The 226,637-nt window shown below is 70.5% G+C and carries 199 protein-coding genes and 2 pseudogenes (2 of these 201 running past the window's edge); 109 read left to right on the forward strand and 92 right to left on the reverse strand.

Features of this window, described 5'->3' with window-relative positions; all coding sequences use genetic code 11:
- Window positions 1-864 carry the 3' portion of a non-homologous end-joining DNA ligase gene (gene ligD / locus ACN20J_RS04650; protein ID WP_419665307.1) on the forward strand. Its footprint begins 147 nt before the window's first position, so the window shows 864 of its 1,011 coding nt (coding positions 148-1,011); its start codon lies off the left edge, out of view; the stop codon is at window positions 862-864.
- 101 nt (window positions 865-965) lie between these two features.
- On the opposite strand, the gene ACN20J_RS04655 is transcribed toward ligD, so the two are convergent.
- Complete coding sequence (locus ACN20J_RS04655) at window positions 966-1,139, reverse strand: CsbD family protein (protein ID WP_189839150.1); 174 nt, start codon at window positions 1,137-1,139, stop codon at window positions 966-968.
- 343 nt (window positions 1,140-1,482) lie between these two features.
- Here ACN20J_RS04655 and ACN20J_RS04660 point away from each other — a divergent pair, with 343 nt between their 5' ends.
- The gene (locus ACN20J_RS04660) at window positions 1,483-1,779 is read left to right on the forward strand and encodes an ANTAR domain-containing protein (protein WP_246575112.1); all 297 of its coding nucleotides are present in this window, start codon (window positions 1,483-1,485) and stop codon (window positions 1,777-1,779) included.
- Window positions 1,780-1,940: 161 nt separating this feature from the next.
- On the opposite strand, the pseudogene ACN20J_RS04665 reads toward ACN20J_RS04660, so the two are convergent.
- Window positions 1,941-2,729 (reverse strand): annotated as a pseudogene (locus tag ACN20J_RS04665) (RNA polymerase sigma factor SigF); the annotation flags it as partial.
- Between the two features lie 440 nt (window positions 2,730-3,169).
- On the opposite strand from ACN20J_RS04665, the gene ACN20J_RS04670 reads away from it, so the two are divergent.
- Entirely contained in the window at window positions 3,170-3,538 is a 369-nt protein-coding gene (locus ACN20J_RS04670) for a DUF6479 family protein (RefSeq protein WP_189839147.1), read from the forward strand.
- Between the two features lie 144 nt (window positions 3,539-3,682).
- Window positions 3,683-4,054: a VOC family protein gene (locus ACN20J_RS04675; protein WP_419665308.1), complete on the forward strand. Its 372-nt coding sequence runs from the start codon at window positions 3,683-3,685 to the stop codon at window positions 4,052-4,054.
- An 86-nt stretch (window positions 4,055-4,140) separates the two neighbouring features.
- On the opposite strand, the gene ACN20J_RS04680 is transcribed toward ACN20J_RS04675, so the two are convergent.
- The 3 genes from ACN20J_RS04680 to ACN20J_RS04690 all read right to left on the reverse strand — a co-directional run bounded on the left by ACN20J_RS04680 (window position 4,141) and on the right by ACN20J_RS04690 (window position 7,136).
- Entirely contained in the window at window positions 4,141-5,310 is a 1,170-nt protein-coding gene (locus ACN20J_RS04680; protein ID WP_419665309.1) for a DNA gyrase subunit B, read from the reverse strand.
- A gap of 282 nt (window positions 5,311-5,592) precedes the next feature.
- A complete protein-coding gene (locus ACN20J_RS04685; protein ID WP_419665310.1) occupies window positions 5,593-6,345 on the reverse strand; it encodes a DUF1963 domain-containing protein in 753 nt (250 codons plus the stop codon).
- Window positions 6,346-6,524: 179 nt separating this feature from the next.
- A complete protein-coding gene (locus ACN20J_RS04690) occupies window positions 6,525-7,136 on the reverse strand; it encodes a dihydrofolate reductase family protein (RefSeq protein WP_419665311.1) in 612 nt (203 codons plus the stop codon).
- A gap of 141 nt (window positions 7,137-7,277) precedes the next feature.
- Between ACN20J_RS04690 and ACN20J_RS04695 the strand changes: the two genes are divergently transcribed.
- Window positions 7,278-7,904 carry an alpha-ketoglutarate-dependent dioxygenase AlkB gene (locus ACN20J_RS04695; RefSeq protein WP_419665312.1) on the forward strand — a complete coding sequence of 209 codons (627 nt, stop codon included), beginning with the start codon at window positions 7,278-7,280 and terminating at the stop codon, window positions 7,902-7,904.
- A gap of 40 nt (window positions 7,905-7,944) precedes the next feature.
- Here the strand turns inward: ACN20J_RS04695 and ACN20J_RS04700 are convergent, their stop codons facing one another.
- Window positions 7,945-8,340: a DUF6114 domain-containing protein gene (locus ACN20J_RS04700; protein ID WP_189839141.1), complete on the reverse strand. Its 396-nt coding sequence runs from the start codon at window positions 8,338-8,340 to the stop codon at window positions 7,945-7,947.
- The gene (locus ACN20J_RS04705; RefSeq protein WP_189839140.1) at window positions 8,340-9,032 is read right to left on the reverse strand and encodes a DUF6230 family protein; all 693 of its coding nucleotides are present in this window, start codon (window positions 9,030-9,032) and stop codon (window positions 8,340-8,342) included. The genes ACN20J_RS04700 and ACN20J_RS04705 overlap by 1 nt, the downstream gene beginning before the upstream one ends.
- Window positions 9,033-9,718: 686 nt before the next feature.
- On the opposite strand from ACN20J_RS04705, the gene ACN20J_RS04710 reads away from it, so the two are divergent.
- Window positions 9,719-10,384 carry a Tat pathway signal sequence domain protein gene (locus tag ACN20J_RS04710; RefSeq protein WP_190228330.1) on the forward strand — a complete coding sequence of 222 codons (666 nt, stop codon included), beginning with the start codon at window positions 9,719-9,721 and terminating at the stop codon, window positions 10,382-10,384.
- 94 nt (window positions 10,385-10,478) lie between these two features.
- On the opposite strand, the gene chvE is transcribed toward ACN20J_RS04710, so the two are convergent.
- Window positions 10,479-11,576: a multiple monosaccharide ABC transporter substrate-binding protein gene (chvE, locus tag ACN20J_RS04715; RefSeq protein WP_419665313.1), complete on the reverse strand. Its 1,098-nt coding sequence runs from the start codon at window positions 11,574-11,576 to the stop codon at window positions 10,479-10,481.
- Window positions 11,577-12,128: 552 nt separating this feature from the next.
- On the reverse strand, window positions 12,129-12,950 hold the full coding sequence (locus tag ACN20J_RS04720; protein ID WP_419665314.1) for an aminoglycoside adenylyltransferase family protein: 822 nt from the start codon (window positions 12,948-12,950) through the stop codon (window positions 12,129-12,131).
- 338 nt (window positions 12,951-13,288) lie between these two features.
- Here ACN20J_RS04720 and melC1 point away from each other — a divergent pair, with 338 nt between their 5' ends.
- Complete coding sequence (gene melC1, locus ACN20J_RS04725) at window positions 13,289-13,675, forward strand: apotyrosinase chaperone MelC1 (RefSeq protein ID WP_419665315.1); 387 nt, start codon at window positions 13,289-13,291, stop codon at window positions 13,673-13,675.
- A 26-nt stretch (window positions 13,676-13,701) separates the two neighbouring features.
- Window positions 13,702-14,526 (forward strand): tyrosinase MelC2, encoded by an 825-nt coding sequence (gene melC2, locus ACN20J_RS04730; RefSeq protein WP_419665316.1) that lies wholly within the window; start codon window positions 13,702-13,704, stop codon window positions 14,524-14,526.
- 73 nt (window positions 14,527-14,599) lie between these two features.
- Here the strand turns inward: melC2 and ACN20J_RS04735 are convergent, their stop codons facing one another.
- A complete protein-coding gene (locus tag ACN20J_RS04735) occupies window positions 14,600-17,818 on the reverse strand; it encodes an amidohydrolase family protein (protein ID WP_419665317.1) in 3,219 nt (1,072 codons plus the stop codon).
- A 79-nt stretch (window positions 17,819-17,897) separates the two neighbouring features.
- Window positions 17,898-19,100 carry an FAD-dependent monooxygenase gene (locus ACN20J_RS04740; RefSeq protein WP_361997254.1) on the reverse strand — a complete coding sequence of 401 codons (1,203 nt, stop codon included), beginning with the start codon at window positions 19,098-19,100 and terminating at the stop codon, window positions 17,898-17,900.
- Window positions 19,101-19,267: 167 nt separating this feature from the next.
- Here ACN20J_RS04740 and ACN20J_RS04745 point away from each other — a divergent pair, with 167 nt between their 5' ends.
- Entirely contained in the window at window positions 19,268-19,543 is a 276-nt protein-coding gene (locus ACN20J_RS04745; RefSeq protein WP_189839133.1) for a YkvA family protein, read from the forward strand.
- Between the two features lie 60 nt (window positions 19,544-19,603).
- Window positions 19,604-20,350, forward strand: a complete 747-nt coding sequence (locus tag ACN20J_RS04750; RefSeq protein WP_419665318.1) for an MBL fold metallo-hydrolase — start codon at window positions 19,604-19,606, stop codon at window positions 20,348-20,350.
- A gap of 7 nt (window positions 20,351-20,357) precedes the next feature.
- On the opposite strand, the gene ACN20J_RS04755 is transcribed toward ACN20J_RS04750, so the two are convergent.
- Window positions 20,358-20,753, reverse strand: a complete 396-nt coding sequence (locus ACN20J_RS04755; protein ID WP_361891821.1) for a MerR family transcriptional regulator — start codon at window positions 20,751-20,753, stop codon at window positions 20,358-20,360.
- Window positions 20,754-20,817: 64 nt separating this feature from the next.
- Here ACN20J_RS04755 and ACN20J_RS04760 point away from each other — a divergent pair, with 64 nt between their 5' ends.
- A complete protein-coding gene (locus ACN20J_RS04760; RefSeq protein ID WP_419665319.1) occupies window positions 20,818-22,038 on the forward strand; it encodes an MFS transporter in 1,221 nt (406 codons plus the stop codon).
- Window positions 22,039-22,182: 144 nt separating this feature from the next.
- Here ACN20J_RS04760 and ACN20J_RS04765 read toward each other — a convergent pair whose 3' ends face one another.
- Both ACN20J_RS04765 and ACN20J_RS04770 read right to left on the reverse strand, forming a co-directional pair.
- On the reverse strand, window positions 22,183-23,166 hold the full coding sequence (locus ACN20J_RS04765; RefSeq protein WP_190228337.1) for an aldo/keto reductase: 984 nt from the start codon (window positions 23,164-23,166) through the stop codon (window positions 22,183-22,185).
- A 61-nt stretch (window positions 23,167-23,227) separates the two neighbouring features.
- Window positions 23,228-24,163, reverse strand: coding sequence for an SDR family oxidoreductase (locus ACN20J_RS04770; RefSeq protein ID WP_419665320.1), 936 nt, complete (start codon window positions 24,161-24,163; stop codon window positions 23,228-23,230).
- A gap of 120 nt (window positions 24,164-24,283) precedes the next feature.
- Between ACN20J_RS04770 and ACN20J_RS04775 the strand changes: the two genes are divergently transcribed.
- The 4 genes from ACN20J_RS04775 (at window position 24,284) to ACN20J_RS04790 (ending at window position 28,359) form a co-directional block, all read left to right on the forward strand.
- A complete protein-coding gene (locus ACN20J_RS04775; RefSeq protein WP_190228339.1) occupies window positions 24,284-24,964 on the forward strand; it encodes a TetR/AcrR family transcriptional regulator in 681 nt (226 codons plus the stop codon).
- 106 nt (window positions 24,965-25,070) lie between these two features.
- Entirely contained in the window at window positions 25,071-26,642 is a 1,572-nt protein-coding gene (locus tag ACN20J_RS04780; RefSeq protein WP_419668833.1) for a CAP domain-containing protein, read from the forward strand.
- 139 nt (window positions 26,643-26,781) lie between these two features.
- Complete coding sequence (locus ACN20J_RS04785) at window positions 26,782-27,786, forward strand: cation diffusion facilitator family transporter (protein ID WP_189839126.1); 1,005 nt, start codon at window positions 26,782-26,784, stop codon at window positions 27,784-27,786.
- Between the two features lie 126 nt (window positions 27,787-27,912).
- Window positions 27,913-28,359, forward strand: a complete 447-nt coding sequence (locus tag ACN20J_RS04790) for a helix-turn-helix domain-containing protein (RefSeq protein ID WP_361997192.1) — start codon at window positions 27,913-27,915, stop codon at window positions 28,357-28,359.
- Window positions 28,360-28,404: 45 nt separating this feature from the next.
- Here the strand turns inward: ACN20J_RS04790 and ACN20J_RS04795 are convergent, their stop codons facing one another.
- From ACN20J_RS04795 to ACN20J_RS04810, 4 genes are all read right to left on the reverse strand, one after another.
- Entirely contained in the window at window positions 28,405-29,013 is a 609-nt protein-coding gene (locus ACN20J_RS04795; protein ID WP_189839124.1) for a ClpP family protease, read from the reverse strand.
- A gap of 1 nt (window position 29,014) precedes the next feature.
- Complete coding sequence (locus ACN20J_RS04800; RefSeq protein ID WP_190228341.1) at window positions 29,015-29,656, reverse strand: ATP-dependent Clp protease proteolytic subunit; 642 nt, start codon at window positions 29,654-29,656, stop codon at window positions 29,015-29,017.
- 195 nt (window positions 29,657-29,851) lie between these two features.
- Window positions 29,852-30,604 carry a GntR family transcriptional regulator gene (locus tag ACN20J_RS04805; protein ID WP_190228342.1) on the reverse strand — a complete coding sequence of 251 codons (753 nt, stop codon included), beginning with the start codon at window positions 30,602-30,604 and terminating at the stop codon, window positions 29,852-29,854.
- Between the two features lie 53 nt (window positions 30,605-30,657).
- Window positions 30,658-32,853 (reverse strand): alpha-N-acetylglucosaminidase, encoded by a 2,196-nt coding sequence (locus ACN20J_RS04810; protein ID WP_419665321.1) that lies wholly within the window; start codon window positions 32,851-32,853, stop codon window positions 30,658-30,660.
- 197 nt (window positions 32,854-33,050) lie between these two features.
- Here ACN20J_RS04810 and ACN20J_RS04815 point away from each other — a divergent pair, with 197 nt between their 5' ends.
- From ACN20J_RS04815 to ACN20J_RS04830, 4 genes are read left to right on the forward strand one after another with little or no spacing between them, the layout of a single operon-like run.
- Complete coding sequence (locus ACN20J_RS04815) at window positions 33,051-33,785, forward strand: sugar isomerase domain-containing protein (protein WP_419665322.1); 735 nt, start codon at window positions 33,051-33,053, stop codon at window positions 33,783-33,785.
- 54 nt (window positions 33,786-33,839) lie between these two features.
- The gene (locus tag ACN20J_RS04820) at window positions 33,840-35,186 is read left to right on the forward strand and encodes an ABC transporter substrate-binding protein (protein WP_361891846.1); all 1,347 of its coding nucleotides are present in this window, start codon (window positions 33,840-33,842) and stop codon (window positions 35,184-35,186) included.
- Window positions 35,176-36,120, forward strand: a complete 945-nt coding sequence (locus ACN20J_RS04825; RefSeq protein WP_419665323.1) for a carbohydrate ABC transporter permease — start codon at window positions 35,176-35,178, stop codon at window positions 36,118-36,120. Before ACN20J_RS04820 ends, ACN20J_RS04825 begins: the two co-directional genes overlap by 11 nt.
- A complete protein-coding gene (locus ACN20J_RS04830; RefSeq protein ID WP_189839118.1) occupies window positions 36,117-36,944 on the forward strand; it encodes a carbohydrate ABC transporter permease in 828 nt (275 codons plus the stop codon). Before ACN20J_RS04825 ends, ACN20J_RS04830 begins: the two co-directional genes overlap by 4 nt.
- 30 nt (window positions 36,945-36,974) lie before the next feature.
- Here ACN20J_RS04830 and ACN20J_RS04835 read toward each other — a convergent pair whose 3' ends face one another.
- Window positions 36,975-37,208 carry a hypothetical protein gene (locus ACN20J_RS04835; RefSeq protein WP_189839117.1) on the reverse strand — a complete coding sequence of 78 codons (234 nt, stop codon included), beginning with the start codon at window positions 37,206-37,208 and terminating at the stop codon, window positions 36,975-36,977.
- A 122-nt stretch (window positions 37,209-37,330) separates the two neighbouring features.
- Window positions 37,331-38,491, reverse strand: a complete 1,161-nt coding sequence (locus ACN20J_RS04840; protein ID WP_419665324.1) for an ROK family protein — start codon at window positions 38,489-38,491, stop codon at window positions 37,331-37,333.
- A gap of 162 nt (window positions 38,492-38,653) precedes the next feature.
- Here ACN20J_RS04840 and ACN20J_RS04845 point away from each other — a divergent pair, with 162 nt between their 5' ends.
- Genes ACN20J_RS04845 through ACN20J_RS04860 form a run of 4 tightly spaced genes read left to right on the forward strand, consistent with a single transcriptional unit; the run spans window position 38,654 to window position 43,170 of the window.
- Window positions 38,654-39,622 (forward strand): carbohydrate ABC transporter permease, encoded by a 969-nt coding sequence (locus ACN20J_RS04845; RefSeq protein ID WP_189839115.1) that lies wholly within the window; start codon window positions 38,654-38,656, stop codon window positions 39,620-39,622.
- Between the two features lie 17 nt (window positions 39,623-39,639).
- On the forward strand, window positions 39,640-40,563 hold the full coding sequence (locus tag ACN20J_RS04850) for a carbohydrate ABC transporter permease (RefSeq protein ID WP_190228348.1): 924 nt from the start codon (window positions 39,640-39,642) through the stop codon (window positions 40,561-40,563).
- A 10-nt stretch (window positions 40,564-40,573) separates the two neighbouring features.
- Window positions 40,574-41,923 carry an ABC transporter substrate-binding protein gene (locus tag ACN20J_RS04855; protein ID WP_419665325.1) on the forward strand — a complete coding sequence of 450 codons (1,350 nt, stop codon included), beginning with the start codon at window positions 40,574-40,576 and terminating at the stop codon, window positions 41,921-41,923.
- A gap of 44 nt (window positions 41,924-41,967) precedes the next feature.
- Window positions 41,968-43,170: a Gfo/Idh/MocA family protein gene (locus ACN20J_RS04860; RefSeq protein WP_361913644.1), complete on the forward strand. Its 1,203-nt coding sequence runs from the start codon at window positions 41,968-41,970 to the stop codon at window positions 43,168-43,170.
- Window positions 43,171-43,231: 61 nt separating this feature from the next.
- Here the strand turns inward: ACN20J_RS04860 and ACN20J_RS04865 are convergent, their stop codons facing one another.
- Window positions 43,232-43,927, reverse strand: a complete 696-nt coding sequence (locus ACN20J_RS04865; RefSeq protein WP_190228351.1) for a L,D-transpeptidase family protein — start codon at window positions 43,925-43,927, stop codon at window positions 43,232-43,234.
- Between the two features lie 221 nt (window positions 43,928-44,148).
- Here ACN20J_RS04865 and ACN20J_RS04870 point away from each other — a divergent pair, with 221 nt between their 5' ends.
- From ACN20J_RS04870 to ACN20J_RS04890, 5 genes are all read left to right on the forward strand, one after another.
- Window positions 44,149-46,494, forward strand: coding sequence for an MMPL family transporter (locus tag ACN20J_RS04870; RefSeq protein WP_190228352.1), 2,346 nt, complete (start codon window positions 44,149-44,151; stop codon window positions 46,492-46,494).
- 129 nt (window positions 46,495-46,623) lie between these two features.
- On the forward strand, window positions 46,624-47,787 hold the full coding sequence (locus ACN20J_RS04875) for a sensor histidine kinase (RefSeq protein ID WP_190228353.1): 1,164 nt from the start codon (window positions 46,624-46,626) through the stop codon (window positions 47,785-47,787).
- 35 nt (window positions 47,788-47,822) lie between these two features.
- On the forward strand, window positions 47,823-48,494 hold the full coding sequence (locus ACN20J_RS04880) for a response regulator transcription factor (protein WP_190228354.1): 672 nt from the start codon (window positions 47,823-47,825) through the stop codon (window positions 48,492-48,494).
- A gap of 260 nt (window positions 48,495-48,754) precedes the next feature.
- Complete coding sequence (locus ACN20J_RS04885; protein ID WP_190228355.1) at window positions 48,755-49,321, forward strand: hypothetical protein; 567 nt, start codon at window positions 48,755-48,757, stop codon at window positions 49,319-49,321.
- Window positions 49,322-49,393: 72 nt separating this feature from the next.
- Entirely contained in the window at window positions 49,394-50,788 is a 1,395-nt protein-coding gene (locus ACN20J_RS04890; protein ID WP_190228356.1) for a pyridoxal phosphate-dependent decarboxylase family protein, read from the forward strand.
- Here ACN20J_RS04890 and ACN20J_RS04895 read toward each other — a convergent pair.
- Window positions 50,775-52,037 (reverse strand): MFS transporter, encoded by a 1,263-nt coding sequence (locus tag ACN20J_RS04895; RefSeq protein WP_190228357.1) that lies wholly within the window; start codon window positions 52,035-52,037, stop codon window positions 50,775-50,777. The two genes, ACN20J_RS04890 and ACN20J_RS04895, sit on opposite strands and share 14 nt — an antisense overlap.
- A 189-nt stretch (window positions 52,038-52,226) precedes the next feature.
- On the opposite strand from ACN20J_RS04895, the gene ACN20J_RS04900 reads away from it, so the two are divergent.
- Window positions 52,227-53,216: an SGNH/GDSL hydrolase family protein gene (locus ACN20J_RS04900; RefSeq protein ID WP_190228358.1), complete on the forward strand. Its 990-nt coding sequence runs from the start codon at window positions 52,227-52,229 to the stop codon at window positions 53,214-53,216.
- On the opposite strand, the gene ACN20J_RS04905 is transcribed toward ACN20J_RS04900, so the two are convergent.
- The 6 genes from ACN20J_RS04905 to ACN20J_RS04930 all read right to left on the reverse strand — a co-directional run bounded on the left by ACN20J_RS04905 (window position 53,185) and on the right by ACN20J_RS04930 (window position 60,834).
- Window positions 53,185-54,702: an AMP-binding protein gene (locus ACN20J_RS04905; RefSeq protein ID WP_190228359.1), complete on the reverse strand. Its 1,518-nt coding sequence runs from the start codon at window positions 54,700-54,702 to the stop codon at window positions 53,185-53,187. The genes ACN20J_RS04900 and ACN20J_RS04905 overlap by 32 nt on opposite strands.
- Before the next feature lie 101 nt (window positions 54,703-54,803).
- Window positions 54,804-57,167 (reverse strand): CaiB/BaiF CoA-transferase family protein, encoded by a 2,364-nt coding sequence (locus tag ACN20J_RS04910; protein ID WP_190228360.1) that lies wholly within the window; start codon window positions 57,165-57,167, stop codon window positions 54,804-54,806.
- Between the two features lie 28 nt (window positions 57,168-57,195).
- Entirely contained in the window at window positions 57,196-58,068 is an 873-nt protein-coding gene (locus tag ACN20J_RS04915; RefSeq protein ID WP_190228783.1) for an alpha/beta fold hydrolase, read from the reverse strand.
- Window positions 58,069-58,142: 74 nt separating this feature from the next.
- Complete coding sequence (locus tag ACN20J_RS04920) at window positions 58,143-59,108, reverse strand: quinone oxidoreductase family protein (RefSeq protein ID WP_419665326.1); 966 nt, start codon at window positions 59,106-59,108, stop codon at window positions 58,143-58,145.
- Complete coding sequence (locus tag ACN20J_RS04925) at window positions 59,105-59,923, reverse strand: ABC transporter permease (protein ID WP_361891885.1); 819 nt, start codon at window positions 59,921-59,923, stop codon at window positions 59,105-59,107. Before ACN20J_RS04925 ends, ACN20J_RS04920 begins: the two co-directional genes overlap by 4 nt.
- Entirely contained in the window at window positions 59,920-60,834 is a 915-nt protein-coding gene (locus tag ACN20J_RS04930) for an ABC transporter ATP-binding protein (protein WP_419665327.1), read from the reverse strand. Before ACN20J_RS04930 ends, ACN20J_RS04925 begins: the two co-directional genes overlap by 4 nt.
- Before the next feature lie 423 nt (window positions 60,835-61,257).
- On the opposite strand from ACN20J_RS04930, the gene ACN20J_RS04935 reads away from it, so the two are divergent.
- The 7 genes from ACN20J_RS04935 to ACN20J_RS04965 all read left to right on the forward strand — a co-directional run bounded on the left by ACN20J_RS04935 (window position 61,258) and on the right by ACN20J_RS04965 (window position 67,543).
- Window positions 61,258-62,463: a Rieske 2Fe-2S domain-containing protein gene (locus ACN20J_RS04935; protein ID WP_189839099.1), complete on the forward strand. Its 1,206-nt coding sequence runs from the start codon at window positions 61,258-61,260 to the stop codon at window positions 62,461-62,463.
- 151 nt (window positions 62,464-62,614) lie between these two features.
- A complete protein-coding gene (locus ACN20J_RS04940; RefSeq protein WP_189839238.1) occupies window positions 62,615-63,970 on the forward strand; it encodes a M20 family metallopeptidase in 1,356 nt (451 codons plus the stop codon).
- Complete coding sequence (locus ACN20J_RS04945; RefSeq protein ID WP_362304191.1) at window positions 63,967-64,923, forward strand: catechol 1,2-dioxygenase; 957 nt, start codon at window positions 63,967-63,969, stop codon at window positions 64,921-64,923. Before ACN20J_RS04940 ends, ACN20J_RS04945 begins: the two co-directional genes overlap by 4 nt.
- Window positions 64,920-65,780: an alpha/beta fold hydrolase gene (locus ACN20J_RS04950; protein WP_189839097.1), complete on the forward strand. Its 861-nt coding sequence runs from the start codon at window positions 64,920-64,922 to the stop codon at window positions 65,778-65,780. The genes ACN20J_RS04945 and ACN20J_RS04950 overlap by 4 nt, the downstream gene beginning before the upstream one ends.
- A 10-nt stretch (window positions 65,781-65,790) precedes the next feature.
- Window positions 65,791-66,603 carry an IclR family transcriptional regulator gene (locus ACN20J_RS04955; protein ID WP_361997152.1) on the forward strand — a complete coding sequence of 271 codons (813 nt, stop codon included), beginning with the start codon at window positions 65,791-65,793 and terminating at the stop codon, window positions 66,601-66,603.
- Window positions 66,600-67,121: an FAS1-like dehydratase domain-containing protein gene (locus tag ACN20J_RS04960; RefSeq protein WP_189839095.1), complete on the forward strand. Its 522-nt coding sequence runs from the start codon at window positions 66,600-66,602 to the stop codon at window positions 67,119-67,121. The genes ACN20J_RS04955 and ACN20J_RS04960 overlap by 4 nt, the downstream gene beginning before the upstream one ends.
- Entirely contained in the window at window positions 67,118-67,543 is a 426-nt protein-coding gene (locus ACN20J_RS04965; RefSeq protein WP_190228367.1) for a MaoC/PaaZ C-terminal domain-containing protein, read from the forward strand. Before ACN20J_RS04960 ends, ACN20J_RS04965 begins: the two co-directional genes overlap by 4 nt.
- Here the strand turns inward: ACN20J_RS04965 and ACN20J_RS04970 are convergent.
- Window positions 67,512-68,489, reverse strand: a complete 978-nt coding sequence (locus tag ACN20J_RS04970; protein WP_419665328.1) for an ABC transporter substrate-binding protein — start codon at window positions 68,487-68,489, stop codon at window positions 67,512-67,514. The two genes, ACN20J_RS04965 and ACN20J_RS04970, sit on opposite strands and share 32 nt — an antisense overlap.
- A gap of 141 nt (window positions 68,490-68,630) precedes the next feature.
- On the opposite strand from ACN20J_RS04970, the gene ACN20J_RS04975 reads away from it, so the two are divergent.
- From ACN20J_RS04975 to ACN20J_RS05005, 7 genes are read left to right on the forward strand one after another with little or no spacing between them, the layout of a single operon-like run.
- Window positions 68,631-69,653 carry an NAD(P)/FAD-dependent oxidoreductase gene (locus ACN20J_RS04975; protein ID WP_214665950.1) on the forward strand — a complete coding sequence of 341 codons (1,023 nt, stop codon included), beginning with the start codon at window positions 68,631-68,633 and terminating at the stop codon, window positions 69,651-69,653.
- Between the two features lies 1 nt (window position 69,654).
- Complete coding sequence (locus tag ACN20J_RS04980) at window positions 69,655-69,990, forward strand: indolepyruvate ferredoxin oxidoreductase subunit alpha (protein WP_189839092.1); 336 nt, start codon at window positions 69,655-69,657, stop codon at window positions 69,988-69,990.
- Window positions 69,987-70,781: a 2-keto-4-pentenoate hydratase gene (gene mhpD / locus ACN20J_RS04985; RefSeq protein ID WP_419665329.1), complete on the forward strand. Its 795-nt coding sequence runs from the start codon at window positions 69,987-69,989 to the stop codon at window positions 70,779-70,781. The genes ACN20J_RS04980 and mhpD overlap by 4 nt, the downstream gene beginning before the upstream one ends.
- A complete protein-coding gene (locus tag ACN20J_RS04990; protein WP_419665330.1) occupies window positions 70,778-71,719 on the forward strand; it encodes an acetaldehyde dehydrogenase (acetylating) in 942 nt (313 codons plus the stop codon). Before mhpD ends, ACN20J_RS04990 begins: the two co-directional genes overlap by 4 nt.
- Window positions 71,716-72,729: a 4-hydroxy-2-oxovalerate aldolase gene (dmpG, locus tag ACN20J_RS04995; RefSeq protein WP_189839089.1), complete on the forward strand. Its 1,014-nt coding sequence runs from the start codon at window positions 71,716-71,718 to the stop codon at window positions 72,727-72,729. Before ACN20J_RS04990 ends, dmpG begins: the two co-directional genes overlap by 4 nt.
- Window positions 72,726-73,898, forward strand: a complete 1,173-nt coding sequence (locus ACN20J_RS05000) for an LLM class flavin-dependent oxidoreductase (protein ID WP_419665331.1) — start codon at window positions 72,726-72,728, stop codon at window positions 73,896-73,898. Before dmpG ends, ACN20J_RS05000 begins: the two co-directional genes overlap by 4 nt.
- On the forward strand, window positions 73,895-74,692 hold the full coding sequence (locus tag ACN20J_RS05005; protein WP_419665332.1) for an alpha/beta fold hydrolase: 798 nt from the start codon (window positions 73,895-73,897) through the stop codon (window positions 74,690-74,692). Before ACN20J_RS05000 ends, ACN20J_RS05005 begins: the two co-directional genes overlap by 4 nt.
- Before the next feature lie 113 nt (window positions 74,693-74,805).
- On the opposite strand, the gene ACN20J_RS05010 is transcribed toward ACN20J_RS05005, so the two are convergent.
- Window positions 74,806-76,377 carry an AbgT family transporter gene (locus tag ACN20J_RS05010; RefSeq protein ID WP_189839086.1) on the reverse strand — a complete coding sequence of 524 codons (1,572 nt, stop codon included), beginning with the start codon at window positions 76,375-76,377 and terminating at the stop codon, window positions 74,806-74,808.
- Window positions 76,377-77,687, reverse strand: coding sequence for a metal-dependent hydrolase family protein (locus ACN20J_RS05015; protein WP_361913575.1), 1,311 nt, complete (start codon window positions 77,685-77,687; stop codon window positions 76,377-76,379). The genes ACN20J_RS05010 and ACN20J_RS05015 overlap by 1 nt, the downstream gene beginning before the upstream one ends.
- Window positions 77,688-77,882: 195 nt before the next feature.
- On the opposite strand from ACN20J_RS05015, the gene ACN20J_RS05020 reads away from it, so the two are divergent.
- Window positions 77,883-78,944 carry an Lrp/AsnC family transcriptional regulator gene (locus ACN20J_RS05020; RefSeq protein WP_364183113.1) on the forward strand — a complete coding sequence of 354 codons (1,062 nt, stop codon included), beginning with the start codon at window positions 77,883-77,885 and terminating at the stop codon, window positions 78,942-78,944.
- Window positions 78,945-79,023: 79 nt separating this feature from the next.
- Window positions 79,024-79,833 carry an IclR family transcriptional regulator gene (locus ACN20J_RS05025; RefSeq protein WP_190228369.1) on the forward strand — a complete coding sequence of 270 codons (810 nt, stop codon included), beginning with the start codon at window positions 79,024-79,026 and terminating at the stop codon, window positions 79,831-79,833.
- Between the two features lie 54 nt (window positions 79,834-79,887).
- On the opposite strand, the gene ACN20J_RS05030 is transcribed toward ACN20J_RS05025, so the two are convergent.
- The 6 genes from ACN20J_RS05030 to ACN20J_RS05055 form a co-directional block, all read right to left on the reverse strand.
- The gene (locus ACN20J_RS05030) at window positions 79,888-80,568 is read right to left on the reverse strand and encodes a TetR/AcrR family transcriptional regulator (RefSeq protein ID WP_189839082.1); all 681 of its coding nucleotides are present in this window, start codon (window positions 80,566-80,568) and stop codon (window positions 79,888-79,890) included.
- Window positions 80,535-82,616, reverse strand: a complete 2,082-nt coding sequence (locus ACN20J_RS05035) for a CocE/NonD family hydrolase (RefSeq protein WP_190228370.1) — start codon at window positions 82,614-82,616, stop codon at window positions 80,535-80,537. Before ACN20J_RS05035 ends, ACN20J_RS05030 begins: the two co-directional genes overlap by 34 nt.
- Window positions 82,617-82,888: 272 nt before the next feature.
- Window positions 82,889-84,616 (reverse strand): dipeptide ABC transporter ATP-binding protein, encoded by a 1,728-nt coding sequence (locus ACN20J_RS05040; RefSeq protein ID WP_190228371.1) that lies wholly within the window; start codon window positions 84,614-84,616, stop codon window positions 82,889-82,891.
- On the reverse strand, window positions 84,616-85,515 hold the full coding sequence (locus tag ACN20J_RS05045; RefSeq protein ID WP_190228372.1) for an ABC transporter permease: 900 nt from the start codon (window positions 85,513-85,515) through the stop codon (window positions 84,616-84,618). The genes ACN20J_RS05040 and ACN20J_RS05045 overlap by 1 nt, the downstream gene beginning before the upstream one ends.
- Entirely contained in the window at window positions 85,512-86,468 is a 957-nt protein-coding gene (locus tag ACN20J_RS05050) for an ABC transporter permease (protein WP_190228373.1), read from the reverse strand. Before ACN20J_RS05050 ends, ACN20J_RS05045 begins: the two co-directional genes overlap by 4 nt.
- Window positions 86,469-86,473: 5 nt before the next feature.
- Complete coding sequence (locus tag ACN20J_RS05055) at window positions 86,474-88,057, reverse strand: ABC transporter substrate-binding protein (RefSeq protein WP_190228374.1); 1,584 nt, start codon at window positions 88,055-88,057, stop codon at window positions 86,474-86,476.
- A 225-nt stretch (window positions 88,058-88,282) separates the two neighbouring features.
- Here ACN20J_RS05055 and ACN20J_RS05060 point away from each other — a divergent pair, with 225 nt between their 5' ends.
- Window positions 88,283-90,055 carry an ABC transporter ATP-binding protein gene (locus ACN20J_RS05060; RefSeq protein ID WP_419665333.1) on the forward strand — a complete coding sequence of 591 codons (1,773 nt, stop codon included), beginning with the start codon at window positions 88,283-88,285 and terminating at the stop codon, window positions 90,053-90,055.
- 84 nt (window positions 90,056-90,139) lie between these two features.
- Here ACN20J_RS05060 and ACN20J_RS05065 read toward each other — a convergent pair whose 3' ends face one another.
- Entirely contained in the window at window positions 90,140-90,622 is a 483-nt protein-coding gene (locus tag ACN20J_RS05065; RefSeq protein WP_189839075.1) for a VOC family protein, read from the reverse strand.
- 266 nt (window positions 90,623-90,888) lie between these two features.
- Here ACN20J_RS05065 and ACN20J_RS05070 point away from each other — a divergent pair, with 266 nt between their 5' ends.
- The gene (locus ACN20J_RS05070; RefSeq protein WP_419665334.1) at window positions 90,889-92,130 is read left to right on the forward strand and encodes an epoxide hydrolase family protein; all 1,242 of its coding nucleotides are present in this window, start codon (window positions 90,889-90,891) and stop codon (window positions 92,128-92,130) included.
- The gene (locus tag ACN20J_RS05075) at window positions 92,127-92,909 is read left to right on the forward strand and encodes a class I SAM-dependent methyltransferase (protein ID WP_419665335.1); all 783 of its coding nucleotides are present in this window, start codon (window positions 92,127-92,129) and stop codon (window positions 92,907-92,909) included. The genes ACN20J_RS05070 and ACN20J_RS05075 overlap by 4 nt, the downstream gene beginning before the upstream one ends.
- Window positions 92,910-92,978: 69 nt before the next feature.
- On the opposite strand, the gene ACN20J_RS05080 is transcribed toward ACN20J_RS05075, so the two are convergent.
- Window positions 92,979-93,491 (reverse strand): DUF4760 domain-containing protein, encoded by a 513-nt coding sequence (locus tag ACN20J_RS05080; RefSeq protein ID WP_419665336.1) that lies wholly within the window; start codon window positions 93,489-93,491, stop codon window positions 92,979-92,981.
- Window positions 93,492-93,700: 209 nt separating this feature from the next.
- On the opposite strand from ACN20J_RS05080, the gene ACN20J_RS05085 reads away from it, so the two are divergent.
- On the forward strand, window positions 93,701-95,170 hold the full coding sequence (locus tag ACN20J_RS05085; protein ID WP_419665337.1) for an esterase: 1,470 nt from the start codon (window positions 93,701-93,703) through the stop codon (window positions 95,168-95,170).
- A gap of 21 nt (window positions 95,171-95,191) precedes the next feature.
- Here ACN20J_RS05085 and ACN20J_RS05090 read toward each other — a convergent pair whose 3' ends face one another.
- The gene (locus ACN20J_RS05090; protein WP_419665338.1) at window positions 95,192-96,511 is read right to left on the reverse strand and encodes a DUF6777 domain-containing protein; all 1,320 of its coding nucleotides are present in this window, start codon (window positions 96,509-96,511) and stop codon (window positions 95,192-95,194) included.
- Between the two features lie 164 nt (window positions 96,512-96,675).
- Here ACN20J_RS05090 and ACN20J_RS05095 point away from each other — a divergent pair, with 164 nt between their 5' ends.
- A complete protein-coding gene (locus ACN20J_RS05095; protein ID WP_189839070.1) occupies window positions 96,676-97,953 on the forward strand; it encodes a streptophobe family protein in 1,278 nt (425 codons plus the stop codon).
- A gap of 30 nt (window positions 97,954-97,983) precedes the next feature.
- Complete coding sequence (locus tag ACN20J_RS05100; RefSeq protein WP_419665339.1) at window positions 97,984-98,631, forward strand: class I SAM-dependent methyltransferase; 648 nt, start codon at window positions 97,984-97,986, stop codon at window positions 98,629-98,631.
- A 52-nt stretch (window positions 98,632-98,683) separates the two neighbouring features.
- Here the strand turns inward: ACN20J_RS05100 and ACN20J_RS05105 are convergent, their stop codons facing one another.
- The 4 genes from ACN20J_RS05105 to ACN20J_RS05120 all read right to left on the reverse strand — a co-directional run bounded on the left by ACN20J_RS05105 (window position 98,684) and on the right by ACN20J_RS05120 (window position 103,370).
- Entirely contained in the window at window positions 98,684-99,685 is a 1,002-nt protein-coding gene (locus tag ACN20J_RS05105) for a serine/threonine-protein kinase (RefSeq protein ID WP_189839068.1), read from the reverse strand.
- Window positions 99,685-100,515 (reverse strand): hypothetical protein, encoded by an 831-nt coding sequence (locus ACN20J_RS05110; RefSeq protein ID WP_419665340.1) that lies wholly within the window; start codon window positions 100,513-100,515, stop codon window positions 99,685-99,687. Before ACN20J_RS05110 ends, ACN20J_RS05105 begins: the two co-directional genes overlap by 1 nt.
- 19 nt (window positions 100,516-100,534) lie before the next feature.
- A complete protein-coding gene (locus ACN20J_RS05115) occupies window positions 100,535-102,871 on the reverse strand; it encodes an FHA domain-containing protein (RefSeq protein ID WP_361913526.1) in 2,337 nt (778 codons plus the stop codon).
- 88 nt (window positions 102,872-102,959) lie between these two features.
- Window positions 102,960-103,370 (reverse strand): hypothetical protein, encoded by a 411-nt coding sequence (locus ACN20J_RS05120; protein WP_189839066.1) that lies wholly within the window; start codon window positions 103,368-103,370, stop codon window positions 102,960-102,962.
- Window positions 103,371-103,797: 427 nt separating this feature from the next.
- Here ACN20J_RS05120 and ACN20J_RS05125 point away from each other — a divergent pair, with 427 nt between their 5' ends.
- A complete protein-coding gene (locus ACN20J_RS05125; RefSeq protein ID WP_419665341.1) occupies window positions 103,798-104,181 on the forward strand; it encodes a nuclear transport factor 2 family protein in 384 nt (127 codons plus the stop codon).
- 95 nt (window positions 104,182-104,276) lie between these two features.
- The gene (locus ACN20J_RS05130) at window positions 104,277-104,564 is read left to right on the forward strand and encodes a DUF1905 domain-containing protein (RefSeq protein WP_419665342.1); all 288 of its coding nucleotides are present in this window, start codon (window positions 104,277-104,279) and stop codon (window positions 104,562-104,564) included.
- Window positions 104,565-104,613: 49 nt separating this feature from the next.
- Here ACN20J_RS05130 and mgrA read toward each other — a convergent pair whose 3' ends face one another.
- Entirely contained in the window at window positions 104,614-105,615 is a 1,002-nt protein-coding gene (mgrA, locus tag ACN20J_RS05135) for an L-glyceraldehyde 3-phosphate reductase (RefSeq protein WP_419665343.1), read from the reverse strand.
- A gap of 113 nt (window positions 105,616-105,728) precedes the next feature.
- Between mgrA and ACN20J_RS05140 the strand changes: the two genes are divergently transcribed.
- Both ACN20J_RS05140 and ACN20J_RS05145 read left to right on the forward strand, forming a co-directional pair.
- Complete coding sequence (locus tag ACN20J_RS05140; RefSeq protein ID WP_266750788.1) at window positions 105,729-106,640, forward strand: LysR family transcriptional regulator; 912 nt, start codon at window positions 105,729-105,731, stop codon at window positions 106,638-106,640.
- A gap of 67 nt (window positions 106,641-106,707) precedes the next feature.
- The gene (locus ACN20J_RS05145) at window positions 106,708-108,204 is read left to right on the forward strand and encodes a carotenoid oxygenase family protein (RefSeq protein ID WP_419665344.1); all 1,497 of its coding nucleotides are present in this window, start codon (window positions 106,708-106,710) and stop codon (window positions 108,202-108,204) included.
- Between the two features lie 55 nt (window positions 108,205-108,259).
- On the opposite strand, the gene ACN20J_RS05150 is transcribed toward ACN20J_RS05145, so the two are convergent.
- Together ACN20J_RS05150 and ACN20J_RS05155 are read right to left on the reverse strand one after the other, a co-directional pair.
- Window positions 108,260-109,324 (reverse strand): adenosine deaminase, encoded by a 1,065-nt coding sequence (locus tag ACN20J_RS05150; RefSeq protein ID WP_419665345.1) that lies wholly within the window; start codon window positions 109,322-109,324, stop codon window positions 108,260-108,262.
- 85 nt (window positions 109,325-109,409) lie between these two features.
- Complete coding sequence (locus ACN20J_RS05155) at window positions 109,410-109,811, reverse strand: VOC family protein (RefSeq protein WP_361995798.1); 402 nt, start codon at window positions 109,809-109,811, stop codon at window positions 109,410-109,412.
- Between the two features lie 200 nt (window positions 109,812-110,011).
- On the opposite strand from ACN20J_RS05155, the gene ACN20J_RS05160 reads away from it, so the two are divergent.
- A complete protein-coding gene (locus tag ACN20J_RS05160) occupies window positions 110,012-110,722 on the forward strand; it encodes a dienelactone hydrolase family protein (protein ID WP_055618039.1) in 711 nt (236 codons plus the stop codon).
- A gap of 98 nt (window positions 110,723-110,820) precedes the next feature.
- Here the strand turns inward: ACN20J_RS05160 and ACN20J_RS05165 are convergent, their stop codons facing one another.
- Entirely contained in the window at window positions 110,821-111,918 is a 1,098-nt protein-coding gene (locus ACN20J_RS05165) for a winged helix DNA-binding domain-containing protein (RefSeq protein ID WP_419665346.1), read from the reverse strand.
- 171 nt (window positions 111,919-112,089) lie between these two features.
- The gene (locus tag ACN20J_RS05170; protein WP_361898870.1) at window positions 112,090-112,668 is read right to left on the reverse strand and encodes a DinB family protein; all 579 of its coding nucleotides are present in this window, start codon (window positions 112,666-112,668) and stop codon (window positions 112,090-112,092) included.
- Between the two features lie 102 nt (window positions 112,669-112,770).
- Here ACN20J_RS05170 and ACN20J_RS05175 point away from each other — a divergent pair, with 102 nt between their 5' ends.
- Window positions 112,771-113,796, forward strand: coding sequence for a helix-turn-helix transcriptional regulator (locus tag ACN20J_RS05175; RefSeq protein WP_419665347.1), 1,026 nt, complete (start codon window positions 112,771-112,773; stop codon window positions 113,794-113,796).
- Here the strand turns inward: ACN20J_RS05175 and ACN20J_RS05180 are convergent.
- The 4 genes from ACN20J_RS05180 to ACN20J_RS05195 all read right to left on the reverse strand — a co-directional run bounded on the left by ACN20J_RS05180 (window position 113,784) and on the right by ACN20J_RS05195 (window position 118,370).
- The gene (locus ACN20J_RS05180; RefSeq protein WP_361995805.1) at window positions 113,784-115,148 is read right to left on the reverse strand and encodes a phospholipase; all 1,365 of its coding nucleotides are present in this window, start codon (window positions 115,146-115,148) and stop codon (window positions 113,784-113,786) included. The genes ACN20J_RS05175 and ACN20J_RS05180 overlap by 13 nt on opposite strands.
- Window positions 115,149-115,325: 177 nt before the next feature.
- Window positions 115,326-116,210 (reverse strand): glycoside hydrolase family 19 protein, encoded by an 885-nt coding sequence (locus ACN20J_RS05185; RefSeq protein ID WP_189839054.1) that lies wholly within the window; start codon window positions 116,208-116,210, stop codon window positions 115,326-115,328.
- 196 nt (window positions 116,211-116,406) lie between these two features.
- On the reverse strand, window positions 116,407-117,786 hold the full coding sequence (locus ACN20J_RS05190; protein ID WP_419665348.1) for an aldehyde dehydrogenase family protein: 1,380 nt from the start codon (window positions 117,784-117,786) through the stop codon (window positions 116,407-116,409).
- 137 nt (window positions 117,787-117,923) lie between these two features.
- Window positions 117,924-118,370 carry a MarR family winged helix-turn-helix transcriptional regulator gene (locus tag ACN20J_RS05195; RefSeq protein WP_419665349.1) on the reverse strand — a complete coding sequence of 149 codons (447 nt, stop codon included), beginning with the start codon at window positions 118,368-118,370 and terminating at the stop codon, window positions 117,924-117,926.
- Window positions 118,371-118,574: 204 nt separating this feature from the next.
- On the opposite strand from ACN20J_RS05195, the gene ACN20J_RS05200 reads away from it, so the two are divergent.
- The 6 genes from ACN20J_RS05200 to urtE all read left to right on the forward strand — a co-directional run bounded on the left by ACN20J_RS05200 (window position 118,575) and on the right by urtE (window position 124,848).
- The gene (locus ACN20J_RS05200; protein ID WP_419665350.1) at window positions 118,575-119,687 is read left to right on the forward strand and encodes a substrate-binding domain-containing protein; all 1,113 of its coding nucleotides are present in this window, start codon (window positions 118,575-118,577) and stop codon (window positions 119,685-119,687) included.
- A gap of 297 nt (window positions 119,688-119,984) precedes the next feature.
- Complete coding sequence (gene urtA / locus ACN20J_RS05205) at window positions 119,985-121,208, forward strand: urea ABC transporter substrate-binding protein (protein WP_189839235.1); 1,224 nt, start codon at window positions 119,985-119,987, stop codon at window positions 121,206-121,208.
- A 72-nt stretch (window positions 121,209-121,280) separates the two neighbouring features.
- Window positions 121,281-122,177, forward strand: coding sequence for an urea ABC transporter permease subunit UrtB (urtB, locus tag ACN20J_RS05210; RefSeq protein WP_055610439.1), 897 nt, complete (start codon window positions 121,281-121,283; stop codon window positions 122,175-122,177).
- Window positions 122,174-123,301 carry an urea ABC transporter permease subunit UrtC gene (gene urtC, locus ACN20J_RS05215; RefSeq protein WP_190228384.1) on the forward strand — a complete coding sequence of 376 codons (1,128 nt, stop codon included), beginning with the start codon at window positions 122,174-122,176 and terminating at the stop codon, window positions 123,299-123,301. The genes urtB and urtC overlap by 4 nt, the downstream gene beginning before the upstream one ends.
- A gap of 19 nt (window positions 123,302-123,320) precedes the next feature.
- Window positions 123,321-124,145: an urea ABC transporter ATP-binding protein UrtD gene (gene urtD, locus ACN20J_RS05220; RefSeq protein ID WP_190228385.1), complete on the forward strand. Its 825-nt coding sequence runs from the start codon at window positions 123,321-123,323 to the stop codon at window positions 124,143-124,145.
- A 7-nt stretch (window positions 124,146-124,152) separates the two neighbouring features.
- On the forward strand, window positions 124,153-124,848 hold the full coding sequence (gene urtE, locus ACN20J_RS05225) for an urea ABC transporter ATP-binding subunit UrtE (RefSeq protein WP_190228386.1): 696 nt from the start codon (window positions 124,153-124,155) through the stop codon (window positions 124,846-124,848).
- A gap of 50 nt (window positions 124,849-124,898) precedes the next feature.
- Here urtE and ACN20J_RS05230 read toward each other — a convergent pair whose 3' ends face one another.
- From ACN20J_RS05230 to ACN20J_RS05265, 8 genes are all read right to left on the reverse strand, one after another.
- Window positions 124,899-126,095, reverse strand: coding sequence for an RNA polymerase sigma factor (locus ACN20J_RS05230; RefSeq protein ID WP_190228387.1), 1,197 nt, complete (start codon window positions 126,093-126,095; stop codon window positions 124,899-124,901).
- Between the two features lie 56 nt (window positions 126,096-126,151).
- Entirely contained in the window at window positions 126,152-126,505 is a 354-nt protein-coding gene (locus ACN20J_RS05235) for a YciI family protein (protein WP_055610444.1), read from the reverse strand.
- A gap of 92 nt (window positions 126,506-126,597) precedes the next feature.
- Window positions 126,598-127,314: a DNA polymerase beta superfamily protein gene (locus ACN20J_RS05240; RefSeq protein WP_246575056.1), complete on the reverse strand. Its 717-nt coding sequence runs from the start codon at window positions 127,312-127,314 to the stop codon at window positions 126,598-126,600.
- Between the two features lie 142 nt (window positions 127,315-127,456).
- Complete coding sequence (locus ACN20J_RS05245) at window positions 127,457-128,602, reverse strand: LLM class flavin-dependent oxidoreductase (RefSeq protein ID WP_190228389.1); 1,146 nt, start codon at window positions 128,600-128,602, stop codon at window positions 127,457-127,459.
- A gap of 43 nt (window positions 128,603-128,645) precedes the next feature.
- Entirely contained in the window at window positions 128,646-129,830 is a 1,185-nt protein-coding gene (locus ACN20J_RS05250) for an SfnB family sulfur acquisition oxidoreductase (protein ID WP_190228390.1), read from the reverse strand.
- 2 nt (window positions 129,831-129,832) lie between these two features.
- The gene (gene ssuE / locus ACN20J_RS05255) at window positions 129,833-130,387 is read right to left on the reverse strand and encodes an NADPH-dependent FMN reductase (protein WP_190228391.1); all 555 of its coding nucleotides are present in this window, start codon (window positions 130,385-130,387) and stop codon (window positions 129,833-129,835) included.
- 56 nt (window positions 130,388-130,443) lie between these two features.
- On the reverse strand, window positions 130,444-131,580 hold the full coding sequence (gene sfnG, locus ACN20J_RS05260) for a dimethylsulfone monooxygenase SfnG (protein WP_190228392.1): 1,137 nt from the start codon (window positions 131,578-131,580) through the stop codon (window positions 130,444-130,446).
- A gap of 152 nt (window positions 131,581-131,732) precedes the next feature.
- Complete coding sequence (locus ACN20J_RS05265) at window positions 131,733-131,816, reverse strand: putative leader peptide (RefSeq protein ID WP_359844138.1); 84 nt, start codon at window positions 131,814-131,816, stop codon at window positions 131,733-131,735.
- Between the two features lie 137 nt (window positions 131,817-131,953).
- On the opposite strand from ACN20J_RS05265, the gene ACN20J_RS05270 reads away from it, so the two are divergent.
- Window positions 131,954-132,874, forward strand: a complete 921-nt coding sequence (locus ACN20J_RS05270; RefSeq protein WP_190228393.1) for a LysR family transcriptional regulator — start codon at window positions 131,954-131,956, stop codon at window positions 132,872-132,874.
- A gap of 48 nt (window positions 132,875-132,922) precedes the next feature.
- Here ACN20J_RS05270 and ACN20J_RS05275 read toward each other — a convergent pair whose 3' ends face one another.
- Complete coding sequence (locus ACN20J_RS05275) at window positions 132,923-133,111, reverse strand: hypothetical protein (RefSeq protein WP_189839042.1); 189 nt, start codon at window positions 133,109-133,111, stop codon at window positions 132,923-132,925.
- Window positions 133,112-133,274: 163 nt separating this feature from the next.
- On the opposite strand from ACN20J_RS05275, the gene ACN20J_RS05280 reads away from it, so the two are divergent.
- Both ACN20J_RS05280 and ACN20J_RS05285 read left to right on the forward strand, forming a co-directional pair.
- The gene (locus ACN20J_RS05280) at window positions 133,275-134,807 is read left to right on the forward strand and encodes an SDR family oxidoreductase (RefSeq protein WP_190228394.1); all 1,533 of its coding nucleotides are present in this window, start codon (window positions 133,275-133,277) and stop codon (window positions 134,805-134,807) included.
- Window positions 134,808-134,918: 111 nt separating this feature from the next.
- A complete protein-coding gene (locus ACN20J_RS05285) occupies window positions 134,919-136,292 on the forward strand; it encodes a cryptochrome/photolyase family protein (RefSeq protein ID WP_190228395.1) in 1,374 nt (457 codons plus the stop codon).
- 66 nt (window positions 136,293-136,358) lie between these two features.
- On the opposite strand, the gene ACN20J_RS05290 is transcribed toward ACN20J_RS05285, so the two are convergent.
- On the reverse strand, window positions 136,359-137,414 hold the full coding sequence (locus ACN20J_RS05290; RefSeq protein ID WP_372505297.1) for a MerR family transcriptional regulator: 1,056 nt from the start codon (window positions 137,412-137,414) through the stop codon (window positions 136,359-136,361).
- Window positions 137,415-137,539: 125 nt separating this feature from the next.
- Between ACN20J_RS05290 and ACN20J_RS05295 the strand changes: the two are divergent.
- Together ACN20J_RS05295 and ACN20J_RS05300 are read left to right on the forward strand one after the other, a co-directional pair.
- Window positions 137,540-138,154 (forward strand): annotated as a pseudogene (locus ACN20J_RS05295) (sigma-70 family RNA polymerase sigma factor); the annotation flags it as partial.
- Window positions 138,155-138,287: 133 nt separating this feature from the next.
- Window positions 138,288-138,728 (forward strand): SPW repeat protein, encoded by a 441-nt coding sequence (locus tag ACN20J_RS05300; RefSeq protein WP_189839038.1) that lies wholly within the window; start codon window positions 138,288-138,290, stop codon window positions 138,726-138,728.
- A gap of 144 nt (window positions 138,729-138,872) precedes the next feature.
- Here ACN20J_RS05300 and ACN20J_RS05305 read toward each other — a convergent pair whose 3' ends face one another.
- Window positions 138,873-139,658, reverse strand: a complete 786-nt coding sequence (locus ACN20J_RS05305; RefSeq protein WP_246575057.1) for an ArsR/SmtB family transcription factor — start codon at window positions 139,656-139,658, stop codon at window positions 138,873-138,875.
- Between the two features lie 242 nt (window positions 139,659-139,900).
- Between ACN20J_RS05305 and ACN20J_RS05310 the strand changes: the two genes are divergently transcribed.
- The 5 genes from ACN20J_RS05310 to ACN20J_RS05330 all read left to right on the forward strand — a co-directional run bounded on the left by ACN20J_RS05310 (window position 139,901) and on the right by ACN20J_RS05330 (window position 143,788).
- On the forward strand, window positions 139,901-141,136 hold the full coding sequence (locus tag ACN20J_RS05310) for an aminoglycoside phosphotransferase family protein (protein WP_419665351.1): 1,236 nt from the start codon (window positions 139,901-139,903) through the stop codon (window positions 141,134-141,136).
- Window positions 141,137-141,188: 52 nt separating this feature from the next.
- Window positions 141,189-141,749, forward strand: a complete 561-nt coding sequence (locus ACN20J_RS05315; protein WP_419665352.1) for a GNAT family N-acetyltransferase — start codon at window positions 141,189-141,191, stop codon at window positions 141,747-141,749.
- A 55-nt stretch (window positions 141,750-141,804) separates the two neighbouring features.
- A complete protein-coding gene (locus ACN20J_RS05320; protein ID WP_361898933.1) occupies window positions 141,805-142,350 on the forward strand; it encodes a hypothetical protein in 546 nt (181 codons plus the stop codon).
- 84 nt (window positions 142,351-142,434) lie between these two features.
- Window positions 142,435-142,701 carry a GlsB/YeaQ/YmgE family stress response membrane protein gene (locus tag ACN20J_RS05325; RefSeq protein WP_190228400.1) on the forward strand — a complete coding sequence of 89 codons (267 nt, stop codon included), beginning with the start codon at window positions 142,435-142,437 and terminating at the stop codon, window positions 142,699-142,701.
- 205 nt (window positions 142,702-142,906) lie between these two features.
- The gene (locus ACN20J_RS05330; protein WP_419665353.1) at window positions 142,907-143,788 is read left to right on the forward strand and encodes a GNAT family N-acetyltransferase; all 882 of its coding nucleotides are present in this window, start codon (window positions 142,907-142,909) and stop codon (window positions 143,786-143,788) included.
- Window positions 143,789-143,798: 10 nt separating this feature from the next.
- On the opposite strand, the gene ACN20J_RS05335 is transcribed toward ACN20J_RS05330, so the two are convergent.
- The 4 genes from ACN20J_RS05335 to ACN20J_RS05350 form a co-directional block, all read right to left on the reverse strand.
- A complete protein-coding gene (locus ACN20J_RS05335; protein ID WP_419665354.1) occupies window positions 143,799-144,584 on the reverse strand; it encodes a GNAT family N-acetyltransferase in 786 nt (261 codons plus the stop codon).
- Between the two features lie 78 nt (window positions 144,585-144,662).
- Window positions 144,663-145,394 (reverse strand): 2OG-Fe(II) oxygenase, encoded by a 732-nt coding sequence (locus ACN20J_RS05340; RefSeq protein ID WP_190228403.1) that lies wholly within the window; start codon window positions 145,392-145,394, stop codon window positions 144,663-144,665.
- 29 nt (window positions 145,395-145,423) lie between these two features.
- On the reverse strand, window positions 145,424-145,927 hold the full coding sequence (locus ACN20J_RS05345; protein WP_190228404.1) for a methylated-DNA--[protein]-cysteine S-methyltransferase: 504 nt from the start codon (window positions 145,925-145,927) through the stop codon (window positions 145,424-145,426).
- Window positions 145,928-146,084: 157 nt separating this feature from the next.
- Window positions 146,085-147,398, reverse strand: a complete 1,314-nt coding sequence (locus ACN20J_RS05350; RefSeq protein ID WP_419665355.1) for an SGNH/GDSL hydrolase family protein — start codon at window positions 147,396-147,398, stop codon at window positions 146,085-146,087.
- Between the two features lie 404 nt (window positions 147,399-147,802).
- On the opposite strand from ACN20J_RS05350, the gene ACN20J_RS05355 reads away from it, so the two are divergent.
- Complete coding sequence (locus tag ACN20J_RS05355) at window positions 147,803-149,107, forward strand: MFS transporter (protein WP_419665356.1); 1,305 nt, start codon at window positions 147,803-147,805, stop codon at window positions 149,105-149,107.
- The gene (locus ACN20J_RS05360) at window positions 149,097-149,579 is read left to right on the forward strand and encodes a nucleoside deaminase (protein ID WP_419665357.1); all 483 of its coding nucleotides are present in this window, start codon (window positions 149,097-149,099) and stop codon (window positions 149,577-149,579) included. The genes ACN20J_RS05355 and ACN20J_RS05360 overlap by 11 nt, the downstream gene beginning before the upstream one ends.
- On the opposite strand, the gene ACN20J_RS05365 is transcribed toward ACN20J_RS05360, so the two are convergent.
- Window positions 149,564-150,517: an SDR family NAD(P)-dependent oxidoreductase gene (locus ACN20J_RS05365; RefSeq protein ID WP_419665358.1), complete on the reverse strand. Its 954-nt coding sequence runs from the start codon at window positions 150,515-150,517 to the stop codon at window positions 149,564-149,566. The two genes, ACN20J_RS05360 and ACN20J_RS05365, sit on opposite strands and share 16 nt — an antisense overlap.
- A 141-nt stretch (window positions 150,518-150,658) precedes the next feature.
- On the opposite strand from ACN20J_RS05365, the gene ACN20J_RS05370 reads away from it, so the two are divergent.
- Both ACN20J_RS05370 and ACN20J_RS05375 read left to right on the forward strand, forming a co-directional pair.
- Window positions 150,659-151,297: a TetR family transcriptional regulator gene (locus ACN20J_RS05370; protein ID WP_419665359.1), complete on the forward strand. Its 639-nt coding sequence runs from the start codon at window positions 150,659-150,661 to the stop codon at window positions 151,295-151,297.
- Between the two features lie 60 nt (window positions 151,298-151,357).
- Window positions 151,358-152,497: an acyltransferase family protein gene (locus ACN20J_RS05375; RefSeq protein WP_419665360.1), complete on the forward strand. Its 1,140-nt coding sequence runs from the start codon at window positions 151,358-151,360 to the stop codon at window positions 152,495-152,497.
- Here the strand turns inward: ACN20J_RS05375 and ACN20J_RS05380 are convergent.
- A complete protein-coding gene (locus tag ACN20J_RS05380; RefSeq protein ID WP_419665361.1) occupies window positions 152,475-153,332 on the reverse strand; it encodes a GNAT family N-acetyltransferase in 858 nt (285 codons plus the stop codon). The two genes, ACN20J_RS05375 and ACN20J_RS05380, sit on opposite strands and share 23 nt — an antisense overlap.
- A 177-nt stretch (window positions 153,333-153,509) precedes the next feature.
- On the opposite strand from ACN20J_RS05380, the gene ACN20J_RS05385 reads away from it, so the two are divergent.
- Window positions 153,510-154,034 carry a GNAT family N-acetyltransferase gene (locus ACN20J_RS05385; RefSeq protein ID WP_419665362.1) on the forward strand — a complete coding sequence of 175 codons (525 nt, stop codon included), beginning with the start codon at window positions 153,510-153,512 and terminating at the stop codon, window positions 154,032-154,034.
- Window positions 154,035-154,358: 324 nt separating this feature from the next.
- On the opposite strand, the gene ACN20J_RS05390 is transcribed toward ACN20J_RS05385, so the two are convergent.
- Window positions 154,359-155,129 (reverse strand): chaplin, encoded by a 771-nt coding sequence (locus ACN20J_RS05390; protein WP_419665363.1) that lies wholly within the window; start codon window positions 155,127-155,129, stop codon window positions 154,359-154,361.
- Between the two features lie 282 nt (window positions 155,130-155,411).
- Here ACN20J_RS05390 and ACN20J_RS05395 point away from each other — a divergent pair, with 282 nt between their 5' ends.
- From ACN20J_RS05395 to ACN20J_RS05410, 4 genes are all read left to right on the forward strand, one after another.
- Entirely contained in the window at window positions 155,412-156,998 is a 1,587-nt protein-coding gene (locus ACN20J_RS05395; protein WP_361995850.1) for an alpha/beta hydrolase, read from the forward strand.
- 97 nt (window positions 156,999-157,095) lie between these two features.
- Window positions 157,096-158,193 (forward strand): chemotaxis protein, encoded by a 1,098-nt coding sequence (locus ACN20J_RS05400; RefSeq protein ID WP_419665364.1) that lies wholly within the window; start codon window positions 157,096-157,098, stop codon window positions 158,191-158,193.
- Window positions 158,194-158,337: 144 nt separating this feature from the next.
- Window positions 158,338-158,967 carry an FxLYD domain-containing protein gene (locus ACN20J_RS05405; RefSeq protein ID WP_419665365.1) on the forward strand — a complete coding sequence of 210 codons (630 nt, stop codon included), beginning with the start codon at window positions 158,338-158,340 and terminating at the stop codon, window positions 158,965-158,967.
- Between the two features lie 313 nt (window positions 158,968-159,280).
- Complete coding sequence (locus tag ACN20J_RS05410; RefSeq protein ID WP_419665366.1) at window positions 159,281-160,792, forward strand: PP2C family protein-serine/threonine phosphatase; 1,512 nt, start codon at window positions 159,281-159,283, stop codon at window positions 160,790-160,792.
- A 75-nt stretch (window positions 160,793-160,867) separates the two neighbouring features.
- On the opposite strand, the gene ACN20J_RS05415 is transcribed toward ACN20J_RS05410, so the two are convergent.
- Window positions 160,868-162,367: a hypothetical protein gene (locus ACN20J_RS05415; protein WP_189839016.1), complete on the reverse strand. Its 1,500-nt coding sequence runs from the start codon at window positions 162,365-162,367 to the stop codon at window positions 160,868-160,870.
- Window positions 162,368-162,600: 233 nt separating this feature from the next.
- Here ACN20J_RS05415 and ACN20J_RS05420 point away from each other — a divergent pair, with 233 nt between their 5' ends.
- Together ACN20J_RS05420 and ACN20J_RS05425 are read left to right on the forward strand one after the other, a co-directional pair.
- Window positions 162,601-163,743, forward strand: coding sequence for an aminoglycoside phosphotransferase family protein (locus tag ACN20J_RS05420; protein WP_189839015.1), 1,143 nt, complete (start codon window positions 162,601-162,603; stop codon window positions 163,741-163,743).
- A 301-nt stretch (window positions 163,744-164,044) separates the two neighbouring features.
- A complete protein-coding gene (locus ACN20J_RS05425) occupies window positions 164,045-166,030 on the forward strand; it encodes an N-acetylmuramoyl-L-alanine amidase (protein WP_419665367.1) in 1,986 nt (661 codons plus the stop codon).
- Window positions 166,031-166,034: 4 nt separating this feature from the next.
- Here ACN20J_RS05425 and ACN20J_RS05430 read toward each other — a convergent pair whose 3' ends face one another.
- Window positions 166,035-166,397 (reverse strand): VOC family protein, encoded by a 363-nt coding sequence (locus ACN20J_RS05430; protein ID WP_361995859.1) that lies wholly within the window; start codon window positions 166,395-166,397, stop codon window positions 166,035-166,037.
- 151 nt (window positions 166,398-166,548) lie between these two features.
- On the reverse strand, window positions 166,549-167,406 hold the full coding sequence (locus tag ACN20J_RS05435; protein ID WP_419665368.1) for a (2Fe-2S)-binding protein: 858 nt from the start codon (window positions 167,404-167,406) through the stop codon (window positions 166,549-166,551).
- A gap of 177 nt (window positions 167,407-167,583) precedes the next feature.
- On the opposite strand from ACN20J_RS05435, the gene ACN20J_RS05440 reads away from it, so the two are divergent.
- The 6 genes from ACN20J_RS05440 (at window position 167,584) to ACN20J_RS05465 (ending at window position 175,242) form a co-directional block, all read left to right on the forward strand.
- Complete coding sequence (locus tag ACN20J_RS05440; protein ID WP_419665369.1) at window positions 167,584-167,850, forward strand: hypothetical protein; 267 nt, start codon at window positions 167,584-167,586, stop codon at window positions 167,848-167,850.
- Window positions 167,851-167,929: 79 nt separating this feature from the next.
- Entirely contained in the window at window positions 167,930-169,111 is a 1,182-nt protein-coding gene (locus ACN20J_RS05445) for an ATP-grasp domain-containing protein (protein WP_419665370.1), read from the forward strand.
- A 29-nt stretch (window positions 169,112-169,140) separates the two neighbouring features.
- Window positions 169,141-170,982, forward strand: a complete 1,842-nt coding sequence (locus tag ACN20J_RS05450) for an IucA/IucC family protein (RefSeq protein WP_419668834.1) — start codon at window positions 169,141-169,143, stop codon at window positions 170,980-170,982.
- Complete coding sequence (locus tag ACN20J_RS05455) at window positions 170,979-172,181, forward strand: MFS transporter (RefSeq protein WP_419665371.1); 1,203 nt, start codon at window positions 170,979-170,981, stop codon at window positions 172,179-172,181. Before ACN20J_RS05450 ends, ACN20J_RS05455 begins: the two co-directional genes overlap by 4 nt.
- Complete coding sequence (locus ACN20J_RS05460) at window positions 172,169-174,001, forward strand: IucA/IucC family protein (RefSeq protein WP_419665372.1); 1,833 nt, start codon at window positions 172,169-172,171, stop codon at window positions 173,999-174,001. Before ACN20J_RS05455 ends, ACN20J_RS05460 begins: the two co-directional genes overlap by 13 nt.
- Complete coding sequence (locus tag ACN20J_RS05465; RefSeq protein WP_361913386.1) at window positions 173,998-175,242, forward strand: type III PLP-dependent enzyme; 1,245 nt, start codon at window positions 173,998-174,000, stop codon at window positions 175,240-175,242. The genes ACN20J_RS05460 and ACN20J_RS05465 overlap by 4 nt, the downstream gene beginning before the upstream one ends.
- A gap of 62 nt (window positions 175,243-175,304) precedes the next feature.
- Here the strand turns inward: ACN20J_RS05465 and ACN20J_RS05470 are convergent, their stop codons facing one another.
- The 4 genes from ACN20J_RS05470 to ACN20J_RS05485 all read right to left on the reverse strand — a co-directional run bounded on the left by ACN20J_RS05470 (window position 175,305) and on the right by ACN20J_RS05485 (window position 180,343).
- Complete coding sequence (locus tag ACN20J_RS05470; protein WP_055610485.1) at window positions 175,305-175,802, reverse strand: hypothetical protein; 498 nt, start codon at window positions 175,800-175,802, stop codon at window positions 175,305-175,307.
- A gap of 360 nt (window positions 175,803-176,162) precedes the next feature.
- A complete protein-coding gene (locus ACN20J_RS05475; protein WP_419665373.1) occupies window positions 176,163-179,192 on the reverse strand; it encodes an ATP-binding protein in 3,030 nt (1,009 codons plus the stop codon).
- A 125-nt stretch (window positions 179,193-179,317) separates the two neighbouring features.
- The gene (locus ACN20J_RS05480; RefSeq protein ID WP_189839007.1) at window positions 179,318-179,740 is read right to left on the reverse strand and encodes an ACT domain-containing protein; all 423 of its coding nucleotides are present in this window, start codon (window positions 179,738-179,740) and stop codon (window positions 179,318-179,320) included.
- 9 nt (window positions 179,741-179,749) lie between these two features.
- Window positions 179,750-180,343: a CGNR zinc finger domain-containing protein gene (locus tag ACN20J_RS05485; RefSeq protein ID WP_190228421.1), complete on the reverse strand. Its 594-nt coding sequence runs from the start codon at window positions 180,341-180,343 to the stop codon at window positions 179,750-179,752.
- Window positions 180,344-180,411: 68 nt separating this feature from the next.
- On the opposite strand from ACN20J_RS05485, the gene ACN20J_RS05490 reads away from it, so the two are divergent.
- Window positions 180,412-181,092: a pyridoxine/pyridoxamine 5'-phosphate oxidase gene (locus tag ACN20J_RS05490; RefSeq protein ID WP_190228422.1), complete on the forward strand. Its 681-nt coding sequence runs from the start codon at window positions 180,412-180,414 to the stop codon at window positions 181,090-181,092.
- A gap of 205 nt (window positions 181,093-181,297) precedes the next feature.
- On the opposite strand, the gene ACN20J_RS05495 is transcribed toward ACN20J_RS05490, so the two are convergent.
- From ACN20J_RS05495 to ACN20J_RS05515, 5 genes are all read right to left on the reverse strand, one after another.
- Window positions 181,298-181,540, reverse strand: coding sequence for a DUF397 domain-containing protein (locus ACN20J_RS05495; RefSeq protein ID WP_055617755.1), 243 nt, complete (start codon window positions 181,538-181,540; stop codon window positions 181,298-181,300).
- A gap of 83 nt (window positions 181,541-181,623) precedes the next feature.
- The gene (locus ACN20J_RS05500; protein ID WP_189839004.1) at window positions 181,624-182,790 is read right to left on the reverse strand and encodes a thiolase domain-containing protein; all 1,167 of its coding nucleotides are present in this window, start codon (window positions 182,788-182,790) and stop codon (window positions 181,624-181,626) included.
- Window positions 182,787-183,851, reverse strand: a complete 1,065-nt coding sequence (locus ACN20J_RS05505) for a thiolase domain-containing protein (RefSeq protein WP_189839003.1) — start codon at window positions 183,849-183,851, stop codon at window positions 182,787-182,789. Before ACN20J_RS05505 ends, ACN20J_RS05500 begins: the two co-directional genes overlap by 4 nt.
- Window positions 183,852-184,793: a Zn-ribbon domain-containing OB-fold protein gene (locus ACN20J_RS05510; RefSeq protein ID WP_189839002.1), complete on the reverse strand. Its 942-nt coding sequence runs from the start codon at window positions 184,791-184,793 to the stop codon at window positions 183,852-183,854.
- A gap of 165 nt (window positions 184,794-184,958) precedes the next feature.
- Entirely contained in the window at window positions 184,959-185,759 is an 801-nt protein-coding gene (locus tag ACN20J_RS05515) for a crotonase/enoyl-CoA hydratase family protein (protein ID WP_190228423.1), read from the reverse strand.
- 187 nt (window positions 185,760-185,946) lie between these two features.
- On the opposite strand from ACN20J_RS05515, the gene ACN20J_RS05520 reads away from it, so the two are divergent.
- Both ACN20J_RS05520 and paaK read left to right on the forward strand, forming a co-directional pair.
- Window positions 185,947-187,569: an acyl-CoA synthetase gene (locus tag ACN20J_RS05520; RefSeq protein ID WP_190228424.1), complete on the forward strand. Its 1,623-nt coding sequence runs from the start codon at window positions 185,947-185,949 to the stop codon at window positions 187,567-187,569.
- Window positions 187,570-187,724: 155 nt separating this feature from the next.
- Window positions 187,725-189,020: a phenylacetate--CoA ligase PaaK gene (gene paaK, locus ACN20J_RS05525; RefSeq protein ID WP_189838999.1), complete on the forward strand. Its 1,296-nt coding sequence runs from the start codon at window positions 187,725-187,727 to the stop codon at window positions 189,018-189,020.
- A gap of 251 nt (window positions 189,021-189,271) precedes the next feature.
- Here paaK and ACN20J_RS05530 read toward each other — a convergent pair whose 3' ends face one another.
- Window positions 189,272-190,234, reverse strand: coding sequence for an SGNH/GDSL hydrolase family protein (locus tag ACN20J_RS05530; protein WP_419665374.1), 963 nt, complete (start codon window positions 190,232-190,234; stop codon window positions 189,272-189,274).
- A 429-nt stretch (window positions 190,235-190,663) separates the two neighbouring features.
- Between ACN20J_RS05530 and ACN20J_RS05535 the strand changes: the two genes are divergently transcribed.
- Window positions 190,664-191,008 (forward strand): hypothetical protein, encoded by a 345-nt coding sequence (locus ACN20J_RS05535; RefSeq protein ID WP_419665375.1) that lies wholly within the window; start codon window positions 190,664-190,666, stop codon window positions 191,006-191,008.
- 127 nt (window positions 191,009-191,135) lie between these two features.
- Here the strand turns inward: ACN20J_RS05535 and ACN20J_RS05540 are convergent, their stop codons facing one another.
- On the reverse strand, window positions 191,136-193,343 hold the full coding sequence (locus ACN20J_RS05540) for a sulfatase (protein ID WP_419665376.1): 2,208 nt from the start codon (window positions 193,341-193,343) through the stop codon (window positions 191,136-191,138).
- A gap of 166 nt (window positions 193,344-193,509) precedes the next feature.
- A complete protein-coding gene (locus tag ACN20J_RS05545; RefSeq protein WP_361899038.1) occupies window positions 193,510-195,012 on the reverse strand; it encodes an acyl-CoA synthetase in 1,503 nt (500 codons plus the stop codon).
- Window positions 195,013-195,144: 132 nt separating this feature from the next.
- On the opposite strand from ACN20J_RS05545, the gene ACN20J_RS05550 reads away from it, so the two are divergent.
- The 3 genes from ACN20J_RS05550 (at window position 195,145) to ACN20J_RS05560 (ending at window position 200,904) form a co-directional block, all read left to right on the forward strand.
- Window positions 195,145-197,559 (forward strand): penicillin acylase family protein, encoded by a 2,415-nt coding sequence (locus ACN20J_RS05550; protein ID WP_419665377.1) that lies wholly within the window; start codon window positions 195,145-195,147, stop codon window positions 197,557-197,559.
- Window positions 197,560-197,687: 128 nt separating this feature from the next.
- Entirely contained in the window at window positions 197,688-199,340 is a 1,653-nt protein-coding gene (locus tag ACN20J_RS05555; RefSeq protein WP_419665378.1) for an IS1182 family transposase, read from the forward strand.
- Between the two features lie 223 nt (window positions 199,341-199,563).
- Window positions 199,564-200,904 carry an acyltransferase family protein gene (locus ACN20J_RS05560; RefSeq protein ID WP_419665379.1) on the forward strand — a complete coding sequence of 447 codons (1,341 nt, stop codon included), beginning with the start codon at window positions 199,564-199,566 and terminating at the stop codon, window positions 200,902-200,904.
- 2 nt (window positions 200,905-200,906) lie between these two features.
- On the opposite strand, the gene ACN20J_RS05565 is transcribed toward ACN20J_RS05560, so the two are convergent.
- Both ACN20J_RS05565 and ACN20J_RS05570 read right to left on the reverse strand, forming a co-directional pair.
- Window positions 200,907-202,457 carry an acyl-CoA synthetase gene (locus ACN20J_RS05565; RefSeq protein WP_419665380.1) on the reverse strand — a complete coding sequence of 517 codons (1,551 nt, stop codon included), beginning with the start codon at window positions 202,455-202,457 and terminating at the stop codon, window positions 200,907-200,909.
- Window positions 202,454-203,563 (reverse strand): NAD(P)H-dependent flavin oxidoreductase, encoded by a 1,110-nt coding sequence (locus tag ACN20J_RS05570; protein ID WP_189838992.1) that lies wholly within the window; start codon window positions 203,561-203,563, stop codon window positions 202,454-202,456. The genes ACN20J_RS05565 and ACN20J_RS05570 overlap by 4 nt, the downstream gene beginning before the upstream one ends.
- Before the next feature lie 208 nt (window positions 203,564-203,771).
- Between ACN20J_RS05570 and ACN20J_RS05575 the strand changes: the two genes are divergently transcribed.
- Entirely contained in the window at window positions 203,772-205,559 is a 1,788-nt protein-coding gene (locus tag ACN20J_RS05575) for a serine hydrolase (protein ID WP_419665381.1), read from the forward strand.
- A gap of 108 nt (window positions 205,560-205,667) precedes the next feature.
- Here ACN20J_RS05575 and ACN20J_RS05580 read toward each other — a convergent pair whose 3' ends face one another.
- The 3 genes from ACN20J_RS05580 to ACN20J_RS05590 all read right to left on the reverse strand — a co-directional run bounded on the left by ACN20J_RS05580 (window position 205,668) and on the right by ACN20J_RS05590 (window position 212,153).
- Entirely contained in the window at window positions 205,668-207,233 is a 1,566-nt protein-coding gene (locus ACN20J_RS05580; RefSeq protein WP_190228430.1) for a phytoene desaturase family protein, read from the reverse strand.
- A gap of 175 nt (window positions 207,234-207,408) precedes the next feature.
- Complete coding sequence (locus ACN20J_RS05585) at window positions 207,409-209,631, reverse strand: tetratricopeptide repeat protein (protein ID WP_419665382.1); 2,223 nt, start codon at window positions 209,629-209,631, stop codon at window positions 207,409-207,411.
- A 314-nt stretch (window positions 209,632-209,945) separates the two neighbouring features.
- Window positions 209,946-212,153 carry an MMPL family transporter gene (locus tag ACN20J_RS05590; RefSeq protein WP_419665383.1) on the reverse strand — a complete coding sequence of 736 codons (2,208 nt, stop codon included), beginning with the start codon at window positions 212,151-212,153 and terminating at the stop codon, window positions 209,946-209,948.
- A gap of 210 nt (window positions 212,154-212,363) precedes the next feature.
- On the opposite strand from ACN20J_RS05590, the gene ACN20J_RS05595 reads away from it, so the two are divergent.
- Together ACN20J_RS05595 and ACN20J_RS05600 are read left to right on the forward strand one after the other, a co-directional pair.
- Complete coding sequence (locus ACN20J_RS05595; protein WP_419665384.1) at window positions 212,364-213,758, forward strand: flavin monoamine oxidase family protein; 1,395 nt, start codon at window positions 212,364-212,366, stop codon at window positions 213,756-213,758.
- Between the two features lie 48 nt (window positions 213,759-213,806).
- The gene (locus ACN20J_RS05600) at window positions 213,807-214,292 is read left to right on the forward strand and encodes an SRPBCC family protein (protein ID WP_419665385.1); all 486 of its coding nucleotides are present in this window, start codon (window positions 213,807-213,809) and stop codon (window positions 214,290-214,292) included.
- 54 nt (window positions 214,293-214,346) lie between these two features.
- Here the strand turns inward: ACN20J_RS05600 and ACN20J_RS05605 are convergent, their stop codons facing one another.
- A complete protein-coding gene (locus ACN20J_RS05605) occupies window positions 214,347-214,970 on the reverse strand; it encodes a TetR/AcrR family transcriptional regulator (RefSeq protein ID WP_364182641.1) in 624 nt (207 codons plus the stop codon).
- Between the two features lie 200 nt (window positions 214,971-215,170).
- Here ACN20J_RS05605 and ACN20J_RS05610 point away from each other — a divergent pair, with 200 nt between their 5' ends.
- The 9 genes from ACN20J_RS05610 to ACN20J_RS05650 form a co-directional block, all read left to right on the forward strand.
- Complete coding sequence (locus ACN20J_RS05610) at window positions 215,171-216,406, forward strand: MFS transporter (RefSeq protein ID WP_419665386.1); 1,236 nt, start codon at window positions 215,171-215,173, stop codon at window positions 216,404-216,406.
- A 165-nt stretch (window positions 216,407-216,571) separates the two neighbouring features.
- Window positions 216,572-217,735 carry an ABC transporter substrate-binding protein gene (locus tag ACN20J_RS05615; protein ID WP_419665387.1) on the forward strand — a complete coding sequence of 388 codons (1,164 nt, stop codon included), beginning with the start codon at window positions 216,572-216,574 and terminating at the stop codon, window positions 217,733-217,735.
- Window positions 217,736-217,816: 81 nt separating this feature from the next.
- Window positions 217,817-219,040, forward strand: coding sequence for a sensor histidine kinase (locus ACN20J_RS05620; RefSeq protein WP_419665388.1), 1,224 nt, complete (start codon window positions 217,817-217,819; stop codon window positions 219,038-219,040).
- The gene (locus ACN20J_RS05625; protein ID WP_419665389.1) at window positions 219,037-219,711 is read left to right on the forward strand and encodes a response regulator transcription factor; all 675 of its coding nucleotides are present in this window, start codon (window positions 219,037-219,039) and stop codon (window positions 219,709-219,711) included. Before ACN20J_RS05620 ends, ACN20J_RS05625 begins: the two co-directional genes overlap by 4 nt.
- Before the next feature lie 433 nt (window positions 219,712-220,144).
- Complete coding sequence (locus ACN20J_RS05630) at window positions 220,145-221,176, forward strand: hypothetical protein (RefSeq protein WP_189838981.1); 1,032 nt, start codon at window positions 220,145-220,147, stop codon at window positions 221,174-221,176.
- 77 nt (window positions 221,177-221,253) lie between these two features.
- Window positions 221,254-222,522, forward strand: coding sequence for an FAD-dependent monooxygenase (locus ACN20J_RS05635; RefSeq protein ID WP_419665390.1), 1,269 nt, complete (start codon window positions 221,254-221,256; stop codon window positions 222,520-222,522).
- A gap of 130 nt (window positions 222,523-222,652) precedes the next feature.
- Window positions 222,653-224,050 carry an MFS transporter gene (locus ACN20J_RS05640; RefSeq protein WP_419665391.1) on the forward strand — a complete coding sequence of 466 codons (1,398 nt, stop codon included), beginning with the start codon at window positions 222,653-222,655 and terminating at the stop codon, window positions 224,048-224,050.
- A gap of 69 nt (window positions 224,051-224,119) precedes the next feature.
- Entirely contained in the window at window positions 224,120-224,968 is an 849-nt protein-coding gene (locus ACN20J_RS05645) for an FAD binding domain-containing protein (RefSeq protein ID WP_419665392.1), read from the forward strand.
- Window positions 224,965-226,637, forward strand: partial view of a xanthine dehydrogenase family protein molybdopterin-binding subunit gene (locus tag ACN20J_RS05650; protein ID WP_419665393.1) — the 5' portion only. Its footprint extends 691 nt past the window's final position; only the first 1,673 of its 2,364 coding nucleotides appear in the window; the start codon lies at window positions 224,965-224,967; the stop codon falls past the right edge of the window. The genes ACN20J_RS05645 and ACN20J_RS05650 overlap by 4 nt, the downstream gene beginning before the upstream one ends.

Here is a 226,637-nt window from a genome sequence, read left to right on the forward strand (position 1 = left end):
CTGGACGGGGTCCGGGTCCTGGCGGTCCGGGAGAACGGGCGGACGCTGCTCCTCTCCCGCGCCGGCAATCGCCTCAACGACACCTACCCCGAGATCGTCGAGGCGCTCGCCGCGCAGTCGTGCACGGACTTCACCGTCGACGGCGAGATCGTCGCGTTCTCCCGCGGCCGTACCGACTTCTCCCGCCTCCAGCAGCGCATGGGGCTCACCCGGCGCCGGGACATCGAGGCGAGCGGGGTCGCCGTGACGTACTACGTGTTCGATGTGCTCCGTCTGGAGGGCGCGGACCTGACACGGCTGCCGTTGCGCACGCGCAAGTCTTTGCTCCGACGGACTCTGATGTACCGCACGCCGCTGCGCATGACCACGCATCGCAACGAGGGCGGGGCCGAGTTGCTGGCCGATGCGTGCGCCCGGGGCTGGGAGGGGCTGATCGCGAAACGGGCGAAGAGCCTTTACCAGCCCCGCCGTTCACCGGACTGGCTCAAGCTGAAGTGTTCCCGGGCCCAGGAGTTCGTGATCGGCGGCTTCACCGAAGGGGGCGGCACCCGGGCCGGGTTTGGCGCACTGCTGCTCGGCCACTACGAGGCGGACCGGCTGCGGTACGCGGGCAAGGTGGGCACGGGCTTCGACCGCCGTACGCTCCTGGGACTGCGCGAGGTTCTCGACGAACTCCGCGTCCCCGCATCGCCGTTCGGCGACCGGGTGCGCGAGGCGGGCGCCCACTGGGTGGAGCCGAGACTGGTCGCGCAGATCGCGTTCACGGAGTGGACCCGGGACGGCATGCTGCGGCATCCACGGTTCCTGGGGCTGCGCGACGACAAGGCGGCACGGGACATCGTGCGCGAGCGGCCTTCCGCCTGAGCGGCCCGGGGGCGGCGGAGCGGCGGGACGCCCCCGCCAGGCGCGGAGCCGAAGCCCTGTGCGGCCGTCCGGGGGCGTACCAACGCGTGGGGTCCTGCGGCCTACCGCTCGGACTTCTTGACGCGCTCGGAGGCCTTCGCGGCGAGTTCCTGGGCACGGCCCGTCATCTGCTCACCCCGGCCCTCGTTCGCCATGGGCATGTCGCCCATGGCCCGGCCGGCGGTCTCCTTCATCTTGCCCTTCATCTGCTTGGCCTTGCCCTTTGACTTACCCATGGTTTTCCGTCCTTCGATGAGGGTTGGACTGGCGTAACCACCCTGCGCCCGACACCCGCCCTTCGCAATCCGTGAGCGATCCGTCACTGTGCGTATTCCGATGGATTCGGGGTAGGCATCGAGCTGGCATGCGCCCGGTCGAGTGGTGACGATGGACTGGAACCACGGAGTCCCGCGGTGGAGCGACGACGAGAGACCGTGCAGGAGTTCCGACCTCGGAGGGGAACGAATGACCTCGGACGCCGGCTCGAAGGCGAATGAGCCGGGGCGCGACCTGCCCGACCAGACCGCGCTCGACCAGACCGCGCTCGACCAGGACGCGCCCGACGAGGACGCGCCCCGGATCGCCGAACTGCAGGAGGAGATCGGCCAGTTGAAGGAGGCCGTGACCTCTCACGCCGTCGTGGACCAGGCGATCGGCATGATGGTGGCACTCGGGCGGGTGACGCCCGAGGACGGCTGGGCCGTGCTTCGTGAAGTGTCCCAGCACACCAACATCAAACTGCGGAACGTCGCGGAGATGATCCTTGTCTGGGGACAGAAGGGCGATCTCCCGCCGGATGTCCGAGCCACGCTGGAAGACACTCTCGACCGCTATGGGCCCACATCGCTTCCGGAAGATTCACCGCCACTGCGATGAGGGTGTTTTATTCAGCGCGCACTGGTTAGTTCGAGAGGTGGCAGTTCACTGGCAAACCGCTCCCGGGAGGGTTCGGCAGTGAGCTCGCCACTCAGCCGCCCGGCCCGGGAAGTCCCGTGACGGGCGGTTGACTCATCCCCTCCGCCTTCAGCCGCCGCCACGGCTTCCGCGAGGGCCTCGTCGCGCACCTTGGCGCAGCAGCCGTTGAGCAGCCGGGAGACGTGCATCTGCGAGATGCCGAGCTGCTCCGCTATACGACTCTGGGTCATACCTCGGAAGAAGCGCAGGTAGAGAATGGTTCGCTCGCGTTCGGGGAGCGCCGCCAGACACGGCTTCACGGCCTCCCGGTCGATGACGAGATCGAATCCGGAGTCGGACTCCCCCAGGGCGTCCCCGAGCGCGTAGCCGTCGTCGCTGCCGGGCAGTTCGGCGTCCAGGGAGAGGGCGGTGAAGCTGTCGAGGGCCTCGAATCCGGCCCGTACGTCGTCCTCGCTCATGTGCGTGTACGCGGCGATCTCGGCGACGGTGGGATTGGCGCCCGGTGTCGTCTGTGACAGCTCCTTCACCGCGGCGCGGACCCGGTTACGCAGGTCCTGGACCCGCCGCGGCACATGGAGGACCCACATGTGGTCGCGGAAGTGGCGCTTGATCTCGCCGGTGATGGTCGGGATCGCATAGCTCTCGAAGGCGTTGCCACGCTCCGGGTCGTAGCGGTCGACGGCCTTGACCAGGCCGAGAGCCGCCACCTGACCGAGATCCTCGACGGACTCGCCGCGCCCCCGGTAGCGCAGGGCGATGCGGCTCGCCATGGGCAGCCAGGCCCGGACCAGCTCGTCACGCAGGGCTTGCCGCTCCGGTCCGTCCGGCAGGGCGGCGAGGCGCACGAAGTCCTCGGCCGAGTCGGGGGCGTCGTCGTGCGGGTGCTGCTTCGTTCTGACGGTGATTCGCATGGTGCGTCGCATCTCCCTCAGAGGGTGCTGACGGGACAGTCACCATGGGAGTGAGCACGCACACGGACCGCTCTGGACACACCCGCGATCTGGCGGAGCCAGCTCCCACGGACGTGCCTCCTGTCCGAAGCACTAACAGTCCCACTTCCCACACCCGGACATTTCAAAACGAAACATCGAATATCGAGGACCAGCCGCGACAATCAATAATCGACCGGTCGCGCAAAGTGACGAACTGGCAAGGTCGCGAAGCGGAGGAGTGAATCGAATCGGCGGGGTACGAATTTCGGCGGAGGTGCCGACGGAGTCGCCTGGAGACACGCTCCCCTGAATTTTCCGCGCGGATATCAAAAGCCGATTCGGAAGGCATGCGACGGTCGCGTCCGGGCCTCGGCGGCCGGACCCCTGTTTCGGCCGGCGACGCCGGGTACTCGCCGGGGATGGACAGAGAAGCAACACAACTGGCCCTTTCCGGCGCGGTGGTGGGCGGAGTCGTGCCGTTCCTGGTGGGCCTCGTCCTCGTCGGCGGACTGATCTGGGCCGTGTGGTGGGGCCGTCGGGTCCGCGCCCAGGAGCCCGGCCCGCCCCGCCCCGAGGAACAGCCCCGGCTGCCCGACTCGGGCCCCGTGGGCGAGGTCCGCGAACGGCGCGACCCCGCCGAGATGCCCCGCGGCGACCATCGGCTGACCTCGCACCGGCTCCCCGGCCACGGAAACAGCCCCACCCGCCGCGCGGCGAAGCAGAAGCCCCCGACCTGGAACGAGAACAACGGCGGAGGCCACGACAGCGGAGGCCCCGGCCGAACCTGAGGCGAACGACGCGCAACGCACATCCGGACCCGGACCTGCCACCTACACACGCACCCGCACCCGCACCCGCACCCGCAGCGGGGCCTGCAGCGGAACGCCAAAAAAGGAGCCCTCTCGCCGGCGGGCATCTGCTTCACTCGGCGCATGCTGAAGATCGGATCCGTGGTGTTGGGTGTAGAGGACGTGCGGCGCGCGACCGCATTCTGGACGGAGGCTCTCGGGTACGTCCCGCGCGAGGAGCCGGAGGACGACTGGGTGGTGCTGGTGCCCCCACAAGGGGCCACCGGCCCCCAACTGGCGCTCGGCCTGAGTGAGACGCCGGTGCAGGAGGTCCCCCGCGTCCATCTGGACCTCTACGCCGGGGACGCGGCGGATCAGGCCGCCGAGGTCGACCGGTTGGTGTCCCTCGGCGCCCAGCCGGTCGACTGGCACCTGTATCCCGAGGACCCGGACTTCGTGGTGCTGGCCGACCCCGACGGAAACCGCTTCTGCGTCATCGACACCAGCCGGGAGTAACATCCACGGCCGCTCGGCCCACGGAACGAGGGGCAGCCGATGGCAGGGACGCCGATTTGTTCAGGCCTGTTACTCAGTCCTGTTGGTCAGTCCTGGTGGATGTCCTGGACGATTCGGTCGACGAACTCCGCGGCCCGCTCCGGCTCCTCCTCGAACCATTTGCCAAGGTGTTCCCGGACGGCCTCCCCCACACAGTTCCGCACCTCGGTGTTGCCCAGCAGCCCGCGCGTGGCGCCGAGGAATTCGGGCTGGTCGAGCTTCACCGCCACGACTGCCCTGAGGCTCCTGCAGATCCGGTCGGCGCGGGGATCCGGGCCCGCTGCCAACAACCCCTGTTGCCGTGCGTACGCGGTGACCGCGGCCGCCACTCCGTCGCGGAAGCCGTCCACGTGCGTGCCACCCTCGTAAGTGGCCCGGCTGTTGGCGAAACCGCGTATCCGTTCCTCGCGGGAGCCGGTCCACAGCAGGGCCACTTCCATCGTCCCCGCCATCCGCGGGTCCTCCCGCTCGAAGCCGATGACGTCCGGTTGGCCGGCCGTCCCGGCCTCCGCTTCGAGGGCGGCCACGAAGTCCCGTACTCCCTCCGGGAACCGGAACGACACCGCCCGGGTCCCGCCCGCCGGGCGCTCGTCGGTCAGCGAGATCCGCAGGCCCCGGTTGAGGAAGGCCACCTGCCGGAATCGCTCCGCCAGCACGGCGAACGAGCACCGTGTTGTCTGGAAGATCTCGCTGTCGGGCCAGAAGGCGATGGTCGTCCCGCTTCCGGTCGCGGATCCCACATCGGCGGGCGGGGCGACCTCGACACCTCGCGCGTACTCGTGGACCCGGCGGCCCCCCTCACACCGCACCTCGGCTGTCAGCCGGCTCGACAGGGCGTTGGCGACGAACAGCCCCGCACGGAATTGGCCCACGTCCGTGATGTGCCGGCCACTGAGCTCGGGCCCGGCGTGGAAGCTCGTCAGCAGCGCTTCCAGGTCAGGGCCGGCTGCGCCCCCGGCGGCCTCGAAGGGACCCCCCGTCCCGTCGTCGGCGACCCGCACGCCGCCGTCGGACGTGAGCGTGACGTCGACGAAGCCGCTGCCGTTGCCGCCGACCAGGACCTGATTCACGGCCCGGCCGACGACCTCGAACACCAGTTGATGCAGACCGCGTTCGCCGGTCGAGCCGACCCACATCCCGGGCCGTTTCCGGACGGCTTCCCGCCCCTCGAGCACCTCGATCCGGGCAGCGTCGTACCCCGTGTCTTCTCCGCTCACAAAGACCCCTCCCATGGCGTCCGGTAGACCTACCCAGCCTAGGAGAAATCCAGGAAAACACCAGGTCAGAGCGGTTTCACCGAGGCCGCGGACGGGCGGATGACGGCCCGCCCGGAAACGGTCGACTCAGGGCCCGCGCACCACGCCCTGAACGCGCCGGAGGGGCCACCGAAGCCGCGTACGACCCCGTTCCGCGCGCCTCTGAGCCCCTCAATTCCAATACGTGGGAAAGCCACTTGGAGCACGACGAGCCAAAGGGAACGTACCGCGGCCAACGCCGCGTCAGCCGACCATGTCGAAGTGGGCCCGGGCCCGGTCGAAGTGGCGGCCGGCCAGGTCGTCCCGGCGAATCACCCAGTGGACGACGCCCAGATCACCCTCGGTCACGCCGTCACCCCCGACCTCCGCGAGCATCACCCAGTCGCCCGGGCCGTGGTCGTGGTCCGTGAGGGGATCCGAGTTCCAGACCCAGGGGAAGCCGCCTATCTGCACCGGCCCGTCCGTCGTCATCTCGCCGCAGGTCTTCCACCACACTGAACCCAGCTCGCCGCCGTGCGGGAACTCCTCGGTGTCCGAACCGCGGTTGGGCAGCGAGGGTTTGATCGTCAGATGCAGGTCCCGGGCCGGCCGGACCTCCGGCAGCCACTCGCAGGCGGACTCGCGTTCGGAGACGGGCGTGCCGACCGGGACGTACACGAGCCGGTGCCAGTCGTCGCCGCTCCACGGGTCCTCCGTGTCGGCGAAGAACAGCAGCGTGCCGTCCTCGGGCAGCAGGAGGTCCGTGGTGCCCGGTGGGACGGCCGCGAGGTCGACCGAGGCGAGGAACGGCAGGTCCGGAACGGGCTCGTCATTCGGCATCGGCGGCAATCCGCCGAGCCGTCCGGCGAGCGAGCCTTCCGGCGGGCCGGCGAGAGGCGCCTCAGCGGCGAGGCCCAGCATCGCGCTGCGACGGGCGGTGTCGAGCCACCGCTCGACCTCGTCCTCGGGTAAACCACGGCTGCGGGCTTCGTTTCGGAACGGATCCATCGATGTCATTCGCAGAGTATGCCAGCGCCGCTCACGCCCCCTCCCGCGACGAAGTGGACCGGTCGCGGGCCCCGCAGGCCGACGCCGCTCCGGCCCAACCGGCAGACACCGGCGACGTGTTGGGGTCGGTCGCAGCAGCGTGGGCACGAAGCCCGGTCGCTTCGTCACTTCGTCACTTCGTCACTTCGTCACTTCACGAAGCGGTACTTCAGGTGGGTGGCCAGGGGCGTGCCGACCACGCTGACCGGCTCAAGGCGCCGCCCGGCGCCCAGCCCCTCGAAGAGCCGCAGTCCCTCTCCGAGGAGCGCGGGCACCACGTGCAGCTGCAGCTCGTCGATGAGCCCCTCCTTGAGGTACTGCTGCACCGTGCTCGCCCCGCCCGCGATGTCGACGTTCCGATCGCCCGCGGCTGCCTTCGCCTGGTCGAGCGCGCTGTGGATACCGTCGGTGACGAACATGAAGGTGGTGCCGCCCTCCTTGACGAGGGTCGGGCGGGGCCGATGGGTGAGGACGAAGACCGGGGCGCGGAACGGTGGGTTGTCGCCCCAGAACTCCTCGCCGGTGTCGTACATCATCCTGCCCATGACCACCGCTCCGGTGGCGTCGAACCACTCGCGCATCAGCTCGGAGTCGCGGTTCTCCTCCCCGCCGGTCATGCCCTGGCGCTCCCGCCAGCTCGCCAGGTTGTGGATCCATTCGAAGAGCGGCTCGGCGCCGTCGCCTCCCGGGTTGTCGATGGCGACGTTGGCGCCGGCGATGTAGCCGTCGAGGGAGATGGCCATATCCGCGGTCACGGTCACGATGGGTGCTCCTGAGTCCTGGAGGTGCTGCCTTCACCCTTGCGTCGATCGGGACCCGGCGCATTCGACAGGCTCCCTGACTTTGTCCCAGCCACGATCCCAGATAGCACACACATTCGAATATGTGGTTACCCTGGAGGCATGTCCACGCACCTCCAGGGTTCACTGTTCGACCAGACCGACGAGGTCCGCCTCGGCCCGCTCGACGGGCTGCGCCGGACCGTGCTCGGCGACGGGGCGTGGATCGATCTCCTGCCGGGCTGGCTGCACGGGGCGGACGCACTGTTCGCGCGGCTGGCCGACGAGGTGCCCTGGCGGGCCGAGCGGCGACAGATGTACGAGCACATGGTGGACGTACCGCGACTGCTCGCGTTCTACGGTGCCGAGGACGCGCTGCCGGACCCCGTCCTGGACGAGGCACGCGACACCCTGTCCGCACACTACGCCGACGAGCTGAGGGAACCGTTCACCACCGCCGGGCTCTGCTTCTACCGGGACGGCCGGGACAGCGTGGCCTGGCACGGGGACCGGATCGGCCGGGGCGCTCGCGAGGACACGATGGTCGCCATCCTGTCCGTGGGCGCTCCGCGCGACCTGCTGCTACGGCCCAGGCGGGGCGGCACCCCGGTGCGGCGCCCTCTAGGGCACGGCGACCTGATCGTGATGGGCGGCTCCTGCCAGCGCACCTGGGAACACGCGATCTCCAAGAGCGCTCGGGCGGCGGGTCCCCGGATCAGCGTCCAGTTCCGCCCCCACGGCGTGCAGTGACCTTCCGCAGGGGCGCCGCCCGACACGGCGCCCCGACGCGCTACGGGTGAGGGACCGGCTCCTGCCGACGACGCCGCCACGAGCGGGCGCGCCGCGGTTCCTGGTCGGGCAGCCAGCCGAAGGCCAGGCAGCTGCCGACGACACCGAGGACGAGCCCGATGAAGAAGCCGCCCAGGTTCGAGGTGACCCAGGTCCCCAGGGAGAGCAGGGCACCCAGGATCGAGTAGAAGAGGCGCTGGGTGGGGTTGAAGAGGATCAACAGGCCGAGGATCAGCATCAGGGTCGGCAGGAGGTAGCCGGCCAGGCCCTGCATGCCGATGTGCATGACGACCTTCAGCGACGCCTTCTCCGTGACCAGGATCTCCGCCCCGCCCAGGGCGAGCAGCAGCCCGCCCCAGAAAGGACGGGCCGCACGCCAGCGCCGGAAGGCGACCATCAGCAGCCCTTGTCGCTGAAGCTCAGCTTCAGACCGGGAAGCTTGAACACCGCCGCGGTGGTGGCGTAGTTGGTCTGCCGCAGGTTGCCGATGTGGACGGTGTCGGCCTGCTGGCTGAAGACGCCCTTCGGGCCCTGCGCATGGGACTTGTCGAGCGTGCTGGCGTCGTTGCCGATCTCGATGTTGTCGAAGGACGCGTCGCCCGACAGCTCGGTGGAGTCGGTGGTGAGGTTGACCGCGGACACCTTCTGGCTGCCCTCGCCGGCCCTGATGAGCAGGTTGGTGCCGCCGAGGTCGACGCTCTGACAGAGCTTGGTGAGGGTCGCCTTCTTGATCGCGGAGACCACCACCAGGACCTGGCCGCCGGTGTCACCCTCGTTGGGGCTGCCCGGGGCCATCTGGTCGAGACCGCCGAACTGTGCGAAGCCCTCGCCGTCGAGGTTGGTCGCGGTGACGGTGAACGGCATGCCGGAGATCGCGAACTGCACGCCCAGGGCCCCCTGGGCGGTCAGGATCATCAGGCCGGCCGCGACCGCGGTGGCAGGCACCGCCATCACCGCGGCGCGGCGCAGACGGACCCGCCCGCGTCTCTCGGCACCCTCGGGGCTCTCCGAGATGGAACCGCTTTCTGACCCTTCGGAGGGCTCGGGGGTGGAACCGGCTGACGAGGTGGCGTCCGAGGACGAGGCCATTTTCTGCTCCCATGGGCATGTATCAGTGCGGGTAGGGCTTCAGTGGCACGTTGTCCTGGCGCGGACAGCGCCTACGGCGTACGCCTCCTCACACCTCCCGGCGGGCGCAAGGGCTTTCTCGTTACGCAGCAGTAACCGCGACGGAAGTTACCCCCGGTAAGCGACGAGGGTCAAGCACCTTGTGGAAAAAGGAAGTCGGAGATGTGACGGAGGCGTGGAGAGCCACCCTCCGCCGCGTGCCCAACGTCAACTCCCGTACTGCGCGCGACATTTGAACATTAGTCAACTTCCTTGCCGGACCTTGACGTTGAACATCACTCAGGTCTACAACTCTCCCTGGTTAGCACGGATCCGTGGCGCCGGATCCGTCCTGCGGCGCACGTCGACTCCCGGGCTCCATCCCGTCACACGGTCGGCAGGCCCGGTCACGTGGTCGGCAGACCCGACCCACGGCCGGCCGATCGCACGTGCGGCCCGCATCCACTCCTCCATGGCACCGGCACGGTCAATTTCCCCCTCCTGGACCGCGCCCGGTCGCCCTACCGCCGGTCCCGCGCCGGAGGCCGTCCATCGACGCCTCCGGCCGATCTCCCGGCAGCCACCGCCGGTCCGTCGCGTACGGAGAAGGCGCGACGGGCCGGTGGCGGCCCAACTCCCCCACCCCACTCTCGGAATGAGGCACCCGCATGCGTACTCGGACTTCCCTCGCACTGTCCGCCGCCGTCACGGCGCTCGCCCTCTCGGCGGCCGGTCCGGCCTCCGCGGCGGACGGCTCGGTCCTGACCACCGGTGGCGCCGGTGGCACGGCCGTCGCGGCCGGAGCCGTACTCAACTCCTCGCTCGCCGCCGGCACCAGCGCCACGCTCTACTCCAGCAGCACCGGCACGAGCGGCCTCTCCTGCACGTCGTCGAAGTTCGTCGCCTCGGTCGTCGACAACCCGACGGCGCCCGGCACGGCCACCGAGTCGGTCACCGAGCACACCTTCGACAGCAGCAGTTGCACCAGCAACGTCATCGGCGTGCTCGGCGTCACCAGCATCAAGGTCGACAACCTGCCCTACACCTCGGCCGTGGGCTCCGACGGCTCGGTCACCATCACCCCGCCCGCCGACTCGACCATCCAGACAACCGTCGTACTGCGCACGCTCCTCGGCAGCATCACCTGTGTCTACCGGGCGCCCAGCCTGTCCGGCACGGCCGACAACGCCGACAACAGCATCTCGTTCAGCAAGCAGCAGTTCACGAAGTTCTCCGGCTCGTCGCTGTGCTTCAGCAACGGATTCTTCACCGCCAAGTACGCCCCGGTCACCGACACCACGCAGGCCGACAGCCCGGCGGTTTTCGTCAACTGACGCCGACCGGCAGCCTTCATGACGAACGCCTGTGGGGCGGGGAGAATTCTCCCCGCCCCACAGGCGTTCACGGTTCACTTCACCTCAGGTCACTTCACTTCAGGTCGCTCTTCTTCATGTAGCCCGAGTCGATGAGCACCTGCTCGTAGTTGCCCTTGTCGACACTCACGGGCTCCAGGAGGTACGCGGGCACGACCTTCTTGCCGTTGTCGTACGTCCTGGTGTCGTTGACCGCCGGCTTCTTGTCGTGGACGACGGAGTTGACCATGTACGAGGTGACCAGTGCCAGCTCGCGGGTGTCCTTGTAGATGGTCTGGGTCTGCTCGCCCTTCACGATCGACTTGATGGAGGGCGCCTCGGCGTCCTGCCCGGTGACGATGGGCAGCGGCTTCCCCGCACCTCCGTACCCGTGCTCCTTCAGCGCGTTGAGGATGCCGAGGGACATTCCGTCGTACGGCGAGAGGACCGCGTCGATGGTCTGGCCGTTGTACTTCGAGTCGAGGATCTTGTTCATGCGCTTCTCCGCCGTGGGGCCGTCCCAGCGCTGGGTGGTGACCTGGTCGAGATCGGTCTCCCCGGATCTGACGATCAGGTCGCCGTTCTGGATGTACGGCTCCAGCACCTCCATCGAGGCGTCGAAGAAGTAGCGCGTGTTGTTGTCGTCGGACGAACCCGCGAAGAGCTCGATGGTGAACGGGCCCTTGCGGCTGCCGTTGACGAGTCCCAGCTGCTCCACGATGAAGTCGGCCTGCTGCGAGCCGACCTTCACGTTGTCGAAGGACGCGTAGTAGTTGACGGCGTCGCTGCCGAGGATCAGCCGGTCGTAGGAGATCACGGGGATGCCGGAGTCCTTCGCCTTGCTCAGGACGTCGGTGAAGGCGCGTCCGTCGACCGAGGCGATGACGAGGGCGTCCACGCCGTCGTCGATCATGGCCTGCACCTGCGCGACCTGGTTCTTCGGGTCGTTGTCGGCATACTTCAAGGTGGTGTTGTAGCCGAACCCCTTGAGCTCGTCGACCATGTTCCGACCGTCGTCGATCCACCGCTGGGACGTCTTCGTCGGCATCGCGATGCCCACCGATGCGGTCTCGTCACCGCTGCCGGCGTCGGAACCTTCACCGCATGAGGCGAGAGAGAGGGTCAGGACCGTGGATATTGCCGCAGCTACGGTGGTGCGGGCGCGCATGCTCATTGTTCCTCACTGGGTGACAGGCAGTCGGTGGGACTCGGCGGCCGCGTGTGCGCCGGGCGGCCGAGGGCCGTCGTCCACGTTCGGCCGGTACGGCAGATCGTGAGGGAGACGTCCGCAGCGCACGGTTCCAGGGCGGAGGCCGTTGTGCGTTGTTCGGTGCCGAGGTCGCGCCGGGGCTGCCTTGACAAGGGGGTTCGGGGCGCCGCACCGGAAGGGCTCGTACTGCTCGTACGTACCGGTGGCGGACGCCAAGGTTGGCCGGTGCCCGGGCGCGTGGAGCCTTCCGGGATCGGCCGATCTCACCGGGTCTCGGTGAGGGGTTGAGCGTCAGACCGGACGGTATGTCTCTCGCGTTCGGGCCCCGCTGAACCCGCACACGACCAGGCCGGGGATGACCGGCCCCCACGGGCGCGGACTCGAACGTGGGTGCGCGGGGAGCGTATCCCGGTGCACGCCCCCCGTGGCGCTCTTTCATCACATTAGTTGCGACGGCGCACGATCGGTCTGGCCAGGGTGATCGCCACTTGCGACCTTATGTGGACGATCCGGTTCCTAGCGCTCGTCCCGCTCGGCTAGTTGCTCGATCGCGCGGACAACGACATCGACGTGCGCACGGACCGCCTGCATCTCACCGTCCCACGACTCGCTTGCGGGCACTTCGGAATCGGAGGGCTCCGCGAGGCTGTCCCGGCCGCCGAGGTAGAGGGAGCGCGCGCGGACCAGTACGGGCCGGTGCCGGTCCGGGAGGCGGTCGAGCGCCCAGGAGGTCGCCGCGTCCTTCGAGGTGACGGTGCCGGTCGCGAGGGTCGTCCAGACGCGGGCGAGCGTCAGCAGGACGTTGCGGGTGTCCGACGCGAGGTCGGCCAGCAGTTCCGGCACCCCGGCGACGATCGCGCGCCGGAGGTCGTCGTGCGGCACGGGGTCGAGGAGCCGCGCGGGCGGCGGCCCGAAGAGCGGGGTGTCCCCGAGGAGGACCATCGTGATCAGCGGCGCCAGATCGGGCATGACCGCCGGGGCGGGCACCTCTCCCCGTTCGAACTCCTCGCGCAGCCACTCGCCGTAGAGGAACTCGCAGCGCGGCGGATACCGCCAGGGCCGGACGTCCCCCTGGGCGACGACGATCAGCTCGACCGGCCGGCCCGGCTCTCCGTTCCGGGCGCCGCGGCCGGAGATCCAGAGCAGCCCATCGAGCAGGTTCCGTCGCTCGCGGTCCGTCATGCGTCGCCGGGCGACGACGAACACGTCGAGGTCACTGTCGGGCCGCAGGCCGCCGAGGACGGCCGAGCCGTGCAGAAAGACGCCTGCCACTTCCGCACCGAGCACGTCGTGCACCAGGCGGAGGACCTGGTCGAGCTGGGACTGGTCGTCGGTCACGGCACGGATCGTAGGCGGACCGAGGGTGGGCATTCACGTCAGTTTCCGGGCGTGATCGACACCACGGGATGCGAGGGAACCCGGAAGATCACCGCCACGAGCCGTGCCGAGAAACAAAGTTCCCTGGCAGGAGCCCCCGCGAGCCCTCTCCACAGCAAGATCACCCTTGTTCAACCTTGTATGACATGTAGCCAATTGTCCGGATCACAGCCAACCGGGTCGACGCGGTTTCCCCGCTCCCCCAAGGGCCCGATAGGCATACGAATCGTCAATTGACCCAATTCCGGCGGCATATGCGACAGCACGTGCCGCCGGACCGAGTACAAGGACGTATCCGCATGACCGATCCCACTCGCCGCCGCGCACTGCGGGGCGCGGCCGGACTGGCCGTCACCGTCGGCGCGTTCACCGCGGTCTCACCTTCGCGGGCCTCCGCCGCGGAGCACCACCACGGCGGGCCCACCCCCGCACCCGCCCCCGCACCCTTCGACTTCGACGAGGTCTACCGGGGTCGTCGAATACAGGGCCGGCCGTCCGGCGGAGGCCATCATCACGGCGCCGGTTACGCGGTGTTCGTGGACGGCGTCGAGCTGCACGTGATGCGCAACGCCGACGGGACCTGGATCAGCGTCGTGAGCCACTACGACCCGGTGCCGAACCCGCGCGCGGCGGCCCGTGCCGCCGTCGAGGAGCTCCAGGGCGCCCCCCTCGTCCCGTTCAACTGACCGACAAAGCACCGGAGTTCACTGCAATGACCGTACGCAAGAACCAGGCGAACCTGACGGCCGACGAGAAGCGCAGGCTGGTCGCCGCGCTGATCGAGCTGAAGCGCACCGGCCGGTACGACAGCTTCGTCACGACCCACAACGCGTTCATCCTCGGCGACACGGACAACGGCGAACGAGTCGGCCACCGTTCACCCTCCTTCCTGCCCTGGCACCGCAGATTCCTCCTGGAGTTCGAGCGGGCGCTGCAGTCGGTGGACGCCTCGGTGGCACTGCCGTACTGGGACTGGAGCGCCGACCGCACAACCCGGGCCGCCCTGTGGGGGCCGGACTTCCTCGGCGGCACGGGCCGCTCCGTCGACGGACGCGTCACGGACGGCCCGTTCGCCGCGTCCACCGGCAACTGGCCCATATCCGTACGCGTCGACACGCGCACGTATCTGCGCCGCTCGCTCGGTGTCAGCGGCCGGCAACTGCCCACTCCCGCCGAGGTCGATTCCGTACTGGCCATGTCCACCTACGACATGGCGCCGTGGAACAGCGCGTCCGACGGCTTCCGCAACCACCTGGAGGGGTGGCGGGGAGTCAACCTCCACAACCGCGTCCATGTGTGGGTGGGCGGGCAGATGGCCACCGGCGTCTCCCCGAACGACCCGGTCTTCTGGCTGCACCACGCGTACGTGGACAAGCTGTGGGCCGAGTGGCAGCGCAGACACCCGGCCTCCGGCTACCTGCCCCTCGCGGGCACCCCGGACGTCGTCGACCGCGGCGAGACCATGAAGCCGTGGAACGACTCCACACCCGCCGACCTGCTGGACCACACGAGGCACTACACCTTCGACACGGCCTGACCGCCGCAGCCTGACAACAACGCGGGCCCGCCCTCTGCCTCACAGCACGGGCGGGCCAGCCGCATCGCGGCGGTCAGAAGCCCGGGTCGCAGCAGCCGTCCCGGCGCATCAGCCGTCCGACGTCCAGCCAGTCGTCCTCGCCCGCCGCGTGGCGTGCCGCGCGTTCGGAGACCGGCTTGTACGCGGCTACGAGGTCGACCGTCGTGTACGGCACCCCGCCCCGGAGTACGGAGACGGTTCGTACGAGCGTGTCGAAGTTCTCGAACGGGTCGCCGTCCACGATGGTCAGGTCGGCGAGTTTGCCGGGCTCGACCGTGCCGAGGTCGTCGTCGACGCCGAAGAGGCGGGCGGGCAGCACGGTCACGGTGCGCAGGGCCGCCGCCGGGGACAGGCCGCCCCGGTGCAGCGCACGCAGGCCGATGTGGAGCGAGAGGCCGACGGCGACGAGCGGCTGATCGGTGCCAAGGGCGACGATGCCTCCGGCGGCCAGGATCCGCCGATAGATGTCCGTCTCCGTGCGCAGGGTGGCGAGTTGGGCCGCGGTCGGTGGCACGCCCGCACCCTGCCGGACCAGAGCGGCGTCCCAGGGCGGCATCACGGCGGTGACCCGGGGATCGTCGGCGAGCCCGGGATCCGCGCCGAGGAGCGGCGCGGAGGTGAACGGCGTGGCGATCAGGCCGAAGTTGACGCCGCGTGCCGTGTAGATCTCCAGCAGGTCCTGGTAGGCGCGCCCGGAAGCGGTGATCGCGTGCCCGGACTCGTAGCGCTGGGTGGCCTGCAGATGGGTCGTCAGATCCTGGCCCAACTGCACGCCGGGCGAGAGCAGATGGCTGCCCGAGCGCACACCGAGCCGCTCGTGACCGAACCGGGCCGCCTCCTCCATGACCCAACTCGGTGCCCGTACATAGGTCTTGACGAAGTCCCAGTCCAGCGCGGCGCCCCGTTCCAGTGAGCGCCGCAGCCCGTCCCGGGTGCGGTGGGCCCGCCCCATGCTGTACGCGACCCGGGAGCCGTCGAGCAGTTCGCCGGTGGTCAGGAGGCGGGGCCCGGCGAGCTGACCCGACGTCACCGCCTCGCGGATACGGGCCTGTTCGTAGGCGAATCCGCCGAGGGACACGGCGGTCGTGATGCCGTAGGTGAGCTGGCCGACGGTCTGCCGGCCCCCGTAGGTGACCTGCCACGGGTGGGTGTGCGTGTCCCACAGCCCGGGCACTACGGTCCGCTCGGAGGCGTCGATCTGGCGGAGCGCCGCGCGTCGGCGGTGCGGTTCGACGGCGGTGACGCGTCCGCCGCGTACGACGATGTCGACGTCGTCCCGTACGGACTCGCCGGTGCCGTCCCACAGTTGGCCGGCGTGCACCACCGTGTCGGCCGGTGCGGGTCTGCGCTGGTCGAGCGGCACGCGGACGGTACGGGCCGGGCCGCCGTCGACGCCGATGAGCCGCAGTCGGGTGCCGGAGAGGTACAGCAGGGTTTTCGAGTCGCCGGACCAGGAAGGGTGGTCGGCCGGTTCGGTGGTGAGGGTACGCAGGGCGCCTCGCGGGGTGCCGTCGGGTTCGACGGGCAGCAGGCACAGCGCGGACTCGGCGATCACCGCCATCCAGTGTCCGTCGGGCGACCATACGGGCCCCGAGTCGTACCGGTCGGAGAGCGAGACGTGCGAGTCGACCGTGTGCAGACCGTCCGTGCCGGTCGTGGTGTCGACGACGCGGACGAGGTTGTAGCCCTCCCGGAAGCGGAGGTTGAGGCGGTTGCGGTCGCAGAGGGCGAGGTAGCGGCCGTCCGGTGACCAACTGGGCCGGCCGGGCAGTCCGCCCGCGCCGAGCGGCGCGGCCAGCACCTGTTCCGCACCGGCCGCGAGGTCCCGGACGACGAGCCGCCCGCTCATGTCGAGGCAGGCGAGCCGTTTCCCGTCGGGCGAGAGCGCCGGGTGCACCCGGCCGCCGGTGGCGAGCGCGGTCTCCTCGCCGGTGGCCAGATCTCGCCGGTACACACCGAGCAGCCCGTCGCGGTCGTCCGCGTACAGCAGTGAACGGCCGTCGCGCGCCCAGGAGGGGCCCAGCAGGTAGGTGGTGGGCTCCGCGCGACGCAGCCGCTCCGGCGGTCGGCCGCCCGAACTCTGCCCCAGCCACAGCGAGTTGAGGGCGGCGAAGGCGATCTGCCGCCCGTCGGGCGAGAGCGCGGGCAGGTGGATGCCCCGCACCGGCCGCGCCCGTCCCGCCTCCCCCAGGTCGTACTCCTTGATCCTGTAGCGCGGCCGGTCCACGGGCAGTACGCCCTCGAAGGGGATCGCGTCCACCTCCGCCGGTTTCTCCGGTCGCACGACGGTGAAGCGGCCGTCCACCGTGAGCAGCAGCTCGCCCTCGGGCGTCCAGCGGGGCGGCACCGGCGCGATGTCCCCGGCGACCGCGACGGGTTCGCCGTCGACGACGAGCGTGCATGAGCCGTTGGGTGACGCGGTGGTCCGCAGATACGCCAGACGGCGTCCGTCGGCCGCGAGGGCGGGGGTCAGGATCTGGGCTGCCGCTGTCTCGGTGTGCTCCACGACGACCGGGCCCGCGCCCGAGGCGGGGACGGCGGCGACGGTCCGGGCGTCGAGTCCGAGGCCGTTTGCGGTGGTGACGCCCTTCGCCCGGACGAAGAGAATCCGCTTCCCGTCCGGCGACCAGGTGGAGTCGAAGTCCTCCCAGGCCCCTTCCTGCGACGGACCCTCCTGGTCCGGCAGACCGGTCACCCGGGCGATGTCACCGGTGCGCAGGTCCAGTACATGGATGCGGTACGGGCTGCCGGTCACCTGGTCGCCGCCGCGCTCGGAGGCGAAGGCGATCCGGGTGCCGTCGGGCGACCATGCCGGTCCCCGGTCGTCCCAGGGCCCGTCGGTGCGCTGTCGTACGTCCGAGCCGTCGGGCCGCATCGTCCAGATGTGGAAGCCGCCGCCCCGGTAGGCGCAGAAGGCGATGAGCTTGCCGTCGGGGGCGTGCACGGGCCTGTTCGGTTCGAGGTCCGCGGGGGTGAGCGGGACGGCCTTGCCGCCGGCGCGCGGGAGGGACCACAGCACGTTCTGGACCTCGGCGATCAGCCGGTCCCCGCCAGGCGCGAGGGTCGCCGAGCCGTTGGTGGCCGCCGTGAAGGACAGCGAGAGCTCGCCGGGCGGCTGCGCCGCGGCCGGTGCGACGCCCATGGCGGTGACGGCACCGGCGGCGCCCGCGGCCGCGAGGAGTTGACGACGGGAAAGGGAGAGGGGGAGGGAGAAGGCAGGAGTGAAGGCGGCGTTGCTCCGGTCACGGTCCATGACTCAGAACGCTCGCGCATCTCCCGGCGCGTGAGCAACACCGCCATTCTCGCCAAAAGGGTGGGACGTTGACGAGGCGTCAGCCTCTCTTCGAGTGCAGGGTCCGCGCGACCTTCGGGCCCAGCCACCGCTTGAGTCTGCGCAGTGCTTCGAGCTGTCCCGCCGCCCGGTCGATCCGGTAGTACAGCTGCGGGGGGACGTACGGCAGCAGCGGGGAGTGCCGCTGACCCAGGAGCGCGAACATCTGCGCCGGAGGCAGGCCGATGTAGCGCGGCAGGCTCTCGTACCACTGGGCGCTGTGCCGGGCCGCGCTCTGCACCGACAGCAGCTCCGCTTTGCGCTTCTTCTCGTACGCCACGAGGGCGGGGGCGAGTTCGGGCTCCGCGCGCAGGGAGTGCGCGAGTGCGATGGCGTCCTCCAGGGCGAGGGTGGTGCCCGCGCCGATGGAGTAGTGCGTGGTGTGGGCGGCGTCGCCGAGCAGGACGACGTTGCCGTGGGACCAGGCACGGTTGGTGAGGGTGCGGAAGTTCAGCCACTGCGCGCTGCCACCGGTGTTCGCCCGGCCGATCAGCCGATGGCCGTCCAGCAGCTTGACGAAGAGCTCTTGGAGGCGGACGAGGCCCTCCGTCTCGTCGGCCCCGTCGAGCCCGAGGCCCGACCAGGTCTCCGGGGAGCACTCGACGACACAGGTGCTGTGGTCCGCGCTGAACCCGTAGGCGTAGCACCAGATCCAGCCGTGCGGTGTCTCCACGAAGGCGAAGGTGAACGCGTCGAAGACCTTCGTGGTGCCCAGCCAGATGTACTTGTTCCGGCCGAGCCCGACCTCCGGGCCGAAGTGGTCGGAGTGCCGCTCGCGTACCCCGCTGTGGACGCCGTCGCAGGCCACGACCAGGTCGGCGTCGGGCAGTCGGTCACCGTCGGCGATCTCGTTCTCGTACTCGACGCGTACGCCCAAGGACCGGGCGCGCTCGGCGAGGAGGTCCAGCAGCTGCCGGCGGCCGATGCCGAAGCCCTCGTCGCCGTGGTGCGTCGTCGTGCGGTCGCCGACGTGCGCGACCCCGTCGCTCCAGCGGACCGAGTTCTCCTTGACGGCGCGCGCCGACTCCGGGTCGCCCTCGTGCAGTTTGTCGAGCAGGCTCCCCCAGTACGTCACCCCCCATCCGTAGGTCGAACCGGCCGGGTTCCGTTCATGGACCGTGATGTCGTGGTCCGGGTCCTGAAGCTTCATCAGGATCGAGAAGTACAGACCGGCGGGCCCACCGCCGACGCAGGCGATCTTCACACGCGCACCCCACTGTTCGCTCAAGGTGATCAATCGACAGCACAGAGTAGGGGGGCGACCGGGGGCATGCCGACGTCCCGCGCCGCGTGTCGGACCGGCTCGCCGGTGGTGAAGCGGGCGAACCTGGGCATTCGAAGAGGAGCAGCGGACGAGTCGGGGAAGGGCTGATGGACACCAACACATGGATTCTGGTTCTCGTCGTCGCGGCCGTGCTGGCGGTGGCCCTCGGGGCGGCGGTCGTCCTGCTGGTCCGGCTGGTCCGTACCCGCCGGGACCTCCGTCGGGCCGGGCTGCCGACCGGTCCCCGCTGGGTCTTCTGGGGAGCGGTCGCCTACGTCGTGCTGCCGACCGATCTCATGCCCGACCCCGCCTATTTCGACGACATCGGCGTACTGCTCCTGGCACTGCGGTCGATGCGCGCTTCGTCCGACCCCCTGCGCTGAGGTGCCCGCGGATCTGCTTGGCTGTGTTCCGTCAGGCAGGACCTCTAGGTCGGGACGATCATGCAGGCAGACATCCATCAAGTCGCCGACGGCATCCATCTGGTACACGGCAGCAACACCAACTGGGTGATTCTCACGGAGGGGGACGCCGTCACCCTCGTGGACACGGGCTACCCCGGAGACCGCGAGAGCGTCCTCGCCTCCCTGTCGGCCGTGGGCAGTTCACCCGAAGCGGTCGCGGCCGTACTCGTCACGCACGCCCACAACGACCACATCGGCTCGGCGGAGTACCTCAGCAGTACGTACGGCACGCCGGTGTACGCCCATGAGGCCGAAGTCCCGCACGCGCGCCGGGACTTCCTCCATCAGGTGACCATCGGCAAGGTGCTGCAGAACGCCTGGCGGCCCGGCGTGGTGCCGTGGGCCGTGCACGCGCTGCGCTCCGGCGGCACCGCCCACGTCCCGGTGACCGAGCCGCAGCCGTTCCCCGGTGAAGGCGCTCTCGACCTGCCCGGTCGCCCCGTTCCCGTGCACACCCCCGGCCACACGGCGGGCCACTGCGCCTTCCATCTGCCGGACGCGGGCGTCGTCATATCGGGCGACGGGCTCGTCAGCGGACACCCCACCTCACGGGCGAGCGGCCCGCAGTTGCTGCCCACCATGTTCCACCGGGATCTCCCCGGTGCGCTGTCCTCACTGGACACCTTCGAGGCGCTCTCGGGTGACGTCCTGCTGCCCGGTCACGGTCCCGTGCACCGCGGTTCCGTACGCGAGGCGGCCCAGCGGGCCCGGGAACGGGCCGCCTGACCCGATATCAGGCTTCCACGGTCCGACCGTCGCCCATCGGCCGACCGTCGCCGCGTACCACTTCCAGGTATGCGGCGATCGCGTCCCGGTTGCGGGCGAGGCAGTCGATGCGACGGGTCATGCGGTCGAGTTCGAGCTCCAGCGTGGTCAGCATCTCCGGGGTCGGATCGGGGAAGTGGATGGTGCCGGGCCCGTCGAGGCAGGGCAGGATCTGCTTGATGATCCGGGTCGGCAGTCCGGCGTCGAGCAGTCCCCGGATCTGCTGGACACGGTCCACGAGGCGTTCGTCGTAGGAGCGGTAGCCGTTCTCGCAGCGCTCGGGCGTGATCAGCCCCTGCTCCTCGTAGTAGCGCAGCAACCGCCGTGGGATGCCGGTGCGTTCCGACAGCTCTCCGATCCGCATCCGACCGACCTCGCACTTCGCCGCTTGACCTTCACATCTATGTGAGGGTTCGAGCATACGCGGCATGAGCACCCACACCACAGAACCGACCGGTTCCTCCGAGCCGGCCGAGGGAGCCGAGAGGCACGGCGGGCTCCCTCTCGCCGCGCTCCTCGCCCTGGCCACGGCCGTCTTCGTCACGAGCCTCACCGAGACGCTGCCGGCGGGCGTGCTGCCCGCGATGAGTGCCGACCTCGGCGTCGGTGAGTCCGCGATGGGGCAGTCGGTCACCGTCTACGCGATCGGCACCGCACTCACCGCGATCCCCCTGTCCGCAGCCACCGCGGGATGGCGGCGCAAACGGCTGCTGCTCACGGCGATGGCGGGGTTCGCCGCCGCCAACACGGTGACCGCGGTCTCCACCGACTACTCCCTGACCATGGCGGCCCGGTTCGTCGCCGGTGTGGCCGCGGGCCTGGCCTGGGCGCTGCTCGCCGGGTACGCCCGCCGGCTGGCGCCCGCCCATCTGCAGGGCAGGGCGATAGCGATCGTGATGACGGGCATACCGGTCGCGCTGTCGCTGGGGGTGCCCGCGGGGACCTTCCTCGGCGAAGTGCTCGGCTGGCGGGTGACGTTCACGCTGATGACCGTGCTCGCGGTCGCGCTGCTCGGCTGGATCGCGGCGGGCGTTCCGGACCAGCCCGGTCAGAGGCGAGGGGCGGCGGGCCGGGTCCCGGTGCTGCGGGTCCTGACGGTTCCGGGTGTGACACCGGTCCTGTTCGTCACGCTGGTCTTCGTCCTGGCCCACACGATCCTGTACACGTACATCGCCACGTTCCTGGACGGGCTGGGCATGCGCGGCTCGACGGATCTCGTACTGCTGGTGTTCGGCGTCGCGTCCCTGGCCGGCATCTGGTTCGTGGGTGCGCGCATCGACCGGCGGCTGCGTGCCCTGACGCTCGCGAGCGCGCTGCTCGTCGCCGTGTCGGCCGCACTCCTGGCCGTGCCGGCCGACAGCCCCGCCCTCGTCTACGCCGCCGTGGCGCTGTGGGGCCTCGGCTGGGGAGGTGCCCCCACTCTGTTGCAGACGGCCGTGACCGACGCGGGCGGCGACTCTGCCGACGCCGCGCAAGCCGCGCTCGTCACACTGTGGAACGCGGCTATGGCCGGAGGCGGGGTGGCCGGAGGCGTCCTTCTCGACCACCTCGGCACGGGTTCGCTCCCGTGGAGCGTGTTGTTGTTGCTGATTCCGGTGGTGGTTGTGGTGGCCCGGGGGCGGGGGTTCCCTGCCGGGGGCGAGCGGTAGTTCTGAGGCTGCGGGGCTTCCATGGCTTGTGGCGCAGTTCCCCGCAGGCCCCCGACAAGGGGTGCGGGGAACTGCGCGCTCAGCCCAGAACCACCCGCGGACAACAGTCCACGTTCGGCCCGGAACGACCCGCGCGGCCGACAACTACCAGCGCGCTTCCACCTGCTCCTTGATGCGCCGGTCGTACAGGTCGGAGATCGCGGTCAGCGTCTCCGACGACAGGGGCGCCAGCTTGCCGGCCGCCGCGTTCGCGCGGGCCTGCTCGGGCGAGCGGGCGCCGGGGATGACCGTGGTGACGCCGGGCTGCTGGACGATCCAGGCGAGCGCCAGCTGGGCCGGGGTGACGCCCTCCGGGGCGAGCCCGGAGAACTCGGCGGCAGCCTCGACACCGGTCGTGTAGTCGACGCCGGAGAAGGTCTCGCCCTGGTCGAAGGCCTCACCGTGGCGGTTGAACGTACGGTGGTCGTTCTCCGCGAAGACCGTGTCCTTCGTGTACTTGCCGGAGAGCAGCCCGGAGGCGAGGGGCACGCGGGCGATGATGCCGACGCCGGCCTCCCGCGCCGCGGGCAGGACCCGCTGGAGGGGCTTCATACGGAACGGGTTGAGGATGATCTGCACGCTGGCCACACCCGGCCGGGCGATGGCGGTCAGCGCCTCGTCACAGGTCTCGACGCTCACGCCGTACGCGGCGATCCGCTCCTCCTCGACCAGGGTGTCGAGGGCGTCGAACACCTCGTCCGACGAGTAGACGGGGGTCGGCGGGCAGTGCAGCTGCACCAGGTCGATGCGGTCGACGCCGAGGTTGCGGCGCGAACGGTCGTTCCAGGCACGGAAGTTGTCGAGTACGTAGTTCTCGGGAATCTGGTCGACCCGGCGGCCCATCTTGGTCGCGACCAGCACATGCAGGTCGGGCCTGCTCTGCACGAAGGTGGCGATGGTCGCCTCGCTGCGCCCGTCCCCGTACACGTCGGCCGTGTCGAAGAACGTCACGCCCGACTCGGCGGCGGCCTCCAGGACCGCGAGGGCTTCCTTGTCGTCCACGTCGCCCCAGTCGGCACCGAGTTGCCATGTGCCGAGTCCCACGACCGATGCCTGCTGTCCTGACCTGCCGAATACGCGCTCATCCATGGGGGCAGTCTGGCACCCGGTCCCGGATTCCTCGGACTCAGCCCCCGTACGGCGGGCCCGTTCAGGCGACGGCCGCGGTGAGGGCGACTCCGGTGAGGCGCTCGGCCTCGGTCCACAGCCGGCGGTTCGCCTCGGTGTCGAGGGCGCGGCGCGTGATGCGGGCGGTGGCGGTCGGGCCGACCAGCCCGAACCTGCCGCCCGGGCCGTAGTACGCGCCTGCCGTCGCCTCGGGGCTCGTGGCGGCGTACAGCAGCGGTTCGGCGCCCTCCTCGACCTGCTGCTTGGGCAGGAAGTCGAGCGCGGTGAGCAGCGATCGCTTCGGCTTGTCACGGCCGAGGCTCGCGCCCGCGCTCTGGAGGTTGGTCACGGTGTAGCCGGGGTGGGCGGCCGTGCTCAGCAGGTTCCAGCCGCGCTCCGCGGCGATGTCGGCCAGCTGCCGGGCCATCATCAGGTCGGCGAGCTTGGACTGGGCGTACGACAGGTTGGAGCTGTAGCGGCGACGCTCCCACTGGAGGTCGTCGAAGTGGATGCGGCCGTAGTTGGCCGTGCCGCTGCTCATGGTGGCCACGCGCGGCGCGGGTGCGGCGAGCAGGGCGGGCAGCAGCCGGACGGTGAGGGCGAACGGGCCGAGGTAGTTGCTGCCCATCTGGAGTTCGAAGCCGTCGGCGGTGGTCATCCGGGTGGGCGGGGCCATCACTCCGGCGTTGTTCACGAGCAGGTCGAGCGGGGTGCCGTCGGCCAGGATCCCGTCGGCGAACGCCTCGACGGAGGCCAGGTCCGCCAGGTCGACGCGCCGCACCTCCAGATGTGCGTGCGGGTGCCGGGCCAGGATCTCGGCGCGGGCCTGCTCGCCCTTGGCGACGGTCCGCACCGCCAGGACGACGCGGGCACCGGCCTCCGCGAGGCGACGTGCGGTCTCCTTGCCCGTGCCGCTGTTGGCACCGGTGACGACGGCGAATTTCCCGGTCTGGTCGGGGACGACATATGAGGTGGCCACGATGACTCCTTCGGTGTTCGCACGGCACTCCAAGGGATAGGAGACCGGCGGTCTGTTGCATTTCAAGTTAGCAGACCGCCGGTCCGATAACAACAGACCGGGGGTCTGTAGACTGCGTGCATGGCAAACACCTTCCAGCGCGCCCGCAGCGAGGAGCAGCGCGCCGTGCGCCGCAAGGCGATCCTGGACACCACGGCCGCGATGCTCGGCGAGATGCCCGTGGCGCAGGTGAGCCTCAACGAACTGAGCCGCCGGGTGGGGCTCGCGAAGTCGAATGTGCTGCGCTACTTCGAGTCCCGCGAGGCCGTCCTCCTGGAGCTGCTCGGCACCGCGTCGCAGGAACTGCTGGAGCACCTCGGCACCGCGCTGCCCGAGGCCGTCGACGCCGACGCGCCGGTGACCGAGCGGGCCGACCGGCTCGCCGCGGTCATGACGGACGCGTTCGCCGAGCGTCCGGTGCTGTGCGACCTGATCAGCGCACAGGCCGCGGTCCTGGAGCGGAACGTGTCGACGGAGGTCGCCGCCGAGTACAAGCGCGCCACCATCGCGCATGTCTTCGCCCTGGCGCAGCGGGTCCGCGCGCACGTGCCCGAACTCGACGAGGAGGACGCCGTACGGTTCATCGCCGGTGCGCTCATGGTGGTCACGGCCGCCTGGCCGCACGCGCACCCGTCGCCCGCCGTGCTCGCGGCCTACGAGTCCGATCCCGAACTGGCGGTCCTGCGCCTCGACTTCACCACGGCCCTGCGGGAGTCGCTCGAGGTCCTGCTGTCCGGCCTGTTGGCACGGGCGGCAGGCTGACAGAAGCGGGGGCCGGGGCTCAGGAACCCGCGCGCACCCGTGGGACGTTGTCCGTGCAGCGCCCCTCGGGGCGGGCACAGTGACCAGCACCCCGACAGGCGGCACGATGAGCGAGTTGGTTCCCGGCGGCAATCTGCCCCTGCCCGGCGGCACGCTGACCCTTCATGTGCCCGGTCCGTTCGACGTGTCCGCGCTCATCACGGACGACAGCGGCAAGGTGCGCGGCGACGGCGACTTCGTGTTCTACAACCAGCCGACCGCCCCCGGTGCGCGGCTGCACGGCGAGACCCTCACCGTGGACCCGCCCGCGCTGCGAACCGGGGCTAGCCGCGTCACCGTCGTCATCAGCCCCGCCGAGCCGGGCACCGCACTGGGCCGGCTGCCCGCTCCGACCCTGCGCGTGACCGGCCCGGGCGGCGCTGTGCTCGCCCGCTTCACCCCGCCCCGCCCCCAGCAGGAGACCGTGCTGCTGCTCGCCGAGATCTACCGCCGCGGGACCGCCTGGAAACTGCGTGCCCTGGGACAGGGGTACGCGGACGGACTCGCCGGGATAGCCCGGGACTTCGGGGTCGACGTGAGCGAGGACGCCGACGCCGACGCGGGGGCGGGCGGCGGTACGGCTCCCGGGAGCTCCGGCGCCCCCGGTTCCAGGGGCGCCGGTGTCGCGACGGCCCTCAACGCCGCGCGTGCCGGGCTCGGACGGCTCCGGGGCTCGGGTCCCACTCCGGCCGGGAGCTCCGGTCGCACTCCGACGGCCAGCACGAGTCGTCCCACGGCCGGGAGCACGGCTCGTCCCCCGGCCGGGGCCACCGGACGCACGCCCGCCGGGAACGCCGCCTGGAACACCGGCAGCGCTTCGGCCGGAGGGGCTTCTGCCGCCGCTCCCGCTGTCGCGGGGCCCGCCGCCGACGGCTTCCTCCGCCTCGTGAACTCGGCCCGCGCCTCCGTCGGCGCCCCGCCCGTGTCCCTCGAGGCCCGCCTCACCGCCGCGGCGCACACGCACGCCGCGGGCATGGCCGCGCGGGGCAGCCTGGGCTCCGAGGGCGCGGACGGGCTCTCGGTCTACCAGCGCCTCACCGCGAGCGGCTACGCGTATCTCACGGTCGGCGAGCACCTGGTCTCCGGCCCGCGCGACGCCGCGGAGTTTGTGGAGTACTGCCTGTCCGGAGAGCAGTCCCGGCGCACGATCCACGACCCAGCGTTCACCGAGGCCGGTGTGGCGTACGTGCCCGACGGCCGCTCCGGCACCCTCTACTGGACGGCGCTGTGGGCCCGGCCCCTCACCCCCGCCGGGCTGGCGCAGACGGCCGCGGAGGTCGTCACGCTCACCAACGCCGAGCGGGCCCGGGCCGGTCTGCGACCACTGTCCGTGGACCCCCTGCTCACCAACGCGGCGCAGGCGCACAGCGCGGACATGGTGGCCCGCGCGTTCTACTCCCACACCTCCCCCGACGGCAGCGAACCCTGGCACCGGGCCGCGGCGGCCGGCAGCACCCGCCGCACCATCGGCGAGAACATCGCGTGCGGCCAGCGCTCCGCCGCCGAGGTCGTACAGGGCTGGATGGACAGCCCCGGCCACCGCGCCAACATCCTCAAGCCGGCCTTCACCCACATAGGCGTCGGCTTCGCGGGCGGCGGCTCGGCGGGCACGTACTGGACACAGCTCTTCGGCGCCTGACCCGACCCCGCCGGGAAATCTTCGCCGCAGGTCAGAGGCCTGTTAACGATGATGACAACGGTCACCGGTGCAGCCTTTGCCGATCTCCGCGAGGTGCGCTTCACTGCGGGAGTCGGACACCGCATCGAGGGGGACACACATGACCAGCGCGCACCACGACCACCACGGGTCGGACGGGCACGCGGGGCACTCGCACGGTGTGTCGGTGGACGCCGACCGCCGCTGGCTCGCGATCGCGCTGACGCTGATCACCACGTTCATGGCGGCCGAGGTCGTCATCGGCATCCTGGCCCAGTCGCTCGCCCTGATCTCCGACGCGGCGCACATGCTGACGGACGCCGTGTCCATCGTGCTGGCGCTCATCGCGATGCGGCTGGCCGCGCGGCCGGCCCGCGGCGGCTTCACGTACGGCCTCAAGCGCGCCGAGATCCTCTCCGCGCAGGCGAACGGGCTCACGCTGCTGCTGCTCGGCGCCTGGCTGGCGTACGAGGCGGTGCGGCGGCTGATCGACCCGCCCGAGGTGGAGGGCGGGCTGGTGTTCGGCACGGCCCTGGCGGGGATCGTGGTGAACATCGCGGCGGCCTGGTGCATCTCGAAGGCCAACCGCTCCTCGCTCAACGTCGAGGGCGCCTACCAGCACATACTCAACGACCTGTTCGCGTTCATCGGTACCGCGATCGCCGGTCTCATCGTGCTGCTGACGGGATTCGCGCGGGCCGACGCCATCGCCACGCTGGTCGTGGTGGCCCTCATGTTCAAGGCAGGCTACGGACTCGTACGGGAGTCGGGGCGGATCTTCCTGGAGGCGGCGCCCGCGCACCTCGATCCGGACGACATCGGTGACCAGCTGGTCGCGCACCCCTCGGTCTCCGAGGTGCACGACCTGCACGTGTGGACCATCACGTCGGGGCAGCCGGCACTGTCGGCGCACGTCCTGGTCGAGCCCGTCGCGGACTGCCACACCGTGCGCCGGGACCTGGAGAAGATCCTGCAGAGCGACCACGAGATCACCCACACCACCCTCCAGGTCGACCACGCCCCGTCCGAGGTCCTGGAGGTCCGCACCGGGGCCGCCTACGACGACGGCTCGCACTGCGAGGCCCCGCACGGCCCGGTACACCGCGACGAACCGCACGCCCACTGAAACCTGAGAAGACGGGCGGGAGTTCACGAGCCCGGGCTTCACCGGACGGACTTCACCGGACGGGCTTCGCCGAGGGCAGAACGCGATGGCCTCCCCGAATCGCACCGCGCTTTCTAGGGTGGAGAGGTGAGCAGCCACGCGTCCGACGAAGCCCGTGTCATTCCCCTGCGACCCGTACCGGCCGCGCCGGTGAAGCCGGAAGCGCCGGAGGCGCCCGCACCCAAGGAGCCGTTGTGGCGTGACGTCGTGGGTGACGTGCTGCGGCGTGAGCGGCTCGCCCAGGAGCGGACGCTCAAGGACGTGGCCGACGCGGCCCGGATCTCGATGCCGTACCTCTCCGAGCTGGAACGGGGCCGCAAGGAGGCCTCGTCCGAGGTCCTCGCTGCCGCCGCGCACGCACTCGGGCTCGGCCTCGCCGATCTGCTCGCCCTGGCGCACGGCCGGCTCGCGCGACCGGCCCAGCCGCTCAGGTCCCGGCCCCTGACGTCCCAGCCCCTCAGGTCCGGGTCCCGCACCGCGCCCCGGCGCACCGAGGCGCGGTCCCGGCTGGGCGACATCCGCCTCGCCGCCTGAGGCCCAGAGGCCGCTGGGGCTCCGCGGCGGCGGCCCCGTCACCCGTCAGGCCGCCGCGGGCACCAGCCGTCGGCTGAGCACCTCGTCGGCCAGTCCGTACGCCACCGCCTCCCGCGCGGTGAAGATCTTGTCGCGGTCCATGTCGGCGCGCAGGGTCTCGACGGGGTGGTGGGTGTGCAGGGACAGGACCTCCTCGACCTGGGAGCGGATGCGGATCATCTCCTTGGCCTGGAGGCTCAGGTCGGAGACCGTGCCCCGCGCACCGCCGCTCGCGGGCTGGCCGAGCAGCACCCGCGCGTGTTCCAGGATGAAGCGCCGGCCGGGATCTCCCCCGGCCAGGAGCACCGCGGCGGTCGAGGCGGCCTGGCCGACGCAGAACGTCGAGATCGGCGCGCCCACGTAGCCCATCGTGTCGTAGATCGCCATCAGTGAAGTGAACGATCCGCCGGGCGAGTTGAGGTAGATCGCGATCTCCCGCTCGGGTGCGGACGACTCCAGGTGGAGGAGTTGCGCGATGACGACGTTGGCGACGCCGTCGTCGATCTCGGTACCGAGGAAGATGATCCGCTCGGACAGCAGCCGGCTGTAGATGTCGTACGCGCGCTCGCCCTGCGGGGTGCGCTCGACCACGCTCGGGATCGTGTACTGGCTCATGTCAGAGTCCCATCCGTCGCTTCGAGGAGGCCGGGCGGACGTCGTCGAGGGACTCGACGACCCGGTCGACCATGCCGTACTCCCTGGCCTGTTCGGCCGTGAACCAGCGGTCGCGGTCGCCGTCGCGGCCGATCGTCTCCACGCTCTGGCCGGTGTGTTCGGCGGTGATCCGCTCGATGGTCTCCTTGGTGAACTGGAGGTTCTCGGCCTGGATGGCGATGTCGGCGGTGGTGCCGCCGATGCCTGCCGAGGGCTGGTGCATCATGATCCGCGCGTTCGGGAGCGAGTAGCGCTTGCCCGGGGTGCCGACGGTGAGCAGGAACTGCCCCATGCTCGCGGCGAAGCCCATGGCGAGGGTCGACACGTCGTTCGGGATGAGCCGCATCGTGTCGTAGATCGCCAGGCCCGCGTGCACCGATCCGCCCGGGCTGTTGATGTAGAGGCCGATGTCGGTGCGCGAGTCCTCCGCGGAGAGCAGAAGCAGCTGTGCGCAGACGCGGTTGGCGGAGACCTCGTCGACCTGCGTGCCGAGGAACACGATGCGCTGGTTGAGGAGTTGGGCGGCGAGGTGGTCGTCGAACCGGGACGGCGGGGTGTCCCCCTCCTCGGCCCTGGGTTCCAGGGTGCTGCTGAATCGTGCCATCGCTCCTCCTTGTGGTGACGCGGCCGGGATCACCGCTGTGTCTCCACCCTCGGCCGGACGACGGCGGCGCGGAAGGAATCTCGGCCCGCAGCAGATTCGCCAACAGCAGAGCTGCCGCGAAGCCCACTCAGCCCACTGGGTCCACTGGGTCCACTGAGGCCCCAGAGGTCACAGGGCTCTCGGAGCAAGGAGGGGCTACTTCGTCACCACCAGCGAGAACTCGTACAGATCGCCGCGGCACAACGACTCGCCGTACTCCACGACATGCCCCGTGTCGTCGAACGCCGTGCGTCGTACGAGCAGGGCGGCGGAGCCCTCCTTGACGCCGAGGAGGCGGGCCTGGCGGCCGGTCACGTTCACCGCCCGGATCTGCTGGGTCGCCCGGACCACCCTGACTCCGTGGGTGTTCTGCAGCGCTTCGGACAGGGAGCCCTTGAGGAGTGACTCGTCCAGGCTCGGGAAGCGTTCGGCGGAGAGGTAGACGGTCTCCAGGCAGATGGGGAAGTCGTCGCCGAGGCGAAGCCGTTCGATGCGGTGCAGGGCTGTGCCGGGGTCGACGCCGAGGGCCGTGGCGTGGTGCAGGTCGGCCTCGACGACCTCGGCGGCGAGGAGTTCGGCGCTGGGGTGGTAGCCGCGCGAGCGCAGGTCCTCGGAGAACGAGGTGAGCGTCGACGTCTTGGTGATCTGGGGGTGTGAGACGAAGGTGCCCACGCCGCGCACACTGCGGATGAGGCCGTCCTCGCGGAGTGCCTGGAGCGCGCGCCGGGCGGTCGCTCTGCTGACGTCGTAGTGCTCGGCGAGCTGCCGTTCGGTGGGAAGTGCCTCGTCGGGCCGCATCCGGGCGATGTCGGCCTGGAGCAGCCGACGCAGCGCCTCGTGCTTGAAGGACTCCGTCTTGTAGGAGTCCGCGTCCGGGCCGTCGTCCCTACGGCTGTCTTTGAGCGTCACAATCAGCGCCTGTCCTTGAGCATCACGATCACTCCGCGGTTCGCACGTGTCCGCTAACCCCGAAAGGCGCGGTAACGGGGCATCAGCGTACGCACCACGGCCAGGGTCGTCCCGGCGGTGTCCGGGCCGGGCGTCGCCTTCTCACTCCGTTCAACGGTCCGGTCACTCCGTTCGGTGGTCCAGCGCTCCTCCCATTCGATCAGGGACGCCTCGAACTCCTGGGCCCGGTAAGGGGATCCGGTTTCGAGTGCCTCGGCGATGTACGCGTACCAGCGTCGCCAGCGCGGGAGGTAGAACGAACCGACCAGGCCGGCCCAGTGCCGGCCCGAGTAGTCGTGCAGCTCGCTGCGGGAGTGTCCCCAGACCGTGAGGATGCGTCGCGCGTTGGCCTCGTACAGTTCGGCCTCGGCGGGGGTGGACGCCCAGCTGTGCGCTTCGGCGAGCCAGGTGTCCAGCCGGTACTCGGGGCGGGTGGCCAGCAGTGTGTCCAGGTCCTCGATGGTGGTGAGGAGTTCGGTGGCGGCGGCTCGGTAGCGGTCGACGTCGCGTGCCAGGGCCGCGTCCGCCGCCCTCCGCTGCTGGTCGCACGCCACGTGGGTGAGCACCTGCGCGGTGACGTCGCACAGGTCCCGGCCGAGCGGCCCCGCGCTGTCCGCCTCCGTCGCCTCACCGACCAGGAGTGTCCACGCCTCGGCCAGGCCGGGTGGCACGGACGGAGAGGGCGGCGCCGCCAGGTGCACCGGCAGCTCCGGGCGCAGGTCTCCCTCCAACGTGGGACGGCAGACGACGACGGAGCCCGGTGGTCCTGGGCCGTCCGCGTCGTAGACGGTGGCGTGGAGCAGTTCCCAGGCGCGCAGCAGGCCGGGGGGTCGCCGTCCGTACCGGGCCTCCGCCCAGTTCTCCAGCCACGCTCGTACGTCCTTGACCGAGCCGTGCCAGGCGATGTCCGCCAGCAGCTCGTACAGGACCGGGTCGCCGCCGAAGGCCTCCATGCTCGCGCCGACTCCGGAGAGGGAACCGCCGCGTGCGTCGGTGCTCGCCTCGGCGGGGCCGGCGGCGATCTCGTCCAGCTTGCCGTAGAGCCCGGGCCGTCCGCCCAGGCTGTGGAGCATGCACCACACCCAGGGCTTTCCCTGGTAGCCGTCGGTGTGCCGCCAGACCGGCTTGTGCTCGGCCCACAGGTCCAGGATCAGCATGCGGTCGTCCGGGATGGCGTCGAGGAAGGCCCGGGTCCGGTCCGGTGTCCAGTAGTCGGAGCGGTAGGAGAAGGGCCATGCCTGGAGCACCCAGGTGGCCTCGTCGTCCACCGCGGTCATGGCGCCGTGCACGGCCCGCGCGACCCGGGCGATGCCGACGGGGTCGGTCACCGGTGGAATCGTCTCGATGAAGGGGTCGGCCGCGTAGAGGTGGTCGGTGCCGAAGAGGCGGGTCTGCTCGGTCAGGAGCGCGGTGCCGAACTCCTCGAACAGTGGGTCGCGCGGGTCCAGGACTCCGACCTCGAAGTCCCACCAGGGAAGGGTCGTCGAGCGGGCGCCCCGGTCGGCGATCAGTTCGCGGGGCACATGGCCGGAGAAGCCCTGGAGGACGGGGCGCATGCCGAGCGCGCGTTCCCGGTCCAGGATGCGGCGGCCCAGGTCCGCGTGGCCGTCGATCCAGCTCTGCGGCAGTGGTCCGCCCCAACTGTCGAGCGAGGCGAGCCAGTTCCACGGGAGGTGGGCCGGGCCGCCGAGGAAGCGCCGGGCGGTGTCGTCGTCGAGGCCGGTGCGCAGGAGGGCTCGTTGCCAGGCGGCCTCCGCGCCGGTCATCGCGAGCGGTGTGGTCACGCCGTGCAGCGCCATCCAGTCGATGTGGCGCTCCCAGCGGGCCCAGTCCCAGAACGCCGTGGTGTAGCCGAAGGTGCAGACGTTGAAGTGGTAGCGGTGGAGGTAGGGAGAGGTCGTCCGGGCGGCCGTGCCGGTGCGGGGCAGACGGTCCGGCAGCCGGGGCACGGGGGCGTCCCAGGTGATCTGCGTCCGGCAGGCGGTGCGCAGATACCAGCGCAGCGCAGAGGCGACCGCGACACCGCTGGACCCGCGCAGCGCCACACCGCCCGGCCCGGCGTCGACCTCGAACCAGTCGGGCCTGCCGACGTCGTGCCCGTCCCCTACGGGCACGACGTCGGCGGTGAACTCCGCGGCCCTGTCCCCTAGGAGCCGCTGGAGAAGTTGTCGGGCGGTCTGGTTCTCCGATGCCTGTGGTCCGTACCACATGCGGCTCAGGTTAGGACGAGTGTGCGGGGTGGTCAAGGAACAAAGCTATTGCGACAGCACACTTGTCCGGAGGACTGGGCAGTCGCACGGCCCTCTGGTACGGTCCACAGCCACGCGGACGGCTCCCGCAGCCACGCAGACGGCCCTCGCAGCCATACAAACGGCTCCCGCTCGACACCCCAGGTGGTCTCGACACGATGAACGCCGATCTCGCCTACTTCGCCGCTCTCCAGGAGAACCTCACCGCGCTGGCCGACGCCGAGCGGCCCGCGATCGAGCGCGCCGCCGCTGCCATCGCGGACAGCATCGCCGCCGGAGGTGTCGTCCACTACTTCGGCAGCGGCCACTCGCAACTCGTCGCCATCGAACCGCTGTTGCGCGCGGGCGGCCTCGCGCCGGTCAACGTGATCGCCGACCCGGCGCTGTCCCCCGCCGCCCCTCGGCACGCGGGCGCGGCCGAGCGCGTCAGCGGCTACGCGGCGGCGATCCTGAGTACGGCGGACATCCGGGAGGGCGAGGTGGTGGTCGTCGTCTCCAACTCCGGTATCAACGCCGTGCCGGTCGAATTCGCCCTGGGTGCACGTGCGTTGGGGGCGACGGTCGTCGCCGTCACCAGCCGGGCCCACTCGATGGGCGCCGAGTCCCGGCATGTCGACGGGCGGCGCCTGCTCGACGTGGCCGACATCGTCATCGACACGCACGGCCGCCCGGGTGACGCGGTGGTGCCCCTGGGCGACCTCACCGTGGGTGCCCTGTCGACCGTCGTCGGGGCGGCGATCGTCAACGCCCTGACCTGCCGGGCGGCCGAGCTGCTCGTCGAACTTCACGGCCAGAAGCCGCCGTTGATCGTCAGTCAGAACACCGGCGGCGACGCCGAGCGCCACAACAGCGCCCTGCTGGAGAAGGTCAGGGACCGCTGTCCGCGGGGCTGACACACCGATCCGCACACCGAGACGCCGAGACGCCGACATTACGCAAGGAGGCCGATGATGGAGAGGACGCACCGGGTGCGCCGCCGCGTCGCTGCGACGGTCTGTGCCGCCGCCCTCGTGCTGCCGCTCACCGCCTGCGACGCCCTGACCCCCGGGAGCGCGGCCGCGGTGCCCGGTCCGCGCAGTGTGCCGTCGTCGACCGCCGTGCCGGACGGGGACACCACCCTGCGTCTGCAGTTCGCCGATGCCCCTTTGATGGTCGACGCGCTGATCGCCGCGTTCGAGAAGGGCCACCCCGACATCAGTGTCGAGCCGCAGTACAAGACGTTCTCGGACTACGTGCAGAACCTGAAGCTCACCATGACGTCCGACACCGCCCCCGACATCGCGCAGTACGCGGTCGGGATGACGGATCTCGCGGCGGACGGCCACATCCTCGACCTGGCGCCCTACCGGGAGGCGTACGGCTGGGACAAGGCCATTCCCCCGGTCAGCCTCGACCAGTTGACGGCGGGCCAGACCAGTGAGGCCACGGGCGGGCGCGCCCTGTTCGGGGTCCCGGCCGGTCTGTCGATGACCGGCATCTACTACAACAAGGAGCTCGCGAAGAAAGCCGGAATCGACGGTCCGCCCAAGACCGTGGCGGAGTTCGAGGACCAGCTCGCCGCGGCCAAGGACGCCGACCTGACGCCGCTCGGCGTCGGCGCGCTCGACTCCGGTGGCCTGCACCTGTGGGCCGCGCTCCTCAACCAGTTGATGCCGACGGATGATTACTGGGACTGGGTGAACGGCACCAAGGGCGCGACCATCGAGACGCCGGCCGCCGTCACGGCCAGCAAGATGGTCATCGACTGGGGCCGCAAGGGCTACTACAACGACTCCGCGAACGGCACCGCACAGGTGGACTCCACCGCCCAGTTCGCCAAGGGCGACAGTGTTTTCCTCATCAACGGCAACTGGGCGGCGGGGCAGTTGGCGACCGTCATGGGAGACAACGTCGGCTTCTTCCCGATGCCGGGCGAACAGGCCTCCGCCCCCACCGTGGCCTCGGGCTTCAGCGTCTCCTACGCCGTCTCGTCCAGGACCGAACACCCCGAGGCGGCAGGCGCGTTCCTCGACTTCCTGACCACTCCCGAGGCCGGCCAGATCATCAGCGACAACGGCTTCATGCCGCCCAACCCCGACGCCGTGAAGAAGCCGGAAGGCGTGCTCGCCGACATCGCGGAGGGCCACCGGCGGGCCGTCGCCGACGACGGGATCACGACGTTCCCCGACTTCGCCGCCCCGGCCATGCTCGACCGGCTGCGCTCGGGTGTCCAGAAACTCATCGCGAACCGCATAGATCCCTCGGACTACCTCGACTCACTTCAGGACGAGTGGGAGGAACACCATGCCGAGTAGGCCGCCGGTCCAACAGCCGCCCGACGTCCGGGTCCGGGCGCCGGAGGTCCGGGTCGAGTCCCAGGGCCCCCGCAAGCGCAGCGCGTATCGCGGCTATGTGTATGTGCTGCCCGCGTTCGCCGTCTACTTCTGCTTCGCGGTGCTGCCCGCCCTGCACACGGCGTATCTCTCGCTGTTCGAGTGGGACGGCGTAACACTGGGCGACTGGGTCGGGCTCGGCAACTACCAGGAGATCTTCCAGGACTCCATCCTGCGCCGGTCCGTGCTCAATGCCCTGGTGCTGGTGGTGTTCTTCTCCTTCATTCCCATCGTGGTCGGCCTTGCGATGACCGGCCTGCTGGCCCGTTTCCGGCGGCCCGGCATGGGGGCGTACCGCTTCCTGTTCATGCTGCCGCAGGTCGTCCCGCTCGTCGCCGTCGGCGTGACCTGGCGCTGGCTGTACGGGGACGACGGGCTGGTGAACCAGACGTTCCGCGCGGTCGGTCTGGACGGCGTGACCCGGGCCTGGCTCGGCGACTTCGGCGCCGCGCTGATCGCCGTGGGCCTCGTCGGCACCTGGGTGCTGAGCGGGCTGTGCATGATGCTCTTCCTCAGCGGCGTACAGAAGGTGGATCCCAGCCTGTACGAGGCGGCCCGGCTCGACGGGGCAGGGCCCGTCCGGGAGTTCGTCTCCGTCACCCTGCCGCATCTGCGCGGCGAGATCGCCGTCGCGATGACCGTGACCACGGTGGCCGCGCTCGCCAGTTTCGACATCGTGTACGTGACGACGAACGGCGGCCCCGGCGAGCAGACGACCGTCCCGGGCCTGCTCGTGTACCGACTGGCGTTCTCCGAGGGCAAGGTGGGGCTCGCCGCGGCCCTGGCCGTGGTCCTCGGCTGTCTGATACTCGGGATCGTCTATCTCATCAATCGTCTGTCGAGGTCGGAGTCATGAACACCGCCACGCGCCAGGAACGCTGGTCGGGTTACGCGCTGCTGACGGTCATGGCGATCGCCGTCGTGATCCCGTTCCTCAGTGTCTTCCTCGCCTCCCTGCAGCCCGCGGGCACTCCGGTGGTGGGCCTGACCTGGCCGGAGCGCTGGAGCTGGGACAACTACGAGCAGGCGTGGTCGGTGGCCGGGTTCTCGGACCTGATCCAGCACAGCCTCACCATCGCGGTCGGTGTGGTCCCCGCCTCCCTGGTCCTGGCGGCGCTGGCGGGCTACGCGCTCGGCACGATGAAGCTCCCGGGCGGCAACGCGGTCGCGGCCTTCTTCATCGCCGGACTCACCATCCCGGTCGAACTGATCGTGGTCCCGCTCTACTTCGACCTGCGGGGTCTCGGTCTGACCAACTCGTACCTGGGTGTGATCCTGGTGGAGATCGCGCTGTTCATGCCGTTCAGCGTGTTCTGGATGCGCACCCACTTCCAGTCGACCCCGCCGTCGCTGGTGGAGGCGGCCCGGATCGACGGTGCCTCGTCGGCCACGATCCTGCTGAGGATTCTGCTTCCGCTGGCCCGGCCGTCCCTGATGACGCTCGGGCTGCTGGTCTTCATGTGGTCGTGGAACCAGTTCCTGCTGGTGCTGGTGCTCATCCAGGACACGACCAAGCACACGGCACCCGCGGGCCTCGGCTTCTTCGTCGGTCAGAACAGCACGGACATCCCCACGCTCGCGGCGGGGACGATCATCGTGATGCTGCCGATCCTGATCCTCTTCGTGATCTTCCAGCGCAGCTTCATCGCGGGCCTGCTCCAGGGGGCGATGAAGGGCTGACGCCAGGCGCCCGGAGGGCGGCTCGCCCGGTCAGGCCGCCTTCGACGAGTCCGTGTGCGAGTGGGCGGAGTCCGTGTGCGAGTGGGCGCGCGGAGAGGCCGCCGCCCACTCCAGGACGAGGCGCTGGTACACCCGCCGCTGCTCGCCGCTCAGCGTGCCACCGCTCCGCAGCCACAGGGCTCGGATCTCCTCGTTGACCTCGGCGGCCGATCGCTTCGGCGCGACCGACGCGCGACGGTGGGTGGTGGACATACCGTGAATCATACGGGCCCGCGCGTGAAGACCATGTGAGGAGTCACTGTCAGCAGGACTACTTACCGGTAGCCATCGCATGGCCATGTCCGGTGGCCACCGATTGCCTGGTCCGACAGCCGTTCCACAGCAGGTCAGGACGCCCCCGCGCCGAGGACGAGCACCTGGATCGCCAGTACAGCGCCGCCCCGCGCCCAGTCGTGGAAGTCGGACACCTTGGTCTCCAGATTGACCGGCTCCGCGTGCGGATGACGGTTGGCGAGGATGGCCTCCTCGACGGCCGGTCCCGCCACGTCCACCAGGCCCACCCCCTCGCCGGCCAGGACGATCTTCTCCGGGATGGCGAAGTTGGCGATCTGTGCGACGAGGGTGCCCAGGGCGCGGGCCGCCTCGCCGACGACGCGGGCGGCCATGGGCTCACCCTCGGCGGCCAGGGCGAGGATCTCGTCGTATGTGATGTCGCGGCCGGTGGCGGCCCGGATCTGGTAGCGGATGCTGGGGATGGACAGCAGCGAGATGGCGCTGCCACGCTCGCCGTCGGGGGTGAGAGGGCCGCTGGAGTTCACGATCCAGAAGCGGCCGACGCCCAGTCCGTCCTCGGGGGTCCCGACCCGCTTGCCGCCGCTCACCAGTCCGTAGCCGATTCCCGCGCCGATGGTGAGCACCGCGAACCGCTCCAGGCCGCGGCCGGCGCCGAACCACCGCTCGGCCTCGACGAGCGCGGCCACGTCGTTGTCCACGACGACCGGCAGTCCGGTGCGCTCCTCGACGAGCCGGGCCAGGGGGACTTCGCGCCAGCCGAGGAAGGCCGACTCGTCGACGACGGCCCGGTCCGAGGCCCGGCCGCCGAGGCCGATGCCGATCCCGGCGAGACCCGGGAAGTCACGCGCGAACGCGCCGGTCAGCTCCCCCAGCACGTCCACCACATGGGCCGGGTCATGGCTGGTGATGGGCAGGTCGCGGCGGGCGACGATATCGCTCTTGAGGGTGGTGACGACGCCGTAGACCATGTCCTGGGTGATCTTGAACCCGGCGAAGGTGCGGGACTCGGCGACGATGTCGAGGGGCTGGGACGGACGGCCCTGGCGCACCTCGGGAAGTGTGGTGCCCTCGGGGACCTCGATCAGCAGACCAGACTCTATGAGCGGCTTCGTCAGCCGGGTGAGACTGCCCGCGGAGAGGTCGAGCCGGCGGGCGATGTCGCTGCGCGACAGAGGGCCGTGCGTGAGCACCTCGATGGCGACGGCACGCTCACCGGGACTGAGTGGCAGCCAGCTGGCGGCACGTGCGGTCATGAACGAACCCCCACATTGTTTCTTTCGACGCAGAAGTAATGACACCACCCTATGTCGTCGAACCTCCTCAGGAAAAGATGTGTGCACACCTCTTGACGGCTGGATTCTTTCGGACCAAAAGTAAGTGGCCCGAGGATGAGCCGCAGACGAGGGAGTCTCCTGATGACCGTCGCCTCCAGCCCTCCGTCGCGTCTGCCAGTGCGCGACATCGAGGGGACACAGCCGAAGCCGAGAACCCGCGAGAAACGAGAACGTGACGGTGGCGGACGTGGTGACGGCGCCCTCGCGGCCCTGTTCATCGCTCCGGCCATGCTGGGCTTCCTGGTCTTCCTGCTGTGGCCGACGCTGCGGGGCATCTATCTGAGCTTCACCCGCTTCAATCTGCTGACCCCGGCGGAGTGGGTGGGCCTCGACAACTACGTCCGCATGGTCAAGGACCCCATCTTCTGGGACTCGTTGACGGTCACCGTCGAGTACGTCTTCATCAACATCGGCATCCAGACGGTCTCGGCGCTCGCCATCGCCGTGCTGCTCCAGCGGTTGACCCAGTCGGCGATACTCCGCGGGATCGTCCTCACGCCGTATCTGATGTCGAACGTCGTCGCCGGCATCGTCTGGCTCTGGATGCTCGACACCCAGCTCGGCATCGGCAACGAGATCATCGCCGGGCTCGGCTTCGACCGCATCCCGTTCCTCGCGGACGAGACCTGGGCGATACCCACGATCGCCCTGATCAACGTATGGCGGCATGTCGGCTACACCGCCCTGCTGCTCTTCGCCGGGCTTCAGGCCATCCCCGGCGACATGTACGAGGCGGCCAAGGTGGACGGTGCCAGCGAGTGGCGGATGTTCTGGCGGATCACCATGCCGCTGCTGCGACCGGTCCTCGCGGTGGTCCTGATCATGACGGTGATCGGTTCGTTCCAGGTGTTCGACACGGTCGCGGTGACCACCGCGGGCGGTCCGGCGAACGCGACCAACGTCCTGCAGTACTACATCTACGGCGCCGCCTTCGGCCGCTTCCAGTTCGGCTACGCGTCGGCGATGTCCGTGGCCCTGCTCGTGGTGCTGAGCGCGATCACCTTTGTCCAGTACCGGCTCACCCGCGCCGGCCAGACCGACCTCGGCTGAAGAAGGGAGCGACCGACATGACTGCCGTGACGGCAACGACGACGAAGGTACGGCGCACGCAGCGCCCGAGGATCACCCCCGGGAAGGTCGTGGCCTGGACGGTGATGGCCGCGATGGTCCTCATCACCCTGCTGCCGTTCTACTGGATCCTGCGCACCGCGCTCTCCACCAACACAGCGCTCGCGGCCCACCCGGGCGATCCGCTGCCCGTGGACCTGACGACCGGTGGTTTCGAACGGGCCCTGGGCCTGCAGTCCACCGAGGAGGCGATCGCTCAGGGCGGCTCCGGCGGCGGGCTCAAGTTCTGGCGCTATCTGATCAATTCGACGGTCGTGTCCACCCTGATCACCGTCTTCCAGATCTTCTTCTCCGCCATGGCCGCGTACGCCTTCGCACGGCTGCGGTGGCGCGGCCGGGACACGGTGTTCGGGCTGTTCCTGGCCGGGCTGATGGTGCCGACGATCTTCACGCTGCTGCCGAACTTCGTGCTCATCAAGCAACTCGGCCTGGTCGACTCCCTGTTGGGCATCTCCCTGCCGACGATGTTCATGACCCCGTTCGCGGTGTTCTTCATGCGGCAGTTCTTCATGAACGTGCCGCGGGAGGTCGAGGAGGCGGCCCTGCTCGACGGGGCCGGGAAGATCCGGATCTTCTTCCGCGTCATGCTGCCGATGGCGTCCACCCCCATCCTCACGCTGGGCGTGCTGACGTACATCACCTCGTGGAACGACTACTTCTGGCCGCTGATGGTCTCCTACAGCGACAGCTCACGGGTGCTCACCGTGGCACTGGCCATCTTCCGGGCGCAGACCCCGCAGAGCGGCTACGACTGGTCCGGCCTGATGGCGGCCACGCTCATCGCCGCGCTGCCGATGCTCGTGCTCTTCGGCTTCTTCGCGCGCCGCATCGTCAGCAGCATCAGCTTCACCGGCATCAAGTAAGGGGACGGGCATGCGAATTCGTACACGTACGGTCGTGGCACTGACCGGGGTGCTCGCGCTGTCCCTGGTGACGGGCTGCGCGCAGGGCGGGGCCGCCGGAGCGGGCTCCAATTCGGTGACCTACTGGCTGTGGGACGCCAACCAGATGCCCGCCTACCAGGCGTGCGCCAAGGGCTTCGAGAAGCAGAACCCGGGCCTGAAGGTGAAGATCACCCAGATGGGCTGGGCCGACTACTGGACCAAGCTCACCGCGAGCTTCATCGCGGGCACCGAGCCGGACGTGTTCACCGACCACATCCAGAAGTTCGGGCAGTTCGCCGACCTGAACGTGCTCGAACCACTGGACGACCTGGGCATCGACGACTCCGCCTACCAGCCGGGTCTCGCCGCCAACTGGACCGGCCAGGACGGCCACCGCTACGGCGCTCCGAAGGACTGGGACACCGTCGCGCTCATGTACAACAAGAAGATGGTCAAGGAGGCCGGGCTCTCCGCGTCGGAGCTCAACGGCCTCGCCTGGAACCCGAAGGACGGCGGCACCTTCGAGAAGACCATCGCGCACCTGACCATCGACACGAAGGGCAAGCGCGGCGACGAACCGGGCTTCGACAAGAACAACGTCAAGGTCTACGGACTCGCCACCGGCGGCGCGGGCGACAGCGACGGGCAGACCACCTGGAGCCCGTTCACCGGCTCGGCGGGCTGGAAGTACACGGACAAGGCACGCTGGGGCTCCAAGTACCAGTACGACAGCAAGACCTTCCAGACGGTGGTCGACTGGTACTTCGGCCTGGCGAAGAAGGGTTACCTCGCGCCCTTCACCGACTACACCGACGGCGCCAACCCGGCCAACGCCCAGGTCGCCTCCGGCAGGGCGGCGACCTCGTTCGACGGGGCCTGGATGATCTCCACCTACTACGACACCAAGGGCCTCGACGTCGGCACCGCCCCCACACCGACCGGCCCGACCGGCAAGCGGGCCACCATGATGAACGGCCTCGCCGACTCCATCACCAAGAACGCCCCCAACAAGGCGGGCGCCAAGAAGTGGGTCCAGTACCTGGCCTCCAACGAGTGCCAGAAGATCGTCGGCAGCTACGGAATCGTCTTCCCCGCGACCCCGGAGGGAACCCAGGCCGCCGTGGCCGCGTACAAGAAGAAGGACATCGACGTGTCTGCCTTCACCGAACCGGTCACCGACAAGAAGGACTCCACCACCTTCTCCTTCCCGATCACCGACTACGCGGCGGACGTGTACTCCCTGGTGCGCCCCGCGATGCAGGACGTCTACGCCAACGGCGCCCCGGTGAGCGATCTGACCAAGACCAACGACCAGGTCAACTTCATCCTCGGACAGTGAATCCTCGGACAGTCAGTCCCCGGACAGTGAAAGGCACACACTCCATGACGTTCTCCCTCGGCATCGTCGGCGCCGGCCAGTTCTCCGGCCAGTTCGCGAAGCTGTTTCTTGCCCACCCGGGCGTCGGCGAGGTCCACGTCACGGATCTCCTGCCCGAGCGAGCGGAGCAACTGGCCGCCGCCGAAGGCCTGTCGGGAACCTTCCCCTCGTACGAGGCGATGCTGGAGTCGGACGCGATCGACGCCGTCGCGATCTTCACCCAGCGCTGGACCCACGGCCCGCTGGTGCTCCAGGGGCTCAACGCCGGCAAGCACGTCTACTCGGCGGTGCCCATGGCGATCACCCGCGAGGAGATCGCGGCGATCATCGACGCGGTTCGGGCCACCGGACTGACGTACATGATGGGTGAGACCAGCCAGTACAACCCGGCGACCGTGCACGCCCGCAACCAGATCGCCGACGGCGCCTTCGGACGGCTCTTCTACGCCGAGGGCGACTATGTGCACGACATGGACCTCGGGTTCTACGAGGCCTACCAGTACAGCGGCGGCGAGAACTGGAAGGAGACCGCCAGCTATCCCCCGCTGCTCTACCCCACGCACTCGGTGGGCGGGGTCCTCGGCGCCTGGCAGACGCACGCGGTGAGTGTGTCCGCGATCGGGGTCAAGGACGATCGCGGGGACGGGGTCTTCGACGAGGACGTCAGCCAGTTCGGCAACGACTTCTCGAACGCGACCGCGCTCTTCGAGGTGGCGGGAGGCGGCTCGTTCCGTACGAACGAGTTCCGGCGGGTCGGCTATCCCTCGCACATCCGGGAGTCGCGTTTCCGGTTCTTCGGCACGGACGCGAGCATGGAGCAGCTTGCGACGGTGGCCTTCTGGCAGGACAAGAAGGGGGTCAAGGACATCAGTGAGCTCCTTGAGCCCAAGCCCACCATGTCTCCGGACGACCCGTCGCTCCAGCACATCGCGCCGGACCTGCGGGCCGCCTTCACCTCCGGCTCGGCGCCGGTGCACGACCGGGCGCGGCTGCCCCGGGAGTTCGACAACCTGCACAACGGGCACGAGGGCAGCCACCACTTCCTGGTGGACGACTTCGTCACCGCGGTGAACACGCGCACACTGCCGTCGGTCAACGCGTGGGTGGCAGCCCGCTACACCCTGCCGGGCATCGTCGCGCACGACTCGGCGCGGCAGGGTGGGACGAGGCTGGAGATCCCGGACTTCGGGGACGCCCCGGAGGCGTGACGTTTCTGCCCGGTCCGGCCGTTCTCAGGAGCGGCCGGGCCAGGTCCGGTCACCAGTCCGGTCAGGTGCCCGGCTTGCGGCCGTACACGTAGACGTCGTCGTTCTTCTTCAGGAGCGACCAGTATTTCTTGGCGTCCGTCTTCGTCATGTTGACGCAGCCGTGCGAGCCGGGCGGGTTCCACATGCTCACGCCGACCGAGTGGAAGGCCTGGCCTCCGTCGAAGAACTGGCTGTAGGGCATGGGCACGTCGTAGATCGTCGAGACGTGGTCGATGTTCCGCCAGTAGATCTTCTTCAGACCGGTGCGGGTCTCGTACCCGTTGCGGCCCGTGCGGACCGGCACCGGACCGTACACGAGGGTATTGCCGTCCTGGATCCAGCTGAGCTGGAGCGTGAGGTTCACACAGGCGATGCGGCCCTTGTTGACGGGGCATTTGCCGTCCTTGTTGGGGTTCTTCCCGACGGCCTTCTGCTTGTTCATCAAGTCCATCACGCCCCAGGTGACGGACCCGGCGTAGCCGATGTTCGGGGTGATGCCGTGCTTGGTCTGGAAGGCCTTGATCGCCTTGCAGTCGGCGGCCGACTGCCTGCCGTCCACCGGCCGGCCGAGGAACTTCTCGACCTTCTTCTGGTACGGGCCGGTCTGCGTCGTGCAGCTCGCCGCCTGGGCCGGGCCCGCGCCCAGCGCGACGGCCAGCGGCGCCATCAGTCCGGTGACCCCCAGTACGACGGCTGCCCGTCTGCGTGTGTCCCCCATGATCAGGCCTTTCTCGTTCGTTCCGGTCAATCTCTGCCAGCTAGACCCACGCGGGGCGGCATGGGTTGTGGGGGCGGCCGGGCTGAGACGAAACGATGACATTCCATGCCGTGGAGTACTCGATAGTGAGTAGCCGGGAGGGTTGACGCGGACGACGACGGGACAGGGCCCGTCCGGAAAGGCTGGAGAGGTTCCCGAGAGCAGATACGGAGTCCTCTTCCATGGCGACCTTCCTTTATCGACTGGGCCGTTGGGCCTTCCGGCGGCGCCGTTACGTCGGGCTGCTGTGGGTGGCGGTCCTGGGCGTCGTCGCCTTCGGAGCCCTCAACGCCTCCGACCCTCCCGACGACTCGTCCTCGATGCCGGGGATCGAGGCCCAGAAGGCGTTCGACCTCATCAACGAACGGTTCCCCGGGACCGAGGCGGACGGGGCGGACGCCCGGATCGTCTTCGTCGCCCCGGACGGGCAGAAGATCACCTCGGCGGCGAACCGCTCGGCCATCGACGCGCTGGTGACCGGGACGGCCGACGGACCGCAGGTCGCGGACGTGGTCAGCCCGTTCGACGGGCGCGGGGTGAGCAAGGACGCGTCCACGGCGTACGCCACCGTCACCTACGACGTGAAGGCCGACGACCTCACCGACGCGAGCAAGCAGAAGCTCGAGAACGCCATCGAGGAGGCCCGGGATTCCGGCCTGACCGTCGAGGCGGGCGGGAGCGCCCTGGAGACCGAGGCCGCGTCCGGGATGGGCGAGGTGATCGGCATCGCCCTGGCCGCCGTGGTGCTGGTGATCACCTTCGGGTCGCTGGCCGCCGCCGGTCTTCCGCTGCTCACCGCCCTGCTCGGCGTCGGCGTCAGCATGGCCTCGATCATCGCCCTCGGCAGTGTCCTCGGGCTGTCCTCGACGACCGGCGAGCTGGCCATGATGCTCGGGCTCGCGGTCGGCATCGACTACTCCTTGTTCGTGGTCTCCCGCTATCGCGAGGAGCGGGCCAAGGGGCACGATCCCCAGGAGGCGACCGGACTGGCCGTGGGCACAGCCGGTTCCGCGGTGGTGTTCGCCGGACTCACCGTCGTCATCGCGCTGGCCGGACTCTCGGTGATCGGCGTCCCGATGCTGACGCAGATGGGCCTGGGCGCCGCGGGCGCGGTCCTCACCGGCGTGCTGATCGCGCTGACCGTGGTGCCGGCGTTGCTCGGCTGCTGGCCGAACGCCGTCCTCGCACGCCAGGTCCGCAAGGGCGACGGCCGTGTCAGCACGGCCGGTGGCCGTGGACGCGTGGCCAGTAGCCGTGTACGCGTGAGCCGGGGCCGTATCCGCTTGGGTCGTGGCCGTATCCGCTTGGGCAGGGCGGGCGGCTCGGTCGACGGGACGCAGAGCCTGGGAACCCGCTGGGCCCGGTTCGTCGTCCGACGCCCAGTGCCAGTGCTGATCGCCTCGGTCGTCGGCCTGGGCGCACTCGCCGTACCGGCGATGGATCTGCGGATGGGCATGCCCGGGGACGAGGCCAAGTCGACCGCCACGACGGAACGCCGGGCCTATGACGCCCTCGCCGACGGTTTCGGCCCCGGGTTCAACGGTCCCCTGACCGTCGTCGTGGACGCCGAGGGAGCCGACGACCCCGAGGCCGCGGTGTCGGAGATCTCCGGGAGGCTCGCAGGCACGAAGGGAGTCGTCTCCGTCTCTCCCGCCCGGTTCAACAAGGCGCAGGACACCGCGGTGCTGTCCGTCACGCCGTCCACCGCGCCCGCCGACGAGCGGACGAAGGACCTCGTCCACACCATCCGCGAGGAGCGTCCCGCGACCGAGTCCGCCGCCGACGCGACCTTCGAGGTCACCGGCACCACCGCGCTGAACATCGACGTCGCGCAGAAGCTGCAGGACGCACTGGTCCCCTACCTCGCGGTCGTGGTCGGCCTGGCCTTCCTCCTCCTGATGCTGGTCTTCCGCTCCGTGCTGGTGCCCCTCAAGGCCGCACTCGGCTATCTCCTGTCGGTCCTGGCGTCCCTCGGTGCGATCGTCATGGTCTTCCAGCAGGGCCACGGAGCCGGACTGTTCGGCGTCGAGCAGACCGGGCCGATCATGAGCATGATGCCGATCATGCTGGTGGGCATCGTCTTCGGGCTGGCCATGGACTACGAGGTCTTCCTGGTCTCCCGGATGCGCGAGGCGTACGTCCACGGGGAACGGCCGGGCGAGGCCGTCGTCACCGGCTTCCGCCACAGCGCCCGGGTCGTGACGGCTGCCGCGCTGATCATGATGGCGGTGTTCGCCGGCTTCATGACCGGCGGCGAGTCCATGGTCAAGATGGTCGGTTTCGGTCTGGCCAGTGCCGTCCTGTTCGACGCCTTCGTCATCCGCATGGCGTTCGTGCCCGCCGTCCTGGCGCTGCTCGGCAGGGCGGCCTGGTGGCTGCCGCGCCCGCTGGACCGGCTGCTGCCCCGCGTCGATGTGGAGGGCGAGGCGCTCGCCCACCGGACCGCCGCTCTGGCGGCCCCGGCTCCGTCCTCGACTCCGGCTCCGGCCTCCTCCGACGGCGATCAGCAGGACCCGGTGCGCGTCTGATCCGCACATCCGGTGAGGGTCGCCCCTGTCCGACACGGGCGACCCTCACCGGCCGTGGTCGGCCATGAGCCGGGCTCGTCGTCCACCGCATGACCGACCATGGGACCAGATCCCCCGACCGGAGGACCCATGCTGACCAGCTGGCGGCGATTCGCCGACCACCACGCCCGCCTCGTCGAGGCGGCGTTTCTGCTGCTGCTCTACGTGGCCACCAGCAGGCAGTACGGCAGCGGCGGAGCCGGCTGGTGGCCCGGGCTGCTCATCGCGACCGCCGCCTGTCTCTCCCTGCTGTGGCGGCGCGGTCACCCGCGCGCCGTCGTCGCGGTCACCGCGGTGTGCGCCGGCGTCTCCGGCGCTCTGGGCTATCCGATCAATCCCCTGCTGCTGCTTCCGGTCATCGTGGCGCTCTACGAACTGACCGTCCGCACCCCGCAGAAGACCGCGCGCACCTACTGCCTCGCCATCATCGCGCTGGTCGTCCTCGCAGCGCTGTTCTCCGACCGGAACGACCAGCCCTGGACGGACAAGACGATCCCCACCGCCTTCTGGATCGCGATGCCGGTCGTCCAGGGCTCGGCGGTCCGGGCGCGGCGCGCCTACCTCGACGCCGTCCGCACCCGCGCCGATCACGCCGAACGCACCCGCGAGGAGGAGGCACGCCACCGCGTCGCCGAGGAACGGGTGCGCATCGCCCGCGAGCTGCACGACGTCGTCGCCCATCACATGGCTCTCGCCCATGCCCAGGCCGGAACCGCCGCCCACCTCACCCGCAGCCGCCCCGAACAGGCGGAGAAGATCCTCTCCGACCTGACCGGCACCACCGCCTCCGCGCTGCGCGAACTCGAGGCCACCGTCGGCCTCCTGCGCCGGCCCGACGAGCCCGACGACGACAACTCCCTGGAACCGGCCCCCGGACTCGGCCGGCTCCCCGAGCTGGTCTCCGCGTTCGCCTCCGCCGGGCTCAAGGTCGTCGTGACGGTCGACGGCGAGGAGCGGCCGCTGTCCCCCGGGGTGGACCTGACCGCCTTCCGGATCGTGCAGGAGGCGCTCACCAACGTCGCCAAACACGCCGGCGCGAGGACGGCGCAGGTGGAACTCGCGTACGCCCACGACCGGCTGACCCTCACGGTCAGCGACAACGGTGGCGCCACCGCGCCCCCACCGGCTCCCGGCGGCAGGTTCGGTCTCATCGGCATGCGGGAGCGCGCCCGGTCCGCCGGCGGCCGACTCCAGGCGGGCCACCGCCCCGAGGGCGGCTTCGCCGTCACCGCCGAACTCCCGATCCACTCCTGACTCCCCTGTCCACTCCTGACCTCGGAAGGGCCCCGATGACCATCCGTGTGCTGCTCGCCGACGACCAGACCCTGCTGCGGGCGACCTTCCGGATACTGATCGACTCCTGCGAGGACCTGGAGGTGGTCGACGAGGCCGACGACGGCGGGAAGGCCGTCGAACTCACCCGTCTCCACCGCCCCGACGTCGTCCTCATGGACATCCGCATGCCCGGCACCGACGGCCTCGCCGCGACGGCCGCCATCTGTGCCGATCCGGATCTTGCGGCCACGCGTGTCCTGATCCTCACCACGTTCCAGACCGACGAGCACGTCGCCCGGGCGCTGCGCGGCGGTGCGAGCGGCTTCCTCGGCAAGAACGCCACCGCCGACGCGCTCCTCGACGGCATCCGTACGGTGGCCTCCGGCGAGGCGCTCCTGTCCCCCGCCGCCACGCGTTCCCTCATCACCCGCTTCCTCGCCACCCCCGACTCCGGCGCCGACCCGGCACTCCTCGGGGACCTGGCCGCCCTCACCGCCCGTGAGCGCGAGGTGATGGCCCTCGCCGCGGACGGCAAGTCCAACACCGAGATCGCTGAGGAGCTGTTCCTCAGCCCGCTGACCGTACGCACCCACATCCAGCGGGCCAAGACGAAACTGGGCGCCCGCGACCGCGCCCAACTGGTCGTCTTCGCCTACCGGTCCGGGCTCGTACGGCCTCCGCGCTGAGACGTGACGGGGGCCGATTCGTGACGGCACCTTCGGGCTCGGTCCCGTACGGGGAGCCGCGCCCGGGCCCTCTTGTGGTGGGCGCCACACCCGGGCCGTGGAGCTCCACCCGGCCGACGCCCGCAGGGGCCGTCGCCAGCCCTTTCCGCGCGCCGAGGCCCACGACATCGGGTGCGTGGACAGCCCTGTGGCCGCCCAACTGCCGTATCAATCGGTCAAGTTCAGCCATTGCCGGGTGCGGCGGCGGCATGATGTGCGGCATGGACCAAGCCAACACGGTCATATGGGCGACCGCCCTCGGCATCGGGGGGACCTTGGCCGCCGGGCTGACCGGACCGCTTCTCCACGCCAGGTCCTCGCGTCGGCAGGCACAGGAGCAGGAGACCTTCCAGGTCCGGCACCGTCTGCGTGACGAGCGGCGTGCCGCCTTCGCGGCCGTGCTCGACGAGTGTGAGGCGTTCCGGCAGAGCATCAACGCCGTCATCGAGGCCCGCGTGGCTCTGGAATGGCGGAGCGAGGACGAGCATCGGGGGCTGTGGGAACCGGCCATGGCCGCGCTCGGCGCGCTGAGCCGGGCGGCCACGAACGTCGCCATCACCGGCCCCGCGCCGATGGGCGAGCTGGCCGACACCGTCCACGCGGCGGCCGTCCGGCACGCGGACGTCTGGCGCATGCGGCTGGATCTCGACGACCGCCTCGTGCGGAACGGTCAGGCGGACAGTGACCTCATCGACGCCCGCAGACAGTTCATCGCCGCGGCGGAGAAGGTGCTGGCCCCGCCCGACCGGGGCGCCCGGCCGCGGGGAGCGCCGCGGCGTTCACGGTGAGGCCGCGCAAAGAGCCAATTTCCCTCGATTGGACCGGGATTTCCGTGCGGTGGCCTGCCTACGCTGCCGCTCATGGACCGCGTACTCGCCGATGATCTCTCCCGGCTCCCCGAGCTTCTCCAGTCCGCCCGTGACTTCGCCGCCCGTGAGGTGTCGGGGCTCGAGGCACGGCCCGTGGCCCACCTGGGCAAGGCTCCGGACGCCGAGCCGCTGCCGGCTGGGGGCGCGGGTGCCGAGGGCGCGCTCGCGCGGTTCGCCGAGCGGTGGGCGCCGGGGTTCTCCGCCTCCGCGGGCCCGCGCTATCTCGGCTTCGTGACCGGGGGCGCGACTCCGGCCGCGCTCGCCGGGGACTGGCTGACCGGCGCGTACGACCAGAACGCCACCGGCGTCGGAGACTCGTCGGCGACAGCGCTGGAGCACGAGACGCTGGGCTGGCTGCGGGAACTGTTCGGGCTGGGCGAGGCACACAGCGGCGCGTTCGTGACCGGTGCGACCGTGTCGAACACCGTCGGGCTGGCCCTCGCGCGGGAGTGGCTGGGCGAGCGTCTGGGGGTTTCCGTGTCCGAGGCGGGAGTCGCCGCCCTCGGGCCGGTCGACGTACTGTCCGGCAGCCCGCACTCCAGCATCCCCAAGGCCCTGTCCGTCCTGGGCATCGGCCGCGACCGGCTGCGTACGGTGCCGGTGCTGCCCGGCGGCCGGGAAGCCGTCGACGTGGCGCGGCTGGCCGAGGCGCTCGACGAGCTGGACGGGCGCCCGGCCGTCGTCGTGGCCAATGCCGGGACCGTGAACACGGTCGACTTCGACGACCTGCGGGCGATCGCGGGGCTCAAGGAGCGGTACGACTTCTGGCTGCATGTGGACGCCGCCTTCGGCGGTTTCGCCGCGCTGTCCCCCGAGCACGCGCATCTGACCGACGGCCTCGACGCCGCCGACTCGGTCTGCGTCGATCTGCACAAGTGGCTCAACGTCCCCTACGACGCGGCCGTGCAGTTCACCCGCCACCGGGACCTCCAGGTGCGGGTCTTCCACAACTCGTCGCCGTATCTCGGACTGCCCACCGGCGAGCCCGACTTCGTCCACCTCACACCCGAGAACTCGCGCCGGCTGCGCGCGCTCCCGGCCTGGTTCTCGCTCGCCGCGTACGGCCGCGAAGGACACCGGGAGATCGTCGAACGGAACATCGCGCTCGCCCGGCACCTCGGTGACCGGATCACCGACGCACCGGGTCTGCGGCTGCTCGCGCCGGTCCGCCTGAACGTCGTCTGCTTCACCCTGGACGGGGACCCCACCCGGGAGCGAGTGCATGCGCTGGGCCGGGCCGTCGCCGAATCCGGCGAGGCGTTCATGACGCCGACCTTCTTCGAGGGGACGCACGCGCTGCGGGCCGCGTTCAGCAACTGGCGTACGACAGAGGCCGATACGGACCGGGTGGCGGCTGCCCTGGAGCGTGCGGTCAGCTCTTTGTGACGGGTACTGCCCCGAGGGGCTGTTCGTGGGGCAGTTCGCGGCGTCCGCGGACCGGCGAGAGGAACACCGGCAGGAAGGCCGTGGCGAGCAGTGCGGCGCCGACCCACAACGTGGCGCGCACACCGGCGAGTTCACCGATCAGCCCCGCCACGGCCGCGCCGACGGCGAGGGCGCCGGTGAGGACGAACCTGAACGTCGCGTTCATTCGGCCGAGGAGCGCGTCCGCGGTCATCCGCTGGCGCAGGCTCACTCCGAGCACGTTGTCCACGCCCGTCTTGAACAGGACGAGGACTCCCCCGGCGCCCGCGAGCCACAGCCAGGGTCCGCGGTCGATGAGCGGGACGAGCAGTCCGGCGGGCGCGAAGCACAGGCCCAGGACGCCGAGGGTGCGGCCGTATCCGAGGCGCCCTGCGAGGGGGCGGGCGCAGCGGGCGCCGAGCAGGAGGCCGACGCCGCCCGCCGCCCAGTACAGGCCCAACGCGCTTGCGGGCAGGCCGAGTTCGCGCACGAACAGCACGGGGAGCATGGTGTTGATGATCTGCGAGCCGAGGTTGGTGAGGGCGGCGGTGAGCGCGAGGGCGCGCAGTTCCACGTTGCCGAGGACGTGGCGGACCCCTTCGCCGATCTGCTTGCGCAGTCCGACCGTACGGACCGGTGCGGGCGGCGCCTGATCGGGGCGGATCCGGGTGAGCTGGAGTGCGGAGGCCAGATGGCTGGCCGCCGTGCAGAGGACGGCCACCGGTGCCGTGAGGAACTGGACCAGCGCGCCGCCCGCGCTCCGGCCGGCGACGTTGCTCACGGCCATGAGGCTCATCATGGCGGCGTTGGCCTGCACGAGCGCGTCGCGGCCGACGACTCCGGGCAGGGTGCTCTGCGAGCCGACGTCGAAGAAGACGGTGGCGCAGCCGTTCAGCAGCACGACGGCGTACAACTGGCCCAGGGTGAGCGCGTCCAGCCACCAGGCCAGCGGGACGGAGGCGAAGAGCACGGCCCGCGCCAGGTCGGCCACGATCAGCACCCTGCGGTGGCGCATCCGGTCCACCCAGGCCCCGGCGGGCAGGCCGATGAGCAGGAAGGCGAGCGTGCTCAATGTGGCCAGGGCGCCGACCTGGCCCGGGCTCGCGTCGAGTTCGGCCACGGCGATCAGCGGGACGGCGACATAGCTGACGTTCGTGCCGAGCTGGCTGAGCGCGGTCGCGCTGAAGAGGGTCCTGAAGTCGACTGTCCGCCATGGGGAGTTGGGCTGCATGATCCACAACGGTGCCCGACCTCGACAGCGCAGCACAAGTGAAGAGTTCTCCATATAGCTTTAAGCAGAGCTACGTTGTTGCGGTCCGGACCGCCTCCGAGCGGGTCGCGGCCTGAACGGCTCTTCCCCCTTGGGTCCCGCTGTGCTTGTCTGGGGGCCGTTTTCGGTGGCCGGGGCGGGAGTTGCCGTATGCGCAAGCCGTGGATGGTCGGGGTACTGGCCGGGTTACTGCTCCTCGGCGCGTGCGGGGACCCCTCGTCCGGCCCCGAGTCCGCGGCGCCACCCGTCCCCTCGGCGCCCAAGGCCTCCTCGACCACGCATCAGCGGCCGGCCGCCACCCCCGAAGCCGGGACCGACACCGAGTCCGAGCCCGAAACCGGAGCAAGTAGCGGGGCCGGCACCGGGGCCGGCGCCGATTCGGGGGCACCCCCACAGCGCGCCCGCCCCACCGTCCTCTACCTCGGCGACTCCCTCGCCATGGAGAACCAGAAGGTCCTCGGCGGCCTGATGCGCGACGAGTTGAAGGCGCGCTACACCAGCGCCCCCTACTCGGGCACCACCCTCTGCGATTACTTGGAGGGCACGGGTGAGGACTCGCTCGTGCCGCCCAAGGACAAGGCCGCCGCGCTGGTGCGTACGCTGCGGCCGGACTTCGTGGTGCTGCAGTTCTGGGGCAACGCGTGGGGCTACACGCCATGCATGGACGGCATCACCCATGGCAAGGCGCAGGACAAGTACTTCGCGCGCTACACCGCCGACGCGCGGCGGCTGACCGACCAGATCGCGGGCGCGGCGGGCGGGGAGCGGCCGAGGGTCGTCTGGGTGCTCCAGGGCCCGGACCCCATGACGCCCGACCGGGTCCGCCGCGTCAACGCGATCTACGAGCGGCAGGCCGCCGCCTCCGGGGACCTGCTCGCGGACGCCGGCAAGGCGGTGAGCCCGGCCTCGGCCCGCTACACCTGGAGCCAGTACCTGCCGTGCACCGCCTACGAACGCGAGCACGCGGCGTACTGCACACAGCCGGGCAACGGCCGGACGGCCCTGCACATCGACGACGACTACCTGCACTTCTGTCTGGTCCCCACCACCAAGACGCCCAGGCCCTGCCCGGTGCGCTCCCCCGGCATCCTGCGCATCACCCAGGCGATCACCCGGGCTGTGGCCTCACAACTGGACTGACCCCTGCGGTCCGGTCCCAGGTGTCGGCAGTGACGCCCCGTTCGCGCAGTACGGTCTTGCGGACCTTGCCGGTCTCCGTGAGCGGCAGCTCCGGGACGGTCTCGATGAACCGGGGCACGGCGAAGGCGGGCAGCTCACGCTCGCAGTGGCGTACCAGGTCGTGGGGGTCCAGGACGCTCCCCGGTCGCGGGAGCACCGCCACCATGACCTCGTCCTCCGCCAGTTCGGAGGCCACCGGGAAGGCGGCGGCATCGGCGACCGCGGGATGCGAACGGACCGCCGACTCCACCTCGTACGAGGAGATGTTCTCGCCGCGGCGGCGGATGACGTCCTTGACCCGGTCGACGAAGCGGTACGAGCCGTCGGCTTCGCGGACCACACGGTCGCCCGTGCGTAGCCAGGAGGCGGGTTGCCGTTCGGGGCCTCCCAAGTAGCCGGTGGAGAAGGCGAATCGCTGATGGCTGCGGACGACCAGCTCTCCGGCTGTGCCGTCCGGGACGGGAGCGAGGTGTTCGTCGACCACCCGGGCGGAGAAGCCGTCGCGCAACGTGCCGATGTGGCCGGGGCGTTGGGTTTCCGGGGTCGATCCGATGACGAGGTTCGTCTCCGTCGAGCCGAAACCGTCGACGAGGGTGACGCCGAAGCGCTCGCGGAACGGCTGCCACGCGGAGGCGGGAGTGGCCGGTGAGAGGCCGCGCCAGGCGCGGTGCGCCCTGTCGTGCGGGCCGGGCGGCTGCGCCAGCAGCATGGGCGCCATCGCGCCGAGCAGATACACGGCGGTGGCCCCGGCCTCGGCCACCTGGTCCCAGTACCGCGTCGCGGAGAACCGCTCCCCGATGACGCAGGTCGCCCCCACGGTCATGGCGTGCGCGAGCGTGTTGAGGGCGTTGGTGTGGAACAGCGGGAGGCAGGTGTGGAGCACGTCGTCGGCGGTGAGGCGCAGCGAGTCCGCGACGTTGCGGCCCCACCAGACGGTCTGGGCGTGGGGGCAGCGCACACCGCGCGGAGTGCCTGTGGTTCCCGAGGTGAACAGGACGAAGGCGGTGTCCTCCGGGCGGACGGGGGTCGACGGGACCGCGGGGGCCTCACCCTGTCCCGGGACGTCGTCCTCGCCCACGATCCACAGCGTGCCGCGGAAGCCTGCCTCCACGACCCGGTCCGCCGACTCGGCCTCCGCGAGCAGGAAGGACGGCTCCGCCTCGCGCAGGATGTGCCGGAGTCCCTGGCCGCGCAGGCCGGTGTTCAGCGGAATCAGGACCGCGCCGAGCCAGGCGCAGCCGAGGATCAGATCGACGAACTCGATCCGGTTGCCGGCCATGACGGCGACGCGGTCACCCGGCCGACAGCCGCACGCCACGAGGGCTCCCGCCGTCTCGGCCGCCGCCCCGAGGGACTGCCGGTACGTCCGTGTCACGTCCCCCACACGCAGGAAGACCCGGTCGCCGAACTCCTCGGCGGCTGCGGCCAGGAGCCCCGGCAGGGTCATGGCGCTCGCCGCGGCACCGGGGTGTCCGTTCGCCTCACCACTCAGCTGTGCGGTGGGCTCGCCTCTCGGTTGCCCATCCACCTCGCCACGCGGCTGTCCGATCACCTCAACACGCCGTCTGCGCGCAGGTGTTGGATCCGTTCCGGGGTCAGTTCCGCCACTTCGCGCAGTACCGCGTCGGTGTCGGCGCCGAGTACGGGCGCGGGCTCGCGGATGCCGCCGGGTGTACGGGTGAGGGTGATCGGAACGCCCTCGTGGAGGAAGGCTCCCGCGACCGGATGCTCCTTGCGCACGTAGAAGCCACGGGCACGCAACTGCGGGTCGTGTTCCACGAGTTCACGGCCGTCCTGTACGGCTCCGGCGGGGATGCCGCGTGCCTGGAGCAGTTCGGCCGCGGAGTCGGCGGACATCGTGCGGACCCAGGTGCCGAGCGCGCCGTCGACCAGCGCGGACTCGCGCCTGCGCGCCTCGGCGGTACGGGTCCGCTCGTCGGTGGCGAGTTCAGGGCGGCCGATGACCTCACAGAGGGCCGTCCATTCGGTGTCGTCGCGCACGCTGACGGCCAGCCAGCGGTCGGCGCCCAGGGATCGGTACACGCCCTGCGGGCTCCACGCCGGGTGGGTGTTTCCGGCCGGCCCCACCTCCGTCCCGCGCAGGAGGCTCGTGCCCATGTGGGCCGCGATCGCCTCCAGTTGGGACAGGTCGATGTGCTGACCGCGCCCTGTCTCGGCGCGGTGTTCCAGCGCGGCGATCGTGGCGAGCGCCGCTTGGAGGCCCGCCACGATGTCTCCGTGGCCGTAGATCACCCCGACCACGTCGTCCGGTCCCCAACCGGTCAGCCCGGTCAGCCCCGAACTCGCCGACACGGTGTCCGCGTACGACACCCAGCCGTTGCGGGGGCCGGTGTGTCCCATGCCCGACATGCTGACGTACACGATGTCCGGGTTGATGGTGCGCAGCGCCTCGTATCCCAGACCCAGCTTGGTCATGACCGTGGAGCTGAAGTTCTCCACGATGACGTCGCAGTGGGCGATGAGGTCGCGGAGTACGGCGATGCCTTCCTCGGTGCGGGTGTCCAGGGCGATGCTCTGCTTGTTCCGGTTGACCTCGTTGAAGTAGCCGTTGGTGTTCGGGTCCGTGTGAGGGCCCCGGGACAGGTGCATGAAGGGTGCGAACCGTGTGGGGTCGGGTCGGCCCGCGGACTCGACTTTGATCACTTCGGCGCCGTGGTCGGCGAGGATCTTGGTGCAGTACGGGCCCGCGAGCACCCAAGTCAGGTCCAGGACGCGGACGCCGTCCAGGGCGGGTCGTACGGGCCCGTCGGCCGCCGGTTCCGGTGCCGGTACCGCTTCCGATGCCGGTGCCGTACGCGCCGCGCGGGGCGGGTCGTCGAGCAGGCCCTGGTCGTCCCCCGGGCCCGGTACGACGAGCTCCGTCCTGCGGCGGCCCTCGGGGAACGCGAAGGGGAAGCCGAGATCGGTCCGCTCGCCCTCGGGTGTGGTGACCCGGGTGAAGAAGTCGCGGGCGGCGAGCTGCGGGTTGTCGGGCAGTTCGTGGGGCAGGTCGACAGCAGCCCAGGGCAGCTTTCTGGCCTGGGCCTGCCGGGCGAACTCGGCCTTCGGCCGGGTGCCCACGAAGTCCTGGACGACCTTGAAGACATGGTCCTGGTGCTTCTTGCGTTCGACCGGGTCCTGCCAGCGCGGCTCGGCGAGGTCGGCGTCCGCCTTCTCCTCGCGCAGCCAGTCGAGCAGCGCGTCCCACATGCGGGGGCTGCCGCCGAGGCCTCCGCCCAGGTGGCCGTCGGCCGCGCGGAACAGCCCGTGCGGCACCAGCGGATGCACGCTGCCCGGGCGCGGCGGGACCCGGTCCTCGTGCAGGTAGGCGAGGGCTCCGGCCTCCAGGGCCGCGGCCACGCACGCCTGTGCGGAGACGTCGATGAGCTGCCCCGGTCCGCTGCGCCGGGCACGCAGACCGAGCAGGGCGGCGATCGCCGCGTTGACGCCCGCGAGTTGCTCGGCCTGGTTCTCCGGGAGCCGCAGCGGCGGGCCGTCGGGATCGCCGACCTGCGCGAGCATCCCGCCGAGCGCGGCCACCACGAGGTCGGTGCCCTGCCAACCGCTGCGGGGGCCCGCCAGCCCGAACGGGGTGACGCGGACGTGCACGAGCTGGTCGAGTCCCTCGGCGGCCGACTCCGCGCCATGCTCCGTGCCGTCGAGCAGGATGTCGGCGCCCCGCAGCAGTCGGCGCAGTTGCGCGGTTCCGTCGGGCGCGGCGAGGTCGACGGTCACCGAGCGCTTCCCGGCGTGCCAGTGGACGAACGCGTCACCGCCCTGTTCACGGCGGGTCTCGTCTCCTTCGGGGGGCTCGACCAGCACCACCTCGTGCCCGAGCCCGACGAGCAGCCTGCCCGCGAACCGGGCGAACGGGCTGGACAGTTCGACGACACGCGGAGCCTGCTCGCTCACGTTTCCTCCACGGAGAGTCGGTTGAGCGTCAGTTGTGGTTCTGGTTCAGGAAGCCGCTGACCACGCTGTGGTAGTCGTACGGCCGTTCCTCCTGCGGGTGGTGGGAGGCCTCGCTCATGATGTGCAGATTGCCCTTGGGGATCATGCGAGCCAGCATCAGCGGATAGTCCGGGGTCAGGAACGCGTCGTACATGCCCCACAGGAAGAGCGTCGGCGCGGCGATGAGGCCGAGTTCGGCGGTGAGGTCCTGCCAGTCGCCGCGCGGGTTGTCGGAGGCGCCGGCCAGCGCGGTCTCCTCGGGGTCCAGGCTCTGCTCGAAGCGGAGCGTCACCGTGCCGTCGGGGACGGCGTCGGCGTCGTACCACTCCAGGCGCGCGATCAGCTCGCGCATCTTCTCCCAGGTGGGGCCGGTGCCGCCGTAGTACACGTCGCGGGCGTTGCGTCCGCGTCGGCCGCCTTCCGGCAGGGGAGCGAGCGGGCCGTGGAACACGGGCATGCTGCCGGTGATCACCAACGACCGTACGCGCTCGGGGTACTTGGCAGCCAGGTTGAGCGCGATCGTGCCGCCCCACGAGTTGCACACGAAGTCGGCGCGCTCCACGCCTAGGGTGTCGAGAAGCGCCACGGTCTTGGCCGCGTGGTAGTCCCACATGGGGCCCTCGATGACGGGCTTCGCGGACTTCCCGTACTGCAGGATGTCGACCAGCAGGCACCGGCGGTCGGCGGCGAACAGGGGCGCCACCTGCCCGAAGTCGGACCAGCCGGTGCACCCGGGACCGCCGCCGTGCAGGAAGACGGTGGGGCTGCCGCCGCTCTCCCCCAGCTCGACGTAGTGGTACTTGACGCCGTCCGCTTCCGCGTAGCTGCCCTCCGGGGGCGCCTGGATGTCCATAAGATCCATGTGTTCCATGCTCCGATGGTGTGGTGAGGGCTGGTTGCGCCCAAGTGGATCGGTCTGCTGAGCGGGCCGGCGCTTCACCCGAGGTCGAGGACGACCTTGCCGACGGCCTCTCCCGTACGCAGCCGCTCGGCGGCCTCCGCCAGTTCGTCGAGGCCGTGGCGCTCGATCGCCAACGTCAGCGTTCCCGCCCGCAGTTCCTCCAGCAGCCGCTCGGCGTCCGCGGCGACCTCCTTGCCCCGCGTCATCAGGTTGACGGGCAGCAGCGAGACATCGGCCAGGAGGAAGTCCGCGAGGTCCACGCCGAATTCGCGGCCCGCGGTGTAGCCGACGAGCGCGGCTCGTCCGCGTGGCCGGATCAGCGGGAGGGCGTCCCGCAGGACCGGGCCGCCCACGGTGTCGACGAGCACGTCGACCGGACCGCCTATCGACTCCGCGGACAGGTCGGCCGCCAGGACCGCCTTGGCGGGGGCGGGAACGTGGTCGAGCTTGGCCGGTCGGCCGACCACTCCGACCACCTCGGCCCCGGCCCGTGCCGCGACCTGCACGGTCAGCGCGCCGACGGCACCCGCCGCGCCGGTGACCATGACCCGCTCCCCCGGCTGTACCGCCGCGACTGTGTGCACGGAAGCCCAGGCCGTGCCGGCCGGTGAGAAGTAACTGCACGCCAGGGCAGGGTCGATGTCCTGCGGGACCAGCTCCACGGCGGCGTCCGGTACAAGTGCGTGCTCCGCCCAGCAGCCGTCCCGCCGCATGCCGAGCCCCTTGCCACCGAGCCTGACCAGGCTGCCCTCGGGGTGCGTGTCCGAGGCGAGCACGACCCCGCATCCGGTGGTGCCGGGCACGGCCGGGAGTTCCGGCAGGACACCGAACCTGCCGTCGACGATGTTGAGGTCGAGGTGGCCGACCTGGGCCGCCCGCATCCGTACGAGGGTGTGGCCGGGCCGTGGCTCCGGCACCGGCCGTTCCAGCAGCCGCGGCAGCGAGCCGAACCGCTCCAGGACCAGGGCACGTGACGTCCGGTCGCCGACGACTTCGTTCACAGTTTCACTCCGTACCTGCGCAGGACCCGGGAGGCGACGATCCGCAGTACCCGGTCGAAGAGGAACCCGAGGATTCCCAGGGTGATGATTCCGACGAAGACCCAGTCGATCCGCCCGTAGTTGCGGGAGGTCCAGATCAGCGATCCGAGCCCGACCTGGGCGGCGACGATCTCGGCGGAGACGATGGTCAGGAAGCTGTTGCCCATCGCGAGCCGGGCCCCGGTGACGATGTGCGGCACGGTCGACGGCAGCACGATCCCCCGCAGGATCTGGCCACGGCCGGCGCCCAGGCTCGCCGCGGCGCGCAGCTTCGACTCGCTGACCGCCATCACACCGGCGCTCGTGTTCAGGGTGACGATGAAGACGGCCGTGTAGAAGATCAGGACGACCTTCGAGGACTCGCCGATGCCCAGCCACACCACGGCCAGGGTCACGAAGGCGACCGGCGGGATGAACCGGAAGAACTCGATGTACGGCTCCAGGAACTGCCGCACGATCTTGATCTGTCCGACGAGCAGGCCGACCGGTACGCCCACGAGTACGCCGAGTCCCCAGCCGATCAGGATCCGGCGGGCGGAAGCGATGACCGAGTTGGCGAGTGTGCCGTCGCGCGCCAGCTCCTCGGCGGCGGCAAGCGTCTCCCGGGGAGAGGCGACCAGGGTGGAGCCGTACGACATCGCCAGCAGTTGCCAGATGCCGATTCCGACGAGGACAGACAGCGTGTACACGCCGAGCGACCGCAGATTCCTCGCTGTCGTCCCGACCGGGCGTCGCCGGGTCTGCGGGGTGGCGGCGCCTGCCGCGGCGACGGTCATCGGACGTTCCCTTTCAGGTCGACGTCTTGGTCGGGGCCCTGGTCGAGGCCCTGGTCGCGGAGGGCCTTGCGGACCTCCTCGCCGATGTCCGCCCGCAGTGCGCGGCGCAGTTCGGCGGCGGCCGGGTCGGCCTCGTCCCGGGGCCGGGCCAGGTCCACCGGGTACACGGACTTGACCGAGGCCGCCGGGCCCGCTGTCATGACGGCGATCCGGTCGGCCAGCAGGATCGCCTCGTCGATGTCGTGGGTGACGAAGACGACGGTGCAGCCAGAGGCGCGCCAGATGCGGTCCGTCTCCTCCTGCATCACCTGCCGGGTCTGCGCGTCGAGCGCCCCGAACGGCTCGTCCATCAGTACGACGCCGGGTTCGTTGGCCAGTACCCGGGCGATCTGCACGCGCTGGCGCATGCCGCCGCTCAGCTGATCGGGAAACCGGTCCGCGCAGTGGCGCAGCCCCACCAGGCCGAGGTACTCGTCGGCCAGCTTCGTCTGGGCCGCGCGTGTCGCACCGCGCATCCGCGGGCCGAACGCCACGTTCTGCCGCACCGTCATCCAGTCGAACAGCGCCTCGCTGCTCTGGAACACCATGCCAAGGCCGGGTTCGGGCCCGGTGACCGGGGCGCCGCCCACCTCGAGGTCTCCCTCGTCCACGGTCACGAAGCCTGCCATCGCGGACAGCAGGGTCGACTTGCCGCAGCCGCTCGGACCGAGCAGACAGAGGAACTCCCCGGCGGCGATGTCCAGGGAGATGTCCCGTACGGCCTGGAAGGAGCCGAAGCGGATGCCCACTCCGTCGACGGACACCGCCGACCCGCGCCCCGGCGCGGAGCCGGTCTCCGGGCGATCGGTCTCCAGACGATCGGTCTCTGCACGGTCGGCCTTCCGAAGGCCGGTCTCGGTGGCCTTGGTCATCACGACCCCTTCGTGTGCTGGGTGGACCACCCGCGCCGAACGGTCTCGGCGGTGGTGAGTGCGGCGGAGCCGGCGAAGGGGTGGCCCGCGTCGGAGCGTTTCTCCATGAGCACCTCGGTGATTGGCTCGGTGGTGGGGAGAGACCGCCGGTTCCGGCAGCTCGTCGGGTGCGGCCCGTCGGGGTGCGGCCCGGGACTGCCGCACCGTAGAACGCGCCGCACCGCACACGCATCGACAGGGGTCCGCTGAGCGGGACACACAAGGCAAAACGTCTGGACGGCCGGCTCCTCCACGTCCGCCACCTGGTGTTTTCCCGGCATCCACACCGCGCGGTCTGCTCAGCGGGACAGGTCCCTTGGGCGGATCGGCCGGTCCGCGCATGCTCGCAATCACCGTTCACCCGGCAGCAGGAGGACACGCACGATGACGGTCGAGGACTCGCCCGACGCACCACCCCCTGTCCGGAGCCGCCGCAGACCGGCTGAGCCCGGCCGGCAGGACTGGAAGTCGTGGCCCCACTACGACGCGGCCGGAGCGGGTTTCCGCGGCTACTGGTATCCGGTCACCTGGTCCAGCCAGATCACGGACAAACCGCTCCCGTTCACCATCTGCGGCGAGAAGATCACCCTGATCCGGGACGGCGGCACGGCGTACGCGCTGCACAACCGCTGCCCGCACCGCGGGGTTCCGCTCTCCGAGGGCGACCAGCAGTTCCCCGGCACGGTGAGCTGCCCGTACCACGGCTGGACCTTCGACCTGCCGACCGGGAAGCTGGCCGCGGTCATCACCGACGGGCCCGGCTGCCGGCTGACCGGCAAGGTCTCGGTGCGCACGTACGCGGTCGAGGAGCGCCTCGGCATGGTGTGGGTCTACATCCCCCTCGCCGACGAGGAGCCGCACCCGATCGACTCGCAGCTGCCGGAGGAGCTCGTCTCCAACGCCTTCGTGATGGGGGGCCGGATCGACCCGCGCGGCGGCAACTGGCGCTTCGCCTGCGAGAACGGCTTCGACGAGGGTCACGCCAAGTACCTGCACCGCACGGCTCTTTGGCGCCTGTTCAAGCCCATGCCGACCTGGAACATCACCCGGATCGTGCCGAAGGGCCGCTGGATCTTCCGGGTGCAGGACGAGGTCTACTGGGAGGCGGAGTTCCCGGGAGTCGGCCGCTGGACCAACAAACGCTGGTGGAAGTTCCAGCCGCCGAAGGAAACCTTCAACATCGGCAACACCGGTAAGGCCGACAAGATCAACCCGACGATCGAGGCCCAGGAGTTCCCCGGCTTCGCGTCCCTGTCGATGCCGGGCGTGCTGCGCATCGCCTACCCGAACTTCATCCACTACGAGTTCTACGTCCCGGTCGACGAGGACAACCACCGCTACGTCGGCGTGATGGTCAACTTCACCGAGGGCTGGGACACCCTGCGCTTCTACGGCAAGTACCTGGGCGCGATCCGCTGGCTGTTCCACGGCCAGTTCTCCGGCCAGGACGCCTGGATGGTCGACATCACCGACGCGCCCCCGGAGAAGCTCTACCGGCCCGACATCTCGCTGACCGCCTGGCGGAACCTCAGCGAGGAGGAATACGGCAAGAAGCTGGCCGGCGCCGGAACCCACGAGAAGGAGGCCTGACCATGGGCCGCACGCTGCTGACGCTGCTGATCGGGGCCGGGATCGCGATCGGGCTTCCGCTCGCGAAGAAACGCTTCGAGCGCACCACCATGACCCAGGTCCACAGGATCAACCAGTGAGCCCCGCCGAACTCGCGGGTGCGGAGCGGCCGTTGACCGCCGACGGGCTGGCAGGCCTGGACGACCGGCGGCGCGGCTGGGTCGAGGACGCCTGGCGGCACGTCACCGCCGACCGGCTGCGCGACCTCATCATCGGACTCGTCGACATCCCCAGCCCCACGGGGGACGAGGCCCCGCTCGCCGAACACATCGCCGCCACCCTCACGGCCGCCGGCTGCCGGGCCTCGGTCCAGCCCCTCGACGACCGGCAGGCCAACGCCTGGGCCCGGCTCGAAGGCGACGGCACCGGCCCCGATCTCATGCTGTACGCGCCGGTCGACACCCTGACCGTGGGCGAGGAGAGCGAGGACCTGCCCTGGATCGGTCCGGAGCTGCGGGACGACATGCGTCCGCGGGCCACCGTGTACGACGACCTGGTCGTCGGCCTGGGAGCCTCCAACCCGAAGGGGCACGCCGCCTGCGTGATGATGGCCGCCGAGGCGATCACCCTGGCCGGCATCCCGCTGACCGGCGACCTGGTGGCGGCGTTCGGCGCGGGCGGCATGCCCACCAACTCCCGGCCGGGCACGCCGAGGCTCAACACCGGTCAGGGCGTGGGCTGTTCGTTCCTCCTGGAGCAGGGCGTGTGGACCGACTACGCGGTCATCGCCAAGCCGGGCTGGACGGTCTCCTGGGAGGAGGTCGGCCTCGTGTGGTTCGAGGTCACCGTCCGCGGCACGCACACCTATGTCGGCTCGCGCCACCGGCTCCCGTACGACAACGCGATCACCCGCGCCGGTGAGGTCACCCGGCAACTGGAGGAGTGGTTCGTCGAGTACGCCGGGCGCCACACCGGTGGAACGGTCGCGCCGCAGGGCATCGTCGCTTCCGTGCAAGGCGGCTGGCCGCGCATGGCGGCGGTGACCCCCGCCTCCTGCACGCTCATGGTGGACCTGCGCATCGGCCCCGACACCACGCCCATGCAGGCCAAGCGGGAGTTCACCGCCGCCCTGGACGCCATCCGCGCCAGGACGCCCGGGCTCGACGTCACCGCGGAGATGGTCGTGGCCATCCCGGGCACACGAACGGATCCGGACAGCTGGATCCGCCGCAGCGCGACGGCCGCGTGGGAGGCGTTCGAAGGGCGCCAGCACGAGGTCGTACGGGGCAACAGCGGCGCCACGGACGCCAACATCCTGCGCGGACGCGGCATCCCCACCGTGCGGGTCGGCATGCCGAAGGTCACGGACGCCCCGTTCGACATCGACTTCGCACGCGGCATGAACTCCGTCTCCGTACGGGCCATGGAGCGGCTGACACGCCATCTGATCCGTACGGCCGTCGACACCGTCACCCGCTCCCGCGCCGAACTGGACCTGGAGCCGGAGTTGGAAGGAGAACCGGCATGAGCGAGATCGTCCTGGGTGTGGGCGCGTCGCACAGCACGCTGATGAACACCCACTGGGAGGAGACCTTCCTCAAGGACCGTGCCGAGCGGTTCCGGGACGCGCTCGCCGAGGCGCGCGAGGCGCTCGTCGCGGCCCGCCCCGACACAGTAATCCTCGTCGGCTCCAACCACTTCCGGGGCTTCTGGCTCGACCTGATCCCCAGCTTCACCATCGGTGTCGGCGAGTGCGTCGCCAGCGGCGAGTCCGGCACCCCCAAGGGTCCGCAGCCGGTCGACATCCCCCTGGCCCGCCACATCGCCAACTCCCTTGTGGAGGACGGCGGTTTCGATCCCGCCTTCTCGGCACGGCTGCAGATCGACCACGGCCAGTCGCACGCCATCCAGTACCTCCTGGAGGGCCTGGACGTGGAACTCGTACCGATCGTCGTGAACGTCTTCGCCCCTCCGCTGCCCACGCTCTCGCGCTGCGAGGAACTGGGCCGCGCGATCCGGGACGCCGTACTGGCCTTCCCCGGCGACCGGCGCGTCGCCGTGGTCGGCTCGGGCGGGCTCTCGCACCGGCTGCCCTGGCCCGACTGGCGTGAACCGCAGGGCGACGACGAGGAGTTCATGGTCGGCGCCTGGCTGAACGGCCGGGAGAACTGGCAGGACTACGACGTCAGGCGCCGCGAGATCATCCGGGCCGCCGAGGCCTCGCTCAACCCCGAGTTCGACGAGGAGTTCCTGTCCCTCGTCTCGCGCGGCGAGATACGGAACATCACCGCGTACTCCACCGAGGAGCTGGAAAAGGTCGCGGGCAACGGGGCGCAGGAGCTGCGTACTTGGCTGCTGATGTCGGCCGTTCTCGACCACGTCCCCGGCCGTCGGCTGGCGTACGAGCCGATGCCCGAGTGGCTCACCGGGATGGCCGTCGCCGTCCTCGACCCCGCACATCCCCAGGAAGGGCAGTCATGAGTATCTGGACCGAACTGTCGGGCATCGACTACCGCCACGCGTACGTCGAGACCGGCGATGTCACCACGCGCGCCCTGCAGGCCGGCCCCGAGGACGGCGAGCACGTGGTCTTCCTGCACGGCACGACCGGCCATCTGGAGGCGTTCGTCCGCAACATCCCGGCGCACGCCTCGGCCGGCTACCGCTGCCACGCCATCGACATGCTCGGCCACGGCTACACCGGCAAGCCGGACCGACCGGGTGCGATCCCTGCGTACGTCGACCACTTGATGGCCTATCTGGACGCGGTGGGCGCCGAACGGGCGCACCTGGTCGGCGAGTCGCTGGGCGGCTGGGTCGGGTCCTGGGCGGCGAGCGAGTACCCGGAGCGGGTCGCCTCCCTCCAACTGCTGTGCATGGGCGGTACGAAGGTCAACCCGGCGGTGATGGAACGGCTGAAGACCTCCACCCGGGCCGCCGCCCTCAACGAGGAGATCTCCTACACACGGGACCGGCTGCGGCTGCTGTGGGCCGAGTGGGACGAGGAGCTGGGCGAGGAACTGACCCAGGTGCGCTACGAGATCTACCACCACCCCGACTTCCAGAAGAACCTGCACAACCTGCTGGCGTTGCAGGAGCTGGAGGCCCGCGAGCGCAATCTGCTGCGCCCCGACCGTATGGCGCGGATCAAGGCCCCGACGCTGGTGGTCTGGGGCAACAAGAACCCGCTCGGCGACGTCCCGGAGGCCGAGGCGATCGCCGCCGCGATTCCAGGGTCACGCCTTGAGGTCTTCAACGAGTGCGGGCACTGGCCGCAGCACGAGAAGGCCGATCTCTACAACCCGCTCAGCCTGGCGTTTCTCTCCAAATCGTCGTGAGGTGCCTGCCATGACCGTCATCCCGATCGATCACGCCGTATCGCCCCCCGCGTCCACGGATGCGCCTGCCTCTCCCTTTCCCGACCCGATGAACTCCGTCCTCGGCAAGGTCCGGCCGATCCTCGAGGCGTTCACCGTCGACGACAGTTCCCTCTCCCTCGCCGACCTGGTGCGGCGTACGGGCGTGGCGAAGGCAACCGTGCACCGGCTCTGCCAGGAACTGGTCGTCTGGGGGCTGTTGGAGAGAGCGGGCTGCAACTACCGGCTCGGGCTGCGGCTGTTCGAGATCGGTCAGCGGGTGCACCGGCAGCGGATCCTGCGCGAGGTGGCCCAGCCGTACATGGAGGACCTTCTGCTGGCCACGCAGGAGACCATCCACTTCGCGATCCACGACGGGCTCGACGTCGTCTATCTGGAGAAGATCCTGCCCCACCGGGGGCTGAGCGAGGAGTCCCGGGTGGCGGGCCGGCTCCCGCTGTACTGCACCGCCACCGGCAAGGCGATCCTCGCCTTCTCCCGCGCCTCCCTGTTCGGCGAGGTGGTCAGGAACGGGCTGAAACCGTTCACGCGCCGCACGATCACCTCACCCGGCCTGCTGCGAGGGCAGCTGGAGCGGATCAGGGAGCAGGGCATCGCCACCGAGGCGGAGGAGATCCGGCTCGGCTACATGAGCATGGCCGTGCCGGTCTTCGGTCTGCAGGAGACGCCGGCAGGCGCACTGTCCATCACGGCTCCCACCTACCGGGTGGACGCCGCCGCACACGCGAGCGCGCTGCGCGCCGCGGGCCTGGGCATCGGCCGGTCGCTGCGGGCCGCCCTGTGAGCGCGCTGGACGAGGTGCTGTCCCGGGCCCGAGGCCTCATCGGCCGCTGGGAGGACGAGGACTGCGGCACGATGGCCGTCAAGGAGTTCTGCCGGTACGCGGCGGCCGTCGACGACGTCGACTATCTGCGGCGGGCGCGGGCCCGGGAGGCGGCCGGGGAACCGGTCGAGGCTCCGCCGCTGTTCCTCGCCGCGACGATGAGCTGGGAGGACGGGCCCGCCGAGGAGGAACTGCAGCCGGACGGCCTGGCCTTCAGGGAAGCACCCTGCACTCAGGGCCTCCCGGTCCGGCAGGTGCACGGCGGACAGGCGGTGCGCCTGAGCCGGGCCCCGATCGCGGGCACCCGGGTCACCGCGTCACGTGCGGTCACCTCGGCCGAGCGGAAGCACGGCCGGTCGGGCGACTTCGTGCTCCTGGGCTTCTCCACCCGCTTCACCTCGCCGGACGGGACCGAACTGACCGCCGTGGACGAGACGATCGTCGTCCTGGACGCCCTGACGAAGGGAACCTCCGCGTGAACACCCCTGCCGTCGTCGGAGATGTCTGCCCACCGCGCCGGTACACGCACAGCAGGGTGCAGCTGTTCCGGTTCAGTGCCGTGTCGTGGAACTCCCATCGCATCCACTACGACGCCGAGTTCGCCGCGTCGGAGGGCTTCTCCGACGTGGTCGTGCAGTCGACGCTGCACGGTCAGACGCTCACCCGGTACGCGCTGGAGTGGGCCGGATCCGACGCCTGCCTGGAGTCGGTGAGCTGGCGCAACGTCGCGACCGCCGTGGCCGGCGAACCGCTCACCTGGAACGCCACCGTGCGTGCGGTCGCGCCCTGCGACTCAGGGGTGCGGGTGACGCTCGACGTCTCCGTGGTCCGGGACGACGGCGCTCCCTGCGTCACAGGGCACGTCGACCTCACTTGCCGTGCTGCTCGTACCAGCCCTTGAGCAGAGCCGTGTCGAGGTCCGGCGACTTCTTGATCAGCTTCTGTGCCAGCAGGAAGTCGACGATCTTGCGGGACTCGGTGACATCGGCGTCGTCGATGCCGCGAGCGGCGAAGGTGATCTCCGGCAGCACCTTCTTCGTGTCCGCCACGGGCAGTTTGACCTGCTGGTTGGATGCCTTGGCCGCGGCATCGGGGTCGTCGGTGACGAGCTTGTCCGCCTCGGCCACCACCTTGAAGATCTTGCCGGCGACCTCTTCGTTGCCCTTGAGCCACTTCTGGTCGGCGATCAGCCACTGCACGTACTTCACCCCGAAGTCGCCGATGCGCCCCGCGATGTGTCCGCCCGCCGCATCGCCGCGCGCCGCCCACGGCTCGAACAGGACGTACGCGTCGATCGAGCCCTGTTCCAGCAGTCCGGGGATCTCCGGCGGTGAGCTCTGCAGGATCTTCACGGACTTGGGGTCGATGCCGTTGTGGCGCAGGTACGAGTGAGTCGCGTAGAGGCCGAGCCCCGCGATCGACGCCATGGTCTTTATCTGTTTCGGCGATGTGATGCCGTCCCGCAGGACGACTTTGAGGTAGCGGTCGGAGGACTGGAAGACGCCCAGCGCCCGCAGGCCGGGGCTGCCGACCATGAGCGAGAGGGCGGTGGAGTCGGCGTTGGCCGCTATCTGGGCGGTGCCGGCCGTCACGGCCTCGGTCGCCGCCGGGCCGCCTTCGGTCTTCACGAGCTCGACGTTCACGCCCGCCTTCTCGAACAGGCCTTGCTCCTCGGCCAGATAGAACGGGGCGTACGAGGCGTCGACTCCCAGGGCGACACGTACCGTGGGCTTGCCCGCCGCCGCCCCGCCCGCCGAGTCCACCGCGCCCGCCGTGCACGCGGAGGACAGGACAAGGGTCATGAGGACGGCCGGCAGGCGCCCCCTTCTGACGTTGAGTGCATCCATGAGATTCGTCCTCCCGGAACGGTGGAAGCGTCGTGTTCGCGCCACGCTCCCATCACCGGGCCGCTCCCCTTAAGCGGTGCGTCCCGTCAGGCGGACCGGTTCCATTGGGCGGTGGTCGGCCCGTCCATACGCTCCTGGACCATGAGCGTTCCTACTGATGAGCCGGTCGCCCCGGACGAGTCGTCGGTGATCGAGACCGACATCCTGATCATCGGCGCCGGCCCGTCGGGCCTGTACGGCGCCTACTGCGCGGGCTTCCGCGGCCTGAGTGTCGCGGTCATGGACGTCCTGCCCCAGCGCGGCGGCCAGATCAGCGCGATGTACCCCGAGAAACCCATCTTCGACATCGCCGGCTTCCCGGCGGTGCGCGGTCGCGACCTGGTCGAGAGCCTGGTCGCCCAGGCAGAGCCGTACGGTCCCCGCTACCTCCTGGGACACCGGGCACTCCACATCACCCACGCGGCCGACGGCCGGCCGGTGGTGCACAGCGACAAGGGAACTGCCGTGCGCGCCGGGGCAGTTGTGATCACCGGCGGAGTCGGGACCTTCACCCCCAGGCAGCTCCCCGCCGGCGAGGGCTATCTCGGGCGCGGCCAGGTCTACTTCGTGCCGGACCCGGTCGAGCACACCGACCAGGACGTCGTGGTCGTCGGCGGCGGCGACAGCGCCTTCGACTGGGCGGCGACACTGGCCCCGATCGCCCGCTCGGTCCGGCTCGTCCACCGCACGGAGCGCTTCCGGGCCCATCGGGCGACGGTGGACAAGGTACGGGCCCTGGGCATCGAGATCATCACCGACTCCGAGGTGAGCGCCCTGCACGGGGCGTCCCGGGTCGAGCGGATCGAGGTCCGCCACCGCACCACGAAGGCCACCCGGCTCCTGCCGGCGCACACCGTCGTCGCCGCTCTCGGCTTCATCGCCGACCTCGGCCCGCTCAAGGACTGGGGGCTGGAGCTCCGGGCGCGGCGGATCGCCGTGGACACCCGGATGGCCACCAATCTGCCCCGCGTGTTCGCCGCGGGCGACATCACCGACTACCCGGGCAAGGTCCGCCTGATCGCCGTGGGCTTCGGCGAGGTCGCCACCGCGGTCAACAACGCGGCCACCGTCATCGATCCGGAGGCGGCCCTGTTCCCCGGGCACTCCACGGACAAGGAGAACTGACATGGCGTACGTCATCGGGTCGGCCTGTGTCGACATCATGGACCGGTCCTGCATGGAGGAGTGCCCCGTCGACTGCATCTACGAGGGCGAGCGCAAGCTCTACATCAACCCGGTGGAGTGCATCGACTGCGGCGCCTGCGAGACGGCCTGCCCGGAGCAGGCCATCGCCGTCGACCGCCTCGCCGACCCCGAGTCCCGCGCGGACAACCGCCGCTTCTTCGAGGAGCCGCTGCCGGGGCGTGCGGCTCCGCTGGGTACGCCCGGTGGGGCGACCGGCCTCGGTCCCGTGGGCGTCGACACCCTGCTCGTCACCTCCACTACGGGCGGGGCACGATGACCGCCGCGGAGGTGGCCAAGGCGGCCGACGAGCTGCGGGAGGCCGCGTACACGAACACGGCCTGCTCTCCGATACGCACGTACGTCACCGGCGTGGAGTCCGCCTATGCCGTGCAGCGCGTGAACGTCGAGCGCGGTGTGGCGGCCGGACGACGGATCGTCGGCCGCAAGATCGGTCTGACCTCGCCCGCCGTACAGGCCCAACTCGGCGTGGATCAGCCGGACTTCGGGACGCTGTTCGCCGACATGGCCGTGGCGGAGCATGGCTCGGTCCCGGCCGGGCGGCTGATCCAGCCGAAGGTCGAGGCGGAGGTGGCCCTCGTCCTCAAGGCCGATCTCCCGCACCGGGACTGCACGGTGGTCGACGTGCTGCGGGCGACGGACTTCGCGCTGCCCGCGCTGGAGATCGTGGACAGCCGGATCGCCGGCTGGGACATCAGCCTCGTGGACACGGTCGCGGACAACGCCTCCAGCGGACTGTTCGTCCTCGGGGGAACTCCCGTACCGCTCACGGGACTTGATCTGCGGGGCGTGCGGATGACGATGACCCGGGGCGGCGAGGTGGTCTCCGAAGGCACCGGCGCCGACTGTCTGGGCAGCCCGCTCAACGCGGCGGCCTGGCTCGCCTCCACCCTGGCCGCCATGGGCGATCCGCTGCGGGCCGGGGACGTCGTGCTGACCGGAGCCCTGGGCCCGATGGCGGTCGCCGCCCCGGGAGACCGCTTCGAGGCACGCATCAGCCAACTCGGCCGGGTGGCAGTGGAGTTCGCGACGGAGGGAGACAGGTCATGAGCACCCGTACGAAGGTGGCCGTCATCGGCTCCGGGAACATCGGCACCGATCTCATGATCAAGGTGCTGCGGTTGTCCGAGGAGCTGGAGATCGTCGCGATGGCGGGCATCGACCCGGAGTCGGACGGCCTGGCCCGCGCCCGCCGGCTGAAGGTCGCCACCACGCACGAGGGCGTCGACGGCCTGATCGCCCTCGACGAGTTCGCCGACGTCCGGATCGTCTTCGACGCCACCTCGGCCGGCGCCCACCGCCGCCACGACCAGGTGCTGCGGGGTCTCGGCCGCACGGTCGTCGACCTCACGCCGGCCGCGCTCGGCCCGTACGTGGTGCCGCCGGTCAACGCCGACGCCCATCTCGACAGCACGAACGTCAACATGGTCACCTGCGGCGGACAGGCCACGATCCCGATCGTCGCCGCCGTCTCGGCCGTGACCCCCGTCCACTACGGGGAGATCGTCGCCTCCATCGCCTCCCGTTCCGCGGGTCCCGGCACCCGGGCCAACATCGACGAGTTCACCGAGACCACCGCCTCCGCGATCGAGAAGGTCGGCGGCGCGGCGCGCGGCAAGGCGATCATCGTGCTCAACCCGGCCGAACCGCCCCTGATCATGCGCGACACCGTGCACTGCCTGGTCTCCGCATGCGACGAGCAGGCGGTGACCGCGTCGGTCGAGGAGATGGTCGGCCGCGTACAGGCATACGTGCCGGGCTACCGCCTCAAGCAGAAGGTGCAGTTCGAGCAGGTCGGCACCGACGACCCGCTGCGCACGCTCGTGCCCGTCGGCGCCACACCGCTCAAGGTGTCGGTGTTCCTGGAGGTCGAGGGCGCCGCCCACTACCTGCCCGCCTACGCCGGCAACCTCGACATCATGACCTCGGCCGCGCTGCGCACCGCGGAACGCCTGGCCGCCCACCAGAGTGCGGAGGCAACCAAGTGACCGCCCTGTACGTGCAGGACGTGACCCTGCGGGACGGCATGCACGCCATCCGCCACCGCTACACCGTCGACCAGGCCCGCACCATCGCCGCCGCCCTCGACACGGCCGGAGTCACGGCGATCGAGGTCTCCCACGGCGACGGACTCGCGGGCTCCAGCATCACCTACGGAGTGGGCGCGCACACCGACTGGGAGTGGATCGAGGCGGTCGTCGGCGCCGTGCACCGGGCAACCCCGACCACCCTCCTGCTGCCCGGCATCGGAACCGTCCACGACCTCAAACAGGCCCACTCCCTGGGCATCCGCTCGGTACGGGTCGCCACCCACTGCACCGAGGCCGACATCTCCGCCCAGCACATCGCCGCCGCGCGTGAACTGGGCATGGACGTCGCCGGGTTCCTGATGATGTCCCACATGGCCGAACCGGCCGAACTGGCCCGCCAGGCCAAGCTGATGGAGTCGTACGGCGCGCACTGCGTGTACGTCACCGACTCCGGCGGCCGTCTCACCATGGACGGCGTCCGCGACCGCTTCCGCGCCTACCGCGACGTCCTCTCGCCCGACACCGAGCTGGGCATCCACGCCCATCACAACCTCGGCCTCGGCGTCGCCAACAGCGTGGTGGCCGTGGAGAACGGCGTCACCCGCGTCGACGCCTCGCTCGCCGGCCAGGGCGCCGGAGCCGGCAACTGCCCCCTCGAAGCGTTCGTCGCGGTGGCCGACCTCATGGGCTGGGAGCACGGCTGCGACCTCTTCCCGCTCATGGACGCGGCCGACGATCTCGTCCGCCCGCTCCAGGACAGGCCGGTACGCGTCGACCGCGAGACCCTCAGCCTCGGCTACGCGGGCGTCTACTCCAGCTTCCTGCGCCACGCCGAGACCGCGGCCACCCGCCACGGCCTGGACACCCGGGCCATCCTCGTGGAGGTCGGCCGCCGCCGGATGGTGGGCGGCCAGGAGGACATGATCACGGACGTGGCCCTGGACCTGGCGGCAAGGAGCCAGAAATGACAGCGGCCTACAAGGGGCGCGGGGAACCGCGCACCCAGCCTCCTCCGACCCGCAGCCATGAAACAGCCCTCGCAGCGGAGCCCTCGGCGCAGCCGCAGAACGCAGCGAACGCCAACCGGCCCCCGCTGCGCATAGGCATCCGCATCCCCCCGTGCGACCGCGCCGACCGCGTCGTCGAAACAGTCCGCCACGCGGAATCCCTCGGCTTCGACGACGCCTGGTTCCCCGACTCCCAACTGCTGTGGCGCGACGTGTTCACCACACTGACCGCCGCAGCCCTGGGCACCGAGCGCATCGGCCTCGGCACCGCGGTCACCAATCTCGCGACGAGGCACCCGGCCGTCGTCGCGTCGGCCGCCCGCAGCGTGGCCGAACTCGCGCCCAGCAGGTTCAAGCTCGGCCTCGGCGTCGGCAACAGCTCGGTCGGTCCCGTCGGTCTTCGGCAGACGACCTCGGCGGAGATGCGTGAAGGCCTCGGCCTGCTGCGCGCCCTGCTGAACGGCGAGGAGTGGGAGTTCGAGGGCAAGGTCCGCTCGCGGCTGCGCGACCCCGGGGCAGGTGTACCGCTCCACCTCGCCGCGAGCGGGCCCAGGAACCTGCGGCTCGCCGGTGAGATCGCCGACGGTGTCATCCTCCTCAGCGGCATCTCGCCGGCCACGCTCGCGACTGCCACCGCCCGGGTCCGGGAAGGCGCCGAGACGGCAGGCCGCGCGGCCGACGCGATACCACTGACCGTGTCCGCGTTCTGCGCGGTGACCGACGACGTGGCGGCCGAGGCACGGCTGCTGAAGCCGATCTGCGCGTCGATCGCCCAGAACGGCGGCGCGTCCTTCCTCGCCCTGGCGGGGATCGACGTCGACGTACCGGCACACGTCGAGGGGATCTACCCGGACCTGGTGCACGCCGAGGACTGGCCCAAGGCAGTCGAGATCTGCTCGGCCTGGATCAGCGACGAGAACGCGCTCCGCTTCGCCGAGGAGTTCTGCCTCTTCGGCACCCCGGCCCGGATCGCGGAACGCCTCCAGGCCCTGCACACCGAAGGGGTCACCGGCGTCCTGCTCCAGCACGTCGGCTCGTACGACCCGCCCACCCAGCTCATCGAGGCCATCGGCGAGGCTGTACTGCCGGCCCTCTCCCCCTCCAGTCACGGAAAGGCGGACCCCAGATGACGGACAACTCCCTGCGACGAGGCTATGTGCCCAGTCCCTTCGGGCAGTTGCACTATGTGGAGTGCGGTACCGGCGAGCCCGTCCTGCTGCTCCACCAGACCCCGCGCTCCTGGACCGAGTACCTCGACGTGCTGCCCCTGGTCGGCACGGCGCACCGGGCCATCGCCATGGACACCCTGGGCTTCGGTGCCTCCGCGAAGCCCGCGGGGCCGCACTCCATCGAGCTCTTCGCCGACGCCGCCGGTGCGCTCGTCGAAGCGCTGGGACTGGAGCGCTTCCATCTGGTCGGGCACCACACGGGCGGAGTCGTCGCGGTGGAGCTCGCCGCCCGCTACCAGGACCGTGTCGCCAGTGTGCTGCTCTCGGCCACGCCCTTCATCGACGACGAGAAGCGTCGTACGGCCGCCGAGCGCAAGCCCGTCGACCACGTCGTCCCCAAGCCGGACGGCTCACACCTGCTGGAACTGTGGAACCGGCGCCGCGGCTTCTACGAGGAAGGCCAGGAGGCCGCCCTCAACCGGTTCATGGTCGACGCGCTGACCGTGCTCGACCGGGTGGAGGAGGGTCACGAGGCGGTCCGGCGGTACGGCATGGACCAGCGGCTGCCGGACATCACGGCCCGCACGCTCGCCGTCTGCGCCCCGGGGGACCACTACTCCCTGCCCGGTCTTGAGAAGTTCGCCGCTGCCCTCGGATGCGAGACCCGGGTCCTCTCCGGAGGCCATGTCCCCGTACCCGAGCAGTTGCCCGAGGAGTTCGCGAAGGTCGTGCTGGACTGGACGGCTCGCACCTGAGGCGAGGCGGCGCGGCCGGCGTACGGGAAACCTCTGCGCCGCCGCGCGGGCCGACCGCACATGGCCGACTCCACCGGATCTCACCGGTGGAGTCGGCCTGTTGTGTGCGGGGGTCACTTCAGACCGATGTCGGCACCGGGTCCGAGCGGCAGGTCGAAGCCGTAGAAGACACCCAGGATCGCCAGCCACACCAGCATGAACGGCACCACGAAGATGGCGAGCCGCGAGATGAGCGTGCCGAGCTTGGCGTCGGGCTCGTACTGGCGGAGCATCGCCAGGATCAGGAACACATAGGGGTTCATCGGGGTGATCACGCCGGTCGCCGAGTCACCGATCCGGAAGGCGGCCTGGGTGAGCGCCGGGCTCATCCCCATCAGCATGAACGCGGGGACGAAGACCGGGCCGACCAGCGACCACAGGGCCGAGCCGGAGAGGATGAACAGGTTGAGGCAGGAGACCAGCAGAACGAACACCAGGATCGCCCAGAAGCCGGTCACGCCCATCGAGTCGAAGAGCGCGGCGCCCTTCACCGCCAGCAGCACACCGACGTTCGACCAGGTGAACAGGGCGATGACCTGAGCGGCGACGAACATCATCACGAGGTAGCCGGACATGGTCTTCACCGACTCGGTGACGGCGGTGGTCACGTCCTCGGCCTTGGTCAGCTGCTTCACGCTGAAGCCGTACGTCAGTCCGGCCAGCAGGAAGGCGCCGAACAGGACGGGGACGATGCCGGAGAGCAGCGGCGAGGGCACGAAGGCCCCGCCCTCGCCGCGCAGCGGCGCGCCTTCCGGCAGCCACAGGGCGAGCACGCCGGCCAGGTAGACGAGGACGACCAGCGCGGTGCGCAGCAGCGCCCGCCGCTGGACCGGTGTGAGGGCGAGGTCGCGGTCCTCGGACTCCTCGCCTGCGGGCTCGTAGGCGCCGAGCCGGGGTTCCAGGACGCGGCTGATGAGGAATCCGCCCACCGCGGCCAGTACGAGGCTGCTCGCGGCCGTGAAGAAGTAGTTGATGAGCAGATGGATGTCGAGGCCGTCGCCGGCCGGGAGCACCGCGGCGGCCTGCTGGGTGATGCCGACGTACAGGGCGTCGAGGGAGCCGACGGTGAACCCGGCCGCGTAGCCGGCGGTCACACAGGCGAAGCCGCCGATGAGGCCCGCGACGGGGTGACGTCCGGCGCTCTTGAAGACCAGGGCGGCCAGCGGGGGCAGCACGATGCAGGCGACGTCGCTCATCATGTGCGCCTGGCTCGCGATGAGCGCCACCGCGTACGGCAGCACCGCGCGGGGCACCCTGGCCAGGGTCGCCCGCATCAGCGTTTCCAGCAGGCCGGTCTTCTCGCAGAGCCCCACCACCATGATCAGCACCAGTACGGCGCCGATCGGCGGGAAGGTGGCGAAGTTGACGACGAGGTTCTCGACCAGCCATTTCACGCCGTCGCCGGTGAGGAGGCCGGTGATGTGCTTGGTCTCGTCGCTGCCGGGGACCTTGACGGACACGCCGCCCAGGTCGAGCGCGGTGGAGGCGCCGGCGAGGAGCAGGAACAGCACGGAGAACAGCACGACCGGGTTGGGCAGGGCGTTGCCGGCCCGCTCGATGAGCGAGAGCACCCGGTCGAGAGGGGTGGCTCTCCCGGTCTCAGGGGATTTGGTGGGTGGCGCGGGGAGGTCGGTCTGTGAGGACATCAGGGCCGCCTTCCGGTGGGGTGGGTGTCGGTGGCCGGGGCCGCGGCCGGGAGGTTCAGGAGGTCCTTGCGGACGATGCCGTCCTGGACGACGCACACGATGTTGGCCGGGTCGCCGAGGACGCCGATGTCCTGGAGCGGATCGCCGTCACAGAGGACCAGGTCCGCGGTGTGGCCGGCGGTGAGGGTGCCGAGCCGGTCGGCGATGCCGAGGAGCTCGGCGGAGGTGCGGGTGCCGGCGACGATGGCGGCCATGGGGTCCATGCCGAGGTCCACCAGATAGCTGAGTTCCATCAGGTTCACGCCGTGCGGGCCGACCGCCGCGTCGGTGCCCAGCGCGATGCGGGCACCGTACTCGATGGCCCGTGCGATGTTCTCCTTCGTGGTGCCGGACCAGCGGACCTTCTTCTGGTAGTGGTAGTCCGGCATCGTCTCCTTGTTGATGCCGGCGTACACGGTGGACAGCGTCGGTACGACGAAGACGCCGCGTTCGCCGGCCATGTCCAGCGCCCGGTCGTCCAAGCCGTAGCCGTGCTCGATGCTGGTGACTCCGCCGCGGATCGCGGTGAGGATGCCCGCGTTGCCCTGGGCGTGGGCCGCGACCGGCTTGCCGCCGTGCCGCCCGGCCTCGTCCACGACCGCCCGGATCTCCTCCTCGAGCAGGCCTTCGTCGTCGGGGTCGTCGTAGGGGCTGCCCATGCCGCCCGTGGCGCAGACCTTCACCAGGTCGGCGCCGTCGCGCAGGACCCGGCGCACCGCGAGCCTGGCCGCGTCGGTGCTGTCGGCGATCTCGGACATCCCGGCGCTCAGATCGGTGCCGTCGGGCATGCGCACGTCGGCGTGGCCGCCGGTGTGACTGATGATGCGGACGGCCGTGTGCAGGCGCGGGCCCACCGTCCGTCCGGTCTCGACGGCCGTGCGGTAACCCGCCGACAGACCGCCCAGATCGCGGGCGGTGGTGATTCCGGCGTCGAGGGTCTGACGCAGCCGCGCGGCCGTGTCCAGGGTGACCAGGACCGGGTCGAGTTCCGCGCGGCGGCTGGGCGGCGAGCCCTGCGCGTAGGCGAGGTGGACGTGGCAGTCGAAGAAGCCGGGCAGTACGGTGCGTCCACCGGCGTCGACGACACGGACCGAGGAGTCGGTGACGGCCGGGGGCTCGGTCGCGGCCGCTCCGGCGTAGGTGATCGTGCCCTGGGCATCGATGGTGACGACGGCGTCGTCCACGGGGGCCGAGCCGGTTCCGTCGATGAGCCGGACGTTGTGGATCCGCAGGGCGGTCCGCGTGGTCTCCGGGGGCGTGGCGGGGGTCATAGAGCGGGGTCACTCCTCCGTAGTGGATGCAGGCGAAGGGAGTGTGGAATGCAAAGAAAAACCTGGTGTGACGATGCAGATTTCTCGCCGGATTCCGTCGGCGTGCGCAGAGAAGCGCCGCCCAAGGGCGTGCAGGATTCTGCCGCGCCGGATGCCTCGGCCGGGGGCGCGGCGGGGACGGCGGCAGGGGCCACCATGGAGCTCGACGAACTCGACCGGGGCGTCGTGCACGTCCTGCAGATCCACCCGCGGGCCCCGTGGACGCTCGTCGGCGAGGTGCTGGGGGTCAACCCGGTCACGGCCGCGCGGCGCTGGCACCGGCTGGAGGAGGCGGGCCTGGCCTGGGTGACCGCCTATCCCCGGCTGTCCAACTCGCGGATCGTGGTGACCGGCGTGGTGGAGATCGACACCGAGCCGGGCGTCGCCGAGGACGTGGCGATGGCCTTCGCCCAGGACCCGTCGGTGGCGAACATCAAGCTCACGGCGGGCGGCCGGGATCTGGTGACCGCCGTGCAGGCCCGCAGTCTGGACGAGCTGGGGCGCCTGTCCACGCAGCTGTTCCAGCGGACACCGGGGGTACGGGCGACGCGTACGCATGTGTCGACGGGGGTCCCCACCGAGGGGAGCCGCTGGCGGCTGCGCAGCCTGGACGAGGCGCAGAGCGCGCGGGTCGAGGCTGCGGCCCCGCCGGCCGTTCTGCCCGCCAACGCGGCCGAGAGCCGGTGGGACGACCTGGACACACGTCTGCTGGAGCTGCTGGGCACGGACGGGCGGATGTCGCTGCGCGACCTGTCGACGGCGACGGACACGAGCCTGACCACCGTGCGCCGCAGGCTGCAGTCGCTGCTCGCCGCCCGGCTGAGCCTGCGCTGCGATCTGGCCCGGCCCCTGTCGGGATGGCCGCTGTCCGCCGTGTACTTCGCCTCGGTCCCCGGCCAGTACGTGGAGGAGACCAGCCAGGTGCTGTCCGGGGTGCGCGAGGTCCGCTCGTGCGCCATCACGACCGGCCCGCACAACCTGGTGATCGACGTCTGGCTGCGCGATCTCCACGACGTGCACGCATTCGAGGCGCACCTCTCGCGGCGGCTGCCCCGCCTCACCATCAGCGACCGCTCGGTGGTGCTGCGCACGGTCAAGCACATGGGGCGGCTCCTGGACCGGGACGGCCGCTGCGTGGGCGTCGTCCCGCTCCGCCACCCCCAGGCACCTCACCCCGCCGTCGAGAACGTCACAGCGAGTACATCGCCACGAAATTGAGAAGCGCCTATATTTCATTTCCTCGTTCTGGTGGACACCCCCTCCGGGGAACGCGCCACCGAGGTGAGGAGGAAAAATCGTGACAACCGCAAGCTCCCACCGTGAACGCGAGGATGTGGCCGGAGGGGACGGAGAGCCTCCCAAAACGGTCCTCGGCAAGGTCGGGCTCATCCTGGGTGCCTTCCGTGAGGACGACTTCTCGCTCAGCCTCACCGAGCTCACCGCCCGCACCGGGGTCGCGAAGGCCACCGTCCACCGCCTCTGCCAGGAACTGGTCGCCGGCGAACTCCTGGAACGCGAGGGCTCCCACTACCGGCTCGGGCTGCAGCTGTACGAGATCGGCCTGCGCGCACCCCGTCAGCGCACCCTGCGCGAGGCGGCACGGCCCGTCGTCGAGAACCTCGCGCAGAGCCTCGACAACGCCATCACGCTGTCCGTGCCGAACGCGTCGGAACTGCTGTGCATCGAGAACGTCGGCGGGCACCGCAACCGGGCCAGGTCCAGCCTGACCGGGCGGCACATGCACCTGCACAGCACCGCCGCCGGAAAGCTGACCCTCGCCATGCTCCCGGACCAGTACCCGCTGCCCGCGCTCGTGCCGCTGATGCTCCGCCGCACACCCCGTACCCTCACCGCCGCCCAACTCCCCGACGAGCTGGCCCGCATCAGGGAGCAGGGCTACGCGACGGAGATCGAGGAACACCGCCAGGGCTATCTCGCCGTCGCGGTACCCGTGCGGGGCACCGACCATCCGTTCGTGGGTGCCCTGTCGGTGATCGCTCCGACCGCGGGAAGCAACATCGCCCGGATGCTGGTGGCCCTGACCACGGCATCACACACGATCACATCCCGACTGACTGTCTTCGAGGCGTACCGCGCCCCGCTCTGACGACGTAGGTAACGCGACGGACCGGGCCGACCGTCAGAAACGTCCGAAGCGCGCCTACTGACCGTCCGTCCGCAGCTCGGACTCGACCAGCCGGTACAGGTGTCGGCGTGCGTCCTGCGTGCTCAGTTCGGGCGACTGGCGCAGTCGCTGGAGGGCCAGTCCGTCGGAGAGGGCGGCGAAGCGGACGGTGAAGCCGGCCGGGTCCTCGCAGGTGAACTCCCCGTCGGCGACGCCCCGTTCGACCAGGGCGCGGATCTGGCTGTGCCAGTCCTCGTACCGCTTGGCCTGGCCGCTCGCGAAGGCCTGCTCGGGGTCCTGGTCGCGGTCGCCCGCGCTCCAGTAGTCGAACCACATGCGCCAGTGCCGGTCGGTGTCCTCGGTGAACAGCGCGTCGATCAGCAGCCGCAGCGCCTCACCGCTGCCGGCCGCCTGCTCGGCGGCCTCGTTCAGCGCCGCGTAGTAGCGCTCGATGTGCAGCACCATCGCCTCGGAGAGGATCTCCTGGACGCTGCCGAAGTGGTACGTGACCGTCCCCACCGACACCCCGGCCGCGGCGGCGACGTCCCGCACCCCCACGGACGCGTACCCGCGCTCGGCGATGAGCGGGACGGCCGCCTCGACGATGAGCCGACGGCGGACCTCGGTGGGCTGGCGGGTGCGGTCGGCGGCGGCGACGGCACGGCGGGGCGTCTTCGCGGCCTTCACGCCGACGTCCTCGGGGTGGTGCGGTGCCATGCGCGCTTGACCACTGTCTCTCCGTCCGCCCGTGTTTCCATGCGACTGTCCATGATGAACTCCGTGGCCGTGGCCCGCAGCTCCGTACGCGTCATGATCTCAGCGTCCCAGTCGTCGCCGCGCCGCAGCCGGATCGTCCACTCGGACACGGCCACCGCCGACAGCGGATCGTCGGCCCGTATCCGGTACGTCTCGCGGGCGCTCTCCTCGTAGCGCAGCCCGTCCGGGTAGACCCGCGATCCGCCGTAGTTGGGGTCGACCTCCAGCGTCCACTCCCCCTTCGCGACGTCGTACGTGACCAGCCGCTCCGGTGTCGCCTCGGCGGGCCGCTCGTAGGTGACGGGCAGCGGCGGAGCCTGCTCGGGCTCTTCGAACCAGATGGGCCCCCGGCCCTCGTGCTCGTACTCGTGCTCGTGCTCGTCCTCGTGCTCGTCCTCGTGCTCGTGCTCGTCCGACGCGGGGTCTCGTACGGGCAGGAGCAGCGCGCTCTCGGCGGGCAGGACTGTCAACTGACCGCGCTCGCCGTGCGGCCACACCCAGGGCCAGTACGTGTCCGAGACGGCGACCCTGATGCGGTGGCCGGGCGGGAAGGCGTACCCGATGCCGTTGAGCTCGAACTCCACGGTCTCGTACGTGCCCGGGGTCCACTCCACGGCCCGGTCGCGCCCGTGCCTGCTCAGCAGGTTGAGAACGCCACGAGTGACGAGGGTGGACGAACCGTCGGGCGCGACATCGCAGACGCGGGCGACGACGTGGGCGCGCGGAGTCGCGCTGTCGAGCCGGAGCCGGACGCGCGGACGCCCCAGGATCTCCACCCTCGCGTCCAACGGCGCCGAGTCGAAACAGACCGAACGGCCGTCCTCCTCCCGCTGGTCGGGCGGCAGATCGCTCGCGTTGCCGAAGGGGAAGAAGCGCCCGGCGTCGAGACCGGTGTGCTGCGGAGACCGTACGAGTACGGGGGCGGCGGCGCCCATGCCCGTGCCCCCGAGAGGCCTCTCGTCCCAACTGACGGATGGCGAGGGCCAGTTGTCGTCGCCCACCCAGCGTCCGGGCATCACATCGTACGAAGTGGCGGGCGGGACCGGGTCGTTCAGCCAGGCGCGGAGCTTCGGCTCGCGCATGATGCCGGTGTCCTCGCCCTTCAGGTGCTGGTCCCACCAGCGGAGAGTCTCCTGGAGGAACCCGATGGCCGGGCCGGGCGGCAGGCCGCGGTCCGGATACTGATGCGACCAGGGCCCGACGATCCCCCGTACGCGGTCGTCCGGCAGGTGCTCCACCAGCCGCAGCACGGTGTCGCGGTAGGGGTCGTTCCAGCCGCCGACGGCCAGGACCGCCGCGTCGATCGCCGTGTAGTCCTCGCAGACGCTGCCGTGCCGCCAGTAGTCGTCGCGCTGCTGGTGCGCCAGCCAGGTGTGCAGGAACGGGTCGAGCGCTTCGAGGCGCTCGCGCCACATCGGCAGCCAGCGGTCCTCGCCGACGCTCGTCGGGTCCGGCGGGCGGGCCGCGAACGCCAGCATCGTGCCTGCCCAGGCGAGCATGTCGATGCCGAGGACTGCGCCGCCCGTGTAGTGCACGTCGTTGTCGTAGCGGTCGTCCGTCGAGCAGACCGTGACGATCGCCTTCAGCGGTTCGGGGGCGAGGGCGGCGATCTGGAGCGAGTTGAAACCGCCCCACGAGATGCCGAACATGCCGACCTTGCCCGTGCACCAGGGCTGCTCGGCCAGCCAGTTGACGACGTCCACGCCGTCCGCGAGTTCCTGTGCGTCGTACTCGTCGCCGGGGGTTCCCTCGCTGTCGCCGTGGCCTCGGATGTCCACGCGTACGGAGGCGTAGCCGTGGCCGGCGTACCAAGGGTGGCGTTGGGCGTCTCGGGGGGCCGTCCAGTCGGTCTTGCGGTACGGGAGGTATTCGAGGAGGGCGGGCACGGGGTTCGTCTCGGCGTCGGTGGGGCGCCAGATGCGGGCGTGCAGGTGCGTTCGCCCGTCCCGGGTGGGGATCCAGACGTCCTCACGGGTGACCTGCCGGTCGAAGTGCTCGCGATATTTCACGGGGCTCCTTGTGGGTGCGGGTTGCGGCGAGCGGTGGGGTGGCTGGGTGTGTTTTCGCCCCCGCCGCCCCTACCCGTCCCGTCCCTTTCGGGGGCCAGCCCCCGAACCCCCGCTCCTCAAACGCCGGAGGGGCTAAAGATTTCGCAGCCCGGGCCGACACACTCAGCCCGTCCGGCGTTTGAGGACGAGGCCGTTCAGGCCGATAGCGGGGGTCTGGGGGCGCAGCCCCCAGAAGGGACGGGAACGGGTAGGGGCGGCGGGGGCGAAATCCCCTACCCCACCCCCTCCCACCGCCGAACCCGATGCCCATCCCCCCGGTCGACCCACAGATCGTCCGGCCCCGCGGCATCAGCCCAGTCCTCGACCCCGTCGACACCAGACCCCGCCCCCGGCAAAGGCTCAAGCACCGCAGCCATCAACTGCCGCGTATACGGATGCCCAGGCGCAGAGAACACCGCATCGGTAGGTCCCTCCTCCACCACAACCCCATGCCGCAACACAACAACCCGATCGGCAAGCCCCCGCACGACCGCGAGGTCATGGCTGATGAACAGACAGGCCAACTCCCGCTCCCGCCGCAGATCATCGAGCAGCCGCAACACATCGGCCTGAACGGACACGTCCAACGCGGTCGTGATCTCGTCCGCGATCAACACATCCGGCTCACCCGCAAGCGCCCGAGCGATCCCGATCCGCTGCCGCTGCCCACCGGAGAGCTGCGCGGGCAACCGCTCGGAGAGAGCAGGCTCGAGACGCACGTCGGAGATGAGCTGCCGAGCCCGATCGACGGCCTCCGCCCGCGAACCCACCGTGCCGAAGAACCGCAACGGCCGCCGCACGGCGTCCCCCACCGAACGACGCGGATTGAGCGACGTATCGGCGTTCTGGAACACAAGCTGAACCCGCCGCCGCAGCGACAGCGGCCGCTTCCCGGCGGGCCGGGCGAGGTCGCCTGCTCCATGTGCACCCGACTCATGAGTCATCGTGCCGCCCGACGGAGTCCGCAACCCCGCGAGAGCCCAGGCGAGCGTGGACTTCCCGCTGCCCGACTCCCCCACCAGAGCCAGAACTTCACCGCGCCGGACGTCGAAGGAGACACCGTCCACGGCACGTGCGGCCCCGTAGTCGATCGTGACGTCCCGAGCGGAGACGGCGACAGGCGCATCGCCGGACACGACGGCCCTCGGCCGCACCTCCCGCTCCCCCGCCACCCCCACGAGCGCGAGCCCCTCGTCGTCGAGCCGCGGCACACTCGCCAACAGGCGTCTGGTGTACGGGTCCTGGGGTGCCGCGAACAACCGACCAGTCGGTGCCGCCTCCACGACCCGGCCGGACCGCAACACAGTCACCTCGTCGGCCATGTGCGCGACGACGCCGAGGTCATGGCTCACCAACACGGCAGCGAGGCCGAGTTCGTCTCGAAGCGCCCCGATCAGGTCGAGGACCCCACGCTGGGTGATGACGTCGAGCCCAGTCGTCGGCTCGTCGAGGACGAGGACCTTCGGGCGGGCGGCGATGGCCATGGCGATGGCGACGCGCTGCTGCTGGCCGCCGGAGAGTTCGTGCGGGTAGCGGCGGGCGAGTTCGGCGGGGCGGGGCAGCCGGACCTGATCGAGGAGGTCCACGACGGGGACGTCTCCGCCCGCCTCGGCGATCTGCCGTCCGATCCGCATGGAGGGGGTGAGCGCGTGGCCCGCGTTCTGCGCGACCATGGCGACGGTCCCGCCCCGCAGACGCCTCAACTCCCGTGCGGGCAGGGCGAATACGTCGGCTCCGCCGACCCTCACCGAACCGCCCGTCACACGCGAACCGTGCCGCAGGTGTCCAAGGAGCGTCGCCGCGACGGTCGACTTGCCGCTGCCCGACTCACCGACCAGCGCGTGCGTCTGTCCGGGCAGCACGTCCAGGGACACTTCACGCACGACGAGCACATCGCGTCCGCCGGAGCCACCCGAGCGATAGGCCACCGACAACTCGGTGACCGAGACGATCGCGGTCATCAGGACCCCTCCCTGATCCGGTCGACGCCCCACGCCTTGGACAGGCCGTCGGCCGCGAGGTTGAGCCCCACCACGAGTGTGGCCAGGGCGATGATCGGTGCGAGGCTCGCCATCGGGACGACGGTGATGGCCGTGCGGTTCTCGGCGACCATCAGGCCCCAGTCCGGAGTGGGCGGATCGGCGCCGAAGCCGAGGAAGGACAGCGAGGAGATCAGCAGCACGACCCAGGAGGCCCGCATGGCGAACTCGACACACACCACGTCGGTGATGTTCGGCAGGATCTCGCGCCGCAGGATCGCCCAGGTGGACTCGCCCCTGGCCCGCGCCGCGGTCACGTAGTCGGCGGGTACGACCGCCAGCGCGGCGCCCCGCACGACGCGTACGACCTGGGGGACGTACACGACAGCGATCGCGAGGACGATGACCGAGGGGCCGGTGCCGAGAGCGGTGACGATGACCAGCAGCGCCAGGACCGACGGGACGGACAGCACCGCGTCGAGGACCCGGCCCAGTACGTCGTCGAACCAGCCGCCGCGCAGGGCCGCGGCGCATCCCACGACCGTGCCGATCAGCAGCGTCACGAGGGTGGCGGCGACGGAGACGCCGAGGGCGTAGCGGCCGCCGTACAGGACGCGTGCCAGGACGTCACGGCCGTACTGGTCGGTGCCCGCCCAGTGTTCCCCGCTCGGTCCGAGCAGCGCCTGGTCGGCGTTGTTGGCGATGGGGTCGTAGGAGGTGAGGACCGGTGCGAGGAGCGCGATCAGAACGTGCACGGCGACGATCGCGAGGCCGATGGTGGCCGCTCGCGAGGAACGCACCGTGCGCCAGGCGCGGGCCGCGGCGGAAGAGGGTGCGACGGGGACGGCGGGTGCCGCCGCCGGGGTGTCGAGGGTGGTCATCGGGTCCTCCCGCGCGTACGGAGCTTGGGGTTGAGGGCCATGGCGCCGAGGTCGGCGGCGAGGTTGCAGACGACGTACACGACCGCGCTGATCAGTGCGATGGCCTGGATGACGGGCAGGTCCCGGTTCTGCACGGAGGCGAGCATCAGCTTGCCGATGCCGGGGTAGTTGAAGACGTTCTCGACGACCGCGACCCCGCCGGCCAGCCAGGCGACGTTCAGCGCGATGACGTGCAACGTCGGGAGCAGGGCGCTGGGCAGCGCGTGCCGGGTGACGACCCGCCAGGTCGACAGGCCCTTGAGGCGGGCCGTGGTGACGAACTCGCTGGCCATGACGTCGATGACGGACGTGCGGGCCATCCGGACGATGTACGCGGCCATGACGACGGCGAGCGCGAGGGCGGGAAGCCATACGGCGGGCATGAGTTGGCCGGCGCTCGCCTCGGGGCCGTACAGGACGACCGCCGGGAACCAGGGCAGGGCGACGGAGAAGCAGAGCACCAGGACGGTGGCGACGACGAACTCGGGGACGCTCATCCCGACCAGGCTGACGGTGGAGATGAGGTGGTCCGGCCAGCGGTCGCGGTACAGGCCCGCGAGGATGCCGAGGACGATCGAGCCGGTGACGGCGAAGAGGACGGTCACCAGGGCGATGAGCGCGGAGTTGCCGAGATACATGCCGACTTCGCCGCCGACCGCCTTGCCGGACACGAGGGAGAGGCCGAAGTCGCCGTGCAGGGCGCCGCCGATCCAGTCGATGTACCGCTCCCAGGCGGGCTGATCGAGTTTCAGTTTCTCGCGGAGGGCGGAGACGGCGTCCGGGGTCGCGTCCTTGCCGAGAACCTGGGTGGCGACGTCGCCGGGCAGGGCCTGTACGGCGAGGAAGACGAGGATCGAGGAGAGAAACAGCGTGCCGACGGCGGCGCCCGCTCTGCGGGCGATGAAGGAGAACATGGTGGTCAGGCCCCCTTCAGGCCGATGCCGAGGTAGTCGAACTCGAAGCCGTGCTCGGCGTATCCGCGTACCTTGCGGGAGATGCCGACGAGCCGGTCGGCGAACATCGGGGTCATCGCCCCGCCCTTCTCGATGACGAAGGTCTGCGCCTCGCCGTACAGTTCACGCCGCCGCTCGTCGTCGGTCTCCTGCCGGGCCCGGTCGAGCAGCGCGTCGAACTTCTTGTCCGACCAGGCGGTCTCGTTGTAGGAGGAGCCGCTGCGGAAGACCTGGGTGAAGAGCTGGTCGACGGGTCTGCCGGTGTACCAGTAGGTGGCCATGAGCGGCTTCTTCATCCAGATCTGCGTGTAGTACGAGTCCGCCGAGGCCGTCTTCACCCGGATCCGGATCCCGGCCCGCCTGGCCGAGTCCTGGTAGGCGAGGGCCATGGGCGTGAAGACCGGGTCGTACGAGGACGTGTAGAGGTCGACGGTCAGGCCCTCGTGCCCCGCCTTCTTCAGCAGGTGCCGGGCCTGTTCCGGGTCGTGCTTCGGGTGCGCGGTGATGTGGGCGGGGTCGCTCGGCGGCACGGGGTTGTCCCAGCCGGCCGTGCCCGCGCCCTGCAGCGCGACCTTCACGACGTGCTCCGGGTCGTAGGCGAGCTTCATCGCCTGCCGGACGCGTACGTCGGTGAAGGGCTTCTCCGTCGTCAGCATCGGCAGCACGTACCACTGGGCGTTCTCGACGCGGGCGATCGTGGCGCGGTCGGAGGCGGCGACGACACGGGCGGTCGCGAAGTCCAGGTTGGTCTGCGAGAGGAGGTCGACCTGCCCGGCGAGCAGGGCGTTCGAGCGGGCCGACATGTCGGCGACGGAGTAGAAGTCGATGGCGTCCAGGACCGGGCGGCCCGCCCAGTGGTCCTCGTACGCGGTGATGCGTCCGGGGCCGGCAGGCGTGAACGACTCCAGTTTGAAGGGGCCGGTGCCGACGCCCGTGCGGCCGATGCCACGCGCGCTGCCGTCGGGGATGACATAGCAGTTGTAGTGCGTGAGGAGGCTCGGGAACTCCGCGTTGGGGGTCTTGAGCGGCACCACGAGTGTGCGGGCGTCGGGCGTGCGCAGCTTCCCGGGGTCGATGAGCGGGGCGAGGACTGCCGCCTGCGGGGACGCGGTCTCCTTGGCGAGGATGTGGCGCAGTGTGTACGCGGCGTCGGCGGAGGTGAGTTTGCGTCCGTCGTGGAAGGTGACGCCCGCGCGGATGCGGAAGGTCCAGGTGCGGGCCTTGGCGTCCGGTTCCCAGGACTCGGCGAGGTCGGGGACCAGGTCGCCGTTGGCCCCGACGCGGACGAGGCGGTTGTAGAGGGCGCCCAGGTACTCGTACGCGGACAGGGCGCTCGCCGGGTCGAGGGTCTCGGCGTCGGAGGCGGGCGGCCGGGCGATCCGGAGGGTGCCGCCGCGGTCGGGGCTGCCCCCTTTCGCGTCCGTGGGCAGCACGGGGGCGGCCGAGGCCCCCGTACAGCCGGTGAGCAGCCAGGACGCACCGAGCGACGCGGCGCCCGCCGTGGCCGCGGCGAGGACGGAGCGCCGTCCTGGGTGGTGGATGTCGGGCATGGACCGACCGTCCTTCTCGCTATTCGTTCAGCGGAACGATTGAGTGAAGTGCGTGAACGATAACCAGCCAATGCCTCCGCGCCAACCCTCGGAACCCGGAAATTAACCGGGGAAACCGAGCCGTTACGCGGCCCGGGGGAGATCGGACCCGCCGGGTGTAGGCGATCGGGGCAGGGGAAGAAAGCGCTTGCCACATCCGCCACTCCCTGGGGAGGGAAGGCCACCATGGCCTCGTGGGAGAAACCGCTCGACCACCGCTACCGCGGCGAGCACCCCGTCCGTACCCTCGTCTACCTGTTCCGCGCCGACCGCTGGAAGGTCGCCGCCGCGTTCGCCGTCTTCACGGTCAAACACAGCCCGATCTGGCTGCTGCCACTGGTCACGGCGTCCATCATCGACACGGTCGTCCAGCACGGACCGGTCGGCCGGCTGTGGCTGAGCGCCGGATTCATCCTCTTCATCCTGCTGATCAACATGCCCCTGCACCTGCTGTACGTGCGGCTGCTGTACGGCAGCGTGCGCCGCATGGGCACGGCCCTCAGGTCCTCCCTGTGCACACGCATGCAGCAGCTCTCCATCGGCTACCACTCACGCGTCAGCGCGGGCGTCCTGCAGGTCAAGGTCGTTCGGGACGTGGAGACGGTCGAGCAGATGGTGCAGCAGACCGCCGAGACCGGGCTCGGCGCGGTCACCGTGCTCGCGGGCGGGCTCGTCATCATCGCGATCCGCACCCCCGAGTTCGTGCCCGTCTTCCTGCTCGTGGTCCCTGTGGCGGCGCTGCTCGTCGCGCGGCTGCGGACCCGCCTGCGCACGCACAACGAGGACTTCCGCCACGAGGTCGAGCAGCTGTCCTCCCGGGTGACCGAGATGACCCGGCTGATCCCGGTCACGCGCGCCCACGGCCTGGAGGGCAAGGCCCTGCGCCGCATGGACGGCACGCTGCGGAAGGTGCTCAACTCCGGGCTGCGCCTGGACCTGCTCAACGGGCGCTTCGCCTCGCTGGCCTGGGTGTTCCTGAACGTGATCGGGGTGCTCTTCCTGACCGCGGCGGCGCTGGTCTCGTACTACGGCGTCTGGGGCGTCTCCGCCGGTGACGTCGTCATGCTCAGCGCGTTCCTCACCACGCTCACCAACTCCACGACCACCCTGGCGGGGCTTGCTCCGGTCATCACCAAGGGCCTGGAGTCCGTACGGTCCGTCGGCGAGGTCCTCCAGGCACCCGAGCTGGAGGAGAACGAGGGCAAGGCGCGGCTCGACTCGCTGCGCGGTGCCGTGGAGTTCGAGGGCGTGGGTTACGCGTACGAGGACGCCGGCCGGCCCGCCGTGCGGGAGTTCAACCTCTCCGTCGCGCCGGGCGAGACCATCGCGCTCGTCGGTGCCTCGGGGGCCGGGAAGTCCACGGTGCTCAGTCTCGTCATCGGGTTCATCCGGCCGACCTCGGGCCGGGTGCTGCTGGACGGGGCCGACATGAACACGCTGGACCTGCGGACGTACCGGCGCTTCGTGTCGGTCGTGCCTCAGGAGTCGATCCTGTTCGACGGGACCGTGCGGGAGAACGTCGCGTACGGCATGGACGACGCGGACGCCGACGAGGCGACGGTGCGTGCGGCACTGCGGGACGCCAACGCGCTGGAGTTCGTCGACCGGCTGCCGCGCGGGCTCGACACCGTGGTGGGCGAGCACGGGGCGCGTCTTTCGGGCGGACAGCGGCAGCGGCTGGCCATCGCTCGGGCCCTCATCCGTAATCCGCGGGTGCTCATCCTGGACGAGGCGACGTCCGCGCTCGACACGCGGTCGGAGGCGCTCGTGCAGCAGGCACTGGCCCGGCTCATGCGCGGGCGCACCACCTTCGTGGTGGCGCACCGACTGTCCACGATCCGGGGTGCGGACCGGATCGTGGTGATGGGGGACGGTGCCGTACGGGAGATCGGGTCGCACGAGGAGTTGCTGGAGCTCGGGGGTGCGTACACGGCACTGCACAGCGGCCAGCTCGCCTGAGCCGGTGGGTCACCAGGACTCGCCTGGGCGCCTCAGCTGGGCCGGTGGTGCGGGGGGAGGTGGCCGGCCGCCGTGCCGGTCGCCTCACTCGCCCGCGTACGCCTTCTCCAGTTCGGCGACGTCGATCTTGTGCATCTTGAGCATCGCCTGCATGGCCCGATCCGCCTTCTGCTGGTCCGGGTCGCTGATCATCTCGACCAGCCTGACGGGGGTGACCTGCCAGGAGACGCCGAACCTGTCCTTCAGCCAGCCGCAGGGGCCCTCCTCGCCGCCGCCCTCGGTGAGCGCGTTCCAGTAGAAGTCCACCTCCGCCTGGTCGTCGCATCGGACCTCGAAGGAGATGGCCTCGTTGAACTTGAACTGCGGGCCGCCGTTGAGGGCGTAGAACTTCTGGCCGTTGGCCTCGAACTCGACGGTCAGTACGGTTCCGGGCACGCCGTGCCCTACCTCGCTGTAGCGGAGGATCGTGCCGATGCGGGAGTTCTTGAAGACCGAGACGTAGAAGTTCGCGGCCTCCTCGGCCTGGCCGTCGAACCAGAGGCAGGTGGTGAATCCGTCGGTGGTCATGGGTACCTCCTGGGGCGGGAACGCTGTCACCTATGTAGACGGATCCTCTTGCGAAAACTCATCGGTGGCCCGGAAAGCGGGCTGGGCGGGTGACAGCAGAGTGACGAGCGACGCGACGGCGCAGGCGGCCCCGGCGGGTTAGGACGGGCGGGCGGTCGGCCCGTACGGCGAACCCGGCGGCCTGCCCTCGTGACCGTCCGACCGGCCGGTGACCACGGCTTTTATTCACGCGACCGGATGCCGGTGCCGAACTAGCATGGCCCGCCATGACCTCCCCGCACGACGACACGATCCACCCTTTCGTCCTCGACATCCCCCAGTCCGACCTCGACGATCTGAACGCACGCCTCGACCTCACCCGCTGGCCGGACGAACTGCCGGGCGTGGGCTGGGAGTACGGGGTCCCGCGCGACTATCTGAAGGAGCTCGTGCGGTACTGGCGGCACATCTACGACTGGCGGGCGGCCGAGGCCCGGCTCAACGAGTGGCCCCAGTTCACGACGACGATCGACGGCGCGAACATCCACTTCGCGCACATCCGCTCGCCCGAACCGGACGCGACGCCACTGATCATCACCCACGGCTGGCCGGGCTCGATCGTCGAGTTCCTCGATGTGGTCGGGCCGCTGACCGATCCGCGTGCCCACGGCGGTGACCCGGCCGACGCGTTCCACGTGGTGCTGCCGGGCATTCCGGGGTTCGGTCTGTCGGGGCCAACGCGGGACACGGGCTGGGAGCTCAGGCGGGTCGGCGCCGCGTTCGCCGAGCTGATGGACCGGCTCGGCTACCGGCGCTTCGGCGTGCAGGGCGGAGACTGGGGAGCGGGAATCTCCCGTGAGCTCGGCCGCGCCTTCCCCGACCGGGTGATCGGCGTCCATCTGAACCTCCTGCCGGGCGCCCACGCGAGCACCGAGCCCACCCCCGAGGAGCTGGCCGCGCTGAGCCCTCCGGAGCGTGAGAAGACGCTCGCCTCGTGGCGGCGCAACGAGGAGTGGACCCGCGAGCGACTGGGGTACGCCGTCGTCCAGATGACCCGCCCGCAGACCCTCTCCTACGGGCTCACCGACTCACCCGTCGGCCAACTCGCCTGGATCGTCGAGAAGTTCAAGGAGTGGACGGACTCGCACGAGCGCCCCGAGGACGCCGTGGACCGGGACCAGCTGCTCACGAACGTGATGCTGTACTGGCTGACGGGGACGGCGGGTTCGTCCGCGCGGATCTACTACGAGCGGGCGCACGCGGCCGGTTGGGGCGAACCCGTGCAGCCGTCGACGGCACCCACCGCGCTCGCCGTCTTCCCCTGGGACAACTTCATCCCGCTGCGGCACATCGCGGACCGCACGGAGAACATCGTGCGGTGGACGGAGTTCGACCGGGGCGGTCACTTCGCGGCGATGGAGGAGCCGGATCTGCTCGTCGGAGATGTCCGGGCGTTCTTCCATGAGCTGCGGCATGACCGAAGTGACGGCAGCGACCGGAGCGTTCGGATCGGCGGCGACACCGCATGACCCGCTCACTACGAGGCATCTTCGACGAGGACGCCGAGCTGTACGACCGGGCCCGGCCCTCCTATCCACCCGCTCTGGTAGAGGCGTTGGCCACCCGCGTGGGCCTCGACGCGGACAGTCGGGTCCTGGAATTCGGCCCCGGGACCGGCCAAATGACCGTGCCCCTCGCCGAGTTGGGCTGTCACGTCATCGCCGTGGAACTGGGCCCGTCGATGGCGGCGGTGGCGCGGCGCAACCTGCGGGCCTTCCCTCGGGCGCACGTCGAGGTGGCGGAGTTCGAGCAATGGCCGCTGCCCCGGGAGCCGTTCGACCTGATGGTGGCCGCGACGTCGTTCCACTGGCTCGACCCCGCGACGCGCCTCACCAAGGTGGCGGAAGCGCTTCGCCCGGACGGAACGCTCGCCGTCGTCATCACCCACCACACAGCGGGCGGCAGTCGCGACTTCTTCGTCGAGGTCCAGGACTGCTACGAGCGCTGGGATCCGGCCACACCCCCGGGGCTGCGGCAGTCGACCGACGCCGAAACGGCCACGGACACAAGGGAGTTCGAGGTGCTCGGCCGGGTCGAGACGCTCCGGTTCCCACAGGAGATCACGTACACCACCCAGACCTACATCGACCTCCTGCTGACGTACTCCAACCACCGCGCGCTGGAACCGACCGCTCGCAAGGGCCTGTTGGACGGCATCCGTAAGCTGATCGACACCCGCCACGGAGGCAGCATCACGAAGCGGTACCTGCACGAGCTGATCCTGGTGCGGCGGGGTGGGGGCCACTGACCGACGCGTCCGGGGCTACTGACCGGCGCGCCCGTCGATGCGCGCTGGAGATCCGCCACCGCCTTCCGCTCACCGCGGTGTGCCGTCCGCCCGCTTCAACCCCAGCCGATGGTGCAGGGCCTCAGGGTCGGTGCGTCGCGCGACGGCGTACGCGTCCTCGCAGAACGGAAACACCACGCTGCCACGTCGGGCGCGCTCGGCCTGGATGTACGGCTCCAGGACCTCCCAGGTCCGCATCAGGCGGTAGTGCGTCAGGCTGGTCAGAATCTCGGCGTTGACGATCTCGAAGCGCATCATGATGGAGACGGCCTCGAAGACGACGGCGACGTTCCACGCCCGGTACTTGGCATCGTCCGGCAGCAGGTCGATCCCTTGGTCCGGGCTGTGCGCCGAGGCGAGCTCGAACAGGACCCAGCGCTGATCCCGCTGAAACTCGGGGTCGCGGATGTGCGTCAGCAGCAGTTCGGTCGTCATGGCGAGATCGCTGTCCGCCCGGGCCCGTCCGATCTGCTGGCTGACACCCCACGTCGAAGCCGCCAGAGCCATGACCGACATCACGAGCGAGATGATGTTGAACACCATGAGTCGCCTCCCCCTGGCAGACCACACGGACACGCGTTCCTCCTTGATACGGCGGTCGGTCGGGCGCGTCCACCTCGTCCGGCACCCGCGCGAAATCCCCGTACAACCCTTGAGCCCCATCCAGTGTCAAACACGGCGCCGGACAAGGAACGGGCCCTTTCCGGACACCCCCGCGCTGCCCGGTCGTCCTTTTCGTCAGGAGCCGAATCATGCGCAAGAACCGTTCCGCCGCTCTGGCCGCGGCGTCATTTCTTCTCGTGGCTGGTCTGGGGATCGCCGCCGCCCCGTCCGCGTACGCCGGAACGCCGGGCGGTACGCGCGCCGACGACCGGAACAGCGACTTCAACGGCGACGGGTACGAGGACGTGCTGGTGGGTGCGCCCGGGGCGACCGTCAGTGGCAAGAAGGGTGCCGGTCTCGTGACCGTGCAGTACGGCTCGTCGAGGGGCATCGGGACGAGCGACGTGGCGCGGTTCAGCCAGTCCACGGGCGGTGTCGCGGGCGCCGCCGAGGCGGGGGACGGGTTCGGCAAGGCGGTCGCGACCGGTGACCTGGACGGGGACGGGTACGACGACGCCGTCGTCGGCATCCCCGGCGAGGACCTCGGGACCGTCGCCGACGCGGGTGGCGTGGCGATCCTGTGGGGCTCGAAGGCGGGGCTCACCGGCGCCGCCAGCGACTGGCTGGAGACTCAGGAACCCACCGCGGGCGAGCAGTTCGGCAGCGGGCTCGCCGCGGCGCACTTCACCGACGAGACACCGGGCGACCTGCTCGCCGTGCTCGACCACGACGACCTGGAGCTGTTCGCCTACGACTCGACGGCCCCCAGCTCGCTCAAGGAGCAGTCGCCGACCCGGCTCTCCGCACGGGCCGAGCAGCGCCACATCCTGCCCAATTCGCTGACCACGGGCGACTACGACAACAACGGCTACGCCGACCTGGTCGTCTCGGGCGTGACGATCGGCGGAGAGGAGCCCGGCCACGGTTGGTCCACGTACCTGTCCGGAAACGCCGACGGGCTGAAGTACGAGCGGGATCTGCGCGGCGGCCCGGTCAGCGCCTCCGGGGACATCAACCACGACGGCTACGACGACCTGGTGACCGGCGAGCCGAACTCCCCCGACGACGGCGGCGAGACCCTCACCGGCGGGCTGGTCGGCGTGCGCTACGGCGGCGAGAACGGCCCCGCGGACGAGGCCCAGTGGTGGACGCAGGACTCCCCCGGCGTCCCCGGCACCGCCGAGCGCGGCGACGGCTGGGGCACGGACCTCTCGGTCGCGGACACGGACGGCGACGGGTACGCGGACGTGGCGATCGGCGCCGCCGGCGAGGACATCGGCACGGTCGCCGACGCGGGCGCGGTGTGGGTGCTGCGCGGCGCGTCCGCCGGACTGACCGCGACGGGCGCCAAGTCCTGGGACCAGGACTCCGCGGACGTGTCCGGTGTCCCCGAGAAGGGCGACAAGTGGGGCGCCCAGGTCCGTCTCACCGACCCCAACAGGGACGGCCGCTTCGGCCTGCTGGCCTCGGCGCCCGGCGAGAACGCCGGTGACGGGTTCGTCTGGGTGCTCTCGGCCGGCGCGGGCGGCATCACGGCCACGGGCTCGTGGACGTACGGCGCCGACACGCTCGGCGCCCCCTACCTGGGCGCGGCCTTCGGCGCGGCGATCGACGAGTAGTCCGCCGGAGCGGACCGGCGCTCAGAGCCCCGGGGAGGTCTCGGCCGACTCCGGGGCGCTGTTGCTGGCGGCCGACTCCGTCGTGGTGTCGGCCGACTCCGAGTCGGAGGTCTCCGCCGACGGAGGCTCGGACGAGGGCGGCTCGGTCTCCGGCGACGGTGACGAGGGTGGCGCCGAGGACGTCTCCGGGCAGGGGCTCGCCGAACCGTCGGGCGGCGCGGTCTCACCGGGCGGCAGGGACACGCACGGCGAGGCGGAGCTCGGCGACAGCGAACTGTCGGACGGCGAGGGCCGGTCCGTCGGCGGATCCGTCTTCTGGTCCTTGTCCCCGGTGTCGCCCTTGTGCCGCTTGAACCAGTCGCCGCTGTCCGGGTCGTAGATCACGAAGACGTTGATGACCTGGGTCGCGGGCGCGACGACCACGACGTTCGACGCCCGGTACGACGGCCAGGAGTCACCGGTCTGCTTGGGCGTGGACTTCAGCGCGACCGGCGGCGTCAGCGGATTGCCGCACGCGCACCGCACCCTGGGCACACCGCGGTCGTCGACGAGGACGGCGGTGCCGGCCTGCAGAACCGCCTGGTAGCTGGTGGCCTTGCCGTCGCGGTAGCCGTGGTTGGTGACGCGGGTGTCCATCCGCAGCTGTACGGGGGTGAGCGAGCGCAGATACGCGGGGACGCCGGACGGCTGGAGGCCCAGGACCGAGGCGAACGCCTGGTTCTTGGCCGGGGCCTTCTGCAGCGCGGAGATCTGCTTCTCGACGTCGCAGCTGGCCACCTTGCGCGTACCGCCGTAGAGGCCGGGCGCCGAACCCTCCACGCCCCGCGTCACGTTGCCGGACTCGGCGGTCTCGGTCGGCGAGGGCGTCACGGGCGGAGCGGAACTGTCCTTCGCGGTCGACTCGGTGAACGGGTCGGGACCCGACTTGCCCGCGGCCTGGAGGAAGACCTCACCGCCGCCCGCGCCCGAGGTGCCACCGTCCGAACGGGTGAAGACGACGACCAGCGTGACGGCGACGACGATCGTGGCGGCGATGACGGCGACGCGCGGGGCCGACTGCCACCAGGCCCGGTCGGGTCCCTTTCCGGGACCCTGACCCGGCTCGTCCGGACCGGACGGACCTCCGGGTCCACCTGCACCACCGCCGGACGGACCCGACGGACCTGAGGGACCCGACGGCCCGGAAGGACCACCACCCGATCCGCCACCCGAAGGGCCCGACGGCCCCGAGGGGCCCTGGTCACCCGGAGGTGGCGGCGTGGGGCTCGGCTGGGTCGGCCCCGACAAGGGGCCGGACGGCGGTCCTGTGGGGCGGCCGGACGACGGCGGTTCGACGCTCACGAGCTCTTCTTCCCGGCGTAGGGATGCTGCGGCACTTCTTACGATTAATGCCGCTTTCTTCCACAACGAGCCCATTGTGTGCTCCTGTCCCGCACAGCTCGCAAGCCGACGCGGTCGGCCCTCTCGGCGGGCGCACCTCCGAAGGCCTGCTTAGCGTGGGCAGGGTGAGCCTCCAGACAGTCCCCGAGCAGGCAGTGGCGCGGCACGGCTGGATCCACGCCCTGGTGACGGTCCTGGCCGGGCTGATCGCCATGATCGTGGTCGCCGCGCTCGGCCTGTGGGCCGCCGGGGCCGCCGATCTGCCGGACGGCGCGTTCCCCCGGGTCGTCGCGGCCACCGTCGTGGTGGCGGTCGGCGGTTCGATCGAACTCACCGGAGACGCCGGAGCGCTCGCCGAGACCAAGGCGGGGATGTCGGTCACTCCCCTGTCCGTCACCCTCACCGGTGTCCTGGTCGTCGCCGCCGGATTCCTCCGGCCACTGCGGCACCGGGCCGTCGCGGGCGCCCCCGAACTGGCCGGCTGGGCCGCGAGAATCGCCGTCCTGTGGCTCCTCGCGCTGACAGGTCTGGCGCTGTCGGCCCGTCAGACCTTCGCGATCTCGCTCGGCGAGGGCACGCTCTCCGACATCGGTGACATCTTCGGAGCCTCGTCGCCCCGGGTCGGCTTCAAGGCCGACGTGCCCGTGACGCTGGCCTTCGGCCTGCTGTGGCTGGCGGGCGTCCTCGTCATCGCGCTGCTCGTCTCGCCCAGGGCCCCGCTCCCGGCCCGGCTGCTGCGCTTCCAGGAGTCGGTACGGCCGGCCGCGTACGCCATGGTCGTGCTGCTGCTCGCCTTCGTCGCCCTGGGCGTGGTGATCGCGCTGGTGGTGGCGGTGACGCGCGGTCGTGCGCCGGAGACGCTCGCCGTGATCCTCCTCGGGCTGCCGAACCTCGTCTGGCTGGCCTTCACGATCGGTCTCGGCGCCTCCTGGGAGGGGCGCGTCGAGGGGCCGTTCGGGCTGCCGATGCCGCGCGTGCTGGACAGCGTGCTGCGGACGCCCGACATCTCGACCCTCAACCTGCGCACGCTCTCCGAACTGGACGGCAGGGTGTGGTGGCTCGTGGTCGTCGACGCCGTGCTGCTGCTGGCCGTCGCGTTCCTCATGGCCAAACGCTCACCGGCCCGGACGCGGGCCTGGCAGCACGCAGTACACATGGCGGTGGCGCTCGCCCTCACGGTGCTCACGGTCTGCCTCGTCGGCCGGATCGACGCGCACTACGGCCTGTCGCTGCTCGGCATCGGCGACGTCGGCGGCGGCCTGTCCGGTGAACTCTTCCTTCGGCCGCAACTGTGGGGGGCGATCGGCTTCGCCCTGCTCTGGGGCCTGGTCACAGGCTTCCTGGGCGCACTGCTCGCCTCTCGCGTACGCCACCGCGGCGAGGTGGAGAACCCGCAGGCCTGATGTCAGTGGGGCGTACTACGGTACGCACCCATGATCGAACCGGACTTCCTGCGCACCACCCGAACGGCCTACGACTCCATGGCCGACCTCTATGCCGAGCACTTCGCCAACGGCCTGGAGGAGCATCCACTGGACCGGGCCATGCTCATCGCGTTCGCCGACCTCGTGCGGGCGGACGGCGGCGGTCCGGTCGCCGACCTCGGCTGCGGACCGGGCCATGTGACCGGGCTACTCCACTCGTTCGGCCTGGACGCGTCCGGTGTCGACCTCTCGCCGGAGATGATCGCGATCGCCCGGGCGGCCCATCCGGAGCTGCGGTTCGAGGTGGGTTCGATGACCGCCCTGGACCTGGCGGACGGCAGCCTCGGCGGTGTCCTGGCCCGCTACTCGATCATCCACACCCCACCGGAGCAACTGCCGCAAGTATTCGCCGAGTTCCACCGGGTCCTCGCGCCCGGCGGCCGACTGCTGCTCGCCTTCCAGGCCCACGACGACCCCTCGGAACTCGCCGAGTCCTTCGACCACAAGGTGGCACTCGCCTACCACTGGTCCCCCGACCGCGTAGCCGACCTGCTGATCAAGACCGGCTTCACCGAGACGGCCCGGCTACGACAGACAGCCCCGCCGGAGGCCGAACGCCAGTTCCCGCAGGCTCATTTGCTGCTCAGCAAGGACTGAGTCCGTTGCCTTGAAAGTGGGCCCGCCCGAACCCACCGGTCCAAGCAGGTCCTCACCCCGCCGAGCCGGGAAACACGGGCCGGGCCCACCCCGGCGGCTCCGGCGGCGGTCCCGGGTGCCGAGACGCCTCCGCGACCCGCAGGTCCACCTGTGTGGGGGCATGACCACCTGCCACCACACCAGTGGCAGCCGCACGCAACGCGGTCACAAAGGCGAGACACGACTCGTACCGGTCGTCGGGACTCTTGGCGAGGGCCTTCGCCAGAACCCCGTCGACCGGCTCGGCGAGTTCGGGCCGTTGCGAGGTCAGCGTGGGCGGCTGGTCGTACTGGTGGGCCCACAACAGGGCCATGTCGTCGTCCCGTTGGAAGGGCGGACGGCCCGTCAGGGTCTCGTGGACCACGCAGGCGAGGCTGTAGACGTCACAGCGGCCGTCGACCGGACGGCCGGAGATCTGCTCGGGCGCCACATAGTCGAGCGTGCCGACGAACTGGCCGACGGATGTGAAGCCGGTCAGGGACAGCGACTTCTTCGTCAGGCCGAAGTCGGTGAGGTAGACGTGCTCGGGGTGGTCGCTGTCCGTGCCCGCCGCGACCAGGATGTTGCCCGGTTTGACGTCCCGGTGGACCAGGCCGTGGTCGTGCGCCGCGTCGAGCGCGGACGCGACCTGGATGGCGATGCGGGTGGCGTCCGCGATCGCCAACGGGCCCTCGCGGTCCAGGAGATGACGCAGGTCGCGACCGGCGACGTACCGCATGGCGATGTAGAGGACGCCGTCGGTCTCGCCCGCCTCGAAGACCGGCACGATGTGCGGGTGGTCGATCGCGGCGGCCACCCGTGACTCGTGCGTGAAGCGTTTGCGGAAGGTGTCGTTGCGGGCGAGTTCCGGGGCGAGCAGTTTCAGGGCGACCGTGCGGTCCAGACGCAGGTCCTTGGCGCGGTAGACGACGGCCATGCCGCCACGGCCGACCTCGCGCTCGATCCGGTAGCCGGCGATCTGCTTGCCGATCAGATCGGAGGGCCGCCCCGAGTACAGGCTCGTGTCGTGCGGCATCAGCCGTCACCGTCGCCCTTGACGAACCGGGTGGGCGCGTGGCTGCGATCTCCCTCGGCGTCGGGCGCTTCCGGACCTGTGTTCTCCACGACCCGCGTCGGTTCCGGACCTGTGTTGCCCACGACCTGTGTCGGTTCCGGATCCGTGTCGCCCACGGCCTTCGTCGGTTCCGGATCCGCGTTGCCCACTGCCTTCGTCGGGTCCGGCCCGATGCCCGGTACGACCTGGGTGGGCTCGGGGTCGCCCGACGCGGGCGGCGTGGGTCGGGCCGAGGCGGGCGGCTCGGGGCGGGCCGCGGCAGGCGACTCGGGTCCGGCCTCGTCATGGGGCTTCGGTCCGTCCTCGACCGACTTCGGAGTCGCGTACGTGCTCAGCCGGTTGCCGTCGCAGTACACCCACCGCTCATGCTCGGCCTCGTACAGCCACACGGCCTCGCCGTCGACGACGATGCCGACCCGCATGCCCTGCGTACGGCCGTGGAACTCCTCCCCGTCGAGGCGTCCGGCCGCCAGTTCCTCGACCGTCTGCCGGTAGCGGCCGACCGTCTCCTCGACGCGGGCGAGCAGGGGGCGCGGGTCGGCGGTGCGGGCGAGGGGCTGTCCGGCGGCGGGCGGCTCCTGCGGTACGGCGAGGAGCAGGCGGCCGTCGACCCACGCGGACCAGCCGTTGGCGCACAGGACGTGCCCCCAGTCACCGCGCCGCTCGACGAGACGGACCGGCAGGAGGGCGTCGAGCGGCACGGTGGGCCTGGTCGGGTCCGGGGCCTCCCAGGCCGGCAGGCCGTCCTGCGGGACCACGTGGGTGGGGCGGAAGTCCTCGGTCGTCGTCATCGCGCCTGCTTCCTGCGGGCTACTTCCGCATGACTTCGGGTTCGTGCCGCCTCAGCAGCCGGGCGACCAGATAGCCGAAGACGGCCGAGAGGACGACGAGCATGCCCATGTTGAGCAGCCACACGCCCACCGAGTGCTTGAACAGCGGGTCGGCGGTCAGGTCGCCCGGGACGAGCCGGGCCAGGCCGATGGTGCCCGCCATGGCGCCGAGGGCCCAGCGGGACGGCACCAGCCAGGACAGCTGCTCGATGCCGGGGACGCCGTCGAGCTTCAGCAGTGCGCCGCAGAACACGACCTGGACGATGGCGAGGAGCACGAGCAGGGGCATCGTGACCTCCTCCTTGCGCACCAGGGCGGAGACGAGGAGGCCGAGCATCATCGCGGTGAAGGAGAGCAGGGCGACGGCGACCGTGATCTCGACCAGGGGCGACATGAGCACGCCCTCGCCGCCTGGCGCGTTCAGGTCGACGCCGAGCAGCGCCACCAGGGTCAGGACGACGGCCTGGAGGACGGTGATCGTGCCGAGGACGACGACCTTGGACATCAGGTACGCCGATCTGGACAGGCCGACGGCCCGTTCTCGCTGGTAGATCACCCGTTCCTTGACGAGTTCGCGTACGGCGTTGGCCGCGCCGGTGAGGACTCCGCCGACACAGAGGATGAGCAGCGCGTTCATCGCCGTCTCCTGCGTCAGCTTGCTGCCGGCCAGGGCCCTGGCCATGGCGCCCATGACGAACGGCAGGGCGATCATGATGGCGAGGAACGTCCGGTCGGCGCTGAGCGCGGCCGCGTACCGGCGCACGAGCGTGCCCAGCTGCGAACCCCAGCTCTGCGCCTTGGGCGGGCGGGCGACCGTGCCCGGTGTCGGCGCGGCCTGGCCCATGTGCGGCTGGGCGGTGGAGTTCACGATGTACTGGCGATGCTGGAGCGACGCCAGGTAGTCGCCGGCCCAGTCCCGTTCGCGGTCCCGCTCGAAGGCCTCGAACGCCTCGGGCCACTGTTCGTAGCCGAAGAAGGCGAGGGTCTCGTCGGGCGGCCCGTAGTAGGCGACCTTGCCGCCGGGTGCGAGGACGAGCAGCCGGTCGCAGACGTCGAGGCTGAGGACACTGTGGGTGACCACGATGACGGTCCGCCCGTCGTCGGCGAGGCCGCGCAGCATGTGCATCACGGAGCGGTCCATACCGGGGTCGAGGCCGGAGGTCGGCTCGTCGAGGAAGAGCAGCGAGGGCTTGGTGAGCAGTTCCAGGGCCACGCTGACGCGCTTGCGCTGGCCGCCGGAGAGGCTGTGGATGGGCTGCCCGACACGCTGTTCCAGGCCCAGCTCCTGTACGACCTCGTCGACCCGGGCCCGGCGCTCGGCCTTCGCGGTGTCCTGCGGGAAGCGCAGCTGGGCGGCGTAGGTGAGGGCGCGGCGCACGGTCAGCTGGGCGTGCAGGATGTCGTCCTGCGGTACGAGTCCGATGCGCTGGCGCAGCTCTGCGTAGTCGCGGTACAGGTCGCGGCCGTCGTACAGGACCGTGCCGCGGTCGGCGGGCCGCTGGCCGGTCAGGGCGTTGAGCAGTGTGGACTTTCCGGCGCCGCTGGGCCCGACGACGGCGAGCAGGCATTTCTCGCCGACGGGGAAGGAGACCCGGTCCAGGAGCGTCTTGCGGCCCTTGTCGACGGCGACCGACAGGTCCTGCACGTCGAGGGAGACCTCGCCGGTGTCGACGTACTCCTGCAGTTGGTCGCCGACCAGGCAGAACGCCGAGTGGCCGATGCCGACGATGTCGCCCGCGTCGATGGGGGCCCGGTCGACGGGCTGCCCGTTGAGGAACGTGCCGTTGTGGCTGCCCAGGTCGACGATCTCGTACGTCCCGTCCGGCAGGGCGCGCAGTTCCGCGTGCCGTCTGGACACGATCAGGTCGTCGACGACCAGGTCGTTGTCGCCGCCGCGGCCGATGCGGACCATGCGGGCGGGCAGCGGGCGCACGGTCGTGGGCTGCCGGAAGGTGCCGGTCGCGGCGGGCAGGGAGACGGAGGAGGGGCGCTCGGGGGCGGGCGGGGGCCGGTCGGCAAGCACCACGGTCGGTCCGTCGGCGGGGTTGCCGAAGCGGATGACGCTGCCGGGGCCGACGTCCCACTCGTGGACGCGGCGGCCGTCGGCGTACGTACCGTTCGTGCTGTTCTCGTCCCAGAGGGTCCAGTGGTCGGCGTTGGGCCGCAGGACCGCGTGGTGCCAGGAGACCCGGGCGTCGTCGATGACGATGTCGCTCAGCGGGTCTCGGCCGACGTGGTAGTCGTGGTTCGGGGTCATCACCGTGGACCCCGTCTCGGTTTCGAGGACGAGTTCGGGCGCCGCTGAACGCTCTCCCATGCCTGAATTCTAGCTATTCGTCCACATGTGCGCCTGCTGCGACCGATCGGCGGGGGCCGCGCCCGAGCGGCTCCGCCGGGAGCGGGGATCAGGCGGCCGGCATGGAGAGGAAGGGGAGGGTGCGCTGCATGCGCAGGGCGTCGACGGACTCCGCGAGCAGTTCGTACTCGGTGGTCTCGTCACTCGTGGCGATGCGGACCAGATGTCCCGCGGCCAACTCCTGGGCGGCCAGCTCCTGCTGGAAGATGTCGCCGCACCACGCGCGCAGCACGCCGGGCACGTCGGGGGCCGTGACCGAGAGGGGCATCATCGAGTTCGGCGGGAAGTACGGGGCGTCGGGGTTCGGATCGAGGCGCTCGGCCATCCATGACGCCCGGTCCCGTAACCACCACATGGCCAGCGCCAGGGTGGGCGCCCGGTAGGTGCCGAGCGGTACACCGACCCACATGCCTCCGCACACTCCGTACGCGGTGACATGGCAAAGGAATTCGTCGTGCACGATCGCTCCCCCATTGCATCCGCTTGCTGCCGGTCCGGCCTCTCTTTCCTGCGGCTCGCTGGTGGTGCACGATGGCGCTGTTCTTCGGTCGGTCAGCCGGGTGGATCCCCTGGCGATTCCCGAGCCGTTCTCAGGGCTGTGAATAGCCCTAGCATTCAAGTATCGCCACTCCTGACACACTGTCACCATGCCATTCCAGCCAGTCTCCTGGCATATTCCTCACGGTTACTGGCTGAAATGACACGGCCGTGGAGATCGCGGTCCTCCGGGGGCATCACCGGAGGGGTGTCCGCGGGCATTACCCGAGGGGTAATCGACGGGTCCGACGACGCCCGGCATGGTTGCGGTACCGGATCCCGACAACGTCCGATCCGGGCCCTGACCAGTACGTACGAGCACGTACGACCTCGATGGAGGCTGATCTCCCATGTCCGCGAACCAGGACCGCTACGAAACCGCCGTCGCCCGTTACTTCGAGGCCTGGAACGCGGGCGAGGAGGAGGCCCTGACGAAGGCCGTGACCGCCGCCTGGACCGCGGACGGCACGTACACCGACCCGCTGGCCGACGTCCGCGGGCACGAAGGGATCGCGGCCGTGATCGCCGGGGCCCACGAGCAGTTTCCCGGATTCGAGTTCCGGCTCACCGGTGCCGTGGACGGGCACCACGACCTCGCCCGCTTCGGCTGGGAACTGGTCGCCGTCGCGGACGGCTCGGCGCCGGTCGCAGGCTTCGATGTGATCACTCTGAGCGACGACGGGCGGATACGGAGCGTGCACGGATTCCTGGACCGGGTGCCCGCCGGGGCGTGACACCACGGCTGTCGCGATGAGTTTTGCCGCGCCCGGTGGTCTCGTATAGGAGAGCCCACCGGGCAGCAGAGATCACCGGGACAGCGGAGGACATCATGAGCACGGGCACCGAATTGGACCAGCAATTCACCGCGATACTTCTGAAGAGTCCCGAGAAGGGCGGCTGGACCTATCTCGTCTGGCCGGAGTCCGTCGGATTCTTCGGCACGCGCGGACTGGTCAAGGTCCGCGGGACGATCGACGGCCATCCCTTCCGGAGTTCGTTCATGGCCCTCGGCGACGGAACCCACAAGCTTCCCGTCAAGGCCGACGTCCGCAAGGCGATCGGCAAGGAGGCCGGGGACACCGTGACCGTCCGGCTGGAGGAACGCGTCACGGACTGACCCCCTCGCCCACGGCTCGGGGGTCGGTCCGTCGGTCCGTACCCGGCACTCAGGCCTTGGACGCCTGCCGCACGATCTCGTCGATACGGGTGAGCTCGTCCTCCGAGAAGTCCAGGTTGCCCGTGGCCGCCACGCTGTCCTCCAGCTGCTGCGGGCTGCTCGCGCCGATCAGGGCGGAGGTGACCCGGCCGCCGCGCAGTACCCAGGCCAGCGCCATCTGGGCCAGGGACTGACCGCGGGACTTGGCGATGTCGGCCAGGGAGCGCAGGTTGCCGACGAGGTCCTCGGTCACCGTGTCGGCGCTCAGGAAGGGGCTGTCGCTCGCGGCCCGCGAACCCTCCGGGATGCCGTCGAGGTAGCGGCCGGTGAGCAGGCCCTGCTCCAGCGGCGAGTAGGCGATGGAGCCCACCTTCAGCTCGTCGAGCGCGTCGAGCAGCCCCTCCTCGGGGCGCCGGTCGAGCATCGAGTAGCGCGGCTGGTGGATGAGGAGCGGGGTGCCCAGCTCGCCCAGGATGCGGGCGGCCTCGCGGGTCTGCTCCGGCGAGTAGTTGGAGACACCGACGTACAGCGCCTTGCCCTGCTGCACCGCCGAGTGCAGCGCGCCCATCGTCTCCTCCAGGGGAGTCTCCGGGTCGGGGCGGTGGGAGTAGAAGATGTCGACGTAGTCGAGGCCCATCCGTCCCAGGCTCTGGTCGAGCGAGGACAGCAGGTACTTGCGGGAGCCCCACTCGCCGTACGGGCCCGGCCACATCAGGTATCCGGCCTTCGTAGAGATGACCAGCTCGTCGCGGTACGGGCCGAAGTCCGCCTTGAGCGCCTCACCGAGGGCCGACTCGGCGGCGCCGGGCGGGGGCCCGTAGTTGTTGGCGAGGTCGAAGTGGCTGACGCCCAGGTCGAACGCCCGGCGCAGGATCGCACGCTGGGTCTCCACGGGACGGTCGGGGCCGAAGTTGTGCCACAGGCCGAGGGAGAGCGCGGGAAGTTTCAGGCCGCTGCGTCCCGTGCGCCGGTAGGGCATGTCCGCGTAACGGTCGGTGTGTGCGGTGTACAACGCGTTCTCCAGAGGGGTCGGTACGGAGTGGACCGGTGTCCACTCTCGCCTGCCCGCTGGACAGCGGTCCAACAGGAGAATCGGATGGGATTCAGCGGATACGCTTCTCAATCATGGAATTGCGCCACCTGCAGCACTTCGTCGCGGTCGCCGAGGACCAGCACTTCACCCGGGCAGCGGAACGCCTGATGGTGTCCCAGTCCGGTCTGTCGGCATCGATCCGCGCGCTGGAGCGGGAGCTGCGGGCCCCGCTGTTCGTCCGTACGACCCGCCGCGTCACGCTCACCGAGGCGGGCCGGGCCCTGCTGACCGAGGCGGAGCGGATCCTGGCCCAGGTCCGTGCGGCCCAGGACGCGGTGGCCGCCGTACAGGGCGTGCTGCGCGGCACGCTCTCGCTGGGCACCGAGCAGTGCATCGCCGGGGTGCCCGTCGCACAGCTGCTGGCCGCGTTCCGCAGGCAGCATCCGGACGTGGAGATCCGGCTGCGGCAGGCCGGCTCTGGCGCGCTCGCCGAGGACGTCGCCGCCGGCCGCCTGGACCTGGCCTTCGCCGTGACGACCCGCGCCGACACGGAGCAGCTCCGCTGTCTGCCCCTGACCAGCGAGCCGATGACCGTGCTCTGCCACCCCTCGCACCGGCTGGCGACCGGAGGGCCCGTCACCCCGGACGAGCTCGGCGGCGAGCCCTTCGTCGACTTCCACCCCGACTGGGGGCCGCGCCGCACCACCGACGCGGCCTTCGCGGCGGCGGGCGTGCACCGCACGGTCGCCCTGGAGGTCAACGACGTGCACAGCCTCCTCGACCTCGTCGAGGAGGGCCTCGGCATCGCCGTCGTACCGCGCCACTTCGCCCACAAACGGCGGGCCCTGCCCGCACTGCCCCTCAAGGCCGACACCGAGACGCCGTACGAGACCGTCGCCATGCTCCCGCCCCCGGAGGCGACCAGTCCGGCCGCCCGGGCTCTGATGTCGCTGCTCGAAACAGGGGGTCTGGCACCACCCCAGGAGGGGCTCCAGGACTCCTGACCGGGCCCTCTCCCCGCCGCAGACTCGTGCACATCGATCACGACAACTGCGGCACGGGAGTGCGGAGATGACTGAGCACAGCCGACGGAACGTACTGCGCGGGGCGGCGGCCATCGCGGCGGCGAGCGGACTCGTAGGAGCGACGGGAGGACTCGCCGCCGGTGCTCCCGCCACCGCGAGGGGGCGCCATTTCCCGTTCCTTGAAGGGGCGTTCGCCCCGGTCACCGAGGAGCTGACCGCCTTCGGCCTTCCCGTCACCGGACGGATCCCGCGCGAGCTGAACGGCCGCTACCTCAGGAACGGGCCGAACGTCCTGGGCCTCGAGGACCCCCGGGCTCACCACTGGATGCAGGGCGACGGCATGGTGCACGGCGTCCGGCTGCGGGACGGCCGCGCCGAGTGGTACCGCAACCGCTGGGTCCGCTCCTCCCGCGTCGCCGAGAAGCTAGGCGAGCCCTACCCGGGGCCGGTGCCGCCGGACGACTTCCCGTGCAACACTCACGTCATCGGTCACCGCGGACGGGTCCTGGCCCTCCAGGAGAGCGGCCCGCTGCCGTACGAACTCGACTACGAGCTCAACACCGTGGGCACGTACGACTTCCGCGGCACCCTGGAGGGCGCGTTCACGGCGCACACCAAGCTCGACGCGGAGTCGGGCGAGCTGCACGCGATGACGTACTACCCGACCTGGAACCACATCCGGCATCTGGTGGTGAACGCCGCGGGGAAGGTCGTACGGACCACGAGGATCCCGGTGTCGGACAGCCCGATGATCCACGACTTCGCGCTCACCGAGAAGTACGTCGTCATCTTCGACATGCCGGTCACGTTCGACCCGGCGGGCGCCGAGCGGGGCGATCTGGTGCCGTATGTGTGGAACGAACGGCACCCCTCGCGGGTCGGTGTCATGCCGCGGTCCGGCGGGCGGGTCCGCTGGTTCGAGGTCGAGCCGACGTACTACTCGCACACCCTCAACGCGTACGACGAGGGGTCGTCGGTGGTCGTCGACTTCACCGCCTATCCGGCGCCCTTCTTCGTCGCGGGGCGTGGCTCCGGCGGGCCCTTCGGGGCCGGGACCGTCCGGCTGCACCGCTGGACGATCGACCGCGACCGGGGCCGCGTACGGACGAAGGTCCTGGACGACCGGCCGCAGGAGTTCCCGCGCGTCAACGAGGCGTTGGTCGCCCGCAGGCACCGGTATGGGTACACGACGGCCGCCGCCGAGATGTCGCTGGCGTATGTGACCGCCGACGGGAACCCGCCCGACCGGGCCTTCAGCAGCGAGCTGGTCAAGCAGGACCTGCTGCGCGGCACCTCGCAGGTGCACCGGCTGCCCCGGAACGCGGCGGTGGGAGAGGCGGTGTTCGTGGCCTCGAACCCGACGGACGCGAGGGCGGCCGAGGACGACGGCTACGCGCTGGCGTACGTGCACAATCCCGAGCGGGACGCGGCCGATCTGCTGATCCTGTCCGCCCAGGACTTCACGGGTGAGCCGGTGGCCCGGGTCCATCTGCCGGGGCGGGTGCCGCTGGGCTTCCACGGGAACTGGGTGCCCGACGCGTGAGAGCGCACAAGAAGCCGGCCGGAACCGCTGAGCGGTCCGGCCGGCCTCGGAGTGATCAGAGCTCGTAGCCCGGCAGGACGACGTCCCGGATGAGGGCGGCCCGCTCGTCGAACGGGATGAACGCGCTCTTGAGGGCGTTGACCGTGACCGTGCGCAGGTCGTCGAGGGTCCAGCCCGCCTCGTCGACGAGCAGGGACATCTCGCGGGTCATGGTCGTGCCGGAGACCAGCCGGTTGTCGGTGTTGAGGGTGACGCGGAAGCCCAGGTCGCGCAGGTGCGTGATCGGGTGGTCGGCGATCGAAGTGGCCGCGCCCGTCTGGAGGTTGGAGGTGGGGCACATCTCCAGGGCGATGCGGCGGTCGCGCACCCAGCCCGCGACGCGGCCGAGCTTGCCGTCCACGATGTCCTCGGTGATACGGACGCCGTGGCCGATGCGCTGGGCGCCGCAGACCTGGAGGGCCTGGTGGATGCTGGGCAGGCCGTGGGCCTCGCCGGCGTGGATGGTGAACGGGACGTTCTCGACGCGCAGGTGCTCGAAGGCGGCGAGGTGGTCGGCGGGCGGGAAGCCGTCCTCGGCGCCCGCGATGTCGAAGCCGACGACGCCCGCGTCCCGGAAGGCCACTGCCAGGTCGGCGGCTTCGCGGACCCGGTCGAACATGCGCATCCCGCACAGCAGCGTGCCCACGCGGACCGGCGTGCCCTGGGCCGCCGCCTTGGCCATACCGGCTGCCAGCCCCTCCTGCACGGTCTCGACGACCTCGGCGAGGGCCAGCCCGCCGTTGACCAGCAGTTCGGGGGCGTAGCGCACCTCGCCGTAGACGACACCGTCCTCGGCCAGGTCGAGCACGTACTCCTCGGCGGTGCGCAGCAGTCCCTCGCGGGTCTGCATCACGGCGAGGGTGTGCTCGAAGGTGGCTATGTAGCGGACCAGGTCACCGGAGTTGGCCGCCTCGTAGTACCAGGCGGCCAGTTCGTCCGGGTCCGTGGTGGGGAGCGTGTGGCCGACCGCGTCGGCGAGTTCGACGAGCGTGGTGGGGCGCAGGCCGCCGTCGAGGTGGTCGTGCAGGACGGCCTTGGGGAGCCTGCGGATGGTGTCGATGTCGATGCGGGACGCGGTCATGCGGTGTTCCTCGGCAGGTTCTCGGTGGATGTCGTCGGTGGATGGGGAGTGCTGATTACTGAGCAGCTGCGTCGGGGGCGGCCGGTTACAGGTCGGGCGCGGCGGGCTGCAGCAGGTCCCACCGGTTTCCGTACAGGTCCTGGAAGACGACGACCGAGCCGTACGTCTCGTGCCGGGGCTCCTCAAGGAAGGTCACTCCCGCCGCGGTCATCCGTGCGTGGTCGCGGGCGAAGTCGTCGGTGTGCAGGAAGAAGCCGACGCGTCCGCCGGTCTGGTCGCCGACCCGGCCGCGCTGTGCCTCGTCCTTGGCCCGGGCCAGCAGGAGCCCGGTGCCGTGCCCGCCGGTGTCCGGCTCCACGACGACCCAGCGGGACCCGTCGGGTCGCGGGGTGTCCTCGGCGAGCCGGAATCCGAGGGCCTCGGTGTAGAAGCGGATCGCCTCGTCGTAGTCGTCGACGACGAGGGTGACCAGGGCGACGCGTTTCATCGGAGCCTCTCGGGGAGTGAGGGGACAGGACACGAGGTGGGTTATACGTAACACGCGAGGATACGGCATCGGCGGGAGTGGTCGTGCGGGATGGTTTCGGTCGGTGACCTCCGATGCCGCCAAGGCAGGGGGCCGCGTGCCGTCGCCGTACCCGCCTCCTGCATGCTGGAGTCAAGATCAAGCGACAGGAGTGACACACCATGTCCGAGACGCCCAGGTCGACCGGAGCCCCCGCCCACCAGAACGTCACGTTCCCGAGCGGCGGCACCACCGCGCACGGCTATCTGGCGCTGCCGCCCTCCGGACAGGGGCCCGGCGTCATCGTGATCCAGGAGTGGTGGGGTCTCACCGACCACATCGCGGACGTCACCGAGCGCCTGGCGAAGGAGGGCTTCGTGGCGCTGGCTCCCGACCTGTACGGCGGCAATGTCGCCCACGACAGCGCCGAGGCGTACCGCATGATGCAGGACCTGCCCGTGGCGCGTGGCGTCGAGCTGCTCTCCGGTGCCGTCGACCATCTGCTCGCGATGCCCGAGGTCACCTCCGAGACCGTCGGCTCGGTCGGCTTCTGCATGGGCGGCGGTTTCGTCCTCTACCAGGCCGCCACCGACCCGCGCGTCCACGCCGCTGTCCCCTTCTACGGCGTCATCCAGGGCGAGACTCCCGACTTCTCCGGCCTCAAGGCGCAGATCCTCGGGCACTACGGCGAGCGCGACTCGGCCATTCCCGTCGACTCCCTCGCCCCGCTCCGCGACACGATCCGCGAGCAGTCCGGCATCACCCCGGACTTCCGCGTCTACCCCGCCGACCACGCCTTCTTCAACGACGGCCGCCCCGAGGTCCACGAGCCCGAGTCGTCGGCCCTGGCCTGGCGAAGCACGGTGGACTTCCTGCACGCACAGCTGGGCTGACCGGAGCGGCGGCACGGCAGTGCCGTGACGCGGGTCGCGAGGACCCGCGTCACTCACGGGTGGGGCGCTCCCGGCGCGCCTGTCTCTCCTGTCGTTCCTCAGGAGGACGCGGCGATCCGTACGCGGTGGCTGTCGCCGTCGGAGAGGAACCCGGCCAACTCCCGCCCCTGCTCCGCCACATCGGTGCGTTCGGCACGGGAGAGGCGGCGCAGCGGGGCGACCAGCACGGTGTCCGCCTCAACTTGCCAGGTCGCGGAGACCCGGCCGTCGACGAGAACGACGCGAGCGCCGGCGACCGACAGGCCGCGGTGGGCATCGTCGATGATCCGGCCGCGGTCGTGGTAGCCGAGGATCGCGTTGTCGAACGCGGGCAGGAACCGCGCCGGGGCGGGGGTTTCGGGGTCGGGGCGCGGTGCGTCGGGAAGGTCCAGCAGTTCCCGGCCCCGCTCGTCGCGGAAGCTCACCAACTCCTCGCGCACGGCGGTGATCGCGGCCGGCAGTCCGGCGAGGCCGCACCAGGCGCGCAGGTCGGCCGAGGCGGCGGGGCCGAACGCGGCCAGATAGCGCCGCACCAGCTGCCGGCCCACAGGATCGGAGCCGTCCTGGGCCGGCGGGTCGACCTCGCGCCCGAGCCAGGAGGAGATCGGGGCGTTGCGTACTCCCGCCCGGGTGCGCCACAGTCCGCGCGGGGGCAGTTGCACCATCGGGATGAGGGCGGAGACCAGCATTTCGCCCAGTGGCCGTGATCCCGGCTTCGGCCAGCGGTCGGCGAGGGCTCGCGCGAGTTCGCTCATCGAGCGGGGCTCGCCGTCGGCCATGACGGCCCGGCCCGCTGCGGCGAGTTCGTCGAGATCCACTCCGGCGAGTTCGTTGCGGTAGACCCCGAGGACCCGTTGGCGCAGCATGGCGTCGTGGCGGGCCCGCCAGGCCAGGGCGTCGTCGGCGGTGACGAGGTGGACGGTTCGGCGCATCAGATGGGTGCGCACCACGCTCCGCCCGGTCAGCAGGTCGGAAAGCACCGCCGGGTCGAACGCGCGCAGCCGCGACCAGAGCCCGATGAACGGCTCCTGCGGTTCCTGCGCCTGCACACCGCCGAGGTGCGCGACGGCGTCCAGCACCGGCAGGTCGGCGCGGTCGAGCAGCAACTGCCGTGCGAGCGTTGCCCTGTTGAGCGCCCGGGCGTCGAGAACGGTCATCGGGTCACCCCTGCGGCCTGTCCGAACCTCATGGTGCGCTCTTCCCTTCAAAAACGGGCTTCGGGTACGGGCTTCGGATACCGGCTTCGAATACGCACGTCGAATACGTGCAGGATTCCGAGGTCGGGACCGGGTCGGGCGGTGGCCCGACCCGGTCGGGATCCATCGGGGTCAGGTCGACTTCTGCCCGTCGAGCGTCTCGCGCAGGATGTCCGCGTGCCCGGCGTGCTGGGCGGTTTCGGCGATGACGTGCGTCAGCACCCGGCGCACACTGCGCACGGCTCCCAGCTCGTGCCAGGGCGCCTCCGGCAGCGGATGCGTCACCGAGAGGTCGGGCAGGGAGAGGATGACCTTCTCGCTGTGGGCGGCGACCTGTTCGTAGCGCTCCACGATCCCGGCCAGCGTCTCGCCGGGCAGCATCAGGAAGTCGTTCTGGTGGTCGATCATCCACTGCGGGAACTCGCGTGCGGTACCGGCCGCGATGTCGGCCCAGGTGACGCCGTCGGGCAGGTCGTGGCGCAGCGCCGACGGGCCGTCGACCACGAAGCGCAGCCATCCCTCCTCGATGGAGGCGACGTGCTTGATCAGTCCGCCCAGACACAGCGCGCTGGCGGTCGGGCGCTCACCGGCCTGCTCGTCGCTGAGCCCGCGCACTGTGTTGGTCAGGGCTGCCCGGGCGGTCGCGAGCGCGGCGATCAGGTCGGCCCGCTCGGCGTCGGGAGTGGAAGGGGGCGTGGTCATGGCGGTCACAGTGATCGGTCCTTCTGCCTCGTTCTCGGTGTTCAGTACGAGAACGACAGTCGCAGGAGAAGCGGTCAGGGAGCGTCCTCTACTCGGGGCAGTATGGGTGTCATGCCGAAGACATCAGCCCGACTGCTGTCCCTGCTCTCGCTGCTCCAGGCGCGCCGGGACTGGCCGGGGGCGCTGCTGGCGGAACGGCTCGACATCAGTCCGCGTACCGTGCGGCGCGATGTCGACCGGCTGCGCGAGCTCGGCTATCCCATCGTGGCCTTCAAGGGGCCCGAGGGTGGCTACCGGCTCGACGCCGGAACCGAGCTGCCGCCGCTCCTGTTCGACGACGAGCAGGCCGTGGCCCTCGCCGTCGCGCTCCAGATCGCCACGACCACCGGCGCCGGCATCGAGGAGGCCGCGGCGCGTGCGCTGACCACCGTCCGGCAGGTCATGCCGTCGCGGTTGCGCCGCCGGATCGACATGCTCCAGGTCACCGCCGTGGGGCGATCCGCGACGACGCGCCCGGAGTCGCAGGTCGACAGTGGCGTACTCATGGCACTCGGCGCCGCCGTCCACGCCCGCGAGGTGCTGCGCTTCGACTACGCCTCCCCGCCTGGAGCCGGTGACGACGATCCCGCCATGGCCGCACCGCGCCGGGTGCAGCCCCATCGCCTCGTCACCTGGGGCGGGCGCTGGTATCTGGTCGCCTGGGACCTCGACCGCGAGGACTGGCGCACCTTCCGCGCCGACCGGATCACTCCGCGCGTGCCTACCGGGCCCCGGTTCACGCCGCGCGAGCTGCCCGGAGGCGATGTGGCCGCCTTTGTGGCCGGCCGGTTCCGGGGTTCCGACGGGTCCCGCGGCTCCGGTGAATGGCCCTGCCGCGGCGAGGTGATCCTCGGGCTCCCCGCCGCAGAGGTGTCCCGCTACTCCCGCGACGGAGTCGTCGAGGAACTCGGCCCGGACCGCTGCCGGCTCGTCCTGGGTTCGTGGTCGTGGGCGGGCCTGGCCGCCGACATCGGGAGGTTCGACGCCGACATCGAGGTCGTCGGACCGGCCGAACTCCGGGACGCCTTCGGGCAGTTGGCCCGCCGCTACGCGAACGCGGCGACGGGCCCACTCGGCGAGAAGAGTCAGTACGTGTAGCCGTTGAGCGTCGACACCGCCGCCGCCGGGTTACCGAGGTCGTACCGGTCCACGGCAAGGAAGTTGGGCTTCTTGCGGGCGGCGGGCTGGCAGAACCGCTGGGCCCGGTCGGTGAGTTTGGTGTTGTCGGTGGTGGCCGTGGAGGCGATCGCGGCGTCACGGAAGTGGTTCATGACGAAGAGCGGCCGGAACGGCGGTGCCGTGGAGGTGAGGGGCACGTTGGAGTTGGCGTCGTACCAGCGGCTGTAGCAGGACCAGTCGGAGCCGCCGAGCCCGGAGCCCATGGACCAGTAGTTCTCGACGGTCCACTCGCGCTGGTACATCACGCCGAAGCTGTCGCGGGTGAGGCCGGCGGACTGGTCGGCGGAGCGGCTGTGGTCGGTGAAGATGAGCAGCCGGTCGTTGGCGGCGATGAGTTCCGACATCTTCGGCCAGCCGTTGGCGCGGACGCCGGTCTGGTCGGGGCGGTACAGCACGTCGGACAGGCCGTTGACGCGGGCCAGTTCGCTGCGCAGGACGCCCGGGTCGACGTAGTCCTCCAGGAAGACGGTGACGAACTCGTTCGGGTTCGCCCTCAGGTAGTCGACCATGCGCTGGATGTCGACCCACAGCGCGACCGGCCGGCTGACGAGGGTGCAGCTGTTGTGGCAGAGGATCGCGCCGTCGGAGGTCTGGTGGATGTCCAGCATGAAACCGCGTACGCCGTCGGTGAGTTGCTGGTTGATTCCCCGGCTCTGGTTCGGGACGAGGTTGACGAAGGGTGGCGCGAATCCGCCGTCGACGCCGTTCGCGTAGGCGTTGTGGGACGTGAGGAACGTGACCTGGTCCAGGGTGCGTTGGTCCGGGGACGGCATCGGAGAGGTCGGGGACGTCGTGGGAGTCAGGTACCAGGAGGACAGGTTCCCCGCCGCGCCCAGGGTCAGCTGGGCGGGGTAGTTGGAGCCGGACGGCTTCGCGGCGACCGTCAAGTACTGGTCGGCGCCCGGGACTTTGAGCCGGTACTGGTCGGTCCCCGTCGCCGTGATCTCCCACGGGGCGTCGCCGCTCGTACACGCCACGGTTCTCGCCTGACCACCGGAGCGGCCGAGGCAACTGCCCGCCGTGTCGGTGCTCTCCAGCACGTACGAGGCACCGCTCGACCTGAGCGTCCACTGCTGCCGGTCCTCGTTGCCCTTGGGGTTGCGCTGGACGACCGCTCCCCCGCTGTCCGCGGCATTCAGGCCGGTGACAGCGCTCTGCACGTAGAACACTCCCCCTGTCGGGACCGCCGCCGAGTGGGCGGGAGCGGCCAGGACGGAGGTGAGTGCCGCTCCGGCGGCGGTGAGGGCGAGCAGGGGGCGATGCATCCGCATGTCGGTAGGGGTCCCTTTCAGCAGCGCGACGGCGCCGGAAAACGGCAGCCGGGAATGGGGGGTCTGCGCGGGACACTCAATCGGCTTGGTATGTACTGGTCAATAGCCAGACCGGCCGGACAGGGCGGCGACATCGAGCCGCCGCCCCACGGCCGCCGGGGATACCCGGGCGGTACCTCAGCAGTACAGGTTGTTGCCCGGCGTCGTGCCGAGGATCTGGGTGAACCGCTGGTAGTTGTTCACCCGGCTCTGCACCTGGGCGGGGTTCTTGCCGTCGCACTCCAGCGAGCCGTTGATGGAGCGGATCGTCTGGCCGAAGCCGGCCTGGTTGACCATGGCGTTGTGCGGGGTCATGGTGCCGGGGCCGTTCTGCGTGTTCCAGTACCAGAGGCCGGTCTTCCAGGCCACGGCGGCGTCGTTCTGCACGAGCCAGGGGTTGCCCAGGAGATCGATGCCCAGCGCGTCGCCCGCGGCCTTGTAGTTGAAGTTCCAGCTGAGCTGGATCGGTCCGCGCCCGTAGTAGGCGGCCTGGCCGGCCGGGCAGCCGTACGGCTGGCCCCAGTCGCAGTAGTGGGGGTAGTTGGCGGTGTTCTGCTCGACGATGTGGACCAACCCGCCGGTCTCGTGGCTGACGTTGGCGAGGAAGGCGGCGGCCTCCTGCTTCTTCACCGTGTCGCTGCCGGTGTTCGCGAAGCCCGGGTAGGCACTCAACGCGGCCTTCAGCCCGCTGTACGTGTAGAACGAGTTCCGGCCCGGGAACATCTGGTTGAACTGAGCCTCGCTCACGACGAAGCCGGAGGGGTTGGTGCCTCCGTCACAGGCGTACGGCTCCCAGTACCAGGTGCTGATGGTGGGGTCGTAGCCCGGGTTGTCGTGCTCGGCTATGTAGGCCTTGCCGTCGGTGTAGCGGACGATGTTGCCGGTGACGTAGGACTTGCCGGCCACCCAGCTCGGGTAGCTCGAACAGGCCGCCGCGGACGCGCTCGACGCCGGCAGGAGCACCGGCGCGGCGCTTGCGAGCATGAGCGCGGCCACGAACGCGGAGATACGACGCCTCGACACAGGACCAACTCCTTCACGGAGCACGGCCACGCCCGTACGCGGGCACAGCGAAGCGGAACCTTGTGCGCGCAGGCCGGTGTGACCGGCCACGGCGTACGGGGCGGCCGTGGTGGGGGGTGAGGATGAACACTCAACTCCCTTGGTCTGGACCAGTCAAGGGTGTAGACCAGTCAACCCGCCCCGCGGCCGCGCCGATTCAGCCCAGCGGCTTCTCCAGCACCGCCTTGCGGTGGCTGAACGTCTCGATGGAGTAGCGGCCGTGGTAGTTGCCCATGCCGCTCTCGCCGACGCCGCCGAACGGCAGGTCGGAGACGGTGAGATGGGCGAGCGGCAGGCCGAAGCCGAGGCCGCCGGAGGACGTCTCGGCGGCCAGCCGCTCGCGCGTGACGTCGGACTCGGTGAAGACGTACAGAGCCAGGGGCTTGTCTCGGTCGTTGATGAATTCGACGGCCTCGTCGAGTCCTGGCACGGTCACGATCGGCAGGACCGGGCCGAAGATCTCCTCGCCCATCACCGGCGAATCGGGGTCCACGTCGGCCAGAACGGTCGGCGCGATGTACTTGGTCGCGCGGTCACTGACACCGCCCACGACGACACGGCCGGAGTCGAGCAGCCCGCTGAGGCGGTCGAAGTGCCGCTCGTTGATGATCCGGCCGTACTCGGTGGAGGTGGCGGCGTCGGTTCCGTACAGGCCCTCGACGGCCTTGGCCAGGGCCGGTTCCAGGGCGCGGGCCGTCTCCGGGTCGGTGAGTACGTAGTCGGGGGCGACGCAGGTCTGCCCGGCGTTGAGGAACTTGCCGCGGGCGAGGCGGTCGGCGACGACGGTCAGGTCGGCGTCGCGGTCGACGAACGCCGGGGACTTGCCGCCGAGTTCGAGGGTGACGGGGGTGAGGTGCTGGGCGGCGGCGGTCATGACGATGCGCCCGACGGTGCCGTTGCCGGTGTAGAAGATGTGGTCGAAGCGCTCGGCGAGCAGGGCCGTGGTCTCGGGGATGCCGCCCTCGACGACGGCGACCGCGCTTGTGTCGAGGTACTCCGGCAGACGCCGGGCCATGAAGGCGGAGGTGGCCGGGGCCAGCTCGCTGGGCTTGACGACGACCGCGTTGCCGGCGGCGAGCGCACCGAGCATCGGCGCGAGCAGGAGCTGCGCCGGATAGTTCCAGGGCGCGATGACCAGGACGACGCCGAGGGGGTCGTACTGCGTCCAGGCCGTGGCGTCCTCGCCGAGGTGCGCGGGAACGGGGGCGGACTCGGGGCGCAGCCACGCGTCGAGGTGCTCCAGGGTGTGGTCGATCTCCCGCACGACGAAGTTGATCTCCGTACGGAACGCCTCGGTGGAGCTCTTGCCCAGGTCGGCGTGGAGGGCCGCGGCCAGCTCCTCGCCGTGCACGGTGAGCAGCTCGCGCAGGCGGCGCAGCTGGGTGGTGCGCCATACGACGGGCTTGGTGCGGCCGGAGCGGAAGGTGGCGCGCAGCCGGGCCACGACGTCGGCGGGCTGCTCGGGGGTGGGCTGGTTCACGGTGCCTCGCTGGTCGGAGTGGGCCGGTGGCCCGCGTGCGGTGGGGTCGAGCGGCAAGCTCGATGTATATGGCAACCATTTATACGGCATCATGATTCCGCAGCACGCGAAGCAACTGGTCATGAGCGTCACAGATCACACCGAGGGCGCAACGGCCACTCGCGGCGAGGCCCTCCGGCGGCCTACACCTACACCTACACGGAGGTCTCGGCCGCCGCCCCGTCGAGCGTGTCCGCCAGCCGGTGCAGGAGCCCCCGCAGCAGTTCGTCGTCGCCGTCGCTCAGGACGGGCCACTGGACACGGACCTCGCGGTCGACGCGCCGCCAGTGGTCCTCGCCGCGCGGGGTGAGGTGGGCGAGGATGCGGCGCCGGTCCAGGGGATCGACGCGTCGGTAGACGAGGTTCTGGTCGACGAGCTGGTCGACCAGTTTGGTGAGGGTCGGGGGCGGCAGGAAGGCCGCCTCGGCGACCGCCGCCATCGGGTGACCCTCGCCGTCGGAGAGCAGGGAGAGCACACGCCAGGCGTCGAGCGAGCAGCCGTGCTCGTCCAGGGCGGCCTGGAGCCGGCGCGCCGCCAGTCGTTCGGCCCGCGTCAAGAGGTGCGTGAGGTCCTGAGACCGACGCGGAGGTGGGGTCGGCATCCTTCTCCTCGCTCCCGGGGGTCAGCACATCGTACAAGTCCCGCTTCCCACAGGGATCTCCCACATCTGCCGCCGCACGCGCGCACCGCGTGGCAGGCCCCGGCCGCCGCACATCCGTCGGGCCCCAGGTCTCTGCCGCCGCGGGCGCGGACCGTACCCCGAGACGGATTGGAGTTCACCGGGTGTTCCCGGAATCATGCCCCCATGGTCCGGCTCGACCCGCCTCCGCTCGACTGGTTCACGGCAGACGACTCGGTCGTCAGCGTGGCGCTGGTCTTCCCCATGCAGGGCGCCGCAGGGATCTTCGGGCCCACGTGCGAGTTGTGCGCGCGCCTCGCCGCGGAAGAGGTCAACCGCTCGGGCGGGGTGCTCGGCAAGGAGCTGCGGCTACTGCCGGTCGACGGCGGCGCCGAACCGCACCGCATCGCCGAGAACGTCGAGGCACTGGTCGACCTCGGCATCGTGCAGGGCGTCACCGGCTGGCACATCTCCTCCGTACGACAGCAGCTGGCACCACGGATCGCGCACCGCGTGCCGTACGTGTATACGGCGCTGTACGAGGGCGGCGAGGACACGGCCGGGGTGTTCCTGACGAGCGAGACCCCGAACGACCAACTGCGGCCCGCCATGCGCCTGTTGACCCGTGAGCACCGGGTGCGCCGGTGGTTCGTCGTGGGCAACGACTATGTGTGGCCCCGCCGTACGGCCCGGGCGGCACACCATTACGCGCGCGAGTCGGGCGGCGGTATCTGCGCGGAGGCCTATCTGCCGCTGGGCACCCACGACTTCGACGGAGTGCTGCGGCGGATCGAGCGGTCGGAGGCGGACGCCGTACTGATGCTACTCGTGGGCAGCGACGCGGTCCGGTTCAACCGGGCGTTCGCCGCCTCGGGCCTCGACGAGCGGTGCCTTCGGCTGAGCACCCTGATGGACGAGAACATGCTGATGGCGAGCGGCCCCACAGCCACCGCCGGCCTCTACAGCACGGCGGGCTTCTTCGCTTCCCTCGCCAACCAGGACACCCTCGACTTCCACGGCCAGTACGCCGGACGGTACGGAGTCGAGGCACCGGTCCTCGGCAGCCTCGGCGAATCGTGTTACGAGGGCGTCCTGTTGCTGGCCGCGCTCATCGACCGGGCCAGGACCCTGGACGTCTCCGCGATCGGCGCGGCGGCGGACACCGTCTCGTACGAGGGGCCGCGCGGGCTGCTGCATCTGCGCGGCAGTCATGTGCGCCAGCGCATCTACCTGGCCCGGGCGGACGGCGTGGACTTCGACGTCGTGGCCCAGCTGGATCTTCACGAAACCCGGCCTTGACATGTCCGCGCATCCGCGAAGATACTTCCCGCAGGAAGTAATTAGAATGCCTCGGGCGAACTGTGAATTCATGCGAAGAATTCCGCCCCGGGCATTTTTTGTTTCCCGGTGAGAGCCGGAAGATACCGCCGGGAAAGTACCGCGAAACACCGTGGAAACAGGGTGACTTGAGGCTGTGGACCGCACTTCAGGAGGAGGTTGTCCTCCCAGCCCGAGGGGGTTCTTTTGTCCAGCGGTTCCAGCGACTTCAGCCGTTTCAGGGGTTTCAAGGGGTCCGGTCCTTCCCGACGCCGGGTGATGGCGGGCGCCGCCGCGCTCACCGCCGTCGTCGTACTCTCCGCGTGCGGCGCCAAGACCGACTCGGCGGGCGGCTCGTCCGACGCGGCGGCCAAGGCCGACACGAGCGGCGACACGGTCAAGGTCGGCCTGCTCAACTCGCTCTCCGGCACCATGGCGATCAGCGAGGTGACCGTACGCGACTCGCTGAAGCTGGCGATCGACGAGATCAATGCCTCGGGCGGAGTGCTCGGCAAGAAGGTCAAGCCGATCAGTGAGGACGGCGCCTCCGACTGGCCGACGTTCGCCGAGAAGGCGAACAAACTCATCAAGGAGGACCGGGTCACGGCCACCTTCGGCTGCTGGACCTCCGCGAGCCGCAAGGCCGTGAAGCCCGTCTTCGAGAAGAACAAGTCCCTGCTGTTCTATCCCGTGCAGTACGAGGGACTTGAGGAGTCCCCGTACATCTTCTACACGGGTGCCACCACCAACCAGCAGATCGTCCCGGCACTCGACTACCTCAAGAGCCAGGGCAAGAAGAGCATTTACCTCGTCGGCAGCGACTATGTCTTCCCGCGCACCGCCAACAAGATCATCAAGGCGTACGCGAAGGCCAATGGCATGAAGGTGCTCGGCGAGGACTACGCGCCGCTTGGTTCCACCGAGTTCAGCACCATCGCCAACAAGGTGAAGGCCGCGAAGGCCGACGCGGTGTTCAACACCCTCAACGGCGACTCGAACGTGGCCTTCTTCAAGGAGTACAAGTCGGCCGGCCTGACCGCCAAGAGCATGCCGGTGGTCTCGGTGTCGATCGCCGAGGAAGAGGTCAAGTCGATCGGATCGCAGTATCTGGCGGGCCAGTTGACGGCCTGGAACTACTACCAGACGACCGCGGGCGAGGCGAACACCAAGTTCGTGAAGGCGTACAAGGCCAAGTACGGCCAGGACAAGCCGACCAGTGACCCGATGGAGGCCGCGTACACCTCGGTCTACCTGTGGAAGGCGATGGTCGAGAAGGCCAAGTCCTTCGACCCGGAGAAGGTGAAGGCGGCCTCCGACGGCATCACCTTCGACGCTCCCGAGGGCGAGGTCACCGTGGACGGCGCGAGCCAGCACATCTACAAGACCGCCCGGATCGGGAAGATCGGCACCGACGGGCTGATCGAGCAGGTGTGGGACTCCGGCAAGGCGATCAAGCCGGACCCGTACCTGAAGGGCTACGACTGGGCCTCCGGCCTCTCCTGACCGACCGTCACGTGCGGGCCGGCCTTCTGAAGAGAGGGCCGGCCCCGCGTCCCGCCTCCCCGGAGCCGCCGTATGACCGTGATCCTCGGTCAGACCTTCACCGGTATCAGCATCGGTGCCGTCCTGCTGCTCATCGCGCTCGGTCTCTCGCTCACCTTCGGCCAGATGAACGTCATCAACATGGCCCACGGCGAGTTCATCATGGCCGGCGCCTACACCACATACGTCCTCCAGAAGTCCATCTCCAGCGCGGGCCTCTCGCTGCTCGTCGCGCTGCCGGTCGCCTTCCTCGTCGCCGGTGCGCTCGGCGCGCTCCTCGAGTGGGTGCTCATCCGCCGTCTGTATCTACGGCCCCTCGACACGCTTCTCGTCACCTGGGGTGTCTCGCTGATGCTCCAGCAGGCGGCCCGGGACATCTTCGGCGCACCGAACGTGCAGACCCGCGCGCCCGATCTGCTCACCGGGAACATCACGGTCATCGGCGGCGACGATCCGCTGACCTTCGCCAACAGCCGTCTGTTCATTCTGGGGTTGGCGATCGCGGCCGTGGTCGCGCTGTCGCTGACGCTGCGGCTGACTCCGCTCGGCCGCCGGATCCGCGGGGTCGTGCAGAACCGGGATCTCGCCGAGGTGTCCGGCATCTCCACCTCACGGGTCGACCGGACCGCCTTCTTCATCGGGTCGGGGCTCGCGGGTGTGGCCGGTGTCGCGCTGACGCTGGTCGGCCCGATCGGTCCCACGATGGGCACCAACATCATCATCGACGCGTTCCTGGTGATCGTGGTCGGCGGCATCGGACAGCTCAAGGGAACGGTCATCGTCGCCTTCGTCCTCGGCGTCCTGCAGTCCGTCCTCGAATACTCCACCACCGTCAGCGTCGCGAAGGTGCTCGTCCTCGTGGCCATCGTCGCGTTCCTCCAGTGGCGGCCCCAGGGGCTGTACACGCTGCGTACGAGGAGTCTCGTATGACCCTGCAGACTCGGCTCAAAGGCCGGTCGGCGCGCGCCTGGGGCGGATTCGCCGCGGCCGCGCTCGCCCTGTTCGCCGTAGCCCCGCTGGCGCTCTCCGACTTCCGGCTCGGGCTGCTCGCCAAGTACCTGTGCACCGCGATGGTCGCCGTCGGCATCTGTCTGGCCTGGGGCCGCGGCGGACTGCTCACGCTCGGGCAGGGTGTGTTCTTCGGGCTCGGCGGCTACGCCATGGCGATGCATCTGAAGATCGCCGACGCGGGTCCTGGCAACCTTCCCGACTTCATGCAGCTTTACGGCACGGCCACCGAACTCCCCTGGTGGTGGCGGCCGTTCGAGAACCCGCTCTTCGCGCTCGCCGCGACCGTGCTGCTGCCGATGGCCGTGGCCGCGATCCTGGGCTCGTTCATCTTCCGCCGCCGGGTGAAGGGCGCGTACTTCGCGATCCTCAGCCAGGCGCTCGCCGCGGCCTTCGCGATCTGGCTGATCGGCCAGCAGGCCACGACCGGCGGGACCAACGGACTCACCGACATCCAGGGCTTCTTCGGCTACGACCTCAACGACCCGGTCAACCAGCGGATGGTGTACTTCATCATCGCCGCCGCTCTGTTGCTGCTGATCGCCCTCGCCCGGCAGCTGATCCACAGCCGCTACGGCGAACTCCTCGTCGCCGTACGGGACTCGGAGGAGCGGGTGCGCTTCCTCGGGTACAACCCGGCGAACGTGAAGCTCGTCGCGTACGTCGTGGCGGCCGGCATGGCCGGGCTCGCGGGCGCGCTGTTCGTGCCCGCGGTCGGCATCATCTCCCCCGCGATGATCGGCATCGTGCCGTCGATCGAGTTCGTCATCGGTGCCGCGGTCGGCGGCCGGGCGAGCCTGGTCGGTGCGGTGCTCGGCGCGGTCGGGGTGGCCTGGGCGAAGACGGCCCTGTCGGAGGAGTTCCCGGCGGCCTGGACGTACTTCCAGGGGCTGCTGTTCATCGTGGCCCTGGCGTTCCTGCCGGGTGGTCTCGCCTCGCTGGTGGGGATCGTACGGCGGCGCAGGTCCTCGCGCGCGACCGGCGACGCGGCCGGCGACGGGACCGGGGAGAAGACGCCCGCCCTTCCTCTTGGAGAAGCAGCATGAGTGCTCTTGGAGACGCAGCATGAGTGAACTCTCGAGTCTTGAGATACGCCGACTGCGGGTGTCCTTCGACGGGTTCACCGCGGTCGACGGTGTGGACCTCGACGTACGGCCGGGCGATCTGCGCTTCCTGATCGGCCCCAACGGCGCGGGCAAGACCACACTCGTCGACGCCGTCACGGGCCTCGTGAAGGCCGAGGGCTCCGTGCTCTTCGGCGGCACGGAGCTGCTGGGGCGGAGCGTGCACACCATCGCCCGGTCGGGGATCGGCCGCACGTTCCAAACGGCCACCGTCTTCGAGGAGTTGACGGTCCTTCAGAACCTGGACATCGCGGCCGGTGCCGGACGCGGCTTGCTGACGATGCTGCGGCGCCGCAAGGGCGTGCCGGAGCCCGTCGCACGTGCGCTGGAGACGGTCGGGCTCGCGGAGCTGGCCGACTCCCCCGCCGGGACGCTCGCGCACGGGCAGAAGCAGTGGCTGGAGATCGGCATGCTGCTCGTCCAGGACGTGCGGCTGCTGCTGCTCGACGAACCGGTCGCCGGGATGAGCCACGACGAACGGCAGGCCACGGGTGAGCTGTTGGAACGCATCAGCGAGGAGCGGACCGTGGTCGTCATCGAGCACGACATGGACTTCATGCGGTCCTTCGCGCGCAGCGTCAGTGTGCTGCACGCGGGCAAGGTGCTGAGCGAGGGGACGGTGGCCGAGGTGCAGGCCGATCCCAAGGTGCAGGAGGTGTACCTCGGGCACGCGGCGGTCCAGGACGCCGAGTTGATGCTGCCTGAAGAGCCCGAGCCCGCGGCCGGCGCGGCGCCGAGTCCGGTCGTACAGGAACAGGAGGCGTGAGGCGGACATGAAGCTGGAGATCGACGACATCCGGGTCGGCTACCACCGCAGTCTCGTCCTGCACGGAGTCTCCGTGGAGGTGCCGGACGACGGGGTCGCCGCGGTGCTCGGGCACAACGGCGCGGGCAAGAGCACGCTGCTGCGGGCGGCCGTGGGGCTGCTCACCCCGTCGAGCGGAGCGATCCGTCTCGACGGCGAGGACATCACCCGTCGCAAGCCGCACGAACGCGTGGCGCGCGGCATGGCGTACGTGCCGCAGGGCCAGCAGGCCTTCCCGCATCTCACGACGGCGGAGAACCTCCAGCTGGTCGCGGACGGCCGCAAGCGCGGCAGGGCGGCGATCGACGAGGCGCTCGACCTGTTCCCCGCGCTGAGGACTCTGTCGGGGCGGCGGGCAGGACTGCTCTCCGGCGGTCAGCGGCAGCAACTGGCCATCGCCCGGGCTCTGGTGACGGAGCCTCGGATACTCCTCCTCGACGAGCCGACCGAGGGCATCCAGCCCTCTGTCGTGGCCGAGATCGAGGAGACGATCCTCGCGCTGGCCGCCCGCGGCGGACTCTCGGTGCTCCTCGTCGAGCAGCACGTCGGCTTCGCGATGCGGGCGGCGCAGCGCTACTACGTCCTGGAGGCCGGCCGCGTCACGTCGTTCGGCGAAGGCGGGCAGGAGGCGGAGCGGTCGGTGCGCGAGGCGCTGAGCGTGTAGCGGTTCGCATCAGGATTCCCCCAAGCCTTCTCCAGGGCTGCTGCACGGATTCACTCCACCTGGAGTTCCGTCCTGCGGCGCTCCAGGTGGGCGCGCTCGGCCGGGTTCTCGGTGAGGGCGACGGCCGCCTCGTACGCCGCTGCCGCTTCCGTCGGTCGCCCGAGGCGCCGCAGCAGTTCGGCTCGTACGGCGTGGAAGGCGTGGTAGCCGTCGAGGTCGAGGGTGTCGACGAGGGCGAGGGCCGTGCGCGGGCCCTCGGTCTCGGCGACCGCCACCGCGCGGTTGAGGGCGACGACCGGGTTCGGGGCGAGGGCCATCAACTGGTCGTAGAGCGCGAGGATCTGGCCCCAGTCGGTGGCGTCCGCGGTGGGCGCGTCGCTGTGTACGGCGTTGATCGCGGCCTGGATCTGGTAGGGGCCGGGCTGGTTGCGGCGCAGGCAGCGGCGTACGAGGGACTGTCCCTCGGCGATCAGGTCGCGGTCCCAGAGGCTGCGGTCCTGGTCGGCGAGGAGGACCAGGTCTCCGTCGGGGGTCTCCCGGGCCGGGCGGCGTGCCTCGATCAGGAGCATCAGCGCGAGCAGCCCGAGGACCTCCGGCTCGTCCGGCATCAGCTCGGCGAGGACACGGCCGAGGCGTACGGCCTCCGCGCACAGGTCCTCCCGGCCCCCGTATCCCTCGTTGAAGATGAGGTAGACGACGGCCAGCACGCCCCTGACCCGGTCCGGAAGGTCGGCGTCTCGCGGGACGCGGTACGGGATGCGGGCGTCGCGGATCTTGGCCTTGGCCCTGACCAGGCGTTGGGCCATGGTGGGCTCGGGTACGAGGAAGGCGCGCGCGATCTGTGGCGTGGTGAGCCCGCCAAGGAGTCGCAGGGTGAGAGCGACCTGGGCCTGGGTGGCGAGCGCGGGGTGGCAGCAGGTGAAGATCAGGCGGAGCCGGTCGTCGCGCACGGGGCCCTCCTCGGGCGGTGCGTCGGGGGCGTACAGCTGGGCCGCCTCGGCGTGCCGGGCCTCACGCGTGGACTCGCGGCGCAGCCGGTCGACGGCCCGGTTCCGGGCGGTGGTGATGATCCACCCGGCCGGGCTGGGCGGGATCCCCGTCTCCGGCCACTTCCGCACGGCCGTGGCGAACGCGTCCTGGACCGCTTCCTCGGCGAGGTCGATGTCGCCGAGGAAGCGGACGAGGACGGCGACCGCGCGGCCGTACTCCGCGCGGAAGACGGCCTCGATGCCGGCCTTCGCGGTCATCGGTCCTCAGCCCTCACTCCCGGCTCCCCACTCGCCCTGTTCTCGCTCCCCTGCCCTCAGCCCTCGGCCTCGCCCATGAAGGGCCGCACCTCGATGGGGAGCGTGGTCGCCAGAGTCGCCTTGCGGCCCCATTCGAGCGCCGCGTCGAGGTCGGGTGCCTTGATGAGACAGATCCCGCCGAGATACTCCTTGCTCTCGGTGTACGGACCGTCGGTGATCAGTACGTCCCCCTTGTCGGCCCGCAGCACGGTGGCCGTCTCGGGCCCGTGCAGCCCCCCGGCGAACACCCACGCGCCGGCCGCCTTCAGCTCGGCGTGGAAGACATCGAGGTCGCGCATGATCCCTTCCAGGACCTCGGGCTCGGGCGGCTCCCCCACCGGCTGCATCACGCTCAACAGGTAGTGCTTCATGACGTGTCCTCCTTGGTGGTCTCTCACTGACTACACGAAGGGGGAACCGCCGGATCGACACACGCCACGACATCCGCGGAAGATTTTTCCGGTCACCGCCCGGACGCACGCGCCGGCGTGGAGTCCGGCGTGTAGTGGTGGGCCCGGACCCGGCGCAGCCACGCCTCGACGGGCGCCTCGTCCGGCTGCTCCGGCAGGGCGCTGCGGGTCTCGTCGAAGGCCGACTCGTAGTGCTGGAGCAGCGGCAGCGCGGCCATGGCGTCGGCTGCCACCTGTTCGCCGAAGCGGTGGTACTCCTCCGGGTTCTCGACGCGGATGCTCACGCGGCCGGTGGCGTACAGCTCGAAGCCCTGGTGGCACAGGCGGCGCAGATGCCGGGCGTGCTTGGCCGTGCGTTCGCGGGTGTCCGCGGAGAGGGAGCTGTCGCCACGGTCGTAGAGGCGCTTGAACTGCTGGGTGGCGTACCCGAGATAGGCATCGCGGACGCGCTTCGCTGACAGCAACGTCGTGCGGATGCCGATGAGTTCGTCACCCAGCGGAGTGCGGACCTCGTACAACTCGTCGGGAAGCCACACCAGTTCGGTGACCGTCGGATTGCCGCGCAGGGCGAGTCGGCACCACTTGGCCGCTTCATGGAGGGTGCTGTCGGGCTTGGTCGTGACGTGGGACTCCTTCGGCGGGTGCAGGCCGTGGAGGTCGTCGGTGGGGGCGGCGAACATGCCGAGTCGGTCCACGTCCGAGCCCTCGTGGGCCAGGCCGTAGGCGGTGGATCCGACGATGCCGGACAGCAGGATGTTCGAGGTCGTCACAGCCGTCCCCCCTTGTTTGTGTGAGTTCCCTTGTACGGGCCGGGCAGCCGGTTTCTGTCGGGCCCGCGTCAAGGTCATCACCTGGGAGGCGTCGGAGTACAGCGGTTTTCCGGGGACGAGCAGGGGCCGCGCCCCCGGATCCTCAGCTCGCGAACGGCACCTGCGCCGCGGGGGCCGACCGCTCGGCGAACGGGTGCCGCCACAGGCCCTGCGCGGCGAGCCGGGGCAGGACGCCCTCGCCGAACCAGTACGCCTCCTCCAGGTGCGGATAGCCGGAGAGGACGAACTCCTCGATGCCGATGGCCTGGTACTCCTTGATCCGTTCGGCGACCTCGTCGTGGCTGCCGACCAGGGCGGTGCCTGCGCCGCCGCGCACGAGACCGATGCCGGCCCAGAGGTTGGGGTGGATCTCCAGGCCGTCGCGGTTGCCGCCGCCGTGCAGGGCGAGCATCCGCTGCTGGCCCTCGGACTCGCTGCGGGCGAGACCGGCCTGTACGGACTTCACGGTCTCCGGGTCGAATCCGGCCAGCAGCCGGTCCGCCTCGGCCCAGGCCTGCTCGGAGGTGTCGCGGGTGATGACGTGCAGCCGGATGCCGAACCGGACGCTGCGGCCCTCCTTCTCCGCCAGCGCACGGACCCACGCGATCTTCTCGGCGACCTGCGCGGGCGGTTCGCCCCACGTGAGGTACACGTCCACGTGCTTGGCCGCGACCTCGCCCGCGATGGGCGAGGATCCGCCGAAGTACACCTCGGGGACCGGGTCGGGGACGCGGGCGAGCCTGGCGTCCTCGACCTGGAGGAACTCGCCGGACAGGTCGACGGTCTTGCCCTCCCACAGGTCCCGGACGATCTGCAGGAACTCGCCGGTACGGCGGTAGCGGGCGTCCTTGTCGAGGAAGTCGCCGTAGGCGCGCTGCTCGTGGCTCTCGCCGCCGGTGACGACGTTGAGGAGGAGCCGTCCGCCGGACTGGCGCTGGAAGGTGGACGCCATCTGCGCGGCGAGCGTCGGGGAGACGAAGCCCGGCCGGAAGGCGACCAGGAACTTCAGCCGCTCGGTGTTCTGGCTGACCATCGCGGTGGTCAGCCAGGCGTCCTCGCACCAGGCGCCGGTGGGCGTGAGCGCGCCGACGAAGCCCAGGTCCTCGGCGGCGCGGGCGATCTGGCTGAGGTAGGCGACCGTCGGCGGCCGGTCCCGGCCGGACACCGTGGCCGGGGTGCCGTGGCCGCCGCCGACGACATGACGGCTGTCGCCGTTGGTGGGCAGGAACCAGTGGAAGGTGAGGGACACGGGTCCGTTCTCCGATCGGGGCGGGTGCTGGTGGGGTTCGGTCTCAGAGCAGTCCGTGCCGTGGAGGCAGCGTGCCGTTCAGTACGTACCGGCCGATGTGCTGGATCTTCCAGCGGGCCGGGTCGTGCAGTGTGTGGGTGCGGGCGTCGCGCCAATGCCGGTGCAGATTGAGGGAGTTGAGGGCGGACCGGGTGCCGGACACCTCGAAGAGCGCGCCCGACACCTCGACGGCGGTGCTCGCGGCGTGCGCCTTCGCCGCGGCCACGGCGATGGACGCCTCGGCCGCCGAGGCTTCGGTCAGGTCGGCTCTGGCCGTGTCGACCGCTCGGGCCGCCGCGCCGAGCAGCGCCTCGGTGGCCCGCACCTCAATGGCCAGCTCCCCGAAGCGCTGGATGAGCAGCGGATCCTCGGCGGCGGTCTCGACACCGCTCTCGAACCACGGGCGGCTCTTCGTGCGGACGAACTCCGCGGCCTCGGCGAGTGCGCCCGCCGCGATCCCGGCGTCGATGGCGGCGTGCAGCAACTGGGCCACCGCACCATGGAGTTGGGGGCCCTGGAAGGTGAGGTGGTGCGGAAGGACCCGGTCGGCGGGCACGGGCACGGCGTCGAGCCTGACGGTGCCGCTGGCGGTGGTGCGCTGGCCCATGCCGTCCCAGTCGTCGACGACCGTGAGGCCTTCGGCGCCCCGGGGTACGTACGCGACGTGCAGGTTGTCGTCCTCGGTGCGGGCGAGCACCGGAATCCAGTCGGCGAAGAGGGCGCCCGTGGAGTAGTGCTTGACCCCGGTGAGGATGTACGAACCATCCGCGGCGCGCTCCAATCGGGTGCGGATGTCCTGGACGTGCTTCGTGCCGGCCTCCGACTGGGCGTTGCCGAAGCGACGCCCGGCCAGCACCTCCCCGAAGAAGAACTTCCGCTGCTCCGGTGTTCCCTGACGGCGGATCACATTGACGTACACGAAATGGCTCTGCGGGATCTGGGCGAGGCTGGCGTCGGCCGAGGCGAGGAGCCGGAAGATCTCGGCGAGAGTCTCCTGCCGTACGTCGGCGCCACCGTGCTCGGCGGGCACGGTGACGGCGAGCAGGCCGGAGTCGGAGAGCCGGTCCAACTCCTCGCGGGGGAGCCTGCGTTCGGCGTCCCGCCGGGAGGCCTCGGCCCGGAACTCGTCGGCCAGTGCGGCGGCGACGGTCAGGGCCTCGGCATCACCGGCGATGGTCTTGGCCGACATGGTCAGCTCGCCGCGGCCAGGATCGGCGTACGGCCCAGGGCCTCGGAGAACTGGTCGAGCACCTGGGTCAGTGCCTCGGCGGCAGCGGGTGCCACGGTGAGTCCGCCGTCCTCGCCCACCGCGATGTCCTTGTCGAGGGTGAACCAGCCCTGGACGATGTGCCGGGCGCCCATGGAGCTGAGCACCGGACGCAGGGCGTAGTCGATGGCCAGCACATGTGCGGTGGTGCCACCGGTGGCCAGGGGCAGCACGGTCTTGCCGGTGAGGGCGTACTGCGGGAGCAGGTCGAGCAGCGCCTTGAGGACGCCGGAGTAGGCGGCCTTGTAGACGGGGGTGCCGATGACGATTCCGTCGACGCGGTCGAAGAGCGCGGTGGCCTCGACGATCGCCGGATGCCTGAAGTCGGCGCCGAGCAGGGCCTCGGCGGGGATCGTACGGACGTCGAGCGGGATCACCTCGTGGCCCTGCGCGGTCAGCCGGTTGTCCAGGTGGCGCAGGAGTCGGTTGGTGCGGGAGGAGGCTGAGGGACTGCCGGAGACGGACAGGACGGTGGCCATGGGTCCTCTTTCGGGACGGGGGATGCCTCCGTGCGGGAGGCGACCGGGGCGGGCGGTCAGGCGTGGACGGGCGTGGACTCGGGCTCGGTGTCCGGGAGTTGGGCTTCCAGTTCGCGTACGAGGGGCAGCACGCGGCGGCCGAAGTACTCGACCTCCTCGTGGTAGTGGAGGAAGCCGAGAAGCAGGAGGTCGACGCCGAGGCGCTTGTAGGCGACGATCCGCTCGGCGATCTGCTCCGGGGTGCCGATCAGACCCGTACGGAAGCCGTCGTTGTACTGGACGAGGTCCTCGAAGGAGGAGTCCTGCCACATGCCCTTGCCGTCCGCGGCGGACTGTCCGGCCTGTTTCACGGCGGCGCCGAATCCCTCGACGGCCTCGCGGTCGGCGTGGGCGACGATCTCGCGGAGGGTCTCGCGGGCCTCGGCCTCGGTGTCGCGGGCGATCAGGAATCCGTTGAGGCCGAACTTCGGTGCGGTGCGGCCGACTTGGGCCGCCGATGCCCTTACGTCCGCGAGCTGTTCGACGACCCCGTCGAAGTCCTTGCCGTTGGAGAAGTACCAGTCGGAGACCCGGCCGGCCATGGCGCGGGCGGCGGTGGAGTTGCCGCCCTGGAAGATCTCGGGGTGCGGGCGCTCGACGGTGTTGAGGGGCTTGGGCTTGAGGGAGAAGTCGCGCAACCGGTAGAAGTCACCGGCGAGTTCGGTGTGGTCCTCGGTCCAGATCTGGCGCAGGGCCTGGATGAACTCCTCGGAGCGGCGGTAGCGCTCGTCGTGCTCCAGCCACGGCTCGCCGAGGGCGGTGAACTCGCCCTTGAACCAGCCGGATACGACGTTGACCGCGAAGCGGCCGTTCGACAAGTGGTCGGCGGTGGCGCCGAGTTTGGCGAGGACGCCCGGGTGCCAGAGGCCAGGGTGGACGGCGGCGATGACCTTCAGGCGCTGGGTGGCGAGCAGCAGGGCGAGGCTGAAGCTGGTCGACTCGTGCTGGAACTCGGCGCCGTAGCTGGCCATGTAGCGGACCTGGCTGAGGGCGTAGTCGAAGCCGTTGTTCTCGGCGAGAACGGCGAGCTTGCGGTTGTACTCGTAGCCCCAGTCGGTGCGCTGCTCGATCTTGCTGGTGACCAGGCCGCCGCTGACATTGGGCACCCAGTAGGCGAAGCGGACGGGGTCTGCGGACGGGTTTTCGGCAGGCATGTGGAACTCCTGTTGCGGGGAATTCAGGCACGCCGAATTCGGCGAGAGGCGGTGGATTGCCGAATTCGGGCGGCGGAAAGCGACTCACGGCTTTACGGCAGCCGTGGGCGTCGGAAGAAGAGGGGGGTGAGAGGCGCAGCGGATCCGGTGGATCAGGCCGCGGAGCAACAGGCGGCGCTGGAGACACGCGCAAGGTCGACATGGCGTCGCCGCGTGAGGTCCAGTCGCATCATCATGTTCTCGATCGTGACAGCCGTCGGTCCGGACCGTCAAGGAATACCCGATCGGTCTCGCATCGCGGACCGGCGAATTTCACGAAGGTGTGACAGGGCAGCCCTTGAACAGGGTGGTGCGCGCACCACATTCTGCTGGGGTGCGAATAGAGCAGCTGGAATACATCACGGCGGTCACCCGGCTCGGTTCGCTGCGCCGCGCGGCCGAGGAACTCCGCCTCTCCCAGCCCGCGTTGAGCGAGACGGTGCGGAATCTGGAGCGGGAACTCGGGGTCGATCTCCTGGAGCGCAAGCGGTCCGGCGCGAAGATGAGCGCGGAGGGGCGGGAGCTGCTGCCGCACATCATCAACGTCCTCGACGCGGTGGACCGGCTGCGGGGCGCCGCGGGCGAGCAGCACCGCATCAGTCGCATGGTGCGCGTCGGCACGGTGAACGCTGCGACGGTCCCGCTGCTCATTCCGGCCGTACGGGAGTTCCGCGCCACGCATCCGGCGACGCAGGTGGAGGTCGTCGGCGCCCAGCAGTCGGAGATCCACCGGACGCTGTTGGAGGGCGGCTTCGACCTCGGTCTGGTGAATCACCTGGAGGGTGACGACGTGGCCGCCGACTTCGACTCCACGGAGCTGCTGCGCGGGCGGCCGGTGGTGTGCGTGCGGCCGGACAGTCCGCTGGCGTCGCTCCCGGTGGTGTCCGTGTCCGACCTGCTCGCCGAACCGCTCATCGCGATGCGCTCCGGCTATGTGATGCACCGCTACGTCCACCGGCTGTTGGGCGACCGTGAGCCGTCCTTCTCCTACTCCACCGACGGCGCGGAGATGGGCAAGCTGATGGTGGCGGAAGGGCTGGGGGCCACGGTGCTGCCCGACTTCAGCGTGATCGACGATCCGCTGGAGCGGCAGGGCTCGATCGTCTGCCGTCCGCTGGCCGACGACTCGACGCGGGTGCTGTTGATGCTGCAGCGGCGCAAGGCCGACTCGGTGCCGCGGGCCGCCCACGATCTGCACGAGGCCTTCGTGCACCGGGCTGCGGCACTCGGGGGAACGGTGACCGGCCGGCCGTGACGCGGCGCCGGCCGGGCTCGCCCCGAGACGGCGCCCACCCCTGTCGGATCAGTCCTCGTCGAGCGCCGGGACCACCACGAGGAAGGCGTCCGACTCCAGGTCCATCACGACCGCTGCGGGCTCACCCTCGGCACGACGCCGTGCCGCGTACTCCTCCGCGGGCCACGAACCGCGCGGGGCTCCCGCGGGAAACCGCTCCAGCACCTTGGCGCTCATGACGGCAGCCACCTCCAGCATCGACCAACGACTCTCTTCTGGACGCCGTCTGCCCCCGATCTGCGAAAACATGTGCCGACCTCCGTGACCCGGATGGCCGCAGTGCCCCGGCCGGCGCATCCGTCGAGGCCTTCACGAGGGAAGTGATCAGCAGGGGGACACCGAAACGGAAGGCTGAGAGCTCATGAGCGGTGACGTCTCCGAAGGCGGACTGCGGTGCCTGGTGACGGGCGCGACGGGGTACATCGGCGGCCGGCTCGTCCCGGAGCTCCTCGCCGCGGGCCACCGGGTGCGCTGCATGGCCCGCTCCCCCGGCGCCCTCCGCGACCACGAGTGGGCGGCTGACGTCGAGGTGGTGCGCGGCGACGTCACGGACCCCGAGTCCGTCGCCGGGGCGATGAAGGACATCGACGTCGCGTACTACCTGGTGCACGCGCTCGGCACGGGCAAGGGCTTCGAGGAGACCGACCGCAGGGCGGCGCGCACCTTCGGGGAGCGGGCCCTCGCGGCGGGCGTACGCCGGATCGTCTACCTGGGCGGACTCACCCCCGCCGGGGTGCCGGAGGAGGAACTGTCGCCGCATCTGCGGTCCCGGGCCGAGGTCGGCCGCGTCCTGCTGGACTCCGGTGTGCCGACGACCGTGCTGCGCGCGGCGGTCATCATCGGTTCGGGTTCGGCCTCCTTCGAGATGCTGCGCTATCTCACCGAGCGGCTGCCGGTGATGGTCACTCCGAGCTGGGTCCGTACGCGGATCCAGCCCATCGCGGTACGGGACGTGCTGCGCACGCTGGTGGGCGCCGCGCGGATGCCGGACGACGTCAGCCGGGCCTTCGACATCGGCGGCCCGGAGATCCTGACGTACCGGGAGATGATGGTCAGGTATGCGGTGGTCGCGGGTCTGCCGCGCCGGCTGATCGTGCCGGTGCCGGTGCTGACGCCCCGGCTCTCCAGTCACTGGGTCGGACTGGTCACGCCCGTGCCGAACTCCATCGCGCGCCCGCTCACCGAGTCCCTGCGCCACGAGGTCGTCTGCCACGAGCACGACATCGCGAGCTTTGTGCCCGACCCGCCGGATGGGCCGATCGGCTTCGAGGAGTCGGTGCGGCTGGCCCTGCGACGCGTCCGGGAGGCGCGAGTCGCCACACGCTGGTCGTCCGCCTCGGTGCCGGGTGCCCCGAGTGACCCGCTGCCCACCGACCCGGACTGGGCGGGCGGCAGCCTCTACACGGACCGGCGCGAGCTGAAGGTCGACGCCGCGCCCGAAGCTCTGTGGCGGGTGATCGAGGGCATCGGCGGTGACAACGGCTGGTACTCCTTCCCTCTCGCCTGGGCTGTGCGCGGCTGGCTGGACCGGCTGGTCGGCGGGGTGGGCCTGCGCCGAGGGCGCCGGGACGCGGCACACCTGCGGGTCGGCGACTCGCTCGACTTCTGGCGCGTCGAGGAGATCGAACGCGGGCACCTGCTGCGGCTGCGCGCCGAGATGCGACTGCCGGGCCTCGCGTGGCTGGAGATGTGCGTCGACACGGACGAGGACGGCGGCGTCCGCTACCGCCAGCGTGCGCTCTTCCATCCCCACGGGCTGCTCGGCCACGCCTACTGGTGGAGCGTGTCGCCGTTCCACGCGGTCGTGTTCGGCGGTATGGCCCGCAACATCGCGCGGACTGCGGCCAAGGCGGATGCCGTTGCGGCGGCTCGGCTCGGCTCACCCGGTGACTGATGCTCGGTGCCCGACGCCCGATGCCTGTTCCCGTCCCGCCCCCTCGCCCGGCCCGACGCCCCTTCCTCTCCCGCCCAGCACCGTCCCGTCCCGGAATTCCGGAGTCAAGCCATGAACGTCTCGGTCGTCCTGTTCACCTCCGACCTGCGGCTGCACGACCATCCGCCGCTCCGCGCGGCGCTCGACGGCTCCAGCGCGGTGGTGCCCCTGTTCGTCCGTGACCGGGCCGTCGACGAGGCCGGATTCACCGCTCCGAACCGACTGGCGTTCCTCGCCGACTGTCTGCGGGACCTCGACGCGGGACTGCGTGAGCGCGGCGGCCACCTCGTGTTCAGGTCCGGCGATGTCGTCGACCAGGTGTGCAGGGTGGTCACGGAGGCGGACGCCGACGATGTGCACATGGCGGCTGGTGCGAGCGCCTACGCCCACCGGCGCGAGGAACGGCTGCGCACCGCCCTGGAGTCGGAGGGGCGCCGGCTGCACGTCCACGACACGGTGATCACCACGGTGGCACCGGGGGCCGTGACCCCGGCCGCCTCGGACCACTTCGCCGTCTTCACGCCGTACTTCCGGCACTGGGCCCGGCAGCAGCCACGCAACGTGTTCGGCGCACCCCGAGCCGTGCCCGTACAGGAGGGCATCGGTTCGGAGGCACTCCCCCGGCGTGAGGATCTGTCCGGCCTGTCCGAGGGGCTGGCCGCAGGCGGTGAGACGGAGGGCAGGAAACGGCTGACCGCCTGGCTGCGGAGCGGGATCGGCTCGTACGAGGACCGCCACGACGACCTTCCCGGGGACGCCACTTCGCGCCTCTCCCCGCACCTGCACTTCGGCACGCTGTCCCCCGTCGAGCTCGTCCACCGGGCGCGCAAGGCGGGCGGACCGGGCGCCGAGGCGTTCGTACGGCAGCTCGCGTGGCGGGACTTCCATCATCAGGTGCTGGCCGCACGACCGGACGCGGCCACGGCGGACTACCGCACCCGGCGCGACCTGTGGCGGTCGGAGACGTCGGCCGCCCGGGAGATCGACGCCTGGAAGGAAGGGCGGACCGGCTATCCCGTCGTCGACGCGGCCATGCGCCAACTGCGGCACGAGGGCTGGATGCACAACCGGGGACGCCTGCTGACCGCGAGCTTCCTCACGAAGACGCTGTACGTCGACTGGCGGGTCGGCGCCCGTCACTTCCTCGAACTGCTGGTGGACGGCGACATCGCGAACAACCAGCTCAACTGGCAGTGGGTGGCGGGAACCGGCACCGACTCACGGCCCAACCGGGTCCTCAATCCGGTCCTCCAGGGCAAGCGGTACGACCCGGACGGCACGTACGTCAGGCGCTGGGTGCCCGAACTCGAGGGGCTCGACGGGGCAGCCGTGCACGAGCCGTGGAAGCTCAAGGGGGTCGAACGCGCCGCCTACGACTATCCGGGTCCGATCGTCGAACTCGCCGACGGGCTGGCCCGTTTCAGACATGCCCGAGGGCGGGCCTGATGCCCCGCCGCCGCTCCGCCGATCCGCCAGTCCGCCGATCCATCGATCCGCCGACCCGACGGCACGTCAGTCCGCGGGTCCCGGCACGCTGTTCTCGTAACGGGCCCCGAGGACGGCCAGCGCGTCATGCAGGCTCGATGGTCGCAGCATGCCCTGCGCCGATCGCCCTGCCCATCCCGGGCCGCCCAGTACGAGCGTCGGATGTCTACGGGCTCCCTTCACGCCCCAGTGCGTGGCGGCCAAGTGGCGGGCCAAAGGGATGCTCGCCGTGGAGCGTGCCTGGGCCCACAGGACGACGGCCGAGGGCCCCAGGCGTCGTACCGCCGCGGTGAGCGCCTCAGCGGGCACGGCCGCGCCGAACATCCGGGTGGGCAGGCCGTGTTCGGCGAGTCCGGCGTTCAGCGCCTCCAGCGGCAGGGTGTGCTGCTCGCCGGGTACACAGGCCAGGACGACCGGCCCCTCGGCGGTCTCCTGCGGGCCCGGCCGCGGGGACGGAGACGGGGACAGGGAGGGGGTGACACGCCGGAGCGCGGTGGAGATGTGCCAGGACAGCAGGTGCTCGACCTCGACATACCGGTCGCCGGACGACTCCCATCTGCGGCCGACGGCGTGCAGCGTCGGGACCATCACGTCCTGCCAGGCGACCGTGAGGCCGTACCGCTCGACGGCCGAGGTCAACCGGCCGTCCACGGCCGGGGCGTCGAGCCGGACAGCGGCCCGGGCCAGGCCACGGCACTCCTTGCGGATGCCGATCGACTCCTTGACGGCCTTCTCTCCGGCGCCCCACTCTTTCAGGGCTTTCGCAGCCCCGGTGTTGACCGCGCTCTCCTCGAGAGCCCCCTGCCTGGCGGCGCGTGCCGCCTCGGCGGGCGGGACCCCGGCAGAGGTCAGCCGGCACATCGCCTCCAGCATCGCGACGTCCCGGGTGGTCCAACGGCGGTGGCGGCCGTCGGCACGAACGGCGGGGCCCAGGCCGTAGCGGCGGTCCCACGAGCGCAGTGTGGTCGGCGACACCCCGAGCCGGCGGGCCACTGTCCCGGTCGTCATGGCCGTGTCGGGCGCCTCGACCGCTTTCGGAGTGGTGTCGTCCGGGCGGTTCCGCCCGCCCGTCGGCTCGTACATGGGCCGACTATACGACGCGGACATACGACGCAGAATCGATGCGGATTGATCACGCCATGACCCTGCTCCGACGATGGCCGCACCGGGGCGCGACGTGAGGAGCCATGGTCATGACCGGAGATTCGATGCCCGGACCGCCGGTGGTCACGGCGGAGGGCGACACCCCCTCTTGGGTTCGTCCGAAGGAGTCGTTCGGCGACGAGGAACCGCTCACCGACGAGGAGTTGGCCCGCGGCCTGGCCGACGGCGACGAGGCCTGTCTGGCCGCCGTCCAGCGCAGGTGGTCCGCGCTGGTCCACACCCTCGCCCGGCGTGCGCTGGGTGACGCGGGAGAGGCCGAGGACGTCGCCCAGCAGGTCTTCCTGGGGGTGTGGCGCGGCCGTCACGGTTACCGGCCCGAACGAGGCGCGGTCGCCGCCTGGATCGTGGGCATCACCAGACGCAGGATCGCCGACGCGCTGGCGGCCAGGACGCGCCACGCGGAGCTCGTCGCCCGGGCCGGATCCGTCCTGGCACTCGGCAATCCCGCGGACGAACAGCCCGAAGCGGTCCTCGACCGGATCCTGATCCGGCGGGAGATGGCGAGGCTGCCCTCGGCCCAACAGCGCGTCCTGCGTCTGACGTTCTACGAGGACCTCACCCAGACCCAGATCGCCCAGCGCACCGGCTGGCCGCTGGGGACGGTCAAGAGCCACGCCCGACGCGGGCTGTACCGGCTGCGTCACTGTCTGCGTGCGGACTACGCAACTCCCGCCTCCTCCAACCCGCTCACCTCTACACATAAAGAAGAAATAAGAGCAGAATGTACATACGCGGCGTCTACCGCATACCGCACAGTCGCGGTCAGGCCTGCAGAGACAAAGGAGTCGAGTCATGGCCAACGTCTCGAACACCAGGGGTGACATAGCCAGTCACCCCGATGTGCCCGAAATGCGGGATCGCTACGCCCGCATGCTCGGTGGTCGCGATGTGGCGCTCGTGGACGGACCGGTGTTCCTGCTCGGTCTGTACTGCGCCACCTCCCCGTGGATACTCCACTACACGACAAGCCAGCCCGCACTCGTGACGCACAACCTCATCATGGGCATCGCGATAGGCGTCCTGGCCCTCGGATTCACCACCACCCCGACCCGGATGTACGGCCTCAGCTGGGCCATGTGCGCGATGGGTACGTGGATGATCATCTCGCCGTGGATCGTCGGCGAGAGCCCCGACGCGGGTGTCGTGCTCAACAACATCATCATCGGCGTTCTCGCCGTGGTGCTGGGGTTCATGTGCGCGGCCACGTCCGCGAAGAACACATCACAGACGTAGCAGGACGTCTGCGCCGATGAGGACCGCCGGCCGGTCCGCGCGTCCACACCGCGGACCGGCCGACGCACGCCGGGCCGGCACTTCGGCACCGCGGCCCTTCCGCACCAAGGCTCTACGGCGCCACGGCGCTTCCGCACTTCGGTGCTACGGCACCAGCCACGGCTCCTGCGGCAGTGGACTGCCCGTCTCCAGGAGGGACTTCAGGTTGGCCAGGACTGCGGGCCAGCCGGCCGACACCTCCTTGACCGCGGTCTCGTCGGCGAGGTCCTCGTGCGTGACGGTGAGCCGGACGATCCCGCCGTGCGGCCGGATGTCGTAGGTGACCCTGGAGTACTTGTCCTCCTTGCCCTCGTCCTCGGGCGAGGCCCAGGTGGCCACCAGTCGGGTGGGCCGCTCGCTCTCCACGACGGTGCCGACCACGTCGGCGATCCCCGATCCGTCGATGCGCCGGTGCTCCCACCGGGATCCGGGGCGCCAGTCCTCGGAGACGTTGCTGTGGCCCCAGTACGAGGCCGTCAGGTCGGCGTCGGTGAGCGCGTCCCAGACCTTCTCGGGTGTGCTGGCGATGTAGGTGACGTACACGAATGTCGGCTTGTCGCTCATGTCTTCCTCGGCTCGTCGTTTGACCGCACTGAGCGCGCGCAGACGCGGGCGCTCGAACTTGTCGATCCAGCGCTCCTGGATCTCGTGGAGCGGTACGGGGTTGAGGTAGTGCAGCTTTTCCCGCCCCCGCCGCACCGTGCTGACCAGGTTGGCCGCCTCCAGGACAGCCAGGTGCTGGGTGACCGACTGGCGGGTCATGTCGATGTGCTCGCACAGCTCCCCCAGCGTCTGTCCGCTGTGTTCGTGGAGCCTGTCGAGCAGCCGTCTGCGCGTCCCGTCGGCCAGGGCCTTGAAGACCTGGTCCGTCTGCGCATCCTTGCCCGGCACTGGTCGGCTCCCCGGCTCTGGTCCCTCGTCCGATCGCACACTCAACGTTATGCAGGCAATTACCTGCATGTCAATCGTCCGATGCCGTCTGCCGTCCCGTCGGATGCCGTCTGCCGTCCCGTCCGGTGCTGTCCGCCATGCCGTTCGGTGCCGTCTGCCATCTCGTTCGACGCCGTCTGCCATCCGGGGTACCCCGGCGATATTCGCTGGCCGCGGGCGGGCGGCTCGCTCAGACTGTCGCGGTGAGCCGAACTTTCAGTGCGTGGGTGACGTCGGGTGAGGACTTTCTCGGCGCCGTCGGCCCCTTCTCCGTCGACGTGCCGTGGTGGTCCGAGGTCGAGCCGGTCGTCCGGCGTCTGCAACAGGCGCTCGGGGTGCGGGTGTTGGTGGTCCGCCTGCTGTCCGTGGACGGCGGTGAGGGCGGGCGCGACGGCCATGTGACGTACCACGTCGAGGCATTGGACCGTCCGGGCATGCTGCTCCAACTCCCGGCGGATCCGGGGATGTTGTACGGACTCGACCCGCTGCGGGCTCCCTGGGCACGGATCGACGGGCTCAGGGAACTGCTCGACTGGTCGACGCACACGCTGGCCACGGCGGGCCGGCCGGTGACCGGGCCGGTGGAGCAGCGCCGCACCTGGAACCTGGCCGGGCTCTTCCGGCTGCCCACCGACCGGGGCCCGGTCTGGCTCAAGGCCACTCCGCACTTCGCTTCGGACGAGGCGGAGGTCATCGCCGCGTTCGCCCGCGTCGATCCGGGGCTGGTCCCGACCGTCCTCGGCTCGTCCGGCGGGCGCATTCTGATGGAGCACATTCCCGGCGAGGACTGCTGGAAAGCGTCGGCGGACACCGCCGCCTCCGGAGTGCGGCGCTTCGTCGCGGCGCAGGCGGCCCTCGCCCTGCGGCCGGAGGAACGGCCCGCGAGCCTGCCCGACCGTCGTACGTCCGTCTTCGCCGAGCGGGTCCGGGAGTTGCTCGACGGCCCTGTCTCCGGCGGGCTCACCGCCCATGAGCTGGCCGTGGCACGGGAGTTGACGGACCGTTGGCGGCTGCTCGACGAGTGCGGTCTGCCGGACACGGTGGTGCACGGCGACTTCCACCCCGGCAACTGGCGCAGCGACGGCGGGCCGCCGGTGGTCGTCGACTTCGCCGACGCGCACTGGGGCAACCCGGTCCTTGACGCGCTGCGCGTCCACGACTTCCTTGCCGAGGACGTACGAGCCGGTGCCGCCCGCGTCTGGGCGGACGCGTGGCTCGAGCAGGTGCCGGGCAGCGATCCGGCCCGCGCCCTGGCCGTAGCCGAGCCGCTCGCGCATCTCGCGTACGCGGTCCGCTACCAGGAGTTCCTGGACGGCATCGAGCCGTCGGAGAGGATCTACCACCTGGACGATCCCGTGTCGGTGATCCGCGAGGCCGTGCGCCGCGCGACCGCTCCCGACCAGGGGCTCGCCGATCTGGGGCGCTCCGTCGTGCGGTGAGCGACGCTCACGCACCCTTGGCCGCCGGTCCGCGCGCGGGCAGGATCGCCTCATGGACAGCCCGCTGACACTCGCCCAGCCTCCGTACCTGCGGCTCGAAGGAGAGGGTATTCACCTGCGCGAATGGTCCGAGGAGGACATCCCCGCCCTGGTCGAGCTGTACGACGACCCGGAGATCGCCCGCTGGACGCCGGTGGCCTCGCCGTTCGACGCGATGGCGGCGCAGGTCTATCTCACCGAGGCCCAGGAGGCGCGGGCGCAGGGACGCAAGGTGCAGCTCGCGATCACCACGGACGGGGTCCTGCCCCGGGGCGAGGTGCTGCTGTTCCGCAGCAAGGCCGACGAGCGGGACCTCGAGATCGCCTACGGCGTGGGAGCCGCCCACCGGGGCCGGGGTCTGGCATCCCGGGCCGTCCGTCTCCTCTCCGAGTACGCCGTGCGGCACACGGGAGCGCGGCGCGTGGTGCTGTGCATCGAGGAGGGCAACGCGGCCAGCATCGCCGTCGCCCGGTCCACCGGCTTCACGCTCACCGACGACGAGCCCGTCCTGCGGGCATCACGGGGGCGGCCGATCACCCTGCGGACGTGGAGCCTCACCGGCGGAGCCGCGTAACCCTTCGGGCGGTTCTCGATCGCGGGAGCCCGGCCCCGGCTGGCAGGCTGCTCCCATGGATCATGCGGAGGTTCTGCTCATCGGTGGGCGCGCGGGTGTCGGGAAGTCGACAGTGGGCTGGGAGGTCTCGGCCCGGCTGCGGCGGGCGCAGGTCGCCCACGCCGTGCTGGAGGGCGACTTCATGGGGCAGGTGCATCCGGCGCCGGACGACGATCCGCACCGGGCAGGGATCACCGAACGCAATCTGGCGGCGGTGTGGGCGAACTTCGCCGAGCTCGGCCACCGGCGCCTGATCTATACGAACACCGTGAGCGTGCTGACCGAGGCCGCGGGCATGTTCGAGCGGGCGATGGGCGAGGACGTACGGCTCGTACGGGTGCTCCTCACCGCTTCCGACGCCACGGCCGCCAAGCGGCTGAAGGGGCGCGAGCTGGGCTCCGAGCTGGAACAGGAGCTGCGGGGCAGCGCGAACAAGGCCCGCCTGCTGGAGGAACGGGCGCCCGCGGACACCGTACGGGTGGTCACGGACGACCGCGAGGTGATCGACATCGCGCGTGAGGTGCTCGGAGTCACCGGCTGGACCGGAAACGGCGTCGGCTGAGGGAAACCGCCCGGACTGCACTCACGACGACGGGGCACTTGTATTCGTAAGGAGCATGACGAAGAGGGGCGAAGAGGGGCTGAGATGGAGATCTCGGGCATTATCAGTGCCATCGTGATCGGCATCATCATCGGTGTGCTGGGCCGGCTCGTTGTTCCGGGCCGTCAGCGCATCGGCATTCTGTGGACGATCGCGGTCGGCATCGTCGCCGCGCTCATAGGTTCGGCGCTGGCCAACGCGTTCGACGTGTCCGACACCAACGGAGTGGACTGGATCGAGTGGCTGATCCAGATCGGTCTCGCGGCGCTCGGTGTCACGGCCCTGGACCGGTCGAAGGCAGGGCGCCGCTGACCACGACAGATCGCGGCGCACCGCATGCCGGGGCCCCACGGGGCGTCCGCCGCCTACCGCATGGCGCGTCACGGTATGAACAGCAGGAGCAGCAGGAGCAGTAAGAACAATAGGAAAAGCTGTTGCAGGTCGTTCTCCGTCACGGCTAGCGTCTGCGGGTTTCCCCCCGCAGCCCGCACCGCACCTCAACCGTGACGGAGACACCTTGCCGCACCGCATCACCGCGCTCACCGACCCCCAGCCCAGCGCGTCGAGCCGCCGTCTGGCGTGGCTCGCCTCCGACGACGAGGGGGCGCCGGTCGGGTCCGCCTTTCTGCGGCTCTTCACCAAGGAAGGGCAGGAGCATCTCGCCGAGTTGGAGATCGCCGTGCACCGGGCGGAGCGCCGGCGCGGTGTCGGCGACGGCCTCCTCGACGCGGCCGTCGCGGCGGCGCGGGACGACGGGCGCCGCTCCGTTCTCGCCCAGGCCGAGGCCGGTTCCCCCGGTGATCTCTTCCTGGCGGCGCGCGGCTTCCGCAGGGTGCTGGCGCTGACGTACGCCCGGCTCCCGCTGGCCGACGCCGATCTCCACCGAATCGACGGGATCGTCCAACAGCCCCATGAGGGCTACCGGTTGGTCCAGTGGGACGGCACGGTACCGCCCGAACTGGCCCTCAGCTTCGCCCACTCGCGCCGGGCCATGGACGACATGCCGATGGACGGCACCGACTACGGCACGGTCGTCTGGGACGTGGACCGGGTGCTCTCGGCCGCCGAGGCGATCGCCAAGCGGGGCGAACTGCTGCACACCGTCGCCGTGGTGGACACGGCGAACGGTTCGGTCGCCGGCTTCTCCGAGCTCGTCGTTCCCGGTGACGGCCGGGGGGACGCACAGCATTACGGGACCGGTGTGCTGCCCGAACACCGAGGCCACGGTCTCGGCCTCTGGATGAAGGCGCAGTCCATCCGGCAGGCCCGCGAACACCACCCGGAACTCGGCGGCCTGCTCACGGACACGGCCGACAGCAACGCACACATGCGCGGCATCAATGACACGCTCGGCTATCTGCCCACGCACCAGGCGGTCGAGTACCAGCTCGATCTGTGAGCCGGCGGCGTCACCGCCTTGCGACCGGGTGCACGTACGGCGTGGTCGTCGTCAGTGGGGCGAAGCCGAGTCGTTCGAGGATGGGGCGGCTCTCGTCGGAGGCGTCGACCTGGAGGTAGCGGTAGCCGCGGTCGGCGGCGATTCGGGCGCGGTGGGCGACCAGGGCGCGGTAGATGCCACGACCGCGCCAGGCCTCCACGGTCCCGCCGCCCCACAGTCCCGCGAACCGTGTGCCGGGGATGAGTTCCATACGGGCCGAGCTCACCGGCACCTCATCGGCGAGGGCCACGACGGCCACCACGGTGTCCGGCTCTTCAGCCAGCTGCGTGAGCAGCAGGTGGCGGAGCTGGGAGCTGTCCGAGCCGAAGGCCTGCTCATGGACGTCGGCCACGAGGTCGACGCCCGCGGCGTCGTTGACGGGCCTCAGCTCGATGCCCTGCGGCGGCAGGACGTCGAGGTCCAGCTCGCCGACCTCGACGATCATCAGCGTCTCCTCGGGTTCGGCCGTGAAGCCGGCCGCGCGCAGCCGTCGGCCCAGGTCGACGGGCCGGTCGTGCGCGTACAGCTTCCACTCGAACTCCAGGCCCAGGCTGGTGAAATGGCGTACCTGTTCGGCGATCGCCGCGTCCGCGTCGGTCTCCGAGAGGTCGGACCAGAGCACCCCGTTCCAGCCCTTCTCGGGTCCGACGTGCCGCACCACCCCTCCGACGCGCTCCACCACGGAGTCGAGGCCGAAGGGGCGCGCGCCTTCGCGCATGTCCCGGTCGAACAGTGCCAGTACCGATGCGTGATCCATTACGCCACTCCAGCACCCATGGGACGGGCAGGCAACGGGGTTTCGGGCGAGTGGGTGTTCCGGGCGCCGACCGGGTGATCATTTGGCGTCGTGGAAGACCAGCCCCAGCGTGCGTCGCCGCCCGGAGCGGACCGTGCTCACCCCGTGCCGCATGGGACCGATGGACCAGCCCCGCCTGGAGGCCACGGGCCGGTCGCGAGTGGTGAAGATCAGGCCGTGGCCCTGGGGCAGGGTCGTGGACGATCCCCTCGACTGAGCGCGCGGGCGCTGCTCGGTCATGATGAACTCGCCGCCCGTGAAGTCGGCTCCGGGGGTGTCGAGACCGATCACGACCTGGAGCGGGAAGAGCAGCTCGCCGAACACGTCCCGGTGCAGGGCGTTCCAGTCGCCCGGCCCGTAACGCAGCAGGATCTGGGCGGACTTGGACTGTCCGGCCGCGTGGCACTGCTCCACCCACTCCCCCAACGTGTCGGGCCAGGGCGCGGGTTGCCCCAGCCTCTCGGCCCAGTCGCGGGCGACGGGCAGGAGCCGCGGGTACAACGCCTCGCGCAACTCCCGCACGTGATCCGGCAGTTCATGCGTGAAATAGCGGTACTGGCCGGAGCCGAAACGGTGGCGGGCCATGTCGACGGTCGCGCGGAAACGGTCGTCCTCGTCGTACAGGGCGGCGATCTCCTGGCACTCCCCAGGGGTGAGGAGCTGTCCGGTGAGTGCGTTGCCGTGCTCGTCGAGTTCGTCGGTCAGGGCGGCCCAGTCCTGCGCCTCGACCCGGGCCGCCGGATATCCCGCCGGGTATGTGGTGTCGTTCATGGTGAGAGGTGCCTCAGGGGTCAGATGAGTCAGATGAGGGTGGGCTGCAGGACGCCCTCGTGGGTGAGGAGCTGGACCTTGCGCTCCACACCGCCGGCGTAGCCGCGCATGGTGCCGTCCGCTCCGATCACCCGGTGACAGGGGCGCACCAGCAGCAGGGGGTTCGCTCCGATCGCCGCGCCCAGCGCCTGGATCCGCTCGCGGGGCACACCGAGCCGCTCGGCGAGCGCACCGTACGTGGTCGACGTGCCGTACGGGATCTCCTCCAGCGCATGCCATACGCGCTGCTGGAAGTCCGTGCCGCTCGGGGTGAACTCGATGTCGAACTCGGTGAGTTCACCGGCGAAGTAGGCGGCCAGCTGCCGGGTGACGTCCGCGAAGCGGTCGGGGTCGCGCCGCCAACTGGCCTTCACAACAGGGGCGTTCCGTTGCCCCGGCATGGACAGTGACGTCAACGTCACATCGTCCAGGGCCTCTTCACCGACCAGTAGCAGTTCGCCCAGCGGGCTGTCGATCGTCGCAAAGGCGGTCATCGTGGCCTCCCTGTTCATACGCTTTCGTTCCACTCCTCATGGTGGAGTGCACCGATCACGGATGCTGGCGGGATTCGGACGCCACGCTGGGCTGCCGGTGGAGGTCACCCTGGCCCGACGCTCCGAGGGAGGGGCCGGGCCAGAGTGACCCCAGGGATCACTTGAAGAAGCGCAGCGGCACCGCCCGTGCCATCGCCTCCCGGCCCGCGTCGTTGGTGTGCAGGTGGTCGCCGCTGTCGTAGGCGGCGAGGAGTCGCTCGGGATCGGCCGGGTCGCGCAGCGCGGCGTCGAAATCGATCACACCGTCGTACTCGCCGCTCGTGCGCAGCCAGTGGTTGAAGGTCTGGCGCGCCGCCGCGTTCTCGGGCGTGTAGAAGCCGAGGGTGTCGTTCTTGAAGGGCGTGATGGTGGCTCCGTAGATCCGCAGTCCGCGCTCGTGGGCGCGGGCGATGAGCTGCCGGTGGCCGTCGATCAGGTCCTGGCCGGTCACCTTCTCGGAGAGCGGGGCGATGTTTCCGGGGTGGCCGAGGTCGTTCACGCCGAGCAGGACGAGAACATGGCGGACTCCTGGCTGGGCAGTCACATCACGGTCGAAGCGTTTGAGTCCGCTCTCACCGAAGTACGCGGCGTACGCCTCGGCGGGGTGACCGGCCGGCGGGTTGGGGTCGTGCAGCAGACGGTTGCCGCTGATGCCCTTGTTGAGGACGCCGACGGGGTGGCGCGGGCCGCCGGGGCCCTGGAGCCGCTGGGCGAGGTAGTCCGTCCAGCGGTGGTTGGTGCCGAGGGTGGTGTCGGCCGTGATGGAGTCGCCGAGCGCGACGGCGGCCGATGCCTTGCCCGTGGCGGCAGGCCCTGCGGAGGTGGCTCGGACGCTCACACCGGTCAGGAAGTACCAGCGTTCCGTGACGGACTGGGGCTCGATCTTGGTCTCGCCCGTCACGTTGCCCGCCGCGACGTAACTGCGCTGCGCGGCGAAGGAGTTGACCGTCGATTGCGGAGTGCTCTCGGGCAGGTGGAGGCTCACGACAAGGTCGGAGCGCGCGGGTACGCGGAGTGTGACGGGGTCGCTGAGGGCAGGCGCTCCGGCGGGGATCGTGACCGATGACTTGCCCGAGAAGGTCAGTTCGCGGTCCGTGGCGGGGTCGATGGTCGGCTCGTCCGTGCCTTGCGCCCGGCGGGCGACGTGCACCTCACCGATCTTCAGCGGCTGTTTGCCGAACTCGTTCGAGAGGCGGATACGCAGGGCTGTTCCGGCGATGCTGGTGTGGACGATCTGGCGGATCGTCTGGTCGTTGAAGGTCGTGGTGTCCGTCTTGGGGACGGTGGTGGGGGCGGTGGCCCAGGTGCCGGTCCACGTGGCTGGCGCGGGCGCCTGGGCGGAGGCCGAGGCGGAGGGACTGAGGGCGGCTCCCAGCAGGAGGGCTCCGGTGAATAACGCGGCGAGTCTGTGGCGAACAGTCAGGTGTTTCATGTGCGGCTCCTCGTCGTCCGGAGGAAGGGTTGGCACCCCTGGCGGGGGCCGTCGAGGCCCGGCCTCCGACAAGGGCGGCCGGGCCTCGAACAGGCAAGCACGTGCGAAAGTTTCGGGACACTTTACGAATGAGCGGTCGTGACGATAGAGACGGCTGTTACTCCCGTCAAGACATGAACGTCAGGACGTGGAGGCGTGCACCGCGGCCCTGCCCGGGCCCTCCGGCACAGCCCACGCCGCGGTGAACCCGCGCCCTGCGGCGACCAACCCCATGCGCTCACCCAGGAAGTAGCCGCGCGGACTGGCCTCCTCGGCGATCCTCGGTGCCCGGAGGACCCGCCTCGGGCGCCCGGCGGCAGGCTTGCTTGCCCTCACACTGATGTGAACGTTTCAGCATGGCCCGTATGGCAACCGCACCGATCGCCGAAGGCCCCGGCACGCCCACGCCCACGCCCACATCCAAGCCCACGTCCACGTCCGCACCCGCACCCACCAAGCCCGGTCTACCGCTCTCAGGGCTGCTCGCCCTGTCCACGGCCGCCTTCACCGCCGTCCTGACGGAGCTTCTTCCGGCGGGTCTGCTGCCGCGGATGGCACCGGATCTCGGGGTCTCCGAGTCACGGGTGGGCTTCCTGGTGACCGGCTACGCCGTCGCGTCGTTCCTCGCCGCGATCCCGCTCACCGCCGCACTGCGCGGGCTGCCGCGCCGGCCCGTCCTCGTCGGCGTCCTGCTCGGTTTCGCGGCTGCCAACGCCGTCACCGCGTTGTCGTCCTCGTACGGGCTGACCTTCGCGGCACGGCTCATGGCCGGGGCGATGGGCGGCACGCTGTGGGCGATGCTCGTCGGGTACGCCGCCCGGATGGTCCCCGCCGAGCGGCGCGGCCGGGCCATCGCGATCGTGCTGGCGGGCATCACGCTCGCGCTCTCCCTGGGACTTCCCGCGGGCACGGCGCTGGCCGACGCACTCGGCTGGCGTGCCGCCTTCGCCGTCCCGGCGCTGCTGGCCGTGCTGCTCGTGGTGTGGATACGACGCCGGGTGCCGGGCTTTGCCGGTGAGGCGCGGGGCGAGCGCGTGCCGTTGCCCCGCGTCGCCGCGCTGCCCGGCGTCGGCACGGTCCTGTCGGTCACGCTGACGCTGCTCGTCGGCCATCAGGTGATGTACACGTACGTGGCACCGTTCTCGGAGCACGCGGGCTTCGGCCGCACGGGGCTGGTGCTGCTGGTGTTCGGTGCCGCGACCGTCGTCGGGATCTGGCTCACCGGGCTGCTGATCGACCGGTATCCGCGCCGGACCCTGCTGGGTGCGCTCGCCCTGCTCGCGTCCGCGATGCTCGCGCTGGGTACGTACGCCGGTCATGGAGCCGTACTCCTGGCCTCGGTCGCGCTGTGGGGCATGGCGTTCGGCGGCGCGCCGACGCTCATCCAGACGGCGCTGGTCGACGCGTCCGGTCCCGCGAACGCCGACGTGGCCACCTCACTGCAGGCCACGGTCTACAACGCGGGCATCGCGGCCGGTTCCCTCACCGGCGGTCTGATCCTGGAGGGCTCGGACGTCGACGCCCTCCCCTGGACGACATTCCTGCTGGTCACGGTGACGCTCGCGATCGTGGCCGCCGGGCGTCGGCACGCCTTTCCCTCGCGGCGCCGCACGGAGTTGAGTACGGTCGGTCCAAGGTCAACAGGAGGGCGGGTACGGCATGGTGAGTGAAGCCGAGCTGAAGCATCTGCGCCGGTGTGTGGAGCTCGCGACCGAGGCCCTGGAGTCCGGCGACGAGCCGTTCGGGTCGGTCCTCGTGGGCGCGGACGGCACGGTCCTGGCCGAGGACCACAACCGGGTGGCCTCCGGTGACCGCACCCGCCACCCGGAGTTCGAGCTGGCCCGCTGGTCGGCGGCGCATCTGACACCGGAGGAGAGGGCCGCGGCGACCGCCTACACCTCCGGCGAGCACTGCCCGATGTGCGCGGCGGCACACGGCTGGGTGGGCCTCGGCCGCATCGTGTACGTGGCATCGTCCGAGCAATTGTCTTCCTGGCTCGGGGAGTTGGGCGTCCCCGCTGCCCCGGTCCGCCCGCTGCCGATCCAGGAGGTGGCGCCCGGAGTGCTCGTCGAGGGGCCGGTCCCGGAGCTGGCCGACGAGGTGCGGGCCCTGCACCGGCGGTTCCATCACGCGGAGGGATAGGCCCCCTTGGCGGCGACCAGCCGTTCCAGTTCCTCCCAGAGTTCGGCCTCGCGGGCGGGGTCGTACGACGCGGGCGCGGACCGGACGGGACGGCCGCGGTCGAGATAGCTCCCGGACGGGGCGACCGGCTCGGCGACGGCCGCCCGGGCGAGTTTGCGGCCGGACGCGCGCGGGTTGGTCGAGTTGGGATGGACCCGGGTGAGGTGCAGCAGGCTGTTCCATGCGAGGCGGCCCAGCGGTCCCGCCTCACGGGCCAGGCCGGTGCCCGGCATCAGACCGGGGTCGAAGGTGTAGACGCCGATGCCCTCGGGGGTGCGGCGGTCCAGCTCGTGGGCGAGGTGCACGGTGGCCAGCTTGCTCGCCGCGTACGCGGACCGGCCCGCCCCGGCGGAATCGGCGTCCGGGGTCGTCCAGGGCAGCGCGAGCTCGGCGACCGGTGCGGTGCGCGGCGGAGGAGTCAGCCCCCAGGTGTGCCGGAAGTCCCCGAAGTGCGTGCCACTGCCGATGAGGACTATGCGTCCCGGCGCCGTCAGCCGGTCCTGAAGCCGCCGGATCAGCAGATGGTGCCCGAGAACGTTGGTGCCGAAGGTGACTTCGAACCCGTCGGCCGTCCGGTCCGTGGCGGTGACGGCCTGCGTGCCCGCGTTCGCCACCACGGCACGCAGCGGCGGGAGTTCCCCGGAGTCGAGCAACTCCCTTGTGGAGTCGGCCGCTTGGTGTACGGATTCGAGTGAGCCCAGGTCGCAGGCGACGCCGCGCACCCGCGGTGAGCCGGTCTCGGCGGCCAGCCGTGCCGCGAGTCCGTCCGGATCCGAACGGACGGCGACGAGGAGATGGAGGTCGGGACGGTCGCGCAGGAGCGTCAGGGCGGTGGCGTGTCCGAGACCGCGGCCCGCGCCGGTGAGGAGGACGGTTCCGGGAGAGGGGATGGCAGACATGGCTTGCTCCGACCGTGAGAGAGGAGGTGAGGCACGCGCGTACGGAGAATCGATCCACCCGAGGAAAAATCGGATCTCAGTTCCAAACGGTACTCGATACCAATATGGATCGGGTACCCCGCGGCCCGATATCCTGGCCCCATGGACGACGGCAAGCCGCTGAGCAGCGACGATGAAATCCCTCTCCGGGAGCGCAAGCGGCTGCGGACCCGCGGGGCTCTGATCGACGCGGCCATGGAGCTCTTCGTCGAGCACGGCTTCGAGGCGGTCACGGTCACCGACATCGCCCGCCGCGCCGAGGTCGGCCGGACGACCTTCTTCCGCTACTTCACCGACAAGCAGGAAGTGCTCTTCGCGGACGAGGACCAGCACCGCGAGGCACTCGTCTCGGCTGTCGACGAAGCCGCCGCCGTCCTCGCCCCCATCGGCGACTCACTCGACCGCGCGCTGGACGCGGGCCGCGCGGGCCTGATCGCGTTGGTGGGCAGCATCGCCGAACACACCACATGGCCGGCCGAGCGCGAGCGCCTGATCAACGGGGATCCCGCACTGCTCGCCCGCAGCCTGCTGAAGCAGCGCGCGTACGCGGCAGCGGCGCTCGACGTGCTGGAGCGCCACGGGGCCGACCGGGAGACGGCCGTGCTCGCCGCCGCCGTCTGCCAGGCCTGCTACGAGGCCGCCGTCGTCCTGACGGACGCGGACCCGGACCTGCTGCCGGGCGCCATGATGGCCAATTTCGAACGGTTGTCCGCGCGGCGCGCGAACACACGCGACGACTGAGCCGTACGAGAGGGGGCAGGCGGGACGGATCGGTTCCCCGCCCCGAGGCCAGGAGATGTGGTGTCGCAAGACTTATCGGCCCCCGCGCCCGTCGCTCCGCGGGAGCGCCTGCCGGAAAAGCGGGCCAGGCCGGCGTCCGTCCGCAGAGACCCGTACTTCGACAACGCGAAGTACCTCACCATCGTGCTGGTGGCCTGCGGTCACGCCTGGGAGCCGCTGACCCACGGCAGCAGGGCCGCGACGGCGGCGTATCTGACCGTGTACGCCTTCCACATGCCGGCGTTCGCGCTCATCTCCGGCTATTTCTCCCGGAGTTTCGACATGGCGCCGGGCCGGGCGCGCCGGCTGCTGACGAGCGTCGTCGTGCCGTACCTCGTCTTCGAGACCGCCTACACGCTCTTCTACCGCTGGGCGCGGGACGATCCGGGCTATCCGCTGAGCCTGCTGGATCCCTGGTACGTGATGTGGTTCCTGGTCGCGCTGTTCGTCTGGCGGCTGACGACCCCGATCTGGCTGGCGCTGCGCCACCCGGTGCCGGTCGCGCTGGGTTTCGCCGTGCTGGCCGCCGTCTCACCCGAACTGGGCGGGGACATCTCCATCCAACGGATCCTGGGATTCCTGCCGTTCTTCGTGCTCGGACTGACCCTGCGCGCCGAGCACTTCGAGCGGCTGCGCACCCGGCGCGTACGGCTGCTCGCACTGCCGGTGGTCGCGGTGGCGCTCGGTGCGGCGTACGCGGCGGCGCCCTGGTTCGGCGCCGGGTGGTTCTACCACCGGGGCAGCGTCACGGGCCAGGGCGCGCCGGCCTGGGCGGGGCTGTTCACGACCCCGGCGCTGTTCCTGCTCGCGCTGGTCCTGACCGGCTGCTTCCTGGCCTGGGTGCCGGGCCGGCACCTGTGGTGCACCGCTCTGGGGGCCGGGACGATGTACGGCTATCTGCTGCACGGCTTCGTCATCAAGTCGTCCCGCTTCTGGGACTGGTACGACCACGCATGGGTGCGTACCCCGCTCGGTGAACTGGCCGTCACGGCAGCCGCCGTGGGGCTCATCACGGTGCTGTGCTCGGGCCCGGTCCGCTCCGTGTTCCGGTTCGTCGTCGAGCCCCGCATGGCATGGATGTTCAGCCACGGCGGCGAGACCACGACGGCCGGCAGACGGCCGACGGACACCCGTCCGGCTAGCCCAGTTCGAGAGTCGTGACGCCGTAGACCCGGTCCGTGGCGTACGGGCGGACGGGCCCGGTGTACATCCGGGCAGTCTCGAACGACGGGGTCAGACCGTACTCCTCGGCCAGGGCGACTCCCGCCGCGCTCGTCTCGGGGATGTCGACGGAGACCGGACGGCCGTCGGCCTCGGCGGCCAGTGCGGCGAAGAGGGCGCGGGCGTCCTCGGCGGTGTCGGCGAACAGTGGTCCGATACGCAGTGAGGTGAGTGCGGGCCGGATCACGCTGTAGCCGGTGAGCCGCCCGTCGACGATCCGGACCAGGGCGCGGTGCCCGGCCTCGGTGAGCCAGTGCTCGACGAAGCGTGCCCGGTCGGCGGGGTAACAGGCTCTGTCGTAGGTCGTGATCGCGTCGAGGTCCGCCGCCCCGGCCGCGCGGACGCCGGTGCCGGCGGACTCCCCCGTGGCCGGGACGCCTCCGAACCGGAAGGTCTTGTAGGCGAGTTCGAACCCCGACTGTCGGTAGTTCCCCTGCTGGGCGACCACGCCGTCGAGCCCGACGGTCCGGCCGCCCGCGTGGGCGAGGGCCGTCTTCCAGGTGGTGAGGCCGTAGCCGCGGCCCCGCACATCGGGGCGTACGAGATAGCAACCCAGGAAGGCGTAGTCGGCGCCGTAGTTGACGACGGAGATCGCGGAGACCGGCTCCCCGTCGATCCTGCCGAGGAAGAACCCCTCGGGATCCTGGGTGAAGAAGCACGCGCCGTCCGACTCCCCCGGATCCCACCCCTCGTCCGCCGCCCACCCCTTGATCACCGGCCAGTCGTCGAGCGAGGCCTGCGTGACGACGAGGCCTTCGGGGCTCGGAGGGGTCATCTGTGCGCTCCATTCGTCGGAAGGGGGTCGGAGGGGCGGAACACGGCAGCGGAGTGCGGTGGTCGGCCGCACCGCGCAGCATCCTTCCCGATGTCCTCCGCGCGTGGCGCGGCAATGAGCCAGTGTCCTTCCCAGGAGGGAGTACAGGCCCGGTGGCCGCGCCTAGGCTGGCCCTTCATGGATCACGTGACACTGCGCCCTGTGGACGAGGACGGCCTGACCGTGATGGAGCGGTTCCTGACCGACCCGGAGGAGGCCTCGCCCTTCCAGTGGTACGGCTGGTGGGACACCGGACGCTGGCGACGGCAGTGGGCCGAGACCGGCCTGATCACGGACGAGGCGGGCCATCTGATCGTGGAGCTCGACGGGGAGACGGTGGGCTTCGTGGCCTGGCGCAAGATCGTCGCCACCCGCACCTCGTACTACTGGAACATGGGCATCGCCCTGCTGCGGGAGACCCGCGGCAAGGGCGTGGGAACGCGGGCGCAGCGGCTGCTGGTCGAGTACCTGTTCGCGCATACGCAGGTGGTCCGGATCGAGGCGGACACCGAGGTGGAGAACATCGCCGAGCAACGGGCCCTGGAGAAGGCGGGGTTCACCCGGGAGGGCGTGCTGCGGAGTGTGGGGTTCCGCGATGGGCGGTGGCGGGACGGCGTGCGGTACAGCGTGCTGCGCGACGACGTGGCCCCGGCCGACTCCTGAGCGCCGGGCCCTGAGGGGGCTCTCGGGCATGAGGGGCGTGCGGGCGCCGGCAGAGGGAGACCCCACCGGTTGGTGTGCCCGGTGGGGTCTTCCGTCCTCGGAGGTGTCACTCGGCTGAGAATCGACGCGGTGTTCTGCCGCGGCGCGATTCAGCGCACTGCCGAGGGGGCGGTACGCGGACGACCGTGGGTACGGGTCCGTCCGCGACCGGGACCACGTCCGCGGGCCCGGTCCGGCTGGGCGACCGCGGGCCGGGTCGACGTACGGTCACCGGCTCGGGGCCACGACCGGCCACGAGCCCGGCGGACCGTCCGCGGGCTCGGGTCAGGAGCCGTCCGCGGACTCCGGTCCGGCCGCACCGGCGTGCCCGGAACGGGGCGCGACAGCCGTCCGGAAACGCCGGTACAGCGCGGCGCCGCCCAGCATCAGCGCGGCGCTGGCCGCGACCGTCGGGCCCATCAGGTCCGTGCCGGTCTGGGCGAGGGACGCTCCGGGCCCCTGGGCCACGGCCCGCGGCGCCTCGGGCTCCACCGGCTCAGCCGGCTTCGCCGGTCGCTCCGGCTTCTTCGGCGGCTCCACCGGCTTCGGGGCGGGCGGCGACACCGGCTTGTCCGGGTGGTGCGGCCGCTCCCTCGACGTGTTCGTGGACTCGTTGCCGATGGCGGGATTGCCGATGCCGACGACGCTCACCGAGTTGCCGGTGACGTTCACGGGGAGCTGGATCGGGAGTTGCACGCCGTTGCCGGAGATCGCACCCGGTGAATCCTTGGCCCCTCCCTCGGCGACCGCACCGGCGGAACCCGCATGGGCACCGCCCTTGCCGTCGCCGCCCTTGCCATCTCCCTTGCTGTGGCCGCCCTCGTTGGCGCAGCGGTTGCCCGCTGCGGGGTTGAGGAGTCCGACCACGTTCACCGTGTTCCCACACACGTTCACGGGAACGTGCACCGGGAGCTGAATGGTGTTGCCGGAGATCACCCCCGGCGACTTGGCCGTGCCGCCGTCCGCCGCGGAGTCCGCGTACACCGGCATCGTCACGGCCACGGCGCCGGAGGCGGCGGCCGCGATGATCAAACCATTTCGGGCAACCCGTTTCATAGGTTCCCTGCCTTCCAGACATGGTCGCGGGCACTCACCCGCACCGGATAAAACGCCGGTGGGCGATGCGGGTTAGTGGGTTGCGGATTTTTCACCCCAACGGGCGGTGCCCCAGTCGAACTGTCCGGCGCGATGCCGTGACCCCGCGCCGTGGGGCGCGCGGTGCGCAGAGTAAGGCCTCCGGCGCAGGTCCGCCCGCCGGGAGGCGTGGCCGGGAGTGCCCCCTTATCGTGATCGAGGGGGAATTCCCGGCTGCGCGCCGGGGCGTTCCGGGAGGCCTTCATGCTGTCCACGCATCAACGCCGCGCGTTCACCGGCGCCGTGACGCTGGCCCTGCTGGGAGCCGGGCTGCCGACGGTCGCCGCGGCGGACACCGACCGTCCCGATCTGTCCCGCTTCTACGACCAGCGGATCAAGTGGTCCGCCTGCGAGGGCGACAGTCTGCCCAAGGGCCTGCAGTGCGGGAAGGTGACCGTCCCGGTCAACTACGCGAAACCCGCCGACGGAACACTCGACCTCGCCCTGGCCCGTATCCGGGCGACGGGGAAGTCCAGGGGTTCGGTGGTACTGAACTTCGGCGGTCCCGGCGGGCCCGGGGTGAGCGAACTCGCCGCGGGCGGCGAGGACTTCATGGGCCTGACCGACGGCTACGACGTGGTGACGTTCGACCCGCGCGGCGTCGGCAGAAGCTCCCCGGTCAGCTGTGGCGAGGGGACGGGCGAGTCCGTGGAGGAGGCGGATCCCGACACGGACGACGGCAACGACCCGCGGGCCGCACTCGACGTGCTGCGCAGGGCCGCCGCCGAGTGCGCGAAGCACTCCGGGCCCGTGCTGTCCCACATAGGCACGGTCAACGCCTCGCGCGACCTGGACGTGCTGCGCGCGGCTCTCGGCGACAAGAAGCTCAACTACCTCGGTTTCTCGTACGGAACGCGGCTGGGCGCGGTGTACGCGGCCCAGTTCCCCAAGAAGACGGGCCGGTTGGTGCTCGACGGCGTGGACACTCTCACCGAACCGCTGAGCGAGCAGGGCATCGTCGGCGCGCAGGGCCAGCAGACGGCTCTTGAGGGCTTCCTCGACTGGTGCACCGAGGACATCAACTGCGCGTTCGGACAGGACACACGCACCGCCCGGCAGGATGTGGTCCGGCTGGTCGATTCGCTGGACGAGGACCCGGTGCCGGGGGACTTCGGCGAACCGTTCTCCGGCCAGGACCTGGTCGGCGCCATCGTCCAGGCCCTCTACAGCAAGGAACTGTGGCCGGCCCTCTCACAGGCGCTGACCTCGCTCGTCCAGGACGGCGACACCCGGGGCATCATGCGGTTCGCCGGCGGCGGTATCTCCCTGCCCGGCGGCATCACGGTTCCCGGCGACGGCGGGCTCGCCGAGGACGGGGAGGGGGGCCTGGTCGACGAGGGCGACATCCCGGTCGACAACCTCCCGGCCGCGCTGATGGCCGTCAACTGCGCCGACGACCCCGACCGGCCCACCGCCGACCAGATCACCGAGAACATCGACCGACTGCGCGCCGAGTACGAGGCGGCGTCACCGGTCTTCGGCGAGTACCGCCTCACGCAGGTCCTGATGTGTTACGGCCGCCCGAAGGGCACCACCTACATCCGCGACGAGGTCCGCGACGTGGACTCCCCGAAGCTGCTCCTCGTCGGCACCCGCGGCGACCCCGCGACCCCGTACCGCTGGACCACGGAGACCGCGGCCCGGCTCGGCTCGTCCGCGGTCGTCCTCGACAACAAGGGCGAGGGCCACACCGGGTACGGGTCCTCCAAGTGCGTGCACCGGAAGGTCGACGACTTCCTGCTGTACGGCTCACTGCCGGCCGACGGGAGCTCGTGCGGGGCGGAGGAGTGAGGATCGTGGTGGGCGCGGCGCCCACCTCGCGCCGGTTGCCCGATCCGGTTCCATTCCTCCGCGTGCCCGTTCACCCATTCGGCCATATGGTGCATATATGGAGCAAGTTCTGAGCCCCACCACACTCACCGAACTGCGCCGCCCGCGGCCCTATCCGGCCGTTTCGGTGCTCACTCCGACCCATCGCCGCGAGCCCGACAACGCGCAGGATCCCGTCCGGCTGCGCAACGTCCTGACCAAGGCGAAGAAACAGCTGGAATCCGACCCCGCGGTCACCCGTGAGCTGCGGATGGATGTCGTCGGGCAGCTGGAGCAGGCGCTCGCGGAGGTCGATCTGGCACACGCCGAGGACGGCCTCGCGATCTTCGCCGCCCCCGGGGAGCACCAGGTGTGGTCGCTGGCCCGGACCGTGCCGGAGCGCGTCGTCCTCTCGGACACCTTCCTGACCCGCAACCTCGTCGCCGCGCAGGCCGCCGAGCGTCCGTTCTGGGTGCTGGCAGTCTCCGCGGACCGGATCTCCCTGTGGAGCGGCGGAGGCGGGCATGTCGTCGAGTCCGAGGCGGCCGGTTTCCCGCTCACGCGGAGCCTGGAGGACCCGGACGCGGAGCGCAAGGAACGCGTCGGCGACCTGCCGAGCACCTTCCGCGACGAGCGGACCCGCCACTTCCTGCGGGACGGCGACACCATCCTCGCCAGTGTTCTGCGCAGCGACCCGCGACCGGTGTACGTCACCGGCGAGCAGGCCGCGCTCTCCCTTCTGGACGAGGTCGGCACCGTCACCAAGGACGCCGTCCACGTCGCGCACGGCGGTCTCGCGCACGCGAATGCCAACGCCGTATGGCAGGCGGTCAGCCCCCTGGTCACGGCCGAGGACCGCAGGAGCGCCGACACCGTGGCGCGGGAACTCGAGACGGCCAAGGGCCGACGGGCCTTCGCGGCCGGCGTCGACGAGGTCTGGCAAAACGCGACCGCCGGCCGGGTCCGGCTGCTTGCCGTCGAGGAGAACTACCGCGTGACCGTACGCGACGACGGCGGCGACCATCTCGTCCCGGCCGACACCGACGACCTGGACGCCCGCGACGACATCGTGGACGAGATCGTCGAGCAGTGCCTGGACACCGGCGCACAGGTCCGCTTCGTCCCGGACGGCATGCTGGGCGACGCGGCGGGCATCGCGGGAGTGCTGCGCTACTGACCGCGGAAGCGGCAGACCCGGTACTGGAAAGGCAGCTGGGCCCGGTCGACCCGAAATGCCCTGCCGGAATATCCGGCATAAAGTTCATTTCGTCGACAGACCCGGCAGCGATCAACCAGGCACCGAGAGCAAGGACAGCGCGCGATGAGCACACCGCCGCCCCGTGGCCCCCGTCGGCCGGGCAGGACTCGTTCGGCTGCTGTCGCGGTGGCGGCGTTCGCCGCGGCCATGAGCACGCTCGCGGCGTGCAGCACCGACAGCGACTCCGGCGATTCCGACCCGTCCTTCAGCGAACGGCCGTCCCCGCCCGACACGGCGTCGTTCTCGGGTACGGCCCCCTCCGTCAACGAGTCGGCCGTCGAGTCCGCGCGCGCCCGGGCCTCGGCGGCGGCTTCCTCCGCCTCGGCCGCGGCGTCCTCCTTCGAGGCGTCCGTGTCCGCGGAGGTCGCCCGCGCCAACGAGGCGGCGGAGAACGAACTCAAGGACGTCGACGGCCAGGGCAACGCGATGTCCGACGTCTCCATGACCGGCAAGCCCAGGTCCGAGACGGGTGGCCTGCTCGCCGTCGTCGTGACCATCACCAACAAGACCGACACGCAGGCCTCGTACGCCGTGCAGGTCGACTTCCTCGATTCCTCCGGCAAGACGGTCGAGACGCGGTTCGTGGGCGCAGAAGACCTCGACCCGGGTGAGCGCGCCCAGCCGCTCGCCATCAGCCGCAAGCCGGCCGAGCCGGTGCTCACACCTAAGCTGGTCAAGGCTCAGCGGTACTGACGCAGAGTTCAGCAGCGTCGAGGCGGCGAAACCTCGATCGAGCACCGCACACATGCTCGCCGAACATACGATTGACTGAGTCGCAGCCACTGCCGTCACTCCATCAACTCGCCTATCCTGTCTGCGACTTGACCGACCGGTCCGCGTACTGAATTCACCCTGCCCGCATCCTCCATGAGGACTGCGACATATGCCACAGGCACCACCGCATCGTGTGTTGCCAAATCCCTTACAGGGCGTCGCAGGCTGTGCGACAGTCGTAACCGGTCCTTCCTTCAGCCTTGGTCGTACCGTGCCTGTATCGGAGTACGTCATGCCGTCCCATCTCTCGGCGGACCACCCTGCCGCCCAGCCGCCCCCGCGCGGCTCGGTCGACGCGCTCATTTCGCAGACGCGCCGGCTCCGGGGCGAGGTGGACGCCGTACGGCGCGACGCGCCGGCCGACGGCACGGATCCGGAGGGACGCTGGCAGCGCGCCCTGTGCGATCTGGCGATGCATCAACTCAGCGACCTCGACGAACACTTGGCACAGCTGAGGGACGGCCCGTCGGCCGCTCCCGTCGAGCACGAGGCGGCGGCTCCCACCGTACGAGCCGTGCCGACCGCACCCCGGCACGGCTCACTGCTCAGCCGGGTCGGCAGCGCCGAGTGGAACCTGCTGACGGACGAGGCGACCTGGTCCGGCGAGCTCTACCAGATCCTCGGCCGTGACCCCGCCGCTCCCCCGCTCACCCTCGACGAACTGCCCTCCGTGGTCCTGGAACAGGACCGGCCGAGGCTGACGGCGATGGTCACGGACTGCCTCATCGACGCCAAACCGATCGACGGCGAGTTCCGCATCGTCCGGCCCGACGGAGACGTACGGACCGTGCATGTGATGGGCGAGCCCGTGCTCGACACGGACGGCAGCACCGCCTCGATGTGGGCGGTTCTGCGGGACGTCAGCGAGCTGCGCCGCAGCCAGCGGACCGTCAGTGAGACCCGGGACTCCCTGCAGCACCAACGGCACTTCGCGCAGACTGAGCGCCGGCTCGCGGTCGAGTTGCAGGAGGCCGTGCTGCCGCCGTGGCGAGGCTCCCTGCGCCTCCCGCGCCAAGGGCCCGAGACGCTGGACCTGGCCGCGCGCTATCTGCCGTCCTCGACGAGCGAACTCATCGGCGGCGACTGGTACGACGCACTCGAACTGCCCAGCGGGGACACCCTGTTGAGCGTCGGTGACCTCACCGGCCGCGGTGTGACCGTCACCTCGGGCATGGCGATGATGATCGGTGCCCTGCGCGGTATGGCCGTGGCGGGTACCGAGCCCGGACAGCTCATGGCGTGGCTCAACCAGTTACTCGACGCCTCGGTCCAGCCGGCCCTGGGCAGCGCGATGTGCTGCCGCTACCGGCCCGAGAGCCGCACGCTGACCTGGGCGCAGGCAGGACACCCCGCCCCGCTGCTGTTCCGCAACGGGACGGGGCGCGTGCTCTCGCCGCCGGACGGCGTCCTGCTCGGCGCCACCTCCGGAGCTGTCTACGGACAGGCCGAGGAGACGCTCGAACCGGGCGACCTGCTCCTCCTTCACACCGACGGACTGGTTCCCCGGCGCTGGGTGTCTCCCCAGTCCCAGTCATGGGACCGGTCCCAGTCATGGGAGTCCCACGACTCGAGCGAGGTCGAGGGTGTAGACGACACCGCGGCCGTCAGCCGTCTCCTCGACCTGGCCCCCCGCTTCGGCGAGGCACGCGCCGCACAGGACTGCGTACGGATGGTCGTGGAGGAGTTCGGCGAGACGGAGCGCGAGGACGACGCCTGCGTACTGATCGCCAGGGTTGCCACCTGACGCGGGCAGGACCCGACGACAGCACGCGAGCACAACCCGGTGGCAGTGGTAGGGATGTACAGCCGCACGGGCCCCCTATGCCCGTGCGCTGTTGCCGCCCCTGGCCTTCAACGAGCCCTTGGGCAGCGCCAGTTTGATCTCCTCACGCAGATCGTTGATCTTCGGATAGCTGGAGTACTGCCCTGTCAGCCGGTACATCTCACGCAGCCGGTCCCAGGTGCGATGGGAGGAGTTCGAGCCCATCGAGGTCAGGGCCAGGCGTGCGTACCGGTCGGCCTGTTCGGGGTCGTCGGCGATGAAGCAGGCGGACGCGAGCGAGATGTGGTCGAAGATCTTCGACCGGTCCCGGCCCTTCTCCCGCAGCTCCAGGGCTTCCTTGGCGTGGCGCTGTGCGACGGCGGCGGCCGACGGGTCGTGCTCCGCGAGCGTGCGGTAGGCCAGGGCCTGCATCCCGTGCATGTCCGCCTCGTCGAACAGCTGCATCCAGCTCGGCGGCGGCACGTCACCCTTGTCCGAGACGAAGAGGTCCTCCGCCTCCCCCAGGGTGCGCCGCATGGCCTGGCCCTTGCCCAGCGACGCCTGTGCCCAGGCCTCGATGGTGTAGAGCATGGCCTGGGTGCGCGGCAGGACCTCGTCGCCCGATCCGGACTTGGCGAGCTTCATGAGGTCGAGCGCGTCGTCGGGCCGGCCCAGGTGCACCATCTGGCGGGCCGCTCGGGAGAGCGCCTCGCCCGCGCGGGGCCGGTCACCGCCTTCTCGGGCCGCGTGCGCGGCGATGATGAAGTACTTCTGGGCCGTGGGCTCCAGGCCGACGTCGTGCGACATCCAGCCCGCGAGGACGGCGAGGTTGGCGGCGACGCCCCACAGGCGCCGCTGCAGATGGTCGGGGTGTCGGTAGGAGAGCATGCCTCCCACTTCGTTGAGCTGTCCCACGACAGCCTTGCGTTGCAGTCCGCCCCCGCGGGCCGCGTCCCAGGCCCGGAACACCTCGACCGAGCGCTCCAGTTCCTCGATCTCCTGCGACCCGATGGGGGCGGCCTCGTAGCGGTCGAACCCAGCGGGGTCGGCGTGCAGGGGATTGTCGATGTCAGGGGCGTCGGCCGCGAGGGCCGGATCGGAGTGCAGCCAGTCCTGCATGGCGCTGCTGATAGCGGATCCGGCGGCGAGCGCGGCGCCCGCGCCCACCAAGCCGCGTCGGTTGAGCATGAGGTCCATTCCCGTGAATTCGGTGAGGACCGCGGCAGTCCGCTCGGGCGCCCACGGCATGCCGTCGGGATGTTCCACACTCCCGCCGCCCGGCCGTTTCCCCGTGCGCCCGTGCCGGACCAGACCGAGATCCTCGATGGTCACGACACGGCCGAGACGCTCGGTGAACAGTGCTGCCAGCACCCGCGGCACCGGATCGCGCGGGATCTCTCCCGTGTCGATCCACCGCCGCACCCTTGAGGTGTCGGTCGCCAGCTGGGGGTGGCCCATGGCCGCCGCCTGCCGGTTGACCATCCTCGCGAGTTCCCCCTTGGACCAGCCGGCCAGGCCGAACAGGTCCGAAAGGCGGGTGTTGGGTTGTCCGCTCACGTCAAGCCCCCAGGTTCTCGGCTGAGTTGACACTAACCGTCTGTCAGTTGCTGAGCGACTATTCGCCAGGGTTCGCCAGGGCACGCCAGATGGTGTGCCACTGGGCATCGGGTGTCAGGTAGGAAAGCGCCACCCCGACCCGGTCGCCGAACGGACACTCCCCAGGGTGCACCAGGGCGGCCGGGGCGGGTAGCGCAGCAACTCGCAGGCACACGAAGGGATCTGTTTCGCCCATGTACGCAGCATCGTCCTCCGTGTCCGCTCCGCCCCGGTCACTGCACGCCCGCCCGGTCGGCAGCGGCCCCTATCTCGACCCCGCACGCCCGGGGGCGGCTCCCGTGCTCGGTGCCGGTCGGTCACGGCGCGTGCCGGGGCTCGGTACCCAACCGCTCAGCGGGAGACTCGACTTGTCCGGCCCCCAGGGGGCGCAGCTGCGCACGGCGATCGCGTCGGTGCACCGGATCTGTCCGGAGTTCTCTCCGGTACAGGTGCTGCGCCGCAGTGGCCGCTCCGTGCTCCTTGTCGGTACGACAGGGCGCAGCACCGCCGTCGCCAAGTGCTTACTGGACCACTCTCCGGTGTGGAGCGAGCGGATCCGTCATGAAATAGCGGCGTACCGCTCGTTCGTGCGCCACCGGCCACCGGTGCGGGTGCCACGCCTGATCGCGGCGGACCCGGACAACTGCACACTGGTGATCGAGCGGATGCCGGGACGGGTGGCGGCGCTGCAGCGGCACCCGGCGGAGTCCCCGCCCCGCGCGGACATCAGGGCGGCACTCGGCGCGATCTGCCGGCTCAACGCGTGGCGGCCACCGGCGGGAACGTTCGACGCCCCGCTGGACTACGCGGCCCGGATCTCCCGGTATCACGAGCTCGGATTGCTCACCGACCGGGACATGGGCGATCTGCAGAAGCTGGTGCACGGCATCGCGCACTCGGCGGGCCGCCAGGGCATGGGCCAGTTCTGCCACGGCGACGCTCTCCTGTCCAACATGCTCCTGTCACCGGCCGGTCCAGTGCTGGTGGACTGGGAGCACGCGGGCTGGTACCTGCCGGGGTACGACCTGGCGACGCTGTGGGCGGTCCTCGGGGACGCGCCCGTCGCCCGGCGGCAGATCAGCCAGCTCGCGCAGTCGGCGGGACCGGCGGCGCGCGACGCGTTCCTGGTGAACCTCATGCTCGTCATCACCAGGGAGATCCGTACGTACGAGACGGCCGTGCAGCGGTCGATGCACGAGACGACCCCGGCGGCACCGGGACCGGCCCACCCGGGTGCTGCGCCGTCCGGCGAGGAACAGCGGCTGCTGCTGAGGCGGCTGCACGACGACTGCCAGATGGCCCGCAAGGCCGTCCGAGCGGCGGTCGGCACTCGCTGACGGGGATGGTGGTCCGCGGTGCGCCCAGGACAGGGCGCATCGCGGACCTTCGTCATGTCGGGCCGCCGTTCGCGCCCGGCACTCCTCCTTTGAAGGAGGTTCACCCGAACAAGCCAAAGGTCCACTCCACTGACGCCTCGCAGGCCGGGTCGCCGTCGCCGCGAAACCCGCGACACCCGCCGCTGACGTGGGAAATCAACTGTCTCTGGGCATGATTGACGGATCGTCGGGGACCCGGTACCGCTGACGCACGCCCGGCCCCGCACGCACCATCGCGACCGATCGTCCCAGGAGGCCTGCTTTGCGAGGATCCCCCACCGACTCCAGCCCCTCCACCGGGCACAGACGAGCGCGCAGGACGGCCGGTGCCGTCGCCTCGGCCGCCCTGCTGCTTCCGCTGCTCGGCGCGGCCCCGTACGACAGCGGCGCCCAGACGTCCTCCGCACGTCTGCAGAGCGCGTTCACCGACGCGGCCGCCCAGTACCGGGTACCGCGGGATGTGCTCCTCGCCGTCTCCTACCTGCAGTCCCGCTGGGACGAGCACGGCGGGGCGCCGAGTGTCACCGGCGGCTACGGTCCCATGCATCTGACGGACGCCCGCACCGCGATCGCCCGCACGGTGGCACCGCACCACAGCGAGGGCACCGAGGACGCGCGCGGCGACGACTCACGCACGCCGCTGCTCCCCGACACCAAGGTCCCGGAGAACACCCAACTCCCCGCCCGCCTCAAGACGTTGACGAAGGCGGCCGAACTCACCGGCATTCCCGCGGAGCGGCTGCGTACGGACGCGGCTGCCAATGTGGCCGGCGGTGCCGCGCTGCTGGCCGCCGCCCAGAAGCAGCTCGGCGAGCCGCTCAGCGACGACGCGGCCGACTGGTACGGGGCGGTGGCACGCTACTCCGGCGCCGACGACACGGCGACGGCGGCGACGTACGCCGACGACGTCTTCGACGTGATCCGCCGCGGAGAGCACCGCACGACGGACGCGGGCCAGCAGGTCGCCCTCGCGGCTCAGCCTCAACTGCGTTCCACCACACGGCAGTTGAGTGAGACGGGGCTGCGGGCGGCCCGCGCGGCCGGCACCGAGTGCCCGGCGACCGTGTCCTGCGAGTGGATTCCGGCACCTTACGAGGAGTTCGGCGAGGGCGACTACGGCAACCACGACCTCGGCAATCGCCCCAAGTCCCAGAGCATCAAGTACATCGTCGTGCACGACACGGAGGGTGCCTGGGAAGGCGTCCTCAACATGGTGCAGGACCCGACCTATGTGTCGTGGCAGTACACCCTGCGCTCCACCGACGGGCACATCGCCCAGCATGTGAAGGCCAAGGACGTGGCCTGGCACGCGGGCAACTGGTACGTGAACGCCAAGTCGATCGGCCTGGAGCACGAGGGGTTCCTCGCGGCGCCGGACGCCTGGTACACGGAGGCGATGTACCGGTCCTCGGCGCGCCTGGTGACGTATCTGGCGAAGAAGTACGGCATCCCGCTGGACCGGCAGCACATCCTCGGCCACGACACCGTGCCGGGACCGACGTCGGCGAACATCCCCGGGATGCACACGGACCCGGGCCCGTACTGGGACTGGCAGCACTACTTCGCTCTACTCGGCAAGCCGCTGCGCGCCACTCCGGGATCGAACGGCGGGCTCGTGACCGTGCTGCCCCAATTCGCCAAGCACAAGCCGAAGTTCACGGGCTGCGTCACCAAGGGCGAGCCCTGCGAGGCGCACGGTTCAAGCGCCGTACGGCTGCACACCCAGCCGCGCGCGGACGCGCCGCTCGTCAAGGACATCGGGCTGCGGCCCAAGGGCGAGGACTCCACGATCGATGTGAACGACGTGGGTTCGCGTGTCTCCACGGGCCAGCGGTACGCGGTCGCCGGGCGCGACGGCGACTGGACCGCGATCTGGTACCTCGGCCAGAAGGCCTGGTTCAAGAACCCGGCGAAGCAGCCGACCGCGGTGAACGCGACCGGTCTGGTCGTCACACCGAAGGCCGGGCTGACCGAGATCCCGGTGTACGGACGTGCGTATCCGGAGAAGGCGGCCTACCCGGCCGGCGTGCCCGTCCAGGACGTTTCGCCCCTGCCGTACAAGCTGCTCAAGGGGCAGAAGTACTCGGCGGGCGACAAGGTGCCGGGCGAGTACTTCTACGCGCCGACCTTCGACACGACGCCGCACCGGGTGGTGCGCGGCAAGGACATGTACTACGAGATCCAGTTCGGGCACCGGGTGGCGTATGTGCGCGCTGCCGACGTACGGGCGGTGCCGTCGGCCTCGTAGAAAGTCACTTCGGCGGCTCGTGGAGTCCGAAGGCGGAGCCCTGGTCGTCGCGGCACAGCTTGAAGCGGCCGAACCGGGCGGCCGACTCCTCGCTGTCGCCGCCGTCGCCCAGGTCCTCCACCGTGCCGCCCAGTTCACGGACCCGGGCGACGGCGGCGTCGAGGTCGTCCACCCGGAAGAAGAGGTAGGGGGAGGCTCCGGCGTCGCCGCCGTGCATTCCGCCCGGCACTCCGTCGGTGGCGATGGCGAAGCCTCCGCCTTCGGACGTGCCGGGTTCGAAGGTCCAGCCGAGGAGGGATCCGTAGAAGGCGCGGCCCCGCTCGGGGTCTGCCACGCCGATTTCGAAGAAGGTGGGTTCGCCGCTCATCGCGCGTCTCCTGCCGTGAGACATGTGCCGGCCGCCTCAAACCACCGTACGCGGGACGGAACGCGGGCGCCCTCCGTGCAGGTGCCGATCGTGCGGCGGAGGCGCGCCGTGTGGAGGGCCCGTCGTGTGAGGGGCCCTCGCGTGACCGGGTTCAGTCCTCCTCGATCCGCCGCAGCCGTTCGGCGTCGCAGGTGCGGGGGCAGGTGGAGCAGGCCTCGGCGGGGCGGATCGTGTAGTACATGCAACAGCCCATGCGGGTACGGGTCGTGTGCTGCCGTCCGTCACTGCCGGCGAGCCGGCGAAAGTCGGCTCCGCCGGGGTAGGGCGCGACGGCCGAGGGCAGGAGCGCGGTGGCCGCCCGGACGGCGACAGGCTCCTGGCCGAGCATGCGGCCGAGGTACCAGATGCCGGATACGAGGTCGTCGGTGACCATGCCCCACAGGGCGCGCGGGCCGCGCCGGATGTGCGGGGCGATCGCGGAGAGCAGCGGTTCCATGTGATCGGCGACGGCCACCCTCAACTCGGCACGCAGGGCCTCCTCGTGAGGGGCCGTCAGTGCGCCGGGGAGTGCGGCGGCCGGGTCGCCCGGGAGGCAGGTGAGGTCCGATCGGGGGCTGATCTCGAACACGCCGGTCGTCAGGTCGATCCGTACGTCTTCGGGGTGTACACGCGGCACCCGGCCCGTGAGGTACCAGACGCCGCTCATCAGCAGCCCGACGGACCACGCGTAGTCGTGGAGGGCGCGCGAGGCGGCGACGTCCCGGCGTGGGGTGTGGTCGTAGCGGTCCTGGATACGGGTGGACTCCGCCAGGAGGAAGGCATCCAGGGCATCCTGATTTTTCGTCAACTCAGCGCCGGTGACGCCCATTTGAGTGACTGTCGGATCCGGATCGGCGACCCGCACGGTCAACGCCTCGCACACCTCGCCCAGTTGCCGGTACGTGCCCGCGAGCAGGCGGGACACGGACGTGACCGCACCGGTCGACAGAGTCTCCACGGCCACGGTCATTGGCACTCCTGTGCATGGGGGGCAAGCGAGTGAAGCAGGTAAGCCTTACCTTAGTATAGAGATCACCGACGACAGCGCGTGACCGCACCCCTGGAGCAGCGATCAAGGGAGGCGCATGTCACAGCCCCTCCATAGCTGGTTGAAAACCAAAACATGCCTAACTCAAGCTCACGTACCGTGACTGTGCCCCAACGGGCCGCACCGATGGGTGTGCCGCCGTGTGCCCCACGGCTGCCGCGTACCGCCCTCGGGCTCACGGTGGACGCCGCGCTCGCGGGACCCGGGACAGACCTCGCGGGACCTGTGAAAGGCGGGCCCGGGACAGGCGCGCAGGGCATCATGCGCGATCCACCGGCCTCGTCACCGACGGCCCTCGGCATCAACGCCGGTGCGGGTTTCGCGGACGTGCCGAAGGCCACCGGCGTGGAGCTTCCGAGGAAGTAACTCTCACCGCCAGGGGCGTGCCCGTCATTCCGAGCATGCCCCTCAACCCTCCACCCACGAGCGGAAGTTGTCGTCGCGCATGCGTATGTATCTACTGGCCCTCAACCCGACCGACTCCGTCACCGAAGGATTTCTGCCCGCCGCGGCACGGCTCGGCCTGGACGTCACGCTCCTCACCGACCAGCCGGACGCCCACCGGCGCGTGTATCCGGAGATCGAGATCCTGGAGTGCGACGTACGCGACTTCCGCGCCGTCGTCACCCGGATATCGACTCATCACCGACCCGACGCGGTCTTCACCAACAGCGACCATCTGCAGACCCAGGCCGCCCTGGCCGCCGACTACTTCGGCCTGTCCGGCAAGGACTGGTGGGTCACCCTGCGCACCAAGGACAAGGCCGAGATGCGTCGCCATCTCGCCTCCGTGGGCGCGGACACGGTGTGGTCGACCGAGGTCACCGATGTCCCGGGGCTGGCCGCCCTCGACCCCCCGTACCCGTGTGTCGTCAAGCCGCGCGAGGGCGTGGCCAGCGAGGACGTCGTGCTCGTCGACGGTCCCGAGGAACTGCTGGCGCGCTGCACGGAGATCCAAAGCCGTCGCTCCGGGGCAGCTCTGGTCGTCGAGGAGTATCTGCCGGGTGAGCTGTACACCCTGGAGACGCTCGGCGACGGTCACGTCCGACATGTCCTGGGCGGGTTCCACACGAGGGTGTCACCACCGCCGTACTTCATCGAGGAGGGGCTGACCTTCGTCGCGGCCCATCCCGAGCCGGTCGTCGCCCAAGTGCTGGCCCAACTCGACGCGCTCGGCGTGGGATTCGGCGCCTGCCACACCGAATTCGTGGTCCACGAGGGCCGGGCACGGATCATAGAGGTCAACTACCGTGCCATCGGCGACCAGTGCGATCTGCTGCTGGCGCGCCTGCTGGAGATCCCGCTCTTCGACCACATCCTGCGTACGCACCTGGGTGAGCGGCTACCGGCGGACCTGGGAGCGCGGGGTGACGGCGCGGCTCGACTCGAGTACCCCTGCGCCGAGAGCGCCGGGACGCTGACCGCAGCCCCCGCTGCCACCGAACTCACCGTCGACGGAGTGCAGTTGGCATACCGCCCCCTTCGGGAGGTCGGCGAGCGGCACGAGGTCTATCACACCAACCGCGACTTCCTCGGCGTGCTGCGGGCGATGGGCACCGACCAGGAGGCCGTGGACAAGGTGGTCGCCGAGTTCCTGGCCGGGCAGCGGTGGGAGATCCAGCGGTGACGGGCCCGACTGTGACGATCGGGGACTCCATCGACACCGGCAGCACCGGTGACACTGGCGCCGGGCACGGCGTACGGCCGGAAACCGGCCCCGTCGAGGGCAAGTTGGTGACCCGGGTGCTCAGCGCTCTGCTGCGTGAGGACGTGGTGGGCCTGCGTACGCGCAGCACGCTCGCGCACCGGCCGGACGGTGCGTGGCTGCAACGGGCCGACGGGCAAGGGGGGTTCCTCCTGCTGCCCGTCGTCGAGGACGGGTTCCAGTGCGAGTTCGCGGCGCGACTGCCCCTGCTCGTCGGGGCATCCAAGGGAGCCGCTCCCGTCCCGTATGAGACGTGTGACGAGATCCTTGGTGTGCTGCGCGTCCTGGCCGACCCCGTCGACCAGGACGGTTTCGACGCCTTCGCCTCGGAGTGCCGTCAGACGCTGGCCACCATGCGGCTGCACGGCTCAGTCCGGGCAGAGGTCGCCGAGCAGCTGACGGACCGCTTTGGTGCGGACCCGGCCGACTGGACCGGGCTGACGGCCGGGCTGGCGTTCGACACCCTCGCCGCCCATCTCGACCATCCCGTCTACCCCACGGCACGTGGCCGATCCGGGCTCTCCGATGAGCAACTGCGGGCGTATGCACCGGAGTTCCATCCCCGTTTCGCGCTGCGCTGGCTCGCCGTGCCCCGGGAAGCGGTCACCGGCACCTTTCCGGACCACTGGCCCACGCCCGCGCTGCTCGGGCTGGGGGAGCTCGACCGTACGCATGTGACTCTGCCCGTACACCCGTTGACGGTCGGTGCCCCGCTGGAAAAGGCCCTACGTGCCACCGGTCTGACTGAGCGCGCGGTGCTCGCCGACCGCGCCCACCTCGAAGCCGTGCCCACCCTGTCGATGCGTACCGTCGCCCTGTCCGCCGACCCACTGCTGCACGTCAAACTCCCCCTGGCAACCGCCACGTTGGGCCTGCGCAACCGGCGGACCATCAAGCCCGGGACACTCGCCGACGGAGCCGCGGGACAGCGTCTGATCCAGCGGGTCGTCGCCCGTGAGCCCCGCTTCCGGGACACGATCCTGCACGCCGACGAGACCATGTACGCGCACGCCGGACACGAACTGCTCGCCGCGCTCTTCCGGCGCTACCCCGCCGGTCTCCAGGACTCCGTCGTCGTACCGATGGCCGCACTGCTCGCCGAGGCGCCCGCCGGACGACTGGTCGTCGACCACCTGACCGACCGCTTCTTCGGCGGCGACCCGCTCGCCCTGTTGGACGCCTGGCTCGCGCTGCTCTTCGACTGGCAGACCACGCTGTTCGGCTACGGGATCGCGCTGGAGTCGCACCAGCAGAACATCTCGCTCGTCCTCGACCGGCCAACCGACGGCCTCACCCGGCTGCGGCTGTTGTTGAAGGACAACGACGGGCCGCGTATCAACGCCGCGCGGCTGCGTGAGCGGTTGGGTGAGGAATTCAGTGGGGGAACGGGTGAGCGGTTGGGGGACGACGCCACCGGCCTCCTGGGCTTCGATGACGCCCGGACCTTCGCCAAGGGCGACCAGCCCGTCGTCGACCTGTTCACCACCATCACGGTCCATCTGTGCGCGGGTGCCTACGCGTTCGGGCTCGCTCGGCACGGTCGTGCCCCGCTTCCGGTGCTGCTGCGGCTCGTCCGCGACCGGCTCGCCGAGGCGGTCGAGCGGCTCGGGACAAGAGCGGGCGAACCCGGTGCCGTACTGCGGGCCCAGGTGCTGGACTCGCCCTGTCTGCCCGTGAAGGCGATGGTCACCGCGGGAACCCTGCTCACCAAGGAACGTTCGGGCGCGGCGGACATCAACAAGCACTACACGACCGGGCCCAACTACCTCCTGTACACGGGGAATTCGGCATGACGGCCGGTGTCCTGCGGATGCCCCACCCAGGGTTCGGTCCGCGGCACGTACACGCGGTCGCGGGCTGCTACTTCGTGGCGTCGTTCGCGGCACTGGGGCTGCCGCCGTTCCTGACCGAGATCCTGCCGGAGCTCGGTGACCGGACGGCTCGGTGGGCGGGTCTGCTGTATGTCGTGCCCACCGTGTTCGGCGCGCTCGGTGCCCCTCTCTGGGGTCGGCTCGCGGACCGCTTCGGGCGTAAACGGCTGTTGCTGCGGGCCCAGTTGGGGCTCGCCGTCGCCTTCCTGCTCGCGGGGTGGGCCGATTCGCTCGGCACGTTCACCGCGGCGCTGGTGTTGCAGGGCATCCTCGGCGGCACGTTCGCGGCGTCCAACGGCTACCTCGGTGCCGCGCTGGAAGGGTCTCACCTGTCCAGGGCGCTCACCCTGATGCACGGCAGTGCGCGGGCGGCGCTGGTCGTCGCGCCGATCGTCGTCGGTTCACTGTCGTCCTGGCTGTCACCCCATCGCCAGTACGCGCTGCTCGCCCTTCTCCCGCTGGGCGCCGCCCTGTTGCTCGCCGCGCTGCCCGAACCACAGGCGGAGGAGGCCGACTTGACGGAGGTGGCGGAGAGTGCCGAGCCCGTCCCGGCGGCGGCCCTGCGCTCGCTGTACGCGCTCGAATTCGCCTTCGTCTTCTCCACGGTCATCTCCTTCCCCTACCTCATCGCCCTTGTCGAGGAACGAATACCGGGCGCGTCACCGACGCTGGCGGGCGTGCTGTTCGCCGTGCCCCACCTCTGCTACCTGATCGCCGCCATGCCCGTACACACCGCCTTCCGGGACCGTCCCCGGGCCGGCATCGTGATCGGTTTCGTCTGCGTCGCGATCGGACTGGCCGGTCACAGCGTGGCCGACTCCCTCGCCACGCTCATCGGCGTACGGCTGATCCTCGGCGTGGGGCTGACACTCGGCCTGGTGTGTCTGTCGGTGCTGGCCGCCGACTGCGTCAAGGGCCGTTCCCCAGGCGGGCTGTTCGGCTCGCTGGAGTTCTTCTCGAAGGCCGGCGCGGTCGCCGCCGGCCTGGCCGCGGCGGCGGGCAGCGCCCGCTACGGCCCGACCGCACCCTTACTCACCGGCGCGGCCGTCGCACTGATCACCGTATGCGCGACCATCCTCCGCTCTCTTTGCACCCGCTGGAGCCACACATGCCCTCGCTGACCGAGTCGCTCGGTAGCACCCCCGCCGTCACCACCCCCCTCGCGACGGCCGAACTCCCGTCCCTCGACGAGGCCGTGGCGCACACCCTCCTCAACTGTCTGCTGCGCGAGGTGTCGGCGCCCGAGCGCCAGACCGCCTTCACCGACGGCCGTCTGCTGCTGCGGCTCCCCCGCCGAGGTGTGCTGCTGCGGGTCGCCCTGCGCCGTAGGTCGCTGCTCGGCGCGCACCGCTTCGCCGGCCCGGTGAGCGAGCAGACGGCCGACGGTGGCTGGCACGTGGTGGGCTGGCGGCGGCTGGCCGAGTACACGCAGGACGAGCTGTCGCTGCGTACCGGCGTGCACAACGAGGAGTTCCTGGAGCAGATCGACTCCAGCCACCGAACCATCGCCGCCTCTCTCGCCGTACGGGCCGGGGCCGACCCGCGCGCGATCCCCGTACAGGCGGGGGTCGATTCGGTGCCGAAAGACACGCCCGTCGCCGCCTACCTCGCCTCCGAGCAGTCGCTGCTGTTCGGGCACCGCTTCCACCCCACGCCCAAGGCGCGCACCGGGGACGCGGACTCGTGGCTCGCCTACTCGCCGGAGGCCGGCGCGGCCTTCCCCCTGCGCCACCTGGCCGTACGCGAGCACCTGATCGCCGAGGAGACCGCGGAGCCCGGCGCCCTGGACGTGCTCGACGGGCAGGACCGGCGAGATCGGCGGGACCCGTGGGACCGAAAGGGCGGCGCCGACGTGCCCGACGGCTACCGGCTGCTGCCCGCCCACCCCTGGCAGTACGCGATGCTCCGCGATCACCCGAAGCTGCGCGCGGCCCTCGGCCGCGGGGACATCCTCGACCTCGGCCCGGGCGGCAGGCCCTTCGCCGCCACCGCGTCCGTACGGACGCTGTACGACGGCGAGTCGTTCCTGAAGTTCAGCCTGAACGTCCGGATCACCAACTGCCTGCGCAAGAACGCCAGTTACGAGCTTTCCGGCGCCGTCGCACTCACCCGCATCCTGGGCCCGGCCCTCGCCGACCTCGCCGAGCGCTTCCCCGGCAGCGCGGTGCTCCGCGAGCCCGCGTACCGCAGCCTCGCCCTGCCAGGACCGGACGGCACCCCGGACCGCGAGCTGCTCGAAGGCTTCGGCGTCATCGTCCGCGAGGGCCTGACCCGGCACCTCCTGCCCGGCACCACCCCGCTCCTCGCGGCGGCCGTCGCGGACGAGTACCCGACGAGTCCCGCGCACGCCTCCCGCCTCCTCGACGGGGCCGGTCCGCAGGCCGCGCTCGAATGGTGGTCGGCCTACCTCAGGCTGCTCGTGCCGCCGGTCCTTGCCGCCTACTTCGACCACGGTCTGGTGCTGGAACCCCATCTGCAGAACGTGCTGATCTGCGTCGACGGCGACGGCATGCCCGCCCAGGTCCTCTTCCGCGACCTGGAGGGCACCAAGCTCGTGCCCGAGCATCACGCCGAGACCCTCGCCGCGCTGCCGCCCGAGGTCGCGGGCCCGATGACGTACGACGCGCAGCGTGGCTGGGACAGGGTGGTCTACTGCCTGCTCGTGAACCACATCGCCGAGCTGCTCGCCGCGCTCGCCGACCTGCACCCCCATGCCGAGGCCGCGCTGTGGGCGGAGGTCCGCATCACCCTCCAGAAGTACGCCGACCGGTACGGCTGCCCGCCGCCGCTGGCCGCGCTGCTCGCCGGCGTACCCCTGCCCGCCAAGGCGAACCTCCTCACCCGCTGGGAGCGCAAGGCCGACCGCGAGGCCGGATACGTCCGCCTGCCCTCACCGCTCGGCGAGGACATCCTGCGCCACACGACCGGGAGCACCCGATGACCAACCCCACCGCGGCCGTACGGGACCGCGCGCTCTCCCTGCCCTCCGGCGAACTCCCCGCCTACGTCTATGACTTGGCGGCGCTACGCGAACACGCCGCTCACGTGCGAGCCACCCTGCCCCCGCGCGTCGAGCTCTACTACGCGGCCAAGGCCAACCCGGAGCCGGAGATCCTGGCCGCGCTCAGTCCGTACGTCGACGGCTACGAAGTCGCGTCGGGCGGCGAACTCACCCATGTCGCCAAGGCGGTTCCGGGCCGCCCTCTGGCCTTCGGCGGGCCGGGCAAGACGCCCGCCGAGATCACGGCCGCGCTGGAGCGGGGCGTGGAGCGTTTCCATGTGGAGAGCGAGTACGAGCTGCACATGCTGGCCGAACTGACCCGGCGGATCGCGCCCGACAGCCGGGTCGCGGTCCTGCCACGCTTCAACCTCCCCGTGGCGTCAGGCTCGTTGGCCGCGAGCTCGCTGGCGATGGGCGGCCGTCCCACACCCTTCGGCCTCGACCCGTCCGAGGCGGACGCAGTCGTGCGTCTGCTCACCGACGGCACGTACCCGCATCTCGAACTCCGGGGCGTTCACGCCCACTTGGCCAGCGGGCTTCAGGCTCCGGAGCAGCTCGCGGTGGCCGAGTCCATCGTGCGCTGGGCCGTGGGGCTGGCCGAGCGGCACGGAGTGCGGCTCTCAGAGGTCAACGTCGGTGGAGGGATGACGGTCGACTACGCCGCTCCCGAGGACCGTTTCGACTGGGTCGCGTACGGCGAAGGGCTCGGCGAACTCACCTCCCGGCACCCGGACCTGACGTTGCGTATCGAACCGGGACGGGCCATGACGGCGTACTGCGGCTGGTACGTCACCGAGGTGCTGGACGTGAAGCAGAGCCACGGCGAGGAGTTCGCGGTTGTGCGCGGCGGCACGCACCACATGCGCACTCCCGCGACCAAGGGGCACAACCAGCCCTGCACCGTGCTTGCGGTGGAGGACTGGGCTCACCCCTGGCCCCGACCGGCCGCAAGACGCGAACTCGTCACGCTCACGGGCCAGTTGTGCACTCCGAAGGATGTCCTGGCCCGGAACGTCCCGGCCCCGGGGCTGAGGGCGGGCGACCGCGTGGCGTTCTCATTGGCTGGCGCCTACGCGTGGAACATCTCCCACCACGACTTCCTCATGCACCCACGGCCCGGGTTCCACTTCCTGGACGGTGTGCACGCCGAATCAGCCGCGGGTGAGGGGGCTCAGGGCTAGGAGGTTCGCGCATTGAACGTGGTCTCGCCGTCCGCCGGCGGTTCGCTGCGGACGGCGGGGGTTCAGCCCTGCTGGAAGAGCTCCGCGGGCAGGGGCTTCAGGAGCGCGTACAGATCGTCGGTGATCGGGCGGTCCCAGGCGGCGATCGTCACCAGGACGTTGTCGCTGCGGTCGAACTGGACGCAGGAGATCCGCGTCTCGGAGAGCTTGAGGCGGCGCACGATGAGGAGGTTGTCGCCCTGCATCACCGGCATGTCCTCGGCCCCGACGACCGTGACCTCTTCCTCGTTCTCCAGCGCCAGCAGCAGCTGCGCCACCTCGAACGGGACCTCTCCCTCGGCGACGTCCCGGGCCGGTGAGCCCTCCGGAAGATTGCCGATGATCATCGCGGGGCCGCGGCCACCGAACAGGTCGTAACGCAGGAAGACGCCCTGGCAGCTTCCGTCGGGCGCGGGCAGCAGGCCCGCGCCGAGATTGCCGGGCCAGTCGCCCGGGTCCATGGCCAGAACGTCGAATTCAGGCCCGGCGGGAGTGGCGCTGCGGCGGCGGAGGAAGGACATGCCGCAATGGTACGTGCCCCGAGGGGTGGACGGGCGTGGGGTCGACGGCCGTTGGCCAGCGAATGCCAGGCCATCACGTGTTGGCCGGGGCCGGTCCACCGACGGGCGTTGACCGTCGCGTGGCAACTTCGAGCCGTTTCCGTCACCGCCTGTTTGCCAACGCTCGTTTCCCCGGGCCTGGCGGACGCCACCGAGCGTTTGCCAACGGGCGTTGACTTCTGCTCGGTCCTTCGCTCTACACCCGTGGGCCAACGGGTGTAGGCCCACACTGGTAGGCCAACGTCTGTGGGCCGACACCAGTAGGCCAACGCCCGTAAGCCAACTCCCATGGGCCGACACCCGTAGGCCCACACCCGTTGACTAGCCCCTCGCCCCCACCCCCGGTCCCTCTCCCACTGTCGCCGCCGTGTCCGCTGTGTCCGTCGCCCCCGCCTCCCCCAACGCCGCCCCCAGCCCCGCCCGATCCGTCCCCACCTTCCGGTAGACCGCCGACAGCAGTCGCACCACCGTCGGCTCCTCGGTGTGCAGCTCCTCGGCGATACCGGCCAGGGTGCGACCGCGCACGGTGAGTGCCGCGGCCGCGCGTTCGCGGGCGGTGAGCGTGTCCGTCTCGGTGCTGTGGAGACGGCGGGGCCGCAACCCGGCGGCGGCGAGTTCGTCGCGCGCGGCCTCGACGAGCCCGTCGGCCCCGCACTGCACCGCCGCCTCCAGCCCCCGGTAGAGATGCTCGGCGGCTTCCTTCGGGCGGCCCGTGCGCCGCAGCTCCGTGCCGAGGGCCACGAGGGCGCAGGCCAGTTCGTACGCGGCCGGTGAGCGTTCCAGGTGGCCGACGGACTCTTCGAGGAGTTTCACGCGGGTCGAGCCCGAGGAGACGTCGGCCGCGGCACGCAGTGCCTGGCCGATCGCCGACGGGGCACCGAAGAGCCGAGCCCGTCCCACGGCCTCGAACGCCGTGGTCACCGCCCGCTCCGGCGCATCGTGGCTCTCCGCACGGGCGAGGTGCAGCTGCCAGGGGCACCAGGACGGATTCCGCATGCCACGCGGGTCGAGGCGGCGCCCGGCGGCGGCGAGTTCTACGGCGGCGTCCTTCGTCAGCCCCCTGGCCAGCAGCAGCTCGCCGTACACGGTCTGGGCGTCGGGGAAGACGACGGCGGCGGGGAAAGGCTCCCCGAAGGCGTACTCCTCGGCGGTCCGGGTGGCCTCGGTGATCCGGCCGCGGGCGAGCAGGATCTCGATGAGGGTGCCGACGGCGTACCAGTGGGCGGGGGTGCCGGGCCCGACGCGTTCGGCGAGCCGGAGCCCCGCGCGTACGAAGTCCTCGGCCTCGGCGAGACGGCCGCGGCGGAAACGCAGGTACCCGAGGAGGGTGTAGCCGAAGGACAGGTGGGCCCCGTGCCAGCCCTGCCGTTCGAAGTCGGCGATCCCGGCGGCGAAGAGTTCTTCGGTGCGCCCGGGCCGGTCCGCGTACATGAAGGTGAGGGCGACGAGGACGGGGACCTCGAAGCCGCGGTCCGCCTCGGCCCAGCCGAAGCCGCCGGCGAGGGCGCGTTCGGCGTGCCGGATCGCGATGTGGGCGGGTTCGCCGCGCAGGGTGGCGTCCCAGGCGCGCAGGCCGATCACATAGCGCTCGGTGAGGTCGCGGCCGGTCAGCCGGTCGGCGAGCCGGGCGAGGCGGCGGGAGCGGGCCGGTGAGTCGGGCTCGTCGGCCCGGAAGGCGTCCCACATGAACTGCTCGGACTGCATGCGCAGCCGTACGCGGGCGTCGCCGGTCACCTTGATCTCGCGGCAGAGGGCGTCGGAGGCCTCGGCGAGGCGGTCACTGTGGGCGAGGACCTGGGAGAGCCGATAGACGATGTTGTGCCGCAGCTCGGTGTCGGCGATGGGCTCTTCGAGGGCGGCGCGCAGGTGGTTGACGGTGGTCGCGGGTTCGGTGAGGAGGGAGGCGCTGCCGAGTTCGTACAGCACGGCGGCCCGTTCGCCGCCGGGCGGGGGTTCGCGCAGCGCGCGGGCGAGGTGGCGGCGGGCCGCGTCCGGGGCTCCGGCGCGCAGGGTCTCGCGGGCGGCGGCGCGCAGCTGCTGGACGACCCAGACGTCGCCGTCGGGGTGGGTCTCCATCAGGTGCCGGGCAGCGGCGGCGGAACCGAGGCCGGCGTCGACGACGCACCAGGCGGCCTGGCCGTGCAGGGCCACCCGTACGCCCCGGGGAATGGCCCGGTAGACGGCGGTGGCGATGAGCGGGTGGACGAATTCCAGGGTGTCGGCGCCGGTGAGGATGCGGGCGCCGCGCAGGGCGTCGGCCGCGTCGGCGGCCTCCTCCGAGCCGAGGCCCGCCACGGCCGCGGCCAGCGCCGGTGGGATCTCGGTGCCGAGGACGGCGCAGGCCCAGGCGAAGCGGACGGTCGAGGTCCCGAGGCGTTCGAGGCGGGCGACGAGGCCGCTGCCCTTGACCGCGGCGGCCAGGTCGCGCAGCAGATGTGCCCCGGCCTCGGTGGGGGTCAGGCCGCGATCGCGTACCTTCGCGGTGAGTTCGACGGCCTCGAACGGGTTGCCCGCGGTCACGGCCCAGCATTCGCGGCAGAACGCGTCGTCCGCCTGGGTGCCGAGGGATTCGCGCACCAGATCGGCGACGGCGACCGCGCTGAGCGGTTCCAGGTCGAGGGGACGCCCGCCTGCCCGGCCGGGCAGGCCCCTGAACGGCTCGGCGTGGTCCGGGAGTTCGTCGGGACGGTAGGCGACGACGAGCAGCAGGGGCAGTTCCTCGGCGCGGGGTGCGAACGCGGCTAGCCACTGCAGTGATTCGGCGTCGGCCCAGTGCGCGTCATCGAGGACGAGCACCATCGGGGCGCGCCGCACCGCGAGGTGTGTGAGCACCCAGTCGAGGCCGTCGCGCAGGCCCTGCTGGTCGGGCGGTGCGCCCTCGGCGGGGGCGCACAGGCCCAGTGCGGGGCCGACGATGGCGTACCAACTGCCCAGTGAGGTACGGAGTTCGGCCTCCGGGATGCCCGCGAGCTGGGGCTGCAGAAGCTGGCGTGCGACGTGGAAGGCGACGCGCTGCTCCTGGTCGCCGCCGCGCGCGGACAGGACCGTGCAGCCTTTGGCGGTGGCGCGCCGGCGTACTTCGGCGAGAAGGGTGGTCTTGCCGATTCCGGCGCGTCCGGCGAAGGCGAGCAGCCCGCCGTGGGGCCGGTCGTACGGTTCGGTGACGTCCCGAACTGGGCCGATGCGGTCCCGGCGAGGTTCGGTGACATCTCGACAGGGCCCTGTGGCAGCTCGCTGGCCGTCCGAACGCGGGCGTCCACCGTCCGTACCGAGCCCGGTGACCTCGTCCAACGCCTCGTCCACAGCAGCGAGTTCACTCTCGCGCTCGAAGAGCGTCCTTCTGCTCCGCATGCCGCGCTGACCCATGCCGCACCCCCTGCCACGGTGATGCGACCGGCGCGGGGAGACGGTGCGCTCCGTGACCTACAGGCACCTCAGCGTACGCCCGGAGCCAGTGGCGTGGACCCGTTCGGCCGTTACTGACCGGAGCGGTCGGCCAGGTGTTCCAGCAGGGCGACGGCCTCGGCGGCACGCTCATGTGGCACGAAGAGGTGATCGTGGTGGAAGCCCGCGACGACGTTGCAGCTCAGGCCCGCTTCGGCCAGTGCCTGGGCGACGGCGGCGGTGAGGCCGACGGCGTCCAGCGCGGAGTGGATGCGCAGGGTGATCCATCCGGCCACGAAGTCGTACGTCAGACGCGCGGCGTCGGCGTCCTCCTGCTGGACGACGAGGGTGAGGCCCTCGTCCTCGACGACGGTGACGACCGGTGAGAGTCCTGGGGGCGCCGTGGTCCCTGGGACGGTGGTGAAGACGAAGCGGCCGGGGTGCAGGGCGGGTGCCATACCGCTCAGCAGTCGACCGAGATCACGTTCCGCGTTCTTGCCGCCAGGACCGCCCATACGCGAAGGCTATGCCGTTTTCTTGTGTCGTTCGTGGTGGCGGGCGACCCGGGCACGGTTGCCGCACGAGGGCTTGCACCATTCCTGACGGGGGTGGTCCTTGAGGAAGTAGCGCACACAGCGCGGCGCGTGGCAGGCGCGCAGCCGCTGCCGGTCGGGGCTCGCGAGGAACGCGATGGCCGCGCGGGCGAGGGCCGCGGTGAGCTCGGCCTCGCCGTGCGCGGGTTCCTGGCGTACGACGGGGTCGGCGCCTTCCGTCCACGACAGGACGGGGACGGTCGGGGTCAGGGCCGCGCGGGTGTTGAGCCGCTCGACGGCGTCAGGGACGGGCATGAGCCGGGCGGCGTCGGCCGGGCTCGGCTCGCCGGGGAGCACGGCGCGGGCGAACAGGGCACGCACGGCGGCGCGCACATCCCGTACCGCGGCCAGATCTGTGTCGTCGGCCTCGAACCCGTGGGCGCCGGTCTCCGGACGCTCACGCACCCAGGCGGAGAGGCCCTCCGCGGTGGCCAGGTCGTCGGCGACTCCGCCGTGGCCGTCGTGGCGGATGGTGAGGGCGAGATCCAGGGCGAGACGTGCGTCCACGCCGATCGAGGCGGTCATGGGCTAATGATACGGTCAACCGCATCCATTAGCGCACGGGCACTCTCCTTGGCGCCCGAGCGCGGCCCATGAGCGCCCGAGCGGGGAGTGTGTCGGTGCAGGATCTGCGTCAACTGCTGCGTGGCCTGGAGGTGTTCGCGGGCGAGCTGCCCGTGTTCGACCCGTCCGAGGCTCCGGACACACCGGCGGAGCTGTTCGCCGAGTGGCTGCTCGCCGCCGTGGAGGCCGGGGTGCGCGAGCCGCACGCCATGACCGTCTCCACGGCCGGTGCCGACGGGAATCCCACGGCACGGACCCTGATCCTCAAAGGGCTCGGTCCGGACGGCTGGCAGTTCGCGTCGGACAGCGGCAGCGTCAAGGCCCGAAACCTGGCGGAGCGGCCCTACGCGGCGCTCACCTTCTACTCGTCGCCGCTCGCACGGCAGATCCGGGTACGTGGACCGGTCGCGCCGGAGAGCCCCGAGGACAGTGCGGCCGACTTCCTGGCACGGAGTGCCGGTGCCCGCGCGGAGGCGCTGCTCGGCCGTCAGTCGCGGCCTCTCGCGGACCTCGCCGAGCGCGACACCGCGGTGAAGGAGTCGCTGGCCCGGCTGGAGGCCGAGCCGGATCTCGTGGCACCCGGCTGGACGCTGCACTCGTTGCGCCCCGAGTCCGTCGAGTTCTGGCAGGGCGACAAGGAGCGACGACACACGCGGCTGACGTACGTGCGCTCCGGGGAGGGCTGGGTCAAGCAGTTGCTGTGGCCCTGAAGGGGACGGCTGCCGCGTAGCCGTGACGAGGCGGCCGGCGTGCGGCCGTGACCGGGCCGAGTGCCCGCGAACGGCCCGTCGGCGACCTCGGTTTCCCGGGGCCGGCCTCGCACAGGCCCCGCCCCGGGAAACGGCCGAAGATCGCGTGGCCCGGACAGGGGCGGAACAGCACCCCTCTCGTCGGGTCAGGCTCCCCCACGTGCTCTCACGTGAGGTCGAACTCCCCTTCCCGCGCCCCCGACACGAACGCGCCCCATTCCGCGGGCGTGAAGATCAAAGAGGGGCTTTCCGGGCGGCCACTGTTGCGCATCGCGATGAAGCCTTCGACAAAGGCGATCTGGACATCCCCTTGTCCACGGCTGCTGGAATGCCAGTCGGCGCTGCTGAGGTCAAGCTCCGGCTTGTCCCAGCCCGCGAGCGGGTGCTGCTGGATGGTGCTCTCGGCCACGTCCGTGCTCCTCCCGGTTCGTCGTCCGCGGCCAGCCTAGCTTTCGGTCACTGCCGCGCACAGGCCACGTGAGGGGGACACCGTCACGAGGTGGGCGGCGTGGCTCCGACCAGCCACATCGAGAAGAACTGGGACCCGCCGCCGTAGGCGTGCCCGAGGACCCGGCGGGCACCGTCGACCTGGTGCTCTCCGGCCTGTCCACGCACCTGAAGTGCGGCTTCCGCGAAGCGGATCATCCCGGAGGCCCCGATCGGGTTGGTGGAGAGAACGCCGCCCGACATGTTCACCGGAAGGTCCCCGTCGAGTTCCGTGACCCCGGATTCGGTGAGTTTCCACCCCTCGCCCTCCGCGGCGAAGCCCAGGTTCTCCAGCCACATGGGCTCGTACCAGGAGAACGGGACGTACATTTCCACCGCGTCGATGTCGCGGCGGGGGTCGGCGATACCGGCCTGCCGGTACACGTCGGCCGCGCAGTCCTTGCCGGCCTGCGGCGAGACGAAGTCCTTGCCCGCGAAGAGAGTCGGCTCGCTGCGCATCGCGCCGCCGTGCATCCAGGCCGGCGGGCGCGGCGAACGGGCCGCTCCCGCGCGGTCGGTGAGGATCATCGCGCAGGCGCCGTCGGAGGACGGGCAGGTCTCCGAGTAGCGGATCGGGTCCCAGAGCATGGGCGAGGCCTGGACCTTCTCCAGCGTGATGTCGTGCTCGTGGAGATGCGCGTAGGGGTTCTTGAGCGCGTTGCGGCGGTCCTTGTACGCGACGAGGGAGCCGACCCCGTCGGGGGCGCCGGTGCGTCGCATGTAGGCGCGTACGTGCGGGGCGAAGAAGCCGCCCGCGCCGGCGAGCAGGGGCTGCTGGAAGGGGATCGGCAGGGACAGACCCCACATGGCGTTCGACTCGGACTGCTTTTCGTAGGCGAGGGTCAGTACGGTGCCGTGGACGCGGCCCGCGACGAGGTTCGAGGCGACGAGCGCGGTGGATCCGCCGACCGAGCCCGCGGTGTGGACACGGAGCATCGGTTTGCCCACCGCGCCGAGGGCGTCGGCGAGGTAGAGCTCGGGCATCATGACGCCCTCGAAGAAGTCGGGCGCCTTGCCGATGACGACGGCGTCGATGTCCGCCCACGTCAACTCGGCGTCCGCGAGCGCGCGTTGGGCGGCCTCGCGGACAAGTCCGGCGATCGACACGTCCCTTCGGGCCGCGACGTGCTTGGTCTGGCCGATCCCGACGACGGCCACGGGCTCCTTGCTCATCGCGGGTCTCCCTCCAGTACGGCGACCAGGTTCTGTTGCAGACACGGGCCCGAAGTGGCGTGCGCCAGCGCCCGGTTGGAGTCTCCGCGCTGGATCCGGGCGGCTGCCTCGCCGATGCGGATGAGTCCCGCGGCCATGATGGGGTTGGCGGCGAGCGGTCCCCCGGACGGGTTGACGTCGACGCTGTCGTCCAGCCGCAGGGCCTTGCGCAGCACCACTTCCTGCGAGGTGAACGGGGCGTGCAACTCGGCGGTGTCGACGGGCCGTTCGAATGCTCCGGCCCGTTCCGCCGCCAGCCGCGAGGACGGCGAGTCGGTCAGGTCCCGTACGCCGAGACCGTGTGCCTCGATGCGGTGGTCGATGCCCCGGATCCAGGCGGGCCGCTCGCACAGGTCACGGGCCCGCTCCCCCGCGGCGAGGATCACCGCGGCCGCCCCGTCGCCGATGGGCGGGCAGTCGCCGGTACGCAGGGGGCGTACGGCGTAGTCGCCCCGCTCCACCGAACCCCTCAGCTGAGCATGGGAGTTGTCGGCGGCCGAGGCGCGGCTGCGGGTGGCGACGGCGGCCAGCGCGGGCTCGTCCGTGTCGCCCGCGTCGATGAGTGCCTGCGCCTGGAGAGCGGCCATGGCTATGGAGTCCGGCCACAGGGGCGCCACGTAGTACGGGTCGAGTTGCCGCGTCAGCACGTCCCTCACCGACCCGGGGGACGACTTGCCGTACGCGTACACGAGCGCGGTGTCGGCCTCGCCGGTGAGGAGCTTCGTCCAGGCCTCGTACAGCGCCCACGCCCCGTCCATCTCCACGTGCGACTCGGAGATCGGCGGCCAGGCGCCGACACCGTCGAGCGCCATCGTGAAGGAGAAGGCCCGGCCCGCGAGATAGTCCGTGGACCCCGAGCAGGTGAAGCCGATGTCACTGGTCTTCAGCCCGGTCTGCGCCAGCACTTCGTGCAGGACGGGCATGAGCATCTCCACCTCGGAGAGCTCGTCGGAGGTGCGCAGATGGTCGGTCTGCGCGAAGGCGACGACGGCGATGTCCCTCAGCGGCCTCGGCGCGGGCATCTACACCAGCTCCTTGTACGTGTCGTAGTCCGCGTCGGGTTCGCCGGTGGGCCGGTAGTGGTCGGGGAAGCGGCCCCCGTCGGTCCACACCGGCTCGACGCGCAGGCCCATCCGGACCTGGTCGTAGGGGATGCCGCCGATGCGGCCGTGCAGGGCGAGGTCGGCGCCGTCCAGGGCGATGTGCCCGTAGACGTAGGGCACTTCGATGTCGAGGTTCTTCGCCTTGATGTTGACGATGCAGTACGTGGTGAGTGTGCCGCGCGGCCCCACTTCCACCTGTTCCGATGTGGCCACACCACATGTGGGGCACGCACCCCTCGGCGGGACGTACACCTTGCGGCAGGACGGGCACCGCTCGCCGACGGCCCGCCGGTCCGAGAGCGCGTTGATGTAGCCGGACTGGGCGCGGCCGGGCGAGTAGGTGTAGTCGAGGCGGGCGGGAGCGACGATGCCGGTCACCATGTCCTCGAACCGGCCGTCGCTGCCGGTGAGTTCGGCACTGTCACCGTCGTACGGTTCGAAGCAGGCGATGTCCGTGATGGCGCCCGAGCGTTCCTCGGCCCACCGGACGCGGACCCGCATCCCGGTGTGTACGGAGTCGGGGTCCGGGGCGTCGAGGGCGTGCAGCAGGCCGGTGTCGGCGCCGTCGAGTTTCACCAGGACCCAGGCGAACGGCGTGTCCAGCGGCTGGCCCCGGCGGGGTTCGTGGTTCCAGGCCCACGTGGTGACGGTCCCGGTGGACCCGACCTCGACCAGCTCACCGATCTCTTCCGAGGTGACGGGGTCGTACTCGACGGGCGGCACCAGGGTCCGCCCGTCCCGGGTCTTCACCCCGAGCACGACCCGCTCACGCAGCCCGGTGAGAAACGCGCTCTGGACGGGGCCGAGGGACCGAGTGAAGGGAAACTCGACGACGAGGGGTGCTTTGAGGACTTCGGGCACGGTATCTCCTCATGGGACGGATGACCGCGTCCCGTCTGGGGGGGGCGCGGGCTGTGGCACCTGCGGCGCTGTCGCATGGGCACGACCGGCGCCCCTTCCGGGGCGCGGGGAACTGCGCGACCAGCCACAACGAGCCCGCAGCTTCAAACCGGCCGCACGCGGAGCTCACTCCCTCCGATACACCGGCGGCCGCTTCTCCGCGAAGGCCCGCGCCCCCTCCTTCGCATCGGCCGTGTCAAAGACCGGCCACCCCCTCTTCAGCTCGGCCGCAAGCCCGTCCCCCTCGCTCATCTCGGCGGTCTCGTACACGGACGCCTTCACGGCCTCGACGGCGAGCGGACCACAGGCGTTGACCTGCCCGGCGATCTCGAGGGCCTTCTCCAGGGCCGTCCCGTCGGGGACGACATGCCCGATCAGACCGATGTCGGCGGCCTCCCGCGCCGAGTACGCACGGCCGGTGAGCAGCATCTCCAGCGCGTGCGTCCGCGGAATCTGCCGCTGGAGACGGACCGTCGAGCCACCGATCGGGAACAGACCGCGCTTCACCTCGAAGAGCCCGAACGTGGCGGACTCCCCCGCGACCCGGATGTCGGTCCCCTGGAGGATCTCGGTACCGCCGGCCACACAGTGGCCCTCGACCGCGGCGATCACGGGCTTGCGCGGGCGGTGGTGGCGCAGCATCGCCTTCCAGTGCAGATCGGGGTCGGCCTTGAGGCGGTCCCGGTACTGCTGGCCCTCCATCCCCTTGCCCGCGAGGGCCTTGAGGTCCATGCCGGCACAGAACGCGCCGCCCGCGCCGGTGAGGACGATCGAGCGGATGGCGTCGTCCGCGTCGGCCTCGACCCAGCCGTCGTACAGGCCGACCAGCATCGGAAGCGAGAGCGCGTTCTTGGCCTCGGGCCTGTTGAGCGTGAGCACCAGTGTGGCGCCTTCGCGCTGCACGGTGAGGTGTTCCGTACCACCCATTGCCGTCCTCCCGTCTCAGGAACGAGAACAGGTTGCAGGAGTGGAGGGGCCAGTTCAAGGGTTTTCTGACAGTCAGTCAGATTTCTTCTGCGCGGACCCTTCACAGTTGTGGCGGGCTTTGCTCTGATGACCGGCGAAGCGATGACGCACGTCCATTCGTCGAAGCTTGCCGGGGTCAGGAGGAGCGGTGGAGTACAACCTTGCCGACCTGTTCGAGTCGGTCGTCGACGTGGTCCCCGACCGCGAGGCGCTCGTCTACATCGACCACCCCGGTACGGGTGCGGAGCGCCGGCTCACGTACGCGGAACTGGACGCGGCGGCCAACCGCGTCGCCCACCACCTGATCGACAGCGGCATACGCCCCGGTGAGCATCTCGGGCTGCACCTCTACAACGGCATCGAGTACCTCCAGACCGTCCTCGGCTGCCTCAAGGCCAGGATCGTGCCGGTCAACGTCAACTACCGCTATGTGGAAGAGGAGTTGGTCTACCTCTACCGGGACGCGGATCTGGCGGCGCTGGTCTTCGACACGGAGTTCACCGAGCGGGTCGCGGCGGCCCTGCCACGCGCCTCGGCACTACGGCATCTTGTCCGGGTCGGCGCTCCGGCCCCTGACGCACCCGCGCTGCCGACGGTGGTGGACTTCGCCGACATCGAGGCCTCCGGATCGTCCGAGCGTGGCTTCCTGCCCCGCTCCCCCGACGACCAGTTCATCATCTACACCGGCGGCACGACCGGGATGCCCAAGGGTGTGATGTGGCGTCAGGAGGACCTGTTCTTCTCGGGGTTGGGCGGCGGCGCTCCGACCGGTGAGCCGGTGAAGACGCCGGAGGAGGTCGCCGAGCGGGTCGCGGCCGGCGGCGAGGGGATCACCTTCTTCCCCACGCCCCCGCTGATGCACGGCACCTCGACCCTGACCGCCTTCATCGGCTTCAACTTCGGCCAACGCATCGTGATCCACCGCAAGTTCGTGCCCGAGGAGGTGCTGCGGACCATCGAGAAGGAGAAGGTCACCAGCGTGTCGCTGGTCGGCGACGCGATGCTGCGGCCCCTCATCGACGCGCTGAACGGGCCCATGAAGGGCACCGACACCTCGTCCATGTTCAGCGTCTCCTCCTCCGGCGCGATCATGTCGGAGACGGTGCGCGCGCAGTTCCAGGCGCTCATTCCGAACGTCATGCTGCTCAACAACTTCGGCTCCTCCGAATCCGGCTTCAACGGCACGGCGACGGAGGACTCCGGCCCCGACCGCGGGTTCCGGATCCGCGTCAACTCCCGTACGCAGGTGGTGGATCCGGCGACGTACGAGCCGGTCCCCGTCGGCGAGGTGGGGCGCGTCGCCCAGCGCGGCCATGTGCCCCTCGGCTACTACAACGACCCCAAGAAGACCGCCGAGACCTTCTACGAGAAGGACGGCGCGCGGTGGGTGCTGCTCGGCGACATGGCGACCGTCGACGAGGAAGGGGTCGTCACCGTCCTCGGGCGCGGCTCGCAGTGCATCAACACCGGCGGCGAGAAGGTGTACCCGGAGGAGGTCGAGCAGGCGCTCAAGTCGCATCCCGACGTCTACGACGCGCTGGTCGCCGGAGTGCCCGACGCGAAGTGGGGCAACCACGTGGCGGCCGTGGTCCAGCTGCGCACAGGCGCCGGGCAGCCGTCCCTGGACGACATCCAGACCCACTGCCGCACTCATCTCGCGGGCTACAAGATCCCGCGCCAGCTGGTGATCACGGACTCCATCCAGCGCTCCCCGAGCGGCAAGGCCGACTACCGGTGGGCGCGCTCGGTGGCGGCGGAGGCCGCCCACTAGACCGAACCCCTCGAGCTCGGCGTGGACCCTACCTCTTTCCTGTGTGGCCGCCCTCATGTCTTGACGACCGCCCGTGCCCCTGAATTACTGATCCAGAGCAGAGCGACCGAATGATCGGTCGCCCGTAATGGATCGTTTGGTGAGGGAGCGGCCCCATGGCGGATTCGACGGACCTGCTGGACGAGGGCGAGCGGCTCGACGCGGAGGGGCTGCGCGCACTCCAGCTGGAGCGGCTGAGGGCATCGCTGCGGCACGCGTACGAGAACGTGCCCTTCTACCGGGACTCCTTCGACAAGGCGGGGCTCCGGCCCGAGGACTGCCACTCGCTCGCCGATCTGGCGCGCTTCCCGTTCACCACGAAGGCGGACCTGCGCGAGAACTATCCGTACGGGATGTTCGCCGTGCCGCAGGACCGTATCCGCCGCATCCACGCGTCGAGCGGTACCACCGGGCGACCCACGGTCGTCGGCTACACCGAGAACGACCTTTCCATGTGGTCCGACATGGTGGCCCGCTCGCTCCGCGCGGCCGGCGCCCGGCCCGGTGACACGGTGCATGTGGCGTACGGCTACGGGCTGTTCACCGGCGGGCTCGGCGCCCACTACGGCGCCGAACGGCTCGGTTGTACGGTCATTCCGGCGTCCGGCGGCATGACCGCGCGCCAGGTGCAGCTGATCCAGGATCTGAAGCCCGGGATCATCATGGTGACGCCCTCCTACATGCTGACGCTCCTCGACGAGTTCGAGCGGCAGGGCGTGGACCCGCGGGGCACCTCGCTACGGGTGGGCGTCTTCGGTGCCGAGCCCTGGACCGAGGAGATGCGCCGGGAGATCGAGGAGCGGTTCGCGATCGACGCGGTCGACATATACGGGCTGTCGGAGGTGATCGGCCCGGGAGTCGCCCAGGAGTGCGTCGAGACGAAGGACGGACTGCACATCTGGGAGGACCACTTCTACCCGGAGATCGTCGATCCGTTCACCGGCGAGGTGCTGCCGGACGGCGAGGAGGGCGAGCTGGTCTTCACCTCGCTCACCAAGGAAGCCATGCCCGTGATCCGCTACCGGACCCGGGACCTCACACGGCTGCTGCCCGGCACGGCCCGGAACTTCCGCCGGATGCAGAAGATCACCGGGCGCAGTGACGACATGGTCATCCTGCGCGGCGTGAACCTCTTCCCCACCCAGATCGAGGAGATCGTCCTGCGCACACCGGGCGTCGCCCCGCACTTCCAGCTGCGGCTCACCCGCGACGGCCGTCTCGACGCGCTCACCGTGCGCGCCGAGGCCCGGGCCGGCGCCACGCCCGAGATCCGCGACGAGGCCGCGCGCTCCATCACGGCGGCCGTGAAGGACGGCATCGGCGTCTCGGTCACCGTCGAGATCGTCGAACCGGAGTCGCTGGAGCGGTCCGTGGGGAAGATCAAGCGGATCATGGACCTGCGCCCGCGCTAGACCCTCCGCCTGCCGCCTGCCGCCTGCCGCCTGCCGCCTGCCGACGGGATCAGCCTGATGGGGCCCGATCCCGTCAAGTCGACCACTCCCACCGTGATCCCGTAGCGCTGCCACAGCCCAACAGGGAGTTGTCGGTGATCGCAGGAGCATGGTGAATGCGTCTGCTTCGGTGCGGTCGCGTCGGAGGCAAGGGTCGGGAGCCGCATCCGGCCGGTGGCCCGATGCGGCTCCCTGGGGATGCCTCAGATCGCTCAGTTCACACCGAGAGCGTTCAGGATCGCGACGGCCACGTGATCGGAGGCGTTCTTGTGGCCCTTGGCGTTGGGGTGCACGAAGGCCACCTCGGTCGGGAAGGTGGCGAAGACGCCCTCGACCCACTTGCCCGCGTCGCAGACGCTGTGGTTCCGGGAGGAGTCGGCGAGGCCGACGAACGTGTCGCCGCGCTCACCAGCCCTCTTCTCGATGGTGGCGTTGAGCGGTCCCAGGACGTCGTCACGCAGCCAGTCCAGGTCCCCCGCGGTGATCGAGGCGAACTGCTCCCAGTCGTTGTACCGGCACTTGGAGGTGTCCTCGGGGATGACCGTCGGGTAGCCGACGTTCACGATCTTGGCGTGCGGTGCGCGCTCGTGCAGGGTGGCGAGCATGGCGTCGTAGTCCTGGCTCACCTTGGCCAGCCGGCCGGGGATGTCGCCGGCCAGGTCGTCGCGGCACGGCGTGCCGACGCCGCCGCTGCCGTCGCCGAGTTGCAGGCAGGTGAAGAGGATCTCGGCGAATCCGAGGGTGTTGCCGCCGACGCCGACGGTGATCACGTCGGTGCCCGTGTGGGCCGCCTCGGACTGGGGCGGTACCGGGGGGAACGGGTAGTCCGGGTCTTCCGAGAAGGGCGGCAGGTGGCGGCCGATCGGCTGCTGGGCGTTGAAGGTGACGTCCTCGATGGTGGCGGCCCCGCAGCTGACGTTGGTCAGCTCGATCAGCGAGCCGAGGTCACGGTCGATGACCTGCGGGTAGGACTGGTCGGTGCGTTCACAGCCGTCGCGGGGCACTTCGAATGTATCGCCCGCCGCCGGGATGACTCCGGCGGTGTAGGAGTCACCCAGGGCGACCCATTCGTAGGACGCCGCGGCTGCCGGGGTTGCGCCGGCGAGTTGTACGGGGACGAGTGCGGCTGCGGCGAGTGCCGCGGCGGAACCCAGGACAGCCAGTCGAGTACGCACGTTTGCCACGAATCCTCCATTGATACGAGAGATGCGGTTTTGGCGACGCTATGACCGTACAAAGGTGATAACTCAGTGCACTAGATCCAATACGGACAGTTACTGTCCGTCGGATCTCCCGGGCTCCCTCGATCACGGGCGACGTGTTCCGACCGGTCGGGCTCGGAATGGGTACCGAGCACGTCCTCCAACTGACCGTTCTGGCATGGTTCTTGATCGCCGGTAAGGCGCCACTGGGCGATTCGCCAGACGCCGGCCCGGCGCGGGATCCCCGCCCGTTGTCTTGTTCGCGTCTTCCGGGGGGGCAGCACTTTCAAGATCACCCTTACGTGCTGTGACGAGTTCTCGAAGGCGCCGACGCTCCAGGGCATGCTCCGGAACGGATCATCGGCCGCCGGCCGACGTCCATCGAGCAGAGGACCTTCCCCCGTGCGTTTTCGTCATGCGGTCGGCGCCGCCATCGGTGCCCTCGCCCTCATCGTGACCGTCCCCACCTCGGCCAACGCCATCGACGGCAACTTCTTCTACCAGTACGGCGACTCGGCCGGCCCGACTGCCGGAACACTGGAGAATCCGGAGCAGGGCGTGTGCATCAACATCCCCGAGGTCGAGGGCAAACCCGGCACCGCGTTCTCGCCGAGGAACCAGCTGCCGGACGCCGACGCCATGGTCTACAGCGAAGAGGACTGCCAGGGTGTGGGCACGAAGCTTGACCCGGACGCAGAGCTCGGCCCCGACGTGAAGTTCAAGTCCGTGATCTTCGAAGTGGCCTGAGCCGCACGGTCCGCCCCGGTGCGCCGCCACCGTCCGCACCGGGGCGCGGCCATGGTCGCGACGCGAGCGACGGAGAAGGCACAGGCCCCGCGGTCCGGGACCCGTGCCATCGCCGACGGCAACGCCTCTACCGCTTGACGGGCGTCGAACCGTACGCGGTCAGGAAGCGGTCGCGGAAGGAATCCATCCGCCACACCGGCGCCGTCTTGTCGGGCTTGATGCCGTCCGTCCAGCCCCAGTCGTCGATCTTGTCGAGTACGGACTTGTCGTGGGCGACGATCGAGACGGGCACGTCCCGGCTGGCGTTGCTGCCGCTGACGCTGGCCAGCGGCTGGTGGTCGCCGAGGAAGACGAGGACCGTGTTCTTGCTGCCGTACTTCACCACGTAGTCGATGAGGGAGTTCACCGAGTACTGGATGGACTTGCCGTACTCCTCCTTGACCTTCTTGGAGTCGTAGAACACGTCCGCGGGGTCCTTGCCCGCCTTCTCGATGCCCTCGTAGACCGAGCCGTCACCGACCTGGTCCCAGGGGATCATCTTGGGGATCGGGGCCCAGGGCTGGTGGCTTGAGGTCAGGATGATCTCCGACATCAGCGGCTTGTCGCGCTTCTTGCCGTGCTCAAGGCGCTCGAAGGCGCTCAGGGCGTACTGGTCGGGCATGGTCGACCAGCTGAACTTCGGTCCCTCGTAGCCGAGTTCGCGGGAGTCATAGACGTTGTCGAGGCCGTAGAACTTGCCCTCCGGCCAGTTCTTCTGGATGCCAGGCATGACACCTACGGTCCGCCAGGCGCCGGTGCGCTTGAAGGCGCCGGTGAGGGTCAGGTGCTCGCCCGCGGTGACGGTGCGGTAGCGGTTCTGGTTGTTGATCCACAGGCCCGACAGGAAGGTCGAGTGGCCGAGCCAGCTGCTGCCGCCGTACGTCGCCGAGGTGAGCCAGCCGCTCTTGGCGGAGTAGCCGGCCTTGGTCAGTGCCTCGTTCTTGGCCGTGAGCGTCGCGTCGACGCCCGCGGCGGTGGCCTCGTCCTCGATCGCGCTGCGGCCGTAGCTCTCGATAAAGGCGATCATGACGTCCTTGCCGCGCAGGTCGGTGAGCAGCTGGTCGCCGGGGGTGCCGCCGAAGGCGTCCTTCTTGGCCTCCTTGGCGAACGCCGCCTCGTCCTTGAGGGTCGCCTGCACCCGGTTCACCCGGTCCTCGACGCGGGCGACCGTGGTCCTGGCCGCGATCCCCGGACCGGACAGCTGCAGGCCGAGCGCCGCGCAGGTGACCCAGGCGGTGCCGACCACCAGGGTGACGCGGCTGGCCGCGTCGCGATTGCGGGTCATGACGTTGCTCACCCGGAGCACCGCCAGGGTCATCAGGACGAGGACGATGAGGACGAGGGCCACGACCGCGACCACGGCGCCGATCGCGCCGCCGTTGCCCATCGTGTCCTTGAGGTACGACTGCGCGTCGTCGAACAGGACCCAGTCGAGGACCACGTTGAACCCTCGGCCGAGGAACATGTTGAAGCCGACGTCGAGGAGGTTCAGGACGGTCAGCACGCCGAGGATCGCGCCGGACAGGATCGCCACCACTATCCGCGGCCTGCGCGGCAGGACGATGAGCACCGCGGCGCCGAGGACCGCCTCCACCGGGATGCGCAGGAAAACGCCGGGCGTGAACTTGGGGGCGGAGGTCGGCATGAGAAGCGCGAAGCAGATCAGCAGGAGGGACAGCCCCGTGACGGTCCATCCCACGTTGCGCGCGGCGACAGGGTGCCGGTCCCGCCACTTGCCGGGGGCGGCGGGCTCGTCCGGGGGCCCGGCGGGGCCGTCGCCGGCGGAGGTGTCCTCGTCGGTGCCGGTGTCGCCCTCGTCTGCGGGGTCCGTCTCGGCGGCCGGGCTCTCCTCGACCGCGAGGTCCTTCGCGGCGGCCTTGCTCTCCTCGACTGCAGGAGCCTCGCCGGAGGGCGTCTCCTTCTCCCTCGCGGAAGCCTCTTCGGCAGGCGCTTCCTCCTGCTCCCCGGAAACCTTGTCAGAAGCCGTGTCCGTGTCGATGTCGGCGACAGGTTCCTCTTCGGAGGCGGTGGTCCCCTCCTCCGCAGGCACCTCCCCCGCAGCCCCCTCATCGGCGGCGGTGGCCTTCTCGGCACCGTCCCTCTCAGCGCTCTTAGAGCTCTCAGAAGAAACGGCATGCTCGGCCGCAACGCCCTCTGCGGGGGCGACCTCTTCGAGCGGGGTGCTGTGCTGGATGTCGTCGGAGGTGTCCGCCGGAGGGGCCTCCGGTGTCACTTCGGGCTCCGGGGTTGTCCGGTCCATGTCCGGCAGCTGGTGAGAGTTCGTGGTGCGCGACAACCCGAAGGTCCTTCCGTGCGAAACCCGGTGGTGATCCGGCGGACCAGGCTCGGGTAGTCGGGCCGCCGTTACTGGTACGGCTCACCGGCGGATTCAGTTCACCGGCCGAGGATCCGACCACCAGGGATTCAACCACCGGGAGTGCGAACGTCGTGCCCGGCAAAGGTCAAGCCTCTCCCAACCGGTCCCGCAGCTCCCGCTTGAGGATCTTCCCGCTGGCGTTACGGGGCAGTTCGTCCACGAACACCACCCGCTTCGGCGCCTTGAAGTGGGCGAGGTTCTCGCGCGCGTGGGCGACCAGTTCGTCCTCCGTGACCGTGCCGCGGGGGACGACCACCGCGGTCACGGCCTCGATCCAGCGGTCGTCCGGCAGCCCGATCACCGCGACCTCGGCCACCTCGGGATGTGTGTAGAGCGCGTCCTCGACCTGTCGTGAAGCGACCAGGACGCCCCCGGAGTTGATGACGTCCTTCACCCGGTCGACGACGGTGAAGTACCCCTGGGCGTCCCGCACCACGAGATCGCCGGAGTGGAACCAGCCGTCCCGGAAGGCCTCGGCGGTCTCCTCGGGCTTGTCCCAGTAGCCCTCGCACAACTGCGGTGACCGGTAGACGACTTCACCGGTCGTGCCGTCGGGCACGTCCTTGCCGTTCTCGTCGACCACTCTCGCGTCCACGAACAGCACCGGACGTCCGCAGGAGTCCAGGCGTGCCTTCCGGTGCTCGTTCGGCGCGAGGACCATGGACAGCGGGCCGATCTCGCTCTGGCCGAAACAGTTGTAGAAGGCCAGTTTGGGGAGCCGTTCCCGCAGCCGTTCCAGGACGGGCACCGGCATGATCGACGCCCCGTAGTAGGCCTTGCGCAGTCCGCTCAGGTCGCGGGTCGCGAAGTCGGGGCGGTTCGACAGGCCGATCCACACGGTGGGCGGCGCGAAGAGGCTGTCCGCGCGACCGGCCTCGATCAGGTCGAAGAGCTGCTCGGCGTCGGGTGCGTCGAGGATGGTGTTCCGCGCGCCGACCGCGAGATACGGCAGGAGGAACACATGCATCTGCGCCGAGTGGTACAGCGGCAACGAGTGGACGGGCAGGTCGCCCGCACTCAGGTCGAGCGCGGTGATCGCGCTCAGGTACTCGTGCACCAGCGCGCGGTGCGTCATCATCGCGCCCTTGGGCAGGGCCGTCGTCCCGGAGGTGTAGAGCAGTTGCACCAGATCCTCGGTGCGCGGCTCGGGACCGTCGTACGGAGGTGTCGACTCCAGCCGCGCGAGCAGCGAGTCGTCGGAGTCGCGCAGCGGCATCACCCGTACGCCGTCGGGGAGTCGGTCCGCGAGGTCGGGGTCGGCCAGGACGAGCGTGCTGCCGGACTGGCCGACGATGTACGAGAGGTCGTCGCCCGTCAGGTTCTGGTTGACCGGTACGTGTACGAGCCCGGCCCGGGAGCAGGCCAGGAAGCCGATGAGGTACGCGTCCGAGTTGTGGCCGTAGGCGCCGACACGGTCGCCGGGAGCCAGGCCCGAGGAGGTCAGCACCTGGGCCGCGCGGGAAACGGCCTCGTCGAGTTCGGCGTACGTCCAGGAGCGGTCGCGGTAGGTGACCGCTGTGCGCTCGGGGGTACGTCGGGCACTGCGGCGCAGCACCCCGTCAACCGTGCTGCCGTGTCCAGGCGTCATGACACGTGATCCTCGTTCCGTTCGGCGAGCGGGGTCAAGTCCCGTACCCGGAGGTCAGGACCCGGGCGCCTGCCCGGCGTAGCCCGTTGTCACGCTCAACCGCCCCTTCCCTCAATGATGTTGGGAGGCACGATGCGCACCCGCCTGAGACAGCTTCTCGTCACGGCCGTCGCCCTGGCGACCGCCTCGGCCGCGCTGCCGGCCGCTACGGCTCAGAGCCAGGACCGTCAGGAACGTCCCGCCCACGGTGGTCTGTCCGCCGTCGTCCGCTACACCGAGTACGGCATTCCGCACGTCGTCGCGAAGGACTACGCGAATCTCGGCTTCGGCACCGGATGGGCGCAGGCCGCCGACCAGGTGTGTGTGCTCGCCGACGGCTTCGTGACCGTCCGCGGCGAGCGTTCCCGCGTCTTCGGCCCCGAGGCGGCGCCGGACGGCTCGCTCTCGTCGGCCGGCGAGAACCTCTCCAGCGACCTGTACTTCCGCGGGGTGCGGGACGCCGGCACCGTACAGAAGCTCCTCGACCAGCCCGCGCCCCGAGGGCCGAGCCGTCAGGTGAAGGACCTGATGCGCGGCTGGGCGGCCGGCTACAACGCCTGGCTGAAGCAGAAACGGATCAGCGACCCGGCGTGCAGGGGAGCCTCCTGGGTGCGGCCGGTCACCGCGCTCGATGTGGCCACCCGTTTGTACGCCTTGGCCGTGCTCGGCGGCCAGGGAGGCACCGTCGACGACATCACCGCCGCTCGGCCGCCCACCGGCTCCGCCGCCCCGGGCACCCCGGCTGCCCGCACCCCGGACGCCGAGGACCTCGTCCGAGCCGTGCGCGAACTGCTGCCCGACGGCTCCATGGGTTCCAACGCGGTCGCCTTCGACGGCAGCACGACGGCGAACGGCCGTGGTCTGCTGCTGGGCAACCCGCACTATCCGTGGCACGGCGGGCGCCGGTTCTGGCAGGCGCAGCAGACGATCCCGGGCGAGCTGAACGTCTCGGGCGGCTCGCTGCTCGGCACACCGACGATCTCCATCGGCTACAACGCGCATGTGGCGTGGAGCCACACCGTCTCGACCGGTGTCCCCTTCACCATCCATCAGCTGACGCTGGTTCCGGGCGACCCGACGGCCTATCTGGTCGACGGCACGCCCGAGCGGATGACCGAGCGAACCGTGACCGTCGCGGTCAAGGACGGCTCACCGGTGACCCGGACACAGTGGTGGACCCGCTACGGCCCGGTGCTCTCCTCCCCCGACGGCGAACTGCCGCTGCCCTGGACCACGACGACGGCGTACGCGCTGAACGACCCGAACGCGGCTAACCTGCGCTTCGCCGACACCTCCCTCGGTTTCAGCAAGGCGCGCAGCACCGCCGACGTCCTCGGATCACTCACCCGGAACCAGGGATTGCCCTGGGTGAACACCGTCGCGGCCGACTCCTCGGGGCACTCCCTGTTCAGCCAGTCGCAGGTACTGCCCCGGGTCACGAACGAGTTGGCGACCCGCTGCTCGACCGCGCTCGGCAAGGCCACGTATCCGGCCGCTGGGGTCGCGGTCCTCGACGGCTCGCGCGGCGACTGCGTACTGGGCAGTGACGCCGACGCCGTACAGCCGGGGATCTTCGGGCCGGCGCGGATGCCGACGCTGAAGGACGCGCCGTACGCGGAGAACTCCAACGACAGTGCCTGGCTGGCCAACGCCGACCGGCCGCTGACGGGTTACGAGCGGATCTTCGGCACGGTCGGAACCCAGCGCTCGATGCGCACCCGCGGCGCGATCGAGGACGTGGCCGCGATGGCCGAACGCGGTGAGCTGACCGTCAAGGACCTTCAGCGCCAGCAGTTCGCCAACCGGGTGACCGCGGGTGATCTCGCGGCGGACACCACCGCCCGCGCGTGTGCGGCGCTCCCGGGAGGCTCGGCAACAGGCAGCGACGGCAAGGCAGTTGACGTCACGGAGGCCTGCGGTGTGTTCAAGGCGTGGGACCACTCCATGGACACCGACAGCAGGGGCGCGCTGCTCTTCGACCGGTTCTGGCGGAAGCTGATCAGGGCGGTGCCGGGTGCGCAGCTGTGGAAGGTGCCGTTCTCGGCGGCGGACCCGGTCCGCACCCCGAACACGCTGAACACGGACGCGCCGGGCTTCGCCAGGGCCCTCGCCGACACCGTGGCCGAACTGCGTACGGCGGGGATCACCCTGGACGCGAAACTCGGGGCGAACCAGTTCGTCGTACGCGGTGGTCAGCGCATCCCGGTTCCGGGCGGCACCGAGTCGCTCGGCGTGTGGAACAAGATCGAGCCGGTGTGGGACTCGGCGGCCGGCGGCTACACCGAGGTCTCCATGGGTTCGAGCCACGTCCAGGCGGTCGGCTGGGACGGCAGCGGCTGCCCGGTGGCCCGGACGCTCCTCACGTACTCCCAGTCGTCGAATCCGAACTCGGACCATTTCGCCGACCAGACGCGGCTGTTCTCGCGCGAGAAGTGGGCGACGTCCCGCTTCTGCGAGAAGGACATCCTCTCCTCGCCCGCGCTCAAGGTCGTGCGAGTGCACGAATAGGCAGGCGCACATGTGGTCCCGCCCCATGTGGGACGCCGTTGGCGAATTGGGGCCCTGTGCGTGACGTCGGCCTACACGACCTGGTTGTGGTCGTGTAGGCCGACGTTGTGTCTGGGGAGGGCGCGTCCGTGTCGTTGCATGTTCAGGAGCCGGGTGAGGTGCCGGCCGAGACGGTCCGGGTGGCGCGGAAGGCGTTCCCGAAGGGCAGTCTGGCGATCCGGGTCCGTGATGAGTTGGGCGTGTTGTTCCGGGACGAGGCGTTCTCCGGGTTGTTCCCGGCCCGGGGCAAGCCTGCATGGTCGCCGGGCCGGCTGGCGCTGGTGCTTGTGCTGCAGTTCGTCGAGGGCCTGTCGGACCGGCAGGCCGCGGAGGCCGTGCGGGCTCGCATTGATTGGAAATATGCCCTCGGGCTGGAGCTCGGCGATGCGGGATTCGACTACTCGGTCCTCTCGGAGTTCCGGGACCGCCTGGTCGCTGCCGAGGCAGGACGGGAGTTGCTCAACGCGGTGCTCAAGGCAGCCGGTGTGCGGGGGCTGCTGAAGACCGGCGGGAAGGCTCGCACCGACTCCACGCACGTGCTTTCCTCGGCACGGGAGTTGTGCTGGCTGGAGCAGATCGGGGAGACCCTGCGTGCCGCCTTGAACGCGGTGGCCCACGCGGCGCCGGACTGGATGGAGGTGATCGCCTTGCCCGACTGGTTCAAGCACTACGCCACCAGGCTGGAGGACAGCCGGTTTCCCAAGAGCCGCAGCGGCCGGGACGCAATCGGACTGCGGATCGGGGGTGACGGTATGCACCTGCTTCAGGCCGTGCACGGGGCGGGGGCGCCACCTCATCTGCGGGAACTTCCTGCGGTGGGAATCTTGCGGCAGGTCTGGGTTCAGCACTTCCAGCTTGTCGACGGGGAGGTGCAAAGGCGTGGCCCAAAAGACCGTCCACCAGGCGCGAAGCGGCTGGTCACACCGTATGACCCGGACGCGCGCTGCGGCGTCAAGCGCGACACCATGTGGGACGGCTACAAGGTCCATCTGACCGAGACGTGCGAGACGGGGGCGCCGAACCTGCTCACCCACGTCGCCACCACCGTCGCCACCGTCCCGGACATCGCGATGACCACCGTCATCCATGCCCAGCTCGCCGAACGGGAGCGGCTGCCGACCGAGCATTTCCTTGACGCCGGTTATGTCGACGGACCCACGCTGGTGGCTACCCGCCGTGATCTGGGCGTCGAGGTGGTTGGACCGATGCCCTCCAACACCAGCAGCCAGGCCGACTCGCACAGCGGCTCCTACTCCCTGGACGCGTTCTCCATCGACTGGGACAACAAGACCGTGACCTGCCCGGGCGGCAGCACCACGAGCGGGTGGAAGAACCGAATCCACAAGGGCAACCCGAGCATCCGCATCTGGTTCTCCAGGAACGACTGCCAGCCGTGTCCAGTCCGCAGTGCCTGCATCAGCTCTCCCACAGCCAAACGCCGCGAGCTTGAATTCCGTCACCAGGACGAGCACGACGCGATCAGAGCAGCCCGAGCCACCCAGCAGACTCCCGAATGGAAGCAGCGATACAAGACCCGCGCCGGCGTCGAGGGCACCATCTCCCAAGGCGTCCTTGCCTTCGGCCTGCGCAGATCCCGCTACCGCGGGCTGGGCAAGACAAGCCTCCAGCACCAACTCACCGGAGCAGCGATCAACCTCGCCCGCATCGATGCCTGGCTCACGCACAGACCCCGAGCCCGAACCCGGACCTCCCACCTGACGGCACTTCGACCCGCCGGATAGACCGGCGGGCCGAATTAGCCAACGGCGTCCCATGTGGGGCGGGACCACACGCATGTGCACCGGCCCCGAGCCGTCGTTGACCATCGGCGACAAAGGGCGCGTAATGGTAGTTATGGACATCAGGCCAGCAATCCGGCCTCCCGCCCTGGAACAGTCACCCTCCGCATCCGCGCAACTACCCACGCCACCACCCGCGCCTCGGACGTCGGTCGGTCCACGACGGTTGGCCTGGCTGGACGCGTTGCGTGGCATCGCGGCACTCGTCGTGGTGTTCGAGCACGCGTCGTACTCCTTCATGCCGGAGTTCCGCCAGGAACTGATGCCGCAGTTCAACACCGGCCGCTACGGCATCCTGGTGTTCTTCCTGGTCAGCGGCTACATCATCCCCGCCTCGCTGGAGCGCCGAGGCTGTGTCCGGACGTTCTGGATCGGGCGGGTGTTCCGCATGTACCCGCTGTGGGCGACTGCCGTCGCCGCCGTCCTCGCCGTCAGCGTCCTGGGCCTCGCGGACATGCGCGACCTCGGTGGCCAGGGCACGGCCACGGCGACGGTCGCCCATGCCGGTCTGCTTCAGGAGCTGCTGGGCACGCCCAGTGTCCTGCTCGTCCTGTGGACGCTCTCGTACGAGATGGCCTTCTATCTGCTGGTCGTCGCGCTCTTCACGGTCCGGCTGCACCAGCGGTCGGCGGCGGTCGCCGTCACTCTGGCCGTACTGGCCGCCGGGAGCGTGGCCGCAGGCGTCACGCTGCCTGACTCCGCCCTGTCCGGCCTCGTCGGCACGGGCCCGCTGATCGCGCTCGCCTCGGGAGGCCTGGTGGTCGCGATCTGCTGTGCGAGCTCCGGGCAGCCCGCGCTTCGCGTGTTCGGCGGGGTGCTGGGCGGGGTGCTGGCGCTCGTCCTGGTCCCGTTCAACGGCACGGTTCCCCTGTGGGAGGGCCTGATCATCCTCGCCGTGATGTTCCTCGGCACCGCCGTCCACCGGGCCGAGAAGGGTCAGAGCTCCTGGTGGTGGGCGGGCTGCACGGCCGCGGTGGTGGTCGCCTGCGCCGTGGCCAGTGCGTACTGGAACAGCGACGAGGCGCCCTTCACCCGGCAGGGCTGGATCGTGGCGTTCCTGCTGGCCGTGCTCACCTTCGGCGTCGCACTGGCGTCGCGCCACCGGCGGATTCCGCGTGGGCTGATCTGGCTGGGGATGATCAGTTACTCGGTCTATCTGCTGCACCCGGTGCTGCTGGCGGTGAGCGACGGCACGATCGGCCGGTGGCCGCGCGACAATCCCGTACTCGTGCTGGCGTTCCTCGCCGTGCTCCTGCCGCTGTGCGCGCTGACCTATCGGTACATCGAGGCTCCGGGCCAGGCCTGGGGCCGGAAGCTGGCACGCCGTGTCGAGCCGTCGCGACGAGCGCCCGGGCAGCACCTGCGTCCCGAGAAGCCGCAGGTACGCCCCGAGAATCCACCTGCGGCACGTCACACCGCGCAGCACCCTGCACGTCACACCGCACGTCCCGTCGCCCCGGACCCGGACCGGGCTGAGGTCCAAGGCGACGTGCCCGTCGGATCCTGAGCTCACACGGGACGGGTCCGCCCCTCCCAGTACGGGTCCCGCAGTCGCCGTTTGTAGAGCTTGCCGTTGGGATCGCGCGGCATCGTCTCGATGAAGTCGACACTCCTGGGCCGCTTGTAGCCGGCCAGCTGCTGCTCGCAGTGCTCCAGGATGGCGGCGGCCAGCGCCTCGCCCGCCTCGAAGCCGGGGGCCGCCTCGACGACGGCCTTGACCGCCTCGCCCCAGTCGTCGTGCGGAATCCCGAAGGCGGCGGCGTCCGCGACGGCGGGGTGAGTGAGCAGGGCGGCCTCGATCTCCGCGGGGTAGATGTTGACCCCGCCCGAGATGATCATGTCGATCTTGCGGTCGCGGAGGAAGAGATAGCCGTCCTCGTCGAGATATCCCAGGTCACCGACGGTGAAGAAGTCCCCGATGCGGTTCTTCTTCGTCTTGCTCTCGTCCTTGTGGTACGAGAATCCGCCTGTGCTCATCTTCATGTAGACGGTGCCCAGTTCACCGGGTGGCAGCCGGTTTCCGTCGTCGTCGAAGACGGCCAGCTCGCTGATGGGCCAGGCCTTGCCGACCGTGCCGGGCTTCTTCAGCCAGTCCTCGGCGGTCGCGAAGGCGCCGCCGCCCTCACTGGCCGCGTAGTACTCCTCGACACTGTGGCCCCACCACTCGATCATGGCCCGTTTCACGTGGTCCGGGCACGGGGCTGCGCCATGGATGGCATGCCGCATGGACGACACGTCATAGGCCGCCCTCGTGCGCTCCGGCAACGCGAGCAGGCGGTGGAACTGGGTCGGGACCATATGGGTGTGCGTGCACCGGTGGGCGTCGATGAGCCGGAGCATCTCCTCGGGCGTCCATTTGTCCATCAGCACCAGCCGATGGCCGATGTGCAGGGACGCGCCCGCGAACTGGAGGACAGCCGTGTGGTAGAGCGGGGAGCACACCAGATGCACGTTGTCGTCGAACGGCTTGATGCCGAAGATGGCGAGGAATCCGCCGAGATACGACTCCTCGGGGAGCTTGCCGGAGAGGGGCCGCCGGATGCCGCGCGGGCGGCCGGTGGTCCCGGAGGTGTAGTTCATGACCCAGCCGAGCGTGCGGTCCTCGGGCACCGACTCGGGCTGCCCGTCGAGGAGTTCGGCGTACGGCCGGAAGCCCTGAACCGCGCCGACCGCGTACCGCCGCTCCTCGGGGAGCTTCGCCTCGTCGGCCGCGTGGCGTGCCGCGTCGGCGAACCGCTCGTGGGCGATGAGCACCTTGGCGCCGGAGTCGGAGACGATCCAGGCGATCTCGGGGCCGACAAGATGGTGGTTGACGGGCACGAGGTAGAAGCCGGCCTGCGAGGCGGCCAGGTACGCGGTGAAGAACTCGACGCCGTTGGGCAGTACGACGGCGAAGGCGTCGCCGCGTTCGAGCCCGGCGGCGCGCAGTCCGTGCACCAGCCGGTTGGTCTCGGCGTGCAGGCGTCCTGCGGTCCATTCCTCGCCGTCGGTCGCGATGAGCACGGTGCGTTCGGGGTCGGCGGTGGCCTGGGCCCAGAAGCCGTTGGGGGGCTGGCTCACTCGGGGCTCCTTCCGGCGATGCGGTTGAGTCGGTCGACGGCCTTCTCGAAGTCGCGGGTGAGGTCGTCGACGACTTCCTGGACGCTGCGTTCGCTGTTCATCCGGCCGACGATCTGTCCCACGGGCGTCCCGAGCAGCGGTTCGACCTCGTGCCGCTGGATCCGCGAGACCGCGTCGGCGACCAGCAGCCCCTGCAGGGGCATGGGGAGGGTGCCGGGTCCGTTGGGGTCGTCCCAGGCGTCGGTCCATTCGGTACGCAGCTGACGTGCGGGTTTCCCGGTCAGCGCGCGCGAGCGGACCGTGTCGCCCGACCCGGCGGCGAGCAGTTTGCGGGTCAGGGCACGCGAGTGCATGTCCGCCTCTGTGACGGTCAGCCATATGGAGCCGAGCCACACACCCTGGGCGCCGAGCGTGAGCGCGGCGGCCATCTGCTGTCCGCTGCCGATGCCGCCCGCCGCGAGCACGGGCAACGGATCGACGGCCTCGACGACTTCGGGCGTCAGGACCATCGAGGCGATGTCACCGGTGTGGCCACCGGCCTCGTACCCCTGCGCGACGACGATGTCGATGCCCGCCTCGGCGTGCTTGCGCGCGTGCCGGGCGCTGCCCGCGAGCGCGGCGACGAGCACGTTCTGGTCGTGGGCGCGCTGGATGACGTCGGCGGGCGGTGACCCGAGCGCATTGGCCAGCAGCTTGATCGGATAGTCGAAGGCGACGTCGAGTTGGTTGCGGGCGACCTGTTCCATCCAGCCGGTGATGCGCCAGCCGGAGGCCTCGCCCTCGGCGAGTTCGGGCACCCCGTACTTGGCCAGGGTGTCCTTGACGTACTGGCGGTGCCCTTCCGGGATCATCGCCTCGACGTCCGCCTCGGTCACACCCTCGACCTTCTTGGCGGGCATGACGACGTCCAGTCCGTACGGCATTCCGTCGACGTGCGCCTCGATCCAGTCGAGGTCGCGTTTGAGGTCGTCGGGGGCGGTGTAGCGGACCGCACCGAGCACGCCGAACCCGCCGGCCCGGCTGATGGCAGCGGCGACGGCGGGGAACGGCGTGAAGCCGAAGAGGGCGTGCTCGACTCCCAGTTTCTTGCTCAGCTCCGTCTGCATGGGCGCAGGATGCCGCAGTCCTCCGGACGAGGGAAGACTTTTTCTGATGGACCGTCAGTTTCCAGTGATTTTATCGAACCGGAACCGGTCCGGACGACACCGTTGACACGTCCCCCGTCTGACACAAAAGTTCCACCGAGCACGGCGAACTCGGAAAGATACTTTCAGGCGGCCACAGCGGCACAGCGTCTCAACGGAAGGCTCCTCGATGACGGACAGAGCGGGCGGCGGGCCGACCCGACGTCAACTGGGCCGGGGTTTGACGGCGTTGGGCGGCGCGTTGATCCTCGCGCCCCTCCCGGCGGCGTCGGCGGCACCCGACGCCGACGAGAGCAACGGCGACGCTCACGGCCACCCGACGCTGCGGCACGGATCCGCCGAGCGCGCCGGACTGCTCCCCGCCCACCTGCGCCAACTCGTCACCGACGCCGAGGCGTTCCTCGGCCCCTCCCCCAAGTACCCCTGGTACGCGGGCGCCGTGCTGCTCGCCGGACGCGGCGGCACGGTCGCGCTGCACCACCCGATCGGCAAGGCGGTGCGCTACTCGGCGTACGACGAGAAGACCGACACCGCCGTCGAGTTCCCCGCCGACCAGCAGATCGCGATGGCCAAGGACACGGTCTTCGATCTCGCCTCGGTGTCGAAGCTGTTCACGTCGATCCTCGCCGTGCAGCAGATCGAGCGCGGCGAGTTGGAGCTGGAGGGGAAGGTCGCCTCCTACCTCCCGGACTTCGGCGGCGCGGGCAAGCAGGACATCACGATCCGTCAACTGCTCACCCACACCTCGGGGTTCCGCGCCTGGATCCCGCTCTACAGCGCGCCGACGCACGAGGAGAAGCTCCAGCTCATCTGGAAGGAGGCGCCGCTCAACCCGCCGGGCACCAGGTACCTCTACTCGGACCTCAATCTGATCTCGCTCCAGCTCGTCCTGGAGAAGATCACCGGTCACGCCCTGGACGCCCTGCTGCGCAGCGAGATCACCGACCCGCTCGGGATGCGCCGCACCCGCTTCAACCCGCCTGCCTCCTGGAGGCCGAAGACCGCCGCCACCGAGGACGCCCGCAAACCGTGGTCGGGGCTCGACCGCGGCCTCGTATGGGGCGAGGTGCACGACGAGAACGCGTACAGCCTCGGCGGTGTGGCGGGCCACGCCGGTGTCTTCTCCACCGCATGGGACCTGGCGATCCTCGGCCGGACGCTGCTCAACGGCGGTGTGTACGGCAGGGCGCGCATCCTGGAGTCCGAGTCCGTGGAGTTGATGTTCACCGACTTCAACACGGCCTTCCCCGGCGACGAGCACGGCCTCGGCTTCGAGCTCTACCAGCACTGGTACATGGGCGCGATGGCCACACCGCGCACCGCGGGTCACACCGGCTTCACCGGCACGTCGCTCGTCCTCGACCCGACGACCGACTCGTTCCTGATCGTGCTCGGCAACTCCGTTCATCCCGTGCGCAGTTGGCGGTCGGGGTCCGCTCCCCGGGTGGCCGCCGCCAACAACCTGGCCCGCGCCGTGCCGGTCCGGCCCGCGCGAGGACGTACGGCCTGGTTCTCCGGCATGGCGACCGCCACGTCCGCCACGCTGACGCTGCCCGCGCTGGACCTCGGCGCGGGAGGGCGTCTGCGCTGCGCCCTGTGGTGGGACACCGAACCGCAGGCGGACGCCCTCTTCCTGGAGTCCTCGACGGACGGCGGCACGACCTGGCGGCCGGTGCCGTTCACCACCGCCCGGCACGGCGAGGCCGCCCAGGATCACCCCACCGGTTCCGTCACCGGCTGGTCGGGCCGGGTCTGGCACCGGCTCTCCGCGGATCTGCCCGAGGCCCGCCGACTCGTCCTGCGCTGGCGGTACGCGACGGACCGGCTCTACGTAGGCCGGGGCGTGTACGTGGACGCGCAACGGGTCGCGGACGACGACCGGGTCGTGTTCGACGAGGCCAGGCCGGCGGACGCGGCACGGATCGAGGTGGTGGGCTGGACCGCGGCCAAGAACTGACCGGCCGGTGACGGCGACGGCGACGGCGACGGCGACGGCGACGGCGACGGCGTGAACGAGCCGTCGCCGGACGCTACTTGGCGGCCACGGAGACGGTCACGGATTGGGTCACGGAGACGCCTCCAGCAGCGCCATGGCCGCGTTGTGTCCCGGCACTCCGCTCACCCCGCCGCCGCGCACCGCGCCCGCGCCGCACAGCAGGACGTTCGCGTGCGCGGTCTCCACACCCCAGCGGCCGGTGTCCTCCTGCACGTAGGGGAAGGCGAGGTCGCGGTGGAAGATGTTGCCGCCCGGCAGCCGCAGGTCGCGCTCCAGGTCGAGCGGTGTCTTGGCCTCGATGCAGGGGCGGCCGTCCGCGTCGGTCGCCAGGCAGTCGGCGAGCGGTTCGGCGAGGTGCGTGTCCAGTTGCGCGAGCGTCGACTTGAGCAGTTCCTCGCGTACGCCGTCGTTGTCGTGGGCGAAGAGCCGGGCGGGTGTGTGCAGGCCGAAGAGTGTGAGCGTGTGGTAGCCCTGCTGAACCAGGTCCGGGCCGAGGATCGTCGGATCGGTGAGCGAGTGGCAGTAGATCTCGGAGGGCGGCGCCTCGGGCAGCGCACCGGACGCGGCCTGGGCGTGCGCGGTCGCCAACTGCTCGTATCCCTCGGCGATGTGGAAGGTCCCGGAGAAGGCCTCGCGCGGATCGACGGACGTGTCGCGCAGCCGGGGCAGCCGCTTCAGGAGCATGTTCACCTTGAGCTGGGCGCCCTCGGCCGGGGCGGGCGGCTCGTCGCCGGTGAGCCGGGCGAGCTCCTGCGGGGAGGCGTTGACGAGGACGTGCCGGGCCGCGACCGTCCGCTCTCCTTCCGCGGTCCGGTACGTGACCTCGGCGGCCCGTCCGTCGGTCTCCACGCGGACCGCCTCGTGGCCGGTGGCGACGACAGCGCCCGCGGCGCGCGCGGCTCCGGCGATGGCGTCGGTGAGCGCGCCCATGCCTCCTACCGGCACGTCCCAGGCCCCCGTACCGCCGCCGATCACGTGGTAGAGGAAGCAGCGGTTCTGCCGCAGGGACGGGTCGTGGGCGTCGGCGAAGGTGCCGATGAGCGCGTCGGTGAGGACGACACCGCGTACGAGGTCGTCGCTGAAGTTGTCCTCGACGGTCATCCCGAGCGGCTCCTCGAAGAGGATCTTCCACGCCTCCTCGTCGTCGATGCGGCGGCGCAGCTCGTCGCGGGTGGGCAGCGGTTCGGTGAGGGTGGGGAACACCTTCTTGGCGACGCGGCCGGTCATCCCGTAGAAGCGCTGCCAGGCCTGGTACTCGCGGGCGGACCCGGTCAGCTTGGCGAAGGCCTCCCGGGTGCGCCGTTCGCCGCCCCCGACGAGCAGTCCGGTCGGCCGTCCGTCACGTTCGGTGGGGGTGTACGAGGACACAGTGCGACCGCGGACCCGGAAGTCCAGGCCGAGGTCCCGCACGATCTTCCGGGGCAGCAGGCTGACCAGGTACGAGTACCGCGACAGCCGGGCGTCGACACCGGCGAACGGCCGGGTCGACACGGCCGCCCCGCCGGTGACCCCCAGCCGCTCCAGGACCAGCACCGACTTCCCGGCCCGCGCCAGATAGGCAGCGGCGACCAGCCCGTTGTGTCCCCCGCCGACGATGACGACGTCCTGCTCCCGGTATCCCTCGAATGCACCCATGGTTCTTGGTAACACGCGATGATCTAGGTCGGCCAGACACACGCGGCAACCGGCCCCTTAAGGGGCGCGGGGAACTGCGCGCCGAACCACAGCCGACCCGCACCCGACCAACAACCTAGGCAGGGGGCCTGGGGGCGCAGCCCCCGGCCTGGAACCCACGCACCCCAGCGGAGCGTCACCGCTGGCGCAGCGCCGCCACCCTCCGATACAACTCCACCGCCTCCGCGCCACGCCCCAGCTGCTCCAGGCAGTGCGCCTCGTCGTTGCGGCTGGCCAGCGCGTCGGGATGGTCGCCGCCCAGGACCCGCTCGCGCGCGGCGGCCACCTGGCGGTACTCCGTGAGCGCGTCGGCCCACCGGCCGAGCCAGCCGAGCCCGACGGCGACCTCGCGCCGGCTGACCAGGGTGTCCGGGTGGTCGGGGCCGAGCACACGCTCGCGGATCGCGCACACGTCACGGGACTCGGCGAGCGCCTCCTCCCACCGGCCGAGCCTGCCGAGGTTGACGCCGAGCCCGTGCCGGGCGCGCAGGGTCTCGGGGTGGGCGGGACCGTGGACGCGGGTGCGGTCGTCGATCAGGGCGCGGTACAGCTCCAGTGCCGGGGCGCTGCGCCCGAGCCGGCCGAGGCTGATGCCGACCTCGTAGCGCGCGGCGAGTGTGTCGGGGTGGTCGGGGCCCAACGCCTGCGCCCGCGCCTCGGCGACCTCCTGATAGGTCTGCAGCGCCTCCGGCCAACGGCCCAACTGCCCGAGCGCGTAGGCGACTTCGTACCGGGTGACGAGTGTGTCGGGATGGTTCGGGCCGAGCACCCGGGCACGGGACGCGGCCACCTCGCTCGCCATCCGGTACGAGTCCTCCAGGCGGCCGAGTCTGCTGAGGTTGAAGGCGAGGTTGTGGCGGCAGCGCAGGGTGTCGGGGTGCTCGGGCCCCATCGCGCGTTCCCGGGCCGCCAGTACGGCCGTGTAGACCTGGTGTGCTTCGAAGTGGCGGCCCAACTGGCCCAGCACATAGGCCATTTCCTGGCGGGCGGCCAGGGTGTCCGGGTGGTCGGGGCCGAACACGTGCTCCCTGGTCTGGGCCACGTGCCCGTATTCGCGCAGCGCGTCGGCGGGGCGGCCGGTGCGGCTGAGGGTGAAGCCGACCTCGTAGCGGCTGGCCAGCGTGTCGGGGTGGTCGGGGCCGAGCGCGTGTTCGCGTTCGGCGGCGACCGCGCGGTGCACCTCGCCCGCCTCCGCCCAGCGACCGAGCCGCCCGAGGCTCAGTCCGGCGTTGTGCCGGCCGGTGAGTGTGGTGACCAACTCCGGTGACGGTGTGGGCCGTTCGGCGGGAATCGGGTCCTGCGTGCCGCGTGTGTCGGTGCGGGCGATCCAGTCGCCGGTGAGGCCCGCGGCGGCGTCGGGCGGTGTGGTGCGCAGGCCCGCGCCGGTCGCCTTGTGGCCGGTGGTCATCCCGCGGGTCCAGGAGGGCAGCCGCTCCTCACGGGCGGCGGGCCGCTCCGGCGCCGATGGCCGCACAGGACGCGACACCACGGTCGGCACGTACGCCGGAGCCGTGCGGCCCGCGCCGATGCGGCGGCCCAGCTCACGGGCATCGTGCGGGCGCTGCTCGGGTTCCTTGGCCAGCAGGTCCAGGATGATCCGGTCCAGGAACTCGGGGAGTTCGGCGCGATGGCGGCGCGGCGGCTCGGGAACCGTGTCCCGGTGGCCGACCAGGACCGCCCACGCGTCGTCGAGGTCGAACGGGGGCGCCCCGGTGGCGATCTCGTACAGGACGCAGCCGAAGGAGTAGAGGTCGCTGCGGTGGTCGACGTGGTCGCCGCCGATCTGCTCCGGCGACATGTAGTGCGGGGTGCCCATGGCGATGCCGGTGCCGGTGAGTCTGGAGGTGAAGCCGATGTCGTGCCCGAGGCGAGCTATGCCGAAGTCGCAGATCTTCACCGTGCCGTCGCCGAGCCGCATGATGTTCGCGGGCTTCAGGTCCCGGTGCACGATGCCCTGTTGGTGGGTGTACGCGAGGGCGGCAGCCGCCTGTTCGCCGATCTCCACGATGTCTGCGACGGGCAGCGGATGCTGTTTGTTGTCCTCCAGGAGCTGGCTGAGGTTGCGCCCGTCCAGCAACTCCATCACCAGATAGAGCACGCCGTCCGACTCGCCGAAGTCGTGGACGACGGTCACTCCGCGGTGCTGGAGTGCCGCGGCCACCCGTGCCTCGCGGCGAAACCGCTCCCGCAGGACACGGGTGAACGAGTTGTCGTGGTGCTGGCCCAATGGTTTGAGGCACTTCACGGCGACCTGTCTGCCCAGCGACTCGTCCCGGGCACGCCACACCTCTCCCATCCCCCCTCGACCGATCAGGTCGAGCAACCGGTACCGGCCCTGGATCAGCCTGGTGTCCCCCATCTGCTGCGATCGCCCCCGTCGCTCGGCCCCGCCCTCCCCTGGCTCGTCCAGTATGGCGAGCTATCGTCCGACTTTGTACGGGGCCCGCCGCGAGCCGGGGCCGAGCCGTGACATCGTGCGGATAATGTGTTTGGACGGCAGTTGCCGGTGTGGACGTGCGGGAACACAGTGCAACACGGTGCCGGTGAGGCGCAGTTGTCGCGTCACCGTGCCGGGCGACCGTACGGATCTTCCGTACAACTCATCGGCGTACGGCTGCAGTGAGACGTACACCGGCTGCGCCACCCGCCGCCACGACGACGCGCGCGGCATCCTCAGGAGACGGGCTCGGGTTCCTTGTGTTCCGCCGGTGCCGTCTTCTGGAGGCTGCTTCCTTCGACGTCGAGGTCGGGCAGGATCCTGTCCAGCCAGGCCGGCAGCCACCAGGCGCCCCGGCCGGCGAGAGCGAGTACCGCCGGTACGAGCGTCATCCGGACGGCGAAGGCGTCGATGGCCACGCCGACGGCCAGGGCGAACGCGATGGGTTTGATGAGGGAGTCGTCCAGGGGGAAGAACCCGGCGAAGACGGTGAACATGATCAGGGCAGCCGCGGTGACGACCCGTACGCTGTGCCGCGCGCCGTCGACGACCGACTGGCGGGCCCGGCCGGTGTGGGCCCATTCCTCCCGCATCCCGGAGACGAGGAACACCTCGTAGTCCATGGCCAGTCCGAACAGCACGCCGATCAGGATGATCGGCAGGAAGCTGACGACCGGACCGCTGTGGGGCACGCCGAGGACGTCGGCCAGCCAGCCCCACTGGAAGACGGCGACGACCAGACCGAGCGAGGCCCCCACCGAGAGCAGGAAGCCGACGGCGGCCTTGACGGGGATGACCAATGACCGGAAGACGATCATCAGCAGGAGCAGGCTGAGGCCGACGACGATGGCGACGAAGGGCAGCAGGGAGTCGCTGAGGCGGTTGGAGACGTCGATGTTGACGGCGGTGGTGCCGGTGACAGCGACCGAGGCGCCGGTGGTGTCACGGAGGTCGGGCGCGGCCTCGCGGATGTCGCGGACCAGTCGGTCGGTGCGGACGCTGTCGGGTCCGGAGGCGGGCAGGAGGGTGATGACGCTCTGCGTCGGGTCGCTGGTGGGCTGGGGCGGCAGGACGGCCTTGACGTTCTTGAGCGTGCTCAGCTTCTGGGCCACTTGAGCGCCGGCCTGTGAACTCGCGTCAGCCGTACCGTCGTCGGTCTCGGCCAGTACGAGCAGCGGGCCGTTGAAGCCGGGTCCGAACTTCTCGCTGATGGTGTCGTAGGCCTTGCGCTCGGTGGAGGCGTGCGGGGCGGCGCCGTTGTCGGGAAGCGCCAGGCGCAGGTCCGTGACGGGCAGGGCGAGGGTCACCAGGATGCCCGCCGCGGCGAGCACGGTCAGCAGCGGCTTGGCGATGACCCACTTGGTCCAGCGGGTGCCCATGGTGGTGCGGCCGGTGGCCCCCTCGGCGTCGGCGGCCCGCCGGGCGGCGCGAGTGCCGGGCTTGGGGGCGAGCCGCGAACCGGCGAATCCCGCGACGGCCGGGACGAGGGTGATCGCGGCCAGCACGGCGACGAGGACGGCGCCGGCGGCCCCGAGGCCCATCGTGGTCAGGAACGGGATGCCGATGACGCTGAGGGCGGCGAGCGCGATGATCACGGTGATGCCGGCGAAGACGACGGCGCTTCCGGCCGTACCGACGGCCAGCGCGACGGATTCCTTCGGATCGGTTCCGCGGGCCAGTTGCTGACGGTGGCGCGAGAGGATGAACAGGACGTAGTCGATGCCCACGGCCAGCTCCAGCATCAGGGCGAGCGTGACGGCCGTGGAGGAGATGCTGACCGCGGGTGCGAGAGCGAGCAGGCCGGCCAGACCGACCGCCACACCGATCAGGGCGGGCAGCAGCGCCATTCCGGCGGCCAGCAGTGAGCCGAAGGTGACGACGAGCACGAGCAGCGCCACGGCCACGCCGATGATCTCCGACGGTCCGACATGAACTCCCTTGCTGTTGAAGACGGAACCGCCGACCGAGGTCCGCAGCCCGTCCTTCTCGGCCGCGCGGGCCGCGTCCTGGATCGCGTCGACGGATGACGTACGGACCTCCGCGGTCTGCACGGGGTACTGGATCTGGACGATGGCCGTCGTCCGGTCGCCCGAGACGGCGCCGGAGGACCGGGGGTCGACGACTTCGCTGACCTGGGGTGCCCGCTCGGCCTCCGCCACGGCCCGGGCGATGGCTGCCGTGTAGGGGGTCTCGGTGACCCGGTGGCCCTCGGGCGCGGTGAAGACGATCTGGGCACTCGCGCCCGATGCCTCCGGAAGGGTCTTGCTCAGGCTGTCCAACGCCCGCTGCGATTCGGTGCCCGGCACCGAGAAGCGGTCGTCGAGCTTGCCGCCGAAGACGCTGACGCAGGTGATGAGCGCGGCCAGGACGAAGAGCCATATACCCAGGACGAGCTTTCGGTGGCGGTAGGCGCTGAGGCCCAGCCGATGAAGCAGGACGGCCATGACGAACTCCCTCGAACGGAATCGATGGGCCGACTTTATCACCTGCTCAAGTCGCTCGACCTAGTCCATGGACCGTGACGCACGCCATTCGCTCAAAAGGGCAGGTCAAACACCTAGCGCGAGCGACAGAATCATTCGACATTGTCAGACGACCATGTCGCCTGTAAGTTACTCGCCGACCCCTCCATCCCCCTGAGCCAGGGAGTGACCGTGCCCCAGACCCCGCCCCGGACACACAGCAGGCGAGACACCGACGTCGTCGTGATCGGCGCCGGACTGGCCGGACTCACCGCGGCGCGTGAACTCGTCGCCGCGGGCAAGTCCGTGGCCGTCCTGGAGGCCCGCGACCGGGTCGGCGGACGGCTGCTCAACCACGACCTCGGCGACGGCCGGGTGACCGAGATCGGCGGACAGTTCGTCGGCCCGACCCAGGACCGCGTCCTGGCGCTGGCCATGGAGGTCGGCGTGGCCACGTACGAGGCCGCCGTACCCGGTGATCGTGTCTACGTCCGTGACGGCAGGGCCAGGCGGTTCGCCGGACACACTCCCCCGGACCTCCTCGCCCTCCCCGACATGGGCATCGCCCTGGCCCGCATCGGCCAGGCGGCGGCCAAGGTGCCCCCGGCGGCGCCGTGGCGGGCCCCGAACGCACGTGACCTGGACGGCATGACGTACGAGACCTGGCTGCGCAGGGCCGAGATCACCGGCGACGCGGTCGACTTGATCAACATCTTCCTCAACTCCGCGTACGGCGGCGAGGCGCGCGACGCGTCGGCGCTGTTCAGCCTCTGGTACGTCTCGACGTTCGGCGACGAGACCCACCCCGGCACCATGGAGCGCGGCACCGGTACCTCCGGCGGTGCCCAGGACAGCCGGTTCGTCGGCGGCTCGCAGCTCGTCGCGACCCGGCTGGCCGAGGAACTCGACGGCCGCGTCCAACTGTCGGCCCCGGTACGGCGGATCAGCCAGGACGCCGGCGGAGTCACCGTGGTCTCCGACGCCGGTGACTGGCGGGCCGACCGCGTGATCGTCGCCGTACCGCCGCTCCTCGCCTCGCGCATCGTCTGGGACCCGCTGCTGCCGCCGCAGCAGGACCAGCTGTTCCAGCGGCTGCCGTTCGGCACGCTCATGAAGTGCGTGGCCGTCTACGACACCCCGTTCTGGCGGGCCGAGGGCCTGTCCGGCATGGGGCTGCTGCGGGGCGGTTCACCGATCCGGGAGATGTTCGACAACTCCCCGCCCGACGGCGGACCGGGCGTCCTCATGGGTTTCCTCGGCGGCAAGGAGTGGCGCAAGTGGGCGCACCGCCCCGCTCGCGAGCGCCGTGGCGCGGTGCTGCGCTCCTTCGCCCAGGTCGTCGGGGAACGGGCCTACGACACGGTCGACTACGTCGAGCAGGACTGGACCGCCGAGCAGTGGACCCAGGGCGGGCCGACGTCCGTCGCCGCCCCCGGAGTGCTGACCGAGTACGGGGAGTGGCTGGGCCGGGCGTTCGGGCGCGTGCACTGGGCCGGATCCGAGTTCTCCCCCTACTGGAACGGCTTCATGGACGGCGCGGTCCGCTCCGGCCTGCACACCGCCACCGAACTCCTGCACCAGAGCTGACCGGGACCAGCCAGTACGCGATCACAGAACGAAGAAGGAGAACTGCTCATGACCAGGTTCCACGTCACCGAACACGCCGTCGTCGACGCCCCCGTCGAGCGCGTCTGGGAGATCGTCTCGCGCACCGACCGCTACGCCGAGTGGGTCGCCGGTGCCATCGAGGTCACCGACCACCACGGCATCGCCACCCTCGGCAGGACGTACGCCGAACGCAACCGCACCCTCGGCCCGTTGCGCACCGACTCGGTGTGGACGGTGGTGGAGATCGATCCCCTGAGGCGCCGCGTCGACACCGGCGTCGGGTTCGCCCCGCTGAAGGAGGTGACCAGCATCTTCGAGTTCGCGCCGGTCCGGAGCACGGAGGGGAGGGAGGCCACGCAGATGACGTACAAGGTGGAATACGTCATCGGCCTCGGCCCCGTCGGACTCCTGCTCGACCGAATACAGCAGCCGGGCATGCGCGCGAACATGCGCACCTCGATGGCCAACCTGAACGTCTTGATCCGTTCCGAGACCCTCGACACACGCAGCTGACCGACCACAAGCCAAGGGCGCACTCGTACCGTACGAGTGCGCCCTGTGGCGTTGTCAGTTCGCGGGTACGGGCACCAGCTCCAGCCGGCCTCCGGCCATCGCCACCACCGCGGAGACGAAGGCCTGGAGGCAGGTGCGTTCGGCCTCCTCGTCGGGGAGCGCGAGGTGCTGCAGCGTGAGCCCGTCGAACCCGGCGAGGAAGAACCGCGCGATCGCGTCCACGGGCTGGGCGAGGGGTTGGCCGGTGCGTTCGGCCGCCTCGATGATCAGTCGCGCGGTCACCTCGGTCACCCCCCGGTAGTGGGCTTCGAGGGCCTCGCTCAGAGCGGGCGAGCGGAGCGCGAACATCGTCAGTTCCGTGAGGAGTTGATGGCTTTCGGGCTGCTCACGCACCGTCCGCCACAGTGCGGCCGCCAACGCGCTCGCCGTCTCCTCGAACCCTCCGTCGGCCGGTGCGGCCCCCTCGACCTGGGCCACCAGATCCTGGGTGAGCTGCTCCATGACCGCGAGGTACAGCCCTTCCTTCGTGCCGAAGGTGTAGTGCACCGTGGCCTGGGCCACCCCCAGCTCTGCGGCGATGGCACGCGTACTGCCGGCCGCGACGCCTTCCCGCGTCATGAAGTCGATGGCCGCTTTGATCAGCTGGGGGCGGCGCTCGGCCGCGGAGACGTGAGCCATGCCGACCATCATAGCGACTGAGTCCGACGAACAAGTCATGCGAACAAGTCGGATCTCCCACAGGGGAACACCGAGGTGACTCGGCCGCCGGCGTCTGTAGGCACCCGGGCATCACCGGCCGTGACCGCTGGCCCCCGAAGTCCCCTGTACGGCCCCCGGCGTCCTGCGTCCGCCCCGCCGCGGCTGGCTACGTCCTGCGCATGTCAGTCAGTGCTCCAGGCCGGGCAGAGACCGGGCGCCCTGCCTCCAAGGCCGGCGCCCGAAGGGTCGCGACCCTCGTGTTCGCCGCGCAGGGCGTGTCCATCGCCGCCGTGTACACGACCGTCCCCGCGGTAACCGAACGCCTGGGGCTGGCTCCGCTCCTGACAACCACCCTGATGGTCACGGTGGCGCTGATGGCCGGGGCGGGCAGTTTCCTCGGTCTGGCCGCGATCCGTGTCGCCGGACCCGTCGCCACGATGCGCGGTGCCCTCCTGGCGGCCGTCGTCGCACTGACGCTGATCGGCGTGGCCCCTGGCCGGTCGACCGCCATCTGCGCGTACGTCCTCTTCGGGATCGCGATCGGTGCCCTCGACGTCGGGACCAACACCCGGGCAGCCGCGATCGAGCGCGCCTACGGACGCAGTGTCTTCGGCTCCTTCTACCTGGCGTGGAGCGTCGGCGGAGTCGTCTCGGCCCTGCTCACCGCCGCCGCGGCCCGGCTGGGGTGGCCCGTGGCGGGCGGTCTGGCCGTGCAGGCAGGGATCCTGCTCGCCGTCGCCGTCTGCGTACGCACGCACGCCCTGCCCGCCGCCACGGAATCGCCGTCCCCGTCGGCGCAGCCGCCGCTCGGCCGCCGCCTGTGGAGCCGGCTGCTGCCCTTCGGTCTGGTCCTCCTCGTCGTCTACGTCGTGGACTCCACCGTCTCGGCCTGGTCCGCGGTCTACCTGCGCCGGACCCTCGACGCGTCCCTCACGGTGGCGCCGATGGCGTACGCGGCCTACCAGGCCGGCACTGTGGTCGGCCGCGCCGCCACCGACCGGCTCGTGCAGCGGTTCGGTGCGGGCGCCGTCGTCCGTACCGCCGCCCTGCTGGTCGCGGGTGCTCTGGCGGGCATGGCCGCCGCGCCGAGCTGGCCGTTCGCCGTGCTCGCGGCCGGGGCGGTGGGGCTGGGGGCGTCCGTGCTGGCCCCGCTGTGTCTGGCCTCTGCCGCGCGGCTGCGTCCGGGCGCCTCGGAGGCGGTCCTGGCCCGCCTGAACCTCTTCAACTACGCGGGCGTCGTCACCGGTGGCGCCGTGAGCGGGCTCCTCGGCTCCACTGGCGAGTTCCGCCTGGCCTACGCGGCACCGGCCGCCCTGGCAGTGCTCGTCCTGGCCGCGGCCCGCCATTTCGCCCAGCCAACACACACGGCCGTACGGGAGCCCGCGACGCCGAGCAGCGTTCAACCGAAGAGTTGAACGAGGTGCGTGCCGATGGGCGACGCGCGAACGCCTGTCCGGGCCGGAGACTCGTCTCGCCCGCGGTCGACCCGGATCAAACCCGAGCCGCTTCGACCCGGATCAAGCCCGGGGTCGCGATGTGCGGGACCAGGGCTCGGCAGGCGGAGAGAGGACCCCCCACCCATGTCCAGCAACATCAGCAGGCGCAGCATTCTCGCGGTCGGTGCCGGAGCGACGGTGGCCGCGGCGACCGGGGCCGCCACCGCGAGCGCCGCGGAGAACACGCGCGGCGACAGGAGCGGCGCCGGATCGTCCTCCGGCGCCTTCGTCCGCGAGGAGACCCGGTCGCTCGACCAGCTGTACAAGGCCGCGCTCGCCGAGGGCGGAAAGCTCGTCGTCTACGCGGGCGGTGACGTCGACGACCAACTGGCGGGCGTCCGGGCGGGGTTCGGGAGCAGGTTCCCCGGCATCGATCTGACGATCGTCGTGGACTACAGCAAGTTCCACGACGTCCGCATCGACAACCAGCTCGCCACGGACACCCTGGTCCCGGACGTCGTCCAGCTCCAGACCCTCCAGGACTTCACACGCTGGGGGCGACAGGGCGAGCTGCTGTCCTACAAGCCCGCCGGGTTCTCCGCAGTCAATCCGAAGCTCAAGGATCCGGGCGGCGCCTGGACGGCGGTCATGGCTGTCGCGTTCAGCTTCGTCTACAACGTGGCGGCGGTCGGCGCCGATGCGCCCCGTACGCCGCTGGACTTCGTCGACCCGCGTTGGAAGGGCGCCATCGCCTCCTCGTACCCGCATGACGACGACGCGGTTCTGTACCTGTTCTCGCTCTATGTGCGGAAGTACGGCTGGAAGTGGGTCGCGAAGTTCGCCGCGCAGCAGCCGCAGTTCGCGCGCGGCTCCCACAAGGCGGGCGTCGCGGTGGGCGCGGGCCAGAAGAGCATCGGTGTCGGTTCCTCGGGCAGCCTGCTGGCGACCGGCGGGGCGTCGAGGTGGGCCCTTCCCACCGATGGTCACCCGTTCATGGCGTGGGGGCAGCGGGCCGCGATCCTGAAGCAGGGCGCCCACCCGACGGCCGCCAAGCTGTACCTGAACTGGATGCTGTCGCCCGAGGTCCAGGGGTCGTCGTTCAGCGGCTGGTCGGTCCGTACGGACATCCCGCTGAAGAGCGGCCTCAAGCCCATCTGGGAGTACAAGGACGCCAACATGGACGGCTTCCCGGTGTTCATGGAGGACCGCGCCGGGGTCGAGCGGCTCAAGCAGACCTTCGCGCTGTACTTCGGCGAGGTCCAGGGCGCCCCTTCCCCCGGGGTCCTGGGCCTGCACCCGGGCCGCTGACCCCGGGTGCCCCCGGCGACGGCTCCCTGCCGGTTTACGCCGGTCACACACTGGTTCGGGTTAAAGTCTGCCGCTCCTGTCGTGACCGTCACCCAGCAGGGAGCCGCCGCCGTGCCGCCCTCTCGATCCACCCTGCGCAGGCTTCCCCTGTCGGCGCGGCAACTTCCGCACCTGGTCTTCCTGGCGGTCGTCGTCGGCACCCTCGCCCGGCTCATCACCGTGCACACCTGGCTGTGCTGGGTCGTCGCCCCTCCCATCGTCGTACTGGCCCTGGTGTACGTGGGCGGGCTGATGCGGTGGGACCGGCTCGGCACCCGGGGCAAGCCAGCCTGGCTGGCGCTGCTCCTGCTGCTGTGGGGATGCGTCTGCTGGATCCTGCCGGCCGATCTCACCACCGGGTACGTATGGCTGGCCGTCCCGCTGGCCGTGGTGGCGCAGCGGATGCCCGGCCGCCGACTGCCTCTCGCGGCGCTCTGGGTGACGACCGTGGTGCTCGTGGCGACTCTCGTCCGGATCAGGGGCGGGTTCGACCTCGAACTCGTCGCACCGCCGACAGCGGCCGTCTGGGCGACCGTGGCCCTGCACCGCACCCAGGACCGGCTGATGCGTGAACTGACCGCCACGCGAGGCGAGTTGGCGGCCCGCCAGCGCGAGGCCGGGCGCCTTGCCGAGCGGGCCCGCCTCGCCCGGGACCTGCACGACACCCTGGCCCAGGAGATCGCGGGGAGCCGCATGCTGCTCCAGGCCGCCGACCGGGACTGGGACCGCAGGCCCGATGTGGCGAGGCGACAGGTGCGGGCCGTGGTCGACGCGCTCGGCACGCACCTCGCGGAGACCCGCGGAATCATCCACGACCTCACCCCGCCCGGTCTGGAACGCGACGGCCTGGAGACGGCACTGCACGAGCTCTGCGCTCGCGCGGACGCGGCTCCAGGAGCCCCCGCGGTCTCCGTCTCCACACGGGGTGAGCCCTGTCCGGTGCCCAACGACCGGGCCGTCGCCCTACTGCGCGTGACCCGCGGGCTGCTGGCGAACGCGTGCGAACACGCTCGCGCCTCACATGTCCGGGTCACCCTTCAGCACGCCGACGGGGCCGTGGCGGTCGAAGTCAGCGACGACGGAAGGGGGTTCGATCCCTCGGCCGCGCTCCCCGGCAAGGACGGGCGGGGATTCGGACTGGCCGCCGCGCGCGAACGGCTGGCCGAGCTGGAGGGCTCGCTCACCGTCGACGGCGTACCAGGACGCGGGACCTGGGCCAGAGCGACCCTCCCGGTACGGGCGCGTGTCACCGCGGGCGCGGCATGAACGAGACTGCCGCGGGCGCGGCGGTACGGATCCTGATCGTGGACGACCATGTCGTCGTACGGGCCGGTCTGCGGGCCCTGCTTGAGGGTGAGCCCGGGTTCGACGTGATCGACGAGACCGGCGACGGCGAGAAGGCCGTGCTCCTCGCCGACCGGCACCGACCCGACGTGGTCCTGATGGACCTGCGGCTGACGAACGGCGACGCGGCTGCCGACGCCGACATGGGCGGCATCGCCGCGACCCGCCGGATCACGGCCGCCGTTCCCGGTGTCAATGTCGTCGTCCTGACCAGCTACGGCACCAGAGGAGACGTCGTCCGGGCCATGGAGGCGGGCGCTCGCGGCTATGTCCTCAAGGCGGGCCCGCCCGAAGAACTCTTCCGCGCGGTACGCGCCGCCGCGGCCGGGGGCATGGGCCTGGCTCCCGAGGCCACCGCCCACCTCGTCGGCGGGACGATGGGGACCGACCCGGTGCTGAGTGAGCGCGAACTCGAAGTCATCGGGTTACTCGCCCGGGGACACAGCAACCGGGCCATCGCGACAGCCCTGCATCTCGCCGAGGCCACGGTCAAGACGCACCTCGTCCGCATCTACCGCAAGCTCGGCACCGAGAACAGGGCCGGCACCGTGTCCGAGGCCGTGCGGCGGGGACTGCTCGAAATCGGTGGATGAGGCGTCCGACGGTCGCTCCCACGAGCCCGCCGCACAAGCCCGCCCTCGGTTGACCGAGGCGTAACAGACACCCGAAAGCGATGCGCACGCAAAGCCCGGGGTCGGGCCGGAAATGTGCGATTTCCCTGACGGCCCGTCATGAAATAACCGTGTTAACTCGGCGCGCGACCCCTTGCCAAGCCGAGATAGTACGTGTTCGGATTATCTCTGTCGGGCGGCACCCACCGTCCCGAAACCGCTGCTCAACTCATGCGCCGCGGGGTCGGTCGACCCTGCCTCCGCTCCCCGTCTCCCCTCTTCGCTCCCCCTCTCCGTCCCCTCCCCCGACTGTCGCTCTCCCCTTCCGTCGCCATGCCCGGAGCGTGTCTGCGCCATGCCCGCAGCCTGCGGGAGAACGCGATCGGCAACCCTCAGCGAACCCTGGAGGAAGCACGTGTTCGACCTTTCGTCCGTCGACCTGCTCGACGCCTTCACACGCGAGCTGCGGCTGTGCAAGGTACGCAGCGGCGAGCACGTCGTGGTGCTGTCCGAGCCCGGCAGCCGCGGCGACTACATCGCCGCCGCCTTCGGCGCCGCCAAGGCGTGCGGAGCGCATGTCATCTCCGCGACCGTGCCCGGCGGCAGCCCCGCGCCGATGCCCAGCACCCACACCGGTGCCGGTCCCGGCCTGGTCTCCGTACTCAATGACACCACCGCGCAGGACCTGCTGAAGTCGGCCGACCTCGTCGTCGACCTGACCCGCGAGGGCTTCATCCACGCGCCGGTCCAGCAGGAGATCCTGCGCGCCGGCACCCGCATCATCTTCGTCTGTGACGCCCCCGACGTACTGATCCGCAACCTGCCCAAGGAGGGCGACAAGGCCGAGGTGCTGGAGGGCGTCGACCTGCTGAAGCGGTCGTCCGTCATGCGGGTCACCTCGGACGCGGGCACCGACCTCACCGTTCAACTCGCCGGATCCAAGCCGGAGTTCCAGTGCGGCTTCGCCGACGACCCGGGCCGCTGGGATCACTGGCCGAGCACGATGGTGCTGTGCTGGCCGGAGATCTCCGACGGGCAGATCGTGCTCGCCGAGGGCGACATCCTGCTGCCCTTCAAGGAGTACGTCCGCTCCCCCGTCACCCTGCAGATCGAGGGCGGGCACATCGAGAAGGTGTCCGGCGGCGCCGAGGCCGAGCTGCTGTCGACCTTCTTCGAGGACGCCCAGGACGAGTGGGCGCGCAGCCTCTCCCACATGGGCTGGGGCCTGATGCGTACGGCCGACTGGTTCGCCACGGCGATGTACGGCAAGGACGACCTGATGGGCATGGACGCCCGCGCCTTCGCCGGGAACTTCCTGTGGTCCACCGGCCCGCATCCGGTCCTCGGGCGGGAGTCGTACGCCCACCTCGACATCGCGATGCGCGGCTGCACCGTCACCGTCGACGAGGTCGAGGTCGTCACCGGCGGGAAGCTCACCGACGGCTGACCGCGCCCGCCCTCGCGCCCGCCGCGCGACCGGCCCGCGCACGAACCACCCGTACACGCCCGCCAGTTGGAGGAAGAGTGGCGTCCAGTCAGTCGTACGAAGTCACCGTCGTCGGGGGAGGTCTCGGCGGGCTCACCGCCGCGCTGGCGCTTCGGCAGCGTGGGCTGCGGGTCACCGTCCTGGAGCAGGCGGCCGAGCTCGGCGAGGTCGGCGCGGGCATCCAGACGGCGCCCAACGCGAGCCGGGTGCTGATGGGGCTGGGGCTGCGCCGGCAGATGGAGGCCATCCACACCGAGCCGCTCGATCAGGTGCGGCGCCGGTGGAAGGACGGCGGCATCGTCGGCCTGACCTCGCTAGGGCGGCGCGTCAAGGAGCAGTTCAACGCGCCGTACTGGCACTACCACCGGGCCGATCTGCACCGCGTCCTGCTGGACGCCTGCGTCGATCCGGACGGCCCCGGCCCCGTCGTGGACGTACACACCGCGAGCAAGGTCGTCGAGCTGGACCGCAGCGACCCCGCGCGTCCCGTGGCGGTCACCGACGACGGGCGCCGCCACGCCGGCGACGCGCTCATCGGCGCCGACGGCATCCGCTCGCGGACACGTGACCTGATGGGCTTTCCCGACACCCTGGTGTTCTCCGGTGAGATGGCCTTCCGGGCGCTGATCCCCGGCGATCTGATCGCCGCCGACCCGGCGACGCGCTGGCTCATGGACCGCTTCCAGAGCACCATCTGGTACGGGCCCGACCGGCACCTCGTGCACTACGTGATCCGCGGCGGCGAGTATCTGAACGTGGTGGCGTGCGTGCCCTGCACGGACGAGGTCGCCGAGAAGTGGAGCGTGTCCGCGACCGCGCAGGACCTCGTGGAGGCGTTCCCCGGCTGGGACGACCGCGTACCGGCCATGCTGTCCAAGGCGAAGGAGGACGTCTCCGCCTTCGCGCTCCACCACCGGCGCCGCGACCCGGTGTGGATGGACGGCCGAGTGGCCCTCCTCGGCGATGCCTGCCACGCGATGCTCCCCTATCAGGCGCAAGGTGCCTCGCAAGCCATGGAGGACGCCGCCGTACTGGCCGAGGAACTCGGCGCGGTCACGGCCGCCGGCGTCGAGGGAGCGCTGCGCCGCTATGTCGACCGGCGCGCCAAGCACGCCGGAATGGTCCAGGACGCGTCCCTGCGCAACAAGACCTTCTACCACCTGCCCGACGGCCCCGAACAGCGGGCCAGGGACGAGAAGTTGAGGAACTTCGACGGGGAGTCCGACCTCTCCTACGACTGGCTGTGGTCGGGCACCCCGCTCAACGACCCGGATCTCGGCGCGTTCTCGTACCAGTTCGCCCGCTGAGCCCCCGCCTCCCCGCCCCCTCTCAGAACTGCCACCCCCCTGCACATCCGGTCCGCACGCCGGAGCCCCGCGAAAAAGCGCGCCCGCAACCGTGCGGCACGTACCAGACACGCAACACCGTGGAGCGAACGTGAAAACAGGCGATCAGATAGTTCAGGAACTGCCCTGGAAATGGCCCGTCCAGGGAAAGATCTTCATCATCGGCGGCCTCGGCTACCTGTTCGACGCGTACGACATCGCCCTGAACGGCTTCCTCATGCCGCTCGTGGGTGAGCAGTTCGACCTCTCCCTGAGCGATCGCGGGCTCGTCGCGACCGCCAACCTCGTCGGCATGGCCGTCGGCGCCATCGCGTGGGGTTCGGTCGCGGACCGGATCGGCCGGAAGAAGGCATTCAGCGTCACGTTGCTGATCTTCGCCCTGTTCTCCGTCCTCGGTGCCCTCTCGCCCACGTACCCCGTCTTCCTCGCGCTGCGCTTCCTCGCGGGTATCGGCCTCGGCGGCTGCATCCCCGTGGACTACGCGCTGGTGAGCGAGTTCTCGCCGCGCAAGTACCGAGGCCGGATACTCACCGGACTCGATGTGTGGTGGCCGGTGGGCGTCACACTGTGCGGGTTCGTGTCGACGGCGCTGCTGACGGTCGACGGCAACTGGCGGTGGATGCTCGCGACGATGGTCCTGCCCGCGCTGCTGCTGTTCTGGGCCCGCCGCGGCATCCCGGAGTCGCCCATCTACCTGACCAAGAAGGGCCGCGAGGTGGAGGCCCGGAAGGTCATCGACGACCTGGTCGCCCGCACCGGAGCACCCGTCGTGCCGTACACGATCCCGGAGCCCGTCCCCGAGACCAGGCCGCGCGGGGTGGCCGCCGCGGCCGAGCAGCTGCGCCGCATCTGGAGCTTCAGCCCGCGCATCACCTCCGCGGCCTGGCTGCTGTTCGCCACGATCATGCTGGTCTACTACGCGGCGCTGAGCTGGATGCCGACGATCCTGCGGGAAGAAGGCCTCGGTGACACGGCGGCCTTCATGAAGACCACCCTCATGAGCGGGGTCGGCATCATCGGCGTGCTGGTGTCCACGGCACTCGTCGACATCGTCGGCCGCAAGTGGCTCATCGGAGTCTCGGCGCCGGTCGCCTCCCTCGCGCTGGTCGTGTTCGCACTGGTCATGGAGATGCCGACCGGGTCCGTCGTGGCGATCGCCGTCTTCGGCTTCCTGATCCAGCTCACCATTCCCGTCTTGTACGCGTACGCCTCGGAGTTGTACCCCACCGAACTGCGGGCCAGCGGCTTCGGCTGGGCCTCGTCGGTCAGCCGGGCGCTCACCGGATTCGCCCCGATGCTGTTCGGATCGCTCATGTGGCCCGTGCTGGGGCTGCCGATGACCTTCGCGGTACTGGGGATCGCGGTACTGCTGGCCGTCGTGTGGATGGCGTTCGCGGCACCGGAGACGAAGGGCCGGGTCCTCGATGCCGACGAGGAGGAGACGCCGGCCGCCGTTCCCCGGGCCGTCCCCGAGCAGGCGACCCTCTGAGCACGGCCCGTACTCGGGTACGCCGGCACAACCCCGTACGGAACTCACGGAACGTACGACAGGAGGACCATGAAGCCCGCCCCCTTCCAGTACCACCGGGCCCGTGACGTCGACGGAGCCGCGCGGCTGCTGGCCGAGCTCGGCGACGACGCGAAGGTCATCGCCGGCGGGCAGAGCCTCGTCGCGATGATGAACTACCGGCTGGCCCGGCCGCGCCACCTCGTCGACATAGGCGGACTGCGCGAACTGGACCGGATGCACCGGGACGCCGACGGCGGACTGCGCATCGGGGCGCTCACCACCCATCACACGGTGGAGAGCGACCCGGCCGGGGTGCTGGGGGCGGGCTTCGAGGTCCTCAAGAGGGCCATGACCTGGATCGGGCACCTGCCGATCCGCACCCGTGGCACGGTCGGCGGCAGCATGGCGCACGGCGACGCCACCGCCGAGTGGTGTCTGCTCGCGATGACACTCGGCGCGGAGTTCGTGGCACGCGGGCCGCGGGGTGAACGCACGATCCCGGCCGGGGACTTCTTCCTCGGCTACTACACGACGGCCCTCGACCCGGACGAGCTCCTCGTCGAGGTCGTCTTCCCCCGTCCCGCACCGCACGCCGCACTCACCGAATTCGCCGAGCGGCGCGGGGACTTCGCCCTCGTGGCCGCCGCGGTCGACCTCGATGTGGAGGACGGCGAGGTGCGTTCCGGACGGGTGGCGCTCGGCGGCGTGGCGTCGGCCGCCGTCCGAGTGCCGGAGGCGGAGGCCGTGTTGGCCGACGGCGGTTCCTTCGAGGCGTGCGCGTCGGCTGCGGCGGAGGCCGTGGAACCGCCCGCCGACGCGTCGGGCAGTACGCACTACCGCAAGGAACTCGTACGGACCCTGGTCCGGCGCGCCTGTGAGGAGGCCATGTCGTCGTGAACGACAGGAAGTTGGTGGGCAAGGCGGTTCGCCGTCGCGAGGATCCTCGCCTGCTCACCGGGCGCGGTCGCTTCGTCGACGACATCGCACTGCCCGGCATGCTGCACGCCCAGTTCGTCCGCAGCACGGTCGCGCACGCCGAGCTGGCCTCGGTGGATGTGTCGGCGGTGCGCGAAGTCCCGGGCGTCGTCGCGGTGTTCACGGCCGAGGATCTGGAGTTGGGCGACATCGTCGCTCAACTGGGGCGCCCGCTCTCGGAGTTCGTGCCGACCGCGATGCCGGTCCTCGCCCGCGACAAGGTCCGCTACGTCGGTGAGCCGATCGCCATTGTCGTGGCCCGCGACGCGTACGCGGCGGAGGACGGCCTGGAGGCGGCGAAGGTCTCCTACGCCACGCTGCCCCCGGTGATGTCCGAGGAGGCGGCGTTCGCGGAGGGCGCCCCGCTCGTCCATGCCGAGGCCGCGCGCAACACCCTGGTGGACGTCTCGCTCTTCGCGACGGAAGGCATCGACCGGATCTTCGCGTCCGCACCCTGTGTCGTCGACGTCGACACGAGAACAGGACGGCAGAACGCGCTGCCGCTGGAGACCCGGGGTGCCGTGGCCCAGTGGGACGACCGCGAGGAGCAACTCGTCCTGCACACGTGCACCCAAATCCCGCACCAGGTAAGGACGGTGGCATCCCGCTGCCTGCGCCTCGACGAGCGTGCCGTGCGGGTCGTGGTGCCCGACATGGGCGGCGGGTTCGGCCAGAAGTGCGTCGTGGGCCGCGAGGAGATCGCCACCGCGGCAGCAGCGCTACGGCTCCGGCGGCCGGTGAAGTGGATCGAGGACCGCAAGGACGCGCTGACCGCATCCTTCCTCGCCCGGGAACAGCACTACCGGGCGCGGGCAGCCTTCGACGCGGAGGGCAGGATCCTCGCCCTCGACACGGACGTGGTCTGCGACATGGGCGCCTACTCCTGCTACCCCTTCACGGCGGGCATCGAGCCGCTGATGGCGTCCGCCGAGATGCCCGGCGTCTACCAGCTGCCCGCATACCGGGTGCGGGGCCGGGCGGTCACCACCAACAAGGCGCCCACCGGACCGTATCGCGGGGTGAGCCGACCGCAGTACGTCATGGTCATGGAGCGGCTCTTCGAACGCGCCGCCCGCGAACTGGGCCTGGATCCGGTCGAGATCCGCCGCCGCAACGTCATCACCGACTTCCCGTACACGGGCGTCAACAACATCACCTACGACCCCGGCTCCTACCTGGAGTCGCTCAACCTGTGCGAGCTGCTCGTCCGGGAGGAGGGCTGGTACGAGAAGCAGGCAGCGGCGGCTGCCGAGGGCCGGCACCTCGGCATCGGCTACTCGTGCTTCAGCGAGCGCACCGGCTACGGCTCGGCGGCCTTCGCACAGCGCAAGATGCAGGTGGTGCCCGGCTTCGACATCTCCGAGGTGCGGATGGACACCAGCGGCGCGGTCACCTTCACCACCGGCACCATGAACCACGGCCAGAGCCACGAGACGACGATGGCGCAGATCGTCGCCGACGAACTCGGCCTGGACATCGCCAAGGTGAGACTCCATCAGGGCGACACCGACCGCATCACGTACGGCTTCGGCACCTTCGCCAGCCGCTCCATCACGATCGGCGGCAGTGCGGTACGGCTGGCGGCGGCGAA

It is taken from the genome of Streptomyces sp. 2-1 (assembly GCF_048564895.1).
Taxonomy (GTDB): domain Bacteria; phylum Actinomycetota; class Actinomycetes; order Streptomycetales; family Streptomycetaceae; genus Streptomyces; species Streptomyces phaeochromogenes.

Bases quoted from the DNA above. Each gene is read 5' to 3' on its own strand.
- ACN20J_RS04655 (WP_189839150.1), bottom strand. From the start codon at position 1,139: ATGGGTAAGTCAAAGGGCAAGGCCAAGCAGATGAAGGGCAAGATGAAG.
- ACN20J_RS04670 (WP_189839147.1), top strand. From the start codon at position 3,170: ATGGACAGAGAAGCAACACAACTGGCCCTTTCCGGCGCGGTGGTGGGC.
- ACN20J_RS04675 (WP_419665308.1), top strand. From the start codon at position 3,683: ATGCTGAAGATCGGATCCGTGGTGTTGGGTGTAGAGGACGTGCGGCGC.
- ACN20J_RS04685 (WP_419665310.1), bottom strand. From the start codon at position 6,345: ATGACATCGATGGATCCGTTCCGAAACGAAGCCCGCAGCCGTGGTTTA.
- ACN20J_RS04695 (WP_419665312.1), top strand. From the start codon at position 7,278: ATGTCCACGCACCTCCAGGGTTCACTGTTCGACCAGACCGACGAGGTC.
- ACN20J_RS04700 (WP_189839141.1), bottom strand. From the start codon at position 8,340: ATGGTCGCCTTCCGGCGCTGGCGTGCGGCCCGTCCTTTCTGGGGCGGG.
- ACN20J_RS04705 (WP_189839140.1), bottom strand. From the start codon at position 9,032: ATGGCCTCGTCCTCGGACGCCACCTCGTCAGCCGGTTCCACCCCCGAG.
- ACN20J_RS04710 (WP_190228330.1), top strand. From the start codon at position 9,719: ATGCGTACTCGGACTTCCCTCGCACTGTCCGCCGCCGTCACGGCGCTC.
- chvE (WP_419665313.1), bottom strand. From the start codon at position 11,576: ATGAGCATGCGCGCCCGCACCACCGTAGCTGCGGCAATATCCACGGTC.
- melC1 (WP_419665315.1), top strand. From the start codon at position 13,289: ATGACCGATCCCACTCGCCGCCGCGCACTGCGGGGCGCGGCCGGACTG.
- melC2 (WP_419665316.1), top strand. From the start codon at position 13,702: ATGACCGTACGCAAGAACCAGGCGAACCTGACGGCCGACGAGAAGCGC.
- ACN20J_RS04735 (WP_419665317.1), bottom strand. From the start codon at position 17,818: ATGGACCGTGACCGGAGCAACGCCGCCTTCACTCCTGCCTTCTCCCTC.
- ACN20J_RS04745 (WP_189839133.1), top strand. From the start codon at position 19,268: ATGGACACCAACACATGGATTCTGGTTCTCGTCGTCGCGGCCGTGCTG.
- ACN20J_RS04750 (WP_419665318.1), top strand. From the start codon at position 19,604: ATGCAGGCAGACATCCATCAAGTCGCCGACGGCATCCATCTGGTACAC.
- ACN20J_RS04755 (WP_361891821.1), bottom strand. From the start codon at position 20,753: ATGCGGATCGGAGAGCTGTCGGAACGCACCGGCATCCCACGGCGGTTG.
- ACN20J_RS04760 (WP_419665319.1), top strand. From the start codon at position 20,818: ATGAGCACCCACACCACAGAACCGACCGGTTCCTCCGAGCCGGCCGAG.
- ACN20J_RS04765 (WP_190228337.1), bottom strand. From the start codon at position 23,166: ATGGATGAGCGCGTATTCGGCAGGTCAGGACAGCAGGCATCGGTCGTG.
- ACN20J_RS04775 (WP_190228339.1), top strand. From the start codon at position 24,284: ATGGCAAACACCTTCCAGCGCGCCCGCAGCGAGGAGCAGCGCGCCGTG.
- ACN20J_RS04780 (WP_419668833.1), top strand. From the start codon at position 25,071: ATGAGCGAGTTGGTTCCCGGCGGCAATCTGCCCCTGCCCGGCGGCACG.
- ACN20J_RS04785 (WP_189839126.1), top strand. From the start codon at position 26,782: ATGACCAGCGCGCACCACGACCACCACGGGTCGGACGGGCACGCGGGG.
- ACN20J_RS04795 (WP_189839124.1), bottom strand. From the start codon at position 29,013: ATGAGCCAGTACACGATCCCGAGCGTGGTCGAGCGCACCCCGCAGGGC.
- ACN20J_RS04800 (WP_190228341.1), bottom strand. From the start codon at position 29,656: ATGGCACGATTCAGCAGCACCCTGGAACCCAGGGCCGAGGAGGGGGAC.
- ACN20J_RS04810 (WP_419665321.1), bottom strand. From the start codon at position 32,853: ATGTGGTACGGACCACAGGCATCGGAGAACCAGACCGCCCGACAACTT.
- ACN20J_RS04815 (WP_419665322.1), top strand. From the start codon at position 33,051: ATGAACGCCGATCTCGCCTACTTCGCCGCTCTCCAGGAGAACCTCACC.
- ACN20J_RS04820 (WP_361891846.1), top strand. From the start codon at position 33,840: ATGATGGAGAGGACGCACCGGGTGCGCCGCCGCGTCGCTGCGACGGTC.
- ACN20J_RS04825 (WP_419665323.1), top strand. From the start codon at position 35,176: ATGCCGAGTAGGCCGCCGGTCCAACAGCCGCCCGACGTCCGGGTCCGG.
- ACN20J_RS04830 (WP_189839118.1), top strand. From the start codon at position 36,117: ATGAACACCGCCACGCGCCAGGAACGCTGGTCGGGTTACGCGCTGCTG.
- ACN20J_RS04835 (WP_189839117.1), bottom strand. From the start codon at position 37,208: ATGATTCACGGTATGTCCACCACCCACCGTCGCGCGTCGGTCGCGCCG.
- ACN20J_RS04840 (WP_419665324.1), bottom strand. From the start codon at position 38,491: ATGACCGCACGTGCCGCCAGCTGGCTGCCACTCAGTCCCGGTGAGCGT.
- ACN20J_RS04845 (WP_189839115.1), top strand. From the start codon at position 38,654: ATGACCGTCGCCTCCAGCCCTCCGTCGCGTCTGCCAGTGCGCGACATC.
- ACN20J_RS04850 (WP_190228348.1), top strand. From the start codon at position 39,640: ATGACTGCCGTGACGGCAACGACGACGAAGGTACGGCGCACGCAGCGC.
- ACN20J_RS04855 (WP_419665325.1), top strand. From the start codon at position 40,574: ATGCGAATTCGTACACGTACGGTCGTGGCACTGACCGGGGTGCTCGCG.
- ACN20J_RS04860 (WP_361913644.1), top strand. From the start codon at position 41,968: ATGACGTTCTCCCTCGGCATCGTCGGCGCCGGCCAGTTCTCCGGCCAG.
- ACN20J_RS04865 (WP_190228351.1), bottom strand. From the start codon at position 43,927: ATGGGGGACACACGCAGACGGGCAGCCGTCGTACTGGGGGTCACCGGA.
- ACN20J_RS04870 (WP_190228352.1), top strand. From the start codon at position 44,149: ATGGCGACCTTCCTTTATCGACTGGGCCGTTGGGCCTTCCGGCGGCGC.
- ACN20J_RS04875 (WP_190228353.1), top strand. From the start codon at position 46,624: ATGCTGACCAGCTGGCGGCGATTCGCCGACCACCACGCCCGCCTCGTC.
- ACN20J_RS04880 (WP_190228354.1), top strand. From the start codon at position 47,823: ATGACCATCCGTGTGCTGCTCGCCGACGACCAGACCCTGCTGCGGGCG.
- ACN20J_RS04885 (WP_190228355.1), top strand. From the start codon at position 48,755: ATGGACCAAGCCAACACGGTCATATGGGCGACCGCCCTCGGCATCGGG.
- ACN20J_RS04890 (WP_190228356.1), top strand. From the start codon at position 49,394: ATGGACCGCGTACTCGCCGATGATCTCTCCCGGCTCCCCGAGCTTCTC.
- ACN20J_RS04895 (WP_190228357.1), bottom strand. From the start codon at position 52,037: ATGCAGCCCAACTCCCCATGGCGGACAGTCGACTTCAGGACCCTCTTC.
- ACN20J_RS04900 (WP_190228358.1), top strand. From the start codon at position 52,227: ATGCGCAAGCCGTGGATGGTCGGGGTACTGGCCGGGTTACTGCTCCTC.
- ACN20J_RS04905 (WP_190228359.1), bottom strand. From the start codon at position 54,702: ATGACCCTGCCGGGGCTCCTGGCCGCAGCCGCCGAGGAGTTCGGCGAC.
- ACN20J_RS04915 (WP_190228783.1), bottom strand. From the start codon at position 58,068: ATGGATCTTATGGACATCCAGGCGCCCCCGGAGGGCAGCTACGCGGAA.
- ACN20J_RS04925 (WP_361891885.1), bottom strand. From the start codon at position 59,923: ATGACCGTCGCCGCGGCAGGCGCCGCCACCCCGCAGACCCGGCGACGC.
- ACN20J_RS04930 (WP_419665327.1), bottom strand. From the start codon at position 60,834: ATGACCAAGGCCACCGAGACCGGCCTTCGGAAGGCCGACCGTGCAGAG.
- ACN20J_RS04935 (WP_189839099.1), top strand. From the start codon at position 61,258: ATGACGGTCGAGGACTCGCCCGACGCACCACCCCCTGTCCGGAGCCGC.
- ACN20J_RS04945 (WP_362304191.1), top strand. From the start codon at position 63,967: ATGAGCGAGATCGTCCTGGGTGTGGGCGCGTCGCACAGCACGCTGATG.
- ACN20J_RS04950 (WP_189839097.1), top strand. From the start codon at position 64,920: ATGAGTATCTGGACCGAACTGTCGGGCATCGACTACCGCCACGCGTAC.
- ACN20J_RS04955 (WP_361997152.1), top strand. From the start codon at position 65,791: ATGACCGTCATCCCGATCGATCACGCCGTATCGCCCCCCGCGTCCACG.
- ACN20J_RS04970 (WP_419665328.1), bottom strand. From the start codon at position 68,489: ATGGATGCACTCAACGTCAGAAGGGGGCGCCTGCCGGCCGTCCTCATG.
- ACN20J_RS04975 (WP_214665950.1), top strand. From the start codon at position 68,631: ATGAGCGTTCCTACTGATGAGCCGGTCGCCCCGGACGAGTCGTCGGTG.
- ACN20J_RS04980 (WP_189839092.1), top strand. From the start codon at position 69,655: ATGGCGTACGTCATCGGGTCGGCCTGTGTCGACATCATGGACCGGTCC.
- mhpD (WP_419665329.1), top strand. From the start codon at position 69,987: ATGACCGCCGCGGAGGTGGCCAAGGCGGCCGACGAGCTGCGGGAGGCC.
- ACN20J_RS04990 (WP_419665330.1), top strand. From the start codon at position 70,778: ATGAGCACCCGTACGAAGGTGGCCGTCATCGGCTCCGGGAACATCGGC.
- ACN20J_RS05000 (WP_419665331.1), top strand. From the start codon at position 72,726: ATGACAGCGGCCTACAAGGGGCGCGGGGAACCGCGCACCCAGCCTCCT.
- ACN20J_RS05005 (WP_419665332.1), top strand. From the start codon at position 73,895: ATGACGGACAACTCCCTGCGACGAGGCTATGTGCCCAGTCCCTTCGGG.
- ACN20J_RS05010 (WP_189839086.1), bottom strand. From the start codon at position 76,377: ATGTCCTCACAGACCGACCTCCCCGCGCCACCCACCAAATCCCCTGAG.
- ACN20J_RS05015 (WP_361913575.1), bottom strand. From the start codon at position 77,687: ATGACCCCCGCCACGCCCCCGGAGACCACGCGGACCGCCCTGCGGATC.
- ACN20J_RS05020 (WP_364183113.1), top strand. From the start codon at position 77,883: ATGGAGCTCGACGAACTCGACCGGGGCGTCGTGCACGTCCTGCAGATC.
- ACN20J_RS05030 (WP_189839082.1), bottom strand. From the start codon at position 80,568: ATGGCACCGCACCACCCCGAGGACGTCGGCGTGAAGGCCGCGAAGACG.
- ACN20J_RS05040 (WP_190228371.1), bottom strand. From the start codon at position 84,616: ATGACCGCGATCGTCTCGGTCACCGAGTTGTCGGTGGCCTATCGCTCG.
- ACN20J_RS05045 (WP_190228372.1), bottom strand. From the start codon at position 85,515: ATGACCACCCTCGACACCCCGGCGGCGGCACCCGCCGTCCCCGTCGCA.
- ACN20J_RS05050 (WP_190228373.1), bottom strand. From the start codon at position 86,468: ATGTTCTCCTTCATCGCCCGCAGAGCGGGCGCCGCCGTCGGCACGCTG.
- ACN20J_RS05055 (WP_190228374.1), bottom strand. From the start codon at position 88,057: ATGCCCGACATCCACCACCCAGGACGGCGCTCCGTCCTCGCCGCGGCC.
- ACN20J_RS05060 (WP_419665333.1), top strand. From the start codon at position 88,283: ATGGCCTCGTGGGAGAAACCGCTCGACCACCGCTACCGCGGCGAGCAC.
- ACN20J_RS05065 (WP_189839075.1), bottom strand. From the start codon at position 90,622: ATGACCACCGACGGATTCACCACCTGCCTCTGGTTCGACGGCCAGGCC.
- ACN20J_RS05070 (WP_419665334.1), top strand. From the start codon at position 90,889: ATGACCTCCCCGCACGACGACACGATCCACCCTTTCGTCCTCGACATC.
- ACN20J_RS05075 (WP_419665335.1), top strand. From the start codon at position 92,127: ATGACCCGCTCACTACGAGGCATCTTCGACGAGGACGCCGAGCTGTAC.
- ACN20J_RS05080 (WP_419665336.1), bottom strand. From the start codon at position 93,491: ATGGTGTTCAACATCATCTCGCTCGTGATGTCGGTCATGGCTCTGGCG.
- ACN20J_RS05085 (WP_419665337.1), top strand. From the start codon at position 93,701: ATGCGCAAGAACCGTTCCGCCGCTCTGGCCGCGGCGTCATTTCTTCTC.
- ACN20J_RS05100 (WP_419665339.1), top strand. From the start codon at position 97,984: ATGATCGAACCGGACTTCCTGCGCACCACCCGAACGGCCTACGACTCC.
- ACN20J_RS05105 (WP_189839068.1), bottom strand. From the start codon at position 99,685: ATGCCGCACGACACGAGCCTGTACTCGGGGCGGCCCTCCGATCTGATC.
- ACN20J_RS05110 (WP_419665340.1), bottom strand. From the start codon at position 100,515: ATGACGACGACCGAGGACTTCCGCCCCACCCACGTGGTCCCGCAGGAC.
- ACN20J_RS05115 (WP_361913526.1), bottom strand. From the start codon at position 102,871: ATGGGAGAGCGTTCAGCGGCGCCCGAACTCGTCCTCGAAACCGAGACG.
- ACN20J_RS05125 (WP_419665341.1), top strand. From the start codon at position 103,798: ATGTCCGCGAACCAGGACCGCTACGAAACCGCCGTCGCCCGTTACTTC.
- ACN20J_RS05130 (WP_419665342.1), top strand. From the start codon at position 104,277: ATGAGCACGGGCACCGAATTGGACCAGCAATTCACCGCGATACTTCTG.
- ACN20J_RS05140 (WP_266750788.1), top strand. From the start codon at position 105,729: ATGGAATTGCGCCACCTGCAGCACTTCGTCGCGGTCGCCGAGGACCAG.
- ACN20J_RS05145 (WP_419665344.1), top strand. From the start codon at position 106,708: ATGACTGAGCACAGCCGACGGAACGTACTGCGCGGGGCGGCGGCCATC.
- ACN20J_RS05150 (WP_419665345.1), bottom strand. From the start codon at position 109,324: ATGACCGCGTCCCGCATCGACATCGACACCATCCGCAGGCTCCCCAAG.
- ACN20J_RS05155 (WP_361995798.1), bottom strand. From the start codon at position 109,811: ATGAAACGCGTCGCCCTGGTCACCCTCGTCGTCGACGACTACGACGAG.
- ACN20J_RS05160 (WP_055618039.1), top strand. From the start codon at position 110,012: ATGTCCGAGACGCCCAGGTCGACCGGAGCCCCCGCCCACCAGAACGTC.
- ACN20J_RS05165 (WP_419665346.1), bottom strand. From the start codon at position 111,918: ATGACCGTTCTCGACGCCCGGGCGCTCAACAGGGCAACGCTCGCACGG.
- ACN20J_RS05175 (WP_419665347.1), top strand. From the start codon at position 112,771: ATGCCGAAGACATCAGCCCGACTGCTGTCCCTGCTCTCGCTGCTCCAG.
- ACN20J_RS05180 (WP_361995805.1), bottom strand. From the start codon at position 115,148: ATGCGGATGCATCGCCCCCTGCTCGCCCTCACCGCCGCCGGAGCGGCA.
- ACN20J_RS05195 (WP_419665349.1), bottom strand. From the start codon at position 118,370: ATGCCGACCCCACCTCCGCGTCGGTCTCAGGACCTCACGCACCTCTTG.
- ACN20J_RS05200 (WP_419665350.1), top strand. From the start codon at position 118,575: ATGGTCCGGCTCGACCCGCCTCCGCTCGACTGGTTCACGGCAGACGAC.
- urtA (WP_189839235.1), top strand. From the start codon at position 119,985: ATGGCGGGCGCCGCCGCGCTCACCGCCGTCGTCGTACTCTCCGCGTGC.
- urtB (WP_055610439.1), top strand. From the start codon at position 121,281: ATGACCGTGATCCTCGGTCAGACCTTCACCGGTATCAGCATCGGTGCC.
- urtC (WP_190228384.1), top strand. From the start codon at position 122,174: ATGACCCTGCAGACTCGGCTCAAAGGCCGGTCGGCGCGCGCCTGGGGC.
- urtD (WP_190228385.1), top strand. From the start codon at position 123,321: ATGAGTGAACTCTCGAGTCTTGAGATACGCCGACTGCGGGTGTCCTTC.
- urtE (WP_190228386.1), top strand. From the start codon at position 124,153: ATGAAGCTGGAGATCGACGACATCCGGGTCGGCTACCACCGCAGTCTC.
- ACN20J_RS05230 (WP_190228387.1), bottom strand. From the start codon at position 126,095: ATGACCGCGAAGGCCGGCATCGAGGCCGTCTTCCGCGCGGAGTACGGC.
- ACN20J_RS05235 (WP_055610444.1), bottom strand. From the start codon at position 126,505: ATGAAGCACTACCTGTTGAGCGTGATGCAGCCGGTGGGGGAGCCGCCC.
- ACN20J_RS05250 (WP_190228390.1), bottom strand. From the start codon at position 129,830: ATGTCGGCCAAGACCATCGCCGGTGATGCCGAGGCCCTGACCGTCGCC.
- ssuE (WP_190228391.1), bottom strand. From the start codon at position 130,387: ATGGCCACCGTCCTGTCCGTCTCCGGCAGTCCCTCAGCCTCCTCCCGC.
- sfnG (WP_190228392.1), bottom strand. From the start codon at position 131,580: ATGCCTGCCGAAAACCCGTCCGCAGACCCCGTCCGCTTCGCCTACTGG.
- ACN20J_RS05265 (WP_359844138.1), bottom strand. From the start codon at position 131,816: ATGATGATGCGACTGGACCTCACGCGGCGACGCCATGTCGACCTTGCG.
- ACN20J_RS05275 (WP_189839042.1), bottom strand. From the start codon at position 133,111: ATGCTGGAGGTGGCTGCCGTCATGAGCGCCAAGGTGCTGGAGCGGTTT.
- ACN20J_RS05280 (WP_190228394.1), top strand. From the start codon at position 133,275: ATGAGCGGTGACGTCTCCGAAGGCGGACTGCGGTGCCTGGTGACGGGC.
- ACN20J_RS05285 (WP_190228395.1), top strand. From the start codon at position 134,919: ATGAACGTCTCGGTCGTCCTGTTCACCTCCGACCTGCGGCTGCACGAC.
- ACN20J_RS05290 (WP_372505297.1), bottom strand. From the start codon at position 137,414: ATGTACGAGCCGACGGGCGGGCGGAACCGCCCGGACGACACCACTCCG.
- ACN20J_RS05300 (WP_189839038.1), top strand. From the start codon at position 138,288: ATGGCCAACGTCTCGAACACCAGGGGTGACATAGCCAGTCACCCCGAT.
- ACN20J_RS05315 (WP_419665352.1), top strand. From the start codon at position 141,189: ATGGACAGCCCGCTGACACTCGCCCAGCCTCCGTACCTGCGGCTCGAA.
- ACN20J_RS05320 (WP_361898933.1), top strand. From the start codon at position 141,805: ATGGATCATGCGGAGGTTCTGCTCATCGGTGGGCGCGCGGGTGTCGGG.
- ACN20J_RS05325 (WP_190228400.1), top strand. From the start codon at position 142,435: ATGGAGATCTCGGGCATTATCAGTGCCATCGTGATCGGCATCATCATC.
- ACN20J_RS05335 (WP_419665354.1), bottom strand. From the start codon at position 144,584: ATGGATCACGCATCGGTACTGGCACTGTTCGACCGGGACATGCGCGAA.
- ACN20J_RS05340 (WP_190228403.1), bottom strand. From the start codon at position 145,394: ATGAACGACACCACATACCCGGCGGGATATCCGGCGGCCCGGGTCGAG.
- ACN20J_RS05345 (WP_190228404.1), bottom strand. From the start codon at position 145,927: ATGACCGCCTTTGCGACGATCGACAGCCCGCTGGGCGAACTGCTACTG.
- ACN20J_RS05350 (WP_419665355.1), bottom strand. From the start codon at position 147,398: ATGAAACACCTGACTGTTCGCCACAGACTCGCCGCGTTATTCACCGGA.
- ACN20J_RS05355 (WP_419665356.1), top strand. From the start codon at position 147,803: ATGGCAACCGCACCGATCGCCGAAGGCCCCGGCACGCCCACGCCCACG.
- ACN20J_RS05360 (WP_419665357.1), top strand. From the start codon at position 149,097: ATGGTGAGTGAAGCCGAGCTGAAGCATCTGCGCCGGTGTGTGGAGCTC.
- ACN20J_RS05365 (WP_419665358.1), bottom strand. From the start codon at position 150,517: ATGTCTGCCATCCCCTCTCCCGGAACCGTCCTCCTCACCGGCGCGGGC.
- ACN20J_RS05370 (WP_419665359.1), top strand. From the start codon at position 150,659: ATGGACGACGGCAAGCCGCTGAGCAGCGACGATGAAATCCCTCTCCGG.
- ACN20J_RS05380 (WP_419665361.1), bottom strand. From the start codon at position 153,332: ATGACCCCTCCGAGCCCCGAAGGCCTCGTCGTCACGCAGGCCTCGCTC.
- ACN20J_RS05385 (WP_419665362.1), top strand. From the start codon at position 153,510: ATGGATCACGTGACACTGCGCCCTGTGGACGAGGACGGCCTGACCGTG.
- ACN20J_RS05390 (WP_419665363.1), bottom strand. From the start codon at position 155,129: ATGAAACGGGTTGCCCGAAATGGTTTGATCATCGCGGCCGCCGCCTCC.
- ACN20J_RS05395 (WP_361995850.1), top strand. From the start codon at position 155,412: ATGCTGTCCACGCATCAACGCCGCGCGTTCACCGGCGCCGTGACGCTG.
- ACN20J_RS05400 (WP_419665364.1), top strand. From the start codon at position 157,096: ATGGAGCAAGTTCTGAGCCCCACCACACTCACCGAACTGCGCCGCCCG.
- ACN20J_RS05405 (WP_419665365.1), top strand. From the start codon at position 158,338: ATGAGCACACCGCCGCCCCGTGGCCCCCGTCGGCCGGGCAGGACTCGT.
- ACN20J_RS05410 (WP_419665366.1), top strand. From the start codon at position 159,281: ATGCCGTCCCATCTCTCGGCGGACCACCCTGCCGCCCAGCCGCCCCCG.
- ACN20J_RS05420 (WP_189839015.1), top strand. From the start codon at position 162,601: ATGTACGCAGCATCGTCCTCCGTGTCCGCTCCGCCCCGGTCACTGCAC.
- ACN20J_RS05430 (WP_361995859.1), bottom strand. From the start codon at position 166,397: ATGAGCGGCGAACCCACCTTCTTCGAAATCGGCGTGGCAGACCCCGAG.
- ACN20J_RS05435 (WP_419665368.1), bottom strand. From the start codon at position 167,406: ATGACCGTGGCCGTGGAGACTCTGTCGACCGGTGCGGTCACGTCCGTG.
- ACN20J_RS05445 (WP_419665370.1), top strand. From the start codon at position 167,930: ATGCGTATGTATCTACTGGCCCTCAACCCGACCGACTCCGTCACCGAA.
- ACN20J_RS05455 (WP_419665371.1), top strand. From the start codon at position 170,979: ATGACGGCCGGTGTCCTGCGGATGCCCCACCCAGGGTTCGGTCCGCGG.
- ACN20J_RS05460 (WP_419665372.1), top strand. From the start codon at position 172,169: ATGCCCTCGCTGACCGAGTCGCTCGGTAGCACCCCCGCCGTCACCACC.
- ACN20J_RS05465 (WP_361913386.1), top strand. From the start codon at position 173,998: ATGACCAACCCCACCGCGGCCGTACGGGACCGCGCGCTCTCCCTGCCC.
- ACN20J_RS05470 (WP_055610485.1), bottom strand. From the start codon at position 175,802: ATGTCCTTCCTCCGCCGCCGCAGCGCCACTCCCGCCGGGCCTGAATTC.
- ACN20J_RS05475 (WP_419665373.1), bottom strand. From the start codon at position 179,192: ATGCGGAGCAGAAGGACGCTCTTCGAGCGCGAGAGTGAACTCGCTGCT.
- ACN20J_RS05480 (WP_189839007.1), bottom strand. From the start codon at position 179,740: ATGGGCGGTCCTGGCGGCAAGAACGCGGAACGTGATCTCGGTCGACTG.
- ACN20J_RS05485 (WP_190228421.1), bottom strand. From the start codon at position 180,343: ATGACCGCCTCGATCGGCGTGGACGCACGTCTCGCCCTGGATCTCGCC.
- ACN20J_RS05490 (WP_190228422.1), top strand. From the start codon at position 180,412: ATGAGCGCCCGAGCGGGGAGTGTGTCGGTGCAGGATCTGCGTCAACTG.
- ACN20J_RS05500 (WP_189839004.1), bottom strand. From the start codon at position 182,790: ATGAGCAAGGAGCCCGTGGCCGTCGTCGGGATCGGCCAGACCAAGCAC.
- ACN20J_RS05505 (WP_189839003.1), bottom strand. From the start codon at position 183,851: ATGCCCGCGCCGAGGCCGCTGAGGGACATCGCCGTCGTCGCCTTCGCG.
- ACN20J_RS05515 (WP_190228423.1), bottom strand. From the start codon at position 185,759: ATGGGTGGTACGGAACACCTCACCGTGCAGCGCGAAGGCGCCACACTG.
- paaK (WP_189838999.1), top strand. From the start codon at position 187,725: ATGGCGGATTCGACGGACCTGCTGGACGAGGGCGAGCGGCTCGACGCG.
- ACN20J_RS05545 (WP_361899038.1), bottom strand. From the start codon at position 195,012: ATGACGCCTGGACACGGCAGCACGGTTGACGGGGTGCTGCGCCGCAGT.
- ACN20J_RS05550 (WP_419665377.1), top strand. From the start codon at position 195,145: ATGCGCACCCGCCTGAGACAGCTTCTCGTCACGGCCGTCGCCCTGGCG.
- ACN20J_RS05570 (WP_189838992.1), bottom strand. From the start codon at position 203,563: ATGCAGACGGAGCTGAGCAAGAAACTGGGAGTCGAGCACGCCCTCTTC.
- ACN20J_RS05575 (WP_419665381.1), top strand. From the start codon at position 203,772: ATGACGGACAGAGCGGGCGGCGGGCCGACCCGACGTCAACTGGGCCGG.
- ACN20J_RS05580 (WP_190228430.1), bottom strand. From the start codon at position 207,233: ATGGGTGCATTCGAGGGATACCGGGAGCAGGACGTCGTCATCGTCGGC.
- ACN20J_RS05585 (WP_419665382.1), bottom strand. From the start codon at position 209,631: ATGGGGGACACCAGGCTGATCCAGGGCCGGTACCGGTTGCTCGACCTG.
- ACN20J_RS05590 (WP_419665383.1), bottom strand. From the start codon at position 212,153: ATGGCCGTCCTGCTTCATCGGCTGGGCCTCAGCGCCTACCGCCACCGA.
- ACN20J_RS05600 (WP_419665385.1), top strand. From the start codon at position 213,807: ATGACCAGGTTCCACGTCACCGAACACGCCGTCGTCGACGCCCCCGTC.
- ACN20J_RS05605 (WP_364182641.1), bottom strand. From the start codon at position 214,970: ATGGCTCACGTCTCCGCGGCCGAGCGCCGCCCCCAGCTGATCAAAGCG.
- ACN20J_RS05610 (WP_419665386.1), top strand. From the start codon at position 215,171: ATGTCAGTCAGTGCTCCAGGCCGGGCAGAGACCGGGCGCCCTGCCTCC.
- ACN20J_RS05615 (WP_419665387.1), top strand. From the start codon at position 216,572: ATGTCCAGCAACATCAGCAGGCGCAGCATTCTCGCGGTCGGTGCCGGA.
- ACN20J_RS05625 (WP_419665389.1), top strand. From the start codon at position 219,037: ATGAACGAGACTGCCGCGGGCGCGGCGGTACGGATCCTGATCGTGGAC.
- ACN20J_RS05645 (WP_419665392.1), top strand. From the start codon at position 224,120: ATGAAGCCCGCCCCCTTCCAGTACCACCGGGCCCGTGACGTCGACGGA.